This is a genomic window from Archangium violaceum, assembly GCF_016859125.1.
Taxonomy (GTDB): Bacteria; Myxococcota; Myxococcia; order Myxococcales; family Myxococcaceae; genus Archangium; species Archangium violaceum_A.
In genome coordinates this window covers 3089194-3316113 of the sequence record NZ_CP069338.1, presented here as the reverse complement: position 1 = coordinate 3316113, position 226920 = coordinate 3089194, and the positions used below count along the sequence as shown (strand labels likewise).

Annotated in this window: 206 protein-coding genes and 4 pseudogenes (1 of these 210 only partly in view); 117 read left to right on the top strand and 93 right to left on the bottom strand. The window is 68.2% G+C overall.

Translation table 11 applies throughout. From position 1 onward, the window contains the following. Genes JQX13_RS14315 through rpmH form a run of 6 tightly spaced genes read right to left on the bottom strand, consistent with a single transcriptional unit; the run spans nucleotide 1 to nucleotide 3720 of the window. The gene (locus tag JQX13_RS14315; protein ID WP_203409574.1) at nucleotides 1-234 is read right to left on the bottom strand and encodes a hypothetical protein; all 234 of its coding nucleotides are present in this window, start codon (nucleotides 232-234) and stop codon (nucleotides 1-3) included. A 33-nt stretch (nucleotides 235-267) separates the two neighbouring features. After that, complete coding sequence (locus JQX13_RS14310; RefSeq protein ID WP_203409573.1) at nucleotides 268-1077, bottom strand: hypothetical protein; 810 nt, start codon at nucleotides 1075-1077, stop codon at nucleotides 268-270. After that, on the bottom strand, nucleotides 1074-2924 hold the full coding sequence (yidC, locus tag JQX13_RS14305; protein WP_203409572.1) for a membrane protein insertase YidC: 1851 nt from the start codon (nucleotides 2922-2924) through the stop codon (nucleotides 1074-1076). The genes JQX13_RS14310 and yidC overlap by 4 nt, the downstream gene beginning before the upstream one ends. 13 nt (nucleotides 2925-2937) lie before the next feature. After that, entirely contained in the window at nucleotides 2938-3156 is a 219-nt protein-coding gene (yidD, locus tag JQX13_RS14300; RefSeq protein WP_203409571.1) for a membrane protein insertion efficiency factor YidD, read from the bottom strand. Beyond that, nucleotides 3153-3554 carry a ribonuclease P protein component gene (rnpA, locus tag JQX13_RS14295; protein ID WP_203409570.1) on the bottom strand — a complete coding sequence of 134 codons (402 nt, stop codon included), beginning with the start codon at nucleotides 3552-3554 and terminating at the stop codon, nucleotides 3153-3155. Before rnpA ends, yidD begins: the two co-directional genes overlap by 4 nt. A gap of 13 nt (nucleotides 3555-3567) precedes the next feature. Next, nucleotides 3568-3720 carry a 50S ribosomal protein L34 gene (gene rpmH / locus JQX13_RS14290; RefSeq protein WP_002621386.1) on the bottom strand — a complete coding sequence of 51 codons (153 nt, stop codon included), beginning with the start codon at nucleotides 3718-3720 and terminating at the stop codon, nucleotides 3568-3570. 371 nt (nucleotides 3721-4091) lie between these two features. Between rpmH and dnaA the strand changes: the two genes are divergently transcribed. The 4 genes from dnaA (at nucleotide 4092) to JQX13_RS14270 (ending at nucleotide 7914) form a co-directional block, all read left to right on the top strand. Then, nucleotides 4092-5444 (top strand): chromosomal replication initiator protein DnaA, encoded by a 1353-nt coding sequence (gene dnaA / locus JQX13_RS14285; RefSeq protein ID WP_203409569.1) that lies wholly within the window; start codon nucleotides 4092-4094, stop codon nucleotides 5442-5444. Nucleotides 5445-5594: 150 nt separating this feature from the next. Continuing rightward, nucleotides 5595-6179 (top strand): hypothetical protein, encoded by a 585-nt coding sequence (locus JQX13_RS14280; RefSeq protein ID WP_203409568.1) that lies wholly within the window; start codon nucleotides 5595-5597, stop codon nucleotides 6177-6179. A gap of 158 nt (nucleotides 6180-6337) precedes the next feature. Further along, nucleotides 6338-6964, top strand: a complete 627-nt coding sequence (locus JQX13_RS14275) for an NAD(P)-dependent oxidoreductase (RefSeq protein WP_203409567.1) — start codon at nucleotides 6338-6340, stop codon at nucleotides 6962-6964. Nucleotides 6965-7086: 122 nt separating this feature from the next. Beyond that, nucleotides 7087-7914, top strand: coding sequence for a hypothetical protein (locus JQX13_RS14270; RefSeq protein WP_203409566.1), 828 nt, complete (start codon nucleotides 7087-7089; stop codon nucleotides 7912-7914). Nucleotides 7915-8055: 141 nt separating this feature from the next. On the opposite strand, the gene JQX13_RS14265 is transcribed toward JQX13_RS14270, so the two are convergent. Beyond that, nucleotides 8056-8859 (bottom strand): hypothetical protein, encoded by an 804-nt coding sequence (locus JQX13_RS14265; protein ID WP_203409565.1) that lies wholly within the window; start codon nucleotides 8857-8859, stop codon nucleotides 8056-8058. Between the two features lie 131 nt (nucleotides 8860-8990). Between JQX13_RS14265 and JQX13_RS14260 the strand changes: the two genes are divergently transcribed. The 4 genes from JQX13_RS14260 to JQX13_RS14245 all read left to right on the top strand — a co-directional run bounded on the left by JQX13_RS14260 (nucleotide 8991) and on the right by JQX13_RS14245 (nucleotide 13063). After that, nucleotides 8991-9206 (top strand): hypothetical protein, encoded by a 216-nt coding sequence (locus JQX13_RS14260; RefSeq protein ID WP_203409564.1) that lies wholly within the window; start codon nucleotides 8991-8993, stop codon nucleotides 9204-9206. 144 nt (nucleotides 9207-9350) lie between these two features. Beyond that, the gene (locus JQX13_RS14255; RefSeq protein ID WP_203409563.1) at nucleotides 9351-10868 is read left to right on the top strand and encodes a sensor histidine kinase; all 1518 of its coding nucleotides are present in this window, start codon (nucleotides 9351-9353) and stop codon (nucleotides 10866-10868) included. Nucleotides 10869-10878: 10 nt separating this feature from the next. Further along, nucleotides 10879-11601: a class I SAM-dependent methyltransferase gene (locus JQX13_RS14250; protein ID WP_203409562.1), complete on the top strand. Its 723-nt coding sequence runs from the start codon at nucleotides 10879-10881 to the stop codon at nucleotides 11599-11601. A 118-nt stretch (nucleotides 11602-11719) separates the two neighbouring features. Continuing rightward, nucleotides 11720-13063 carry a sensor histidine kinase gene (locus JQX13_RS14245; protein WP_239014747.1) on the top strand — a complete coding sequence of 448 codons (1344 nt, stop codon included), beginning with the start codon at nucleotides 11720-11722 and terminating at the stop codon, nucleotides 13061-13063. A 492-nt stretch (nucleotides 13064-13555) separates the two neighbouring features. On the opposite strand, the gene JQX13_RS14240 is transcribed toward JQX13_RS14245, so the two are convergent. Further along, nucleotides 13556-14344, bottom strand: coding sequence for a trypsin-like peptidase domain-containing protein (locus JQX13_RS14240; RefSeq protein WP_203409561.1), 789 nt, complete (start codon nucleotides 14342-14344; stop codon nucleotides 13556-13558). 166 nt (nucleotides 14345-14510) lie between these two features. On the opposite strand from JQX13_RS14240, the gene JQX13_RS14235 reads away from it, so the two are divergent. Further along, on the top strand, nucleotides 14511-15911 hold the full coding sequence (locus JQX13_RS14235) for a M16 family metallopeptidase (protein WP_203409560.1): 1401 nt from the start codon (nucleotides 14511-14513) through the stop codon (nucleotides 15909-15911). Nucleotides 15912-15913: 2 nt separating this feature from the next. Then, the gene (locus JQX13_RS14230) at nucleotides 15914-17416 is read left to right on the top strand and encodes a M16 family metallopeptidase (protein ID WP_203412022.1); all 1503 of its coding nucleotides are present in this window, start codon (nucleotides 15914-15916) and stop codon (nucleotides 17414-17416) included. Between the two features lie 59 nt (nucleotides 17417-17475). Here the strand turns inward: JQX13_RS14230 and JQX13_RS14225 are convergent, their stop codons facing one another. Both JQX13_RS14225 and JQX13_RS14220 read right to left on the bottom strand, forming a co-directional pair. Further along, nucleotides 17476-17772: a hypothetical protein gene (locus JQX13_RS14225; RefSeq protein ID WP_203409559.1), complete on the bottom strand. Its 297-nt coding sequence runs from the start codon at nucleotides 17770-17772 to the stop codon at nucleotides 17476-17478. A 140-nt stretch (nucleotides 17773-17912) separates the two neighbouring features. Further along, nucleotides 17913-18254 carry a hypothetical protein gene (locus JQX13_RS14220; RefSeq protein ID WP_203409558.1) on the bottom strand — a complete coding sequence of 114 codons (342 nt, stop codon included), beginning with the start codon at nucleotides 18252-18254 and terminating at the stop codon, nucleotides 17913-17915. 165 nt (nucleotides 18255-18419) lie between these two features. On the opposite strand from JQX13_RS14220, the gene JQX13_RS14215 reads away from it, so the two are divergent. Next, entirely contained in the window at nucleotides 18420-19220 is an 801-nt protein-coding gene (locus JQX13_RS14215; RefSeq protein ID WP_203409557.1) for a DUF4190 domain-containing protein, read from the top strand. Between the two features lie 5 nt (nucleotides 19221-19225). Here JQX13_RS14215 and JQX13_RS14210 read toward each other — a convergent pair whose 3' ends face one another. After that, the gene (locus JQX13_RS14210; RefSeq protein WP_203409556.1) at nucleotides 19226-19666 is read right to left on the bottom strand and encodes a hypothetical protein; all 441 of its coding nucleotides are present in this window, start codon (nucleotides 19664-19666) and stop codon (nucleotides 19226-19228) included. 158 nt (nucleotides 19667-19824) lie between these two features. On the opposite strand from JQX13_RS14210, the gene JQX13_RS14205 reads away from it, so the two are divergent. The 4 genes from JQX13_RS14205 (at nucleotide 19825) to JQX13_RS14190 (ending at nucleotide 22590) form a co-directional block, all read left to right on the top strand. Further along, the gene (locus JQX13_RS14205) at nucleotides 19825-20139 is read left to right on the top strand and encodes a YciI family protein (protein WP_203409555.1); all 315 of its coding nucleotides are present in this window, start codon (nucleotides 19825-19827) and stop codon (nucleotides 20137-20139) included. 91 nt (nucleotides 20140-20230) lie between these two features. Further along, nucleotides 20231-21709, top strand: coding sequence for a DUF2380 domain-containing protein (locus JQX13_RS14200; protein WP_239014746.1), 1479 nt, complete (start codon nucleotides 20231-20233; stop codon nucleotides 21707-21709). Beyond that, nucleotides 21709-22179 carry an NUDIX hydrolase gene (locus JQX13_RS14195; protein WP_203409553.1) on the top strand — a complete coding sequence of 157 codons (471 nt, stop codon included), beginning with the start codon at nucleotides 21709-21711 and terminating at the stop codon, nucleotides 22177-22179. The genes JQX13_RS14200 and JQX13_RS14195 overlap by 1 nt, the downstream gene beginning before the upstream one ends. An 84-nt stretch (nucleotides 22180-22263) precedes the next feature. Continuing rightward, nucleotides 22264-22590 (top strand): hypothetical protein, encoded by a 327-nt coding sequence (locus JQX13_RS14190; RefSeq protein ID WP_203409552.1) that lies wholly within the window; start codon nucleotides 22264-22266, stop codon nucleotides 22588-22590. A gap of 63 nt (nucleotides 22591-22653) precedes the next feature. On the opposite strand, the gene JQX13_RS14185 is transcribed toward JQX13_RS14190, so the two are convergent. Beyond that, the gene (locus JQX13_RS14185) at nucleotides 22654-23172 is read right to left on the bottom strand and encodes a hypothetical protein (protein WP_203409551.1); all 519 of its coding nucleotides are present in this window, start codon (nucleotides 23170-23172) and stop codon (nucleotides 22654-22656) included. Between the two features lie 191 nt (nucleotides 23173-23363). Between JQX13_RS14185 and JQX13_RS14180 the strand changes: the two genes are divergently transcribed. The 3 genes from JQX13_RS14180 (at nucleotide 23364) to JQX13_RS14170 (ending at nucleotide 25479) form a co-directional block, all read left to right on the top strand. Next, complete coding sequence (locus JQX13_RS14180; RefSeq protein WP_203409550.1) at nucleotides 23364-24188, top strand: acyl-CoA thioesterase; 825 nt, start codon at nucleotides 23364-23366, stop codon at nucleotides 24186-24188. Nucleotides 24189-24401: 213 nt separating this feature from the next. Continuing rightward, on the top strand, nucleotides 24402-24779 hold the full coding sequence (locus JQX13_RS14175) for a hypothetical protein (RefSeq protein WP_203409549.1): 378 nt from the start codon (nucleotides 24402-24404) through the stop codon (nucleotides 24777-24779). A 214-nt stretch (nucleotides 24780-24993) separates the two neighbouring features. Continuing rightward, complete coding sequence (locus JQX13_RS14170; protein WP_203409548.1) at nucleotides 24994-25479, top strand: hypothetical protein; 486 nt, start codon at nucleotides 24994-24996, stop codon at nucleotides 25477-25479. A gap of 108 nt (nucleotides 25480-25587) precedes the next feature. Here JQX13_RS14170 and JQX13_RS14165 read toward each other — a convergent pair whose 3' ends face one another. Continuing rightward, complete coding sequence (locus JQX13_RS14165) at nucleotides 25588-26889, bottom strand: MFS transporter (protein ID WP_203409547.1); 1302 nt, start codon at nucleotides 26887-26889, stop codon at nucleotides 25588-25590. Nucleotides 26890-27081: 192 nt separating this feature from the next. Here JQX13_RS14165 and JQX13_RS14160 point away from each other — a divergent pair, with 192 nt between their 5' ends. Continuing rightward, the gene (locus tag JQX13_RS14160; protein ID WP_203409546.1) at nucleotides 27082-27900 is read left to right on the top strand and encodes a class I SAM-dependent methyltransferase; all 819 of its coding nucleotides are present in this window, start codon (nucleotides 27082-27084) and stop codon (nucleotides 27898-27900) included. Between the two features lie 64 nt (nucleotides 27901-27964). Here the strand turns inward: JQX13_RS14160 and JQX13_RS14155 are convergent, their stop codons facing one another. After that, on the bottom strand, nucleotides 27965-29542 hold the full coding sequence (locus JQX13_RS14155; protein WP_203409545.1) for a CapA family protein: 1578 nt from the start codon (nucleotides 29540-29542) through the stop codon (nucleotides 27965-27967). Between the two features lie 184 nt (nucleotides 29543-29726). Here JQX13_RS14155 and JQX13_RS14150 point away from each other — a divergent pair, with 184 nt between their 5' ends. The 5 genes from JQX13_RS14150 (at nucleotide 29727) to JQX13_RS14130 (ending at nucleotide 33916) form a co-directional block, all read left to right on the top strand. Continuing rightward, nucleotides 29727-30107 (top strand): hypothetical protein, encoded by a 381-nt coding sequence (locus JQX13_RS14150; protein ID WP_203409544.1) that lies wholly within the window; start codon nucleotides 29727-29729, stop codon nucleotides 30105-30107. Between the two features lie 135 nt (nucleotides 30108-30242). After that, nucleotides 30243-31145 (top strand): metallophosphoesterase family protein, encoded by a 903-nt coding sequence (locus tag JQX13_RS14145; protein ID WP_203409543.1) that lies wholly within the window; start codon nucleotides 30243-30245, stop codon nucleotides 31143-31145. Nucleotides 31146-31339: 194 nt separating this feature from the next. Next, nucleotides 31340-31894: a hypothetical protein gene (locus JQX13_RS14140; protein WP_203409542.1), complete on the top strand. Its 555-nt coding sequence runs from the start codon at nucleotides 31340-31342 to the stop codon at nucleotides 31892-31894. Between the two features lie 107 nt (nucleotides 31895-32001). Further along, nucleotides 32002-32508, top strand: a complete 507-nt coding sequence (locus JQX13_RS14135) for a hypothetical protein (protein ID WP_203409541.1) — start codon at nucleotides 32002-32004, stop codon at nucleotides 32506-32508. A gap of 157 nt (nucleotides 32509-32665) precedes the next feature. Beyond that, complete coding sequence (locus tag JQX13_RS14130) at nucleotides 32666-33916, top strand: hypothetical protein (protein ID WP_203409540.1); 1251 nt, start codon at nucleotides 32666-32668, stop codon at nucleotides 33914-33916. Here the strand turns inward: JQX13_RS14130 and JQX13_RS14125 are convergent. The 4 genes from JQX13_RS14125 to JQX13_RS14110 all read right to left on the bottom strand — a co-directional run bounded on the left by JQX13_RS14125 (nucleotide 33913) and on the right by JQX13_RS14110 (nucleotide 38253). Continuing rightward, nucleotides 33913-34443 (bottom strand): imm11 family protein, encoded by a 531-nt coding sequence (locus JQX13_RS14125; protein WP_239014744.1) that lies wholly within the window; start codon nucleotides 34441-34443, stop codon nucleotides 33913-33915. The genes JQX13_RS14130 and JQX13_RS14125 overlap by 4 nt on opposite strands. A gap of 35 nt (nucleotides 34444-34478) precedes the next feature. Then, a complete protein-coding gene (locus tag JQX13_RS14120; RefSeq protein ID WP_203412020.1) occupies nucleotides 34479-35825 on the bottom strand; it encodes an AHH domain-containing protein in 1347 nt (448 codons plus the stop codon). A gap of 26 nt (nucleotides 35826-35851) precedes the next feature. Next, nucleotides 35852-36784, bottom strand: coding sequence for a hypothetical protein (locus tag JQX13_RS14115; protein ID WP_203409539.1), 933 nt, complete (start codon nucleotides 36782-36784; stop codon nucleotides 35852-35854). Nucleotides 36785-36879: 95 nt separating this feature from the next. Beyond that, nucleotides 36880-38253: an MFS transporter gene (locus JQX13_RS14110; RefSeq protein ID WP_203409538.1), complete on the bottom strand. Its 1374-nt coding sequence runs from the start codon at nucleotides 38251-38253 to the stop codon at nucleotides 36880-36882. Nucleotides 38254-38324: 71 nt separating this feature from the next. On the opposite strand from JQX13_RS14110, the gene JQX13_RS14105 reads away from it, so the two are divergent. Then, nucleotides 38325-39221, top strand: coding sequence for a LysR family transcriptional regulator (locus tag JQX13_RS14105; RefSeq protein WP_203409537.1), 897 nt, complete (start codon nucleotides 38325-38327; stop codon nucleotides 39219-39221). Between the two features lie 191 nt (nucleotides 39222-39412). Here the strand turns inward: JQX13_RS14105 and JQX13_RS14100 are convergent, their stop codons facing one another. The 5 genes from JQX13_RS14100 to JQX13_RS14080 all read right to left on the bottom strand — a co-directional run bounded on the left by JQX13_RS14100 (nucleotide 39413) and on the right by JQX13_RS14080 (nucleotide 44069). After that, nucleotides 39413-40060 (bottom strand): hypothetical protein, encoded by a 648-nt coding sequence (locus tag JQX13_RS14100; RefSeq protein WP_203409536.1) that lies wholly within the window; start codon nucleotides 40058-40060, stop codon nucleotides 39413-39415. 173 nt (nucleotides 40061-40233) lie between these two features. Continuing rightward, nucleotides 40234-40998: an SMI1/KNR4 family protein gene (locus tag JQX13_RS14095; RefSeq protein ID WP_203409535.1), complete on the bottom strand. Its 765-nt coding sequence runs from the start codon at nucleotides 40996-40998 to the stop codon at nucleotides 40234-40236. A gap of 1 nt (nucleotide 40999) precedes the next feature. Then, on the bottom strand, nucleotides 41000-41971 hold the full coding sequence (locus tag JQX13_RS14090) for a DUF4150 domain-containing protein (protein WP_203409534.1): 972 nt from the start codon (nucleotides 41969-41971) through the stop codon (nucleotides 41000-41002). Further along, complete coding sequence (locus JQX13_RS14085) at nucleotides 41968-43035, bottom strand: 3-oxoacyl-ACP synthase (protein WP_203409533.1); 1068 nt, start codon at nucleotides 43033-43035, stop codon at nucleotides 41968-41970. Before JQX13_RS14085 ends, JQX13_RS14090 begins: the two co-directional genes overlap by 4 nt. Beyond that, complete coding sequence (locus tag JQX13_RS14080; protein ID WP_203409532.1) at nucleotides 43032-44069, bottom strand: DUF2169 family type VI secretion system accessory protein; 1038 nt, start codon at nucleotides 44067-44069, stop codon at nucleotides 43032-43034. Before JQX13_RS14080 ends, JQX13_RS14085 begins: the two co-directional genes overlap by 4 nt. A gap of 465 nt (nucleotides 44070-44534) precedes the next feature. On the opposite strand from JQX13_RS14080, the gene JQX13_RS14075 reads away from it, so the two are divergent. From JQX13_RS14075 to JQX13_RS14050, 6 genes are all read left to right on the top strand, one after another. Then, nucleotides 44535-45833, top strand: coding sequence for a HEAT repeat domain-containing protein (locus tag JQX13_RS14075; RefSeq protein WP_203409531.1), 1299 nt, complete (start codon nucleotides 44535-44537; stop codon nucleotides 45831-45833). Nucleotides 45834-46093: 260 nt separating this feature from the next. Beyond that, complete coding sequence (locus JQX13_RS14070) at nucleotides 46094-46600, top strand: tetratricopeptide repeat protein (RefSeq protein ID WP_239014742.1); 507 nt, start codon at nucleotides 46094-46096, stop codon at nucleotides 46598-46600. A gap of 15 nt (nucleotides 46601-46615) precedes the next feature. Beyond that, a complete protein-coding gene (locus tag JQX13_RS14065) occupies nucleotides 46616-47803 on the top strand; it encodes a winged helix-turn-helix domain-containing protein (protein WP_203409530.1) in 1188 nt (395 codons plus the stop codon). Nucleotides 47804-47865: 62 nt separating this feature from the next. After that, on the top strand, nucleotides 47866-48387 hold the full coding sequence (locus tag JQX13_RS14060) for a GNAT family N-acetyltransferase (protein WP_203409529.1): 522 nt from the start codon (nucleotides 47866-47868) through the stop codon (nucleotides 48385-48387). Beyond that, complete coding sequence (locus JQX13_RS14055; protein ID WP_203409528.1) at nucleotides 48384-49157, top strand: zf-TFIIB domain-containing protein; 774 nt, start codon at nucleotides 48384-48386, stop codon at nucleotides 49155-49157. Before JQX13_RS14060 ends, JQX13_RS14055 begins: the two co-directional genes overlap by 4 nt. A gap of 30 nt (nucleotides 49158-49187) precedes the next feature. Further along, nucleotides 49188-50756, top strand: a complete 1569-nt coding sequence (locus JQX13_RS14050) for an alpha/beta hydrolase-fold protein (protein ID WP_203409527.1) — start codon at nucleotides 49188-49190, stop codon at nucleotides 50754-50756. A gap of 6 nt (nucleotides 50757-50762) precedes the next feature. Here JQX13_RS14050 and JQX13_RS14045 read toward each other — a convergent pair whose 3' ends face one another. Beyond that, nucleotides 50763-51545 carry a tRNA1(Val) (adenine(37)-N6)-methyltransferase gene (locus JQX13_RS14045; RefSeq protein ID WP_203409526.1) on the bottom strand — a complete coding sequence of 261 codons (783 nt, stop codon included), beginning with the start codon at nucleotides 51543-51545 and terminating at the stop codon, nucleotides 50763-50765. A 129-nt stretch (nucleotides 51546-51674) separates the two neighbouring features. On the opposite strand from JQX13_RS14045, the gene JQX13_RS14040 reads away from it, so the two are divergent. The 3 genes from JQX13_RS14040 to JQX13_RS14030 all read left to right on the top strand — a co-directional run bounded on the left by JQX13_RS14040 (nucleotide 51675) and on the right by JQX13_RS14030 (nucleotide 54624). Continuing rightward, complete coding sequence (locus JQX13_RS14040) at nucleotides 51675-52178, top strand: hypothetical protein (protein ID WP_203409525.1); 504 nt, start codon at nucleotides 51675-51677, stop codon at nucleotides 52176-52178. 436 nt (nucleotides 52179-52614) lie between these two features. Then, nucleotides 52615-53841 carry an AAA family ATPase gene (locus JQX13_RS14035; RefSeq protein ID WP_203409524.1) on the top strand — a complete coding sequence of 409 codons (1227 nt, stop codon included), beginning with the start codon at nucleotides 52615-52617 and terminating at the stop codon, nucleotides 53839-53841. Between the two features lie 6 nt (nucleotides 53842-53847). Beyond that, on the top strand, nucleotides 53848-54624 hold the full coding sequence (locus JQX13_RS14030; RefSeq protein ID WP_203409523.1) for a hypothetical protein: 777 nt from the start codon (nucleotides 53848-53850) through the stop codon (nucleotides 54622-54624). A gap of 42 nt (nucleotides 54625-54666) precedes the next feature. On the opposite strand, the gene JQX13_RS14025 is transcribed toward JQX13_RS14030, so the two are convergent. Further along, complete coding sequence (locus tag JQX13_RS14025) at nucleotides 54667-55266, bottom strand: AbfB domain-containing protein (RefSeq protein ID WP_203409522.1); 600 nt, start codon at nucleotides 55264-55266, stop codon at nucleotides 54667-54669. 91 nt (nucleotides 55267-55357) lie between these two features. Here JQX13_RS14025 and JQX13_RS14020 point away from each other — a divergent pair, with 91 nt between their 5' ends. The 5 genes from JQX13_RS14020 to JQX13_RS14000 all read left to right on the top strand — a co-directional run bounded on the left by JQX13_RS14020 (nucleotide 55358) and on the right by JQX13_RS14000 (nucleotide 59898). Continuing rightward, a complete protein-coding gene (locus tag JQX13_RS14020; protein WP_203409521.1) occupies nucleotides 55358-56716 on the top strand; it encodes a TAXI family TRAP transporter solute-binding subunit in 1359 nt (452 codons plus the stop codon). A 98-nt stretch (nucleotides 56717-56814) separates the two neighbouring features. Further along, nucleotides 56815-57927, top strand: a complete 1113-nt coding sequence (locus tag JQX13_RS14015; RefSeq protein ID WP_203409520.1) for a sensor histidine kinase — start codon at nucleotides 56815-56817, stop codon at nucleotides 57925-57927. Continuing rightward, complete coding sequence (locus JQX13_RS14010) at nucleotides 57924-58661, top strand: LytR/AlgR family response regulator transcription factor (protein WP_203409519.1); 738 nt, start codon at nucleotides 57924-57926, stop codon at nucleotides 58659-58661. Before JQX13_RS14015 ends, JQX13_RS14010 begins: the two co-directional genes overlap by 4 nt. Before the next feature lie 216 nt (nucleotides 58662-58877). Further along, nucleotides 58878-59306, top strand: a complete 429-nt coding sequence (locus JQX13_RS14005; protein ID WP_203409518.1) for a hypothetical protein — start codon at nucleotides 58878-58880, stop codon at nucleotides 59304-59306. A gap of 37 nt (nucleotides 59307-59343) precedes the next feature. Continuing rightward, nucleotides 59344-59898 carry an antibiotic biosynthesis monooxygenase family protein gene (locus JQX13_RS14000; protein WP_203409517.1) on the top strand — a complete coding sequence of 185 codons (555 nt, stop codon included), beginning with the start codon at nucleotides 59344-59346 and terminating at the stop codon, nucleotides 59896-59898. Nucleotides 59899-60229: 331 nt separating this feature from the next. On the opposite strand, the gene gshB is transcribed toward JQX13_RS14000, so the two are convergent. After that, on the bottom strand, nucleotides 60230-61189 hold the full coding sequence (gshB, locus tag JQX13_RS13995; protein ID WP_203409516.1) for a glutathione synthase: 960 nt from the start codon (nucleotides 61187-61189) through the stop codon (nucleotides 60230-60232). A gap of 168 nt (nucleotides 61190-61357) precedes the next feature. After that, on the bottom strand, nucleotides 61358-61783 hold the full coding sequence (locus tag JQX13_RS13990) for a VOC family protein (RefSeq protein ID WP_203409515.1): 426 nt from the start codon (nucleotides 61781-61783) through the stop codon (nucleotides 61358-61360). Between the two features lie 127 nt (nucleotides 61784-61910). On the opposite strand from JQX13_RS13990, the gene JQX13_RS13985 reads away from it, so the two are divergent. Further along, nucleotides 61911-62468 (top strand): TetR/AcrR family transcriptional regulator, encoded by a 558-nt coding sequence (locus tag JQX13_RS13985; protein ID WP_239014741.1) that lies wholly within the window; start codon nucleotides 61911-61913, stop codon nucleotides 62466-62468. 789 nt (nucleotides 62469-63257) lie between these two features. Here JQX13_RS13985 and JQX13_RS13980 read toward each other — a convergent pair. Both JQX13_RS13980 and JQX13_RS54045 read right to left on the bottom strand, forming a co-directional pair. Beyond that, on the bottom strand, nucleotides 63258-63512 hold the full coding sequence (locus JQX13_RS13980) for a hypothetical protein (protein ID WP_203409513.1): 255 nt from the start codon (nucleotides 63510-63512) through the stop codon (nucleotides 63258-63260). A gap of 127 nt (nucleotides 63513-63639) precedes the next feature. After that, nucleotides 63640-64164: a hypothetical protein gene (locus tag JQX13_RS54045; protein WP_239014740.1), complete on the bottom strand. Its 525-nt coding sequence runs from the start codon at nucleotides 64162-64164 to the stop codon at nucleotides 63640-63642. A 33-nt stretch (nucleotides 64165-64197) separates the two neighbouring features. Here JQX13_RS54045 and JQX13_RS54040 point away from each other — a divergent pair, with 33 nt between their 5' ends. The 5 genes from JQX13_RS54040 to JQX13_RS13955 are packed head-to-tail and all read left to right on the top strand — an operon-like array spanning nucleotide 64198 to nucleotide 70214. Continuing rightward, complete coding sequence (locus JQX13_RS54040) at nucleotides 64198-64944, top strand: endonuclease domain-containing protein (protein ID WP_239014739.1); 747 nt, start codon at nucleotides 64198-64200, stop codon at nucleotides 64942-64944. Then, nucleotides 64931-65941 carry a hypothetical protein gene (locus JQX13_RS13970; RefSeq protein ID WP_203409512.1) on the top strand — a complete coding sequence of 337 codons (1011 nt, stop codon included), beginning with the start codon at nucleotides 64931-64933 and terminating at the stop codon, nucleotides 65939-65941. Before JQX13_RS54040 ends, JQX13_RS13970 begins: the two co-directional genes overlap by 14 nt. Nucleotides 65942-65977: 36 nt before the next feature. Continuing rightward, a complete protein-coding gene (locus tag JQX13_RS13965) occupies nucleotides 65978-69208 on the top strand; it encodes a helicase HerA domain-containing protein (protein ID WP_203409511.1) in 3231 nt (1076 codons plus the stop codon). 18 nt (nucleotides 69209-69226) lie between these two features. Further along, nucleotides 69227-69535 (top strand): DUF1330 domain-containing protein, encoded by a 309-nt coding sequence (locus tag JQX13_RS13960; protein ID WP_203409510.1) that lies wholly within the window; start codon nucleotides 69227-69229, stop codon nucleotides 69533-69535. Next, a complete protein-coding gene (locus JQX13_RS13955; RefSeq protein ID WP_203409509.1) occupies nucleotides 69516-70214 on the top strand; it encodes a glutathione S-transferase family protein in 699 nt (232 codons plus the stop codon). The genes JQX13_RS13960 and JQX13_RS13955 overlap by 20 nt, the downstream gene beginning before the upstream one ends. 60 nt (nucleotides 70215-70274) lie before the next feature. Here the strand turns inward: JQX13_RS13955 and JQX13_RS13950 are convergent, their stop codons facing one another. Together JQX13_RS13950 and JQX13_RS13945 are read right to left on the bottom strand one after the other, a co-directional pair. Continuing rightward, nucleotides 70275-70670 carry an SPW repeat domain-containing protein gene (locus JQX13_RS13950; protein WP_203409508.1) on the bottom strand — a complete coding sequence of 132 codons (396 nt, stop codon included), beginning with the start codon at nucleotides 70668-70670 and terminating at the stop codon, nucleotides 70275-70277. Nucleotides 70671-70892: 222 nt separating this feature from the next. Then, nucleotides 70893-72782, bottom strand: coding sequence for an ATP-binding protein (locus JQX13_RS13945; protein ID WP_203409507.1), 1890 nt, complete (start codon nucleotides 72780-72782; stop codon nucleotides 70893-70895). Between the two features lie 336 nt (nucleotides 72783-73118). On the opposite strand from JQX13_RS13945, the gene JQX13_RS13940 reads away from it, so the two are divergent. The 3 genes from JQX13_RS13940 to JQX13_RS13930 all read left to right on the top strand — a co-directional run bounded on the left by JQX13_RS13940 (nucleotide 73119) and on the right by JQX13_RS13930 (nucleotide 77851). Then, complete coding sequence (locus JQX13_RS13940) at nucleotides 73119-73715, top strand: hypothetical protein (protein WP_203409506.1); 597 nt, start codon at nucleotides 73119-73121, stop codon at nucleotides 73713-73715. Between the two features lie 1117 nt (nucleotides 73716-74832). Continuing rightward, the gene (locus tag JQX13_RS13935) at nucleotides 74833-75990 is read left to right on the top strand and encodes a glycosyl transferase family 39 (protein WP_239014738.1); all 1158 of its coding nucleotides are present in this window, start codon (nucleotides 74833-74835) and stop codon (nucleotides 75988-75990) included. A 211-nt stretch (nucleotides 75991-76201) separates the two neighbouring features. Next, complete coding sequence (locus tag JQX13_RS13930; protein ID WP_203409505.1) at nucleotides 76202-77851, top strand: RICIN domain-containing protein; 1650 nt, start codon at nucleotides 76202-76204, stop codon at nucleotides 77849-77851. Nucleotides 77852-78076: 225 nt separating this feature from the next. On the opposite strand, the gene JQX13_RS13925 is transcribed toward JQX13_RS13930, so the two are convergent. Both JQX13_RS13925 and JQX13_RS13920 read right to left on the bottom strand, forming a co-directional pair. Beyond that, nucleotides 78077-79840: a serine/threonine-protein kinase gene (locus JQX13_RS13925; RefSeq protein ID WP_203409504.1), complete on the bottom strand. Its 1764-nt coding sequence runs from the start codon at nucleotides 79838-79840 to the stop codon at nucleotides 78077-78079. 290 nt (nucleotides 79841-80130) lie between these two features. Beyond that, nucleotides 80131-80418, bottom strand: coding sequence for a hypothetical protein (locus JQX13_RS13920; protein WP_203409503.1), 288 nt, complete (start codon nucleotides 80416-80418; stop codon nucleotides 80131-80133). A gap of 186 nt (nucleotides 80419-80604) precedes the next feature. Between JQX13_RS13920 and JQX13_RS13915 the strand changes: the two genes are divergently transcribed. From JQX13_RS13915 to JQX13_RS13895, 5 genes are all read left to right on the top strand, one after another. Beyond that, complete coding sequence (locus JQX13_RS13915; RefSeq protein WP_203409502.1) at nucleotides 80605-80829, top strand: hypothetical protein; 225 nt, start codon at nucleotides 80605-80607, stop codon at nucleotides 80827-80829. A 326-nt stretch (nucleotides 80830-81155) separates the two neighbouring features. Beyond that, nucleotides 81156-81803, top strand: coding sequence for a hypothetical protein (locus JQX13_RS13910; protein WP_203409501.1), 648 nt, complete (start codon nucleotides 81156-81158; stop codon nucleotides 81801-81803). Nucleotides 81804-81830: 27 nt separating this feature from the next. Further along, nucleotides 81831-82307, top strand: a complete 477-nt coding sequence (locus JQX13_RS13905; RefSeq protein ID WP_203409500.1) for a hypothetical protein — start codon at nucleotides 81831-81833, stop codon at nucleotides 82305-82307. Between the two features lie 147 nt (nucleotides 82308-82454). Further along, the gene (locus JQX13_RS13900) at nucleotides 82455-83489 is read left to right on the top strand and encodes a phytoene/squalene synthase family protein (RefSeq protein ID WP_239014737.1); all 1035 of its coding nucleotides are present in this window, start codon (nucleotides 82455-82457) and stop codon (nucleotides 83487-83489) included. Nucleotides 83490-84072: 583 nt separating this feature from the next. Further along, nucleotides 84073-84642, top strand: coding sequence for a hypothetical protein (locus tag JQX13_RS13895; RefSeq protein WP_203409499.1), 570 nt, complete (start codon nucleotides 84073-84075; stop codon nucleotides 84640-84642). A gap of 220 nt (nucleotides 84643-84862) precedes the next feature. Here the strand turns inward: JQX13_RS13895 and JQX13_RS13890 are convergent, their stop codons facing one another. Next, a complete protein-coding gene (locus tag JQX13_RS13890; RefSeq protein WP_203409498.1) occupies nucleotides 84863-85816 on the bottom strand; it encodes a zinc-dependent alcohol dehydrogenase family protein in 954 nt (317 codons plus the stop codon). Between the two features lie 105 nt (nucleotides 85817-85921). On the opposite strand from JQX13_RS13890, the gene JQX13_RS13885 reads away from it, so the two are divergent. Beyond that, nucleotides 85922-87436: an alkaline phosphatase D family protein gene (locus JQX13_RS13885; protein WP_203409497.1), complete on the top strand. Its 1515-nt coding sequence runs from the start codon at nucleotides 85922-85924 to the stop codon at nucleotides 87434-87436. Between the two features lie 8 nt (nucleotides 87437-87444). On the opposite strand, the gene JQX13_RS13880 is transcribed toward JQX13_RS13885, so the two are convergent. The 3 genes from JQX13_RS13880 to JQX13_RS13870 form a co-directional block, all read right to left on the bottom strand. Further along, nucleotides 87445-88389, bottom strand: coding sequence for a hypothetical protein (locus tag JQX13_RS13880; protein WP_203409496.1), 945 nt, complete (start codon nucleotides 88387-88389; stop codon nucleotides 87445-87447). A gap of 131 nt (nucleotides 88390-88520) precedes the next feature. Continuing rightward, on the bottom strand, nucleotides 88521-89630 hold the full coding sequence (locus JQX13_RS13875; protein WP_203409495.1) for a Kelch repeat-containing protein: 1110 nt from the start codon (nucleotides 89628-89630) through the stop codon (nucleotides 88521-88523). Nucleotides 89631-89864: 234 nt separating this feature from the next. Continuing rightward, nucleotides 89865-91301, bottom strand: a complete 1437-nt coding sequence (locus JQX13_RS13870; RefSeq protein WP_203409494.1) for a glycosyl hydrolase family 18 protein — start codon at nucleotides 91299-91301, stop codon at nucleotides 89865-89867. A gap of 245 nt (nucleotides 91302-91546) precedes the next feature. On the opposite strand from JQX13_RS13870, the gene JQX13_RS13865 reads away from it, so the two are divergent. The 3 genes from JQX13_RS13865 (at nucleotide 91547) to JQX13_RS13855 (ending at nucleotide 95947) form a co-directional block, all read left to right on the top strand. After that, nucleotides 91547-93178, top strand: a complete 1632-nt coding sequence (locus JQX13_RS13865; RefSeq protein ID WP_203409493.1) for a methyl-accepting chemotaxis protein — start codon at nucleotides 91547-91549, stop codon at nucleotides 93176-93178. A gap of 63 nt (nucleotides 93179-93241) precedes the next feature. Beyond that, nucleotides 93242-93829: an NYN domain-containing protein gene (locus tag JQX13_RS13860; protein ID WP_203409492.1), complete on the top strand. Its 588-nt coding sequence runs from the start codon at nucleotides 93242-93244 to the stop codon at nucleotides 93827-93829. 108 nt (nucleotides 93830-93937) lie between these two features. Further along, on the top strand, nucleotides 93938-95947 hold the full coding sequence (locus JQX13_RS13855) for a methyl-accepting chemotaxis protein (protein WP_203409491.1): 2010 nt from the start codon (nucleotides 93938-93940) through the stop codon (nucleotides 95945-95947). Nucleotides 95948-95987: 40 nt separating this feature from the next. Here the strand turns inward: JQX13_RS13855 and JQX13_RS13850 are convergent, their stop codons facing one another. Both JQX13_RS13850 and JQX13_RS13845 read right to left on the bottom strand, forming a co-directional pair. Further along, nucleotides 95988-97166, bottom strand: a complete 1179-nt coding sequence (locus JQX13_RS13850) for an alpha/beta hydrolase (protein WP_203409490.1) — start codon at nucleotides 97164-97166, stop codon at nucleotides 95988-95990. A gap of 174 nt (nucleotides 97167-97340) precedes the next feature. Beyond that, nucleotides 97341-98714, bottom strand: a complete 1374-nt coding sequence (locus JQX13_RS13845) for a cytochrome P450 (protein ID WP_239014736.1) — start codon at nucleotides 98712-98714, stop codon at nucleotides 97341-97343. Between the two features lie 373 nt (nucleotides 98715-99087). On the opposite strand from JQX13_RS13845, the gene sitA5 reads away from it, so the two are divergent. Beyond that, nucleotides 99088-100719, top strand: a complete 1632-nt coding sequence (sitA5, locus tag JQX13_RS13840) for a SitA5 family polymorphic toxin (RefSeq protein ID WP_203409488.1) — start codon at nucleotides 99088-99090, stop codon at nucleotides 100717-100719. Between the two features lie 12 nt (nucleotides 100720-100731). Further along, nucleotides 100732-101361: a hypothetical protein gene (locus JQX13_RS13835; RefSeq protein ID WP_203409487.1), complete on the top strand. Its 630-nt coding sequence runs from the start codon at nucleotides 100732-100734 to the stop codon at nucleotides 101359-101361. Between the two features lie 79 nt (nucleotides 101362-101440). Here the strand turns inward: JQX13_RS13835 and JQX13_RS13830 are convergent, their stop codons facing one another. Next, nucleotides 101441-103312, bottom strand: coding sequence for a penicillin-binding transpeptidase domain-containing protein (locus JQX13_RS13830; protein WP_203409486.1), 1872 nt, complete (start codon nucleotides 103310-103312; stop codon nucleotides 101441-101443). Between the two features lie 151 nt (nucleotides 103313-103463). On the opposite strand from JQX13_RS13830, the gene JQX13_RS13825 reads away from it, so the two are divergent. From JQX13_RS13825 to JQX13_RS13815, 3 genes are all read left to right on the top strand, one after another. Beyond that, the gene (locus tag JQX13_RS13825) at nucleotides 103464-104924 is read left to right on the top strand and encodes a serine hydrolase (RefSeq protein ID WP_203409485.1); all 1461 of its coding nucleotides are present in this window, start codon (nucleotides 103464-103466) and stop codon (nucleotides 104922-104924) included. A gap of 115 nt (nucleotides 104925-105039) precedes the next feature. Continuing rightward, the gene (locus JQX13_RS13820) at nucleotides 105040-107802 is read left to right on the top strand and encodes an ELWxxDGT repeat protein (RefSeq protein ID WP_203409484.1); all 2763 of its coding nucleotides are present in this window, start codon (nucleotides 105040-105042) and stop codon (nucleotides 107800-107802) included. Between the two features lie 52 nt (nucleotides 107803-107854). After that, the gene (locus tag JQX13_RS13815; protein WP_239014735.1) at nucleotides 107855-109321 is read left to right on the top strand and encodes a mechanosensitive ion channel family protein; all 1467 of its coding nucleotides are present in this window, start codon (nucleotides 107855-107857) and stop codon (nucleotides 109319-109321) included. Between the two features lie 184 nt (nucleotides 109322-109505). On the opposite strand, the gene JQX13_RS13810 is transcribed toward JQX13_RS13815, so the two are convergent. Then, nucleotides 109506-112073 (bottom strand): serine/threonine-protein kinase, encoded by a 2568-nt coding sequence (locus JQX13_RS13810; RefSeq protein ID WP_203409482.1) that lies wholly within the window; start codon nucleotides 112071-112073, stop codon nucleotides 109506-109508. A gap of 463 nt (nucleotides 112074-112536) precedes the next feature. Here JQX13_RS13810 and JQX13_RS13805 point away from each other — a divergent pair, with 463 nt between their 5' ends. After that, nucleotides 112537-114600, top strand: a complete 2064-nt coding sequence (locus tag JQX13_RS13805; RefSeq protein ID WP_203409480.1) for a PilZ domain-containing protein — start codon at nucleotides 112537-112539, stop codon at nucleotides 114598-114600. 10 nt (nucleotides 114601-114610) lie between these two features. On the opposite strand, the pseudogene JQX13_RS13800 reads toward JQX13_RS13805, so the two are convergent. The 14 genes and pseudogenes from JQX13_RS13800 to JQX13_RS13735 form a co-directional block, all read right to left on the bottom strand. Further along, a pseudogene (locus JQX13_RS13800) lies at nucleotides 114611-114903 on the bottom strand (hypothetical protein); the annotation flags it as partial. A gap of 26 nt (nucleotides 114904-114929) precedes the next feature. After that, nucleotides 114930-116198 (bottom strand): TIGR02270 family protein, encoded by a 1269-nt coding sequence (locus tag JQX13_RS13795; protein WP_203409478.1) that lies wholly within the window; start codon nucleotides 116196-116198, stop codon nucleotides 114930-114932. Then, nucleotides 116195-116560 (bottom strand): hypothetical protein, encoded by a 366-nt coding sequence (locus JQX13_RS13790; RefSeq protein WP_203409476.1) that lies wholly within the window; start codon nucleotides 116558-116560, stop codon nucleotides 116195-116197. Before JQX13_RS13790 ends, JQX13_RS13795 begins: the two co-directional genes overlap by 4 nt. 470 nt (nucleotides 116561-117030) lie before the next feature. Beyond that, nucleotides 117031-118155: a DUF4150 domain-containing protein gene (locus tag JQX13_RS13785; RefSeq protein WP_203409474.1), complete on the bottom strand. Its 1125-nt coding sequence runs from the start codon at nucleotides 118153-118155 to the stop codon at nucleotides 117031-117033. 363 nt (nucleotides 118156-118518) lie between these two features. Beyond that, a complete protein-coding gene (locus tag JQX13_RS13780; RefSeq protein WP_203409472.1) occupies nucleotides 118519-119352 on the bottom strand; it encodes a hypothetical protein in 834 nt (277 codons plus the stop codon). Between the two features lie 5 nt (nucleotides 119353-119357). Next, nucleotides 119358-120479, bottom strand: a complete 1122-nt coding sequence (locus tag JQX13_RS13775) for a DUF4150 domain-containing protein (RefSeq protein WP_203409470.1) — start codon at nucleotides 120477-120479, stop codon at nucleotides 119358-119360. Then, nucleotides 120476-120847, bottom strand: coding sequence for a hypothetical protein (locus JQX13_RS13770; RefSeq protein WP_203409469.1), 372 nt, complete (start codon nucleotides 120845-120847; stop codon nucleotides 120476-120478). The genes JQX13_RS13775 and JQX13_RS13770 overlap by 4 nt, the downstream gene beginning before the upstream one ends. Then, nucleotides 120844-121677, bottom strand: coding sequence for a hypothetical protein (locus JQX13_RS13765; protein ID WP_203409467.1), 834 nt, complete (start codon nucleotides 121675-121677; stop codon nucleotides 120844-120846). The genes JQX13_RS13770 and JQX13_RS13765 overlap by 4 nt, the downstream gene beginning before the upstream one ends. Nucleotides 121678-121679: 2 nt before the next feature. After that, entirely contained in the window at nucleotides 121680-122804 is a 1125-nt protein-coding gene (locus tag JQX13_RS13760; protein ID WP_203409465.1) for a DUF4150 domain-containing protein, read from the bottom strand. After that, nucleotides 122801-123172 carry a hypothetical protein gene (locus tag JQX13_RS13755; protein ID WP_203409463.1) on the bottom strand — a complete coding sequence of 124 codons (372 nt, stop codon included), beginning with the start codon at nucleotides 123170-123172 and terminating at the stop codon, nucleotides 122801-122803. The genes JQX13_RS13760 and JQX13_RS13755 overlap by 4 nt, the downstream gene beginning before the upstream one ends. Beyond that, nucleotides 123169-124002: a hypothetical protein gene (locus JQX13_RS13750; protein WP_203409461.1), complete on the bottom strand. Its 834-nt coding sequence runs from the start codon at nucleotides 124000-124002 to the stop codon at nucleotides 123169-123171. Before JQX13_RS13750 ends, JQX13_RS13755 begins: the two co-directional genes overlap by 4 nt. After that, the gene (locus tag JQX13_RS13745; RefSeq protein WP_239014734.1) at nucleotides 123999-125012 is read right to left on the bottom strand and encodes a DUF4150 domain-containing protein; all 1014 of its coding nucleotides are present in this window, start codon (nucleotides 125010-125012) and stop codon (nucleotides 123999-124001) included. Before JQX13_RS13745 ends, JQX13_RS13750 begins: the two co-directional genes overlap by 4 nt. A gap of 113 nt (nucleotides 125013-125125) precedes the next feature. After that, a complete protein-coding gene (locus JQX13_RS13740; protein ID WP_203409459.1) occupies nucleotides 125126-126187 on the bottom strand; it encodes a hypothetical protein in 1062 nt (353 codons plus the stop codon). Then, nucleotides 126184-127302, bottom strand: a complete 1119-nt coding sequence (locus tag JQX13_RS13735) for a DUF2169 family type VI secretion system accessory protein (protein WP_203409457.1) — start codon at nucleotides 127300-127302, stop codon at nucleotides 126184-126186. Before JQX13_RS13735 ends, JQX13_RS13740 begins: the two co-directional genes overlap by 4 nt. A 1103-nt stretch (nucleotides 127303-128405) precedes the next feature. Between JQX13_RS13735 and JQX13_RS13730 the strand changes: the two genes are divergently transcribed. Together JQX13_RS13730 and JQX13_RS13725 are read left to right on the top strand one after the other, a co-directional pair. Then, a complete protein-coding gene (locus tag JQX13_RS13730) occupies nucleotides 128406-128894 on the top strand; it encodes a transposase (RefSeq protein ID WP_239015293.1) in 489 nt (162 codons plus the stop codon). Nucleotides 128895-129897: 1003 nt separating this feature from the next. Next, a pseudogene (locus JQX13_RS13725) lies at nucleotides 129898-131057 on the top strand (IS701 family transposase); the annotation flags it as partial. Nucleotides 131058-131294: 237 nt separating this feature from the next. Here JQX13_RS13725 and JQX13_RS13720 read toward each other — a convergent pair. Together JQX13_RS13720 and JQX13_RS13715 are read right to left on the bottom strand one after the other, a co-directional pair. After that, complete coding sequence (locus tag JQX13_RS13720; protein WP_203409454.1) at nucleotides 131295-132302, bottom strand: zinc-dependent alcohol dehydrogenase family protein; 1008 nt, start codon at nucleotides 132300-132302, stop codon at nucleotides 131295-131297. Next, nucleotides 132284-133351 (bottom strand): aldo/keto reductase, encoded by a 1068-nt coding sequence (locus tag JQX13_RS13715; protein ID WP_239014733.1) that lies wholly within the window; start codon nucleotides 133349-133351, stop codon nucleotides 132284-132286. The genes JQX13_RS13720 and JQX13_RS13715 overlap by 19 nt, the downstream gene beginning before the upstream one ends. Before the next feature lie 76 nt (nucleotides 133352-133427). On the opposite strand from JQX13_RS13715, the gene JQX13_RS13710 reads away from it, so the two are divergent. After that, nucleotides 133428-134369: a LysR family transcriptional regulator gene (locus JQX13_RS13710; RefSeq protein ID WP_203409450.1), complete on the top strand. Its 942-nt coding sequence runs from the start codon at nucleotides 133428-133430 to the stop codon at nucleotides 134367-134369. A 168-nt stretch (nucleotides 134370-134537) separates the two neighbouring features. Here JQX13_RS13710 and JQX13_RS13705 read toward each other — a convergent pair whose 3' ends face one another. Together JQX13_RS13705 and JQX13_RS13700 are read right to left on the bottom strand one after the other, a co-directional pair. Further along, complete coding sequence (locus tag JQX13_RS13705; protein ID WP_203409449.1) at nucleotides 134538-135737, bottom strand: ISAzo13 family transposase; 1200 nt, start codon at nucleotides 135735-135737, stop codon at nucleotides 134538-134540. 140 nt (nucleotides 135738-135877) lie between these two features. Beyond that, the gene (locus JQX13_RS13700) at nucleotides 135878-137212 is read right to left on the bottom strand and encodes an IS110 family transposase (RefSeq protein WP_203409448.1); all 1335 of its coding nucleotides are present in this window, start codon (nucleotides 137210-137212) and stop codon (nucleotides 135878-135880) included. 55 nt (nucleotides 137213-137267) lie between these two features. Between JQX13_RS13700 and JQX13_RS13695 the strand changes: the two genes are divergently transcribed. The 7 genes from JQX13_RS13695 to JQX13_RS13665 all read left to right on the top strand — a co-directional run bounded on the left by JQX13_RS13695 (nucleotide 137268) and on the right by JQX13_RS13665 (nucleotide 141259). Beyond that, entirely contained in the window at nucleotides 137268-137537 is a 270-nt protein-coding gene (locus JQX13_RS13695; RefSeq protein WP_239014732.1) for a hypothetical protein, read from the top strand. A 213-nt stretch (nucleotides 137538-137750) separates the two neighbouring features. Continuing rightward, nucleotides 137751-138530 (top strand): hypothetical protein, encoded by a 780-nt coding sequence (locus JQX13_RS13690; protein ID WP_203409447.1) that lies wholly within the window; start codon nucleotides 137751-137753, stop codon nucleotides 138528-138530. Next, nucleotides 138527-139498, top strand: a complete 972-nt coding sequence (locus JQX13_RS13685; protein ID WP_203409446.1) for a hypothetical protein — start codon at nucleotides 138527-138529, stop codon at nucleotides 139496-139498. The genes JQX13_RS13690 and JQX13_RS13685 overlap by 4 nt, the downstream gene beginning before the upstream one ends. 26 nt (nucleotides 139499-139524) lie before the next feature. After that, nucleotides 139525-140022: a hypothetical protein gene (locus tag JQX13_RS13680; RefSeq protein ID WP_203409445.1), complete on the top strand. Its 498-nt coding sequence runs from the start codon at nucleotides 139525-139527 to the stop codon at nucleotides 140020-140022. Nucleotides 140023-140100: 78 nt separating this feature from the next. Beyond that, nucleotides 140101-140310 carry a hypothetical protein gene (locus tag JQX13_RS13675; protein WP_203409443.1) on the top strand — a complete coding sequence of 70 codons (210 nt, stop codon included), beginning with the start codon at nucleotides 140101-140103 and terminating at the stop codon, nucleotides 140308-140310. A 38-nt stretch (nucleotides 140311-140348) separates the two neighbouring features. Beyond that, nucleotides 140349-140774, top strand: coding sequence for a transposase zinc-binding domain-containing protein (locus JQX13_RS56270; RefSeq protein WP_203409442.1), 426 nt, complete (start codon nucleotides 140349-140351; stop codon nucleotides 140772-140774). Beyond that, on the top strand, nucleotides 140771-141259 hold the full coding sequence (locus JQX13_RS13665) for a transposase (RefSeq protein WP_239015291.1): 489 nt from the start codon (nucleotides 140771-140773) through the stop codon (nucleotides 141257-141259). The genes JQX13_RS56270 and JQX13_RS13665 overlap by 4 nt, the downstream gene beginning before the upstream one ends. A 441-nt stretch (nucleotides 141260-141700) precedes the next feature. Here the strand turns inward: JQX13_RS13665 and JQX13_RS13660 are convergent, their stop codons facing one another. From JQX13_RS13660 to JQX13_RS13645, 4 genes are all read right to left on the bottom strand, one after another. After that, nucleotides 141701-142045 (bottom strand): hypothetical protein, encoded by a 345-nt coding sequence (locus JQX13_RS13660; RefSeq protein WP_203409438.1) that lies wholly within the window; start codon nucleotides 142043-142045, stop codon nucleotides 141701-141703. A gap of 80 nt (nucleotides 142046-142125) precedes the next feature. Then, a complete protein-coding gene (locus JQX13_RS13655; protein ID WP_203409436.1) occupies nucleotides 142126-143460 on the bottom strand; it encodes a hypothetical protein in 1335 nt (444 codons plus the stop codon). Further along, entirely contained in the window at nucleotides 143457-145613 is a 2157-nt protein-coding gene (locus tag JQX13_RS13650) for a hypothetical protein (protein WP_239014731.1), read from the bottom strand. The genes JQX13_RS13655 and JQX13_RS13650 overlap by 4 nt, the downstream gene beginning before the upstream one ends. A 204-nt stretch (nucleotides 145614-145817) precedes the next feature. Then, nucleotides 145818-147287, bottom strand: coding sequence for an MDR family MFS transporter (locus tag JQX13_RS13645; RefSeq protein ID WP_203409435.1), 1470 nt, complete (start codon nucleotides 147285-147287; stop codon nucleotides 145818-145820). A gap of 151 nt (nucleotides 147288-147438) precedes the next feature. On the opposite strand from JQX13_RS13645, the gene JQX13_RS13640 reads away from it, so the two are divergent. Further along, nucleotides 147439-147948: a YkgJ family cysteine cluster protein gene (locus JQX13_RS13640; protein ID WP_203409434.1), complete on the top strand. Its 510-nt coding sequence runs from the start codon at nucleotides 147439-147441 to the stop codon at nucleotides 147946-147948. A gap of 10 nt (nucleotides 147949-147958) precedes the next feature. On the opposite strand, the gene JQX13_RS13635 is transcribed toward JQX13_RS13640, so the two are convergent. Beyond that, nucleotides 147959-148204 (bottom strand): hypothetical protein, encoded by a 246-nt coding sequence (locus JQX13_RS13635; protein WP_203409433.1) that lies wholly within the window; start codon nucleotides 148202-148204, stop codon nucleotides 147959-147961. 223 nt (nucleotides 148205-148427) lie between these two features. Between JQX13_RS13635 and JQX13_RS13630 the strand changes: the two genes are divergently transcribed. Then, entirely contained in the window at nucleotides 148428-148826 is a 399-nt protein-coding gene (locus JQX13_RS13630) for a hypothetical protein (RefSeq protein ID WP_203409432.1), read from the top strand. An 8-nt stretch (nucleotides 148827-148834) separates the two neighbouring features. On the opposite strand, the gene JQX13_RS13625 is transcribed toward JQX13_RS13630, so the two are convergent. Both JQX13_RS13625 and JQX13_RS13620 read right to left on the bottom strand, forming a co-directional pair. After that, a complete protein-coding gene (locus JQX13_RS13625; protein ID WP_343211085.1) occupies nucleotides 148835-149173 on the bottom strand; it encodes a Uma2 family endonuclease in 339 nt (112 codons plus the stop codon). 187 nt (nucleotides 149174-149360) lie between these two features. Next, a complete protein-coding gene (locus JQX13_RS13620) occupies nucleotides 149361-149963 on the bottom strand; it encodes a malonic semialdehyde reductase (RefSeq protein WP_203409429.1) in 603 nt (200 codons plus the stop codon). Nucleotides 149964-150096: 133 nt separating this feature from the next. On the opposite strand from JQX13_RS13620, the gene JQX13_RS13615 reads away from it, so the two are divergent. Beyond that, nucleotides 150097-150513 carry a winged helix-turn-helix transcriptional regulator gene (locus JQX13_RS13615; RefSeq protein ID WP_203409427.1) on the top strand — a complete coding sequence of 139 codons (417 nt, stop codon included), beginning with the start codon at nucleotides 150097-150099 and terminating at the stop codon, nucleotides 150511-150513. On the opposite strand, the gene JQX13_RS13610 is transcribed toward JQX13_RS13615, so the two are convergent. Next, complete coding sequence (locus JQX13_RS13610) at nucleotides 150446-151045, bottom strand: hypothetical protein (protein ID WP_203409425.1); 600 nt, start codon at nucleotides 151043-151045, stop codon at nucleotides 150446-150448. The two genes, JQX13_RS13615 and JQX13_RS13610, sit on opposite strands and share 68 nt — an antisense overlap. Nucleotides 151046-151185: 140 nt before the next feature. Between JQX13_RS13610 and JQX13_RS13605 the strand changes: the two genes are divergently transcribed. From JQX13_RS13605 to JQX13_RS13580, 6 genes and pseudogenes are all read left to right on the top strand, one after another. Beyond that, nucleotides 151186-152280: a glucose 1-dehydrogenase gene (locus JQX13_RS13605; protein WP_203409424.1), complete on the top strand. Its 1095-nt coding sequence runs from the start codon at nucleotides 151186-151188 to the stop codon at nucleotides 152278-152280. Nucleotides 152281-152385: 105 nt separating this feature from the next. Next, nucleotides 152386-153027, top strand: coding sequence for a cyclase family protein (locus tag JQX13_RS13600; protein WP_203409422.1), 642 nt, complete (start codon nucleotides 152386-152388; stop codon nucleotides 153025-153027). 103 nt (nucleotides 153028-153130) lie between these two features. After that, a complete protein-coding gene (locus JQX13_RS13595; protein WP_203409421.1) occupies nucleotides 153131-154981 on the top strand; it encodes a glycoside hydrolase family 15 protein in 1851 nt (616 codons plus the stop codon). A 442-nt stretch (nucleotides 154982-155423) separates the two neighbouring features. Further along, nucleotides 155424-155918: pseudogene (locus tag JQX13_RS13590) on the top strand (AHH domain-containing protein); the annotation flags it as partial. Next, entirely contained in the window at nucleotides 155915-156319 is a 405-nt protein-coding gene (locus JQX13_RS13585) for a DUF2019 domain-containing protein (protein ID WP_203409419.1), read from the top strand. The pseudogene JQX13_RS13590 and the gene JQX13_RS13585, both read left to right, overlap by 4 nt. A 145-nt stretch (nucleotides 156320-156464) precedes the next feature. Continuing rightward, nucleotides 156465-161318, top strand: coding sequence for a CHAT domain-containing protein (locus JQX13_RS13580; RefSeq protein WP_203409418.1), 4854 nt, complete (start codon nucleotides 156465-156467; stop codon nucleotides 161316-161318). A gap of 1 nt (nucleotide 161319) precedes the next feature. Here the strand turns inward: JQX13_RS13580 and JQX13_RS13575 are convergent, their stop codons facing one another. From JQX13_RS13575 to JQX13_RS13560, 4 genes are all read right to left on the bottom strand, one after another. Next, the gene (locus JQX13_RS13575) at nucleotides 161320-161940 is read right to left on the bottom strand and encodes a TetR/AcrR family transcriptional regulator (protein WP_203409417.1); all 621 of its coding nucleotides are present in this window, start codon (nucleotides 161938-161940) and stop codon (nucleotides 161320-161322) included. 60 nt (nucleotides 161941-162000) lie between these two features. Then, on the bottom strand, nucleotides 162001-162837 hold the full coding sequence (locus tag JQX13_RS13570; RefSeq protein ID WP_203409416.1) for an alpha/beta fold hydrolase: 837 nt from the start codon (nucleotides 162835-162837) through the stop codon (nucleotides 162001-162003). Between the two features lie 156 nt (nucleotides 162838-162993). Then, nucleotides 162994-164283, bottom strand: coding sequence for an adenylate/guanylate cyclase domain-containing protein (locus JQX13_RS13565; protein ID WP_203409415.1), 1290 nt, complete (start codon nucleotides 164281-164283; stop codon nucleotides 162994-162996). Between the two features lie 44 nt (nucleotides 164284-164327). Next, entirely contained in the window at nucleotides 164328-166097 is a 1770-nt protein-coding gene (locus JQX13_RS13560; protein ID WP_203409414.1) for a hypothetical protein, read from the bottom strand. 348 nt (nucleotides 166098-166445) lie between these two features. On the opposite strand from JQX13_RS13560, the gene JQX13_RS13555 reads away from it, so the two are divergent. The 6 genes from JQX13_RS13555 to JQX13_RS13530 all read left to right on the top strand — a co-directional run bounded on the left by JQX13_RS13555 (nucleotide 166446) and on the right by JQX13_RS13530 (nucleotide 174695). Beyond that, nucleotides 166446-167915, top strand: coding sequence for an FAD/NAD(P)-binding protein (locus JQX13_RS13555; RefSeq protein WP_203409413.1), 1470 nt, complete (start codon nucleotides 166446-166448; stop codon nucleotides 167913-167915). Beyond that, complete coding sequence (locus JQX13_RS13550; RefSeq protein WP_203409412.1) at nucleotides 167912-169162, top strand: ATP-grasp domain-containing protein; 1251 nt, start codon at nucleotides 167912-167914, stop codon at nucleotides 169160-169162. Before JQX13_RS13555 ends, JQX13_RS13550 begins: the two co-directional genes overlap by 4 nt. Then, the gene (locus JQX13_RS13545) at nucleotides 169159-170400 is read left to right on the top strand and encodes an MFS transporter (protein WP_203409411.1); all 1242 of its coding nucleotides are present in this window, start codon (nucleotides 169159-169161) and stop codon (nucleotides 170398-170400) included. Before JQX13_RS13550 ends, JQX13_RS13545 begins: the two co-directional genes overlap by 4 nt. 185 nt (nucleotides 170401-170585) lie before the next feature. Next, a complete protein-coding gene (locus JQX13_RS13540; protein ID WP_239014730.1) occupies nucleotides 170586-171917 on the top strand; it encodes an aminotransferase class V-fold PLP-dependent enzyme in 1332 nt (443 codons plus the stop codon). Between the two features lie 160 nt (nucleotides 171918-172077). Next, nucleotides 172078-172947, top strand: coding sequence for a DUF2381 family protein (locus tag JQX13_RS13535; RefSeq protein WP_203409410.1), 870 nt, complete (start codon nucleotides 172078-172080; stop codon nucleotides 172945-172947). Continuing rightward, nucleotides 172944-174695 (top strand): serine/threonine-protein kinase, encoded by a 1752-nt coding sequence (locus tag JQX13_RS13530; protein ID WP_203409409.1) that lies wholly within the window; start codon nucleotides 172944-172946, stop codon nucleotides 174693-174695. Before JQX13_RS13535 ends, JQX13_RS13530 begins: the two co-directional genes overlap by 4 nt. A 335-nt stretch (nucleotides 174696-175030) precedes the next feature. Here JQX13_RS13530 and JQX13_RS13525 read toward each other — a convergent pair whose 3' ends face one another. After that, nucleotides 175031-175501: a hypothetical protein gene (locus tag JQX13_RS13525; protein WP_203409408.1), complete on the bottom strand. Its 471-nt coding sequence runs from the start codon at nucleotides 175499-175501 to the stop codon at nucleotides 175031-175033. Between the two features lie 478 nt (nucleotides 175502-175979). Here JQX13_RS13525 and JQX13_RS13520 point away from each other — a divergent pair, with 478 nt between their 5' ends. The 9 genes from JQX13_RS13520 (at nucleotide 175980) to JQX13_RS13480 (ending at nucleotide 183480) form a co-directional block, all read left to right on the top strand. Next, complete coding sequence (locus tag JQX13_RS13520) at nucleotides 175980-176366, top strand: hypothetical protein (RefSeq protein ID WP_203409407.1); 387 nt, start codon at nucleotides 175980-175982, stop codon at nucleotides 176364-176366. A 158-nt stretch (nucleotides 176367-176524) separates the two neighbouring features. Beyond that, nucleotides 176525-177424 carry an HNH endonuclease gene (locus JQX13_RS13515; protein ID WP_239014729.1) on the top strand — a complete coding sequence of 300 codons (900 nt, stop codon included), beginning with the start codon at nucleotides 176525-176527 and terminating at the stop codon, nucleotides 177422-177424. A gap of 4 nt (nucleotides 177425-177428) precedes the next feature. After that, entirely contained in the window at nucleotides 177429-178148 is a 720-nt protein-coding gene (locus JQX13_RS13510) for an HNH endonuclease (protein ID WP_203409405.1), read from the top strand. A 443-nt stretch (nucleotides 178149-178591) separates the two neighbouring features. After that, nucleotides 178592-179164, top strand: a complete 573-nt coding sequence (locus tag JQX13_RS13505; protein ID WP_203412658.1) for a hypothetical protein — start codon at nucleotides 178592-178594, stop codon at nucleotides 179162-179164. Nucleotides 179165-179277: 113 nt separating this feature from the next. Then, nucleotides 179278-179430 (top strand): hypothetical protein, encoded by a 153-nt coding sequence (locus JQX13_RS13500; RefSeq protein WP_203409404.1) that lies wholly within the window; start codon nucleotides 179278-179280, stop codon nucleotides 179428-179430. 12 nt (nucleotides 179431-179442) lie between these two features. Beyond that, nucleotides 179443-180042, top strand: a complete 600-nt coding sequence (locus tag JQX13_RS13495) for a hypothetical protein (RefSeq protein WP_203409403.1) — start codon at nucleotides 179443-179445, stop codon at nucleotides 180040-180042. A 108-nt stretch (nucleotides 180043-180150) separates the two neighbouring features. Beyond that, a complete protein-coding gene (locus JQX13_RS13490) occupies nucleotides 180151-181386 on the top strand; it encodes an ISL3 family transposase (RefSeq protein WP_203409402.1) in 1236 nt (411 codons plus the stop codon). Between the two features lie 414 nt (nucleotides 181387-181800). Next, nucleotides 181801-182898 carry a hypothetical protein gene (locus JQX13_RS13485; protein ID WP_203409401.1) on the top strand — a complete coding sequence of 366 codons (1098 nt, stop codon included), beginning with the start codon at nucleotides 181801-181803 and terminating at the stop codon, nucleotides 182896-182898. Between the two features lie 9 nt (nucleotides 182899-182907). Continuing rightward, nucleotides 182908-183480, top strand: a complete 573-nt coding sequence (locus JQX13_RS13480) for a hypothetical protein (RefSeq protein WP_203412657.1) — start codon at nucleotides 182908-182910, stop codon at nucleotides 183478-183480. 103 nt (nucleotides 183481-183583) lie between these two features. Here the strand turns inward: JQX13_RS13480 and JQX13_RS13475 are convergent, their stop codons facing one another. Continuing rightward, a complete protein-coding gene (locus tag JQX13_RS13475) occupies nucleotides 183584-184075 on the bottom strand; it encodes an SMI1/KNR4 family protein (protein ID WP_343211084.1) in 492 nt (163 codons plus the stop codon). A 744-nt stretch (nucleotides 184076-184819) separates the two neighbouring features. Between JQX13_RS13475 and JQX13_RS13470 the strand changes: the two genes are divergently transcribed. The 3 genes from JQX13_RS13470 to JQX13_RS13460 are packed head-to-tail and all read left to right on the top strand — an operon-like array spanning nucleotide 184820 to nucleotide 187203. Further along, nucleotides 184820-185380, top strand: a complete 561-nt coding sequence (locus JQX13_RS13470) for a putative glycolipid-binding domain-containing protein (protein ID WP_203409400.1) — start codon at nucleotides 184820-184822, stop codon at nucleotides 185378-185380. Nucleotides 185381-185394: 14 nt separating this feature from the next. Continuing rightward, complete coding sequence (locus JQX13_RS13465) at nucleotides 185395-186027, top strand: YdcF family protein (RefSeq protein WP_203409399.1); 633 nt, start codon at nucleotides 185395-185397, stop codon at nucleotides 186025-186027. 12 nt (nucleotides 186028-186039) lie between these two features. Next, on the top strand, nucleotides 186040-187203 hold the full coding sequence (locus JQX13_RS13460; protein ID WP_203409398.1) for an App1 family protein: 1164 nt from the start codon (nucleotides 186040-186042) through the stop codon (nucleotides 187201-187203). A 7-nt stretch (nucleotides 187204-187210) separates the two neighbouring features. Here the strand turns inward: JQX13_RS13460 and JQX13_RS13455 are convergent, their stop codons facing one another. The 3 genes from JQX13_RS13455 to JQX13_RS54030 all read right to left on the bottom strand — a co-directional run bounded on the left by JQX13_RS13455 (nucleotide 187211) and on the right by JQX13_RS54030 (nucleotide 190275). Next, nucleotides 187211-189415, bottom strand: a complete 2205-nt coding sequence (locus JQX13_RS13455; protein WP_203409397.1) for a tryptophan synthase alpha chain — start codon at nucleotides 189413-189415, stop codon at nucleotides 187211-187213. A 185-nt stretch (nucleotides 189416-189600) separates the two neighbouring features. Then, a complete protein-coding gene (locus tag JQX13_RS54035; protein ID WP_239015573.1) occupies nucleotides 189601-189804 on the bottom strand; it encodes a hypothetical protein in 204 nt (67 codons plus the stop codon). 297 nt (nucleotides 189805-190101) lie between these two features. Then, complete coding sequence (locus JQX13_RS54030) at nucleotides 190102-190275, bottom strand: hypothetical protein (protein WP_239015571.1); 174 nt, start codon at nucleotides 190273-190275, stop codon at nucleotides 190102-190104. On the opposite strand from JQX13_RS54030, the pseudogene JQX13_RS13450 reads away from it, so the two are divergent. Both JQX13_RS13450 and JQX13_RS13445 read left to right on the top strand, forming a co-directional pair. Beyond that, nucleotides 190253-191797, top strand: a pseudogene (locus JQX13_RS13450) (ATP-binding protein); the annotation flags it as partial. The gene JQX13_RS54030 and the pseudogene JQX13_RS13450 overlap by 23 nt on opposite strands. A gap of 196 nt (nucleotides 191798-191993) precedes the next feature. Continuing rightward, on the top strand, nucleotides 191994-192728 hold the full coding sequence (locus JQX13_RS13445; RefSeq protein WP_203409396.1) for a hypothetical protein: 735 nt from the start codon (nucleotides 191994-191996) through the stop codon (nucleotides 192726-192728). A gap of 10 nt (nucleotides 192729-192738) precedes the next feature. Here the strand turns inward: JQX13_RS13445 and JQX13_RS13440 are convergent, their stop codons facing one another. Then, nucleotides 192739-193680, bottom strand: a complete 942-nt coding sequence (locus JQX13_RS13440; protein WP_203409395.1) for an MBL fold metallo-hydrolase — start codon at nucleotides 193678-193680, stop codon at nucleotides 192739-192741. 205 nt (nucleotides 193681-193885) lie between these two features. On the opposite strand from JQX13_RS13440, the gene JQX13_RS13435 reads away from it, so the two are divergent. The 5 genes from JQX13_RS13435 (at nucleotide 193886) to JQX13_RS13415 (ending at nucleotide 197399) form a co-directional block, all read left to right on the top strand. Continuing rightward, entirely contained in the window at nucleotides 193886-194542 is a 657-nt protein-coding gene (locus tag JQX13_RS13435; protein WP_203409394.1) for a site-2 protease family protein, read from the top strand. A 146-nt stretch (nucleotides 194543-194688) separates the two neighbouring features. Beyond that, nucleotides 194689-195222: a hypothetical protein gene (locus JQX13_RS13430; RefSeq protein ID WP_203409393.1), complete on the top strand. Its 534-nt coding sequence runs from the start codon at nucleotides 194689-194691 to the stop codon at nucleotides 195220-195222. Beyond that, entirely contained in the window at nucleotides 195219-196229 is a 1011-nt protein-coding gene (locus JQX13_RS13425; protein ID WP_203409392.1) for a M28 family peptidase, read from the top strand. Before JQX13_RS13430 ends, JQX13_RS13425 begins: the two co-directional genes overlap by 4 nt. Beyond that, nucleotides 196226-196759: a hypothetical protein gene (locus JQX13_RS13420; RefSeq protein ID WP_203409391.1), complete on the top strand. Its 534-nt coding sequence runs from the start codon at nucleotides 196226-196228 to the stop codon at nucleotides 196757-196759. Before JQX13_RS13425 ends, JQX13_RS13420 begins: the two co-directional genes overlap by 4 nt. Nucleotides 196760-196817: 58 nt before the next feature. Further along, entirely contained in the window at nucleotides 196818-197399 is a 582-nt protein-coding gene (locus JQX13_RS13415; protein WP_203409390.1) for a Uma2 family endonuclease, read from the top strand. A 7-nt stretch (nucleotides 197400-197406) separates the two neighbouring features. Here JQX13_RS13415 and JQX13_RS13410 read toward each other — a convergent pair whose 3' ends face one another. Both JQX13_RS13410 and JQX13_RS13405 read right to left on the bottom strand, forming a co-directional pair. Further along, nucleotides 197407-198327, bottom strand: a complete 921-nt coding sequence (locus JQX13_RS13410; RefSeq protein ID WP_203409389.1) for a TIGR02266 family protein — start codon at nucleotides 198325-198327, stop codon at nucleotides 197407-197409. 94 nt (nucleotides 198328-198421) lie between these two features. Then, nucleotides 198422-199774, bottom strand: coding sequence for an RtcB family protein (locus JQX13_RS13405; protein ID WP_203409388.1), 1353 nt, complete (start codon nucleotides 199772-199774; stop codon nucleotides 198422-198424). 195 nt (nucleotides 199775-199969) lie between these two features. On the opposite strand from JQX13_RS13405, the gene JQX13_RS13400 reads away from it, so the two are divergent. Together JQX13_RS13400 and JQX13_RS13395 are read left to right on the top strand one after the other, a co-directional pair. Beyond that, a complete protein-coding gene (locus tag JQX13_RS13400) occupies nucleotides 199970-200269 on the top strand; it encodes a hypothetical protein (protein WP_203409387.1) in 300 nt (99 codons plus the stop codon). Between the two features lie 91 nt (nucleotides 200270-200360). Then, complete coding sequence (locus JQX13_RS13395; RefSeq protein ID WP_203409386.1) at nucleotides 200361-202298, top strand: PAS domain S-box protein; 1938 nt, start codon at nucleotides 200361-200363, stop codon at nucleotides 202296-202298. Nucleotides 202299-202301: 3 nt separating this feature from the next. On the opposite strand, the gene JQX13_RS13390 is transcribed toward JQX13_RS13395, so the two are convergent. Beyond that, nucleotides 202302-202931, bottom strand: coding sequence for a tetratricopeptide repeat protein (locus tag JQX13_RS13390; RefSeq protein WP_203409385.1), 630 nt, complete (start codon nucleotides 202929-202931; stop codon nucleotides 202302-202304). 285 nt (nucleotides 202932-203216) lie between these two features. Here JQX13_RS13390 and JQX13_RS13385 point away from each other — a divergent pair, with 285 nt between their 5' ends. The 4 genes from JQX13_RS13385 to JQX13_RS13370 all read left to right on the top strand — a co-directional run bounded on the left by JQX13_RS13385 (nucleotide 203217) and on the right by JQX13_RS13370 (nucleotide 206616). Beyond that, nucleotides 203217-204113, top strand: coding sequence for a sigma-70 family RNA polymerase sigma factor (locus JQX13_RS13385; protein WP_203409384.1), 897 nt, complete (start codon nucleotides 203217-203219; stop codon nucleotides 204111-204113). Nucleotides 204114-204204: 91 nt separating this feature from the next. After that, nucleotides 204205-204537: a pilus assembly protein N-terminal domain-containing protein gene (locus JQX13_RS13380; RefSeq protein ID WP_203409383.1), complete on the top strand. Its 333-nt coding sequence runs from the start codon at nucleotides 204205-204207 to the stop codon at nucleotides 204535-204537. A 49-nt stretch (nucleotides 204538-204586) separates the two neighbouring features. Further along, entirely contained in the window at nucleotides 204587-205999 is a 1413-nt protein-coding gene (locus JQX13_RS13375) for a protein kinase domain-containing protein (RefSeq protein ID WP_203409382.1), read from the top strand. Nucleotides 206000-206079: 80 nt separating this feature from the next. Beyond that, on the top strand, nucleotides 206080-206616 hold the full coding sequence (locus tag JQX13_RS13370) for a DUF2059 domain-containing protein (RefSeq protein ID WP_203409381.1): 537 nt from the start codon (nucleotides 206080-206082) through the stop codon (nucleotides 206614-206616). Nucleotides 206617-206626: 10 nt separating this feature from the next. Here the strand turns inward: JQX13_RS13370 and JQX13_RS13365 are convergent, their stop codons facing one another. From JQX13_RS13365 to JQX13_RS13315, 11 genes are all read right to left on the bottom strand, one after another. Then, complete coding sequence (locus JQX13_RS13365) at nucleotides 206627-207061, bottom strand: PaaI family thioesterase (RefSeq protein WP_203409380.1); 435 nt, start codon at nucleotides 207059-207061, stop codon at nucleotides 206627-206629. A 3-nt stretch (nucleotides 207062-207064) separates the two neighbouring features. Then, nucleotides 207065-207514, bottom strand: a complete 450-nt coding sequence (locus JQX13_RS13360) for a PaaI family thioesterase (protein ID WP_203409379.1) — start codon at nucleotides 207512-207514, stop codon at nucleotides 207065-207067. Nucleotides 207515-207549: 35 nt separating this feature from the next. Beyond that, nucleotides 207550-208989: an ArnT family glycosyltransferase gene (locus JQX13_RS13355; protein ID WP_203409378.1), complete on the bottom strand. Its 1440-nt coding sequence runs from the start codon at nucleotides 208987-208989 to the stop codon at nucleotides 207550-207552. Nucleotides 208990-209090: 101 nt separating this feature from the next. After that, nucleotides 209091-210023, bottom strand: coding sequence for a tetratricopeptide repeat protein (locus tag JQX13_RS13350; RefSeq protein WP_203409377.1), 933 nt, complete (start codon nucleotides 210021-210023; stop codon nucleotides 209091-209093). 4 nt (nucleotides 210024-210027) lie between these two features. Next, entirely contained in the window at nucleotides 210028-210504 is a 477-nt protein-coding gene (locus JQX13_RS13345) for a hypothetical protein (protein WP_203409376.1), read from the bottom strand. Between the two features lie 2 nt (nucleotides 210505-210506). After that, nucleotides 210507-211856: an ATP-binding protein gene (locus tag JQX13_RS13340; RefSeq protein WP_203409375.1), complete on the bottom strand. Its 1350-nt coding sequence runs from the start codon at nucleotides 211854-211856 to the stop codon at nucleotides 210507-210509. Between the two features lie 99 nt (nucleotides 211857-211955). Continuing rightward, the gene (locus JQX13_RS13335; RefSeq protein ID WP_203409374.1) at nucleotides 211956-212675 is read right to left on the bottom strand and encodes a tetratricopeptide repeat protein; all 720 of its coding nucleotides are present in this window, start codon (nucleotides 212673-212675) and stop codon (nucleotides 211956-211958) included. 9 nt (nucleotides 212676-212684) lie between these two features. Then, nucleotides 212685-215624 (bottom strand): tetratricopeptide repeat protein, encoded by a 2940-nt coding sequence (locus JQX13_RS13330; RefSeq protein WP_203409373.1) that lies wholly within the window; start codon nucleotides 215622-215624, stop codon nucleotides 212685-212687. Between the two features lie 305 nt (nucleotides 215625-215929). Next, nucleotides 215930-216529, bottom strand: coding sequence for a hypothetical protein (locus JQX13_RS13325; RefSeq protein ID WP_203409372.1), 600 nt, complete (start codon nucleotides 216527-216529; stop codon nucleotides 215930-215932). Between the two features lie 44 nt (nucleotides 216530-216573). After that, nucleotides 216574-217200 carry a hypothetical protein gene (locus tag JQX13_RS13320; RefSeq protein WP_239014728.1) on the bottom strand — a complete coding sequence of 209 codons (627 nt, stop codon included), beginning with the start codon at nucleotides 217198-217200 and terminating at the stop codon, nucleotides 216574-216576. Between the two features lie 144 nt (nucleotides 217201-217344). Then, a complete protein-coding gene (locus JQX13_RS13315; protein ID WP_203409371.1) occupies nucleotides 217345-218310 on the bottom strand; it encodes a bestrophin family protein in 966 nt (321 codons plus the stop codon). A 112-nt stretch (nucleotides 218311-218422) separates the two neighbouring features. On the opposite strand from JQX13_RS13315, the gene JQX13_RS13310 reads away from it, so the two are divergent. The 3 genes from JQX13_RS13310 to JQX13_RS13300 all read left to right on the top strand — a co-directional run bounded on the left by JQX13_RS13310 (nucleotide 218423) and on the right by JQX13_RS13300 (nucleotide 224265). Then, entirely contained in the window at nucleotides 218423-219076 is a 654-nt protein-coding gene (locus JQX13_RS13310) for a carbonic anhydrase (protein WP_203409370.1), read from the top strand. A gap of 87 nt (nucleotides 219077-219163) precedes the next feature. Continuing rightward, on the top strand, nucleotides 219164-222487 hold the full coding sequence (locus JQX13_RS13305; protein WP_203409369.1) for an amidohydrolase family protein: 3324 nt from the start codon (nucleotides 219164-219166) through the stop codon (nucleotides 222485-222487). A 254-nt stretch (nucleotides 222488-222741) separates the two neighbouring features. Continuing rightward, nucleotides 222742-224265 carry a S8 family serine peptidase gene (locus JQX13_RS13300; RefSeq protein WP_203409368.1) on the top strand — a complete coding sequence of 508 codons (1524 nt, stop codon included), beginning with the start codon at nucleotides 222742-222744 and terminating at the stop codon, nucleotides 224263-224265. A gap of 59 nt (nucleotides 224266-224324) precedes the next feature. Here JQX13_RS13300 and JQX13_RS13295 read toward each other — a convergent pair whose 3' ends face one another. Together JQX13_RS13295 and JQX13_RS13290 are read right to left on the bottom strand one after the other, a co-directional pair. Next, on the bottom strand, nucleotides 224325-225482 hold the full coding sequence (locus JQX13_RS13295) for an SGNH/GDSL hydrolase family protein (protein WP_203409367.1): 1158 nt from the start codon (nucleotides 225480-225482) through the stop codon (nucleotides 224325-224327). A 46-nt stretch (nucleotides 225483-225528) separates the two neighbouring features. Further along, the gene (locus JQX13_RS13290) at nucleotides 225529-226413 is read right to left on the bottom strand and encodes an oxygenase MpaB family protein (RefSeq protein ID WP_203409366.1); all 885 of its coding nucleotides are present in this window, start codon (nucleotides 226411-226413) and stop codon (nucleotides 225529-225531) included. Between the two features lie 190 nt (nucleotides 226414-226603). On the opposite strand from JQX13_RS13290, the gene JQX13_RS13285 reads away from it, so the two are divergent. Next, nucleotides 226604-226920, top strand: the 5' portion of a protein-coding gene (locus tag JQX13_RS13285) for a universal stress protein (RefSeq protein ID WP_203409365.1). The gene runs 133 nt beyond the window's last position; 317 of the gene's 450 nt are visible here — the first part of the coding sequence; it begins with the start codon at nucleotides 226604-226606; its stop codon lies beyond the right edge, outside the window.

Here is a 226920-nt window from a genome sequence, read left to right as displayed (position 1 = left end):
CTAGCCCCGCTCGCCCTGCGGCGCGGGAGAGGAGCCCCGAGCGGCGCGCTCGACGGCCTCGCGGTTCTCGTTGATGTACCTCTCGACGGCGGCGTCCTCGAGCTCCAGGTCACGCAGCACACCGGGGTAAACGAACTTGAAGGCGGGAGACTCCTCGTCACCTCGCAACCGGAAGCTCATCTTCAGCACGGCCGCTCCGTATAGCTTGTCCTTGAGCGACTTGGCCTTGCCCATTCCATGCCCTTTCGTCGGTGGGCCCCGAGGGACTCAGCCCTCGAGGTCATCCTCGTCATCGTCCTCCGGCAGCATGCTCCGCTTGGGGAGCGGGGCGGGCTTCTCCGGGGTGAACACCACGCGCCGGTTGTGGCCCTCGCCTTCGCAAGAGACCTTCACCCCCGGCACGCCCTCCACGGCATTCAGGACGCGCGCGCGGTCTTCTGGCTTCACTGTAACGAGGGCATAGAAACGGCCCAACGTGGCCGACCGCTCGGCGAGCTTGCGGGCGGCCTCCTTCAAGGCCGCATCCTCGGTCACCTCGAGGGAGCGCTCGTCGGACTCGACGGTCCGGGCCGGGGCGGCCTTCGCCTGCTGCTGCGACGCGGCCTGTCCCCGAGCCGGTTTGGCCTGTTGCTGCGGAGCCGGAGCCTGCTGCTTCCGGGGCTGCTGCTGCGGCGCGGGGACGGGCCGTGGCGCCGCCTCCACGGCCTGGGGAGCGGGGGTGGCCTGGGCCGCGGCCTGCTCCCGCTTCAAGCGCTCGCCGCGAGGCTCCGGGTGGACGCCGGCGCCCACGAGCACGAAGCGCCGCTCGGCGCCCGGGCGGTGGAGCATCTTGTTGAGGAGGAACTGCAACGAGTCCACCACCTGGCTGCGCTTGCCGGACTCGACGCCGGGAGGCGGCTCGCCCTGGAAGTGCAGGGCGACCGCGAGACTGCCATCGCTGGCGTCCTTGAAGTCGAGCCGGGCGGGAAAGCCCATCATCCCGAGGATGTCGGTGAGGAGCCGCTCCACGCGGGCGCGCAGCTCGGCGCCCGCGGTGGCCGAAGAAGGGGAAGCCTCGGGTGCCTGCACGTCGCTCACTTGCGCTTGCCTCCCGCCGTGGCCGTGGCCGTGCCCGCCGGCAGTCCGCCGCTTCCGCCGCCGCGCTTCTCCAGCCACTTCCTCAGGCCGTACTGCTGCGCGATGGAGAGGATGTTGTTGGTGAAGATGTAGAGCGCCAGACCGGCCGGGTAGTTGAGCAGCGTGGCGGTGAAGAGGATGGGGACGAACCAGGTCATGATCTTCGCCTGGGCCGGGTCTCCCATCTGCGGCTGGAGCTTCTGGGTGATGATCATGCTGACGCCCAGCGCGAGCGGCAGCAGGTAGGTCGGATCCTTGTAGGTGAGGTCGCGCCACACCGGACCGAAGAAGGGCTCCTGGTAGATTTCGTAGCTGTTGCGCAGGGCGGTGAAGAGGGCGATCCACACGGGCATCTGGATGAGCATCGGCAGACAGCCACCGAGCGGATTCACCTTGTTCTCCTGGTAGACCTTCATCATCTCCAGGTTCTGCCGCTCGCGGTCGTCCGCGTACTTCTTGCGAATCTCATCCACGCGCGGCTGGAGCTTCTTCATGGCCTCCATGCTGACCATGGAGCGGTGGGTGAGGGGCAAGAGGAGCGTCTTCACCAACACGGTGAGCAGGATGACGGCCACGCCCCAGTTGCCCACCAGGCCGTGGAAGAACTTCATGATGGTGACCAGCAGCTTGGCGATGACCGCCCACATGCCGTAGTCGATCGTCTCCGTGAGCTGAGGGGCGTAGGCGGAGGCGGTGAGGCCGGCGGCCTCGCGCACGGCCGGGCCGGGCACGGCGCCGAGCAGGTCCGGATCCTTCGGCCCCAGGTAGCCGCCGAAGCGGTACGTCACCGTCTGGCCGGCGGCGGCGGTGAGCGGGAAGCTGGCGACGACGCCGCGCGCCTCGGGGGTGGCCACGAGCTCGCAGCGGCCCTGCTGCGCGCCCTCGAGCGGGTAGAGCGCGGAGAGGAAGTACTGCTGGTCGATGCCGAAGAAGTGCACCGGGCCGCGCAGCTCCTCCGGCTCCGGCTGACCCTGATCCGGCGCCAGCTTGTGCTTCTCCTCGCCCACGTGGCACGAGGCGTAGCTGAGGTTGCCCACGCCGCCGAAGAAGGACGGGGCGTGCTCGCTGTCCGGGCTGATGGCGCGGTTGTAGTGCACCTGCAGCTCACCGGTGACCGGCTGCCCCGAGACGTTCTTCACCTCGAGGGTGTAGAGGAGCTCGAAGCCCTCCTTCGGCCACTGGATGCTCTTGGTCACCTCCCACGGCCCCTGGCGCGTGGTGAAGGTGGTGGCGCCCTGGCTCGCGTCCGTCTCGGCCACCGCGTAGCGCGCGTCGGCCGGCAGGGGCTGGGGGCCCGTGATGGAGATGGCCAGCGGCAGCGCCTGGCCCTGCACCGGCTGCGCCAGGTTCATCTGAGGCGGCGGCGGCACCTTGCCCCCGAAGAGCAGCTTGTAGCCCTCGGCGATGGAGACCTGCTGCTGCTCGCGCATCTTCTCGCCCTGGAGCACCGCCGAGGTGAGGCCCGCGCCCTGGGTGGAGAAGGTGTAGTGCGCCCACTGACGCTCGAAGTTCAGCGTGCGCACGGGCGGAGGCGGCGCGGCGTCGGCCACGGCCCCCTCGGTGCCCGTCCCGGCGGGCGGCGGCGTCCCCGCCGTCCCCGTGTCCCCACCGGCGGTGGGAGCGGGTGTGCCCGCGTCGGTGGCGGCGACCATCTGCCCGGCGTCCGCGACTCCGGCCTCGGGCGGTGGCGCGTTTTTCGAGAGGAGGAAGGTGTAGGCGAAGGTGAGGCCCATCGCGAGCGCGAGTGCCACCAGCAGTCGCCGTTGGGAGTCAGCCGAGTTGGGCGAGAGCGGATCCAGATCGTTCATATAAGAGAGGCGGTCAGGGAACGGGGTCGAAGCCGCCGGGGTGGAAGGGCTGGCAGCGCAGCAGGCGCCAGACGATGAGGCGCACACCGCGGAGGGCACCATGCTTCTTCAGCGCCTCCAGGGCGTACACGGAGCAGGTGGGGTGGAAGCGGCAGGCCGGGGGCAGCAACGGCGACAGCCACCGCTTGTAGAAACGGATGGGGAGCGCGAGCAGGTAGGCGAGCGGGCTCATCGGGCGGACTCCCGGGGGCCTGACGGAAACAACCTCTGCAGCTTGCGGGTGACTCCATCGAAGGCGCGCGACATTTCCGGGAAGGATGCGTCCTTGGCGGACTGACGCACGACCAGGACTACGTCCACACCGGAAGGCCATTGCTGGCGGCGCTTGCGGAAGAGCTCTCGCAGGAGCCGACGCAGGCGGGCACGCACCACGGCATTGCCCACCTTGGTGGAGACGGTGAGGCCCACGCGGCTGTAGGGCCGTCCGTTGGGCCTGGCGAGCCCCAGGAGACAGTCGGAGGGAATCTTCTGACCGTTCTCCTGGACCTCGAGGAACTCGCGCCGCCGGAGCAGGCGCAGGGCCTTGGGAAAGCGCTCGTCGCGAGGTGGCGCCTGGCCCTCGGCCTTCACGCGAGCGTCCCGGCTACTTCTTGTAAGCGGAGACCACCAGGCGCTTGCGGCCCTTGGCGCGGCGGCGGCTGAGGACGTCCTGGCCCGCGCGGGTGGAGTTGCGCTTGCGGAACCCGTGGGTGCGGTTGCGCTTGATCTTCGAGGGCTGGTAGGTGCGCTTGGACACGGCTGAACTCCTGGGACGACGGGGCGCCCACCGCACGGGCGGGCACCCTTATCCATAAAGCAAAGGAAGGCGGCGCTCGTAACCCGATCTCCCACCCAAGTCAACGCCGGATCACTCCCGCCTGTCCGATCGGGGATGGAGGCCACCCTTTTGCACCCCACACCCGGGGTGAAGCGGGGTGGGAGTGGGAACGCTGGGGCCACAACCGTTGGAGGGGGCGGGGGATTCCGCGCCGGGCGCTGCGATCAGAAGGGGGGCCGTAGGGGTGCGGAATGTCTGGGGTAGGGGCCGCAAACTTGATCGCCCAGGGGGGGGCTGTTAGCACGGACGGCCCCCTGCCTGGTGATCCACCAGCGCATCGGAGCCCTACCGTGAACGCGCTCGCCCAAACCCTGCCCCCACCGCCAAGTGCCGAGATTCTCTGGGAAAGGATGCTGGACTGCCTGAAGCAGGACAAGCGGGACTACGCGCTCGGGTGGATCGGAAAGATGCAGCCCCTGGAGGTGCGCGGGGACACGCTGGTGCTGGCGGTGCCGGACCGGTTCTACCAGGACTGGGTGGATGACCATTACCGGGGGCTGCTCGAGTCGACGCTGGCGCGGGTGACGGACACGCCCGCCCGGCTGGGCTACGAGGTGGTGCCGGGCCTGGCGCCTCCGCCGGAGCTCAAACTCGCACCGGAGGTCAAGTCCGCGGGGACCCGGCCGCCCCGGCTCAACGCCCGCTTCACCTTCCAGAGCTTCGTGGTGGCCGACAGCAACCAGCTCGCCGCGGCGGCCGCGCACGCGGTGGCCGAGAGCCCGGGCCGGGCCTACAACCCGCTCTACATCTATGGTGGGACGGGGCTGGGCAAGACGCACCTGCTGCACGCCATCGGCAATAAAATCTGGGAGAGGGATCAGACGCAGCGGGTGGTGTACCTGTCGAGCGAGCAGTTCACCAACGAGTACATCGAGAGCGTGCGCGAGCAGCGGATGCCGGAGTTCCGCCGGAAGTTCCGCGAAGAGTGCGACGTGCTGATGATCGACGACGTGCAGTTCCTGGGACGCAAGGAAGAGACGCAGCGGGAGTTCTTCCACACGTTCAACACACTGCACGAGCAGGGCAAGGCCATCATCCTCACGAGCGACATGGTGCCGGCGGAGGTGCCCGGGCTGGAGGAGCGGCTGCGCAGCCGCTTCAGCATGGGGCTCATCACGGACATCCAGGAGCCGAGCTTCGAGACGCGGGTGGCCATCCTCCAGAAGAAGGCGGTGATGGAGGGGTTGGATCTGCCGGACGAGGTGGCGCACTTCATCGCCCGGAGCTTCCAGAAGAACGTGCGGGAGCTGGAGGGGGCGCTGGTGAAGGTGAGCGCCATCCACTCGCTGTCGAGGCACCCGGTGACGGTGGACTTCGCCTCGCACGTGCTCAAGGACGTGCTGCCGACGCGGCAGGTCGTGGACGTGGAGAGCATCCAGAAGGAAGTGGCCCGCTACTACAAGGTGCCGGTGGAGGCGTTGAAGGAGGACCGGCGGCACAAGGCGCTGGCGCACGCGCGGCAGGTGGCGATGTACCTGAGCCGCAAGCTGACGAAGGGCTCGTTCCCGGAGATCGCCGCGAGGTTCAGCAAGGACCACTCGACGGTGATCTCGGCGGTGCGCAAGGTGGAGAAGCTGCGGGAGACGGACGCGGCGGTGAAGCGCGAGCTGGACGAGCTGGAAGCAAGGCTGACGGGAGAGTGAGCCCCCCTCCCCTCTCCCCCTGGGAGAGGGACGGGGTGAGGGTATGCGGCCCCGAGCTGAAGTCCGTACACCTGACCTGACTGGTGACTTGACTTGAGGTGACTTGATGAGTCAACCTACTCGCGAAGTCACCACGGGAGGTGTGTGTCGATGGATCGTTCCATGTCGGTTCCCACGGGAGTGGGAGAGCATTCCCTCACGCCGGGCGAGCAGCGGATCCTGACCCTGATGGAGCAGGGCCAGCAGCGCCTGGAGCAAGGCCAGCAACTCCTGGAACAGCGCCTGCAGGGCATGGACCAGCGCCTGCAATCGTTGGAGCACGGCCAGCAGCGTACGGAGCAGCAACTCAAGGAGTTGACGCTCAAGGTAGACCATGAAGCCGCCGCCAGCAGGATACGAGACCTGCAGTTGGCCGCGGATCTCCAGGGTCTCCGACACGACAACCAGGAGCGGCTCGTCCGACTCCAGGGGCAGCTCGAACAATCCCTGCAGAAGACGCAGGAGTCGGTGCTCACAACCTTGTACTTCGAGACGAACAAGCTCCGGACCGAGTTCTCCGAACGGTTCGACCGGCACAACGCACGCCTGGAAATCGTGGAGCAGACGCTCGAGCTGTACGGTGAGCGCATCCGTGACAACACGCAGGCCCTCCAGGGCCAACGGGAGGACGTGAGGAAGCAGACGACCGGGGTCGAGGGCCTGGCCCAGGCGCCCCGGACGCTCGAGACCCCCTAGGGCCAGAGGCTCTTGCGGACAACCCGGCACCAGGAGCGCTATATGACGGGCCGCGCTCGTTCCTGGCAGGGCCGAGGGTGATGGAGCCAGAGCGGACTCCGCGACACCCACCGGACCGGCCCTCCGCTCGGGGAACGGGTCACGGAGGAGTAACACCCATGCGGTTGACGGTCTTCGGAGCGACGGGTCGGGTCGGGCACACGCTGGTGCACGATGCGGTGGCGCAGGGGCACGAGGTGACGGCCTATGTGAGGGACCCGCAGCGGCTGGGAGTGAAGCATGGGCGGCTGTTCGTGAAGAAGGGCAGCCTGGAGGACGGCACCGCCGTGGCCGAGGCGGTGCGCGGCTCGGAGGTCGTGGTGAGCGCCATCGGGGCGCGCGACGCGACGCACGCGGTGACGGTGGTGACGCAGGCCACCCGGTCCATCGTGGCGGCGATGAAGGCCGAGGGTGTCCAGCGGCTCGTGACGGTGGGCGCGGCGGGACTGCTGCCCCACCCGGCGGGTGGCCTCACTGGAGAGCACGGCCTGCCGCCCTTCCTGCGTTACGCCTTCGAGGATCACCGCGGCGCCCTGCAGGTGCTCCAGGAGAGCGGACTGGACTGGGTGGTGGTGTGCCCGCCCGTCATGCCCAGCGGCGTGAAGACGGGCAAGTACCGCACCGCCGTGGAGGCGCTGCCCACGGGCGGCCGTCAGGTGTACCCCGAGGACGTGGCGGACTTCACCCTCAAGGTGGCCACCAGCAACGAGCTCCACCGCGTGCGCGTGGGCATCGTCGGAGACTGAGCCGCCCCGGCCTGGGGGCGGTGAGCTCCGGTGCGAGTGGCCGCTCTTCGACCTCGGGGGTCATCCAGGCGCGGTGGCCCGAAGACGTGGCCGGACGTCCCTGGTACCGCACCCACGAGCCCATGAACCTTCGCGCCCCTTCGCTCCGTCAGACATTGCTGTCCGCCGCCACCCTGGCCGTCACCGCCTGTGGGGGTGGAGAGGGCGCCTCGTTGCGCTTCTCCGTCAACGAGTCCCAGTCCGCCCAGGCCGCCCGTGCGCTCGTCCAGGGCGCGGAGACGCCGGCTCCCCTCGAGGCTCCCACGTTCCGCTCCAGCGACGGCGTCACCTTCACGCTGACGGAGGCCCGCATCCACCTGAAGGACATCCGCCTGGAGCTCCCCCAGGGGACGAAGTGCGCCGAGGTGCGCGGCCTGCTCTCGGGCGCCACCTGCAAGGGCGGCGAGTCCGGCAGCGGCTCGGGGACGGTGCTCATCCCCGGCCCCCTCATCGTGGACCTGATGACGGGTACCACCCTGCCGGATCTGTCCGGTCTGCGCCTGCCCGCGGGTACCTACAAGCGCATCGACTTCCGTCTGGACAAGGCCAAGGCCGAAGAGGTGGCCAGTGGCGAGCCCCTCGTGGGCTATAGCCTCCGGGTGAAGGCCCGCTTCACCCGGGATGACACCGACAACACGCTGGAGCTGAAGCTCGGCTTCAGCGAGGACGCGCGCTTCGAGTCCGCCACCGGTGTCGAGGTTGGCGCGGATGACGCGCTGCTCGCGCTGCTCGCCCCCCAGGCGTGGCTCGAGGGCCTGCCCGTGGCCACGTGCCTGGAGAAGGGTGATCTGGAAATCACCAACAACGTGCTGCTCCTCGATGACCGGGCCAAGGGCGACTGCAGCGGCGCCGAGGACACGGTGAAGCGCAACATCAAGAACAGCGGCGACCTGCGCAAGGCCAGGGATTAGCCCGAACCGGCGAGCCTGGTGCGTTCTCCTCATCGCGCCAGGATTTCCGGTCCGCACAGGGTGGGTGGTGGCTCCCACCCCGCTCGGGCCTGGGCCCCCTCCAGGGACCTCCACCCTGAGAGGGGGCCGTGCGGAATTCCCTCAACCCGCGGTGAACAGCTCGCGCGCCAGCGCGGAGAGCCGCGGCCAGAAGAACCCTCCCCACAGCACGAGCGAGCCCAGCCCCAGTCCGAGGGCGGCGAGCGCCTGGCCCCCGCGGCCGATGGGTGGCCGGGCCTGGGGATTCACGCGCCGTAGGGCCACGACGCCGAGCCCCACCGCCACGGGCGCAAGGACAGGCAGGACCACCCCGTAGAGTCCGAACATCAGACCGAGCCTCGCCAGGGGATTGTTCTCGTACCGGTCCCACAACCGGAGCAGGACGGCATCCGGGATGGGCTCGCGGAAGAAGAGCTTGTGCCGCGGATCCTGGTGGAGGGTGATGGCGAGGCCGAAGAGGAGGAGGGCGGGAATGAGGAGCGCGGTGCCCTCGCGCACCAGGCCGGCCACCCCCAGGCCCACGGCCAGGACGGGGAGCATCCTACGGGCCCACCGCTGGCGGAAGAAGCACCCCACGCCCAACCCCGAGCAGATGAGCGCGAGCCCCCCGGCCACGGTGTTCCCGCTGCCCAGCAGCGCGATGCCCACCCCCAGCGCCACGAGCCCCCAGAAGCCCAGCACCCAGGCCCACGAGTCCCTCCGGCCCCACAACTTCCGCCGGAAGGTCTCCAGGTAGTTGACCTCGGGGAGGGCGGCGCAGGCGGTGCAATAGACGGCACCCAGCACCCAGGTGGCGCACGCGTCGCAGAAGAAACCGCCGCAGCGCCCGCAGACACCGCCGGCGGGCACGTCCGGGTGGGCGGCACACCGGGGAGTGACGGAGCTCGAGGCGTCGACGGAGGCCATGACTCCAGTCTCTCATGAAGCCGCCCGCCCCTCCCTCGATGGACGGGGCAGGCGCCGCTTGTTGCCGCCCCGCTCCACCCCCACCCTCGAGGAAGAAGTCCCCCGAAGAATCCCACTACGAGGAGCAGGCCATGGCGGACAAGAACTGGGGTAACTGCAAGGGCTGCCGCTACTTCGGCACCCACAACGCCCAACCCGAGGACACCGACATCGCCCAATGCATGGAGCCCGACCTGCGGGAATTCGACCTCCAGGTCTCCGGCATGAGCGGCTGCAACGAGTTCGAGGCCCGGACCGGCGTCACCGGCGGCATCTACGACGAGCCCGTCGCCCCCACGATGCACTGAGTGTGAGGGGAATCGCCCGCCTGTCCCCGGTGCGGGCTCTCACTTCCGAGAAAACCCACCCCGTCCCCGGGGATTGATGTCGCTATGCTGCGATGCATGGCCTCGCCGCCGATGCCCTCACACGACCCGGCCGGCTCGGAATCGATGCTCGGACCCGGTCCCACCGCGCTCCTCGATGCCGTTCACGCGCTCGTCCTGGTGCTCGATGCCCGGGGGTGCATCCTCCACCTCAACCGTCATGGGGAGCGGCTGCTCGGCTACTCCACCCGCGAGGTCCAGGGGCTGCGCATGGAGGAGCTCGCCGCGCTGACCCCCGGGCAGGAGACGGAGGGCACCGCCCTCGCGCGGCTCGTCGAGGGGCCCCACCCCGCGCAACACGAGGGCCCCTGGCGCACCCGCACCGGCCCCGAGCGGCTGCTCGCGTGGAGTACCTCCCGGCTCGCCTCCGGCCCGGCCGGCGCCGAGGGCCTGCTCGTCCTCACCGGCGTGGAGATGACGGAGTACGACCGGGCCCTGCGCGAGCAGGTCCGGTTCTTCCAGACGCTCATCGACAGCATCCCCAACCCCATCTTCTACAAGACGCTGGACGGCCGGTACGGCGGCTGCAACCGCGCCTTCGCGGAGATGCATGGCAGATCGCCCGAGGACATCATCGGCAAGTCCGTCTGGGAGATGGCCCCGCCCGAGCTCGCCGCGCGCTACGCCGCCAAGGACCAGGAGCTCTTCGACCGCCCCGGCATCCAGACGTACGAGTCCTCCGTGCGCTTCGGCACGGGCGAGGTGCGCGACGTCATCTTCTACAAGGCCACCTACACCGACGCGGAGGGGAAGCCCGCGGGCCTGGTGGGCATCGTCCTGGACATCACCGACCGCAAGCGCGCCGAGGCCGCCCTGCAGAAGGCCCGCGACGAGCTGGAGGAGCGCGTGCGCGCGCGCACCGCCGAGCTGCAGAAGCTCAAGGACGCCGCCGAGGCCGCCGACCGCACCAAGAGCGAGTTCCTCAACATCGCCTCGCACGAGCTGCGCACGCCCCTCACCTCGCTGCACCTGGTGCTCACCCAGGCCCGGCGCCAGCTCGAGCGCAACGAGCCCGTCTCCGACGTCACCCTCGTCTCGCGTATGGAGCGCTACACCGGCCGCCTCACCCGGCTGGCGGGAGATCTGCTCGACGCCTCGCGGCTGGAGCGCGGCCAGCTCCACATGCGCCAGAGGCCCGTGGACCTGCGCTCCCTGGTGGCCGACGTGGCCGGCGACTTCCGCCAGCAGTACCCCGAGCGCCAGGTGGAGGTGGAGCTGCCCGAGGGCGTCGCCTGGGTGGGCGCGGACCGGGACCGGATAGAGCAGGTGCTCGCCAACTTCCTCGACAACGCGATGAAGTACACCCCGGCCCAGGCCCGCGTGGCCGTCCAGCTCTCCGTCTGGGACGGCACCTTCCGCGTCTCCGTCTCCGACGAGGGCCCGGGCATCCCCGACGAGGAGCGCTCCCTCCTCTTCCAGCGCTTCCACCGCCTCTCCTCCTCCGTCCACCAGCCGGGGCTGGGCCTGGGCCTCTACATCTCGCGCGAAATCATCGAGCGCCATGGCGGCACGCTCGGCGTGCTCGGCCACCCCCCCGGCCGCCCCGGCGTCACCTTCTTCTTCGAGCTGCCCCGCTCCCGCTGAGAGCCAACGCATGTTCCACCCCAAGGGACCGAGTTTCGTGGAGCTCCTCCAGCAAGGCCTCGGCTCGGTGGAGCGGGGGTATGACCTGCTCGCCCCCAAGTTCGAGTACACGCCCTTCCGCACCCCGGAGGCCCTGGTGAAGGCGAGCCTGGCGCTGGCGGGGCCACCGGGGAGCGTGGAGAGCGCGCTGGACGTGTGCTGCGGAACGGGGGCGGCCATGCGCCACCTGCGGCCGCTGTGCCGCCGGCGCGTGGTGGGGCTGGACGTGAGCCAGGGCATGCTGGACGAGGCGCGAAGGCTGCTCGCCGGCTCCCCGGGCGAGGCCCCGTTGGAGCTCGTGCGCGGTGACGCGTTGGACATGCCCTGGCGCGAGGAGTTCGACCTGGTGACGAGCTTCGGCGCCTTCGGCCACATCCTCGAGGAGGACGAGCCGAGGCTGGTGGAGGGCATCCACCGGGTGCTGCGCCCGGGTGGCCGCTTCCTCTTCATCACCGGGGAGGAGCCCTCGCGGCTGAGCCCCGGCTACTGGGTGGCGCGCGCCTTCAACGCGGCCATGAGGGTGCGCAACGCGCTCTGGAGTCCGCCCTTCGTCATGTACTACCTGACCTTCCTGCTGCCGCGCGCCCGGGCGCTGCTGGAGGCCCGGGGCTTCACCGTGGAGGCGCGGCGCGACACCCTTCCCGAGCCATACTCCCGGTACGGCTTCACCGTGGTCATCGCCACCCGGCGCTGAAAGCGGATCTGGCTGTGCGGCCCTACCGCGGACGTCGTATCATCCCGGGCGCCCCCATCTCGTCTGGAGTCCCGTCGCGCCCATGCACCGCCTGTCATCCGCTCCGAAGGAACCCTTGGTGCCAACCCGGGTCCTGAGCAGGGGGGACCTCCAGCGGCGCAAGACGGCGCTGGTGTTCGCCGCGACCATCCTGCTGACGTACCCGATGGATCTGCTCATCCTGCGGCAGACCAGCCACCTGCCGACCCTGCTGACCCGGGTGGCGTGGACGGTGGAGTTGCTGCTCTACCTCGGGGTGTGGGAGCGGATGGACGAGCAGCGGGCGCGGCTGCTCATGTACATCAACAGCGGCATCAACAGCGTCTTCTTCCTGCTGCTCGTCTACTTCACCGGAGGAAGCGAGAGCCCGTACCTGGACATGGTGCCCACGCTGCCGTTGTTGATGGCCCTGGTGCACACGCGAGACGCGAGGCCGGTGTTGATCAACGGCATCGTCTGCGCGGTGGGCGTCACGGCGGTGCTGCTGCTGACGAACGGGCACGTGGCGAACGCGCTGGTGTGGATCAGCATCGTGGGGGTGGCGACGTTCTTCGGGGTGTACGGCTCGGAGCAGCTGCGCAAGGTGCAGGCCGCGGAGAACGAGGCGCGGCTGGAGCGCGCCCGCCGCGAGTCACTGGAGAAGCTGGCGCTGGCGGAGAGCCACCGGATGCAGTCGGAGAAACTGGCCACGGTGGGGAGGCTGGCGGCCAGCGTCATCCATGAAATCAACAACCCGCTGGCCTTCGTGCGCTCCAACCTGGAGTTCCTGAGGACGGAGGTGCTGGCGCATCCCCTGCCGGAGGAGTCGAAGGAGGAGCTGCGGGAGGTGTTCGACGAGACGCGCACGGGAGTGGAGCGGATCCGGCAGATCGTGCTGGACCTGAGGGGCTTCTCACGGATGGACGCGGACGAGCCGTGCGAGTGCGCGCTGGCGGACGTGGTGGCGGACGCGGCGAGGCTGGCGGCGGTGCGGCTGAAGAACGTGGCGAAGCTGAAGGTGGAGGTGCCGACGGAGCTGCCGGAGGTGTTCGCGACGAGGCGCAGACTGGCGCAGGTCATCCTCAACCTGCTGGTGAACGCGGGGGACGCGCTGGAGGAGGCGAAGGTGCAGAAGGGCGAGGTGAGGGTGAGAGGGGAGGTGGGGGAGGGGAAGGTGACGCTGCTGGTGGAGGACAACGGCCCGGGCTTCCCGCCGGAGACGCTGCCGAGGCTGTTCGAGGCCTTCTACACGACGAAGGGGCCGGAGAAGGGGACGGGGCTGGGGCTGTCCATCTCACGAGAGCTGGTGGAGCGCTTCGGAGGGACGCTGAGCGCGGAGAACCGGCCGGAGGGAGGAGCGAGGCTGAAGCTCGAGCTGCCGGTGCATGACCCAAACACAAACACCCCTCTCCCCCTGGGAGAGGGACGGGGTGAGGGTATCTGAACCCCGGGTCCACGGGCTCAACCAAGGTAGACTCTCGGGCTCGCTCGTGAAAATCGCATGAAAGAGGTTGGTGTCTGGCGGCTCCTTCCAATGCACAATCAGCGGGACTGGAGTTTCCGCTATTTCGCGCGGAAGGGCGTTGAATCCGAATATCTTTTCGATTTTTCTCGCCACGACATCGGCGGGACTCCGCATTTCGGGCGGAAGCGGCTCAAAGCAGACCACAGGCGTGGCGGTCCATCTGCGTAGACATCCACTTGACCGTCCCGATAGGTCTCGCTCGCCTTGACGGTGAAGGTCAGTTCCGTGCCGTCCATGAGTGTGACCCGCAGCATGAAGGGGTCCCCCAGCTCCAGGTCCTTGAGCGGAACGATGACCACGGACCATGAGACAGGTAGTCTAGCAGGTTCGAACCTTAGAAGTGGGTTCCATCAATCAGGAGCTGGGGTGAATCAGGTGCTGGGGTGAAGGTCGTCGCCAAGAACCCGAGAACTACCGTGCCGTCCCCGAAGAAGCCGTGGGCAACGCCCGGGCGAGCTGGGCGCGAACGCTCTCGGTGGGATTGGCGGCGCCCCAGAGGGAGTCCTCGCCGTCGTTGCCACCGCCGAGGTTGATCCCCACCACCTCGCCGCGGGCATTGAGCACGGGCGCCCCGCTCGTGGCGCGCAGAGACAGGGTGGGGTCCGCGAAGTGGTAGTTGAGCCGGGTAGCCGTGGAGGAGTCCACGCGCGCCTCGTGCAGCAACTGATGCTGGGTACGGCCCTCGAGCACCTCGGCGAACAACCACACGCGCTCGCCTGGCTGGGGACGCGCCCTGGCGAGCTTCAGCGCACGAGGAGCGAGCGACTCGGGGACGAGGAAGGCCGCCACGTCACCGGACAGGTCGGCCGCATCCGTGGTGGCGTGGGCACCAGGGAGAACCCACATGGGACCGGCCTCCCGCGTCTGCTCCGAGGACGTCAGCGCGTCGAGCCAGACGCCACGCACGAAGCGACCCAGCTCCGCCGCCGCCACCTCGCGCTCCAGACCGCCCGCGGGGCCGAACAGGTGGTACGCCGTGAGCCCCACCAGACGCCCGTCGTCCAGGCGGACGACGAAGGCCGTCCCGGCGGCGAACTCGCCTTCCGCCGTGACGAAGCGGGGACGCATGACGGCTCCCTGGGGAGGCCGGGGCACCGACACGGCGCTCGCGGGCTCCTGGTGACGCGAGCCCTGCCGGCAGCCGGCGAGGGAGCCCATGACCAACACGACGGCGACGGCGGACGACAGGACGGTTCGCATGAAGCCGCCGAGCGAACCACTCTTCGGATTCCAAGAAAAGGGGCCCGTCCGGAGTCGGACGTACCGGGCCGGCGATCCGAAATCCGAGGGGATTCGCGCTCCGTCGGGAACAAGGTGCGTGCTAAGCGGATTGCCTCTGACACACCCGAGGAGGCAACCGCTCCGCATGAAAGCGCTCATCACCGCCGCCGTCCTCGCCCTCGGCCTTCCGGCCTTCGCCCAGCAGCAGGAGGCGAAGCCGTTGGGGCCGGGGCGCGAGGCACTGGCCATTCCCCACGAGAAGTACAAGCTGCCCAACGGGCTGGAGGTCATCCTCGCCCGGGACCCCAAGCTGCCCGTGGTGGCCGTCAACGTCTGGTACCACGTGGGGGCCTACAACGAGCAGCCGGGCCGCACGGGCTTCGCGCACCTCTTCGAGCACATGATGTTCCAGGGCTCCAAGCACGTACCGGACGACGTGCACATCGCGATGCTCGAGCAGCTGGGCGCCAATGACCTGAATGGCACCACGAACTTCGACCGGACCAACTACTTCGAGACGGTGCCCAGCAACCACCTGGCCACGGCGCTGTGGCTGGAGAGCGACCGCATGGGCTTCCTGCTGGACGCGCTCGACGAGAAGAAGCTGCGCACCCAGCAGGAGGTGGTGAAGAACGAGCGCCGCCAGGGCTACGAGACGCGCCCCTACGGCCTGGCGCAGGAGAAGTTGTGGAAGGCGCTCTTCCCGGCGCCGCACCCGTACCACGGCAAGGTGATTGGCTCCATGGAGGACCTGAACGCGGCCACGATGGAGGACGTGAAGGCCTTCTTCCGCACGTGGTACGCGCCCTCCAACGCGACGCTGGCGGTGGTGGGGGACTTCGACCCGAAGGAGGCCCGCGCCCTCATCGAGAAGTACTTCAGCACGCTGCCGAGCGGCCCGAAGCCCGAGAAGCCCCAGGTGGCCCCGGTGAAGATCTCCGGCGAGAAGGTCATCCGCCACGACGAGAAGGTGGGCACCCTGCCCATGGTGGTGATGTCCTGGCTCACCCCGCCGTACCTCACCGAGGGAGACGCCACGGCGGACGTGCTGGCCAACGCGCTGGGCACCGGCAAGTCCAGCCGCCTCTACAAGCGCCTGGTGCAGGACAAGGAGCTGGCCCAGAGCGTGAGCGCCCACCAGCAGAGCCTCGGCGCCCAGTCCGTCTTCACCCTGGAGGCCGTGGCCCGGCCCGGCGTCACCAGCGACGCGCTCGCCAAGGAGCTCGACGCGGTGCTGGAGGAGGTGCGCCGCGAGGGCATCACGCAGCAGGAGCTCAACCGGGCGCGCACGCGCTTCGAGACGCAGATGCTGGCGGGGCTGCAGTCGGTGGGCGGCTTCGGCGGCAAGGCGGACGTGCTGCAGAGCTACAACCACTACACGGGAGACCCGGGCTTCCTCGACGAGGACCTCGAGCGCTACGACGCGGTGACGCCGGAGAAGGTGCGGGCCTTCGCCCGTGAGTACCTGAGGCCCGACGCCCGCGTGGTGCTGCACGCCGTGCCCTCGCAGAACGACTCCGCCCCCGCCGCGAAGGAGACCCACTGATGATGCGCCGTCTGTTCGTCGCCGTGTCCCTCCTGGCGCTCGCCGCCGCGTGCAGGACGGCGCCGGAGCCCGCCCCCGAGCCCTCCCAGCCGCCCGCCTCCGAGGCCCCCGCCACTCCGCCCCAGGAGGACCCCGAGGCCTTCCGCAACCAACCCCCCAAGCCCGGCGAGCCACCCGAGCTGGTGCTGCCGAAGTTCGAGCAGGCGAAGCTGGACAACGGGCTCACCGTGCTGGTGAGCACGCGCAAGGAATTGCCGCTCGTCTTCGTGGGCGTGGCCTTCGCGTCGGGAGGCTCGCAGGACCCGAAGGGCAAGTGGGGCCTGGCGGACATCACCTACAAGATGTTGCTGGAGGGCGCGGCCGGGAAGGACTCGCAGACGTTGGACCAGGCCTTCCAGGACCTGGGGGTGTCGCCCTCGGTGAGCGTCAACCCGGACGGGGCCTTCGTGGGGGTGCGGGTGCTCGAGCGCAACGCGGACGAGGCGCTGGCGCTGCTGTCCGACGTGGTGCGCCGGCCCAACTTCGCGCAGAAGGACTTCGAGCGGCGCAAGAAGCTGCAGCTGGCCGAGCTGGTGCGCGCCATGGGCAGCCCGGGCTTCCTGGCGCAGCAGGCGTACCTGGACGCGGTGTTCGGCCCGGCGCACCCGTACGGGCACCCGGTGAGCGGCCTGCCGGCGACCGTGGAGACGGTGACGCTCAAGGACGTGAAGGGCTTCTACCAGAAGAACGTGGGCCCCAGGGCCGCGGCGCTGGTGATGACGGGAGACGTCACGCTGGAGGAGGCGGTGGCGCTGGCGAAGAAGTACTTCGGCGACTGGAAGGGGAGCACCACGCCGCCGCCGCTGCCGCCCGAGCCCGCCGCGCTGCCACGGCAGCAGGTGGTGTACGTGCCCAAGCCGGGGTTGGATCAGACGGTGGTGGTGGTGGGCCGGCCGGGCGTGGCGGTGGGGCACCCGGACGAGTACGCGCTGGAGCTGGCGACGACGGTGTTCGGCGGCTTCTTCGGCAGCCGGTTGAACATGAACCTGCGCGAGGACAAGGGGTACAGCTACGGGGCGGGGGCGAGCACGGACGCGCGGCTGGGCGTGGGGCCGCTGACGGCCTCGTCGGCGGTGCGCAAGGACGTGACGGGCCCGGCGCTCACCGAGTTCTTCCGCGAGATGAAGGGCATCCGCGAGCGCCCCATCACGCAGAAGGAGCTGGAGGCGGCGCGCGAGGGCCTCATCCGGGCGATTCCGGGCGGCTTCGAGTCGGTGGAGGGACTGGGAGCGAGCGCCGCGCAGCTCTTCTTCCTGCGCCGGCCGATGGACGAGTTCGCCCGCACGGTGACGGGGCTGGAGAAGGCGACGCCAGCCGAGGTGCAACGGGTGGCGGAGAAGTACCTGGGCCCGGACGCGATGCAGGTGGTGCTGGTGGGCGACCCGGAGGTCATCCAGCAGCAGGTGGGCCCGATGGAGCTCGGCAAGCTGACGCCGAGGGAGCCGGTGGCCCCGCCGAAGCGGTGACCCGGAAGCAGTGACACGGAAGGGAGGGCCGCTGTCCCCGGCCTTCCCTTCCAGCCGTGTCAGTCCCGATCCTTGTCGCGCTCCTCCTGACCTCGGAGCAGGCGGATCTCCTCATCGGCCTCGTCGATGGGGCTGCGGATGTCGGGCACGTACCCGCCCACGGGACCATCACTGTCGAACGCGAACTTCTGCTCACGCGTGGCGTGGATGGATTCCGCGGCATACAGGGGCCGGGTGTCATCGGCCTCGAGACCGCGCTCGACCCGGTCCTTCTCGAAGGGGGGCTTTCCCTCCTCGTTCTCATGCGGGTGGACGGGGTTGTACTTCCTCCCCTTGTCCTTGTCCTTGTCGGCCATGGTGAGGCTCCTCGTGGAATGCGGACGCGCGAGGGTGCGCGTCCCTACCCGACTCAATGTGGGGTGCGTCCGGGGCGCTCCAAGCTTCCCGAGAGGTGGACGGGCCCTGGCTCGCCCGGCCGCCCGGCGAGCGGCGGGGGCTACTCCGCGTCCGTGGGACTCGACTGCAAGTCCAGCCGGACGAGCACCTCGTCATCCAGCGTGGCCTCCCGGCTCTCCTGGTAGGAGGCCCGGGCCCGGTCTCCGGGCTGGATGTCCGAGCGCTGAATCCGCTTGCCGTCCCGGAAGATGCGGACCGAGTCATCGAGCACGAAGTCCAGGTCGCCCTCGTCCGTGCTGATTTCGATCTCCTTCGACTCCACCCGGGAGACGACACCCTCGACGGTGTAGAGCCGCTCCAGGGACTTCCCCTCGGGCTGCGCGTGCACCAGGGCGGGGACGAGAGAGGCCGCCAGGGTGGAGAACAAGAAGAGCCGTTTCATCGCCGTCCTCCTGGTTCGCGGTGGCGGTCGCCACCATCTTTCAATGTGGAGACGCCGGGCGTTGGTGGGCACCCTGGGATGACCGCTCCCTGGAACTGCGATCCGAGCAACGCCCGCCCGTCAGGGCTACGAACGGGGGGTCTGTTCATGCGAGTCTTTCCCCGCATGAGTGGCTCCGCCGCACCGTCCGCCCTCCAGGAAACCGTGCCCTGCGCCCATCACCCGGAGCGCCCCGCCGTGGGCACGTGCGCGCGCTGCGGAGCCTTCTGCTGCGAGGCCGAGGCGATCCACCAGGGAGAGCACACCTACTGCGAGGACTGCGGCCACCGGCCCGAGGTGAGCTACGTGGAGGAACTGCGCGTCCGGCTGTGGGGCAAGCGGGACACATGGGCCTGGCTGATGCTGATCAGCGCGCCCGCGCACCTGGTCTTCTGCATCGGCAGCGGACTGGAGGGGATGTGGAACTGGGCGGTGCTCGCCGGGGTGAACGCGGTGGTGGTGACGGCGTGGTTCCTCGGAGTGCGCCTGGCGCGGCCCGCGCTGCTGCTGCTCCCGCCCGCGTGGGTGGTGGGCATGCTGCTCAAGGGGCGCGAGGCCTTGGAGGTCGTGCCGTTGATGGTGCCTCTGATGGCGCTCGCGCTGGCGGCCTTCACCAGCACGCGTAGCCAGCTCTTCTTCCGCCTGGAGGTGGAACCCAGACGCCTGGAGCGGCTATGGGATGCGCGAGCGAACAACCCGCTCGCGACATGGGCCCTGCGCTGTGGATTGGTGGGCCTCGTGCTGCCCGTGGTGGCGCCCGCGGCGGTGCTGCTCGGCTGGGTTGCCCTGCGCCGGGTGAACCCGGAGGCACACCCGCCCGTGGGCAAGAAACTCCAGGCCCTCGAGGCCATGGGCCTCGGAGTCCTGAGCCTGCTGCTCTGGACCTACGCCCTGGTGCGGCTGAGTCAGATGAACCACCCCCTGTGAAGGCCCTACGAAGTACCTGACGCCTTCTGGGACATGACCCAGAGCAGGGCACGAAAGCGCTCGGGATGCGCGTGCGCATCGATATGTCCGTAGACCTCCACCAGCTCACCGTCGCTGAGTGCCTCGTACTCGGACGCACGCTGGGGGGCAGTGGTCGGAATCTCCGCGCGCCTCGACGCGACGATTGCCTCGAGTTTCTCGCGCTCCCAGGACTTGCCAGAGGGATTCCTGGCACGCTCGCCAGCCCGCAGCAGCGCGAGCGCGGCGGAGCCGAGTACGAGGGTTCGGAGGATGGTGCCGATGATACTCCCGAGGCGGAAGCCGGCTCGGGCGGCTTCTGTTCCTCCAGATTGTTGGTCCGGGAGCAAGATGTCCCAGACGAGCGCGGCGACGGTGAGCGCCGCCAGGAGCCAACCGGCAACGCGAAACAACTTCGATTTCATCATCCCCTCCCAAAGACATCCATGCAGAGTGCTCGACATATCCTGGCGCCACCAGGCACGCCGCGGCAAACCCTACTCGGTACGGCCGCCGTCCAGTCACAGCGCGTCAGGCCCGGTGAAGGTGTCGGAACCACCACCAGTCGTCTGATACGTTGCTGCCCATGCCCTCCAGCCTCTTCTTCGTTCGCCTCGTCTCGAATCGTCCCAACTTCGCGATGTCCATGACCGCCGAGGAGCAGACCACGATGCGCGCGCATGGCGAATTCCTCCAGGGTCAGCTCGCGGCCGGCACGCTGGTCGTGGCGGGCCCGGTGCTCGACCCCGCGGGCATCTTCGGAATGGCCGTGTTCGAAGCCGAATCGATGGACGAGGTCCGCCGCATTCTCGAGAGCGATCCCGCCAGGGCGATCGGGCGCCATGAGATCACCCCCATGGGCCCGAGCAGCGTCCGGCCAGCGCGTCCCGCGGGCACCTGAGCCGCCGGAAGCCTCCGGCGACGGGCTCCGAAGAAGGACCACGATGCGCGCTGACTCGCCACGAATCCGGTGGACGGGGCTGCTGCTCGCCATGGCCCTGCTGTCCACTGGCTGCGTGTCGCTGACGCCATCCTCCGGCCTGGGGGTGAACTCGGGCTACACGCCGCGCGAGGTGGCCCCGTCCGCGTCGGCGGCAGGACCGAGCGTTGAGTCTTCGCGCGCCCTCGCCCGTCCTGAGCACGAAGTACCGTCAAGACAGCACCGTCGCCGTACCTCACAGGAGACCGTGACGGTGCCGGGTCCTGGCAGCATGGCGGAGGCTTCGCGGCAGAGCGCTCTCGCGGCCCACCTGGCGTTTCTCGGTGCCGTTGGCGACGTGTCGGGCTCCACCCGCCGCATTTCTGGCGAGCTCTCCAGACTCGAGGCCAGCAAGCGGGGCATCGCCGGCAAAGCCGCGGGCCTCTTCGTCCCCTACGTCGAGTATGGCGAACGGCAACTGCGATGGATTGAGGCCGAGCTCGCCGCCGCTACCCGGCTGGCCAACGCCGCTTCGGAGGTGGATGACCCGGACATGCAGCTCGCCCTCCTGCGCCTCGCCGGCCCACGACTCGAGGCGGCCATGCTTGGCTCCCTCCTGCTCGCCGGATGGCTCGACCTCCTCAACCTCGTCGATGTCGTGCTCAAGCAGGGCTTCAACAGCGTGGAGACGCTGTTCGTGAACATGGACCGCTGGCAGAAGATGCTCGAGCCCTCCATGTCGGCACTCTCCTCCCTGGAGCCAGGGCAGGTGGAGGCAGCGGCGAAAGACATCCCGGCGCTGATGGGCCATCTCTCCAGCGAGTTCAACTCAACCGCAGAGACCGTGCGCGTGGCGATGAAGCGCACCGAGCAGGCGATGCTGTTGGCGCAGCTCGTCGAGATGGTCACCCAGGTGTCGGCGCTGAAGATGTCGCTGCCACGGATGCCACCGACCGCTCCCGCCACGTTGGGAGTGGGCCTCATGTTGGGCTCCAACGGCGTGATGATGGGCACGCGGATTGTCGTCTCCGCCGAGTGGGTGGAGATGATGCACCGGCTGGTGCGGGCGGGCGTCATCAGCCTTCCCGTCGTGAGTGCCGCTGTCCGGATTCACGCCGGCCAGGTGATGATGGCGCAGTCGCACGACGAACTGCCCAAGGGTGTGCGCGAGGCGCTCGGCGACGGTCCCGAGGTGCGCGGCATGCATGTGACGGGCAGAGCGGGGGCCGGCATGACCGAGCCGCCGCGGCACCACGTCCTGCCGCGAGAGTTCCGCGAGTGGTTCGAGAAGCGCGGCTTCACTGGCGAAATGAACATCGACCAATTCTGCGTCAGGATGGAGCAGGCAAAGCACGAGGCGCTCCATGGCGGTGGCAACTGGCGCCTGGGCCGCCAATGGCCTGGCGAGTGGAACCGGATGGTCATGGAGGCTCTGCGCGAAGCCGAGAGCAAGGTTGGCCGGATGTTGACGCCAGTCGAGATCCTGGACACAGTCGGATTTCACATGAGGCGCAACAAGATCCCGATGAACTTCATCCCCTGGAGCGGGTGATGAGCGAGGACCGATCTTGGGAGGGCAGATGGAAGACTCGCCTGTATGAGCGGGTCCGCGAGCGAGGTTATGATTCGCTCACCGCCTTCGCCGAAGCCCGACCCACCGCCTCGCTGGTGGCGCTGGCCGAGGAGCTCGGTGAGGACGACATCAACGCGGTGCAGGTGTTCAGCGGATTGGTGGCCGAAGCGGAGCGAAGCCATCAACTCACACGCCTGGTGCGCGGCCAGTTCGCACGTGAATTCTCCGAAGGTCTCCCCAATGGCTGGCCAGCCGTGCTCGACGACGCCAACCGTTTCAAGGTTGCCAGAACGCTCGGCTTGTGGACCTCCTACACCCCAGAAACTCATAAGGAGCTCGTGAGGAAGATCGGTGATGCGCTCCTCGCGACTCCGCCGCCGCCCGGCTGGCGCCCGCTCGGCCCCGATGACGAACTACTCCGCACGCTCCTTCCTGACGAGGAGGTCTGAACGGATTCACCGTGCACCCCGAGGCCTCGGACCGCCGTGAGCTTGTGACACCTTCCCCGGGTCCCTGCCACACTGACTCCCGAGATGGCCTACGCGAAGAAGAGCATCGACTTCCTCCTCCGCGTCCACACCCTTCCGGAGGACCTGCGGCTTCCGAAGCATCTGCGACCGCCGGTAGACCCGAGCCTCGCCTCTCATGACGACACGAGCGAGCTATACCAACGCGTGATCGACTCCCGGCTCTTGTGGAAGGTCTGGATGATCGATGAGTACGGCAGGCTGTGGATCGAGGTGAGTTTCGAGAACAACCGAGGTGAAGACGAGTTCCATACGCTCGCTATCGACGAAGGGACGTACCGCCGCGTCGAGTCCGACTCTTATGAAGTGCTCGTCGAAGTCCCAACAGCCTGAAACGCCGCGAAGTCACCTGCCAATGGATCAAGGGTGACTGGCGCTCGGTGACAGAGTCCTGTCTCAGAAGGACCAGCCGACGGAGAGCTGGGCCCGGTGGCCCACGGTCACCGTCCACGAATTGAAACCCGCGAGGGGAGGCCGGTACGTCGCGCCCACGCCCAGCGCGCCCTGCACGGTGAAACCCTGGCGCAGGCACACGCTGTAGCCCGCGAGCAGGGCGCCCCCCATGTCCCAGCTCCGCCCCCGCACGTCCCGCCACGTACGCGCCAGCTCGAGCCGGGGGCCGAACCACATCCCCTCCAGCGCCGAGCCCTTCACGTAGAAGCGCGCCCCGGGCTCGAGCCCCAGTCGCGGAGATGAGGGCTCGGAGACGCGCAGGCCCAGGGTGGCGGTGAAGCCCTCATCCCATTCCTGCTCTCCCTCCAGCGCGAACCCACCGGGCGCCAGCGGCACCGCCACGCCCAGGAACGTGCGGCCCCAGGAAGAGGAAGCGCTCCGGGATGTACCCCCGGCCGCGCCCTCCTCGCCCGGAGCCGCCGTCATCACCAGGGCCGTCATCACTCCCAGCACACCGTGCATGCCACCCCTCCCGTGCAACCCTCATGCACGGCCGCCCGTCCACGATGAATGGGGACTTGGAGCCCCCGAATCCCCTCGCGGCGCCACACCGCGTACGCACCACCCCGTCCCACTGAGACGCGCCGTACGCACTCCGGGAGTCACACGCCTCGGGGCGTGCCCACCTTCCCCGCGTTGGCTAGGGTTCGCCCATGTCCGCGAACACCTCCGAGTCCCCCTTCGTCACCGCCACCACCTGGAGCCCGCTCGGGGAGGGGCGCTACCTCGGCCACATCCGCCCGGAGTGGTTCCAGGGGCGAGGCGCCTATGGCGGAATGCTCGGTGGCGCCCTCCTGCGCTCGATGATGCGCGAGCTGGACGACCCGGCCCGCGCGCCGCGCTCGCTCACCGTGCACTTCTGCGCACCCGTGGCCGAGGGCGAGGCCTCGCTCACCGTGCGCCTCGAGCGCGCCGGCCGTCAGGTGTCCCACCTCTCCGCGCGCCTGGAGCAGGGGGGACAGGTGGCCTGCCTGGCGAGCGCCACCTTCGCGACCTCGCGCGAGACGCCGCTCGTCTACACGGATGCACGCGCCCCAAAGGTGCCGCCGCCCTCCGACGTGCCCCCGGTGCCCGGCTCGATGCTCCCCACCTTCGGCGCGCAGTTCGACTACCGCTGGTGCGTGGGGGCCACGCCCTTCTCCGGCGCCGACGAGGCCCGCGTGGGCGGGTGGATCCGCCCGCGTGTCCCGACGCCGCTCGACGCGCCGCTGGTGGTGGGGCTGCTGGATGCGTACCCGCCCGCGGCGCTGGCGCGGGTGAACGGCTTCTGCAACGGCGCCACGGTGGACTACACCGCGCACTTCTACGCGCCGCTGCCGCTCACCTCGGCCTCGCCCGATGCCTTCTACCTGCGCACCGGCCACTCCCGGCACGCCGCCCAGGGCTACGCGGATGACCTCGCCGAGCTGTGGAGCGAGGACGGACAACTGCTCGCGCAGCTGCGCCAGATGGCGGCGGTGTTCCCTCCCAATCGCTGATTCCTGTCTGGGTTTTCCCTGTCCTGGAAAAGTGGAGCCGGGCGGAATGACGCACGGCGCAAGGACAGCTTGTGGGAGCTGGAAGTTCGCCTGAATCGTTACTGAATGTTAACAAGGCCGCCACTCTCCGGTCACACGGTCCCCCACGTTTTGGAGGGGGACGCCGTGGACCAGGGAGCACTTCCCGCCTTACCCCAACAGGAGACGATTCACATGCGCAAGTTCTTCCTTGTGGCCACCGCCGCGGTGTCGATGTTCGCCATGGGCTGCCCCTCGCCGGAGTCTGTGTGCCAGACCAAGGCGGAGACCGCCTGTAAGAAGATCTTCGAGTGCACGCCGGAGTCGGTGAAGGGCACGAACGAGTTCAAGGCCACCGTTGGCGCCACCGAGGCCGAGTGCCAGACCAAGCAGGAAACGCAACTCAAGTGCGGCACGATCGAGAACTACGACGAGCTGTGCACCGGCACGGACAGCGGCAAGGAGTACCAGCTGGGCAAGGCGTCGGACTGCTCGGACCAGGTCCTGGAGATGGCGTGCGAGGACTTCATGTCCAACAAGCGCCCGGCGGTGTGCGCCGAGGTCTGCAAGTAATTCCGCGCGGCACCTCCGGGTGCTGAGGAATTGAAGCACGAAGGGCCGGTCCCCGTCCGAGGGGGGTCGGCCCTTTGCGTATGCGACTCCGGGTGGAGGGAGCGCCACCAAGGGGAGGCCTGGGGGCCACTTCCGCTCCACGCCGGGCTCGGGTACCTTGCGCCGCCCTGCGTTCCGCAGTTCCGCAGTACGCAGCACACCGAGGATCTCAACGATGGCACGGATTTCCCAGGACCAGGCCCAGGAGCGCCACGCGTTCCTGCTCGACCTCTTCCGCAACCAGCCGGACATCAGCCGCAACGAGGCGATGGACGCCTACAAGGACAAGTTCGGGGCGTCGCTGAACGCGAAGACGTTCAACGAGCTGCGCGAGCAGGCGCTGCGTGACGTGGAGAGCCAGGAGGAGAAGGCCGAGGAGACCTCGCCCGAGCCCGAGCCGGAGACGGCGGTGGAGGACACGGCGTCGAAGCTGAAGGCGGTGGCGACGTCCGAGCTGACGAACGGCGCGAGCGCGCAGCCGGCGGCGAAGAAGCCGAAGGCGAAGGGCCCGGGCGCGAAGAACGTGTTCGTGGACGCGACGCAGGAGCAGCTCCAGTTCCTGGAGCGGGTGCTGCAGCAGTTGCAGGAGGCGGGCGCGGCGAACGTGAGGATCGACCACGCGACGGACCGCTGGATGGTCCTCACGGTGGACACGAAGTAACGCGTGAGAAGAACCCCCATCCCTCCCTCTCCCTCCGGGAGAGGGTCGGGGTGAGGGTACCCGCCCCCGTGTTCCACCCCTAGAGGGGAAGCGAGCCGGGGGCGAAGCTCAGAAGTCGCCGGAGCCCTCGAGTTGCACGGCGGGGCTCTGTTGCCCGGGCCGGAGGAAGGCGCTGGGAGCCTCGGTGGCCTCGAAGGCGCGCGGGCGCAGCAGGCGCAGCGTGAGCACGAGGGCGAGGAAGAGCACGGCGCACGTGGCGGTGATGAAGCGCACCCCGACGCGGTCGGCGAGGGTGCCCTGGAACCACACGCCCACGGCGTACCCGACACCGAGCATCATGCTGTACAGGCTGCTGATGCGGGCCTGGAGCTCGCGGGGGACGCGCAGCTGGGTGCAGGTATTGAGGCCGGTGAGCGAGGCCATGTAGAGCGCGCCGAGGCCGACGATGGCGAGCGCGGCCAGGTGCAGGGTGGGGGCGAGCCAGTACAGCGCGGCCACGGGGCCGATGAGCAACAGGCTCCACTCCAGCAGGCGCCGGCGGCCGAGCCGCGCCACGAGGGGGCCGAGCATCACCGCGGCGCACACCGCGCCCATGCCCTGGGCGGCGACGAGCAGCGAGGTGGCGGCGGCGCCCTGGTTGAAGACGCGGATGGCGAACACGGGCACCAGGCCGATGAAGGGCGCCACGAGCGCGGACACGGCGAACGTGCCCACCATGACGAGGAAGATGCCCGCGTCGTCGCGAGCCACGCGGGCGCCGCGGACGATGCCGGACCACAGCTGCTCGGGGCGCTGCGTGCTGACACGGCCCTGGGGCTGGACGCGCCAGAGGGCGACGAGCACGGCGAGGAAGGACAGGGTGTTGATGAGCAGCGCCCAGGCGGGGCCCCCGGTGGCGAGCACCACGGCGGCGAGCGACGGGCCGATGATGCGGCCCAGGTTGTACTGCGCCGAGTTGAGGCTGACGGCGCTGTGCAGGTCCTCGGGGGGGACGACCTGGGAGATGAGGGCGGAGAAGGCGGGGTTGACGAGGGTGTTGGTGCAGCCGTTGAGGAAGGAGATGACGGCGACGGCGGGCACGGAGAGGGTGCCGGTGAAGGCGAGCACGGTGAGGATGCCGGCCAGCAGCGCCTGCACGAGGGTGCCCACGGCGAGGTAGGCGCGGCGGTCGAAGCGATCCGCGAGCGCGCCGCCCACGGGGGAGAGCACCACGGCGGGCAGGTAGGTGAGGGCGGCGATGCTGCCGGTGGCCTCGGCCCGGCCCGTCACGGTGGTGACGAAGACGCCCAGCGCGAGCATCTCCATCCACGTGCCGATGTTGGAGACGAGCGCTCCAGACCAGACATGAACGAAATCCCGATGCCCGAAAGCCCGGAGCGAGGAGAAGCGAGACAAATGGAGGGCGCGCACGGCCATTCCCTTGTAACGCACCCAGGTGGCGCGCGCTCGGTGGGCACCCGCCCACACGTCCCTCCATGCAGTGTCACCGGACTCGTATGAACACAAACATCGCCGCTTCCAGGCCCCATCAGCCCGGGCAATACCGGTGCGTCCCGCCTCTTCGCGCCGTGACCTGGAACGCAGGCGAAGGGAGGCAACACCATGAAGCGCATGTCGCTGTTCGAGTTCGAGGACTTCCACTGGTTCCCGGGTGGCCTCCGGGAGTGCCTGACGCTCTACATCGCCGCGATGCACCGCGTGCTCGGCACCGAGCGGGTCCTGGCGCCCCTGCTGGCGCGGGCCCTGGAGGCAGCGGCCACCGACCGGGTCGTGGACCTCTGCTCAGGGGGCGGCGGGCCCCTGCTGGAGACCACCGCACGGCTCGCCGCCGACCACGGCCTCCGGCCGAGCGTGACCCTCACCGACCTCTACCCGAACACGGACGCTGCCGCGCGCATCAACGCGATGGGGGACGCGGCGCGGGTCCGCTACCACCCGAGCCCGGTCGACGCGGGCCGGGTCCCCGACGCGCTCCAGGGCGTCCGGACCATGGTCTGCAGCTTCCACCACATGCCCCCGCCGGTCGCGCGCCGCATCCTCCAGGACGCGTTCGAGAAGAGGCAGGCGCTCTGCGTGCTGGAGATCAGCGACAACTCCCATCCGAGCTGGCTCTGGTGGACGGCCATCCCCGCCGGCGTGCTGATGGTGCTCCTGCTGACGCCCTTCATCCGCCCTCTCCGGCTGCGGCAGGTGCTGCTCACCTACGCGCTCCCCGTGCTCCCGCTGCTCATCGCCTGGGATGGGGCCGTGTCGAACGCGCGCACGTACACCGAGGAGGACCTGCGGGAGCTCCTGGCGGGGCTGGAGGCGCCGGACTACCAGTGGGAAATCACCCGCCCGCGGGCGCCCGGCGCCCCCGCGACGATGCTCACCCTCGTGGGGCTGCCCCGCCCGGCGCCCGGCGTCCGGAAGGAGGCGTAGAGGCAGACAAAACTCCCTCTCCCACCGGGAGAGGGTCGGGGTGAGGGTATCCGTCCCGCGCGTCCTACTGCGCGCCCGTGGCGACGGCCTTGCGAGGAGAAATAGTGCCATCGGCACCAACGAGAGCACCCGTCTCGGGGAAGTCCTCGCGGGTGAGGCGGCGCACGAGGGGGATGACCTCGGCGGAGGAGTCAGGCTGGGGGATGCCGCGGCCCTCCTGGCGGGTGGGGAGGATGCGGCCGGAGCGGAAGCGGCCCTGGGCGTCGAGCTCCACGTCGACGATCATGCCGAGCCCCTGCGGGCCCTTGAGGTTGAAGGAGCCGTAGGTGGCGAAGTTGCCCATGGAGTAGACGATGAGGCGGTCCTTGTAGAACTCCATGGCGCGCACGACGTGGGGGCCGTGGCCGAGCACGAGGTCGGCGCCGGCGTCGATGACGGCGTGGGTGAAGACGCGCAGGTTGCCGCGGTTCTCGCCGTAGAACATCTCGGAGCCCTTGGGGATGTTGAGGGCCTTGGCACCCTCGGCGCCACCGTGGAAGGAGACGAGGACGAGGTCGTGGTTCTGCTTCACCGAGCGCACGAAGGCGGCGGCGCTCGGGACGTCGTTGACGTAGTTGCAGTTGGCCGAGGTGTGGAAGGCGACCATGCCGATGCGCAGGCCGTTGCGCTCGACGGTGGCGACGGTGCCGGCGGGGCCGCTCCAGGCGATGCCGAGCGCGTCGAGGGTGGCCTCGGTCTCGCGGCGGCACAGCTCGCCGAAGTCACCGGAGTGGTTGTTGGCGGTGGAGGCCAGGTCGACGCCGGCGTCCTGGAGGTACTTGCCGTAGCGGGTGGGGGAGCGGAAGGCGTAGCAGTTGCCCCCCTTGCGGCACTTCCTGGTCTCGCCGTTGTCGCACAGGGGGCCCTCGAGGTTGACGAAGGTGAGGTCCGCGTCGCGCAGCAGGGGAGCGACGGCGGCGAGGCTGGCGACACCGTCATCGGGAGGCAGGAGGCCCTCGGGGAAGTCGGTGCCGAGCATCACGTCACCGACGGCGCGGATGCGCACGCGGGCGTCCGGGGGAGGAGAGGGGCGGGAGGTGGACGGCTCACGGGTGGAGAGCTTCTTCTGGAGGGCGGACTGACCGCGGGCCTGGGTGAGGGCGTCCTCGAGGTCCGGATGGTTGGGGTCGAGCTCCTGCACCAGGGTCCACTCGGTGAGCGCGTCGGACCAGCGGTTGACGAGCGAGTAGGCCCAGCCGAGCTCCCAGTGGCAGTCGATGCGCGAGGGGGCGGCGCGGGTGCAGGCGGAGAAGGCGGTGATGGCGGCGTTGGCGTCCTTCACCTTGAGGGCCTCGACGCCGCGGGCATAGAGGGCATCGGGCCCCTCGGTGGGCACCTGAGCCTCGTGGGGCTGGGAGGCCTCGGCGGGAGCCACGGGGGCCGCGGCCTCGGCGGGAGCGGAGGGAGCAGCGGGAGCCGTGGGGACCGCCGGAGCCGTGGGGGCAGCGGGTGCCGCGGGAGCGGAGGCGGTGGTGTCGCCGGCCTCACTGGAGGAGGGACGGGAGGCGGTCTCGGTCTCGGAGGAGACGGGGCCGCGAGCGGTCGCGCAGCCTCCGAGAGCGGAGAGCGCGAGCACGGAGAGGAGAAGAGAGCGGGAGCGCATGAGGGCGCGCATCTTAAGGGGAGCGGGGCGGGGAGCAGGAGGAATGCGAGGGCGAGCGTCGGGCGCTCGACGGCGGAGCACCCGGGCGAGCGAGCCTCGAAGCCCGCGGGGCCGTGCCGCCGCCCTGCCCGAGCCGGACACTTCCGTTGTATGGCGCTTGGAACTCCTGCCAACGAGGACCCTCATGCGCCGCCACTTCCGCACCGCGCTGCTCGCCGCCGTCACCGTGCTCTCCGCCTGTGGCTACTTCGACCAGACCGATTGCACGCTCGAGGCCCGCGCCTCGGTGCAGGTGCGGGTGGTGGACACGCGGGGCAACCCGCGGCGGGATGCGCGCGTCACCTTCACGCGGGATGGCGGTCCCGAGCAGCTGGCCCTGTGCAATGGCGTCGGGCCCCAGCAGGGCGACTGCGACACCTGGGTGACCGGGTACGAGCAGCCGGGCGAGTACGTCATCACGGCCACGAGCGCCGACGGCCAGCACACCGCGCGGCAGTCCGTCTCGGTGGGCGATGGCAGGTGCCACGTCCAGGCCCAGAGCGTGACGCTCACCCTGCCGGAGTGAGCCGCCACCGCCATCATCGCTCCCATCAGCCCGAGCGGGGCGGTGACGCTCCAGGTCGTGAAGACCCTGCGCGCCCGGGAGTACGTTCGCTCCGTCCCGTATTCGCTCGAACCGCCCTGCGATGGAGTGAAGCCCATGAACCTCACGCACCTCCTGCGCCGCGCGGGGAGCGCCGCCCTGCTGCTGTCACTCGGTGCCTGCCAGACACCGGGAGCGTCCTCGGGAACGTCCCCGAGGGCGGGCTCGCGAGGCGTGGAGCCGGAGGTGGTGGTGGGAGCGGGGGACATCGCGAGCTGTGACTCGGACCGGGACGAGGCCACGGCGGCGATGCTGGACGGCATCGAGGGCACGGTCGTCACGTTTGGCGACAACGCCTACCCGGACGGCACCGCGGAGGACTTCGAGCGCTGCTATGCCCCATCCTGGGGAAGACACAAGCACCGGACGCGTCCCACGCCGGGCAACCACGAGTACCACTCGGCCAGGGCGGGCCCGTACTTCGACTACTTCGGCGAGGCCGCGGGCGAGCCGGGCAAGGGCTATTACAGCTACGACCTGGGGGCCTGGCACGTGGTGGCGCTCAACAGCGAGCTGCCGGAGGAAGGACTCCGGGAGCAGGAGCGCTGGCTGCGCGAGGACCTGAAGGCGCACCCGGCGCGCTGCACGCTGGCCTACATGCACCGGCCGCTCTTCAGCTCGGGACTGGGCCGCGACAACTCGGTGGTGAAGGGCGCCTGGGAGGCCCTGTACGAGGCGGGAGCGGACGTGGTGCTGGCGGGCCACGACCACTTCTACGAGCGCTTCGCACCCCAGACGCCCGAGGGCGTGGCGGACGCGGAACGCGGCCTGCGGGAGTTCGTGGTGGGGACGGGAGGCAAGGATCCCTACGTCTTCGGCCCCATCCTCGCGAACAGCGAGGTGCGCTTCGCCGACATCTTCGGGCTGATGAAGCTGACGCTGGAGGACGGCGCCTACGCGTGGGAGTTCATCCCGGTGGGAGGCAGCGTGCTCGACCAGGGCCGGGGCACCTGCCACTGAGCCCCGGCGCGAGCCTCCGGCGCGTCGTCCGGACTCAATCCGGAATCCCGCTCCTTCGTCGATCGCGTGGCCCGGGTGCCTCACGGCCAGCTCGGTGGCGGCCCACTGAAGGAAATCCGTTCATTGGCTGTGGCCACCCGCTTTGTCACGGAGTCCTGTTTTCCAAAGCAGCACTTCCACGCGTGAGGCTCCGCATGACACTGAAGAAGGCGATGATCCCCTCGACCCTCCTCGCCGCCACGCTCTGCGTGGCCCTGGTGGGCGGTTGTGGTGGAACACAGTTCCCCCAGGAAGAGAACGCTCCGAACTTCCAGGGTGACAACCTGGGTGCGGGTGAATCCACGGGCGGTGGTGGGGGTGTGGAGGGTCCCTCGTCGGGTGGTGACGACTGGTGGGTGACCCTCTGCCACATCCCCCCCGGCAACCACTCCCGTGCGCACACCATCACCGTGGGGCAGCCCGCGGTGAAGGCACACCTGAAGCATGGAGACAGGCTCGGCGCCTGTGAGGGAAGCGACGCGGGGACGCCTCCGGATCAGGATGGCGGCACGGCGGAGCCTGATGCGGGCGAGCCGCCGGAGCCGCAGCCGGACGCCGGCACGGGCGAGCCGCCGGGGCCGCAGCCGGACGCCGGCACGGGCGAGCCGGGAGATCAGTGCAGGCCCGAGGGGTTCGAGTGCGACGCGGAGCAGCCGTGCTGCGACGGGCTCCAGTGCTCCGAGGGCACCTGCACCGTCATCCTCGGGTAGGCGGTAGAGGTTTCCGGCGCGCGGGCCCTTTCGGGTCCGCGCGTCACTGTCGGGTAACGGTTTCGCGCACCCGTGGTGTTGAAGCGGGACACTCTGGGAGCGAAACCATGAACGCACGACACAAGACGAAGTCCTCCTTCATCCGCGGCTCCGGCGCGCTACTCGCCTTGTCCCTGGCGACGGCCTGCCAACCCGATATCGCTTTTGATGGCGATACCGAGATCGCGCAACTCCCGTTGAGAATGGAGCGCGGGACGGACTCGCCTCGCTTCTCCTGGGAGGGAGGCAAGCTCCACCGCTTCGAGGTCATCGAGTGCAGTGAGCCCTCGACACTGGAGAAGGCGGAGACCTGCTCGTGCTCCGGCCACCTCGTGTGGGGACTGGGCGCCGCCGAGTCCGAGCCGTTCCACGAGGTGGCTCTCGAGCAGCCCTTCATCGAGTCGCCCATCGAATACGGTGTGAGGCCGGCGAGCGATCGGAAGGGCCATGACGCGCGGCCCCTCGTCGCGGGCAGGACGTATCTGGCGACGGCCATGCAGGTCGGTCCCTGCGCCAAGGACGCCGAGAACTGCCAGCAGATGACGGCGCTCGGCTGCCAGCGATTCGTCTGGTGACGAGCGCTCCGGCAGCACCCGTGGCCCTGGCTGATCCAGGAGCCAGGGTGTTGTCCGTTGGACATCCAGAGGGGGAGCCCTCGGCCCGGGTGGCTTGGAGCGCCCCTCGTGATGAATACCGTCGGTGCTCCCCCTGAATCCCACCGGGAGCACCTCCATGACCGAAGGCCCCTCGCGCGCTCCACCCCGCGGGTACGTGCTCGCCTCGCTCGTGCTGAGCACCGCCTTGTCCGCCGCACCTGCACGAGCCGATGAAGGCACCACGCCGCTGGAGGACAACCGCCGCATCACCGAGGGCTACATCCAGCTCGCCCACGCGTTCCAGGCGCTGCTCGACCCGGACTTCCAGCCCGGGGGCACGAGCGGTGTGCGCCCCAACTGGTTCGTCTTCGCGCCCCACGCCTCGCACGAGGCCGGCAAGGGAATGCTCGGCACCGCCATGGCCCGGCACCTCCTCGACGCGGCTCGGGGACGGCCTTCGCTGTCCGTCCTGGAGGCGCTCGACCGGTTGGGCCTCACGGGCGTCCTGCGTCTGTCCGTGGAGCAGCTCTCCCTGGAGCTCGTGCTCCGGGGGATGCCCACGGATGCGGCGGCCTCGCTCGGCGCGCTCGGCACGGCGATGAACGGCGAGGCGCTCGCGGATCCCCGCACGCTCGGCACCACCGCGGCACGCATGGCCTCGCTCTACTGGAGCGCACCGGCGTTGGATCCGCTCGACAAGGCGGAGGCCGTGGTGCGCACGCTGGAGCGCACGCTGCACGGGGGCAACGTGGCCATCTTCGCGGACATCGGCGGCGCGGCGAACGCGTACCTGGCATGGCGGCGGTCGGCCGGAGCCGTGACTCCCGGGCGAGTGCTCGCGGAGTTCTCCCTGTCCGGCGCGCGGCCCGAGGAGACGCGGCTCGCCTATGACTACGCGCTCGCCCATGCGCACGACACGCCGAGGCCCCACGCCTTCGACGCGCTCTTCCCGGGCCTGGACGGCCGGAGCCTGGTGGTGGCGGCCTTCGCGCTCTACGAGCGGGCCCGGCTCACGCCCGAGTCCCCGGAGCGGGAGGCGATCATCGCCATGGCCAACAACTACCTGGCGTGGCGCGAGCAGCACGACGCGGTGCAGACGGCCTTCACGCCGGCCGAGGCGCACGCGGACGAGGTATCACGCCCGGAGGTGATGCGGGCGATGACGCCGATGCTCGTGGTGCACTTCGGCACGCTGGAGTGGACGCTGGCGGATTACGCGTATGCCCATCCGGACCGGGATGGGAATCCCCTCACCTCTCCGCCCACGGATTACGGCTGGGCGACGTTCTGGGACAGGTGGCCGCCGATCCTCGACTCGTTCGAGGGAGGCTACCGCGAGCCCACGGCCCTGTGGGTGATGCCGGAGCCCCTCGAGGATCCGCTCTAGACTTCCATGAATTTGGGGCCGAGCAGGCCCTCGTCTTCAATGGCCTGCTTGACGCGCTCGGAGACGATGAGCGTCCCCTGCCAGCCCCACGGGCGGAAGATGCTGGCGTCCCCTATCTTCTCGGGGTCCACTTTCATTCCGACGACGTTCCGGTAGTGGCCCACCCTGAGGGGCTCTTCGTGCCGGGGCTCCCAGAATCGGACCTCTTCGCATCGAGCCTCATCGATGCATTTGATGATGCGAAGGGGATTGAGGACGAAATAGGGCTCGGGATGTTCCTCGATCCGTGCCGGGATGAACTGTACTTCGTCCTGGATTCCCAGCCGTTCACAGACGGAAACGAAACGGCTGTTGACGACGATGGCGTCGAGGCCGGTGTAATCGAGCGCACGCCCCCGACGGTACAAGGGAAGGGTGAGAGGTTTCTCACACTCGAAGATCACCCCCTGCATGAACCGCCAGGGGATGATTTCCTTCCCCTGCTCGTCCAGCGGACTATCTACATACCAGCGCCCTTCGATGTACATGTCATCCACCAAGCGGAAGTATCTGGTTCGAGGTTTCATGGCTTTTTCGTGAGAAGCGTGTTGAGCCTCGATCCCGGCTCGCAGATGTCACCTGCGATTTCATCGAGCGCCTTGATGAGCTTGTGTTTGCACTCGCTCCGGGTCTGGCAGGATGCAACCGCATCGTACAGACGGTCATAGACCGCCTGGTGGTATTCCTCGGGGTGCGGACCCTGGTGACCCACGAGATGGACGATATTCGCGGGATCATCAAGGCTCATGCCCGCCTTTTTGAAGAGCCGCTCGAAAGCAGGGGTCCAGGGGCCGCCTCTGACTTCGGCGATGTCGTTCTTGTTGGTGGCGATGTGATGACTCCTGGCATCGCCCTTGTTCGACCCGTCCCGGCAGGCTCCCGTCACCCGAGAAGCAGCCACCGCCGAGGAGGCCGCGGCGGCCGTCGTATTCACGGACACGCCCATGAGCACCACCGTCCCGTTCGCCACGCTCACCTGGGCACGTGCTCCCGTCCGGACCTCGAGACCCCCCCGAACGCGGCCACCCGCGAAAGCGAAGCGTGGAGGAGAGAGGCGCGCCCACATTCCCCCTGGGGGCACTTGCGGCAACCCTCTCGCCAGCTTCGCTCCCGCCACCGTCACCAGTACCCGCAGCCCGACTCCCCCCAGTGCCTTCCCGAACCGCCTGGCCACCGCCTCCAACTGCTCCCGGGTTCTCGCGGCTTCCGCCTCCCGGTACAGCGTCAGGCAGGCCATCCCCACGGTGTAGAGCTCCGTCGCGGTGTAGGTCATCAACAGCCCGAGGGTGACCGCCGCAGCGAACGCCTTGGAGAAGACGGGCTCGGGCACGGCCCACGCGGTCATGTAGAGCAACATGGAAAAGGCCACGGAGTACGCAACCGTGGGCGAGCCGAGCAGTTCCATGGCCGCCTCGCGCACCCCTTCATCCATGTACCGGGGCGAGAACTCGAGTGCCTGGAACCACCGGCTGTCCTCCAGGGAGGAGGACAGTGGCATCGAGGAAGCGCCGAAGATCTCCTCCTGGCCCGCACGCACCCGTCTCTCCAACTCCGAGGGCTGCGTCTTCACCGGCGGACAGCGCGTGGTGCTCGTCGCTGTCACCACACACGCCGGGAGTCTTGCCTGATGATCCGACCCTGAGCGCGGCGCCTGGAACGCCTCTTCCAGAAACGCCACGAATGCTCGCGCCTCCTCCACGGAGAAAAGCCTCAGGGCCGGCTCCGGCGGGAGGCGCTTGAAGGTGAGCTCGAGCTCACGGCCTACCCACACCGCGTCCAGCGCCGGAGGGCGAGCTCCGCCTTCATGCGGAGCCGCTCGGACCAGGAACGGCAACACCAGACACAGGACGAGGACGACTCGTGGAGGAATGAGCCGGCGCCCCTGCTCGAAGCGGTCTACTTGCGCTTCTTCACGGGCTTCCTGGCCCCGAGGCAGAGCGGGTTCGGCTTCTTGTCCAGCACGGCGAGCTGGAACGAGCGACGCCCATTGCAGGACACGCGGAACTCGGGGTTCTCGTCCTTGGGGACGCGGAACATCTTCGCCCGGGCCCCTCGCACCAGCTGGTGCTGCCACCACACCTTGGCCCTGTCCTTCCCATACATGCCGGCGCCGCACTCCAGATAGGGCAGGCGGCCCAACACCGAGGTGAACGAGGGCGCGTGGACTCCCTCGACGATCCGCGCGCCGAAGAAGACGCGGCCCTCGTAGCGGACGAAGCCGCACCCGAGCTCCTCGTACCCCTGCCCATCCCCGCGCGGGACGGCGACGAAGGCGGGGAGCTCGGGGCGGGAGGTGTTGTTGAGATAGAAGAAGCGCGCATCGCGGGGCCGGCAGTCGGCATCGACCTCGAAGGTCCCCGCGTCGGCGAGGTCCAGGCGCGTGAGCACGTCGGCGCGCTGGCCATCGGTCTCGCTCACGTGGTCCTCGTCGCTCAGGGCCTGACTCCAATAGATGCTGGTCGCATACCGGAAGAAGCCGCACCCGAGAGGGTTGAAGGATTCCGGCGCGAAGGGCAGCGGCGGGCGGTTCTTCAGGGGCCTCTGCAGGAGCAGCGTGCACCCGCGCCGCACCCGATTCCCATCGGCGTAGAAACCATGCCCGAGCGGTCGCAGCTGGCCCTCGCCCGTGCCGACCTGCTTGTCACCACAGTGGGTGATCTCCACTTCCGGAGCCGCGGCCGGGGTGGCCTGGACCTGGCTGGCGTCGGCGGCGGGGGTGTCCGGAGTGCTCGCCTCCTGGGCGCGCGCGGCCGAGCCCGTGACGAGCGTCCCCAACAGGAACGCCAGGGGGGCCCCGAGCCGCTTCCATGAATGCCTCGTACTTCCCATGGCGGCGCATCATGGCGCGTCCGGCGCCCGGGTGCGAAGAAACCCATCATCCAGGAAGCGTCGCCCGGGAGGAAGGAGGGGGAGCGGGCGGGGGCTCATGAGGCGGCGGTGCCCGCCTCGGTGACGACGCGGCCGGGGGCGAGGGTGGAGAGCACCAGGGCACCCGTTCCGGCGAGGCCGGCGATGAGGGCGAAGCGCCAGGAGAACCCTCCCCGCACGAGGTCCACGGCGGCGATGGTGAAGGAGCCTCCGAGCATGCGGCAGGCGTAGAGGGTGCTGGTGATCATCCCGCGGTGGTGCCAGGGGGCGCGCGTCTGGGGGCCGATGAGGGACGTGGAGACCGCCGGCCCGAGCCCGAGCCCCAGCAGGCCGAGGCTGGCGAAGATGGCGATGGACCCCCAGCCGTGCGCGACGCCGAGCGCGAAGAGCGAGGCACCGAGCAGGGCGATGACGAAGCCGCCTCCGGCGCTGGCTCGGAGGCCGCCACGCATGAAGACGCGGACGCCAAAGGTGGAACCACAAGCCCACCCGGCCAGCAGCGGCACCAGGGCGAGCCCCGCCATGAGGGGGGTGTACCCTCCGCGTTCGGTCATCCACAGGGGAACGAAGGCGGTGGAGGAGTAGAGGAGCCCACCGCCGAGCAGGTTGCCGAACAACCCGGCGAGGACGGTGCGATCGCGCAGGAGCTCCAGGGGAACGAGCGGAGAGGGCGAGGTGCGCTGCTGCCGCGCGACGGCGACGAGCCCCACGAAGGCGGCGACGGCGAAGGAGAGGCGCGGGCCGCTGGAGCCCCCGTGCTCGAGGGCGAAGAGGAGCAGGCCGAGCGAGACGCCGGTGAGGGCGGGCCCCCAGACGTCGACGCGGGAGGAGCGGCGCTCGGGGTCGCGGTAGGAGGCATGGAGCATCGCGAGCGCGAGCAGGCCGACGGGCACATTGACGAGGAAGGCCCAGCGCCAGGAGGCGTGCATGACGAGCCAGCCGCCGATGAGGGGGCCGACGACGTTGGCGGCGCCCCAGGCTCCGGTGAAGACGCCCTGGACGGCGGCGCGTTCACGCAGCGTGTAGATGTCGGCGCTGATGGTCATGGTGGTGGGCTGGAGCGCACCGGCGCCGAGCCCCTGGATGACGCGGAAGGCGATGAGGGCGGGGACGGATTGCGCCACCCCACAGAGCACGGAGCCGAGGAGGAACAGGCCCATGCCGAGGGAGAAGACGGGCTTGCGGCCGAGGTTGTCGGCGAGCTTGCCGAAGAGGAGCACGCCGACGGTGGAGGCGAAGAGGTAGGCGGAGAAGACCCACGAGTAGAGGTGCTGGCCGCCGAGCTCCCGGGTGAGGGTGGGCATGGCGCTGGTGACGACGGTGGTCTCGAAGGCGGAGACCACGAGGCCGAGCAGCACCGCGGCGGTGGCCATGCGCCGGGCCAGACCGGGGCGGGCGGCTGGCTGAACCTCGGAAAGACTCGCATCCATGGGCCCATGGATAGCGAGCCGGGAGGCATGCGGAAACCGCATCCTGTGCATAGAGTCCATGCGGAGATCGCATGAACACGGAACAGCTCAAGGCCTTCGTGCAGGTGGCACGGGAGGGACGCCTGACGGTGGCGGCGAAGCAGCTGGGGGTATCGCAGCCGGGGCTGTCGAGACAGCTGCAGGCGTTGGAGACGGAGCTGGGGGTGCGCCTGCTCGTCCGGGCGCCGGGCGGGGTGGTGCTGACGGACGCGGGGGAGCGCTTCCTGCCGCACGCGAGACGAGCGCTGGAGGCGCTGTCGGTGGGGACGGCGGAGCTCGGAGCGCTGACGTCGACGCCCCGGGGAACGGTGTCACTGGGGGCGCTGCAATCGGTGGGGACATACCTGCTGCCGGAGCTGGTGCGGGCCTTCAAGGGCCGCTACCCGGAGGTCCTGCCACGACTGAGCGAGGGTCAGCACGACGAGCTGGAGGGGAGGGTAGCGAGCGGCGAGTTGGATCTATGCATCGTGAACCTGCCGTTGAGACGGGTGGACCTGATGGCGCAGAAGTTGTGGGAGGAGGAGCTGGTGCTGGCGGTACCGCGAGGACACCGGCTGGCGAGGCTGAAGCGGCCCGTGGAGCTGACGGAGGTGGTGGAGGAGCCGCTGGTGGTGATTCCGGGCATGTCGGGCACGTACGCGCTGGAGGCGGCGTGTGAGGGAAAGGGCGTGAAGCCCCGGGTGGCGGTGGAGATGGACAGCGCCGAGGGGTTGAGACGGATGGTGGAGCGGGGACTGGGAGTGGCGCTGCTGCCGGCACTGATGACGCGAGACCACGCCTCGCGGGAGTTCGACGTGGTGGAGGTGAAGAAGGGAGGGCCGAGACGCCAGGTGGCCCTGGTGCACCGGGGCGAGGAGTACCTCACGGCGGCGGCCCGGGCGCTCAAGACGTTCATCGTGGACGCACTGCGCCGGTCCGGGCAGGGATGACAGACTAACATTCCCCGAGGAATGAATGATCTCCTGACTTAAAATGCCTGAGGTCACGACCGCTCTGTCGACGATGTCACGATGCGTCGTCGACATGGCCACGCCCCATCCGGCACCCAGGCAATCGCGGCGCTCCGGTCGACGTCTCAACCATTCCCCTTCGCTCCCTTCTCCTCCGGATGTGAGAAGTTTTATTTCGAGGCACGAACAGGTGGCAATCGTCTACTGAGCTCATCCGCCAGATGGTGCAGTTGCATCGCATCATGTGCCGCGAGGGAGAGGCGCACGGGCTCACCCGGGTTGGGGCTGATGATGGCGGTGGCGTCCTGCCGATCGAAGTAGCGCACGACGACGGTTGACTCGGGGTGCCGCTCGAATCCGAACCCTTCGAGGATGGCGGAGCCCTTTGCGATTTCCTCAGGAGAGTGCGCCTCGAAGAAGAGGGTCCGCTGGTATTTGAACTGGGGCCAGCGGTACTGCAGATAAGCCTTGGCGAAAAGCGCCTCGTAGAGGGTGGGGTCTACGAGGTCGAAGACACGGATGGACTCGGGGAATTCGTGCGGACGCTCTGCCGGAGGGTAGGCAGCGAGCACGAATTCACCCGAGTCCTCGTCCTGGTCCATTTCGATGGGCCTCTCGTAAGTCTCGCGGCTGTTACCGTAAGGCCCGTAACGGGAGATGCCGATGGCGGGAGGTCTGTCGCGATCGGATTCCTCACTGGAGTAGTACCGGATGAGGGTTTCGATGCGGAAGTCTCCGTCCTGGAAGGACAGCCCGCTCATCCGGCGGCCCATGACGCGGAGGAAGTCGACATAGGGCACGGGCAGAGGTTGACCCACGAGCGCCTGGAGTCTCTCGATTTCCTCTGGGGAGCATCCTTCGATTTCGCTGCGGAAGGAGGGGTGATACCGCTCGATAGCGGAGATCAACTGCTCCATGCTGTTTGTCTGGGGGGCACTCAAGCTGCTCTCCTGTGGTGTAGGCACCGACGATGGAGACGTGAATTTCGAAGTTACCCAGGTACGATGAGGTGGAGTTGCTGCGCTAGGACATCCGAGACCTTGAGCAACTCTCGCCGATCGTAGGCAGCAAGGGAAAATAGTAAAGGTGAGCTCGTGAGGCGGCTTCGGCTGAGTACAACTGTGCAAGTTGGACGTTCGTAGTACGCCACGGCAGCGCTCGACTGCGGATGCCGCGTGAAACCCAGTCTCTTTAGCGGCAACTCAGCTTGTTCCTGTTCGAGCTTGATGCGAGCCTCAGGGTTCTCGGCAAGAGAACCCCTCTGCGGAAAACGCGAAACGTGGAAGCGGAAGAAGGCCTTGGAGAAAACGAATTCGTAGAGAGAAGAAGCCAACCAGTCCAACTGGCTGATGATCTTGGGAAACTCCTCAGCGGTCTCTGGCGTCGGAAACCGGACAACCTGGGGTTCCAGGCCGCCGCAATCCAGGTAGAAATCGAAATAGGGATCATCTTCCGCGAGACCGAACAGCACATACCGCTCTGGCGGGCGCGGTATGTTTTTATTGGAGTGATACGCAAGAACAGGTCCGAAGGAGAAGACGTCAGAATCCTGGAACAGTTGCAGCGGCCCGGTGCTGTGCCCCATGAGCTGCAGGAACTCGACGTAGGAAGCAGGGAGGGGCCGTCCGACGGTCGCTTGGAGTTGAGAAATTTCGGCGGGAACGCACCCTCGGATTTCGTCGGCGAAGGATGGATGATACTGGGTGATGGCTTGAACCACTGTCTGCATTCTGGTCTCTGTGCTCTTGGTAGACATGTCAGTTGGTCTTCAGCTCGACGGTTGTCGTTCCATTGCCCTGCTGTGGACACAGAAGGGCAGGGAGGAGCTTCTTGCAGGTTGGACAGGACTCGTAGTGGTGGCCGTCACGTCGACCCTCCTCGTTGGTAGGGCCCACCCAGAACTCCGTCATGGATTTGATTTCAAGTCCCAATCTCCTGGCCTCGGAAACGAGTTTTTGAGCCGCGCAACTGCCGGCAGGAGGGCCTTTGAATTCGGGACTGCGGTCTACGTGGATCTTCTGACCGCCAAGGCTCTTCCACTCGATGGGCTCAGGTGGCTTGGGCTTCAAAATGAACTTCTTGATTTCAGTGGGGCCAGAATGCAACTGCAGGAAGACCGTTTTCCCAGTTTTGGGATGCCGGCAGCGCAGCACGCCGGCCATGTAACCTTTCTTCTGGTCACGGACGAGCTTGTGCGGAGGGCATCTTTTGTAGAGTTTCTGGGCCGCCTTTTCGCTGCGCTCGTCCGATTTCAGCTCATGCCCCGCCGGGTTGCCGCAAATGGGGCACTTGTCGTCCGAGCCATACGTCAGAGCGACGCTGGGCTTGCCGGTGGCGGCGTTGCCTCCCGTGTTGACCGCATTGCCGTTGTGCAGGCAGATGTCGAGGAAGCGGACGACGCTCTTGCCCTCGAACTTCACGTCCGGGCTATAGGTGGCCCACGTCAACTTGCCCTTTGTCTTGGCGGAGATGATGCCGCCCCCCGCGGTGCCCGCCTCATCTCCCGTACTGGTGCTCAGGTTGGAGTTACTGAGGGCCACGGGGTGCCCCTCGATCGACACCTTCTTGGTTCCCTTGGCCAGGTCCGAGTCCCGCGCCACGTTGACGTAGGGTACCGGCACCGGGCCTCCCGGCGAGGGCGTCTTGCACACGTCAGGCACCGGGCATGTCTGGGTCTGCCCATCCCCCGCGTTGAGCGCCATGCGCCCGTTGACGAAGACGAGACTCATGCGTGCACCTCCACCATACATGCACCAATATGACCGCCATCCGAGCTTCCATACACCAGTGTCCGCCAGGGGCCCGGCCGGGCTTCACCCCAGCCGCCCCGGGCATGCAGAGCCATGCCCACCTGGATGACGCCCGCCGCCGCTCCCGGGTCGCCCAGGCTCCCGGCGATGGCTTCTCCCGCCAACGGTTCGGGCAGCAGGCTGGCGTTGCGCAGGTAGGCGTGCGTGAACTCCCGGCCCCAGAACACCTCCGTGGGCTGGCATGAGAGGAAGAAATCCGCGCGCCGGGTACCCGCCACCGGGTGGGCACGCAGCCGCCGGAAGGCCTCGGTCAGCCCGTGACCAAGAGGCGGTTGGGATTGCAGGAAGTGGCGCTCGTCCCTGGCGAGCGCGCAGCCCAACACCAGACCTCGTGCCTCGGTGGCGCGCGTTTCCAACCCGCCCGCTCTCGCCAGCAGCACGAAGCCCGCCCCCTCGCCGGGGATGATGCCGTCCCGGTTGGGACCTCCGAGCGTACGCCCACGGGCAGCCAGCATCCGCAGGGATTCACGGTCGCAGAGCGAATCCACTGCGCCCACGAGGACGAACGGATAGCGCCTGGACTCCAGCATCTCGCCGGCCCAGCACAACGCCTGGAAGAAGGCGGCCCTGCCCAGGGCAAGCAATCCCCCGTCCGCGAGCTGGAGGCGCCAGGCCACGCCCGCTTCCAGCACCGCCCGGGCCAGTTTCTGCCCGTCCAGAGGCGCGCAACCCTCCGGCTCCGGAAGCCCCAGCACCACGGGGAGCGGGTGTTTCCCAGGTGGTGGAGCGCCCCGCATACAATCCTCGAGAGCCGTGACCGCCATGGTGGCCATGCGCTCTCCGCGAGGCAGCCCTGCTCCCAGCGGTTTCAGCACGGAGGCCCGGACGGGCTCACCCCGGATGTCCGCCACATCGGTCTGGAACATGCGGACGGTGCCCGCGGCAACCTCCGCCTGAGTGGTCCGTGCGGTGAGCCCCAGGGGCGTGCACAGTCCCAGGTTCATGATGGCGAGCGGCTGGTTTCCCATGTCCGAGGGTCTCATCCGTCCTCCCATGATTCCAGCTCGCGCACGAGTGTCTGTTCATGACTGGCGAACTTGCGCTCCGCCGGGAAGGCCACTCGCCAGTACAGCCGGAGCAACCGCTCGTCGGGTTCCAGCAGCACCGCATCCAGGCGCAGGCGCCGGCGCTCGGTCCGGTCACGGAACACCGCGCTGGCCACCAGCCGGGGGCGAGACAGGTGGAAGCTGAACGTGCCATCCGGGGAGAGTCCGCTCAGGACCACCGGCTCTCCTCCTTCCAACCAGGGAGTCGCCACCAGACCTGGCGAGGCCGCCTGGAAGAAGCGCACATCGAAATCGAGTGGCCACAAGGGGGCCCGCTGTTCAATCCATTTTTGATCGTAGGTCCCCCCGTATGCCAGGCGTGGTTGCCACGCCCGCGCGATGGCCCCGAAGCCCGCGGGCGGCACCCTCTCCGTGGGAGCGGAGAGGAGGCGCAGGGGCTCCTCCAGGTTGGGCAGTGGTTGATCCACGGCGTCTCGTCCCTCGGGGTGGAAGCCTCGCCCCAGTGGGTTGCGCTCTTCATATGCACGAGGGCGATCCCCCTCCCGGGGGGCTGGGCCGCCGAAGCTGCGCTCGTAGCGTAGCGGCATGGACTCGAACGGTTCAGGGGACGACGAACGCCAGCCGGTGATGCCCCGCCGCCACACCCGGTCTCCGAATACCTGGAGACCCTTGCGGCAGGCACCCACCCGGACCGCCACCAGCATCTCCTTCACCGGACGTCCGAGTGGCGCCCAGGCCTGTCCGTTCACATAGATGTCCGTGCCAGGCCGGAAGTAAGCCGATTGGCCTTCGTACTGCAAGCTGGAGGTGCCTGGATCGCCCCAGTACACGTCCTCGGGCATGGGCTCCGGTTGCTCATCGGCCAGAGGCAATTCCTCGGGTCCTGGCTTTCCAGGCCCAGGAAGGCGGAACGAGCCACAGAGGCAGATGACCAGCGTGTCCGCGCCCTCCTTGTCAATGGACAGGAAGTCCCGGGCCGCGAAAGCGGTGGCGTTCTCGATGATGGGCATGCGGGGACGATAGATACTAGCCCGGATTATTCACCAGGGTAGAGGAGAAGGAGGGCGGTTGCGGGCGTAACGCCCTGATTTAGCTTGGGTTTGCTCAAGACTCAGACCGACTCGGAAGCGCCCGCCCGCATGACGCACTGTACTCCAGCCGTCCTCCACTTTCACCCCACTCTTCCGGTTCACATCACAAGCGACGCGCCACACACCTCCAGCATTACATAAAGGACTTGAAGAACGCCCTGCTAGCCGACACGGCCGCGGTGCGTCTGGTGCTACGCGCGAGTCACTGGCATCCAACCCCACGGGTTCCGCGCCTCTTTGCCAACCTGACTTCCGCTCACCTGACGGATGGGGGCAACGAGCCAGATCGTGCCCCCTGCGTCTGCGCACGGCCCCTTCGCGGCTTCTCGCCAGGCCCTGGTGAATAATCCGGGCTAGGATGGGGTTGATGGCATATGCTAACACATGGCCATGGCTCACACGTTGATGGATGGCTTGTCCGCCTCGGAGTTCCTCCAGGGACTCCAGGAGGAGCACTCGTCGGAACTGGCCTTCATCCTCGCGCAGCGCCAGCGCTATCTGCACGACGCCGAGGTGGAGTGGCCCGATGTCGAGTCGTTGGAGATTCGCATCCACCGTCATGCGGAGGCGATGCGGGTGGGGGGCGAGGCGGCGCTCGCGTGCGCGCGAGAGGCATTGGCCGGCGAGGCATGGGACGAGCTCGCGGCAGGTGTCTACGCGCGGGTGTTCATCGGCCCTGAGGATGAGGGCATCGCGGAAGTCCTGGCACGCATGGCCAAACTCGATACGGTGTTGCTGCCGTATTGCACCCAGGCCCTCATGCTGGTGCAACACCCGCAGCTCTCCGAGCGTCTCGCCGCCTTGCTGGACTCGCCGCGCGAGTCGGTGCGGGCTGCCGCCGTGCGTGTCATCGGGCACCGCCGCGACAGCGGGGCGGGGCCGCTTCTTCCATTACTTGATGATGTCGACCTGGAGGTCCGCGCCGCCGCGGCGCTCGCTGTATCAGAGATGGGGCACCGGCCCGCCCTCCCCATTCTCGAGCGGAAGATGGCTCAGGCTCCTGCGGACGAAATGGATGTGTGGGCCCTCGCGGCGCTGCGGCTCGGATCATCTCGCGCACTGCACGCCTGCCGCCAGTCCTGTCATGCAGATCGCCCCCTCCCACCGCGGCTGCCCTGGCTCCTCGGTTTGGCCGGGGAGGCCCAGGACTTCGGTTTGCTGCGACAGTTGTGCGGCCGACTGGAGTCGATGGTGGGGAGTCTCGAAGCGCTTGGCATGCTCGGGGTGCCTACGGCCGTGCCGCTTCTGCTCGATCATTTGGGCCACGAGAAACCCGCGGTGAAGAACGCGGCGGCAAAGGCCTTGTCGCTCATGACCGGTGCGGGACTCACGGAGACGGTCCAGATTCCAGATGAGTGGTCCCGGGAGGGTGATGAGGCTGAATTCCAGCAAGTGGTGCAGCCGAGTACTGATTCCTCCTCATGGCGTGCATGGTGGAATGCGCACCGTGCTCGTCTGGAAGGAGCATCGCGGCTGCGGCTTGGTCAGCCATACAGCCTGTCTTTGTGTCTCGAGGAACTAGTCCACTCCCGCACTCCCTTTGACGCTCGGGCGCGTGCAGGGCTGGAGCTTGTCATCCGCTCCGGGCAGACCGTGGGATTCCAGCCAGACTGGCCTGTCCGCCGCCAGCGTCAGGCCATCGAGCAGTGGCGGCAATGCATGGTAAATCAGAACTGGAAGTAGATGAAACTCTTTGAACCGCACATCTCGCGGAGGGCAGGTCGGCTGGCCTACGGCCGTAGGTACTGTGTGGCGCGTTGCTATGCTGCTTGCAGGAAGGGCACTGCGCGCCTCGACGGTCCATGCGCACCACGGGGCAAGCTCACCCACTTCTACACCGTCTCAGCGAACATGGCTCACCCACAGGACGCAAAAGTAGAGATACTTCGAGCACAGTACCCCGCCCGTCGCCGAGAACAGCCGCGTGCCCCAATAAGAGGTTCATGGAGATCATGCATCCGAGCCCGCGTGAATTGCAGCAGATGCTCGCCGACGCCAGGAGTTTGAAGTTGGGAAGCCCCCAGCAGTTGCAGCTCCTCGAGAGCATCCGGACGCACGGCCCGGCTTTCGCTCCCGCGCTACTGATTTCGAGCACGGCCGAGCTCTGGGGAGAAGAAGATTCCCGCCCACCAGAAGCCTTCTTCGACGAGGCCGAGCGGATGATCCATGACGCCGTCGAGGCATCGGGCAGGGAACCCTCTGCGCTCATTGGACTGGCCCGCTTCATGAACACCGTGCGCGATTCGCCTCAGGCCGCGGAGGCTCTCTCCCGGGAGGCTTCAACGAGGGCGTTGGACGTATTGGAGGAGGCGTGGGCGGGCCTCATCGAGACGCTCGGCGAGCAGGAGAAAAAGGACGAGGCTACACGTATCGCGGAGAGAGCCCGCGGTGTTTTTCCTCAGTCGAAACAAATCTCCGAGGCGTGTGAATTCGCGCGGCTCGGCAAGTAATCCACGGCGTCCGCCATGCCGAAGAAGACGTTTCCTCCCGCCGTGACATTGCCCCTCGACGAGGCGCGGGCCTGGCTCGTCAGCCACCTCGGGCTCGCCGCTCCTCCCTACCCACCGGGCGCCGAGGGCGTGCGCGCGCTGCTGCGCCACCTGCGCCACATCCAGTTGGATCCGCTCGACGTCATCGGCACCAACGCGGACCTGGTGGCGCTCGCTCGCGTGGAGGGCCTCTCCAAGGGCGACGTGTACCGCCACCTCTACCCCGGTCACGCCTTCGAGCACTGGGCCAAGGAGCGCTGCATCCTCCCCGCCAGCGCCTTCCCCCACTACCGCGAGCGCTCCCTCGAGACTCCCTGGTGGGGCCTCGCCACTCGCCTCGAGCGTCTGCCCGAGCACGTGCTGCGTGCCGTGCTTGAGGAGCTCGAGGCCCACGGTCCCCTCTCCGCCTCCGAGCTCACCGACCACGGCGCCGTGAAGCCCCTCGACTGGAGCGGGTGGAAGGGCACGGCGAAGGCCACCTCCATGGCGCTCGAGGTGCTGTGGACGCGCTGTGAAATCGTCGTGTGCGGCCGGGGCCCCGGAGGCAAACGCTACGACGTGCCGCACCGGGCCCTTCCCGAGGTGGCTCGCACCCACCCGGGCTACACCGGCGAAGAGGGCTTCGCGCGCTGGGCCCTCACCGAGCGCGTGGAGGCCGCGGGCCTGCTCTCCCGCGCGAGCGGTCCTCACTGGTCCACCCTCTCCCCCGTACGCACCGCGCCGCTGCCGGACACCCTGGTGCGCGAGGGCCTGCTCGAGGAGGTGGCGCTGCCCGGCTCGCCCCGGCGCTACCTGGCTCCCGCGGGTTTCCGCTCACGGCCCGTGACGGCTCCGGATGATCGGATGCGAATCCTCGGCCCCCTGGATCCCCTGCTGTGGGACCGCGCGCTGGTGCATCAGCTCTTCGGCTTCGAGTACGTGTGGGAGGTGTACAAGCCCGAGGAGCAGCGCCGCTGGGGCTGGTACGTGTGTCCGCTCCTGCACCGGGGCCAGCTCGTGGGGCGGCTGGAGGCACGGGTACGGGAGGGCGTGCTGCGTGTGGACAAGTTGTGGAGGAAAAAGGGCGTGAAGCTGGACGACGCGGCGCTCGACGAGGCCCTGGCGCGCCATGCCAGGGCCTGTGGTGTCGACAAGGTGCGAAGGCCCCGGGCCCGGGTGGGCTGACGCTCGCGCCTCCTGCTAGGCTTGCCTCCCGAATGTGGCGGACGACAGATCCAAGGGCAGACATGCTGTTCGCGGTCGGGGAGTACCGGGTGCACCGCATCTCGGAGGAAGACGCGCCGATCATCCGCGAACTGGGCGAGCGCTGCCTGGAGCACATCGAGCTGCACTACGGCTCGCCGCCAGATCCCTCCCAGATGATTCGCGATCTGCTCTCGGACCTGCCTCCCGGCAAGACGCTCGCGGACAAGTTCGGAATGGGCGTCTTCGACGGCGCGGGCCGGCTGGTGGGAGGCCTCGACGTCATCCGGGACTACCCGGAGCCGCGCGAGTGGTACCTGGGCCTGATGGTGTTGGAGCCGGACCATCGCGGCCACGGGCTGGGAGCCGGGCTGCTCTCCGCGCTGACGCAGTGGCTGCGGCAACGCGAGGCCGCGTACCTGCGCCTGGCGGTATCCGATCACAACGAGGCGGGCCTGCGCTTCTGGACGCGCCTGGGCTTCTCGCCCGTGAAGCAGGTCATCGCCGAGTTCGGCAACAAGCAGAGTGTCTTCCACGTCATGCGTCGCGCGTTGGAGGTGCGATGAAGTGCCCGGAGTGCAAGCAGCAGATGGCCGAGAAATCCTTCGAGGGAGCCCAGGGGAACGACATCACGCTGGACGTGTGCCACGGCTGCCGGGGAATGTGGTTCGACAGGAACGAGAGCCTCCTGCTCTCTCCGCGTGGCACCCTGCGGCTCTTCCAGGAGATGCACGGCCACCAGAACGAGCGCCGCCGCCAGTTCGGAGGCCATCGGGTCGTGTCCTGCCCGCGCTGCGACTCGAAGCTGGAGCTGACGCATGACCTGGCGCACAACAACCGCTTCCACTACTGGCGCTGCGCGCGGAGGCACGGGCACTTCATCACCTTCTTCCACTTCCTGCGCGAGAAGGGCATCGCCCGGGGCCTGAATCCCCAGGAGCTCACCGAGCTGCGCAAGCACGTGGACACCCTGCTGTGCTCGGATTGCGGCGAGCCCGTGCGGCTGGCGAACCTGACCGCCTGCGCTCGCTGCGAGGCGCCCGTGTCCATCCTGGATCCGGAGTGCGTGCAGAGCACGGTGAGGGAAGCGCAGAGGGTGGCGGGCTCGCGCCGGGACGTGGCGCCCGAGGTGGCCGCCTGGCTCCTGATGAGCCATCTGGGGACGGAGGCCTTCCGGCGGAAGCTGAAGCCCGCGGAGACCCGCTCGGATGCCATTCCGCCCGTCGAGCTTCCTCCTCCCGAATCGGAGGAGCAGCGGGGCACGACGTCCTTTTTGGATCTGCTCGGCGAGGGCATCCATATCGTCCTCATCGCACTGGAAATGTTCCTCACCTGATATCCCCCCACCCGCGGCACACGCATGGACATGAAGCCCCAACCCCCCTCACGGTTCACGTTCTTCCTCCTGCTCGCGCTGACGGCCCTGGTTGGCTGCGATCCCAAAACACCCACCCCGACGCCTCCGAGCGAGCAGACCCACTCCGACGTCCAGTTCGACGTGACGGTGCCGCCCGAGACACCCGTCGACGCCGTCCTGGTGCTCGAGGGGTCGGATCCAGGGTTCAACGGCCCCACCGGAACGGGACTGGAGCTCATCTTCCAGGGCGGCACCACCTTCTCGGCGAAGACGAAGCTGCCCAAGGACACGGCGATCACCTACAGCATCCGGATGACCTCTCCGGACGCGCACGTGGCGCTCGACGCGGCGGGTGTGGCGGTGCCCGCACGGACCGTCACGGTGCACGAGAACGAGGAGAAGGTGGAATTCACCGTGGAGCGCTGGGGGCCGGAGAGCGGCGGCACCGGGCCCCGGACCGTCTTCATCGTCGCGGTCCCGGACAGCACCCCGCCGGACGCCACCATCTGGCTGGCCGGAAACCAGCCCGAGCTGGGTGAGTGGAATCCGTCGGGCGTGAGGCTCTACAAGGCGGTCAACAGCAGCTATGCTACGGCCCTGACTTTCGCGCCGGGTACGTCGCTCGAGTTCAAGGCGACGCGCGGCTCGTGGGACTACGTGGAGAAGAACGCCCTGGGCGAGGACATCGACAACCGCACCTACACGACGGGCGACAGCTTCGAACGCGTCTCCATCTCGGTGGCCATGTGGGGGGAACCGCCCACGGCGGTGCTCACCGGCAACATCAAGTACCTGAAGGTGCAGTCCACCCATGCCGTCCTGAAGGAGCGTGACGTCATCGTCTGGCTGCCGCCGGGCTACGAGGAGAACCCCGATCGCCGCTACCCCGTGCTGTACATGCACGACGGGCAGAACCTGATGGATGCAACCACGGCCTACGCGGGGGAGTGGGGCGTGGACGAGACAGCGCAGCGGCTCGTCGAGTCCGGGATGGTGGAGCCGGTCATCATCGTGGGCGTCTACAACGCCACGGTCGATCGGGCCATCGAGTACACGCAGGTGCCGGACCCGGACCCCAGGTACTCCGACATCAAGGGAGACCAGGGCGGCAAGGCGGATGACTACGGCCGGTTCCTCATCGAGGAGCTGAAGCCGATCATCGACACCACGTACCGCACGAAGAAGGAGGCGCAGTATACGGGCCTGGCGGGCTCGTCGCTGGGCGGCCTCGTGTCGCTCTACCTGGGCCTCCACAACCCGGGCACGTTCACCCGGCTGGGCGTCCTGTCGCCCTCGGTGTTCTGGGGCCAGAAGGACATCCTCTCGCGGGTGGACGCACTGGGCTCGAAGCCCGCGCAGGTGCGCATCTGGCTGGACATGGGCACCGACGAGGCCACCCCCAACAGCCCGGAGACAGTGGAGGACGCGCAGGCGCTGCGCGACGCGCTGGTGAACAAGGGCTGGGTGCTCGACGACGACCTGAAGTACACCGAGGTGCAGGGCGGCAAGCATAACGAGGCGGCCTGGGCCGCGCGCTTCGGCGACGTGCTCCAGTACCTGTACCCCGCCACCCCGTAATCCCTCTCAGTCCCCGCCCTCGGGCTCGAGGGTGGGGGAGGGCGGGCGCTCGGCCCGGGGTGGCTCCATGAGCGAGGCCACCTCGGGCGAGTAGCCTCCCGGGCCCTCCCCGTGGGCGATGAGCGGCGGGCGTACCGCGAGCCCCCGCTGCCTGTCCCGCACCGCGTGCACCAGGAAGCGCGTGGCCGGAGCATCCACCCGCGCGTGCACGAAGCGCAGGGCCACCGGGTACAGCTTCGCCGCCACGAGCAGCCCGAGCACCTCCGCCACCCGCGCCGCCGGGTAGACGAGGCTCACCCGTCCCCCCGGGGACAGCGCGTGCCGGGCGGCGGCCACCACGGATGGCGCATCACACGCCAGCTCCTGCTTGGACAGGGCGCGCTCCTCGTCCGGGCTGCGCACGCCCGCGTGCACCGGGCGGAAGGGCGGGTTGGACACCACGTGCGCGTAGGCTCCGGGCGGAAACAGCGAGCGCGCCTCGCGCAGGTCCCCGAGTATCGGCCGCACCCGTCCCTCACACGCGTTGAGCGCCACGGCGCGCATCAGTCGTGCGTGGACCTCGGGCTGCAACTCCAGCGCGTCCACCGGCTCCAGACCGAACTGGCACGCGAGCAGGAAGGACACCACGCCACTGCCCGCACCGAGCTCCAGCAGGGGGCCTCCCACCTCGCGGCCCTCGGTGGCCGCGAAGGCCGCGAGCAGCACCGCGTCCAGCGTGAACCGGTAGCCGCTCCGACGCTGCAACACGCGCACGTTCGCGGTGCCGATGGAGTCGATCGTCTCACTCAAGGAGGGCTCCGGGAACTGTCGGGTGGACGGCCCTCACTCTATCCGGAGGCTCACAGTCCTGGGGCGCGTGTGCGCTTTGCCACTTCCCCGGGTGGCCTCACGAGCGGCCATGCACAGCTTGCCTTTCCCATGCTCCGGCACTTCTCTATTCCCGTCGTCTTCCTGGCCCTGGCCTCCAGCGGCTGCGGCACCGACCCGGTGCCGTGTGACAACACCTGCCCGGATATCTCCGGGGTGTATTCCATCGAGAACGCCGCGCCGGTGGGGCAGTGTTCCTTCAGCCCCTACCTGCTCGCGCCCACGGTGGAGATCCTCCAGACCGACAACGGCCGGAGGGTGATGCTCGAAGTCATCGATCCCTCCACGCAGCTCGAGGTGCCGCTGGTAGGCGATGTCTTCGCGCCGGCGCCGGGGGATGACCTGGAGCTGCTCGGCTCGTTCCGGGTCGACGCCCGGACGGTCCGCGCCGCCGGTCCGTCAGACGAGCGGACGCTGACGCTGGACGTGAGCGCCTCGGGCTCGGTGTCCGTGCGCGAGGGCCGCCGGGTGCTCTCCGCCACGTTGATGACGATGGACGCGGTGTCCGGCAAGGGCTGCACCCACACCCTGTCCATCACGGGCCTCGGAGACTGAACGCGTGGGCCCACGGTGAAGCCCACGGAGCGCGAAATGACACCGCCGCCCACGGGGAGCGCCACGGGAGGAGGAGGCACCACCGCCCTCCCTCTCCCTTTGGGAGGGGGAGGCGTGAGGGTATACACGATCCCCGGTTCACTTCGAGCCCGGCTGCCCCGGGGTGTAAGACCGGGAGCTCGCGCTGACGTGTTGTCTGGCGCGCTCCTGCACCCGCGAGTCGCCTCCCGTCCCGGAGGACGTCGCTGCGCGCACCGCCTCTCGACATCTACTCGGGGACCGTCTACGTCATGGGCTGCCGGACCAGCGGGGACAGGTCATCCTCATGGTGGACATCACCTGCTGACACGCAGCGCGGCCTTGACCCGCCAGAATGCGTGTGGTCCGGTCCTGACGCCGCGCCATTCCTCGTGGCGCACGGGTGCGGGACCAGACGATGAACAAGCTGACGAAGCTCACGATCAAGAAGTTCAGGAACGTTGCTCCGACGACGCTCGAGTTCCGTTCTGGTATCAATGTGCTCCTCGGCAAGAACGCGGCCGGAAAGACGACCCTCCTTCGCTTGCTGTCCGCCGTAGTGGGAGCCCCAGAACAGGCACTCAAGGACGACGCGCTCGATGTGAGCTACCGCATCGCCAGTGAGTCGATCGACATCGAGCACACGGTCAAAAAGACGCGGGTCGAAGATCCGGCCCTCCCGCTCGATCCGGGCCGGCCACTGAAAGAAGACCTCTCCAGTCTTCAGCGAACCGACTCATTCGTCCTTGAGAAAAATGGCGTGGCCACCGTGAGAGCCGACGTGCTGCCAAACGAGATCGTGCTCGAAAGGGCAGATAAGCAAACGCGTGTAGAGTCTCAGTTTCCGGCGGCACCAATTCTATCGTTATATTTTGCTTTGAAGAAGGACAGAGAGGACTCTGGATCGAAGGAGTTGGCGGAGGCGGTCCTTTTAGCGCAAATATTAAGCGCAGGCCGCATGGATGAAAGCCTCGATTTATTCAATAATTTGCTTGAGCTTGAAATAAAAATCAGAGGTTCTGGCGTCAGAATCTCGGCAAATCGTCCAACAATCCCGCGATCAATTTCCCAAATGACGTTTGAGTCAATACCCGAAAGCACATCTGCTACGTTTCCCCTAGCATTTCTTGATCGTGCCTCCCATGTGCTCGGTTATGACTCCGCGAGCGCGCGCTTCGATATCGAGCGTCTCAGCCCAGAACCGAGCCGACAAACGGTACGGTTGAGCAATCTCCGATTCTTCTTCAAACGACCCGGCGAGGAGGTCTCCCACGACCTGCTCAGCTACGGTCAAAAGCGGTTGCTCGCTTTCTTCGCCCATGCCGATGCCTCGCGAGATCTGATCATCGCGGACGAACTCGTGAACGGCCTCCATCACGAGTGGATCTCCGCGTGCCTGGATGAGATAGGTGAGCGGCAGGCGTTCTTGACGAGCCAGAACCCACTGCTGCTCGATTTCTTGCGGTTCGACAGCGTCGACGAGGTTCGTCGTACGTTCATTCTCTGCGAGCGCGCCAGCGGTGAAGCTGGCGCCCAGCTCATCTGGCGCAACCCCACCCATGAGGAAGCAGAGTCCTTCTTCCTGGCATACCAGACAGGGATTCAGCGCGTCTCGGACATCCTGCTCACCAAGGGCCTCTGGTGACACGTCATGGAAGCCCGGGCCCGTATCCTCGTCTTGACCGAGGACTCTGGTAAGCAAGCACAGCCGACGATCCAGAAGCTCTTGAAGGAGGCGCTCAAGCTCGTGGTGGAGGGCGTCGACCTGAATCCGGCTCGGGTTCGAATCGAGCCCCTGCCCGAAAACGAGCGCGCACGCCAGGCGGTCAGTGCCAACAAATGGAAGGAGCAGCCGCCGACCCGGGAGACGATCTTTCTGCTCAACCTGATCGCGGCGCAACTGGTGGTGCAACCGGCGGGGTTCGTCGTCTTCCACTTCGATACCGACCGCGTGTGGACCGATCGCCACACGAGCGAGAACCGCCAGAAGTTCGAGGAGATCATCCGTGATGGCGTGCGCCGTATCCTGCGCGGCGAGGCTCCGCAGCCCGTCAATCCGCGTCCACGCTCACCGCAGACAGCCGAGCAGATCGAGACGGCACTGGGCCGTCTCATCATCCTGTCACCCTGCTACAGCATCGAGTCCTGGCTCTATCAGGCAACCCATGAGCTTCTCGCGTACTGCCGAAACAGGCACGAGTCCGAAGAGCACGTACAACTCATCGAATCGTGGTCCGTGGACCGGACGCTCCTCGACGGTGTCTCCCGGCCGAAGGACGATGCGCTACCGTGCGTCGGTGACCGCCATAACGAAGAACTCGCCAAAGCCTTCCCGGCTGAAGACGTATGGCTCGCCGAGCGGTCGTTCTTCGAGTCCATCGAGCGACTTCGCTCCTGCTCCTCCCTGATCGCGGCGCTCGGATATTGATGCTCCGAGCACCTCAATGGAGGGGGCCGCGCTCTGGTCCCCTCAGGGCGACCAGGGGTAATCGAGCGTGAAGGTCGCGTCCTCCTCGTACTCCCACCCGTACCCCTCGTTGACGAACAAGAGGCCGTCGTACTGGTTGATGAACTCGCCCCGGTCGCTGCAGGACTCGAAGCTGATGTGATCGGGGTCCGCCAGACCGGGCCTGGGGCAGAAGGTGGCGTCCTCAAGGAAGCGCGGGTCGGAGCGCCACGCGGCCAGGACGATATCCGTATCGTCCTGCGTCAAGTAGGACCCGGGTTGGCTCCTGGCCTCGAAGGAGATGCACCGGCCGTCGGCCAGGCCCGGGACGATCCGGAACGTGGCCTCATCCATGTCCCGGTCGGACACGATGACCGAGAGCACCCCACGGCCGCTGGCGTGACGGATGTAGTAGCCAGGGAAGGCATACGACTCCAGGGAGAGGAAGGAGCCCCGCTCGTTTCCGAGGGGGATGACCCCGCTGGAGGAGCCCTCCAGGGAGCGGCACCACGTCTCCACTCCGGGAGTCGGGTCGTCCGAATCCTCGATGACGCACCCCGTGAGGGACACCGCCGCGACCAGTGAGAACATGCGCGCGATCCGCGCGGACTTGATGTGACGCATTCCCAGGAGACGGGCGTCCCCTCCGGGTTATTCACCGAAATGGGACGAATGCCTGGATTCGCGGGGTGGGGGCCTATACTCCGCGCCCACCATGCAGAAGGACACGTTCAGGGAACAGTTCCGGCGCGCATTGCGGCGCGACATGTGGCTCACGCTCGCGCCCGTGACCCTCATCATCGCCGCGGCGTTCGCCGTCACGTTCTACTTCGTCAAACCCGCCCCTCCGAAGACGCTCGTCCTCGCAGTGGCCCCGGACGAGGGCGGCTTCCGGTACTTCGCGAAGCGCTACCAGGAGTTCCTCGCACGGCACGGCGTCACGTTGGAGCTGCGCACGACGAAGGGCTCCCTCTCCAATGTCGAGCTGCTCGCCGACGACCAGGCCCAGGTTGATGTCGCCTTCGTGCAGAGCGGCGCGCTGCGTGGGGACAAGGACACTCGCATTGTGTCGCTCGGGAGCCTCTCGTATGTGCCCCTGTGGGTCTTCTATCGGGGCGAGCCGATCGACGATGTCATTGGGCTGCGCGGCCGGCGCATCGCCATCGGGCCCGCCGAGAGCGGAACGCGTGCGCTCGCCCTCACGCTCCTCAAGGCCAATGGCGCCGACACGGCTCCCACGGAGCTCCTGCCGTTCGAGCGTGACGAGGCCATCAACCAGCTCAAGGAAGGACGCATCGACGCGGTGTTCCTCGTGGCGCCAGCGGAGTCACCGCCGATCCAGAAGCTCGCCGCGGTGCCCGGGGTGCGGCTCCTCAGCTTCACGCGGGCGGATGCCTACACCCGCCGCTTCCCGTACCTCTCCAAGCACGTACTCCCCCGGGGCGTCTTCGACTTCGCGGCGGACATCCCGGACCACGACGTGGTGTTGCTCTCGCCCACCGCGAACCTGGTGGCGCGCGACACGCTACACCCCGCGCTCGCGTACCTGCTCATGCGCACCGCGAGTGAGATCCACAGCAGCTCCGGGCTGCTCGATCGGGCGGGTGAGTTCCCCGCGCCGCTCGAGACGGGCTTCCCGCTCAGTAGCGAAGCCCGCCGCTACTACCAGACCGGTGCTCCGCTCCTGCAACGCTACCTGCCGTTCTGGGCCGCGAACCTGGTTGACCGGCTCTGGGTGATGCTCGTGCCCATCATCGCCGTGCTGGTTCCCCTGGGGCGGGCCGTGCCGGCGCTGCTCCTGTGGCGCGTCCGCTCGCGCATCTTCCGCTGGTACGCGCGCCTGAAGGAGCTCGAAATCCAGCTCGAGGAGAATCCGGATCGGCCGATGCTCGAGGACATGATGAAGCGGCTGGATGAGACGGAGCGCGAGGTGAACCGCATCCCCATTCCCCTCTCGTACGCCGAGAACCTCTACTTCTTCCGCGAGCACATCGACATCGTCCGCCGGCGCATCGCCCGGCGGCTCACGGGAGCGCCCGAGCTCGAGGGAGCCCGGACACCGCTGGTCAGCTGAGGCTCCTCCGCCAGCCCACGACCGCTCATCCGCCAGGAGGGACCATCCATCGGGGCAGGTTGGTCCCTGCAAGCGAGGCCCGCTACGCTCCGCCTCGTATGGAGAGGCCTTCCGCCAGCAGCCGAAGCAGCCGTCTCGCGCTCATCCCACCGGGCGGGGGAGACCTCCTGCCTCGCGAGTTGCCCTGGCTCTACCCGATCGCGCCGCTCGCGGCCGCGCCGCTGCTCCTCGGGAACCTCTTCGAGCTGCCCCTGGACACCGCGCTCCTGCGCATCGTGGGGGTCTACGTTCCCTTCCTCGTGCTCTCGGCCGCCTTCCACGCGCTCTACTTCTGGGTGCTGCCCAAGGTGGTGCCACGCCTGAGCACCCCCCTGGCTCGCGGCACGCTGCACGTCGTCGTCACGACGACGGTTCCGCTCCTGCTCGCCCCGAGCATCCTCGAGCTCAAGGGGCTGCTCTTCAAGAGGATGACCGATCCGGTGGGAGTGGCGCTGCCCAAGTTCGCCCTCGAGAGCATCATCATCTCGTGGATCTACATCCTCCCGGCGCTCGTCGTGCAGCGCCTGCGGAACAAGGCCTGGAACGTCGAGCGCATGGCGCAGCTGGAGCGGCAGGCCGCGCTCGAGGCCCAGCTCAAGGCGCTCCAGGGCCGCACGAACCCGCACTTCTTGTTCAACAGCATCAACACGGTGGCGAGCCTCATCCCCGAGAACCCCGAGCTCGCGGAGCGCACCCTCGAGCGCATGGCCGATCTCTTCCGCTATGCGCTCGACAGCTCGAAGACACGGCTCGTCACGCTCCAGCGCGAGGTGGAGATGGTGCGTGACTATCTGGAGATCCAATCCGCGCGGTACGGCTCGCGTCTGAGCACGCGGGTCGAGTTCGACGAACGCGCCGCCGGGCTCGAAGTCCCGCCGCTCATCCTGCAACCCCTGGTGGAGAACGCGATCCTGCATGGCATGGCCCACCGGCGCAGCGGCAGCGTGCTCGTCCGCGTGCGACACGAGGGGGAGAGGGTCTCCCTCGAGGTGCTCGACGATGGGCCGGGGCCCGGTGCCTCGGAGCACCGCGGAAGCCAGACGAGCGTGGAGGACCTCCGCGAGCGCCTGCACCTGCTCTATGGGGAGCGCGGAGTGCTCGCCCTGGAGACGGCACCGGGGGGAGGCTGCATCGCGCGGATGGCCATTCCGGTGGAGGGCGCGGCGGCATGAGGATCCTGGTCGTCGACGACGAGGAACCAGCGCGCAGGCGGCTGATCCGCCTGTTGGGAGGCATCCCGGGCACCGAGGTCGTGGGAGAGGCCGGGGATGGGGAGGAGGCGCTCCGGCAGGTGGAGACGCTGCACCCCGAGCTCCTGCTGCTCGACATCCGGATGCCCGGGCTGGATGGGCTCTCGCTCGCGCAGCGCTACACGGATCTGCCGCCGCTCATCTTCATCACCGCCTACGACGAGTACGCCGTGCAGGCCTTCGAGGTGAGCGCGGTCGACTACCTGCTCAAGCCCGTGCGGCCCGAGCGGCTCATGGCCGCCGTGGAGCGCGCACGCCAGCGGCTCCTCGCGACGAAGGAGGCGGCGACCCGAGCGCTGGAGGTGGTGGTCCGTCGCGGGGGGCCATCGACTCGCATCATCACCGTCACACGCGGGGTGAGCCGCTTCTTCGATGCCCGCGACATCACGCGCTTCTGGAGCAGCGACAAATACACGCTCTTCCGCGCGGACCAGGACGAGCACTGCACCGAGGAGCCGTTGTCCCTGCTCGAGGAGCGGTTGCGCGCCCATGGCTTCCTGCGCGTGCACCGGGGGGAGTTGATCCGCCTCGGCAGCGTGAAGGCCCTGCGTAGCAACGAGGGCATCCACGAGGTCGAGCTCGAGGATGGCCAGTCCGCGCGGGTGAGCCGTCGCTCCCTGTCCGCGGTGAAGGCGGCGCTGGGTCTCAAGCAGTAGCCCGGCCTCCTCGAGGCGCCGGACCACTCATCCGCCGGGACGTGCCGCTCGTCCGCTCTCGCGTGCCGTGTGTCGGCTCGGGCCGGAGACGAACGGCGTGGACCGTAGTTTCCCGGGCATGCGACATGAGACGACGCACCGAACCTCCAAAGAGCGCTGTCGGGTAACAGTTTCGCGCACCCGGGGTTTTGAAGCAGGACACCTGGGGGCGAAACCATGAACGCAGGGCAGAAGCTCGGGCCGGAGGCGAACGGTAGGGAGCGTCGCTTCCTCAGCCTGCGACGAACGGCCATTGTCTGCGGGGTCCTGCTCACCACGGGGCTCGCGGCGGCCTACACGCTCTGGCCCGAGCGGCCTTCCGGCAATCCCCTGGAGCACTACACGCTCGAGCCGTCGGCGAGGTTCGGCTTCACCGGTCTCGTCGAGGAGCGCCTGCGCGCCGGCTCCTATCTCTATCTCCGCGTACGGGATCCGGCCGGTGCGCAGCATTGGGTCGCCACGCTGAGCTCCACCGCCTCGGCGGCGGATGCGGTCCAGGTGCGGATCTTCGCGCGCTCCGAGGACTTCCACTCCAAGCGCCTGGGCCGCGACTTCTCCCCACTCCTGTTCGGCACCGTCCGGTCCGCGGCGCCCGCCACTCGCTGACGTCCCGCAGTCCCCATTCACTCCAAGGAGTCACATCATGAAGCGTCCCCTCGCAGCAGCGCTGCTCTCTTTCTCTGTCGCCGCATGTGGCGGTTCGGAGTCCCCGCCGCCCCCGAAAGAGCCACCCCCTGAGCTCCCCAGTGACGACGGCTGCAAGCGCGACGCGATGGAGCCCGACTTCCAATCCAGTCCCCTCCAGGGCCCGGGGGTCGACGCCCAGGGTAGGCTCGCGCCCGGTACCTACATCATGAGCAGCACCTACCTGCGCATGGGGCACTCACAGGAAGCCCAAGCGGAGTTCGAGCGGCTCTCGGGCCCCATCGACCAGACCCTCCAGCAGCAACAGGGGCTCGTGGCGGTCCAGTTCGCTCAATCCACGCGCTGCAACACGAAACGCACGTTCACCGTCTGGAAGGACGAAGAAGCCATGTACCAGTTCGTCGGCAGCCCCGCGCACTCGCAGGCCATCGCTCGCGTGAGCCTGGTGAGCCGCGGCGGCAGCAGCGTGACGAGCTGGCAGGACGATGAGCGCGGAGCGAGCTGGGAGAAGGCGCTCCAGCAGCTCGCCGCGGAGACGGGTCCCACCTACTAGCCCTCCAGGTGGTTGATGAGGTCGTCGACGGGTGACACCCGCCACCAGAGACCCGCTCCACTTCGGCGGCCTTCAGACAGGAAAGCGATGCCCGTTCAGCTCGACCCTTGAGAGGGTCAGACGGAAGGGCTCGCCCTGCTGTAGACAGCTTGGACAGCCCCGCCGAGTCCGTAGAAACGAGGGTGCCCCGCGTCCGGAAGGGGGCCAGCAACTGCTCGTGCCGGACGGAGGTCTTCTCCTGCTCGTTCCAGCTCAGGACGAGCCCGGCGGGGATGACTCCGGCGATGTCCTGCCGGAGATCCGCCAGGGAGATGTTGTACGTCGCCATCCTTTACCGCCGCTCGCCCACGAGCCGCTCGGCGACGTCGATGACCTTCGCCTCGACGTTGGTGTTGTCCAGCTTGTCGATCTCCGCGATGCCCGTGGGGCTGGTGACGTTCACCTCGGTGAGCCAGTCGCCGATGACGTCGATGCCCACGAGGTACAGGCCGCGCTCCTGGAGCGAGGGCTTGAGCTGGGCACAGATCTCCCGCTCGCGCGCGGTGAGCTGCGTCTTCACGGGAGTGCCACCCGCGGCCATGTTGCCGCGGTGGTCATCCTGCGCGGGGACGCGAAGCACGGCGCCCTGGGGCTCGCCGTCGACGAGGATGATGCGCTTGTCACCCTGACGGCTCTCGGGGAGGTAGGCCTGGGCGACGATGGCCTTGCGCCCACCGAGCGTGAGGACCTCGAGCAGCGAGCGGGTGTTCCGGTCACCGGGCTGGAGGAAGACAATGCCCTGGCCGCCGAAGCCCTCGACGGGCTTGAGGATGGTGCCCTGGGGGTGGCGGGCGACGAACTGGGCGAGCACGGCGAGCTCGCGGGCGATGAGCGTCTCGGGCATGAGCTCGGGGAAGCGCAGGCCGAAGAGCTTCTCGTTGGCGTCGCGGATGCCGGTGGGGTTGTTGATGAAGACGGGGGCCTTGCCGTTACACAGCTCGACGAGCTGGGTGGCCTGGATGAAGTCAGCGTCGACGGGTGGGTCCTTACGCATGAACAGGACGTCGAGACTCGAGATGGGGCGGACCTGCTCGTCGAGGATGTCGAAGTGTTTGCCGGGCTCGCGACGCACGGTGACGGTGCGCATGCGCGACTCGGCACAGGAGCCGCTGAAGCGCAGCCAGGGCTGCTCGAAGTAGCGCACCTGATGGCCGCGGCGCTGGGCTTCGAGCATGAGGGCGAAGGTGGAGTCGTGGTCCACCCGGACCGTCTCGAGCGGATCCATGAGGAAGCCAAAGGTGAGCGCGGCCATGGGAGCGGATGCCTCCTGGGGGTAGGGGGAAAAAATACCCCTCCTGAGTAGACGCGGCGAGGCAGGCGCGCGAGAGAAAAAGCACGCGGAGGAGGAGGGCTGGGACCCCGGGTGACGCGGTTGACACACGCCCTGCACGAATGCTTGGAGTGTGGACCCCGTCGTGTTTCAGCGCGGCAGCGCCTCGTCGGCGTACTGCGCGGCGAACTCAGCCGTCGGCGGGATGGGCTTGATCACGTCGATCATGACTCCATTCGGATCCGCGGTGATGAAGTGGCGCTGCCCGAACGGCTCGTCGCGCAGCGTCCGGAGGATCGGTAGGTTCGCCGCCTGGACGCGCGCGTAGACTTCGTCCGGATCGTCCACCTCGAAGTTGAGGAGCAGGCTGGAGGTCCTTCCGCGCCCCTCTGGGGGGATCGTCTCGTGATCGTTCCGGACGATGCCGAGATTGACGCTCGGGTCCTCGGCCGATTGCAGGTGGACGTACCAGTCGCTCTCGAACAACGGCTTGAATCGGAAGTGCGTGACGTAGAAGCGCGCGGCCTGGGCCACGTCGGGGGCCAGCAACACGGGGTAGTAAGCGCTGGTCTTCATCTCTTTCGCTCCTTCTCAGTCCGACATACAGTCTGTATGTTTCTGGTCCACTAACATACAGGCTGAATGTATGCAACGCAGGACGAGCAGCAGGACAGGCAGGCGTTCGAACCGTGAGCGCACGGAGGTGACGCGTGGAGACCTGATCGCGGCCGCGCGCAAGCTCTTCACGGAGCGGTCCTATGCCGAGACCAGCACGCCCGAGATCGCCACCGCAGCGGGAGTGACCCGGGGCGCGCTGTACCATCACTTCGAGGACAAGCAGGCGCTCTTCCGCGCTGTGGTCGAGCACGAGGCGCAGGCCGTCGCGGAGGAGATCGAACGTGCCACGCCGCCAGCGCTCTCGGTGCGCCGAGCGCTGCTTGCTGGAGCGGATGCCTATCTCGCGGCGATGGCAGTGCCAGGGCGCACGCGGCTGCTGCTCCTCGACGGTCCAGCGGTGCTCGGCCGCACGGAGATGGACGCGATGGATCTCCGTCACGCAGGCCGCACGCTGCGCGAGGGACTGGCCGCGGCGATGCGTGAAGGCGCTATCGCCGAGGGGCCAGTCGACGCGCTGACGGGACTCTTGTCGGCTGCGTTCGACCGCGCGGCGCTGGCCATCGACTCGGGAGCGTCCGCCACGGACTACCGGAGCGCCATCGTCGCTCTCGTCGAAGGGCTTCTCTCCACGCGAAAGCGCTGAGCACACCGGGCCATGAGGTGGCGGGCTACGGGTGACGCGTTAGACACACGCCCTGAATGCAGGAGGTACCTGGGGGGCAGGCGGGTCCACCCTCCCCGCAGGAAATACGGGAGCAGGCCATCTTCAGCACCAGGCGCGACTCCCTGTAACGAGGCGGCCAGACGGAGCAGAGGCTGTCGTCGGGGCAGGGGACCTTCTGGCAATTCTCTCCGCGCACCACCGCGCAGACCGAGATGCCCTCGCCCAGGGTGATGCACTGCTGGCCTTCGGGGCAGCCCCGGGTCTCACATGTGGGAAGACACGACGGTCCGTTCACTCCCTCCCGGCAGAAGAAACCCTCCGGGCAACTCGTGGACTCGTCTGGTTGGCAGGGACGACCGCACCACCCCTCGTTGCAACGGAGCCCCAGCGCGCACGTCTCTTCATCCATCCCCAGGGTCTGCACACACGCTTCCCCCTCCTTTCTCAGACCAGGAGGCACACAGGTTCGTATCGGCGCTCCATTTCCTAGCGTCCGCACCGTCCGGCACATCCAATCCTGACCGCATTGGAAGTCCGCCTGACACGTGCTGCCAATACAGTAGCCCTTGCGTTCACCCGCGAAGTACAAGCACCCGAGTGGAGGTTCGCAGTCCTCTCGCCTCCAACAATCCCGCCCGAAAGTCAGGAGCGCCCTCTGCTCATTCAATGAAAGTGTTTGGGGTTGCTCCCGGTGCATCGCATCGATGAGCAACATCAGGGGCACGGGCAGCACGACCCCGACAATTCCACCGATGATCGTGCCCCACCTCACTGGCACTCCACCTTGCATGACAATGAGGTGCAGTCGCGAACCTCTACCTTGTCCTCAGGACAGCTCCCCTCCTCATCCTCCTCCATCTCCACGCCTTGCATCCTCAATTCGCGCTTTCGCTCACCGTGAAGTTCATCGATGTCCTTCTCCATCGCCCGGTCGAGCTTGCCCCCCTTCCCGTAGACATCAGGGCAACCGGTCCCCAGGACCAGCCCACCCATCAACGTCATGAGCATCGTGTGTCGAGACATGGGGCCCCCGGCTGGATGTTACCCCAGGAGCCAGGCGAGCCCTCGATGTGAGCAACTGTCCCTCAGGAAGGATGACCACTCCCGGACACAGCAGCGGGGGAGGGGCTCTTGATGCCGCGCCTCCATTTCAAGGACGCTTGGGTCCGTGCCCTCTTCCAGATCCCACATCCGGAGCGATGCCTCGGTCCTCCAAGAACTGGAACGGCATCAGCGCCGGCGCGAGCAGGGCATCCCCAAGCTCACCGTGTTCGCCGGCCCGCCCGGCAGTGCCATGTCCCTCTGGCGCCGCTGGCTCGACTCGCGCCACCAGCCCCTCAGTGTCTCTCCTGGCACCCACGAGGCCACGGTGGTCCGCGATTGGATGGAGACACTCTCCCGTGTCAGGAACCTCCAGGCGGATGCGGCGGACTACCTCGGTGCCGCCGCGGGCCTCGCTCCCGGCGAGTCTCGCTCCCTGCTCGAGGGAAGGACAGAGCATGAGCGCGACGTGCTCCTCCAGGAGCTCTTCCCCTCCATTCCCGGAGGAGATGTCTCCGCCACCTGCAGGTGCCTGCTCCAACCTCCACAAGTTGTCCACAAGTCCGGGCTCCTCCCTGACGTGATACTCGCCGCCTGTGAGGGAGATCCCCTCCGCGCGCTCGTGGCACTGCATGCGCTCGTCCCATCGGGAGAAGCCCCGGCCCTCATGCTCTCCGGTTCCGGCGCCGCCTGGCTGACGAGCGCCGCACGCGTGGCGGCCAGGCTCTGTGATGCCGTGCCCTCGCTCATCGTGGCCCTCCAGGTGGATCGGCCCACAGTCGACGCCTACCTGCACGGGGGCGAGAGCCAGGCCATGGCCCTGGTGCGTGAAGGACTGCTGGAGCTCGACACGCCCTCCGCCGAGGAGCTGAAGCGGCGGCTGGAGACACTCGGAGTCAAATCCACTGAGACACTCTCCGGCTCGCTGGCCCGGCTGGCCGCCGATGGCGTCACGGACGAGGTGCTGACCCGTTACGGGGAGGCAGCCCGTGAGCTGGAAGCCGCCTCCAAACAGCCCGAGGCCGCGGACCGGGCGCGCAGCTCCGCCGAGCGCTTCCTGCTCGCACTGCTCGACTCCCTCCCCGCCACCCAGGGCCTCTTCGAGAACAACGAGCGCGCCGAGTTCCGCATCAACAACCGGCCCGTGGAGGTGGACTTCCTCTGTCGCCGGCTGCGCGTCGCCATCGAGGTCGACGGCTACTACCACTTCCAGGATCCCGAGGCCTACCGCCGCGACCGGCGCAAGGATCTGGGACTCCAACGGCACGGCTACCTCGTGCTCCGCTTCCTCGCCAATGACGTGGTGGCGCGGCTCGAGGAAATCCGCGACACTATCTTAGAAGTCGTCTCGCTCCGGCGTGATGCCCCAGGGGGGCCAGCGCCACGTAGGGAGGATGCAGATGGAGGGGCATGAGGTGTCTCGCGTGGGCGATCTCGCGTTGGTGTGGCTCTTGACGCGCGCGGAGGGGAAGGGCTCTCGCAGTGGGCTGTCCAGCGCGCTGAAGTCCTTCGCCTCCCACCGTTGGAGCAGCGGTGAGTGGAACACCCGGCTCGACGAGTCGCTGGCGGCGCTCGAGTCCGGCGGGCTCATCCAGCAGACGGCGCGCAAGGGCGTATCCCTCACGAAGACGGGACGCGCGCGAGCCCTGAAGTTCCTCGGGGAGGAGCGCCTGCCCAGGGGCCTCACCTGGAAGAAGCTCCGGCTCACGTACCTCACGGCGCACGCGCTGGGACTGCCCGCCTCCAACGCGAGCCGGCTCGACAAGGCAGACAACCTGCGCGCGGTGCTCGTGCAGAAGCAGCTGGGCCTCAAGAAAGTCGGCACCCGGAAGCTCAAGGAGGTACAGGACGAGCTGTGCTGGAAGCAGCTCGGCGTGGAGACGGACAAGCCCTTCACCCTGGCCGCCGTGCAGTCCTTCCTGCTCGGCCAGGTGCTCCAGTCCTCGCGCGAGGTGAAGCCCTCGCAGGCCATGGAGCAACTGGCGGCCAGGAGCGTGGGTGCACGGCGCACGGATGCGGAGAGCCTCCGCCTGGCGGCCCTGCAGTCCTGGTTCATCCCCGCCGCGGAGCCCGTACCCGCGCCGCGCTCCACCGCCTCCGAGCCCCCGGCGCCGGCACCCCGCACCACCGAGGACGGCCTTCCCGCCTTCGCCGAGCGCGTGCTGGATGTCGCCCGTGGCGCGACGACGGGTCGCTTCGGGGATGACCGGGTCTTCATCTCGCACGTCTGGCGCGCCCTGCGGGGTCAGGGCCTGGACGAGCAGTCCTTCAAGAACCGGCTCGTCGAGGCCAACCAGAAACGCCTCCTGTCCCTGAGCCGCGCGGACATGGTCGAGCTGATGGATCCCGCGGACGTCGCGGCCTCGGAGATCCGCCACCTCGGCTCCACCTTCCACTTCATCGCCCTGTAGCGCTCCACTTCTCGTCCGGCATCCGGGGGACCGCCGATGACCCAGACCGATCTTCGCCTCGCCACCTTCCTCTCCGATCGCACCGAGGTCTTCCACTCCATCCAGCACCGTCACGAGGTGTGGCGGGAGGATCCCTTCGACGTGGAGACGGTGCACCAGGAGGCGCGCGCCACCTTCGAGCGCCTGCTGCTGCGCGCCACCACGCCGCCCGGGGTGGACTCGGGGCGCATCCTGCTGATGCTCGGTGAATCGGGCTGCGGCAAGACGCACCTGCTGCGCGCCTTCCGCGCCATGGCCCACGAGCGCTCGCTCGGCTTCGTGGGTTACATGCAGATGACGACGTCCACCTCCAATTACGGGCGCTACGTCCTCTCCAACCTCATCGACTCGCTCGACCAGCCCTACCACGAGCCCACCGAGCCCCGCTCCGGACTGCAGAAGCTCTCCGACGTGCTGCTCTCCCACTGTGGCCAGGTGGCCGCCCTGCTGGCCGACCCCGAGCAGGATCCCGAGGAGATCCCCAACCTGGTGGAGATCGCCGCCGACGATCTGCAGAAGCAGCCCCACTTCAAGAAGCTGGACCTGGACCTGCTGCGCGCGCTCCTCTTCCTGCAGCGCGACGACACGCGCATCCGCAGCCGGGTGCTCAAGTACCTGCGCTGCGAGGACTTGTCCGACAACGATCGCAAGGTGCTCGGCGGGCTGGTGCCGCGCACCTATGACAACCACCCCCAGGAGATGGTGGAGCACCTGGGCCGGCTCGTGGCGGCGCTCAACCACTCGCTCGTGCTGTGCGTGGACCAGCTCGAGGGCTTCGACATCGAGGCGACGAACGCACAGGCCTTCCGGCGGGCCATGCACATGCTCTGCGACCTCGCCGAGCGCGCCCCCTCGTCGGTCATCGTCATCAGCTGCCTGCACACCTTCTGGACGGGCCTGCGCGGCCAGCTCACCCAATCCCTCCTGGACCGCATCGAGCGCGATCCCGACCTCATCAAGCTGCAGCACCTGCGCACGGCCGAGGAGGCGCGGCTCATCACCGAGCGCCGGCTGGAGCACCTCTACGCGGTGGAGGACGCGCCCTTCGATCCGGCCGAGCCCACCTATCCCTTCCCCCACGAGGGCTTCGAAAAGTTGTCCGGCAAGAACACGCGCGACGTGCTCGACGCGTGCCGCCGCTGGCGCGAGCAGGCCATCCGAGAGGGTGCCTTGCCCGATCGCTTCCCCCTGGAGAGCGGGGAGGTGATCGTGAACCCAGGCCCCGCGACCGGGCGGGAGCTGGACCAGCAGTGGAACGACTTCCGCTCCACGTACAACACGTCGCCGCCCGAGGAGGATGCCGAGATCGCCGAGCTCCTCGTCTGGGCACTCGAGGCCTGCGCGGATGAGGTGGACACGGGGCACCGCTTCGAAGCGCGGATCTCCGGTGAAGCCATCCAGGTAGATGTCTCGCCCGGGGAGGCGAAGCTGCACGTGGCCCTGTGCAACAAAGCTCCCCAGGCCGGAGCACTCGCGGACCAGATCGAACAGACCTGGAAGGTAGCCGGTAAGGTGCGTACGCCCATCGTCGTGCGCACCAGCGACTTCCCGAGCAATCCGAAGGGCAAGGCCGCCATCAATCTCGGCAAGCTCATCAGCAAGGGTGGGCGCCGCGCGGTGCTCGAGGACAGCGACAGCCGCACCCTGCTCGCGCTGCGCGAGTTCCGCCAGCAGCACGAGTCCCTCCCCGAATTCGCCGCATGGCTGCGCTCCGCCCGGCCCCTGACCCAGCTCAAGTCACTGCGGGAGATCCTCGGTCTGGACCACCTGCGCGCAGGGACAAGCACGACCGCGCAGACCCCCGCTGCTCGGGCCGATACGCCTCCGCCCGTGCCCACGCACGCCTCCTCTCAGTCCGGGTCCTTCCCCGTAGTGACCCCGCCCGAGCCACAGGTCCAGACGCCATCCGCCACTTCCGTGGCTCCTCCGGTCAAGAAGCCCGTGGAGCCCCCGCGCAAGCGCGAGCCCGTTCGTATCGGCGAGACAGACAGTCTGCTGAAGGAGCCCGTCCTCTTCGCCCCCGATGAGCTGACCCGGCACTCCGCGTTCCTCGGCGGTTCCGGCAGCGGCAAGACGACGCTCGCGCTCAACGTGTTGGAGCAGCTGCTCATCCAGGGTGTTCCGACCATTCTCGTGGATCGCAAGGGAGACCTCGCCGGCTACGCCTCCGAGTCCTTCTGGACGCGGACCATCGATGATCCCCGCCGCGCCGAGCGCCGGGCCCTGCTGCGCGAGCGGATCGACGTGGCCCTCTTCACCCCGGGCCATCCCTACGGCCGCCCGCTGACCATCCCCATCGTCCCGGACGGGCTCGACGCGCTCTCGGACTTCGATCGGCAACAGGCCACGCGCCATGCCTCCGAGGCGTTGGCTGGCATGCTGGACTACCGGCAGAACCCTCGCGACAAGTCCTGCCGGACGCTGCTCGCGCAAGCCATCGACCAGTACGTCCAGCTCACGCGCGAGAGCGTCACCCTGGAGAACCTCGTCCGCTTCATCGGCAACAAGGATCCGCGTCTGGTGAATGCCGCGGGCCGCCTGGACGTGAAGCTCTTCGACAAGCTCGCCGATGACCTGGACCGGCTGCGCATCGACGCGAAGCACCTCATGAGCGGCGAGGCAGAGAAGCTCGACATGGATCTGCTGCTCGGCCGCGGCGCCCACGCGACGTCCGGCAAGACACGCCTGAGCATCATCAGCACCAAGTTCCTCGGTGACAACAACAGCGTCCTCTTCTGGGTGTCGCAGCTGCTCATCGAGGTGACGCGCTGGCTCAATCGCAATCCCGCCACCTCGCTGCAGGCCATGCTGATGTTCGACGAGGCGGACATGTATCTGCCCGCCATGCGCCAGCCGTCCACCAAGCAGCCCATGGAGAACCTCCTCAAGCGCGCGCGCTCGGCCGGCCTGGGGCTGATGCTGGCCACCCAGAGCCCCGGCGACTTCGACTACAAGTGCCGCGACACCATCCGCTCCTGGTTCATCGGCCGCGTGAAGGAGAAGGTCTCGCTGGACAAGATGAAGCCCATGCTCAGCGAGGCCCGGGTGGATCCGGCGAAGATCCCCGGTCAGGGCACCGGCGAGTTCCACATCGCCCGCGATGGCAAGGTGGATCGCGTCAAGGCCGAACCCTCCGCGCTCTCCACCGAGCAGCTCGCTGACGACGAGTTGCTGCGGCTCGCCGCGAGCACCTTGACGGCGTCCACCGCCCGGAATACGGGCTCCTGACCCGGCGAGAGGAAACGAATGCCTGCCTATGTGTTGGTCGACATCACGGTGAAGGACGCGGAGACCTACGAGCGGTACAAGCAGCTCGCTCCGCCGACGATCGCCGCCTACGGAGGCCGCTACCTGGTGCGTGGGGGCGCGACGGAGACGCTCGAGGGCACGTGGACCCCGACGCGGATCGCCCTCCTCGAGTTCCCCACTGTCGAGCGGGCCCGCGAGTGGTGGAACTCTCCCGAGTACGCCCCCGCCAAGGCGATGCGTCAGGCGAGCACCCACACGGACATGCTGCTCGTGGAGGGATTGGGTCATGAAACGCATTCTCCATGACCTCGCGGGCGCCGAGGAGGATCGGCGCTTCAGCCCCTACTGCTGGCGCACCAAACTGGCATTGGCGCACAAGGGGCTCGCCTTCGAGACCGTGCCCTGGCGCTTCTCCGACAAGGAAGCCATCGCCTTCTCGGGGCAGGGGCTGGTGCCCGTGCTCGTGGACGGGGACCGCACGGTGAGCGACTCCTGGACCATCGCGCTCGATCTCGAGGATCGCTACCCGCACGCACCGAGCCTCTTCGGAGGACCGGAGGGACGCGCACTGGCCCACTTCGTCAATGCCTGGACGGACCGTGTGCTCGCACCCGCGGTGGGGCGGATGGTGGCGCTCGACATCCACAATCATCTGCACGACAAGGACCGGGCCTACTATCGCTCCACCCGGGAGGTGCGCTACGGCGGTCCGCTCGAGCAGGTGGTGGCCGACCGCGAGGCGCGCCTGCCCGAGCTGCGCGCCCTGCTCGCCCCGGTGAGGACCGCTCTCGCGCAGGGGCCCTTCCTGGGCGGTGAGTCACCACGGTACGTGGACGCCATCGTCTTCAGTATCTTCCAGTGGGCGCGCTGCATCAGTCCGTTCGTGCTCCTGCAAGCCGACGATCCCCTCTTCGCCTGGCGCGAGCGGATGCTCGATGCGTACGGCGGACTCGCGCGGAAGGCCAGGGGCTACCCGGTGGCCTGAGCTGACGTTCGGTACGAGCCGACGCACCGCCCGAGCCCCGGCCCGGGCGGTGCGCGGAGATCAGGCGTAGCGGCGGTTGCGATCGCCAGCAATCGACCGGGGCGTTTCAGCGGCCCGGTAGTTCGTCAGCAGGAATACCCCACCGAGCGCGACTCCCCCGATGATGTAGAAGTTCCTCGCGGCGGCCACATCCGAGAAGCCCAGGAGGAATGGCGCCACGATGAACAGGAGCGCCAGGACCGCTTCGACAATCCCATGCACGGGGAAGGGAATCACCTTCGCGACGCCGAGCGGATACGCCGTCAACAACACCATGGCCAGGTACAGCACGGCCACGACGTACAGGATCGTCGCCGGGAGTCCCGAGAACCCGAACAGCATCGGCGCGAGAAACAGCAACAAGATGCCCGCGTAGTCGATGAACCCGTGAACGCGTGGCGACAGCGGCCCTTTCATCACTTCCTCCTCCGGCCATTGGCCTGTGGTGCAATCCAGGTCCCACGGACCTGGTATGACTCGACCCCACGATGTGCACGATTGGATGCGCCGCACTCCTCCAGCAGGCGAGAACCCGAGCGCTCCATACCTCCAGGGCCCGTCAGAGGGGCCCCCTTCGGTGGCAAGGCCGTGTCTGGCCGCTCCGCTCCCCCACCTCGTCGGGGAACACCGGTGTCCTACTCAGGGGATGGGCGGCCGTCGCGGCAGCCGCACCGTGAAGACGCTGCCCTCCGCGGCGGTGGAGCGGGCCTCGAGGGTGCCCCCGTGCGCATCGACGATGAGCCGCACGATGTAGAGCCCCAACCCCAGACCGGGGCGCGCGGCGGCGACGCCTCCGCCCCGCTGGAAGGGCTCGAACAACCGCCCCATCGACTCTGGCGGGATGGGCTCTCCGCGATTGCGCACCTCCAGGCGGACTCCCGCCGCCTCCTCGGCGAGCACCACCTCCACCGGGCTGTCCTCGGGGCTGTAGTCGAGTGCGTTCTTCAGCAGGTTGCCCAGCAGTTGCGACAGGCGCTGCGCGTCCCAGTTGCCGCGGAGGTCGCCGGAGGCGTGCACCACCACCCGGCGCGAAGGGTGGGCGGCCTCCATCTCCTCGACCACCGCGTCCACCACGTAGCGCAGGTCCACCGGGGAGCGGGTGATGGGAATGCCGCCACCCAGGCGCCCGCGGGTGAGGTCCAACAGGTCGCGGATGAGGCGGCTTGCCCGCTCGGCGCTCGCCTGGATGCGGGTGACGGTGCGCAGCGCGGTCGCGTCCAGCCCGTCATGCCGTAGCAGCGCGGTGCAGGACAGCAGGATGGCGTTGAGGGGGTTGCGCAGATCATGACTGACGATGCCGATGAGCTGCTGCTCGAACTCGGAGGCCTGGCGCAACCGCTCCTCGGCGTGCTTCTGCTCGGTGACATCGCGGAAGAAGACCGCGATGCCCCCCTCGGCCGTGGGGTAGACGCTCACGGACGTCCACACGCCCACCGGGGCGTAATATTCCTCGAACCGCACCTCCACCCGCTCCTCCATGGCACGCCGGTACTCCCGCCAGAATTGTGTCTTCGGATCCGCGATGGCGGGGAACGTCTCCCAGATGACGCGGCCCAGGGTGTCCTCGCGGCGCGTGTGGGTGATGCGCTCCTGGTTGCGGTTGGCCAACAGCAGGCGGAAGTCCCGGTCCACCACGAAGACGGCGTCCCCGTGCTCGAGCACCTCCACCGCGCGCTGACGCTCGGCCTCCAGGCGCCTGCGCTCGGTGATGTCCTCGGCCATGGTGACACCGGCCACGAGGTGTCCGTGGGCGTCGCGCACGGGAAAACCGGACAGGCGCAGGGCGCGGCGGGTGCCGTCGGCGCGCTCCGCCTCCATCTCCTCGGGCGGCACCACCTCGCCCTTCTGGATGGCGCGCGCCAGTGGCCACTCCTCGTCGCGGTAGGGGCGGCCGTCGAGATGGAAGCCGTGGTAGGCCGCGCTGTACTCCGGCACTCCCTGGGCGGCACGGAAGGGATGGCCGATCAGCTGCTCCACCTGGGGGTTGGCGAGGACCATCCGGCCCGAGGGCTCGGCCACGATGACGGCCAGGGGCATCTGCTGGAGGACCGCGTTGAGCAGGGCGCGCTCGGACTCCACGGCGCTCGAGCGCGCGGCCTCCGCCTGGCGCAGATGCTCGTCGCGCTGCCGGACGAACTCCCGCACCGCCTCGGCGATGCCCGTCACCACGTAGCCCGACAGCAGCCGCACCTCCCGCGGGGTGACCACCACGTTGGACTCCTCCACCAGCTCGAGCAGGCACTCGCGCAGCACGTCGTACTCGCGCACCATGGACTCCACGTCGAAGCCGACCTGGAAGCGCTGCTCGCCATGCTGCTCGGCCGCCGAGCTCTCACCCCGCCGCGAGGCCTGGGCCTGTTCGTCCCCCTGGCGCAGCACCTGGATCATCTCCTGGAGGTACTCCTCGATGTGGTCCTTGAGCGCCGGCTCCGAGCAGGGCCCGGGCGCCAGGCGTTCCTGAACCCGTGCCATCCAGCGCCGCACCACCGTCTGGAGGTTGGTCTCGAGCAGGTCCGCAAGCGCGCTCAAACCCTCCACCTCCCTTTTGCGCAGGGGCTCCAAGGGGAAACGATGGGTGCCCCCGGTGCCCCCAGCTTGCTTGCCCGGCCGGTAATCGCCAGCTCGCCTACCCTGCATCCGGACGGGCGATGCCGACGGAGCCCAGGCCCTTCCAGTTGCTCACCGGGCAAGAGGGGTGGGTCAAGGCTTCACGTCGAGTGGCCGTCCTGCTCCAGAAGCGTTGGACCTGGCACCTGTTCCCACCGTCCTGGTGGTGAGTAGGGTGTCAGTCCCGGAGTACATCTTCACGTCAGGCGCGGCATGGCACGGCTGAGAGGCAGGAGCATCCAAGAAGCACGGGTGGGGGTGACCGGGCTGTTCCTCCAGCATCTCCGCACCGAGTGGACGAAGCACTCGCGCGGGGGCCCACGGGCGGGAGTGCGTAACGCCACGCCCCGTGCGCTCCCTCTTCCCCTTTTCGCCCTGGAGAGCGCGGACGAGGAGGTGTTCCGGGTGCAGACCGTCCTCTTCGACGAGTGGCAGCAGTTCCGCCCGCGGGAGCAACAGGACATGCACCGGAAGGCCTTCGCCGAGGCTGGCGCCCTACGGGTGGAGCGGGTGAACGAGGGGGCGATCATCCTGCTCGATCATGGCCGGATGGGCAGACCAGGAGACTCGGCATGGGGAAGCATGACGCGAGGACAACACCGCGAGGAGTTTTTCTCACTGCGCGCCGGGGAGTGGGGGCGCGCCGTCTACAACGAGCGGCTCCACTACTGGGACTCGGGGGAGTGGTATTACCGTCAACACGTGCTCAACGTGGGCCTCCTGCACGATGCGCCTCGGGACGTATTCCTCTCCACCCCGCCGCGGTTCCAGGTGGTTCGCAAGTACCTCCTGCGGCAGCGGGGACCAGCGACACACGCCAGCAAGTCCCCCCTCCTCCCCACTCAGGAGGAATGAGACAGGGGCAGCTGAGGCGCTACGAACCTCTTCGGAGGACCGTTGGCAGGAAGTGCTCACACGTCGATGCGACATCTCATCGATAAGGCACGTTGTCTGGCTCGTTCGTGAAGAGCGCATGAAATAGCGTTGTCTCTGGTGGCTCCACCCATTTCACGAAGAGCGGGACAGGTGTTTCCGCAATCTCGCGCGAAAGCTTGCTGACTCCGAATGTTTCCTCGATCTTCCTGGAGAGGATGTCAGCCGGAAGTTGCATCTCGGGCAGTACGCGGAGGGCTTCACTACATCCGCATCGATCTCAACGGCGCTCGCCTGCCGCGGGATTTCTCCATTTCGTATGCCCCGAGCGATCCGGCACCTGACGCGGGAACCGATGGCGGGTGAGCGGGCGCATGGGCGCCGCGAAGCTCCATGCCACATGACCCAGAGTGGCATTTGCCATACTCCGCTGTTCCCGGCTGCGTGTCATTGACAGCGTTTTGTGCCGGGCGGGTCGGTGGCACCAGTGCGTGGATTGCGGTGGAAATTGTCCTGGATTCAGGCGCCGCCGGGCCTCGGTCATGCGGTGCTCGCGGAGCCAATCTCCCACGGTGAGCCCCGTCGCCTGCGGGCGGCGGTGGCCACGTGGGAGGGAGTCCGGCCCACCGCGGCCGCGACGTCCTGGAGCGAGATGGGCCGCAAGCAGTACGCCTCGATGAAGGTGAGTGCATCACGCGCGATCCCACCACGCAGGGGGGCACCCGGGGAGCGTACTCCTGGAGCTCCCGGAAGACCGCCGTGAGCAGCAGGGTGAAGAGGGCCCTCGCGGCGCCTTCGTGGGCAACCGGTGAGGTACGCGTCATTCTGGAGCACCTGCACAGCCTCTGCACCGGCATGGCGCACTGCCTGGGGGGCACCCTCGGCTCCAGTCCTCATGGGATCCCCATCCCGCCCATATGCAAGTATTGCACCGGCACGGATCAACTCCTGACCGATGCGCGGGGGCAGACCCGGTTCGCGCGGCAGCGATTCGCCCTGGCCTACGGAGTTGCATCATTGGCGGACTGGGTGTGTTAGGTCCCTGCGCCGCCCGCCTATGCCCCTCGCCGCCGGTCACCGCAAGACGCTTCTTCTCCTGATGGCCCTTCTCGCGATCGGTCTGAGCTTCCGGCGCGCGCACTATGACGGGCCCAACCTGTATGGGTTGCAGGCCCAGGCGTGGCTGGAGGGGCGGCTGGATGTCCCGGGGCCCGCGGAGGACCTGAGTATGTACGGGGGCCGCTACTATGTGGCCTTCCCGCCTTTTCCCTCGGTGGTGGTGCTGCCACTGGTGGCGCTCACGGGGCCAGAGCGTGCGCCCTACCGTCTCCTGGCGCTGGGGTTGGCGGTCCTGGCGGCATGGACGGCGTGGCGGGTGCTGCGGCGGCTGGACATCCCCTCCGAGTCTCGGCCATGGCTGGTGGGCGCGCTGCTCGGAGGCACGGCCTTCTGGTCCTGCGTGGTCCAGAGCGAGGCCGTGTGGTTCCTGGCGCACGTGGTGGCGGTGTCCTGCTCTTTGCTCGCCCTGGAGGAGGCGCTTCGGGGACGCGGGGCGTGGGCGGGGCTGTGGGCGGGGCTGGCCTTCCTGTCGCGCCAGTTATGTGTCTATCTGGTGCCCTTCGTCGCCCTGGTCGTGTGGCTGCGTCATGCGGAGACCGGCAGACGGCGGCAGGTGCTGCAGACGGGGGGGGCGCTCGTGGTCGCGGGAGGATGTGCCCTGGTGTACCTGGCGCTCAACGCGGCGCGCTTCGGCAGTCCATTCGATACGGGGTACGCGGGCATGCCCCTGAGCGACTTCCTGGCCAGGCGCGTGGCGCGCTACGGGTTGTTCCACCCCGCGTACGTCCCCTTCAACTTCTTCCACATGTTCCTGGAGGGGCCGCACTTCCTCTTCGGCGGCCCGCGCCAGTTGGCACCGATTGGAATGGATGGCATGGGGACGTCGCTCACCTTCGCCAGTCCCTTCATCTTCGTGGCGTTGGCGGCGCGAGGACAGCACCCGCTGCGGGTAGGCGCCTGGTGCACCGTGCTGCTCGCGCTCCTCCACATGCTGCACTACTACAACAATGGTTGGGTGCAAGTGAATGCGCAGCGCTTCAGCCTGGATTTCCTGCCAGTGCTGTGGATGGTGGTGGCGCTCGGCACCCTGCGCGTGGAGCCACGCCTGTGGAAGGCGCTGGTCGTCTGGGCGGTCGGGCTCAACGTGCTCGCCCTGGTACTCCTGCCCCTCCTCGCACGGGCGATGCGTACTTTGTAAGGGATTTCCTCCAACGCATCCGTGCTCCCCGGTTCGCTGAAGATTGAAAATTTCAGCATATGATTGGATTGACGCTGGTGTGTAAATGATTGGCGCCTGATTGGAAGCGTCTCCTTCGTGGATGGGTAGTGTGCGCGCGCCTTCTGCATGAAGCAGTCGGGGGGGCTGGGCGTCCTGCTCAGTCAGCTATCAAATACGAGGCAATTCCATCATGCGCATCACCCAGGCAGCATTGCCGCTGACTTTCTGTGTCCTCGCATCCTGTGGCGTGGCGGATCCGCTTCAGGCCGAACCGGCCGGGGACAGCAGTTCGCTCGCCGTCTCCTCGAAGCTGCTCCGATCCAAGGAGCCGGTGGCGAACCAATACATCGTCGTCCTCGAGGATTCCACGCCGAGCGCCGTCAGAAGGCGCGTTCCGGAGGTGGCGCGCGAGCTCGTTGGCCGCCACGGTGGGCGAATCCTTCACACGTACGAGCATGCGCTTCGTGGCTTCGCGGTGCGGATGACCGAGGCCGAGGCCCAGGCGCTCGCCGCGAACCCGGCGGTGCGTTACGTGGAGGAGGATGGGGTGGTGCACGTGGGCGCCACGCAGACGGGGTCCACCTGGGGCCTGGATCGCATCGATCAGCCGGATCAGCCCCTGGACGGCAACTACACCTACCATCTGAACGGGTCCGGGGTGCATGCCTACATCATCGACACCGGCATCCGGACGACCCACTCCGACTTCGGCGGCCGGGCAACGGCCAACTACACCGGTGTCGATGACAACGGTGACGGCATCAACGACCACAACGACTGCAGCGGGCATGGCACGCACGTGGCCGGAACGGTCGGCGGCGCGACCTGGGGCGTCGCCAAGGGGGTGAGCCTGCACGCCGTGCGCGTGCTCAACTGCGCGGGCTCCGGCTTCTCGTCCACCGTCATCGCCGGCATCGACTGGGTCACGGCGAACCATGTGAAGCCGGCCGTGGCGACCATGAGCCTTGGCGGGGCTGCCAACCAGGCCCTGGACGATGCCGTGCGCCGATCCATCGCCGCGGGTGTCACCTACGCCGTCGCCGCAGGCAACGATTATGGTAGGGATGCCTGCACGAAGAGCCCGGCGCGAGTGGGCGAGGCGCTGACCGTGGGCTCCACGGACAGCAATGACAACCGGTCGTCCTTCTCGAACATCGGCACCTGTGTCGACCTCTTCGCGCCCGGCTCGAGTATCACCTCCGCGTCGAACGCCAGTGACACCGCATCCACGGTGCTCAGCGGCACGTCGATGGCCACGCCTCACGTGGCGGGAGCGGCCGCCATCTACCTCCAGTTCAATCCCTCCGCGACCCCCGCCGTCGTCGCCAATGCGCTCATCGGTTACTCCACACCCAACAAGGTAGTCGGGGCGGGCATTGGCTCGCCGAACCGGTTGCTCAACTCGAATCCCGGGCCGTACTCGCTCCGCCCCAGCACGTTCATCGCGGCGCACAGCGCCAGGTGCATGGATGTCCATGACGCGAGCACGGCGGAGGGAGCCTCGATCATCCAGTGGCATTGCAACGGCGACACCAACCAGAGCTTCCGCTACGCCTACGCTGGCAATGGCTACTACCAGGTCGTCTCGAACCTCAGCGGGATGTGCCTGGATGTCCATGACGGAAGCACCGTGGAGGGGGCCTCGATCATCCAGTGGCCCTGCAATGGTGACACCAACCAGCAGTTCTACCTGGACTCCCAGGGTAACGGCTTCTACCGGTTCATCGCCCGGCACAGTGGGATGTGCCTGGATGTCCATGATGGCAGCACGGCCGCTGGTGCCCGCCTCATCCAGTGGCCCTGCAATGGTGACGCCAACCAGCTCTTCAAGCTGAACTGAAGGAGGAGGTGGCTCCTCGCGGGAGCCGTTCCCTGGTAGGCGGGACGGGGCCGCGTCTGCCGTACAGGCAACACGCCGCGCCGCCGTCCCGTCAGCTCCTGAGGCGGAGCATGAGTCACGTGGCTTCTGCCACGCCGGACACCAACACCGGCTCCGGCTTCGAGCAGTAGTCAGCCCGGTGTGAAGCAAGGAGCGGGGAAGGCCGCCCCGATCCTTCGTCCCCTCTCAGCTCTTCTCGGGGATGTCCGTCAGCGCGAGCTTGAACTTCGCCGTCCTACCCGTCTCGATGGGCACCGACAGCATGCGCCGCTTGCCATCCGCACCCTTGATGAGCAGCCGATGCGTGCCCACCGGCACCGGCACCTTGATCAGCGGCGTCTTGCCCAGCGAGCGCCCATTCAGGAACACCTCGGCCTCCGGCAGGACGACCAGCGTCAGCGAGCCCCTCTTCACATTACGCGCGGGCTCGCCGTCCTTGTTCGCCGGGGCCTCCTTGTTCACGGGGGCCGCCTCGCCGCCCCGCGCCGGCGGCTGCGTCTTCGCCTCCGCGGTGGTGCCCACCTCCGGCTCCGGGTTCTTCTTCTGCCCGGGACGCTCGATGGGGGTCATCGGAGAGATGTCTCCCACCGGAATGGGCGTCCCATTGGCCTCCTGCTCCTTGATCGCCGCGATCAGCTTCACCGCGCCGAAGCCCAGGCCTCCCCCCAGCACCAACAGCACGGCGATCACTCCCCAGAACTTCCCCGACCCTCCGCTCCCGCTCGCCCGCGGTGCCGTGGACGCGGTCTCCTTCGGGGCAGCCGCCGCGAACCGCTCCTCCCGCGTCACCACCCGCCCCGTGGTGACCACCGCGGCCCCTGCTGGAGTCTCCGCCGTGTCCGCCTCGGCCCCCCGCCGCGCTCCCTGCGCCGGCCGCAGCCCCTCCGCCCTGACCCGCGGCCTCGCGGCTGGCTTCGCCGCCGGAACCGACTCCGTCCCCATGCCCGACGACACAGGCTCCTTCACCGCGTCCGCGCTCTCCAGCAGCCGGCGCGTCACCTCCATGCGCTCCTGGAAGTGCTCGCGCATGAAGGCCGAGCGCCGCTCGGAGTCGAAGAGCAGCTTCCCGGCCGCCGCTTCGATGGCCCGCGCCATCTCCCGGCCGTTCGGGTAGCGCTCCTCCCGATTGCGCGCCAGCGCCTTGAGCACCACCGCCGACACCTCCGGCGGCAGCCCCGGCGCCTTCGCCGTCAGCGCCGGGATGGGCGCCGACAGGATCATCTCCATCTCCTGGCGCTCGGTCTCCGCGGAGAAGAGGCGCTCGCCGGTGAGCATCTCGTGGAGCATCACCCCGGCGGCGAACAGATCACTTCGCCCATCCAGCGGCTCGCCCCGCACCTGCTCCGGCGACATGTACCCGGTGGTGCCCTTCACCATGCCCACCTGGGTGCGCACCATGCCATCGCGTGCCTTGGCGATGCCGAAGTCCAGCAGCTTCACCTCCCCGTCGTACGTCACCATCACGTTCTTCTGGGACACGTCGCGGTGGATGACGGGGGAGGGCTTGCCGCCCGGCGTGGTGAAGGTGTGCGCGTAGTGCAGCGCCAGGCACACGTCGCGCACCACCGACAGGCTCAGGCCCGGCGGCTGCGCCAGGCCCCCGCGCCGGCACACGCTGGCGATCTGGTTGAGGTTCTGCCCCGCGATGAACTCCATCGCCAGGAACAGGCCCTCGGCGTCCCGGCCCAGCTCGAACACCTGCCCGATGTTCGGGTGGTTGAGCGCCGCGGTGATGCGGGCTTCATCCAGGAACATCCGCTCGAACTGCTCGTCGCCGCGCGCGTCCGGAAGAATCCGTTTGAGGGCGACATATTTACGGAAGCCGCCCGGCCCCGAGGTGAAGCCGAGGAACAGCTCGGCCATGCCTCCCACCGACAGCTGTGCGAGCACCTGATACCGTCCGATGCGCTCGCCCCAGTGCAGGTCGAGGTCGGTTGGATTCGCGGACATGGGCCGGGACCATAGCCCACAGCCCCTGTGGACGGCCTGTGGATGGAGCCGGGTGCCTCTGTGGACAACCCCGGGGATGATCCAACCCCTGTGGATGGCCGGGGATTAGCGCCAACTTCCCCACATGTAGCATACCTGGGATTCACCAGTGATTCCGAGCAGTTGCGGACTTTTCCACAAGCCCACACCCCCTGCTGTCATCACTGATCGATCTAATACTCTATTACTCCAGTGAAGAAACAGCGGGGCCTGGGGACAAGGTGGAACTGTGGATAAGGCCCCCGGGCGGCTCAGTGCCGGGCACGCACCAGCGAGACGAGCGTGAGGCGGGCGGCCGGGGCATCCAGCTCGATGCCCACGTCGCAGCCGGCCAGCAGGAACTCGAGGGTGACGGGGCCGTGGCGGGGCAGGAGGCAGCGCTCGTGCCAGGCCTGGACGGCGAGGCGGAAGAGCTCGCCCAGCAGGGTATGGCGGGTGTCCGCGGCCAGCCGGTCCATCTGCGATTGGAGCGCCTGCGGGATGTAGACGGTGAAGGCCTGCGCCAATTGCTCTGAAATAGCGGATTCGATGGAAGCCATGATTCCGGGCTTTGCCAGAATCGTACCGGGACAGAGCCCCGTGCTTTCAAGGGTTTGGAAGGCCTTCCCTCCTGCAAGACCGTAGAAACGCCAGGGTGGTTCGAGGGGCGAGGCCTATAGGCCAGGGCGAGGGGAACAGGCAGGACGCGCGAAACCAGAATAAAGGGAGGGAGGTGGCGGCTGACGGTGCTGCTGCTCACGGGCCCGCTGGGGGCCTGCCGTGAGGAGCGGCCGCCGCTGGTGGGCTCCTCCAGCCAGGTGCGCTTCTCGCAAGAGGCAGTGGCCTTTCCGGCCACGTACGTGGGTGTTTCGCGCCAGGGCGAGCTCCGGGTGGTGAGCTCGGGCCGTTCTCCGGTCCGGATGACGTGGAACGTGCCGCGGGGCCCTTCGGGGTGGAGGAGCCCCTGGTGAGGGTGCTGTTCACTCCCAGTGGACCCGGGGCCGTCTCGGCCACGCTGGTGGGCACGGACGAGGTGGGCCGGGGCAATCACCACGAGAATCCGATGCGCGCGGCGCCGTGAGGGCCTCCGCGGGCCGTGGGCCCGCCCGTGGAGCACTCGGGGGAGCACTCGTGCCTGTCTCGCGTCGGCGCACCTAGTACTACAGTCGGACTTTGGCCTCTGCTCCCTGGAAGTTGTGGTTACCTACCCAGCAAGGAAGCACAACATGCAGGAGAGCGGGACCGAAGTCCCGCTGTAGTACTAGTTTGAGGTGTGACGACGAAAGGCAGGTGTTGCGTGACACAGCCCGCGTTTCCGAGGCGCGGTGTCCTCGCTCCGCTCGCGGTGGTGCTCGTGCTGGGCATCGGCGTACCCGCGGCGGCCGAGGTCACCGTCTCCGTGCGAGAGCCCCTCCTGCTCCAGGTAGGCGAGCGCAGTCTCGAAATCCGCGTCGAGCCCGAGTCCATCTCCGGCGCCGGGCTCCAGCTCCGCCGGGTTGAGAACGGCCTGAGCGGGACGCTGAGGGGCCAGCCCGTGGAATTGAAATGGAGCGAGGATGGCGACATCACCGGCCGGGCGGCGGGCGAGTCCGTGGACCTCACGGCGGTGGCGCTCACGCCTCGACCCGGGTTGAGGGTGCTGGGCTGGTTCGGCGGGGACACGGCCGAGCTGACGCTCACGCCCACGGGAATTCTCGGCTCGGTGGGAGGCTGCAGCTACAGGCTGCCCATGGCGGGCAACCGGTACTCGGGCTGGCGGACGTGTGACGTCACCCGGGGCCCGCCCACGCCGGTGACGCTGCGCATTCCCGAGGAGCTCATGCAACTCGGGGCCGCCGAGGAAGGTGCCCTCCTGGCCCTCCTGCTTTCGGACGAGGCCCTCTCTCCGGCCCCCCCCACGGGGGAGACGCCGGGCATGGGTGGAGCGGGAACCCCATCTCCATAGAGGGAAACGCAGCGATAGGAGGCTCCCATGGCATGCAAGGCATTGGCGTGGCTGGCCGTGCTCGGGCTGGTGGCTCCGGCGGGCGCGCAGGAGGTGCGGCAGCGGCCGGACGATCTCCCGGACAACATCGAGGAGTTCCGCCAGACGCCGCACACGGACGATACGCCCGTCCCGGAGCAGGAGGCGGGCACGGGTGGCTCGGGCCAGGCGGGCACCCACGAGACGCGGCGCGGTGAGCTCTCCGGCGAGGTGGTGCGGGTGGAGGGAGACCAGCTCTGGTTGCGGCATGCGGGGGCCGTCTTCCCTCTCGAGCTGACGCGGGACACGCGCTTCACCCCGGACCGCCAGCAGGCGCTGAGACCGGGACAGGAGGTGCGGGCGAGCTTCACCCTCGAGCGGGACGGTTATGTGGTGAACGCCCTCGAACCCGTGGAGCAGTCCCCGAGGGAACGTTCGCCGGCTCCGGAGGGGGAGACGGAGCAGAAAGCGACACCCGGGCGGTGAGTGGATGAAGGGATTCCGTGCACCTGGGGGCTGGCTGGGGTAATCCCGCGCTTCGTGATGACACGCGCGGAGAGCGATGGACTGCGTTCCACCTGGGAGCACGGGGCCGTGAAGACGAGGAGCAAGGGACCTCGGAAAGGGCCGCCCTTGGAGAGCGAGCCCACCGCCATCGTCTTCTGCCGCGAGGTGTTGCCCGCCGTCTCGCGGACCTTCGCGTTGAACATCCCGGTGCTGCCGCGCCCGTTGGACACGGCGGTGACGGTGGCCTACCTGCTGTGTCGGATCGCCGACACGCTGGAGGACGAGGCGCACGGCCCGACGAGCGCGGCGCTGCTGGCGGAGCTGGCGCGGCTGAGCACGTTGCCCGAGGGCTGGGAGGCGGACGCGCGGCGCTTCACGGAGGAGGCGGCGCGGGTGCTGCGCGCGCAGGCGCCGGAGGCGGAGGTGCGGTTGGTGGAGGGGACGCCGCGGGTGCTGGAGGCGCTGGCGGTGCACGCGGCGCCGGTGCGCGAGCACGTGGCGGCGTGCGTGGCGGTGATGGCGGAGGGGATGGGGAGGATGGGGGACAAGGGCCGCGCCTCGGCAGGAGGCCTGGGGCTGGCGAGCCTCGAGGAGACGCTCGAGTACTGCTACTACGTGGCGGGGACGGTGGGGGAGATGCTGACGCGGCTGTTCCAGTGGTACTCGCCGACGATCGCGCAGCGGGCGGCGGTGCTGGAGCCGCGGGCGGTGGCGTTTGGCAATGCCTTGCAGCTGACGAACATCCTCAAGGACGTGCGCGAGGACCTGGAGCGCGGGAGCTGCTGGCTGCCGAGGACCCTGCTGGCCGAGCACGGGCTGACACCCGAGGTGCTGCTGGAGCCCGGCAACCGGCACGAGGCGATGAAGGCCTACAACAAGCTGGTGGCGGTGGCGCACCGGGAGCTGCGCAAGGCCTTCGAGTATGTGATGGCATTGCCCCGGGAAGAGGAAGGCATCCGGCTGTTCTGCCTCTGGCCGCTGTTCCTCGCGGTGATGACGCTGCGCAAGCTGCACGGCAACGAGGCGGTGCTGGAGCGGCAACCGGTGAAGGTGTCGCGGCGGACGGTGAAGTGGGTGGTGGGCTCGACGCGGCTGCTGGTGGCACGGGACGCGATGCTGAAGCTGATGTTCGCGACGCTCACCGCCCCGCTGCCCACCTGACCGAACGTGTTGACAACCCCACGCCGCGAGGGCTCAACACCCTACCTGGATTGAAGATTGCGGCGGGTTTTCTGAAGATCGCATGGCAACCACCAGGGGGGGGTGCATGCGCTTCTCGAGGCTTTACGCCAGTCCGTCCGGCCCTTCCCTGGCGATTGTCATTGCCATGGCGTTGACTTCGGGATGTGCGGGTGCGGACGCGGTGATCGTGGACGGCGAGTGCAACCAGACGGACAGCACCGTCACCTGTTGCCTCAAGATGAACCCCGGCCAGTACGCGAAGTGTGGTGCGACACCTCCAGCACAACAACCATCTCCGAACACGAAGCCCCCTTCGACGGAGTCGGAGCCTCCGCTCAGGCCACCGCCACTCATCCGCGTGTCCGAGGAGGAAGAGGAGGTAGAGAGTGAATTCCGAAAGGAGCGGTGCCAGCAGCATTACGAGCGGTGTGTCAAGAGAGCCGGTCTCAAGCCGAACATTCAGTACGGCCAGAGCCACTGCATGGCCTGCAAGGAGAAATGCTTGAGGGATGGGTGGTGGCCATGGAGCGCCAACGGTAAACGGTGCGCGGGAGGGTGAACCATGAAGACTCGCGAGCTCTTCTGGCAGAACGTCATCAAGGAGCGCCATCAGATCCTCATGTCCTTGAGCAAGAACAGGGCGGCTCCCTTCGAGACAGCGGAGCGCGAATACCTGATCCTTCAGAAGAAGTTGCTGGATGGAGCACGCACCGATTGGGAGCGACGGCACATCAAACGGCTGATCGCGCAGGACATCTTGAATGAGGCGGACTACAGGGCACGTAGCTGGGAGGAATTCTCTCGGGCGTTACGTCGGATGCAGCGACTCGGCTACATGGATGCAGACGCGCAGTTGCACGCCGCCTGCCTCACTGTATGGGCGGTGCTTCGCTTTCGAGACAAGGAGCCGCTGGCCTGGGTCATGATGGAGAAAGCGGAACGCCGGTTGCGTCGCATCCGCCGAGGACATTTCCTGCGGGAAGAAGGTCTGGAGACCATTGCCAACGTTCGGACGAGAGCAGCACGGCTGGGGCTCACACCGCCCCCGTTGGGCGACGGGGCCACGCCTTCGGGAACTTCACGCGGCCAAGGCTCACGCTCTCGGATTCGCCTTCTGAATCCCCCAGCATGAGCGACGCGACCCCACCAAAGCCACGGTTGAAGCGGCGGTCTCATAATCACTACAGTTGTAGGTTCAAAAATAGACGGAAATCCACTTCCTTCTTCCTTCAGTTCCACGGCAGGGCGGAGCGTTTCGCCCAGTAGGCCTCCGGGGTCTCGGTGCGCGCGGTGAGCCGCCCGTTGGCGACGGCCTCCTTGATGATGCTTGTGGAGAACTTGGGGATGACGCCTCACTTCCGGGCCACGGACAGCACCAGCTTCCCGCGCCCGTGCCCCGAGTCGAGCCGGCGGTGGGCCTCGGCGACCTGCTCGAGCGGGATCACTCGCTCGACGAGGGGACGGACCTGCTTGCGCTCGATGAGGGGAGTCATCTCCTCCAGCCGGCGCCGCTCGCGCGTGAGGAAGACGCCGTGCAGCGTGATGTTGCGCGGGTAGAAGGCGGAGACATCGCCGCTGAACCCGAGGATGGTGGCGATGCGTCCGAAGGGACGGGTCGCGGGGATGCTGGGGATGACGTTCTTGCCCACCGTGTCGAAGACGGCATCCACGCCCTGGCCACCCGTCTCGCGCAGGGCGATCCGGGCCACGTCCTCGCGCTGGTAGTCGATGGCCAGGTCGGCGCCGAGCTGACGCAGCGTCTCCTGGTTGCCTGCGCCAGCGGTGGCGATCACCCGGGCGCCCATGGCCTTCGCGATCTGCACGGCGAACGAGCCCACTCCGCCCGAGCCCCCATGGATGAGCACCGTCTCCCCGACGCGCACCTGCAGCCGCCGCACGAGCGCGTCCCACGCGGTGCCACAGGCCAGCGGGATGGCGGCGGCCTCCTCGTGCGAGAGGCCCTGGGGCTTGCGGGCGATGATGCCGGTACCCACGACATTGAGCTCGGCGTAGGTGCCCAGCGGATTGTGGAAGATCTCCGGCGTGTAGAAGACCTCGTCGCCGGGCTTGAAATCGGTGACGCCGGGGCCCACCTGCTCGATGACACCGGAGGCGTCATAGCCGAGCACCACGGGGGGCTGGAGCCCGGCCCAGGTGCCATCCTGACGCAGCTTGGCATCCACGGGATTGGTGCCGGAGGCGATGACCCGGACGAGCACCTGGCCGGGGCCGGCGGTGGGAGTGGGGACGTCGCGGACCTCGAACGACTCAGGTCCACCGAATCGGGGAGTGACGATGGCGCGCATGGGCGGGGAGCTAACGCGGTGCGACGACCCGTTCAATGCCTCTCGCGAGCGAGCGTCGGCGGTTCGACGGACGGATGACAGACGCGTGCGGCATGATGGACGATCATGCCCACCCGGACTGCCGTGGACGTGCGGGAACCGGGTGACACGGGACTGGGAAAGGGACACACGATGCCAGTGAGCATGGCGAACGCGGTGACGGTGGGGCCCATCGTGGGACACACCACGGACACGACGGTGCGCCTGTGGGGACGAGGAGACGCGCAGCGGACGGTGGGCTATCCGCGACGGTGTCACGGCATCGCGCAGATCCTCGAGGCCGGCTCCAGGACGGTGCTGCAGGCGCGCTACTTCAAGCTGCTACCCGAGGACGACTTCACGGGGAGCGTGGACTTCAGCGGGCTGGAGCCGGGACGGGCCTATGACTACCGCATGGGCTTCTTCCACGCGGATGCCGAGCCCTTCCAGCTCCTCCCGCCCCAGGGCGTCGATCTGTCCCAGGCGAGCACCGGCTCCTTCCGCACCGCGCGGCGTCCGGGCCCCGGGCCGCTGTCGTTCGTGTTCGGCTCGTGCCGTCATCCCGGGACGATGACGGACTCGGAAGGCGTGGACGCACAGGATGACCGGGGAGACCGTATCTTCCGCACCATCCAGTCGCAGCTCGACAAGGGCGTGCGCACGGACGCGCTGCTGATGCTGGGCGATCAGGTCTACGGCGACGTCGGCCGCACGGATCGGATCTGGCGCGACTACTGCGCCAACTACCGCATCAGCTTCCGTCGGCCCGGGCTGCGCTCGCTCATGTCCCGCGTGCCGACGTACATGATCCTCGACGATCATGAGATCTGCGACAACTGGAGCGCGGATCGCATGTACGATCCGAAGCTCTCGCAGGACGAGCGGGTCCTCAACAAGACACGCTACTTCGGGGCGATGATGGCCTACCGCTCCTACCAGGTGGTGCACGGGCCCGCGTTGGTGCGCGAGGGACAACCGGAGCGGACCAATGCCTTGCAGGGCTATTGGTATCACTTCCGGACCGGCCCGGCGCGCTTCTTCATGATGGACACGCGCACCGAGCGCTCCTACCTGTCGGCGCCGCCGGAAATCATTGGCGCGGCGCAGCTCGAGGCCTTCAAACAATGGCTGCTGGAGGACCGTGAGGGATTGAAGTTCGTGGGCTCGCCGGTGCCCTTCTTCCCGGACGTGAAGCTGTCGGGCTCCATGGAGTGGGAGCGCAAGGACAAGTGGGCGGGCTTCCTCCTGCAACGCCAGAAGCTGCTGGAGTTCATGCGCGACGAGGGAGTGAAGCGCGTGGTGTTCCTCTCGGGGGACGTGCACGTGTCCTTCTGGAGCGAGCTGCGGAGCACGTCGCGGCCGGACTTCCACATCCTGTCGATCGTGTCCTCGGCGTTCAACGCGCCCATCTTCGTGCCGCCGTTCGGCATGTTCGAGACGGAGGGCATCCTCGATGGACAGGCGGACTTCGTGGTGACGCGCAGCGGTGGCTACACGGGGAAGAGCAACTTCACGCGCGTCACCTGGAACGAGCCCGAGCTGCTCGTCCAGGTCTTCGATCGCAAGGGTGAGAAGACCGCGGAGAACCGCTTCACGCTGTAGGTGGGGGCCTACGTCGCCTTGACGGGCGGCGGTGCTGGCGGCTCGGGCTCCTTGTGGAACATCTCGGCGAGGATCCGCTCGGCCCCATCCGCGAGCAGGTCGCGCTCCAAGCGGATCTCCTCGCCGAAGAAGCGGGTGCCCACGCTGCTATCGAGCGCGTGGGTGGCGAGCAGCTCGAAGGCCGCGGCTTCGTCGAAGGACGCCTCGGCGGCCAGCACGCGCTTGCCCGGCTGGAGATCCTCCTGGTCGAAGCGCCCCTCCCACGTCTCGCCCAGGGTGACGGAGAAGTACTGCATGGCCACGTTCCCGGGACGGGACATGTGAGCCGTCGACACCACCGCGCGCAGCTGGGCCCGCTCCTCGGGCGTCATCTGCTGCTTCCAGGCCTCGATCGTGGCGTGCATGGTTTCGATCTGATCTCGCGCCGCGTCCTCCGCGTTGCTCAGGATGTCTGGGATTTGCGCGCGGGTGTAGGCGGCGAGCGCCTCGGGCGCGAAGCCGTTGCCGGCGAGCACCTGCTCGACGAGCGCGAGCGAGGCCTCGAGGATGCGGCGCTGGCGCGCGAGTTGTTCCGGGGTGAAGTCCCGGCGCTCGAGGCTCTCCGCCGCCGTGGTGATGAGCTGCTGGATGCTGGTGAGCTGGCCCCGCATGGGCTCGTCGAGCGCGCCATGCCGGTCCGCCAGGAGCACGTGGAGCGCGAGGGGAAGGTGGTCGATCGCCTTGAGCTCGTGGTAGCGCCGGGTGCGCGCGGGGCCCTCGAAGCGCTGGCCGCCGCGCCGGAGGATGAGCAGATCATCGATCTGGGCGATGACCGGGCCCATGCCGTCGAGGACGGCCTTCCGGCGTTCGGCGTAGGCGCCGCGGAAGGCCTCGTTGAGGGCGAGGAGCGGATCGGAAGGATCCAACGCGGCATTCGCGGACGATGAGGCAGGGGCGACGGGGCACTCGGCCATGCCCGCATCCTAACGTGGGGCTCCCGGGAGGATGGGACGCGTGCCGCCCTTCCTCCCGTCGAGCCGTGGCGGCTGTCACCGTGTCGACAGCCCCGGGTGGTGCCAGCGCCTCGGCAGCCGATCCCGCGGTCCTACGGGGACTCCGGGCTCTCGGGTGTGAAGCGGGTGGTCGTATCCCCCGTGAGCAGCACCTCTCCGGTGTGCAGCAGGGTCGCGGTCGGGGAGTAGGGCACCTGGGCATCTCCCAACAGGGTCCACGTATTGGTTCCCGGATCGTACAGCTCGGCGCCCTCACTGTCGGTCGGGCCCGCCACCAGCACCTGGCCGGAGTAGAGCAGCGTCGCGGTGTGATACCTGCGCGCCCGGTTCATGGGCGCCGCCGGCGTCCACTGGTCGCTGTTCGGGTCATACAGGTACACCGACGTGGAGGCGCCTTCGTCGGTGTTGCCGCCCGCTACCATCACCTGGCCGGAATAGAGCAGCGTCGCGGTGTGGAACGCGCGGGGTTGCGGCAGTTGGGCCACCAGCCTCCAGGTATTCGTGGCGGGGTTGTAGATCTCCGCGTTCACCCCGGAGGTGCTTCCCGTCAACAGCACCTCACCGGAGTAGAGCTTCACCGCGGCCTGGAAGAATCCGCTCGAGCTCAGGGTGCCCGCGGACGACCACGTGCCCGTGGTGGGATCGTACACCTCCGCGGTCTGGGTGAAGCCAGAGCTCGTCTGCCCGCCGGTGACCAGCACCTTGCCTGAATCGAGCAGCGTGGAAGTGTGGAGGGAGCGTCCCACCTCCATCGAGCCGGTAGGGCTGAAGGTGCCCGTTTCGGGGTCGTACAACTCCGCGGTCTTCAGGTCGGGCCCGACGCTGTTCTGTCCGCCGGCCACCAGCACCAGACCCGATTCGAGCCGGGTGGCGCTGGGGCTCCCGCGTGGCTCGTTCAGGGAACCCATGGAGGTCCAGGTGTCCAGGTAGGGGTTGTACACCTCCGCGACCTGCACGTTGGCCGACCTCGAGACCGAGCCGCCCACCGCCAGCACCAGGCCCGAGCCCAGCAGCGCCGTGGCGTGTGCGCTCCCACGCGGGATGTTCATGGGGGCATTGAGCGTCCACTGGGACGAGGCCGTGCCGAGTGCCTTCGCGTGGGAATGCGAGGCGGGGGCCACCGGGCCCGTGCTCTCTCCACAACCGCTGGCCATGGGGAGCAGACCCGCCAGCAACAGCGACAACCGGGACGTCCTGTTCATGCGATCACCTTGGGGGGAATGCCTCCCGACAAATGGAGAGGCTCGAACAGGTTACAGCGTGTCGAGCCTGTCCAGTGATCAGAAGCGCATTCAGACCCGGCCGCTGACGTAGGTCCGTGGCAGGAAAACCCAGACATGTGAATCCACACTGCCTTGCGAGCCTTCTCCCGGGCACCGCGTCATCGCGGTGCCCCTTCGCCCCGCGTGCCAGGGATTACACCCCGTGTGACCGCCTCAGCAACCGCCGATCGACTCCCAGGGGCCCCACTCGGCGGCGCCCGGAACCTCGTTCTGGGTCCACCACTTCGCGCGCCACAGCTTGCCGCCGTAGGTGGCCTTGTCGTCCCTCACATAGACCTGGGTGGGGCTCCACGCGGGGACTCCGGCGCAGGAGTCGCCACCGGTGCCCGTGACGGAGATGGAGATGGCCGGGGAGGTGGTGCTCGCGCCGCCGTTGTCCGTGGCCCGGACCGTCAGTGTGTAGCTCCCGGCCGCCACGTTGCTCCAGGTGAGGCTGTAGGGCGCGGAGGTGTCCTCGCCCAGCTTCGTGGTGCCGGCGAAGAACTCCACCCGGGCGATGCTGCCATCCGTGTCCGAGGCGTTCGCGGTGAGGGTGAGGGTGCTCCCGGCGCTGAAGGACGCTCCGTTCGCGGGCGAGGTGAGGCTGGCGGACGGCGCCTGGTTGCCGCCACCACCATCGAGGACCTGGGAGATGGCCCGCAGCAGCGAGGTCGAGTCCGTGGTGTCCTGGGTGAGCTCCCAGATCATCACGCCACCGCCCTGCTGCGCCGCCAGCCGGGCCTTGGCCTGGATGGTGGGAATTCCGTTGTAATGGAAATCGCCGACCTGGTCCTTGTTGGGGGCCTGCGCGTCCATCGCGACGAGCTGGGCATAGGTGAGGTCCGCCGACGGGGAGCGGCCGTAGAAGGGAACACCCAGCACCGCCTTGTCCTTGGGCAGCCCGCGGCCGATCCAATAGTTCAGCGACTGGGCGGCGAGATCATACGTCGAGTGGGGGTAGCCCCAGTCGTAGGCCATGATGTTGAGGAAATCCACGTCGGCGAAGGCCGAGCTGGGAATGCCCTCCGTGTTCATGGCCACGACGGCGGCGGTGAGCAGCTTGCCGCGGGAATGGAGCGCCGTGCCCAGCTCCCGCATCAACGTCCCGAAGTTCTGGGCCGACGTCCCCGGATCCGGCCACTCCCAGTCGATGTCCACGCCGTCCAGGCCGGCCTGCTCCACGAAGGCCACCACGTTGTTGATGAAGGTGGCGCGGGTGCTCGCGTTGGCGGCCAGCTGCTCGAAGGGCGAGTCGTTGCCGTCCATCCAGCCACCCACGGCGATGAGCACCTTGACGCCCCGTGCGTGCGCCGTGTCGACGAGCGAGCGCAGGCGGGCGTCCCCACTGCTCAACCCCGTCAGCCCTCCCTGCGCCGTGGGCAGGACGAAGGCGTAGTTGATGTGGGTGAGCTTGTCGTACTGGATGGCATTGACGTCGCCCCGCCAGGTGGGGAAGTAGCCAACGACCCGGGTGGCACTCGCGCGTCCTTCCGAGGTGGCCGTCGGCTCCTCGAGGCCCGACGGGGTGTCGGATGCTCCGGAGCAGGCCGCCAGGGTGGTGAGAAACACGGCCCCGAGCGCCAGGTGTCTGAGTGCGGATGCGTTGAGCAAGTAGCTCCCTCCTGATGACACCTGGAGAGGGAGCGCGCGCCCATTTCGGGTCAAATCACCTTGCCGCGCCTCACGGGCCCTGGAGGGGCGAGGTGTTTTTGACTTCTTGGAAAACAGTGTGTTGGAATGTAGACCAATTCGTATCAACGGGGAGTGGCCGGGCTCATCGAAGCTTGACGGAGGGTCACAATCTCTACCCGTGGCCTCGCTGCTGAGGGACCGGCGTGCCCCGGGGGGCTGCACACATGCTGAACGACTGGCGGATCGGAACACGTCTGTCCGCACTGGTGGTGCTGCTGTCCACCCTGCTGGTGGGGGTGGGTCTGCTGGGCGTGCGAGGCATGGGCACCACGGCCGCGGGTCTGGAGACGGTCTACAAGGACCGGGTCGTTCCCTTGTGGCAGATCAAGGCCATCTCGGACATGTACGCGATCAACGTCGTGGATACCGCGCACAAGGTCCACGCGGGCGTCCTCACCTGGACCCAGGGACGGCTGCGGGTGGACGAGGCGCGGGACATCGTCAGGAGGATGTGGGAGTCGTATCTCGCCACGGTGCTGGTGGACGAGGAGCATCGGTTGGTCGAGCGCATCACCCCGGCGATGAAGGAGGCCAACGTGGCGGTGGAGCGGCTGCGGGAGATCCTCGCCCAGGAGGATGCGCAGCGGCTGGAGGCCTTCATCTCGCGCGAGCTCTACCCGGACATCGATCCGGTCACCACGCTCCTCGACGAGCTGGGAAAGGTGCAGCTCCAGGTGGCGCAGCTCGAGTTCGAGAGGTCCGTCACCCGGTATGAGGGGACGCGCACCGCCACCTTGATCAGCATCGGGGCCGGGCTGCTGTCGGGGCTGCTGCTGGCCTTCTTCATCATGCGCAGCATCACCCGCCCGCTGGCCGAGGCGGTGGAGCTCGCGCAGCGGATCGCCGAGGGGGATCTGACGGTCCGGGCCACGCGCTCGCAGCGGGACGAGACCGGGCGGCTGCTCGGCTCGATGAACGAGATGTCCGAGCGGTTGTCCGGCACCATCGGCGAGGTGCTCGACGGGGCGCGCTCACTGGCCGCGGCCAGCGAGCAGGTGTCCTCCACGGCGCAGAGCCTCTCGCAGGGCACCAGCGAGCAGGCCGCCAGCATCGAGGAGACGAGCGCCAGCATCCAGCAGATGACGGTGTCCATCGCGAGGAACGCGGAGAACAGCGGCCAGGTGGCGCGCATGGCCACCTCCGGGGCCACGGACGCGGAGGCGAGTGGCCGCGCGATGGCCGCCACCGTGGAGGCGATGAGGGGCATCGCCGGCCGCGTCACCATCATCGAGGAGATCGCCTACCAGACGAACCTGCTGGCGCTCAACGCGGCCATCGAGGCGGCGCGAGCGGGTGAGCACGGCCGGGGCTTCGCGGTGGTGGCCGCGGAGGTGCGCAAGCTGGCCGAGCGCAGCCGGACGGCGGCCCAGGAGATCCTCGGCATGACGTCCACGAGCGTCGCGCAGGCGGAGCGCACGGGCGAGGTGCTCGGCGCGCTGGTGCCGTCCATCCACGAGACGGCGGGACTCGTGCAGGAAGTGGCCGAGGCCTCCCGGGAGCAGAACCTGAGCGTGGCGCAGATCTCCAAGGCCATGTCCCAGGTGGAGCAGGTGACGCAGAACAACTCCTCGGCGGCCGAGGAGCTGGCCTCCACGGCCGAGGAGCTCGCGGCGCAGGCGGAGGCGCTGCAGCAGACGATGTCGGTGTTCCACATGGGCCGGAGCGGGGGGAGCCCGGGCCGGCACTCCCGAGGCCCCGGCGATCACCGTGGGCCGTCACGCGCCTCGGTGACACACCTGCTTCCCCAGCAGGAGTCCCCACCGGAGGAGCGCGAGTACTTCCGGGCCTTCCGCTAGGGGTGCCTTGGTTCATCGCACGGGAAGGGGCGCGAGAGCGCGTTCCGGGTATTCTCTCCGGTCATGCTCTCCGCACGCCCTCCCGCAGCCTCCTATGTGCTCATCGACGCCGAGAACGTCGACTGGGCCGTGTCCAATGTCGTGGGCCGTAAGCCCGAGGCCCAGGACCGAATGCAGTTCGATCGACTGGTGGCCTTCTGTGAGAGCCACTTCCCGTCCCCGGTGCGCTGCGTGGTGGTGCTGAACGCGAAGGGCGAGCAACTGCCGGACGTGATGCTCGGCTTCGTGCGGGCCCTGAAGACAGCGGGCTGTGACGTGGCGCTGCTCTACGGACGGCCGGACCAGAAGGTGGTGGACCTGGGCATCCTGAAGCTCCTGGAGGCCATCCGCACGCAGCGCCGGGGGGCCGCGGTCGCGCTGGCGAGCCACGACGGGGCCGACTTCGCGGAGGCGCTGCGCGGGCTGCTCGAGGAGAAGCGGCAGGTGGCGCTGCTGGGGTTGCGCGAGTACATGAGTCAGCGGTTCCGCGAGCTCGTCCCGGCCGGGCTGGAGATCCTCGATCTCGAGCTGGACGCGAAGGTGTTCCAGAGACCCCTGCCGCGCCTGCTGCCGGTTCGCGTGGACGAGTTCGATCCCTCGTTGTTCCTGTAGCTGGCGACGGATTTGCCCGAGGAGAAAAGGGCGAGGATCCAGCCGAGCGCTGGCTCATACGGCGCGCTCAAAGCCAACCACGCGATCCATGCTCTACTTCTCGGCTGGATGAGCCAAGAAACTCCCACCACCCTGCGATTCACCAGAAGCCTGGCGGCGAAGCTCCTCGCCGCCCTCTGCGGTGTCATCAGCATCGCGCTCTGCGTTCTCGTTCTCGTCGTCAATCACGAGTCCTCGCGTGTCGCCGAGGAGCAGGCGACCCAGACCGCCATGCAGATGGCCGAGCGCCATGCGCGGATCATCAACGCGGAGCTCGACGCCGCGATCATCTCCGCCCGGACGCTCGCGCAGGCGTTCGCGGCCCAGAAGATCGCCGGTCTGGCCGATCGCCGCCTCGCCGACGCGTCGCTCCAGAGGGTTCTCGCGGAGAACCCCAAGCTCCTCGGCCTCTGGACGGTGTGGGAGCCGAACGCGTTCGACGGGCTCGATGCGAAGTACGTGAATACGCCCGGCACGGACTCCACCGGACGCTACATCTCGTATTGGAACCGCGGCGATGGACAGATCAAGCTGGAGCCAGTGGTCGATTACGAGAAGGAAGGCGCGGGCGATTACTACCTCCTCGCGCGCAGGAGCGGGAACGAGACGATCGTCAATCCCTACGTCTACACCGTGGCCGGAAAGCCGGTGCTGATGACGAGTGTGTCCGTGCCGATCCTCCTCGAGGGCAAGGTCATCGGCGTCGTCGGTGCCGATCTCTCGCTCGACCAGGTCCAGAAGCAGGTCTCGGAGATCACCCCCTTCGATACGGGATACGCGGTGCTCGTTGCGAACAACGGCACGTTCGTCGCGCACCCGTCCGCGGAGCGACGCGGGAAGCCACTCGGCACCTCTCCCGCCGAGGAGCTCGTGAAGACCGCTCTGTCGAGCGACAGTGCTCTCACCGGGCGGGTCTCATCCGAGGTGCTCGGCACCGGGACGATCGAGGTGGTGGTCCCCATCCGCGTCGGTGAGACGGTGACGCCCTGGGCGCTCGCCGTCTTCGCCCCCCTCGACAAGGTGCTCGCACCGGCTCACGAGCTGAGACAATTCACGCTCCTTCTCGGAGTGCTCTCCCTCCTCGCGCTCGGCATCGCCGTCCTCCTCGTGATCCGCCGCATCACGAAGCCTCTCGAGACGATCTCCTCCGTCGCCACCCGGATCGCGAACGGCGATCTGACCGTTACCCTCGACCACCGGTCCGAGGATGAGATCGGCGTTCTCGCCGATGCGTTCCGCTCGATGCGCGACCGGCTGTCGCAGGTGATTGGCGAGGTCCGCGAAGGCGCGGCGGCGCTCTCGTCGGCCGCATCGCAGGTATCGACGACCTCACAGTCGCTCGCGACCAGCACGAGCGAACAGGCCGCCACCTTCGAGGAGATGACGAGCAGCCTCGAGTCCATGAGCGTATCCATCATCAAGAACGCCGACAGCAGCCGCCAGGTGGAGGCAATCGCTCACAAGGGAGCGGTCGAGGCCGAGGAGAGCAGCCGGGCGGTAGCCGAGACGGTGGAGGCGATGAGGCAGATCGCCTCGCGCATCTCCGTCATCGAGGAGATCGCCTATCAGACGAACCTGCTCGCGCTGAATGCCGCCATCGAGGCCGCGCGGGCGGGTGTGCAGGGAAGGGGCTTCGCGGTCGTCGCGTCCGAGGTTCGCAAGCTCGCGGAGGGAAGCCAGGGCGCCGCGAAGCAGATCGTCACGGTCGCGTCGGACAGCGTGAAGATCGCCGAGAAGTCGAGCCAACGGCTGCGAGAGCTCGTCCCGGCGATCGGCACGACGTCGCATCTGGTGAAGGACGTTGCCGCCACATCGAGCGAGCAGTCGTCGAGCGTCGGCCAGCTCAACAAGGCGATGATCGAGCTGAACGGGGTGACGCAGCGGAACGCGGCGTCGGCCGAGGAGCTGTCGAGCACCGCCGAGGAGATGGCGGCGCAGGCGCAGAGCCTGCTGCGAATGGTGGGCTTCTTCCGCGTGGGAGTGGCTGATGTCCACTACGTGGAGCGCCTCCGTTCCGGCGAGCAGCCCTTCTCGATCCCTCATGCTCGAACCGCCATGCGCATGCCGTCACCCGATTGACACCGTGCCCGCCGTGGACGCGGACACGTGGGCAGTGCGCTCAGGTGCCGTTTCCGCCTTCAGCGCGGAAGCAGCTCAGATCGAAGGTGCGCTCGCCTCGGGCGAAGCGGTCCACCACGTTGGCCAGACACGTACCCCCTTCCTTGAAGGGGGAGTGGCCACCGTCGATGAGGATGAAGGTGGCACCTGGGATGAGCGCCGCGGTCCGCGAGGAGGGCTCCCAGGGAGTGACGGGGTCCTTCTCGCCCGCGAAGATGAGCGTGGGCACCCGGAGCGTGGCGAGCCTCGGTCCGTTGTCGAAGAAGCGCGCGCGGGGCCGGAAGCCGTCACATGTCTTCATCAACCCACGCGCGAATGCCCGGTTGTCACAGTAGAGCGTCGCGGGAGGCTCCGCGGCCAGTTGGCGCGCGTACCCGGTGCTCATCAACTCCTGACAGTAGGTGGCGTGCCCCGGAAGTGAGCCGCCGAGCTCCACCGTCACGTCTTCCCCCGGCTCCAACTGCTCGAGCAGTGCCTTTCCCTCGGGTGTCCCGTCCACCACCTGCGTGAGCGCCTGGGCCAGCTCGGCGTGGCGGGCCTTCATCGCGTAGGGCAGGGCCAGCCCCAGGGCGTCGGTGAGACGCAGCGCTCTCTGATCGGGCTTCCCTTCGTGCCAGAGGAGCTTCCCGTCCGCGACCGCCTGGCGGAACCGGGCCAGCGCGCCGCCGAGCCCGGCATGTCGCTGCTCGGCGGCGATCAGGGTCCGGTCGAAGCCGCCACAGATGTCACCCGTGGAGCGCCCGGTGGACTCGAACGAGCCGAGCATCACCGCCTCCACTGACTCCGGGTGGCGCAGCACGTATTCCATTCCGAGGAAGCCGCCCCAGGAGGAGCCCAGCACCGTCACCTTCCGCTCCCGGCCGAAGAGCGCGACGCGGAGCGCCTCGATGTCCTCCACGTACTGCTCGACGGTATAGCGCTGGGCATGGCGCTTCACGTAGGCCGGATCCTTCTCCTCGGGCAGGAGTGATGCGCCCGCGCCCCGCTGGTCGAAGTAGACGATGTCGTAATGAGCGCGGAGGGTGGCCCCCACCGGTAGGTTCAGGAAGGCTCCGACGTCGCTGATGGGACGGCCCGGGCCACCGTGTAGGAGGAGCAGGGGTTTCTTCCCCTCTCCAGGCCCACCGAAGCGCTGGTAGGAGATGGCGCGCCGGGGCCCGCTCTTCCGCCGGTGGTCCACGGGGACATCCACGGTGCCCCGGGAGGGGAGGGAGGTGCCTCATCCGCGAGTGCGGCCGGAGCGAGGAGCAGGGATAGGGTCAGCGCGAGGGAGCGAAGGGGATATGAGGGCATGATGGGTAGACCGTGTGAGACGGAGAACGCCCGACCGCCCGGCCTATTTCCGATCAGGCATTCAAGCCCCCCATCCCATCGTGTCCTCGGATCGAGCGGGGGCCCCGCCGGTCGCGACCTCCTGCGTGCCTGGTACGTCGCCCGCGCGGCGGAGCCTGGAGAGCACTCGCACCGGCAATCCATTCTCTGGCGCGATGAAGAATCCCCGGCGCCTGGCTTTCACCGGGGACCGCGCCAGTTCGAGCCTCGCCGATCGCAACACCGTGGCCAACACCACCTTCATTTCATACAGCGCGAAGGCCATACCCAGACAGCGGCGCACGCCTCCCCCGAAGGGAGTCCACTCGTACGGGTCCACCCGGCGGCCCAGGAACCGCTCGGGGCGGAAGACGTCGGGCTCGGGGTACAGGTCCGAGCGGTGGTGCACCACGCTGAGCGCGTTGATGACCCACACGCCGGGGGGAAGCTCGTATCCTCCCAGGGAGAAGGGTCGCTTGACCAATCGGGCGCCACCGGTCGGCATGATGGGGCGGTAGCGGATGGACTCCTTGATGACCGCATCCAGGTACTCGAGCCGGGTCAGGTGCTCGTGGCCAAGCTGCTCGTCGCCGAGCACGTCGTCCAGCTCGGCCCGCAGCCGCTGCTCCACCTCCGGGTGTGAGAGGATGCACTCCATCGCCCACGTCAACGAGGTGCCCGTCGTCTCGTGACCGGCCATCAGGAGCGTGACCAGCTCGTCGTGCAGCTCGCCATCGCTCAGACCCTCGCCGTTCTCATATCTGGCCTGCAACAGCAGCGAGAGGATGTCCCGCTGCTCGGGCTTCGCCCCTTCGCGCCGTCGACGGGCGATCTCCGCGAGCAGGGCCTCATCCATCTGGTGGATCAGATGCAGCAGCCGGCCCCACGGGCTCCACCGGCCCAGATCCCTTTGCAGGGGCGGTAGTATGAGCAACATGGAGGCCACGGCCTCGTTCGCCGTGCGGGTGAGCAGGTGCTCGAGCGTCGAATCATTCGCCGCCTGGCCCAGGCCGAACACGGCGTGGAGGATGACGTGGAGGGTGATGCTCTGCATCTCCGGGTGCAACGCGAACTCCTCGCGCAGCGGCCAGGAGGCCACGGCCTTCTCTGTCTGGCGACGCATGGTGTCGCCGTACTCGTGCATCCGGTCACCGTGGAAGGACGGCAGCAGCAGCCTGCGCCGACGCAGATGCGCCTGCTCCTCGAGGATGAAGGAGCTCTGTGTGCCGGTGATGCTGCCGAAGATCCTCTCGTTCGCCTCACCCGCGTGCAGCACCTCCGGTGGCCCCGTGAACAGTTCCTTGAGAAGCGCTGGAGACGAGACCATGACCTCGGTCCCGAACCCGATCTCCCGGAGGGTGAAGACGTCTCCGTAGCGCGCGTAGCACCTGCGCAGGAACCCCAGGGGATCCTTCAAGAACTCGAGCGTCTGGACGACGGCTGGGGCACGCGGACCTGGAGGCAGACTCATGCGGAGACGGAGGGGCCGGGAGCCGCTTGTGATCTCCAGGGCAGGTGCCTCGCCTGCTCTCAGAGCCACGGGCAGGCCCCTCCATCGCCTGTTCGTTCTGCTCCCAGCTCGTTGGCCGGGCTCGAGGGGCATGCGTTCGTTGGATTCGACGTGGGGAATCCGTAGTCTCACACGAAAGCCGCGTCGACGCCGAGCAGTGGCGTGACCAGTACCCTGGACCGGTGCATGCCACCTGGGTGGCTTGACGAACGCATCCGTATCTCCCTGTGATCCACGAGTCATGGATTCCAGGCCATGTGGCCTGCCGGGGAGGTGCGCTGTGTCCACTCGTCTCGTTGACGCGCGCCCGGCGGGCGCCTGGTGGTGGCCCCGATTGGGTGGCTGGGCCCTCATCGTCCTTTTCCTTCATTCCGCCTGCGCTACGGGCATCCCCGGAGAGCGAACGACGCGTGCGCCGGAGCGAGGCGTCGAGTCAGTCAGGGTGTATGCCTTGGACTTCATGGATCCGGGCGCCGTCTCCACGCGACCGGTACCCATCAGCAAGGGTGAATTCCAGCGTGCCGTCCAGAGGCTCTCACGCGATGTGTCGCTGACGGGGAGTCCTCGGGAGGCCGCCCGTGAGTTGCTGAGGCTGTCGCACCAGTCACAACAGGACGTCGAGACCGTCACCCTGGAGGGATTGTGGCTTCTCGAGGGATACCGTGATCGCACCTACACCTTCGTGCCCCTGAGCCAGACGGGACCGGTGTCCCTCGAGCCCGAGGCGGATGAAGCCCTGAAGGCGAAATACCTGAAGTGGTGCGAGCGCCGGGGTGGAGACGATTGCCTGGGTCTGCTGGAGGATGGGCCCTATCTGCGGACGGACGACCGCCGGACGCTGGCTTTGGCACTGGCCTTCGGCTCGGTGCTCGAAGAGACGCGCGAGGCTCTGGCTCGCGAGCTGTTGGATGTGCGAGTACTCGTATCCATGGTCGTCTGGACGGCAAGCCTGTATTGCCTGATGTGGGCGGTGCCGGAGCCCACCACGAAGGCCCTGGCAGCGGGCCTCACGGTGATTCTGGTGGGTTGGCTGGGGCTGGATACGGTGTGGGGGCTGATGGACGGGTGGAGCCGCATGGCCAATGCGGCCTACGAGGCAACTACCTTCGAGGAATTGCGCGCGGCGGGCGAGGAGTACGGCAAGGTGCTGGGGGCGGATGCGGCCCGAGCGATGATTCTCGCGGTGACCGCGTTGTCGGGGCACACGCTGAGGAAAGTGGCGGCCAGGGTGCGCTCACTGCCCGGCTACGGTCTCGCGGGAGCTCAGTGGGAGGCACAGGGTGGGGCCGCCGTCCTGGAGCATGGGCGGGAACTGGAGATGGCCGGGGTCCGGGAGGGAGCACTCGCCGTAGCGGTGGAATCAGTGGAGACGGTGGCGATGTCCCCGCGGGGCCCCCTGGCGGTGATGATGCTCAAGAAGGGAGCGGGTGGTGGGGCCGGGGCGGCCCGTGGGGGTCGCGGCTTCGCGACCGTCATGCGTCACCGGGGTGGCAACCAGCAGGTGGAGCTCGCCAACGGTCAGCGTTGGCACTTACCGCGTGGCAAGTCAGTTACGGATATTCCCGCTGAGGACAAGGTGGGGGATCAGCTTCAGGAGGCCGTCACCAAGGCGGCGAAGGAATGGGGGCCCGACAAGCTCTCGCGCGATGAGAGCAATGCCATCAAGAAGGCCCAGGATGAGGGTAGGTATTGGCTGGCTCGTTTGTTGGACCGAGAGGCGCGGGGTCGCTACGTGCAAGCCAAGGTGAGAGACCAATTCGGCCATCTGTACGACTTCAACCTGAGCAAGGGCGTCGACGTGATTGACCCGGCGACGTCCTACCAGTACGAGATTCTCTCCGGAACGGAGTCGAACATGGCGCGGCATGGCAGGCGCATGGCGGGTAGATTCTTCCGGATGCTTACCTTCTGAAACGGAGGATCGATGCTCTTCACCAAGGTCTTCTATGAAGACAAGGAGCTTGAAAACGAGCGGCTGGAGCTGACCGACAAGGGCACGCTCTACTATCTGGGCCGAAACCTGACCCTTCGCAATTGCTCCCTCGTGCTGAAGGTGTCCGCCAGGAATTTGTTCATCCGCCAGGTGCGCTTCATTGATTGCACTTTCGAGGTGAAGCAGGATCTGAAGAACTATCGAGACTGGATAAGATCCTCCCTGAAGGGTTGTCGGTTCAAGGGATCCATGTCTGGGTGCGATTTCGGGCACTGGCCCGAATATGCAAGCGATCAGGAGTGGAAGGAGGGGTTCATCGAGGACTGCGACTTCTCCGAAGCCCGCCTGAATGCCTGCCGCTTCATGGGTTGTGACCCCGCGACCCTGTGCTTTCCCAGGTGGCCCTGCTTCACCTTCCTGGACCCCATCGGCCGAGCCTCCGAGCTACGCAGCGCCAGGTGGCCGGACCTGTTCGGTCGCGTGGTCGTGCAGGATCTCCACAATGAACCGCCCTCCACTGTGGCGACGACCTATCACGCTCCCACGATTGCGAAGCAGATGGAGACCACGCCGGAAGAGCTCAGGGCCGTCATCGAGAAGTTCGACTGCATCATCTTCTGACTACCCGGTGTAGCGATACGGCACCCGCGCCGCGTCCTCTCGATGTGGCTCTGTTGGAAGTCGCCACGCGGAGGCTACGTCACAAGGCCGCGGCGAACCTCGCGGCGATGGGCACGGCGACTCGACCGCCTACTCCTCCGCCCTCCACCAGGACTGCGAATCCGATGCCTTTGTGAAAGCCGATGAACCAGGCATGCGTGGGCAGCGGCGTGCCGCTTCCGAATTCGGCCGTGCCCGTCTTGCCCGCGAGCCCCGGTATGCCTGCGGCCGATCGGCCCGAGCCCTCGGTGACGACGGCGCGCATCAGCGCGTGCAGGGGCGCTCGGGTGCCGGGCGAGAGCGAGGCACTCGGGTGCTCCTCGACGTTGGCCACGAGGTAGGGCGCGCGCCACCTGCCCGACTCGGCCGCCGCCGCGACCGAGGCCATGTGCAGCGGCGTGGCCAGCACGCGTCCCTGTCCGATGGCCGCCGCGGCCCGCTCGGTCTCGTCCCGGGGCTCGGGAAACGAGGCACCCGGAGACGGAAGGCCCACCTGGTACTCCACGTTGAACCCGAAGCGGCGGGCCGCGGCTCCGAGCGCGTCTGGCTCGAGGCCGGCCGCCAGCGTCACGAAGGCGGTGTTGCACGAGTGGGCGAAGACCGTGCGCAGGCGGGTATTGCCGAACGCCTCGCCCTCGAAGTTGCGGAACTGCTTACCGCCCACCGTCACCGTGGGCGGGCATGACACCGGGGAATCCGCGCTCAGTCCCTCGGCGAGCAGTGCTTCCGACGTGACGACCTTGAACGTCGAGCCGGGCGGATAGCGGCCGGTGAGGGCCCGGTGCAGGGGCACCTCGAGCGGCCGGCTGACGATGGCCAGGATGGCGCCCGTGGCGGTGTCCACCGCGACGAGCGCCGCGGGCAGGGCCACTCCCTCGAGCGCCATCTCCGCGGCCGATTGCACCTCCGGGAGCAGCGTGGTGCGCAGCGGTGTGCCCGGCGTTCCCTCGAAGCGATGGATGACGCGCGCCTCGCCGGAGGGGCGGGTGAGGCGTACCTCGCCCGAGGGGGTTCCCGCGAGCTGTGGCTCATACGCCAGCTCCAGCCCGGACACGCCCACGAGGTCTCCCGGTTGGTAGGTCGGGCCCAGCTGCGCGAGCAGCTCGGCCGTTATCTCTCCCACCCGGCCCAGGGTATGCGCGGCGAAGCCCTCGGCAGGGGAGAGCCGGACGTTCTTCTTGCGGCGGAAGAAGATGCCAGGCACGGGTGCCAGCGCCGGGCGCACCAACTGGTAGCGCTCGGGCCGCACGTCGATGATGGGCAGGAAGTGATCGGGCGCCACGCCCGGCGCGTTCAGCACCTTTTGGAACCGCACCGGATCCACGCCCAGCTGCGCCTGGAGCGCCGAGGCGACGGCGGCGCGATTCTGGATGCGCCGGGGCTCGACGCCAATGGTGATGACCTCGCCCAGGTGGGTGAGGGGTTGGCCCTTTCCGTCCAGGATGTCGGCCCGCTCCGAGCGCGTCCTCGTGCGCGAGAAGCGATCGCCCTCGCGTGCCTCGGGGTGCAGCACCGCTGGCGTCCAGCGCACCCACCAGATTCCCTCGCGGCGCACGAAGCGCAGCGCGCTGTTCACCTCCCACTCGCCCAGCCCTCGCAGCACGTGGATGGCTCGGAAGGTGACCACGGCGCTGTCCGCTTCGTGATGGACGCGGTCGAGCTCGAAGCGGGACGAGAGGATGCGCAGATCGTCGCGGAAGCGCTGGTGTTGCTCCTCGAGGTTGGCCGGTGGATCGGCCACCACGTGCCTCAGGGCGGCGTAGTCGCCCCCGGCCCAGGCCCGCAGATAGAGCTGGGCCTCATCGAGCGGGCCCTCCGCGGGCCGCCCTCTCACAGAGACGCAGGCCGCCAGGAACAGGGCAGCCGCGGCGCTGACTTCAACCCTCCATCCTCGCCGTGACACGCGCCGCACTGTGAGGGCGGACCCCCGCGAGTCAAGAAACCGGGCGGCGTCCGGGCGGAAAAAGAATTTTTGATCAATTCCGGGTGCTCCGGAGACCAAGTCAGTCGAAGCAGGGGCGGTTGGCCGGACCGACCCCAGGTCACCGGAGCAAATCACCTTGATGAAGAGATTCGTCCTCGCCGCCGCGCTCTCCCTGGGCGCCAGTTGGAATACCGCCCACGCCGAGCCCTCGTTGGAGTCGCGCTCCCACTTCTGTCTGGAGACGGAGGGCTCCCTGTCCGTGCAGATGAAGGAGCGCATCGACACGTTCGTCGGACAGCGGATGCAGCATGGCCACATCCCCGGGCTCTCGCTGGTGGTCCTGCGTGAAGGCAGGCCCGTGTACGTCCGGGGTTACGGGAGCAGCAACCTGGAATCGGGCGAGCCGATGACCTCGTGCTCCCTCGTGTCGATCGGTTCGACCACCAAGTCCATGACGGCGTTGGCCCTCATGCAGCTGGTGGAGCGGGGGCTGGTGGACCTGGAGGCGCCGGTGACGCGCTACATCCCCTGGTTCCAGACCGCGGACGGGAAGGGCAGTGGAATCCTCGTGAAGCAACTCCTGTCACATACCTCGGGAATGCCAGCGAAATCCCTCCTGGAGGGCACCACGGATGCCGGTGCGTTGGAGCGCCGGGTGCGCTCCTTCTCCCAGTTGAGCCTCGCCTTCCCGCCGGGCCAGGGTTGGATGTATTCCAACACGGGTTACGCCGTCATGGGACTCATCGTCCAGAAGGTGTCAGGTATGTCTTATGAGCGATACCTGGCGAGCCACGTCTTCCAGCCCCTGGGGATGAATCACACCACTTTCGGCCCTCCAGCCGATAGGACCGCTCCCCTGGCTCAGGGCTACGTGTGGACACGAGGGGAGACCCGCCCCGCGCCCATGCTGCTCGCACGTGAGCAGCACCCGGCCGGGTCCTCGACCTATTCCTCCGCCCGCGACGTGAGCTACTACCTGGCCGCGTTGCTCGCGAAGGGTCAGGGCCTTCATGGCCGCGTCATCACCCCGGAGTCCCTCCGCGAGATGTGGTTGCCCGCCGCGGCCACCTCCGCGACCGAGTCCTATGGGTATGGTTGGGAGCTGGGGTCGATGTTCGGACGGCAGGCCGTCTACCACAATGGAAGTGTGATCGGCGGCGGCTCCATGTTCATCCTCTTCCCCGAGGAGAACCTCGCGGTGGCGACGCTCGCCAACCTGAACGGCGCCCACCAGCAGGAGTTGGCCAAGGGTGTTGCCGCGCTGCTGTTGGGCGCCGAGCCTCCTCCGGCTCCCCCTCTGGTCTACCGGCCTCCCAGCACCTTCGTGCCGGACCCCTCGGTGTGGGAGAAGTACGTGGGCAACTACCTCCTCCCCATCTTTGGCGTGATGCGGATCTATGTGTCGTCGGGCAAGCTGCTGGCGGATTGGACCTATACGACGCCTACCCAGGTCCTGGAATTCGAGCCCTACGGTGACAATGATTTCGTCATCCGGCATCACCTTGGCATCAACGAGGGGATGAACGTGAGCTTCCAGGGCACCCCGGATGGCCAGGTCTACCTGCTGTTGGATGGTCAGCCTTTTGGCCGCCGGCTGTAATCACTCCACGGTGTAGCCAACACGCACGGCCGCCCGGAGGACCTCTAGACAAGGGGCAGCGCGCATCCACCTTTGGCTCCGCCCCGCGCACTCCGCGCGGGGGGGATGGTGCTTCATGCGCTCGACTGCCGCTCTGCTCCGGTTGTTTCCGCTGACCCTCGTCGTGTGTCTGGCGTGTGGCGAGTCTCCTCCGGACGTCGCCGGATCGCGAGCAGGGGTGGCGGCTCGGGCCTCCCTCCGGCCCGGCGAGCCGTACCGGGTCGAGGACATCGTCCCCGGTCAGCTCAGCTCCGGCCCCAGTCAGCTGACGGACGCGGCGGGAACGCTCTTCTTCGTCGCCATGGACGCCGAGCATGGCAACGAGCTGTGGACGAGCGACGGCACGTCGGGTGGGACGCGCGGGGTGGAGGACATCCGTCCCGGGCCGGAAGATTCGGTGATCTACCGCCTCACCGCGGTGGGACGGCGCGTCTTCTTCGCCGCGGATGATGGCATCCACGGTCACGAGCTGTGGACGAGTGATGGAACGCCCGAGGGCACGTGGCTCGTGGAGGACCTCACCCCAGGCTCGGAGAGTACGTACATCGGCGCGGTGGCCGCGCTGGGCGGCGTCTTCTATTTCTCCGCGTTCTCCTTCGAGACGGGCAGCATGCTGTGGCGGACGGAGGGCACGCCCGGCAGTACCCGGCCCGTCGCCGACTGGCTGCCTTCTTCTCCGCAAATGCTGACGGTGTGGAACGGCCAGCTCTACTTCTTCGTGGAGCGGGCGCTCTACCGAAGTGATGGCACGGCGGAGGGCACCGTCCTGCTGCGCGACTTCACGGATGAGCCCGGCCTCGTGTTCCCGATCGGCCCGGTGGCCGCGGAGGGATGGCTCTACTTCGTCCTGTACGAGGAGGACGAGGATGGCTTTCCTCGCGCGCCCTTCTGGGTCTGGAGGAGCGATGGCACGACCGAGGGGACGGTGCTGGTCGCGGAAGTGCCCGCCCGGCTGCGTTCCGACCTCATCGCCACGGGAGAGCGGCTCTTCTTCGTCGCCAACGAGAGCGTGCATGGCAGCGAGCCGTGGACGAGCGACGGCACGCGCGAGGGAACGGGCCTGGTGGAGGACATCATCCCGGGACCGGGCAGCCCGTACCTCCGTGAGCTCACGGGGCTGGAGGGCATCCTGTACTTCTCCGCGTACACGCCCTCCGAGGGAGACGAGTTGTGGCGCAGCGACGGGACCGCGGGCGGCACCTTCCTCCTCAGGGACGTGAGGCCCGGGCCGCAGGGCTCCAGCATCGCGTACCTGACGGCGCAGGGCGGCCAGCTCTTCTTCACCGCTCGCGAGTGGACTTCCGGGCACGAGCCCTGGACGAGTGACGGCACGCTCCTGGGGACGAGGCGGATCGCGGACCTGGTGATCGGTCCCTTCTCCAGCGCGCCCCACGGGTTCACGCGGTCCGGCTCGCGGGTGTTCTTCGTGGCCACGGAGCCGAGGCGTGGCACGGAGCTGTGGGCCATGAACGCGGGCACGAGCGCCCCGGTGGGGGAGGCGCCAGCGGATCCGGGCGGCTTCGGGCCCGCGTACCTGGTGCAGGACATCGTCCCCGGTGCGGAGGACCCGCGCATCTACTGGCAGGCGGGCGTGGGAGGGCTGCTCTTCGTCGATGCGTACGATCCGAGCTTCGGCACCGAGCTCTGGAGGCTGGATGGCACCCTGGGGGGCGCGCGGCTCGTCGAGGACATCCGCCCCGGGCCCGAGAGCTCGTTTCCCTCGAAGATGATCGACCTGGGTGGAGGCGTGCTGCTCTTCTTCGCGAACGATGGCGTGCACGGCGAGGAGCTGTGGCGGAGCGGCGGGACGCCCGGGAGCACCCGGCTGGTGAAGGACATCCGCCCGGGAGCCGGAGGCAGCGGTGCCTTCGAGGAGATCGTCCTGGAGGGGGTGCTGTACTTCACGGCGAACGATGGCGTGCACGGCCAGGAGCTGTGGCGGAGCGATGGGACTCCCGAGGGCACGTGGTTGGTGAGGGACATCTGGCCAGGCCCCGAGAGCGCTTCACCGACTCTCTTCACCGTGTGGAACGGGCAGCTCGTCTTCGTCGCCGACGATGGGGTACATGGCCGCGAGCTGTGGCGGACGGACGGGACGGAGCAGGGCACGCGGCTCGCGGCGGAGGTCATCCCCGGACCGGACGGCGAGTTCGTGTTCATCGAGGAGCTGGCCGCCACGCCCGAGCTGCTCTTCTTCCGCGTCTACACGTTCGAGGGCACCGAGCTGTGGCGAAGCGATCTGACGCAGGAAGGCACCGTCCTCGTCCGGGATATCACCCTCGGCTCGAGAAGCGGCTTGCCAACGCAGCTCACGGTGCTGGGTAGCAGGGTCTTCTTCGTCGGGTATGATCCCGAGCACGGCTCCGAGCTGTGGCGCAGCGACGGCACGGCCGAGGGCACCATGAGGGTGCGGGACATCCGCCCGGGACCGGAGGACTCCCGCCCGGATCCCCTGGTGGTGCTCGGAGGCCGGCTCTTCTTCGGTGCCGAGGATGATGGCACCTTCGGGCGCGAGCTGTGGGCGAGTGACGGCACGGAGGAGGGGACTGTCCTGGTCGGGGATCTCTCGCCGGGTCCGAGCTCGAGCAACCCCCTCGAGCTGTTCCCGGTGGCTGGCCGGCTGTTGTTCTCCGCGGAGGATGGCATCCGGGGCCGCGAGCTGTGGGTGAGTGACGGCACGCCCGAGGGGACCCGTCTGCTCCAGGAGCTGGTGCCGGGCCAGGTGGGCGGCGATCCCTCCCGCTTCATCGCCACGCGCGATCATGTCTACTTCACCCTCGACAATTCACCCACGGGCCGCGAGCCCTGGGCACTGCCCATCAGAATACTCAGGGAATGAGAGCGACTCCCGGTGCCTTGACCCCCTGGGGCACGGATAGCACGCTCGCGGCGTGCTCCCCATCCCGCCGAGTCACCTCTCCCTGGTCGTGGGCGCGGTCCTCACGTTGCTCGTCTTCGTCATCCGGGCGCTGATGAGCTCGGACGAGCAGTTGCGCAAGGATCTGGGTGGAGCGCTCGGCTTCCTGGTGACGTTCCTCGTGCTGCGCGCGGTGGACGGAGAGTTCGGCGCGCTCCTGTATCCCCAGGCGCGGCAGTTGCTGCGCGTGGCGTGGATGCTCGCCCTCGCCTTCGGTGCCATCCGGGCGACCGTGTCCTTCGGCCTGCTCCTGGTGCGCCTGCGCTCGCGCATGCCCGTCCCGAAGATCCTGCGCGACGTCCTCGACTTCTCGCTCTACGCCCTCTCCGTCATCCCCATCCTCAAGACGCAGCTCGACATTGATTTGACGAGCCTGGTGGCCACCTCCGCCATCGTCTCGGTGGTGCTCGGTCTGGCGATGCAGGACACGCTGGGCAACCTCTTCGCCGGCCTGTCCCTGCAGCTCGAGCGCCCCTACCAGGTGGGGGACTGGGTCACCATCAGGGACATCACCGGCCGTGTGGTGCAGATCGCCTGGCGCGCCACGCGCATCGAGACGTCGCGCAAGGAGATCGTCACCCTGCCCAACAACGTCTGCTCCAAGGAGGCGGTGAGGAACTACTCACGCGGCGGGCTGCCGGTGGCCGTGGACATCTCCTTCCATGCCTCGCACGAGCGGGCACCCAATGAGGTGAAGGCGGTGGTGCTGGAGACGTTGGAGAACGTGCCGCTGATGCTGCGCCAGCCCGCGCCCGTCTGCCGCACGTGGGCCTACGAGGAGGCGGGCATCCTCTACCAGGTGCGCTACTACGTGGAGGAGTTCGGACATGCGGACCAGGTGAAGGAGGAGGTGTACACCCGGCTCTGGTACAGATTCCGGCGCGACGGCATCGAGCTGCCCTTCCCGAAGGCCCGGGCGCAGCCGGGCGGACCGCCCGCGCCCGAGTTCCCCGAGGAGGCGGTGGCCGAGATGTTGCGGCGGGTGGACCTCTTCAAGGTGCTCAAGGAGGAGGAGCGCGCGCGGCTGCGGCGGGAGATGGTGCCCAAGCGCTTCGCGAAGGGCGAGCACGTCATCGAGCAGGGCGAGACGGGCAACACCTTCTACCTGGTGGGCCGCGGAGAGCTGTCCGTGCGCGCGGGCGGGGTGGAGGTGTCCCGGCTGTCGCGTGGCAACTACTTCGGGGAGATGTCGCTGCTGACGGGCGAGCCGCGCACGGCCACGGTGGTGGCGCTCACGGACGTGGTGCTGCTGGAACTGGACAGGCCCGTGTTCGCGCGTCTCTTCGACGAGCACCCCGAGCTGGCTCCCAAGCTGTCGGGGATGTTGGCGCACCGGCGCACGCAGTTGAACGCGGCGAGGACGGCCTCGGGCGAGACGCTGCCCGTGTCGGAGGAGCACCACATCCTCGATCGGCTCAAGAGCATCTTCCGGCTGAGCTGACGCCTGGAAGACGAGAAGGGTGAGGGCGCGGAACCCCCCCGGCTCCATGCCCCCACCCCGTTACCTCGTTCCGCCCCCCCTTCGTACCCGAAGTGCCACGCGGCGTGAACCGGGGAGGTGCCGAAGCTGTTCACCTGAACGCGCTCCGGGCGTTCGTGAAAGACTTCAGGGCTCCCCTGGCCGCTCACTCCCGGGAGAGCTTCGAGAGGGGCCCCCGGATGGAGGTGACCTCGCCCGTCTTGATTTCCACTTGGATCCTCAAGGACCTACCGTCCCCCACGAGCCGCAGGGTGTGCTTCCCCGGGGGGAGGGGCACCCGGAAGAGGGGGGTGTCGCCCAGCCGCTCGCTGCCCCGGTACACGGTGACGTACTGATCCGTGGCGAGCGTCAGGAAGCCCTTGTCACCCGAGGGATTGGCCGCACCGGAGCGCTCCCGCTCCAGGGCCTGCCACGCCCGCTCCGCCTCGTTGGAGTTCGTCACCAGCTCGGGAGAGGTCTCCATGGTGGCGGCGGTGGTGGCACTCCGCTTGCGGCGCGGGCCCGCCGGCACCTTGCCACGCTTCGCCGGCTGCGCGGGCTCCTCGTCCTTCACGGTGTCCGGGGCCACATCCGTGGGAGGCGCCCCCGAGGGGGGAGGGGCTTCGGCGGTGGTGGGAGCGGCGAGCGCGACGGCCGCGGGCTCCGGCGTGGTGCTCCCGGCGGGAGGTTGTGGCGCCTCGGCGGGAGGTTGTGACTCCGGGGTGGGCGGCGGGGCATCCCCGGTGTGGGTGGATGGCGCCTGTGTGTCCGCGGGAGCGGGGGGAGGCGCGTCTTGCCTCACGGCCGGAGCCGGTACGTCCGGTGGAGGCGGGAAGAGCCGCGAGGACAGGAGGCCACCGTCCAGCCGCAGCGCGACCAGCGTCGCGGCCCCACCCAGGAGGAGCACCAGGAGCAGCGCGGCCACCCGCGTACCCCTTCCACGGGAGGGGGAGGGCGAGGCCTCGTCGACACCCCGCAGGGGCATGTGCCCCTCTTCCCGGGATGGGAGCGTCAGGGAGGGCTGGGTGGGGAACTCCGGCCCGTCATCCTCGGGCTCCACCGGGCGCGGCCGGGTCAGCGGCGAGCGCAGGGAGGGCCGGGTGGGGGCTTCCGTTGCATCCGGCGTGGTGGATGCGGGTGCCGCGGAGGGTGACTCGAGGGCGCGGCCGATGGGGATGGTGACGGCGTCCAGGTGCGCCAGGGATGCCCGGCGTGCCGGACGCGTGGGGTTGTACCGGGGGACGGTGTCGTCCGAGGTGACGGGCTGCTCGCCGGTGGGCGTGGTGCGCTGCGGCCGGATGACGGCGGTCTTGAGCTCCGGCTCTCGCGACTCCGGCTCCGGGGGCACCGGGGGTGGCAGGGCGTCGGTGCGGCTCAGGCTGCGCGCGCGGGGGTGGGCCGGCTCGGGCGTCGGGAGCCGGACAGAGGCCCGAGGCGGATCCGGGACGGGTGGGGCACTCACCGAGGGGGCTTCGGCCACGACACGGGCCGGGCGGGCACGCGCCGTGAGCTGCGCCGGCCGCTGCACGTTCGTGTCCTCGGGGGGAGGCGGCGGTGGCGAGCCCGGGGAGGGAAGTGGCGCCGGAGGCTTCGTGACCAGGGAGTAGGAGACGATGTCCGTCTGCTCGGAGAGCACGGCCTGGCCGGGTGCCGGGAAGAGGGGCGCGGAGATGGTGGGCAGGCGCTGGGGGGCCGGTGCTTCCTTCTCCGAGAAGGGCTGTGCGAGCTTCACCTCGCCCGTGGTGGCCCGGCCGCTGGCCAGCAGCTGACGCGTCTGCTCGCGCCGCTCGGCGAAGAGGCGCCGCAGCAGCTCGCCGCTCTGCTCGGGCAGCCAGATGAGGGGGGCCACGGCACGCTCCAACTCGCGGGCGAACTCCAGCGTGCTCGCGTGGCGTTCGTCGCGCTTGCGCGCCAGCGCCTTGAGCACCAGGGCGTCCAGCTCGGGGGGAACCGCCTTGTTGGTGCGCGAGGGCTCGGGGATGGGGCCCTTGAGCACCGCGTTGCATACCGCCGCGGGCGCCTTGCCCGGGAAGAGCCTCATCCCGGTGAGGCACTCGTGCAGCACCACGCCCAGGCTGAACAGATCGCTGCGCGCGTCCAGCGGCTCGCCCAGAATCTGCTCCGGCGACATGTACCCGCTGGTGCCCTTCACCATGCCCACCTGTGTGCGGCTGGCGCCCGCCAGGCTCTTCGCGATGCCGAAGTCCAACAGCTTGGTGACGCCCTCGTACGTCACCATGATGTTCTTCTCGGCCACGTCGCGGTGGATGACGGGCGAGGGCTGTCCGAGCGCGTCCGTGAAGGTGTGCGCGTAGTGCAGCGCCAGCGCGGTGTCCCTCGCGGCGGCGAGGGCCAGCCCCATGGGCATGGGCTCGTTGGCGGCGTGGCACGCGCGGGCCACCTCGAGCAGCGTGGCGCCCGGCACGAACTCCATGGTCAGGAAGAGCTCGTCGTTGGCCACGTCCAGATCGAACACCTGCGCGATGTTCGGGTGGTTGAAGGCCGCCGTCACCCGGGCCTCGTCCAGGAACATCTGGACGAACTCCTCCTGCCCCTGGATGTCCGGGAGGATCTTCTTGAGCACCACGGGCTTGTGGAAGCCGGCCAGGCCGCGCCGCGTCGCGAGCAGGATTTCCGCCATCCCGCCCGTGCTCAGGCGACAGAGCACCTCGTAGTTGCCCATCTGCCTGCCGCGCACATCATCCGGCGCGAAGGGGAGCTTCGACCCAGCCATTCGAGAAAGCCGAGCTTATATGGCCGCCCGCTCCGGCGCGAAAGCCAACGCCGTGATTTTCGCGTGAGAGCGCAACCGGAGCGGATTCTACCTACATGTCTGGTGGTGGAGGTGTCGCTTCCAGGCGCGGGTGAAGCCAGACGGGCCACCGCCCTTTTTGTCACATCCTCGAAAATTGAAAGAAAACACCCGAAGAGTGGGAGAAGCCACGCCCTGCGTACGCGGAGGGCCGTGCGCAATCTCCACCGGGTGGACAGGAGGGTTGTTCACTCCTCATCGCGTCCGGGGGACTGGGTTGGTTCGCAACGCTTCCATGGATCCCACCCCCCGGTGCCGCTGCAAGCCCAAAGACGTGTGTCCACATTGGCGGAATCGGAATCCCATCCAGATGACCGGTACAACGCTAGAAATGAAAACTTCCACTGGACCCGTAATTCGGCTCTCCACGACAAACGGAGTTCCCATGGCGACGGAGAAGGCGGAGCGTACGCGAGCCCGAGAGCGCCTCCTGGGCTACCGCATGGGTCCTGGGCTGTTGGCAGTGGCGGCGGTGGAGGGGGAGTTGTCGTCGGCGGGGAGGCTGGTGCAGCTCTCGCCGGAGCATCTGACGATGAGCCTGTCCAAGCCCACGGCGCTGCGGCCCGGGCAGACGGCGAACGTGGTGTTGGGTCTGGGAGCGCAGAGGACGTCGCTGCGGGCCGAGGTGACGAACGTGCACGTGCCGGGGCCGGAGGCACCGCCGGAGCTGAGCCTGCGCTTCGTGGCGCCCCTGTTGGCTCAGGCGCGGCACATCGTCTCCATGCTGGAGGGCTGGCGGGACAAGGGCCAGCTGGAGACGCCGCACTCGAGCCCCATCTGGAAGGAGCGGATCACGCGGGCGGACCGGATCGGCCGCATCTTCGAGGCGCTGACGGCGCGGCGGTGCCGGGGCATGGCGCGCGTGGCCTCGGGGGACGTGGAGCTGACGGCGGCGCTCTACGACAAGTACGACGGGCGGGTGTCGTGGGAGGCCAACGGGGTGCTGCCCTCGGGGCCCTTCGCGCTGGAGGTGTTCGGCTACAGCTCGGTGCTGCACTTCCTGGTGGAGCACACCTCGTACGAGGACGGGCTGTGGAGCGTGGCGCTGCCGCGCGAGCTGGTGCGCTACCGCCACCGCAGGCTGCGCAGGGCGCCGGCGTGGGGGGGGTGCGCGGCGCACTTCGCCCATCCGCTCTGGCCGCAGGTGCGCGTGGAGCGGGAGCTGATGGACATCTCGTACGAGGGCCTGTCCTTCGCCACGCAGCCAGGAGAGGACCTGATGTACCCGGGGCTGGTGCTGCCGGAGGTGACGGTGGGGCTGCCGGGGAAGGAGCCGGTGCGGGTGAGGGCGGAGGTGCGCAACATCATCGGCACGTCGCTGGGCCGGCGCTGTGGCCTCCGGGTGGAGCCGCTGAACGAGGAGGAGGGCGCGCGCTGGCGGCTGCTGGTGGAGGAACAGAGCCATCCGAACACGCGGGTGAAGGGTCCGTGGAACCAGGGCACGTGGGAGCTGTTCGAGCGCTCGGGGTACTTCCGGCTGTCGGGGAAGAGCCCGGCGGACTTCGAGCGGATGCAGGCCGAGTACCGTGACGCGCACGAGCGGCTGGAGGACCACCCGCGCTTGGGCTACCGGGTGGTGCGGCCGATGCCGGGCGGCGAGTCGGTGGAGGCGAGCCTGTCGTGGCTCAAGCCGTACTCGGGGAGCTGGCTGGGACACCAGCTGGCGCGCCAGCAGCCGCGCAACGAGAAGCTGCGCAGCACGGCCCGGGACGCGCTGCGGGACGTCTACCTGCGGGGCTTCGAGCCGGCGCAGATCGATCCCGAGGTGAAGTGGTTCCTCGCGTACTGCGAGGCGAACGTGAGGTGGGTGAAGTTCACGGCGTTCGACTTCGCCGAGTGGTACCAGCACACGGGCCAGGCGTGCATGGTGCCGTTCCGCTTCATGGAGGCGGACGCGCGGCGTGAGTGGAGCATGCCCGAGGGCTTCAGCCTGGGAGCGCCGACGCAGGCGGAGAGGGCGGAGCTGTTCGAGCGGCTGAAGGCGGCGCGGCCGGAGGCGTACCGGGAGGCGTTGGACCTGGTGCCGGAGCGGTTCGATCTGGCGGAGCTCAAGCGCCAGTGGAGCGAGGCGAAGCTTACGCGGGAGCGGGACGTGCTGGTGGCGCGCAAGGACGGGCGCGCGCTGGCAGTGGGGGTGATGGAGACGGCGCACGCGGGGCTCAACCTGTTCAACGTGCTGAACGGGCTGCGGATCATCCCGCTGGTGGACGAGGCGTCGGCGGAGGGGCAGGAGGCGATGCTGGCGCTGCTGGCGGGAGCGGCGGAGTGGTACCGGGCCCGGGGGCTGGACGTGTTCGTGCACTACGTGGAGACGGAGCACACGGGGTACACGGAGCAGGCGCGGCTGGTGGACCTGGGAGAGGGGCGCATCTGGATTTTGTCGACGCAGCTGCTGCCGGACTTCATCGAGCACCTGTGCGAGGCGACGACGCCGCGGGGAGACATGTGAGGCGAGCGGGTCAGCCGCGGTGGCGCTCGGCCACGCGGTAGAGCTGTGTGAGGGAGAAGTCGAGAAGGGACTGACGGGAGCGCAGGTAATGGTGGGCCCGGACCATGGGCAACCAGACGCGCTGGCCGACGAGGACCTGGGCCTCGCCGACTTCTTGCGTGGGAGCCATTGGCCGCCGAGGTTGCGCACGGCGGGGACGGCGTGCTCGTCGATGTTCTGGCGATCGAAGACTTCCGGGAAGTTCTCAGACCAGAAGTGGGCGTCGACGTCGGTGAGGGACTCGGGGGTTTGCTTGAAGAGAGCGTGTGCTCGGCGGGAGGGCGCGTGCCTCACGGAAGGGTGGCGAGCCGCTGCCGCTGCCGGAAGCCCGGAGCGCCGACGTCGAACAGGGGCTGGCCCGGATGCCTCATCGCCAGCTCCAGGGCCGCGGCTCTCCGCTCGCGCTGGCGCCCAAGCTCGAGAACGTCCCGCAGCGCCTCCGGCATCATGGGTCGGCCGAGCAGGTAGCGGGTTTCTGGGTGAAAGTTCCGCTTCCACTCCGCCCACCACGCTTCCACGGCATCGGGGGCGGGCCACGGCAGGTCCGCGTCGGCTTCGACTTCGGGCACCTCGTCCTCCTGGGCCGCCGCGTCGCTCCCGGCTTCCGGGGCCGAGCCCTCCAGAAGACGCTCCGAGAGGTCGGCGCCGGTGATGAAGCGGAAGGCCTCGCCGGCCGCGCGAGCCAGCTCGGGCACCCGCATCATTCGGAGGAGCCAGGGGATGAAGAAGGTATCTCCCAGGGCCGCACTGCCGGCCAGGGCGAGCCGGTGGTGCTGGGGGCGCTCCGTGAAGCCCATCAGCCACTCCCGGGCCTCCCTCCGCTCCATCCTCCGCACGGCCAGCGAGACGGCCTCCGCCGCATGGGGCCCGGCCTTCTCCGCCAGGGAGCGGAGGACGGGAAGGGCCGCGCGCTCTCCGAGCAGGACACAGGCCCTGGCGGCGAAGAAACGGCACGCCTCGTCCTCGGAGGTCAGGGCCTGGCGGGCCACCGGCAGCAACTCCCGGCGACGCAACTCGCCCACCCCCTGGAGTGCGCGGGCACGCAGGCCCGTGTCGGTGCTGGCGAGCGCACGGGAGAGCACGGCGCCCGGCTCCTGGCCATGGGCCGCATGCCCCACCAGGGAGACCCGGCACAGCACCGCGTCATCCTCACGGGCGAGCTGCCCAAGTGCCCCCGCGACCCGGGGCCATGGCAGCCAGCAGTGCGCCGAGATGAAGGCGTCCAACCCGGCCTCCGAGTCACGTGCGAGCTCCAGCACAGGAGAGAGACGGGCGGCGGAGCCACTCTCGAGGGCAAGCGCGGTCGCGGTGAAGATCTCACCCGGGCCGGCCGCGGAGAGGGCCTCGTCGATGACGGACGCGGCGGCGGTACCGGCGATGCGCAGACCGTCCAGGTGAGACTCCACGCGCTCGTCGAGCAGCTCCAGGTCCGCGAAGGTGTAGTGGGAGGAGTCAACCGCCCTGTTGCGGAGCGCCCAGAGGAAGGAGGCGTCCTCGAAGTGGCGTGAGACGAACTCCGGCAGGGGCCCGTTGGGCGGCAGCGGGCTGGACGGATTCATTCCGGAATCCTGTGGCCGAAGAAGTAACGCACGCCCTCCTCGTACCGGGCCGCCTCCGGGCTCTCCAGGAAGTCCTCGAGGATGGCGGCGGCGGTGAGAGGCTGGAACTCCCCGTCCTTGTAGAAGGGAGAGCAGTCGATGCCCGTGCTCGCCTCGAAGCGGCGACGGTAGAAGGGACGCTTGGCACGCTCGAAGTCGCTACCATTCAAGCTGCGCAGCAAGCGACGAGCCACCGACACCACACTGAAGCGCTCCCCGTGCAGCAGGATGACCTGGTCCGTCCCGAACTTCCGCTTGAGCTCCTCGTACCGTTCCAGCACGCGGTCCTCGTAGGCAATCAGCGCATCTTCAGTTGGGAACATGCTCAAAGGTCCCCATTCTGACTCCAGCAGACTCGAAATCTGGAGAGGTACCGCGTCCATCAACTCGGCTCCAAAGTGCCTGTCGTAGGACTGGATGAACGCGGGAATGGACGACAAGCTACCCCAGGCTTGGAATGCCTTGCAAAATGCACCTGCGGAATCGGGGTTCAACGAGTCGTCCAGCTCGCGAATCATTCGCCTGAAACAGGATGACGTCCCCGCGTCTCCCACGATTTGAGCACACACCCAGGGAAGGAGATGGGACCCGGTCGTGGCGTGGTGAATGTCCAGCAGGCGTTCGACCCGACTGAAGTCTCCCGCTTTTGCCTGAGCTAGGATTTCTTGCGTCTCCATCCAAAGCGAGACGTCACCGGCCTCCTGTAGGACTGGGTCATTCGCAGGAGCAGCGGGAGCGAAGTATCCACGATCCCCCCAGCGCGTTGGATTCCAATAGTAGGGTGATTCCATGTCTATTTCCCTTGCCAGTGAAAAGTAAAGAAATCGTCGATTGCCTGGCATTCCCTACACAAGGTCTGCTGCGGCTGAAGGTTGTCAGGGTTGGTCGGGCAACCAGATGCCTCTTTGGGTACTAAGTGGTTGATCCGTGCCAGCCCCTTCGCCTTTGCGCTCAGTCGCCTGAACTCCTTGGCATCATCGAATAGCTTGTTATCATAGGGTTGCCCGGACTTCTTGAGTTGCTCCAAGGCAGCCAACTCGCGGTTCGACATCTTGGCGGTTGCCCTCAACGCCTGTGGCCTGCCGGTGGCTTGCAGGAGCTCTTCGAGTATCTCCAGGGATTCTTTGAGCCTCACTCCCGACCTGCGCATGTAGGCTCTCCGGTACTCCGCGACCTCTTCATTCCATATGTTTTCGATGTCCCTGTGCCGTGAACCACCAGGCTCGCTGGCCCGGAACACGTCACAAGGCGGCTCGGGGAGCACCCGGCCATCGCACGTGCAGTGCTGAGTCTTGTACGAGACGAGGAAGTCGAACTGCTCCCGCCGAGCCGGGTTCTTGTCCAACCCGTAGAACTCCTCCAGGGACAGCGCCTCGTCATCCTCCCGGAACGCCGCCGGGCACGTGTCCGCGCCCTTCCCGCAGCAGGGGCACTTCCCCTCCACCATCCGCAGCTGAGCGAGCTCCTGCGCCTCCGCCCGCTTCGCCTCCGAGAGGTTGCAGAACGGGGGCGTCGCTCCCGGGTAGCTGCCGTGGTTCGAGGTGGTCAGGTCCATGTGCCTCACCACCGACTTGCCCTCCACCTTCACGTCCATCGACCACGAGGCGAAGTACGTCTTCCCCGTAATCGTGTGCGTCACCACGCTCGCCCCGAAGTTCCGTGTCGCCGCCTCGTTGCCCAGCGGCGACGACTGGTAGAAGGACGCGTCCTGCAGCGCCACCTCCTTCCCGGCAATCAGCACCGTCCGGCTCCCGGCCTTCAAGTCCTTCGCGGAGGAGCTGTCCGCGTAGGGCACCGGCACGGGCCCCGCTGGCGGAGGCGGAGGGCTCATACACACGTCGGGGAAGGCCGCCGTCACCTTCCCGTCCCCGCCCTTCCTCACCACCTCGTTGCCATTCGCGTACACCTTGCCGCTCATCGCCCTGCCTCCCCAGGCTGCCTCGGCCGTCGCACCACGGCCACCGCCCGCTCCCCGAGACACTGCTCGCGAAGCACAAGGCCCGAGGCCCCGGCGCGTAGCCCCGCTGCCAGGCCTGCGCCATCCGCACCAGCTGGCAGAGGCTCGCCGCCGCGCCCACCTCGCCAATGGACTCGGCGCACAGCCACAGGGGTCCGTCCAGGTGAGACTCCACGCGCTCGTCGAGCAGCTCCAGGTCCGCGAAGGTGTAGTGGGAGGAGTCAACCGCCCTGTTGCGGAGCGCCCAGAGGAAGGAGGCGTCCTCGAAGTGGCGTGAGACGAATGCCGGCAGGGGCCCGTTGGGCGGCAGCGGCCTGGACGGATTCATTCCGGAATCCTGTGGCCGAAGAAGTAACGCACGCCCTCCTCGTACCGGGCCGCCTCCGGGCTCTCCAGGAAGTCCTCGAGGATGGCGGCGGCGGTGAGAGGCTGGAACTCCCCGTCCTTGTAGAAGGGAGAGCAGTCGATGCCCGTGCTCGCCTCGAAGCGGCGACGGTAGAAGGGACGCTTGGCACGCTCGAAGTCGCTACCATTCAAGCTGCGCAGCAAGCGACGAGCCACCGACACCACACTGAAGCGCTCCCCGTGCAGCAGGATGACCTGGTCCGTCCCGAACTTCCGCTTGAGCTCCTCGTACCGTTCCAGCACGCGGTCCTCGTAGGCAATCAGTTCATCTTCCTTTGGGAACTTGCTCAACGGGCCCCACTCCGGCTCCAGGATGGAGGAAAGGATGAGGGGCACCGAATTCATCAGATCAGCCCCGAAGCCTCGGTCATAGGCCTGAACGATGGCGGGGATGGACGACAAGCTCCCCCAGGCTTCGAACGCATGGCAGAAGTCACCAGCCATATCGGGATCCACGGAGTCATCCAATTCGCGAATCATACGACTGAAGCAGGTTGGCGTCCCGGCATCTCCCAGGATCTGAGCACACACCCAGGGCAGCAGGTGAGTTCTCGTCGTGGCTTGATGAATATCCAGCAATCGTTCAAGCCGATCAAAGCCCCCAGCTTTCGCCTGGGCCAGGATTTCCTGAGTCTCCATCCAGAAGGGGACGTCGCCAGTCTTTTCAAGAAGCGGATCATTCGAGGGAGCAGCGGGAGCAAAATATCCGCGATCGTCCCAATGCGTTGGAACCCAATAGTAGCGTGAAGGCATTTCTATTATCCCTGCCAGTGAAAAGTAAAGAAATCGTCGATTGCCTGGCATTCCCTACACAAGGTCTGCTGCGGCTGAAGGTTGTCAGGGTTGGTCGGGCAACCAGATGCCTCTTTGGGTACTAAGTGGTTGATCCGTGCCAATCCCTTCGACTTAGCACTCAACCGCCTATATTCTATCGCATCCTCAAGGAGCTGGGCGTCATAGGGCTTGCCGCTCTTCTTTAGTTGCTCCAGGGCCGCCAACTCGCGCGTCGACAGCTTGGAAGTCGCCTTCAATGCCGAGGCCCTGCCGGTAACCAACAAAAGCTCGTCAAGAATCTCTGACGCTTTCTTGAGCCTCACTCCTGTCCGATTCTCGTAATCCCTCCTATACTCCTTGACCGCCTTGCCCCATGCCTCTTCGATCTGTCCGTGCCGTGAACCACCAGGCTCGCTGGCCCGGAACACGTCACAAGGCGGCTCGGGGAGCACCCGGCCATCGCACGTGCAGTGCTGAGTCTTGTACGAGACGAGGAAGTCGAACTGCTCCCGCCGAGCCGGGTTCTTGTCCAACCCGTAGAACTCCTCCAGGGACAGCGCCTCGTCATCCTCCCGGAACGCCGCCGGGCACGTGTCCGCGCCCTTCCCGCAGCAGGGGCACTTCCCCTCCACCATCCGCAGCTGAGCGAGCTCCTGCGCCTCCGCCCGCTTCGCCTCCGAGAGGTTGCAGAACGGGGGCGTCGCTCCCGGGTAGCTGCCGTGGTTCGAGGTGGTCAGGTCCATGTGCCTCACCACCGACTTGCCCTCCACCTTCACGTCCATCGACCACGAGGCGAAGTACGTCTTCCCCGTAATCGTGTGCGTCACCACGCTCGCCCCGAAGTTCCGTGTCGCCGCCTCGTTGCCCAGCGGCGACGACTGGTAGAAGGACGCGTCCTGCAGCGCCACCTCCTTCCCGGCAATCAGCACCGTCCGGCTCCCGGCCTTCAGGTCCTTCGCGGAGGAGCTGTCCGCGTAGGGCACCGGCACGGGCCCCGCTGGCGGAGGCGGAGGGCTCATACACACGTCGGGGAAGGCCGCCGTCACCTTCCCGTCCCCGCCCTTCCTCACCACCTCGTTGCCATTCGCGTACACCTTGCCGCTCATCGCCCTGCCTCCCCAGGCTGCCTCGGCCGTCGCACCACGGCCACCGCCCGCTCCCCCGAGACACTGCTCGCGAAGCACAAGGCCCGAGGCCCCGGCGCGTAGCCCCGCTGCCAGGCCTGCGCCATCCGCACCAGCTGGCAGAGGCTCGCCGCCGCGCCCACCTCGCCAATGGACTCGGCGCACAGCCACAGGGGTCCGTCCAGGTGAGACTCCACGCGCTCGTCGAGCAGCTCCAGGTCCGCGAAGGTGTAGTGGGAGGAGTCAACCGCCCTGTTGCGGAGCGCCCAGAGGAAGGAGGCGTCCTCGAAGTGGCGTGAGACGAATGCCGGCAGGGGCCCGTTGGGCGGCAGCGGCCTGGACGGATTCATTCCGGAATCCTGTGGCCGAAGAAGTAACGCACGCCCTCCTCGTACCGGGCCGCCTCCGGGCTCTCCAGGAAGTCCTCGAGGATGGCGGCGGCGGTGAGAGGCTGGAACTCCCCGTCCTTGTAGAAGGGAGAGCAGTCGATGCCCGTGCTCGCCTCGAAGCGGCGACGGTAGAAGGGACGCTTGGCACGCTCGAAGTCGCTACCATTCAAGCTGCGCAGCAAGCGACGAGCCACCGACACCACACTGAAGCGCTCCCCGTGCAGCAGGATGACCTGGTCCGTCCCGAACTTCCGCTTGAGCTCCTCGTACCGTTCCAGCACGCGGTCCTCGTAGGCAATCAGTTCATCTTCCTTTGGGAACTTGCTCAACGGGCCCCACTCCGGCTCCAGAAGGCTCGAAAGCAAGAGGGGTACCGCATCCATTTTCATCGCCCCGTAGTACCGGTCGTATGCTTGGACGATGGCGGGCACCGCCGACAAACTGCCCCAAGCCTCAAACGCGTGACAGAAGTTGCCACCCAACTCGGAGTCTACGACATCGTCCAACTCTCGAACCATACGCCTGAAGCAGGATGGCGTTCCCGCATCGCCCAGAACCTGAGCACACACCCAAGGGAGGAGGTGGGCTCTGAGCGTGGCTTGATGAATATCCAGCAACCGCTCAATCAGCCCGAAATCTCCGGCCTTTGCCCGGGCCAGGATTTCCTGCACCTCCATCCATGAAGGCACGTCACCAATTCGCTGCAGAGTCGGGTCATCTACGGGAGCGGCGGGTGCGAAATAGCCACGGTCGTCCCAGCGCGTCGGGTCCCAGTAAAAAGATGAATCCATATCTACTTTCCCTGCCAATGTTCAGTAAAGAAGTCATCAATCGCCTGGCACTCATTGCACAAGGTCTGCTGCGGCTGGAGGTTGCTTGGATTGGTTGGGCAACCCGATGCTTGCTTGGGAACCAAGTGATTGATCCTCTCCAACTTTCTCGCCACTGTGCTCAGCCTCCGGTACTCCTTTGCATCCTCAAGGAGCTGGCGGTCATAGGAATTCCCGCGCTTTTTCAGCTCCATCAGAGCTGCCAGCTCACGATTCGACATCTTGGCGGTCGCCCTCAGCGCCAGTGGCCTACCGGTTTCCTGCAGGAGTCCGTCAAGAATCTCCATGGCATCCTTGAGCCTCACTCCTGTTCTCTCCTTGTACTGCCTCCTGTAGTTGTCCACCGCCTTGCCCCATGCCTCTTCGATCTGTCCGTGCCGTGAACCACCAGGCTCGCTGGCCCGGAACACGTCACAAGGCGGCTCGGGGAGCACCCGGCCATCGCACGTGCAGTGCTGAGTCTTGTACGAGACGAGGAAGTCGAACTGCTCCCGCCGAGCCGGGTTCTTGTCCAACCCGTAGAACTCCTCCAGGGACAGCGCCTCGTCATCCTCCCGGAACGCCGCCGGGCACGTGTCCGCGCCCTTCCCGCAGCAGGGGCACTTCCCCTCCACCATCCGCAGCTGAGCGAGCTCCTGCGCCTCCGCCCGCTTCGCCTCCGAGAGGTTGCAGAACGGGGGCGTCGCTCCCGGGTAGCTGCCGTGGTTCGAGGTGGTCAGGTCCATGTGCCTCACCACCGACTTGCCCTCCACCTTCACGTCCATCGACCACGAGGCGAAGTATGTCTTCCCCGTAATCGTGTGCGTCACCACGCTCGCCCCGAAGTTCCGTGTCGCCGCCTCGTTGCCCAGCGGCGACGACTGGTAGAAGGACGCGTCCTGCAGCGCCACCTCCTTCCCGGCAATCAGCACCGTCCGGCTCCCGGCCTTCAAGTCCTTCGCGGAGGAGCTGTCCGCGTAGGGCACCGGCACGGGCCCCGCTGGCGGAGGCGGAGGGCTCATACACACGTCGGGGAAGGCCGCCGTCACCTTCCCGTCCCCGCCCTTCCTCACCACCTCGTTGCCATTCGCGTACACCTTGCCGCTCATCGCCCTGCCTCCCCAGGCTGCCTCGGCCGTCGCACCACGGCCACCGCCCGCTCCCCCGAGACACTGCTCGCGAAGCACAAGGCCCGAGGCCCCGGCGCGTAGCCCCGCTGCCAGGCCTGCGCCATCCGCACCAGCTGGCAGAGGCTCGCCGCCGCGCCCACCTCGCCAATGGACTCGGCGCACAGCCACAGGGGTCCGTCCAGGTGAGACTCCACGCGCTCGTCGAGCAGCTCCAGGTCCGCGAAGGTGTAGTGGGAGGAGTCAACCGCCCTGTTGCGGAGCGCCCAGAGGAAGGAGGCGTCCTCGAAGTGGCGTGAGACGAACTCCGGCAGGGGCCCGTTGGGCGGCAGCGGGCTGGACGGATTCATTCCGGAATCCTGTGGCCGAAGAAGTAACGCACGCCCTCCTCGTACCGGGCCGCCTCCGGGCTCTCCAGGAAGTCCTCGAGGATGGCGGCGGCGGTGAGAGGCTGGAACTCCCCGTCCTTGTAGAAGGGAGAGCAGTCGATGCCCGTGCTCGCCTCGAAACGGCGCCGGTAGAAGGGACGCTTGGCACGCTCGAAGTCGCTACCATTCAAGCTGCGCAGCAAGCGACGAGCCACCGACACCACACTGAAGCGCTCCCCGTGCAGCAGGATGACCTGGTCCGTCCCGAACTTCCGCTTGAGCTCCTCGTACCGTTCCAGCACGCGGTCCTCGTAGGCAATCAGTTCATCTTCCTTTGGGAACTTGCTCAACGGGCCCCACTCCGGCTCCAGGATGGAGGAAAGGATGAGGGGCACCGCATCCATTATTTGAGCTCCAAAGCCTCGGTCGTAGGCCTGGACGATGGCGGGTATGGACGACAAGCTCCCCCAAGCCTCGAACGCATGACAAAAGGCACCCGTCATGTTGGGGTCCACGGAATCATCCATCTCGCGAAGGATGCGACTGAAGCAAGATGGTGTTCCCGCATCTCCCAGGATTTGGGCACACACCCAGGGCAGCAGGTGGGATCCGGCCGTGGCTTGGCGAATATCCAGCAACCGCTCAAGCCGCCCGAAATCCCCGGCCTTCGCCCGGGCCAGGATTTCCTGCGCCTCCATCCAGAAGTGCACGTCACCAACCTTCTGTAAGAGCGGGTCATCTGCTGGAGCAGCAGGGGCGAAGTAGCCGCGCTCGTTCCAGCGCGTCGGATCCCAATAAAATGGTGACGTCACGTTTGCCTTCCCTGCCAGTGCGCAGTGAAGAAATCGTCAATTGCCTGGCATTCATTACACAGGGCCTGCTGTGGCTGAAGATTCTTTGGATTCGTTGGGCAGCCCGAAGCCTCCTTCGGCACCAGGTGGTTGATTCTCTCCAGCTTCTTCGCCTCTACACTGAGCCGCCTGTACTCCCTCGCATCTCGCAGGAGCTGAGCATCATGGGGCTTCCCTTTCTTCTTCAACTGCTCCAGGAGTGCCACCTCCTGTCTCGACATTTTTGAAGTTGCCCTCAATGCCGAAGGCCTTCCGTTTGCCTGCAGGAGTTCGTCAAGAATCTCCGCGTACTCCTTGAGCCTTGTCCCAGTTTCTATTTCGTACTTCTTTCGATAGGAATAGACCGCCTTGCCCCATGCCTCTTCGATCTGTCCGTGCCGTGAACCACCAGGCTCGCTGGCCCGGAACACGTCACAAGGCGGCTCGGGGAGCACCCGGCCATCGCACGTGCAGTGCTGAGTCTTGTACGAGACGAGGAAGTCGAACTGCTCCCGCCGAGCCGGGTTCTTGTCCAACCCGTAGAACTCCTCCAGGGACAGCGCCTCGTCATCCTCCCGGAACGCCGCCGGGCACGTGTCCGCGCTCTTCCCGCAGCAGGGGCACTTCCCCTCCACCATCCGCAGCTGAGCGAGCTCCTGCGCCTCCGCCCGCTTCGCCTCCGAGAGGTTGCAGAACGGGGGCGTCGCTCCCGGGTAGCTGCCGTGGTTCGAGGTGGTCAGGTCCATGTGCCTCACCACCGACTTGCCCTCCACCTTCACGTCCATCGACCACGAGGCGAAGTATGTCTTCCCCGTAATCGTGTGCGTCACCACGCTCGCCCCGAAGTTCCGTGTCGCCGCCTCGTTGCCCAGCGGCGACGACTGGTAGAAGGACGCGTCCTGCAGCGCCACCTCCTTCCCGGCAATCAGCACCGTCCGGCTCCCGGCCTTCAGGTCCTTCGCGGAGGAGCTGTCCGCGTAGGGCACCGGCACGGGCCCCGCTGGCGGAGGCGGAGGGCTCATACACACGTCGGGGAAGGCCGCCGTCACCTTCCCGTCCCCGCCCTTCCTCACCACCTCGTTGCCATTCGCATACACCTTGCCGCTCATCGCCCTGCCTCCCCAGGCTGCCTCGGCCGTCGCACCACGGCCACCGCCCGCTCCCCCGAGACACTGCTCGCGAAGCACAAGGCCCGAGGCCCCGGCGCGTAGCCCCGCTGCCAGGCCTGCGCCATCCGCACCAGCTGACAGAGACTCGCCGCCGCGCCCACCTCGCCAATGGACTCGGCGCACAGCCACAGGGGCAGGCTCTCCCGCTTCACCCGCAGCAGCCGTGTCAGCGCCAACGCCTGCTCCTTGAAGGCATACAGCTCTCCCGAGACGTCCGACAGCCGCAAGTCCATGTCCTCCATCCGCAGCCCGGCCTCCTCCAGGGCCGCACGCCCCGCCTTCACCAGGCCCTCGGCGCGCAGCGGCTCCTCGTTGAGGACCGTGGCCGGCTCCCGGGCGAAGCCCAGCCCCTCCACCGTGGCAAGGGGCTGGCGCGGCGCCCTCGCGCGCAACTCCACCCGAACACACGCCGCCGCCTCTCCCGGAATGACTCCGTCCGCGTTGGCCTGCGTCTTCAGCCGGCCATGCTCCTGCAGCCACAGCAACGAGCGGGCATTGAGGAAGGAATCCACCCCACAGACGAGACACGCCGCGGCACGCCGCACCTCCAGCACCTTCCGGGCCGCCTCCAGCGCCTGGAAGCCCGCGGCGCTTCCTCCCGTCAACACGCGCGAGAGCCCCGGGTGGAACCTCCGCTCCAGTCGACGCTCCACACGTGCCACCAGCGTGCCCGCCAGCGCCGCGCCACCTCCGGGGCGCCCAGGCTCGGACACCGCCACCACCAGCGGCACCTGCTCACAGCCGGCCCCGGCGTCTCCCCCCAGCGCGTCCGCAATCGCCATCGCCAGCAGGTCCACCAGCCGCTCCTCGCGCCCCAGGTCGCGCGGCAGCACGGACACGGGTGAACCGGTGATGGACTTGCGCGCCTGATTGTCTCGATACGCAAGCGCCTCGAAGGAAGACAACCCCGCCCTCATGGCGGCGCATGCCGAGGCGGCGCTCAGCCCCACGGAGCTCACCAGCCCCGTCGCCGTCACGTCCATCCGGATGGCACTCATGACCTGCCTGCTCTCCGCTGAAGCGCCCGGTGCGCGGCCACCGCTTCCGCGAGCGACTTGAAGTGGCGCTTGCCCTCACCTCGCCCCGGAGGCAGCCGGACAGGCTGGTGTCCCACCAGCACCTCCCGCAGCCTCGCGGGCTTCCGGCCCAGGGGAACCGACGCCCGCCAGGTCAGCATCATCCGTCGCGAGTCCGCATCGACGAGGAGCGTGTCCAGCAGCGGCTCCAGGCTCTGGTCCCCGCCGTCGAAGCGGAAGGTGACGGGGAAGCGCAGCCTGGGCACTCGCGCCACCAGCGCCCCATCCCGGGTCATCCCCGTGCAGCGCAGACTCTCCCCACCCTGAAGGTACGGCACCTGCTGGTCCTCCGGCGCACTCAGGAAATATGGCGTGTCGAAGTCACGCGGCAAGAAGGGGCGCTCCTCGTCCATCCATCGCTGGTCATAGGTTCCAGCGTGGGAGATGCGGGGCTGCCAGTTCCGGCCGATGGGACCGAAGCCCATGGGCCGCGAGACGTCCTTCCAGTTGGAGATGGGTTGCCGGGGGTCCTCCAGGTTCGGCAGGAGCGTCCCTTCCGCCGCTCGGGCATCCGGGTTCTTCCGGTAGCCCACCCCCACCGGGTTGCGCAGCTCGGCACCATGGTGCCGCGGGTCCGAGTGGCTGAGGTCCGTTCCGCCGAAAGCCCGCTCGTATACCAGGGGCATCTGGATGAAGGGCTGGGGCGCGGAGGCACGCAAGCCGAGCAGCCCTCGCTCCCAGCGCCGGTCTCCCGTGACTCGAATGACCTTGCGAAGCGCCCCGAACTCGAGCGTCACCACCGACTCGGTGACAGGTTTGCCAGAAGGTGACACGGCATGCCCCACGACGAGGATGTCTGCCCGGGGTTTGAAGGGCGCGAAGTCACATTCGAAGTGGAGACTCGTCGTTCCGGGGTCGCCCCGATGGACATCCGCGGAGACCAACGGTTCCTGCACTTCGGCCAGCCTCGCGTCTCCCCTGCCTTCAAGCGCGAACGTGCCCTTCACCACGACGACACATCTGTCCTGGCCGGACTTGTCCGTGGCAACGCACACGCCCGCCGCCATCCCGTCGTGTTCATCTTCAACTGCATGCATCCCCCTCAATCGACACGCGTTCCCAGGAGGAGGCCGCCTGCCTCCCATCCTCGAAGCGGAACTCCACTGGCTGACGCGTCTCGACCACGGCTGAAGTCCCTCAGCGTCCAACCGCACGGTCTTGCGTGCCATGCGAGAGCCCACCGGACTGCCTTTGAAGTCCACCACGGGTCGACCTTCGCCGTCCGTTCCGGTGATGCACCCCAGGCGGCTCTCCCAAAGAGGCTCGTGACCTCGGGTGAGGAGGCATGCAAAGACAACAAACCATTCAAGGAAACTCCCCCCTCTGTGAAACGCGATGACAGGGCGCTGAATGGACAACCCAGATGGTAAGGTCTTCCGCCCTGGCGGGGCCAAACTACACCATGCGGCGCAACGACTCAAGCAGCCAGGCTTGTCGCTACCGGGCAACCCTGCTGCTTCAGGTTGACTCGCAATGAATGAGGCGTACTGGGCATGGCATGGAGTTCGGCGGAATGCGGAATGCGGATGGACCATTACTCCTACAAGCGGCTGGTGAAGGACATGGAGGCGTTCGGCCTGCGGCATCGGCGAGGCCATGACCTGCGCCGGACCGTGAACTCCCCTGGCGCACGGATGGCGCTCGCAAGCACATCCTCGAACTCCGCACGCACGCCCCGCGCAAGAGCGGCAGCACCCTCTACATCACGTTCCCGTGGGAGGCCCTCTGCGCCGAGGTGGCGAAGCTCACGGTCCAGCGCCACGAGCGCGGCCAACTCGCCCGGCTGCCTCTGACGGCGTCAGCGGAAAAAGAAAACCCCGGCTCGCCTGATGGCGGCCAGGGCCTTGCTACATCCAGTGGAGGCGGCGGGAATCGAACCCGCCGCCTGGCTTCCCCAGAGCGGGCCTGGCGGAGTCTTGTGGGAGCCTGGCGGTAGCGTGTGCCCTGGCGAGGTGTGGCTGGGGAGGATCTGGTGGGGGCGCGTACCGGCGGAGGCGGCCTGAGGGGACAGTGTTGTATGCGGCGGTGAGGGACAACCTGGCCACGCTCCTACAACGTCGGCGAGCGCGGAGGCAGGGCATCCGTCGTGGGCAGGTAGGGGCCGCGCTCGTTCATCCAGTTCTTTGGGTCGGCCTTGCAAGTGAGGCCGCACTGCGACTCGCTGGTGCCGGACGGCGTCTTCGTGCCGGAGGAGGGCGGCGTGCGCATCGAGCCGTTGCCGCCGCCCAGGAAAGGAGAGGTGGAGCGGTTGCTGAGGGGGGTGAGTCACCGGGTGCTGCGCCTGCTGGAGAAAAGAGGGGCCCTGCCCGCGCAAGGGCCCGAGGACGCGCGGCAGACATACCAGGCGCACTCCCTGAAGCAGCGGCTGAGCTGGACGGAGGTGGGAGTGCGGCCTCCTCCCCGAAAGCAGCCCCGATGCGCCTTGGTGGAGGGCTTCTCCCTGCACGCCAACAGGCACCTTCACGCCAACGACAGGAAGGGGCTGGAGCGGCCAGGCCGCTACGGGGCGCGTGGCGCGCTGGCGCTGGAGCGTTTGTCACGAGCGGAGGATGGCCGCAGCGCCTGGCGCATGAAGCGGCCGCTGCCGGACGGAACGACGCACCTGCGCTTCACCGGGCTGGAACTGTAACGGCGTGTGGCGTCCCTGGTGCCGCCGCCTCGGGCAAAGCTCACGAGGTTCCAAGGAGTCTTCGCTCCAGGCGCCAGACCGCGGCCATTTCTGCTCCCCCAAGAAGGAGGGGAGGAGGGGAGGGTGGAGCCCCAGGCAGCGGCCAGGAAGGAGGCGAAGAGGGAGAGGAGGCCGAGTGTGGACCAGGCAGAGATGCGGAGGAGGACCTTCGCGGTGGACGTATTCGCCTGCGAGAGGAGTGGAGGAAGGCGGCGGGTGCTGGCGTAGGCGAAGGGAGCAGGAGGGGTGAGAGCGATTGTGAAGAACCTGGGACTGCCCACGGCAGGAGAGAGGCAGGCCCCGGCGAAAGGGCCTCCTCAGGCCGCGAGGTGTTGAGGCGCGAGCCGCCCGGGACAAGAGAGCCAGGCCCCTGCTGCGCACCTCATGGGAGGGAGGCCAGGGCTTGGGGTGTCCCCAAGGGGCTGAGCGGCTTGTGCACCGCCCTGCGGCACTGCTCGGGCGGCCCCCGTCAGCGGCCCTCCTCGGCCCCTCCGCTCCAGTCCTCCACCTCTCAACAGGCCTTCACTCCGTCCTATGCTCCGCTTAGTACTACAGCGGGACTTCGGTCCCGCTCTCCTGCATGTTGTGCTTCCTTGCTGGGTAGGTAACCACAACTTCCAGGGAGCAGAGGCCAAAGTCCGACTGTAGTATTAGAACCAGTTTCGGTAGGAGGCTCAACAACTCCTCCGCCCGAGGAGCGACCTGACAGGAAATGTGCCCTACCGAAACAGGCTCTTATACTACAGTGGGACTTCTAAAACGGCATGAGGGAGGACCCGCGCACTGCACTGCATGGACCTCTCCTCTGTTAGGGTAACGGCGCCAGCTCGGCGCGCAACTTCCCAGGTCAACCCGACGACACTACCTGACCGGAGGGCAGCCAGGGGTCAGGACGTTGGGAGTGACTGCGGAGGTGGAACGGTTGAACCCAATGGGAGAAGTAGCATTCCCAAAGGGGGAAGCCATGCTCGCCACTGCCGCGTACGACGAGAGGGAGGTCCACATCATCCAGAAGCTCACCGCCGCGTGGGAGGAGGTGTTGACCTGGCTCAAGCGCCACTTCTGTCGTCCGGAGACACAGCGCTCCGCCGAGGCTTTCGTGCGGGCGCTGCTCTCGCGTGCCGAGCGCAAGAATGCCTGGGGTTTGGCGGAAGAAGCGGGCAGGTACAACCCCTACGCCTTCCAGCACCTGCTGCTCGGGGCCCGGTGGGATGCGGACGCAGTGCGCGATGACGTGCTGGCCTATGCACGCCAGCAGTTGGGCGAGGGAGGCGAGCTGGTGTTGGACGAAACGGGTTTTCTCAAGAAGGGGAACAAGTCGGCGGGAGTGGCGCGCCAGTATTCGGGGACAGCGGGTCGGATTGAGAATTGTCAGGTGGGCGTCTTCCTGGCCTATGTGACGCCTCGCGGGCATACCCTGATTGATAGGGAATTGTATCTCCCCCAGGAGTGGACGCAAGACAGGGACAGATGTCGCCAGGCTGGGATTGAGGACACGGTGGCCTTTCTTACCAAGCCGGAGCTGGCCCGTGTCATGCTCGAGCGCACTTTCAATGCGGGACTGAAGCCTTCCTGGGTACTCGGTGACGAGGTGTATGGCCGGGACGGGACGCTACGGCACTTTCTGGAGCAGCGGCACCAGCGCTACGTATTGGCGGTGGCTTCCAATACCTACGTGTGGCGGGGAATGGCTCAGGTAACGGCCGGTGAGGTGCTGCGAGAGGTGAAGCCGAGGGACTGGACAGTCCTGTCCGCTGGGAAGGGAGCCAAGGGTCCCCGTCTGTATGAATGGGCTCGTGTGCAAGTCAATTCGCACACGGGAACCCTGGCGCGGTGGCTGTTGTTTCGCCGGAGCCTGACGAATGCCACCGAGGTAGCGCACTATCTGGTCCATGCGTCAGCCAACACCTCGCTGGAGGCGATGGTGAAGGCTGCTGGGAGTCGCTGGACAGTGGAGGAATGCTTCGAGTCGGCCAAGGGCGAGGTGGGCCTGGACGAATACGAAGTGCGCAGTTACGCGGGGTGGTATCGCCATATGACATTGTGCATGGTGGCGCATGCGTTCCTGGCGGCTTCTCGGGTACTGGCCAACAACGAGGAGGAAGCCGTACTGCTCCCAAAAGCACTGGGCCCGATGCGTCGCCCTCGCCGGATGCTCCGGTTTCGTCGGCGCCAGGGCCTGGCCTCATCCGCTTCTCCATCCAGGAAGTCCGGCGGCTGCTGCTGAACATTGTCTGGGTGATACGGCCGGCCCTGGAGTTTGTCCTACACTGGAGCCGCTGGCGACGCCGCCATCAGGCCATCGCCAAGCTCTGCCATTACCGACGCAGAGACCCGGACCTCAAAGTCCCACTGTAGTACTTAGAGCGCGATCACGATCTTGCCGAAGAGCTCGGGCGAGGCTTGTGCCCGGTACGCGTCCCGAGCGTCCTCGAACCGGAACGTGCGGGCGATGGGCGGCCGGATCCGGTGCTGGTCAATCACCCGCGACAGCTCGTCGTACATCTTCGTGCTGCCCACGGCGATGCCTCGCAGGGTGGCGCTCTTGAACAGCACCTGCGTCGCGACGGACGGAGCGTCTTCCAGGGACATCAACCCCACGAGCGCCACTTCTCCCCCCGGACGGATGGCCGTCAGGGACTGATGCAGGGAGGACGTTCCATTCACGTCGATCACCTTGTCGACTCCGCCGGTGCGCTCGAAGATGGCCCGTCCCCAGTCCGGGGTGTCCCGGTAGTTGACGCCCTCGCGGGCTCCCAGGGAGATCATCCGGCGCAGCTTGTCGTCCTGACTGGAGGTCGCGAACACCCGGGCACCCGCCGCGCGTGCCAGGAGCAGGGCGAAGAGGGACACGCCGCCACTTCCCAGCACCAGCACCTGGCTGTCCGGCCCGAGGGGCCTGCCGCCGTGGAGGGCGTTCCAGGCGGTCACCGCGGCGCAGGGCAGGGTGGACGTCTCGGCGAAGTCCAGGCTCTCGGGAGCCCGCGCGAGCCGGCTGGCGGGCAGGACGACACACTCGGCCAGCATCCCGTCCGAGTCGTGTCCGCCCAGACCGAAGTCGAGCTCGGTGGGCGGCGCATCGTGCCAGTTCTTGAAGAAGTACGGTGTCACCCGGTCGCCCACGCGCCACGTCTCCACACCGGGGCCCACCGCGTCGACCTCACCGGCTCCATCCGACACGGGGACGAGGTCCCGCTCCAACAGCCGCATCCCCGGGAAGCCCTGGAGCACGAGCCGGTCCCGGTAGTTGAGGGACACCGCGCGGACGCGGATGCGGACCTCACCCGGACCGGGGACCGGCATCGGCACGTCCTCGAGCACGAGCCCCTCCACCGTCGTGGCGCCCGCCTTCAATGTCCAGCGACGCATCGGACGCCCCCCTGGACGGTCATCCCGCCGAAGATGCTCCGCTTCACGGCGGCCTCGAAGATGGGATAGGGAGAGGCGGGTGCGAGCGCGCTCACCTCATCCAGGGCGCGCAGGTGCTCCTCCGACAGGCGCAGGCTCAATGAGGCGAGGTTGTCCTGCAATTGCTCGCGCCGGCTCGCGCCGAGGATGAGCGAGGACACACCCGGCTTCGCCAATGCCCAGGCGAGCGCGACCTGGGCCATGGGGCGTCCGACCTCGCCGGCCATGCCGCGCAGCACGTCGAGCACCCGCCAGTTGTGCTCGGTGAACTTCGAGCTCCCGAAGGGACTGGGCCCGGTGAGCCGCCCCTCGCCCGAGGCGCCCTGGGGCTCGCGCTGGTATTTGCCCGCGAGGAAGCCCGCGGCCAGGGGACTCCACGGGGTGATGCCCAGACCGCATTCACGCGCGGCGGGCACATGCTCCCGCTCGATGGAGCGCTCGGTGAGCGAATACTCCAACTGGAGGGCGATGGGCCCCGGCAGGGCGTGCGCCCGCGCCAGCGTGGCGGCCTTCGCGGCGTACCAGGCGGGCACGTTGGAGAAGCCGAAGTAGCGCAGCTTCCCGGCGCGCACGAGATCGCCGAGCGACTGGAGCACCTCCTCCACCGGCGTGACGGTGTCCCACGCGTGCAGCCAGTACAGGTCCACGGAGTCGACGCGCAGCCGACGGAGCGAGCCTTCCAACGCGCGCTGGATGTTCTTGCGCCCGTTGCCTCCGGCGTTGGGATTGCCGGCGCTGGAGTTGAAGGTGAACTTGGTGGCGAGGACGAGCCGGTCGCGCAGGGAGCGCTCGGCGATGTACGCGCCGACCAGTTCCTCGCTGCGTCCTCCCGCGTAGACGTCGGCGGTGTCGATGAAGTTGCCCCCCGCCTCCACGTAGTCGTCGAAGATGGCGCGGGAGATGTCGTCGGACGAGCCCCATCTCGGGGTGCCAAAGGTCATGGTGCCCAGGCAGAGCGGGCCGACGATCAATCCAGAATGGCCGAGAGGCCGGAAGGCGGTGGGGTTCATGCCGCGCAACATGGCGCGTGCCAGGGCCGTCGAGTAGATAGCCGGGTTGGCATGAGGCTGTGAGGTGCATGCAGCAATGAAGCGCAATGAGATGAACGACCTGGCGGCGTTCGTGGCCGTCGCCGAGCAGAAGAGCTTCACGCGCGCGGCGGCGACGCTGGGCATGTCCCCCTCGGCCTTGAGTCATGCGATGCGGGCCCTGGAGGGCCGTCTGGGCTTGCGGTTGCTGACACGAACGACTCGCAGTGTGTCGACCACCGAGGCGGGAGAGCGTCTGCTCCTGACGCTGCGGCCGGCGTTCGAGTCCATCCAGTCGGAGCTGACGGCGCTGGGCGCGATGCGGGACAAGCCCGCGGGCACCGTGCGCCTCACCACGTTCCGCTATGCCGCGACCCGCGTGCTATGGCCCCTCCTGCCCCGGTTCCTGGAGGCCCATCCGGACATCCGCTTCGAACTGACGCTCGATGATGGCCTGACCGACATCGTCGCCAGCCGGTACGACGCGGGCATCCGATTCGGCGGTGCTCTGGAGAAGGACATGATCGCCATCCGGGTGAGCCCGGACGTGCGGATCGCGGTCGTGGGCTCCGCGGCCTACTTCGCCCGGCATCCCCGGCCCACCACCCCCAAGCAACTCGCCGGACATCGCTGCATCTCCTACCGGATGACGACCCTGGGCGGCTTGTTCCCCTGGACCTTCGAGCGGGACGGTCACTCCCTTCAATGGAAGCCCGATGGAGCGCTCGTCTTCAATGACGACGACATGATCCTGACGGCCGCCCTGATGGGCCAGGGGCTCGCGTATGTCCTCGAGGATGTGGCCGCCGAGCACCTCGCCCGGGGTGATTTGATCCGCGTCCTGGAGGCGTGGTGCCCGGTATGGCCCGGCTGCCATCTCTACTACCCGAGCCGTCGCCAGCTCCCGCCCGCCCTGGCCGCGCTGATCGAGGCCCTGCGCCTGGCGTCGACCCCGGAGCGGCCGTCCCGGACACGGAAGCGGACTCGGTCGGGGGATTGAATCCGTCCCCTGTACGGCCCCGTCAGGGCACCGGCACGAACCGGTAGAGGGCGCGCGGGGCTGGCAGGAAGCATCAACCTCGGGAGCGTGCCTGCCGCCGGTACAGCCCGGGCGGCACGCCCATGAGCCGGCGGAACGCCCGGTTGGGCCCCGCGCAGGAATAACTTTTCAGTTTGGATGAAGGGTGTAGTTCCAATCACCATGGAAATTGGCACGCTCAATGTTTAGCGCAGCCATCTGCATGTCGGTGATTTTGGTGCCGAGTGGGTAGGTGCGATTGTCGAGCCCGGCGCTGACACGCAGCCCCTGTCGGGTAGTAGTTGCTGCAATGAGGTTGACGACAACCTCATGGCTGATGAGAAGTCTGCCGCGCCAGTTTTCGGTAATGTGGCAGAACATGCGATGCTCAATCTTGTTCCACTTGCTCGTGCCCGGCGGAAAATGACAGACGGTAATGGACAGGCCGGTGTCATTGGCGAGTCGCTGGAGTTCCGCCTTCCACAGCCGGGCTCGCACCCCGTTGCTACCACCTGCGTCTGCCGTCACCAGCAACTCCTTGGCCTGTGGGTAGCTGCGACGTCCCATCCGCTGCCACCAAGCACGAATGGTGGCGACGGCAAGGGCCGACGTATCATGGTCCACCCCCACACTCACCCAACCGGAATTGTCGGACACATCATAGACGCCGTAGGGGATTGCCTTGCCCTCGCCGTCGTCAATGAAGTCGTGCACCAACACCCGCCTGGGCCGTCCCTTCCTCTCCCTTTCCTGGCCCTTTTGCTTGAAGTGGCCCACCAACTCCTTCTTCTTGGTGTCCACGGAAATGACGGGCTGTCCCCTGGCCTGGAAACTCTCCACCTCGGCGGCGATGTGCCCAAACTGCGCGTCCCTGTCCGGGTGCTGCGTTCCCTCCGTCGTTTTTCGATTGGCTTGCAGGCTATAGCCCATGCCGTGCAGCAGTCCTGCCACGGTGCGGGGGCTGACGTCATGCCCCTGGCACCGAAGCGCCTCGGCCATGTGGTGAGTGGATTTAGATGTCCAGCGCAGCGGCGAGGTAGGGCTGCCTCGGGTGGCAGGCGAAACCAGCCCGCGCAGGTCCCTCACCAGTGTGGCGTCCTGTTTGGAGAGCGGCCTCCTTCCACCACCGCGACGGCGCACGCGGTCAGGCGGAAGCCTGGTGCCCTTCGTCAACTCGCGCAGTCCCTTGCTGATAGTGGGCAAGGAGATACCGGTTGCATGCGACACACGCGTCGCCCCTCCGCGCCCCAGCGCCTTGGCCTCTGTGGCCGCCCACCTGCGCCGCATGGCCTCGTCCAATCCCGCTGCCAATGCCCGGTACTTCACCGCGATGACGTTCTCCGAATCCATGCCTGTGCTATGGGGACGACGTCGGGTACCCGCAAACTGAAAAGTTATTCCTGCGCGGAGCCTTACATCCGGGTTCACTTGCGTTGCGGCCCGGCGACTCGCTCACCGTCCCGAGGACGGCTTTGTCGATAGGCTTCAGGTCATCGATTTCTCTCCTCCCTGCTATCCAAGCTACGGGGCTCCTGGCGGTTACCCCGGCGGGACTGACTCCCGCTGAACGCGCCAGCCTTCGCTGGACGCACATGGGGCCGGGCTGCTGCGCCGGACGTTCGTTTTGGACGTCTTCGCCTGTGCCGGGTGTGGAGGCAGGCGCCGGGTGTTGGCGTACGTGACAGCGCCCAGCGGGGTGCGCTCCATTCTGGAGCACCTGGGACTGCCCACACAGCCTGCGAAGCTGGCCCCGGCGCAGGGGCCTCCCCAAAGCGCGTGGTGCTGAGCCAAAGCAGGGGCTGCTGCTCCCAGCACCACTGCTGTACTCCTCCGGTGCCGCGCCTCGCCAGGGACGGTGGCCTGGGCTGGGCTGGCCTGCGTGCCAGTGCTACCACCGCAATCTTCTTGCCGCGCCGGGCGGCAATCTTTTCGGCCCACTCCCGCAGGTGTGCCGTTTCGGGCTTGCTCCCCCGCAGCAGCGAGAGGGCCGCCTGTATCAGCAAGCAGCGCACCCGGCTGTTTCCCGTCTTCGTTATCCGGCCTCGGTGCTGTTTCTCCCCCGAGCTTCTCTCGCTGGGCACCAGCCCCAGGTACGCCTCCAGCTGGTGCGGCCCGCTGAATCGCTTGGGGTCATCCACCGCGGAGGCGAAGGCGCATGCCGTCACCGGGCCCACGTGCGGCACCGTGCACAGTCGCGCGAGCTGCTCGTCCCGGCGGGCCAGACGCTCGAGCATCCCGTCCAGGAAGGCAATCTGCTCGTTGAGGTGCAGCAGGAGGCTCAGCAGCGGGGCCATCTCCGCCTTCAACCTGCCCGGCAGCGCCAGGGCCTCCACCCGCTTGACGAAGGACTCCGCCTCCCCATCCGCTACCCGCGGGCCCTCACGCCTCACCAGGGCGCGCACCTGAGAAATGGAGCGGGTGCGCGTGCGCACCAGCGCCTCGCGTACGGCCAGCTGCGCCCTCATGTGTCGCTGCTCGTCCGAGGTGCGGTGCGCGGGCCGGTACGCCCCCAGCTTGCACGCCTCCGCCAGGGTGCGGGCGTCCCGCTTGTCTGTCTTTACCCGGCGGCTGCGCGTGGCGTACATGGGCGCGAAGTTGGGGTCAGCCACCACCACCTCGTGGCCCATCTCCTCCAGGCACCGCGCCACCCACTCGCTCTCGGTGGAAGCCTCCAGCAGCATCCGGGCCTTCGAGCGCTTGCTCAGCAGCTCCCCCAACCGCTCCCGTTGCGTGCGCACCCGCTGCTCCAGCACCACCTCTCCACTCTCGCCCAGAATGCACACTTGGCTGTCCCGCTTGTGCACATCGATGCCGATGTATTCCATCGCCCACTTCCCCCACTTTGGCGGTCACCTCCGCACCGCCGCAAGGTAGGGCTCGGTGGGCCTCCACGCATGTGGCCGGCCAGCCGCTTCATCACCGCTATACGTCGGGTTCAAGGGCATCTTCGTTCGATGGGCCAGCAAGTGGGCCGGCGCGACCAACGACGCCTCGATCAAGAGCTGGCTGAACCACAACGCGAACACCGCGTGGTCGTACCGGAACTCGTCCGGCGTGATGTGGGGCCAGTGGTGGCGGCGAACCCCGGACAACTACGTCACGTCCTGGGAGGCGAGCCCCGGCCTCGCGGTATCGCAGAACCCGTTCTGAGGCGCCGCGTACACCGGGCCAGGTCGAGCACCTGGTCATCGGACCTACCCGATCGGTGCGACCCGGAAGCACCTGACGTACGGCTGGACAACCCGGAGATGAGCACCTACGCTTTCTTTCTGGCTCGCGGCGGAGGGGGAGGCGTTCGCGAGCAGATGAGCGCAGGCGAGCACGTCCTTCCCATACGTATCAGGCTGGAATGGGAAGTCCGACGTGTTGACCATCCGGAAATCTCAGCTGGAAGCATTTGGCGAGGTGGCGAGGCGGAGCTTCGAGGACAAGATGCTCGACCACCTGGCCGGGTTCTCACCTCCGCTCGTCAAGGCGGCCGGGGAAGCGCAACTGAGGAAGAGCATCCACCTCGGCGTCACCCGTGCCGGCCGTTACGGACTGACCCACCAGGGGCCCGTCCGTCTGTACCTCGAATTGATGCTGCTGTTCGGCGCCCATTTCGACACGGATCCCCAGTACCCCTGGGCGGCTCGCATCCTGCTCGAGCCGGGCCCGGTCTCCCAGCAGCAACGCGCGGAGTGGCTCTTCGAGAAGACGCTGGAGCATCAGGCCAGGGCCGTTGGCCCGCAGGATGACTACGCGTCCTGCGTGCGCAGGGCCATCCGGTTCCTCACCGAGATGTCCCTCGCGACCCTCACGGATGAGAACTTCCTTCCCGACATGCTGCGGGAGCTCAAGAAGGCGGATTCACCCAGGTTCGTCCATGTCGGCATCGAGGGGGTCGAAGCACTCATCCGTCGAGGCCTGGAGGCCGCGCGGAGCCAGCAGCTCTCCTCTGTCCGAGGAATGGCCTTGACCTTCATGCTCATGTGGGTGTTCGGCCATGGCTGCCTCGAGGATCCACTCCAGCCCTGGATTGCCCAGGCCCTGGGGGACACAGCCACGAGCGAGCCGGAGGACCGCGCCAGCCTCCTGAAGACCAGGACCTTCGCCTGGCTCGAGCAACTGCTGGCCCACCACGCCGAGGGAGCGCGATCATGACCACTCCGGGAAGACCCACCCATCCCAACTCCCAGCCCTCGGATTCGACTCCAACCGATGGCACCGCCACGGGTTGCCCACAGGACGTCCTCATCCGCCGGGAGAATGTCCTCTTCGTTGGCTCGGAGTCGGACTACGACAGCTTCTGGCTCAAGATGATGTTCATCGCCGCGGCCTACGTCCTGACCCGCGGAGGGCTTCGGAGCGCCGACAAGAACACCCTCGCCTACGTGGACATCGAATATACGAGACACGAGAAGCTGGCGCTCGACTACCTCAGGGAGAAGGCTGGCTTCCATATCGTCAAGCTCGCCAGCTCCGGGGACATCGTGAATCACATCAACACACGACCCGAGAGCCTGGAAGGCGGCAAGAAGGTGAAGCTCCTCCTTCAAGATGTCGCGTTCTTCTCCCATGGGGTGCCCGGCGCCATCAAACTCAACTTCAGGGGTCCCTTCGATACTCCGGCCATCGACTTCTCGGCCTCCGAACTCTCCGCTACCCGGAAGGATGCCTTCGTGCCGGATGGGCGCATCTACTCCTACGCCTGTCGGACTGGCGTTTCCGTTCGCGCGAACAGCCTCTCCAGTGATTCAGAAGCGGGCATGGAGAACAGCCTGGCCCAGAAGATGGCCGACCATTACAAGGTCCAGGTTCATGCATTCCTCCGGCGGAGCTTCTATGGAAGCGTGCTGCGAGAGAAAAGCACCTCCCTCGCCATCTCCGAGGCGTTGAAGGAAGCTCGCAAGACGCAGGAGGGGCAGGTCATCGAGCTTCCACCCGAGCACCAGGCCCTTCCCCATCCCGGCCTCGCCGATGGACTCTTCTCGGGTGCCGTCAAGGAAGGCACGAGCGGATACTCGCTCTGGCGCAAGGCGGGTGGTATCGAGCTCCCCAGCACCGGACAGACACCCGAGGGGCTCAGTGCCGGCATGCACGTCTTCACCCCCAGATCATCGCCCTCCTGATGCCAAAGCGCCCCAGATACCCACTCGTGGCCGCTGGATTCATCTTCGCGGCGGCAGGAGTCTTCGCGCTCAAGTACGGATTCGAGGCTTCCTACATGATGCAATGCCAGAAACTCACCCAGAAGCAACTCGAGGCGGCGCGCACCCATTTCGACCAACTCCATCGGTATGTCCTGAGTGACAAAGGACGCTCCTCCGTACAGTTTCAGTTCAACCTGAGTCCCATGGTGGTGGGCGAATCGCTCTTCGCCATCTACTCCAACCGTACGCTGACAACCGTCTACCTCGGGCCCTATCAGCCCCAGCTCACCGTGGAGATCGACGACAACCTCACCTCGGACAAAGGCTACGATCAGCTCGAGTTCCGGCTCCTCCAGCTCGAGAAGATGCAGGGCTGCCTGTGGGCGAACGAGCAGGACGAGCCCTACTGGCAACCGGGAGCACGGATCGCCATCGAGTTCCTGAGGGCGCAGGTGCTCGATGAGAACGAGCTTCCCAAGCGCTTCGACGTCACCATCCGTTGACGGGCGCGACGTGACGGAGCGAGGACACGGTGCTACACCCCGCGCCCTCATTCCATGTCCATACCCGAGGAGTCTCTCTTGTCCCAGCTCCGCACCACGTTCACCCTGCTCGTGCTGCTCTGTCAGCTCTCCCCTGCCCTCGCGGCCGATCCGCCGAAGACGGAGAAGCAGCGCATCACCGTGGCGTCGGGCGTCAAGGTGCGGGCCACGCCCCGCCCTGACGGGCAGGAGGTGACCCGGCTCTTCATCGGCACGGAGCTGCGCGAGCTCGAGCGCTCCGAGCGCTGAGGGACAACCTGGCCACGCTGCTGGAGGAGGCGAGCGAGGTGGGGCGCGGCCTGCCCCGGTACGTAGAGCGGGACTTCGCCCGGTACCTGGAGTGCGGAGTGCTGGCGCACGGCTTCGCGCGGGTGCGCTGCGAGAGTTGTAAGGACGAACTTCTCGTCGCCTTCTCGTGCAAAGGACGAGGGGTGTGCCCGTCCTGCAATGCGAAGCGGGCGCATGTAACGGCGGAGCATCTGGTGGAGCGGGTGCTGCCGCACGTGCCTTATCGACAGTGGACGCTGTCCTTTCCGCACCGGGTGCGGTGGGTGCTGCTCGAGGACGAGGGACTGCTCTCGGATGTCCTCACCGTCTTCCTGCGCGCGGGGGCAAGCCCTACAACGTCGGCGAGCGCGGAGGCAGGGCATCCGTCGTGGGCAGGTAGGGGCCGCGCTCGTTCATCCAGTTCTTTGGGTCGGCCTTGCAAGTGAGGCCGCACTGCGACTCGCTGGTGCCGGACGGCGTCTTCGTGCCGGAGGAGGGCGGCGTGCGCATCGAGCCGTTGCCGCCGCCCAGGAAAGGAGAGGTGGAGCGGTTGCTGAGGGGGGTGAGTCACCGGGTGCTGCGCCTGCTGGAGAAAAGAGGGGCCCTGCCCGCGCAAGGGCCCGAGGATGCGCTGCAGACATACCAGGCGCACTCCCTGCAGCAGAGGCTGAGCTGGACGGAGGTGGAAGTGCGGCCTCCTCCCCGAAAGCAGCCCCGATGCGCCTTGGTGGAGGGCTTCTCCCTGCACGCCAACACGCACCTTCACGCCAAAGACAGGCAGGGGCTGGAGCGGCCAGGCCGCTACGGGGCGCGTGGCGCGCTGGCGCTGGAGCGCCTGTCGCGAATGGAGGATGGCCGCAGCGCCTGGCGCATGAAGCGGCCGCTGCCGGACGGAACGACGCACCTGCGCTTCACCGGGCTGGAACTGTAACGGCGTGAGGCGTCCCTGGTGCCGCCGCCTCGGGCAAAGCTCACGAGGTTCCACGGAGTCTTCGCTCCAGGCGCCAGACCGCGGCCATTTCTGGCCCCCCAAGAAGGAGGGGAGGAGGGGAGGGTGGAGCCCCAGGCAGCGGCCAGGAAGGAGGCGAAGAGGGAGAGGAGGCCGAGTGTGGACCAGGCAGAGATGCGGAGGAGGACCTTCGCGGTGGACGTATTCGCCTGCGAGAGGAGTGGAGGAAGGCGGCGGGTGCTGGCGTAGGCGAAGGGAGCAGGAGGGGTGAGAGCGATTCTGAAGCACCTGGGACTGCCCACGGCAGGAGCGAGGCTGGCCCCGGCGAGAGGGCCTCCCAGGCCGCGTGGTGTTGAGGCGCCCCCACGACCAGGCCCCCTTCCCATCATCCAGTCGGTCCGATTCCGGGCCGTTTTCCCCCATCTACGCTGCGCGGCAACAGGTGCACGCCAGGAATGAGGCGAGCATTTCCTGAGCGGAGGACTGGCCGGGACGCGCGTCTTCTTCCTGTCCACTCGCCTCTTGTGCCCCCTGGCCCGCGTCCGTCTCTCGGGAGAGGAATCCGCCCGCGCTTCCCGCCACTTCCGCCAAAGCGAGAGGGAAGGGCCGCGAGTGCGCGCCAAAACCGCTCAGCGGACTCCCGCGCGGAGGGCTCGTGGCGCATCCTCCCAGCAGCACCAGCGCCACCAGGAGCAGGAGGACCGAGCCACCGGTGTCCTTCGCGATGAGGCTCTTCCCATGGGGGAGTGTGCGGTTTTTCTTCGCCACGGCAAATGCCCCTTGAAGCACACCCGTCAGGTTCCTGTGCGAGGCGACGACGCAGAGGGGAGAGATGTGGGGCGAGTGGGTCAGCCGCGGTGGCGCTCGGCCACGCGGTAGAGCTGAGTGAGGGAGAAGTCGAGAAGGGACTGACGGGAGCGCAGGTAGCGGTGGGCGCGGACCATGGGAAGCCAGACGCGCTGGCCGACGAGGACCTGGGCCTCGGCGAGCTTGTTGCGAGGGAGCCATTGGCCGCCGAGGTTGCGCACGAGCACCTCGCCCAGGTAGGCGCCCACGGCGGGGACGGCGTGCTCGTCGATGTTCTGGCGCTCGAAGACTTCCGGGAAGTTCTGCGACCAGAAGTGGGCGTCGATGTCGGTGAGGGACTCGGGGGTTTGCTTGAAGACGGAGGGAACCTGGGAGTGAAGGAGCGCCACGAGGCGCTCGGAGAGGTAGCCGTAGTAGTCGCGGACGCGCTCTGGATTCTCCACGTCCGGAGGAAGGGCGGAGTAGGAGGGGAGCCACTCCTCGGGCTCGGGAGGCTGCCAGAGGTTGAGCTCGGAGATTTTGCGCTGACGCTCGGCGAGGGAGACGCGGTCCACGACACGAGAGAGGAGCGGAGCCACGTCTGGGTGGAAGAGGGGCGCCACGGGGGCGAGGGCGGCGCTGCGCTCGCGCAGGGAGCGAAGCAGGGTGTCGAAGTCGAGGTCGGGGCGGAGGTGGACGTGAGCGCGGGCCTGGGCGACACGGGCTTCGTCGCGGGCGAAGTCGGAGGCGGTGGGCCACGTCACCAGGAGGATGGAGCCGTTGGGAAGAGCCTCCACCCGGTGGGCCGGAGTGGACAGCATGCGCTCGCGGCCGACGGATTCCACCAGCTTCGGACCGAAGACGTTGAGCCAGGACAGCTCGTAGATTTTGTCGAAGCCGTCTCGAATCGAGGTCCGCATGTCGCGGCCGAACCATGGCGCACCCGACAACTGAACCTCGGCCAGACTGTTGGCTTGGGCGTGGGTGACTGGATGGTGGGAGGCCCAGGTTCGGACCATGTCCACGAACTCGCGGCAGCGCTCCACCTCCGTGAAGAAAGACAGGGGCTGCACATTGATTGAAATTCTCAGCTCGGGAGGAAGCGGCGGAAGATAGAGATGGAGCCTCATGTACAACGCGGGCCACTTCGTTCGACCGAGCACGACGGATGTGCTTTTTTCGCCGCGCTTCTCCTCCAGCGCCTTCCAGAGGGCGGCGCGAGAGTATTTGCGTCGGTGCTTGCCTTCAACGACATCCGGCATCCATTCGCCTGCGTACTCCTCGAGTGCTTGGAATAAAGGATCCAGCTCATGTTCGAGTGCGACCTGCTGGTCGAAAGCTCCGTCGAAGGTGAGAAGGAGGTAGTCGTCCACATCCAGGATCTTCAGCCACTTCATCGGAACAGGACCTCCACTCCCTTGACCTCCATTTCGGTTTCTTGCATGGCTGCCCTCAATTTCGCTGGGTCCTTGGGGATGAGTTCGCCGCTCTCGTAGATGAGGCGGACCCTATGAACTTTCACTGGAGTATCGCGAAGCTCGAGAGCATGCCTGCGAATGTCCAACGTTTGACCATAATACCGCAGGGCTTCACTCGCGTCCGCCTTCATTTGTGCCGCCAACGCTTCTTCACCCAGCAGAGACAGATTGCGGCTCTTGAAGCTGAATGTCTCCACACGAGGTTGTTGGCTGGGACGCGGCTGTTCTTCGATGACGAGCACATCGGCGAAGCGGATGCCTGGAGTGCCCGGCTTGGACACGCCCACGCAGGTCTCGATGCGGGGTTGGTTGAAGTCCTCGAGGAAGCGGCGTTGCGCTCGAGGAAGGGCGGCGTCGGCACGCAGCAGGGCCACCATGGTGCGCTCGAAAGCGAGCCCCCGGGCGAACAACCCGCGCATCTGCGTGTAACCCGCCCAAGCGAGGGGCGGCTTGACGGGCCTGCCCTGCTTCAGCTCCGCGAGGCGATTCGCCCAGTATGTGACGTACTCGCTCCAGAGCGGGTGTGCGTGGGCCTCTGGAGGTGGAGCGGAGAGGGAGGGGCGCTGCTTCTCCAGGACGGCCACGTTCGCGGACAGGCGGGGGCCCGCGGAGTCGAGCTCCGCATGCGCGAGCTTCGCTTCCACCACCTCCCTGGAGAAGCCCGCCGCCTCGTCCACGAGGGACGCCAGGCCGCCGAGACTCTTTCCCGCACTGGCCCTTGTCGGGGTGGAGCCTGAGCGCTCGGGCCGCTTCGCTTCCGACAACCACACCTGGGCCCTCGCCACATCACCTCGAGCCTCGTGGAGGGCCATGGCGCCAGCCTCTCCTCGCTCGTAGACGAGGAGGGCCGCTTCCCGGTTCGCCTGGAGGTACCTGGCCAGCTCGCGGAGGCCGTCCCCACCCAGCCGCGCCCACAGGCGCTCCGCCACCTGCGCCAGTCCCTCGAATCCCAACTCCGGCACCTGGAGCCGCCCCACTCGGACCCACCGGGTGCCCCTGGCCTCGGAGAGGCGACGCACGCCCTTGCCCCCGGCGTACAAGGACACCAGCACCGTGGCGGCCGACAGCTCACGAGTGGCCTGCTCGTAGTGGCCCTGGGACAGCGAGTACACGCCATGGCACGTGCCAGCCACCAGGTTGTAGAAGCCCAGCGGTACGCCCAAGGTGAGCGCGTCGAAGCTCCCCAGCGCCACGCTTCCCGGTGAGAAGGCCTGTGCCATCTCCGCCCGCTCCACCTCGTCGAGGGCGGCCTGGTAGGGCGCAGGCAGTTGCCCGCGCTGGGCGGAGTACTTCATGGACAGGGCCCCGCGGCGTAGCTCGCTGGTGGACAGGGCTTCGTTGGCGGCGCTGGCCAGGCCCCGGGCCATGTCACCGAGGCGCTCGGGACGGTCCACGTAGTCCGAGAGGTTCAGGCCCCGTTGGCGCAGGGCCTCGCGGACAGCGCCCATGGGCCCCACTGTCTCCCCAAGCTGTTTGTCCCGGGCCAGCAGCGAGAGCACTTCATGCAAGTCGTTGGTGAAGGCCGAGTGGAGGAGGAAGAGGGCGAAGAGCTCGGCGCGTGCGGTGCCGTACTCCCGGGTGGAGGTGACGAGGAAGGAGGCGCGCTTGCGGTTGAGGACGTGGGCCCCCGAGTCCGAGCGCAGCGGCCCCAGGGCACCGAGCCGGACGGCGGACCAATCATCCAGCCTCTCGAGCAACCGGCCCAGGTCCACTCCGCGCTGAAGCTCGATGAATTCCGCGGGTGAGGTGCACGCCAGGAATGAGGCGAGCACCTCCTGAGCGGAGGACAGGCCGGGACGCGCGTCTTCTTCCTGGCCACTCGCCTCCTGTGCCCCCTGGCCCGCGTCCGTCTCTCGGGAGAGGAATCCGCCCGCGCTTCCCGCCACTTCCGCCAAAGCGAGAGGGAAGGGCCGCGAGTGCGTGCCAGAACCGCTCAGCAGACTCCCGCGCGGAGGGCTCGTGGCGCATCCTCCCAGCAGCACCAGCGCCACCAGGAGCAGGAGGACCGAGCCACCGGTGTCCTTCGCGATGAGGCTCTTCCCATGGGGGAGTGTGCGCTTCTTCTTCTCCACGAGATGTCCCGTGCGTGATGTCAGGGATATCCACGGCGCCAGAGCTCGATCCTGTGAGCAAGCGACGACCTCTTCACCGCTGACCTCCGGCCACGTTGTTCACCGGCCTGTCCGACAGTCGGACAAGTCGCGGATCATCGAGCCCGGGGGGGGGGCCGGCGGTTGGACCCGTTGGCCGATACCGAGGCCCTCTCGGAGCGCGCTTCAGTGAGGCGCCGCCACGTCGGTGGTGGAGATCGTCACCCCCTCGCCGCGTTTGATCTTGGGGAAGAACAGCCCGGCGGTGAAGGCGGCGACGGAGGCGGCGCAGATGATCCAGAAGTTGATCGTCAGGCCATGGCCGAGCGCGCCGCTCAGCGTCCGCAGGAGGTCCGGTGGCAGGCCGCGGCCGTGCTCGGGGCCGAGCAGCTCGTTGGCGGCGGCGATGGGGACGCGCGGATCCTGCAACAACTGCGACACCAGCACTCCGCCCATCAACCCCACCCCGAGCGCCCCGCCGATGGTGCGGAAGAACATGTTGCTGGCGGTGGCCACCCCCCGCAGTTCCCAGCCCACGCTCGTCTGCACCGCGATGAGCAGCGCCGTGGAGGAGAAGCCCAGGCCGATGCCGAACAGCGCCATCGCCAGCTCCGGAATCAGCAGCGACGATTCCGGCTTGAGCAGCAACGCCATCAGCCCCGTTCCGATCACCGTCAACCCGAACCCGCCGACGATGAGCGGGCGGTAGCCCGTCTTGAGCAACATCCGTCCCGCGAACAGGCTCGCCACGGGCCACCCGACGATCATCGGCGTAATCATCCCGCCCGCCAGCGTGGGCGAGCCGCCCAGCACGCCCTGCACGTACAGCGGCACGTAGGTGGTGGCCCCGAACATCGCCGCGGAGAAGAGCGCGCCCGCCGCCGAGGAGATGGCGATCTCGGGAATCTTGAAGAGGGACATGGGGATGACGGGATCGGCCACCTTGCGCTCCACGAGGACGAAGGCGGCGAGCAGCACGGCCCCCAACGGCAGCCCGAGCAGGTTGCGGCCGACTCCCTGCACACCGAAGAGCAGCGCCACCACTCCCGCCGAGAGCAGCGCCGCGCCGGCGAAGTCCAGCTTCTGCGGCTTGTGCTGCACCTGCTCGTGGAAGACGGCCACCAGCAGGCCCATGGCACCCAACCCCACGGGGACGTTGATGAAGAAGATCCAGTGCCAGGAGAGGTACTTCACGATGAGGCCACCGGTGAGCGGACCCACCAGCCCCGCGATGCCCCAGACCGCGCTGAAGACGCCCTGCACCTTCGCGCGCTGCTCCAGCGTGTAGATGTCCCCCACGATGGTGAGCGCGACGGGCTGCATCGCCCCCGCCCCCAGCCCTTGCAACGTGCGGAAGGCGATCAGCATGTTCATCGAGGTGGACAGTCCACTGAGGACGGAGCCGACGAGGAACAGGCCGATGCCGAAGAGGAGCACGGGCTTGCGTCCATAGAGGTCCGCCAGCTTCCCGTAGATGGGCACGGTGATGGTGGAGGACAGCATGTACGCGGTGAAGATCCAGGCGTAGCTCTCCAGTCCGCCCAGCTCGCTGACCACCGTGGGCATGGCGGTGGAGACGACGGTCATCTCCAGGGCCGCCATGAAGAGGCTCAAGGCCAGGGCGACGGTGGTCAGGGGGCGGTGGGTGGTTCGCATGCTGTGGATTCAGGGCTGGGAGAGGTGTTCTGCTTAACGGGTGAACGCCACGGCCGCCATCGTCAAGTAGAGCCCTGTCCGGGGGTCCGCTCGCCCGGTGTCAGCGGCGGCCACTCCGGGTGTGGCCCCACCTGGAGTAGCCTCGGAGGCCGTGTCCCTCTCCGCCCTCTGCCTGCGCTGCGGCCTGTGCTGCGACGGCAACCTCTTCTCCCACGTCGCGCTCCGGCCCGACGAGGCCGACTCCGCCCGGCGTCATGGGCTCGACGTGGAGGCGCTCGTGGGTGGCGCGCCCGCGCTCCGGCAGTGCTGCACGGCCCTGAGCCACCGCCGGTGCACGCTCTACGCGGAGCGCCCCGAGGGGTGCCGTGCCTACGGGTGCCGCCTGTTCAAGGAGGCCGCCGCGGGCAGGGTGTCCCTGGAGGACGCGCTCGCGGTGGTGGACCGGGCCCATGCCCTGCTGTCCGCGTTGAACGAGGGCCTGCCTCCCGACACGGACGCGCGCCCCTCCCCGGTGATGGAGCGCGCGCGCTTCGCGGACCTGTCCGAGGACGGGCCCTCCCCCGAGACACGCGCGCTGAGGGAGCGCACCGAGGCCCTCCTGGACGAGCACTTCCATGGAGGCCCGAGGCGCTTCTCCCTCGCCCCGGGAGAACCCGAGTGATGCGCGGCCGTTACTCGATGATGCCGCCGCAGGAGACGGGGCCCTGATCGTCACACTCCACGAAGCCCGGGCTCCGGACCGAATCGACCTTCCAGTAGCACACCGTCTGTCCACCACACCCGATGGTGTAGCCCCCGGTGCACCGCACGGAGACCGTGCAGGGCCCGTACTCCATCCCATAGGCATAGGCTGCGACTGGAACGAGAACGCCGGCCGCCGAGACGACCGCGGCGATGATCGCGACGAGCTTGGACATGGAAATCCCCTTTCAGGGGAACGACGGGTTGAGCGGCTATTTCTAGCTCGACCCCCCGTCCCGGGACAATTCGCCCGGGGTGCGCGCTCGCGCGTGTCATCCGCACGAGCGGCGGCCCGGAGCGCTCGAAGGCACGAGTGCCCTGCAACCCTCACCGACGCTCGCGTCCGTGCAGATGCATGTGTCTCACGGAGCATTCCGCGCCGTGTAGGGAGGAAGCACGATGAAGTCCCCGTCCTTGTCCGTCCGGCTCCTCGGTACGTTGCTCCTGTTCCCATCGCTGACGGTGATGGCCCAGGCGCAGGGGGATACGCCTCCCAAGGCGCTCGTCCAGGCCAACGCCGAGTTCGTCTGCTTCTTCATGAGCGAGGTGGGAGGGCAGCCCAAGCCGAAGGACTGCGAGAAGGACGCGGCCGCGGAGCTCACCCAGGTCTATCCCTCGCTGCCAGCGGAGCAGCGCCAGCAGCTCGCGGACATTCAGGACCACTGGCCGAAGTTCCAGAAGGAATGGCAGGCGCTCGATGAGATCCAGAAGGCCGCGCTGCGCGCGCAGTGGGCGGCGATGCTGCAGGAACAGCAGCAGGGCCTCGGAGGCTCCGGGCAGCCCCCGCCGGAGCAGTAGCCTCCGGTTCACTCCGCCCAGAGGAGGGCCAGCTCCCACTCGAGCGCCCCGAAGGGCTCGGCGCGAAGCCGGGCCTGCTCGGCATGGGTGGCCAGCAACAGATAGTGGGAGCCCTCCAGCCGGAACACTTCCAGCATGCGTGCGTCCGGGTCCACCAGCCACACGAAGCGCACGCCCTCGCGGGCATACACCGGCAGCTTCGCCGTCCTGTCCAGCGTCCGCGTGGAGGGAGAGAGCACCTCGCATACCCAGTCGGGCGCGAGCGTGAGGGCCGCCGTGCGTGGGGTCCTGGGCATCCGCTCGCGCCGCCAGCCCGCGATGTCCGGCACCAGCACGTGTGGAGGCACTGCCTCGAGAGCCTCGTAGGTTGCCCTGCGTTTCCGACCGCCCATGCCCGGAGCATGGGCAGCCGGGCGGGCCTCTTCAAGGAGAGTCCAGGGGGCACTGCTCGATGTGCTGTCCATGCGAGCAGTCCAGGCCCTACCTCCGACATGGGGTAGCCCCTCCCTCCTGGAGAAGTCACCCCGGGCCGCTTCAGTCGATCCGGCAGGCCTCGTCGAAGTCCAGGCGCGGATTGCGGGGGAACAGCTTGGACGGGTCGCCGTAGCCGAGGTTGAGCAGGAAGTTGGACTTCCACTTGCCGTCCGGGAAGAAGGCGGCGTCGACCTTGGCGTTGTCGAAGCCCGCCATCGGCCCGCAGTCGAGCCCCAGCGCCCGCGCCGCGAGGATGAGGTAGCCGCCCTGCAGCGTGGCGTTCATGAGGGCCATCTTGTGGCGGACCTCGGCCGGCTGCCCCGCGAGCTGCGTCTTCACGTCCCGCGCCGGGAAGAGCTTGGGCATCTTCTCGTGGAACTCGGTGTCCCAGGCGACGATGACCGTCGCCGGCGCGCCCATCGTCTTGTCCACGTTGCCGGGCGACAGGCAGGGCTTGAGCCGCTCCTTGGCCTCGCGGCTCTTCACGAAGACCAGGCGCACGGGCTGCGAGTTCATCGCCGTCGGTGCCATCTTCGCGAGCTCGTAGAGCTGACGAAGGACCGCGTCCTCCACCGGCTTGTCGAGCCAGACGTTGTGGGTACGCGCCTCCCGGAACAGCGCATCCAGCGCCGCCCTGTCGAGAACAGGATTTTGAACCGCCATGGATTTCCTCTCGTGAAGCGCGGTCATGGGGAGCGACCGTGCTCGCCCTGCGTAATGAACAGTCTTCCTCTTTGCAAGTTACTTTAGAAAAGTAAGTAGGTGGTTCGCGGTTATAGTGGGAGCGGGAGGCGCGATGGAGAATGGCCGTTCCAGTCCAAGATGTGAGAAATACGGGAAGGCGGTCGACCTGCTGGGCAAGCGCTGGACGGGTCACATCCTGCGCCTCCTGCTGGAGGGGCCTCGTCGCTTCTCCGGGCTCAGCGGCGAGCTGAGCGCCATCAGCGAGCGCATCCTGTCGGAGCGGCTCAAGGAGCTCGAGGGCGAAGGCGTCGTCGAGCGGCGCGTCGAGCCGGGCCCCCCCGTCCGCGTCGAGTACCGGTTGACCAACAAGGGCCAGGCGCTCTGGAAGGTCGTGGACGAGATTGGAAAGTGGGCCGAGCGGTGGGTGGACGTGCAGCCCTCCCCGCGCAACTCCCCGGGCGCTACGGCCCCGCCGGAGCCGTCCCGCGTGCGCGCTCCTGGCGGAGCCGCCTCACGGCGCGCCAGGTGAGCCACAGCCCGAAGAGCAGCACCAGCACGGCGGCCCCGGTGAACAGGGCGCCCAGACGGCTGGCGCGCGGCCGGTCGTCGTGCCACATGGCGAAGCCGGGCGACAGGGGGTTCTGCAGGAAGCGGTTGACGGCGTTGGCGACTTTGCTGGCCTGACGCTCGTCACCCATCCAGTGGTAGGACAGGGGGAACTCGCCGCGCGTGGTGACGAGCTCCGGGCGGTAGATGTTCTGCTGCTCGCCCCGGGAGCTGCGATCGCGCTCGACGCGGGCCTCCTTCATCTCCTCCAGCGTGAAGGTGAGGGGCTCGTCCCGGGTGAGCCAGCCGATGCGGGTGAGGGTGCACGGTCCGCCGGTCTTGCACGCGAACTCGACGCGAGCCTTCACGTTGAGGAAGACCAGCCCGAAGATGAAGAACGGGACGGAGAGCACCAGGACGCCAATGGCGCCGATGAACAGGGAGCGCGAGGGGGTGACGGAGGGCGCGGTGTCGCTCACGGGCCCGTCATAGCCCGGACGGACGGTTGGGGGCACGCGCGAACTCACGGGGGCTTCGTTGACCGGTGCGCATCCGGGCGCCGCGAGTGTCCACCACCGGGCTCCGGCCACCTCCGGGGGTGCACGCGCGGTGAATCCAGGGCTTATCGACGGGAGCGCACAGAGGAGGCAGCTCCATGAAGGCGGTGGCGGTTTTCCCGAAGGGCCGCGAAGTGAAGGTCATCGACGTGCCGGAGCCGCGGTTGCGCTCGCCCACGGACGTGCGGGTGCGCACGTTGGAGGTGGGCGTGTGCGGCACGGACAAGGAGGTGGTGCAGTTCAAGCACGGCAAGCCGCCCGAGGGGGAGGACCACCTCATCGTCGGGCACGAGTGCCTGGGCGAGGTGGTGGAGGTGGGCGAGCAGGTGAAGGACCTCGCGCCGGGAGACCTGGTGGTGCCGCGGGTGCGCAGGCCGTGCCCGAGCCCGGACTGCCTGCCGTGCCGCACGGGGGCCACGGACTTCTGCGTGACGGGCGAGTACACCGAGCGCGGGATTCAGGGGGCGCATGGCTTCGCGGCGGAGTCCTTCGTGGAGGACTCGCAATACCTGCACAAGGTGCCGCGCGAGCTGCGCGGGGTGGCGGTGCTGACGGAGCCACTCACCATCGCCGAGAAGGCCCTGCGCGAGGTGGCGCATGTCCAGACGCGGATGCCGTGGCAGCGGCAATTGCCGGGCAGGGCGGTGGTGCTGGGCGCCGGGCCGGTGGGCCTCCTGGGGGCCATGGCGCTCATGCGCGCGGGCTTCCAGACGACGGTGTACTCTCGCTCGCCCAAGCCCAACGCCAAGGCGGAGCTGTCCGAGTCGCTGGGCGCGCCGTACGTGTCCTCGAAGGAGAACCCGGTGGACGCGCTGGTGAAGCAGCGGGGCAGGGCGGACGTGGTGTACGAGGCCGCGGGTGTGGCGAGCGCCGCCTTCGAGCTGCTCTCGGCCCTGGCACCCAATGGCGTGTTCATCTTCACCGGTGTTTCAGAAAGCGAGGAGGAGCGGCTGGACGAGGGTGGGCTGATGAAGCAGGTGGTGATGAACAACCAGGTGCTGATCGGCACGGTGAACGCGGCGGCGGTGGATTTCGAGTCCGCGCTGGAGGACCTCGGGCGCTTCCGGGCGAAGTGGCCCGGGAAGGTGGAGCGGCTGCTCACCGCGAGGCACCGGCCGGAGGACTACGCCGAGGTGGTCACGGGGGAGAAACGCAGCGACATCAAGGATGTCCTCATCTTCACCCCGGAGTGAGAAACAGATGACACTGTGTCTATCCCCTCTCCCCCTGGGAGAGGGTTAGGGTGAGGGTATTGACCAATCCAGAGGACAATCCGCGTCCCGAAAAGGAGGAACACCATGGAGGGAGCCTGGCTGGACATCTCGGTGCCGTTCGGTGAGGAGCCATTGGCACAAGCGGAGGGGACGCAGTCGGGGGGTGGGCTCCCGGAGACGGCGGCGGAGCAGGCCGGCTGGCTCAAGCGGACGGCGTGGATGGGGACGTACGTGACGGCGCCGCCGAGCCTGGAGCTGGACCTGGAGGACACGGAGCGGTTGCCGCTGAGCGCGACGGTGGGCAAGGCGCGGGTGCTGCACCTGGACGACGTGGACTGCATCCGGGCGGACTCGCTGGCGGAATATGAACCGAAGCCCGGGGAGCGGTTGCTGCTACGCACGCGCAACTCGCTGCGCGAGTGGTGGAAGCGGCCGCACGCGGAGGACTTCGTGATGCTGTCGGAGGCGGCGGCGCGGCTGCTGGTGGAGCGGCAGGTGGCGTGCGTGGGGGTGGACTACGTGTCGCGCGTGGGCTTCCACGCGGAGGCGATGGGCGTGCACCAGAAGCTGCGCGAGACGGGCGTGTGGCTCATCGAGGGGTTGGATTTGAGCGACGTGAAGGTGGGGGTGCACGAGCTGGTGTGCCTGCCGCTGAAGGTGAAGGCGGAGTGGGGCTCGCCGGCGCGGGCGCTGGTGCGCGCGCTGCGCAGTCCGGCCGTGGAGTAGCCGGGCTGGCGGGCGGGGGTCGTTCCCCAAGTCCATACATACCCTGAATGACTCGCGGGAGCCGGGCCAGTGCGTCCGGGGCTCCCGAGGCGGGAGGGAGCGTATGAACGGGGAATGGACATCGCGGCCTCCAACCATCGAGGACCACGGCGTCATCGGGGACATGCGGACCGTGGCCCTGGTGGCGACGGACGGCACGATGGACTGGCTGTGCTTCCCGTATTTCGACAGCCCGAGCGTCTTCGGGGCGCTGCTGGACCGGGAGAAGGGCGGCCACTTCCGCATCAGCCCCGAGCTGGAGCAGGACGGGGTGGTGCGCAAGCAGTTCTACTGGCCGGACACCAACGTCCTGGTGACGCGCTTCTACTCGCGGGATGGCGTGGGCGAGCTGGTGGACTTCATGCCCGTGGGCAGGAAGGACGCCCTGCGCGAGGTGGTGCGCCGCATCCGCGTGGTACGCGGGCAGATGTCCTTCCAGATGGAGTGCCTGCCCGCCTTCAACTACGCGCGGGACGCGCACGCGGTGCGGCTCATCCGCGGCGGGGCGAGCTTCCTGTCGGAGACGCTGAGCCTGTCGCTGGCCACGTCCATGAAGCTGGAGACGGATGGGCAGCGGGTCACCGCGCGCTTCTCGCTGCACGAGGGCCAGTCGGTGGTGTTCTCGCTGCGCGAGGGCGCGCCGGAGTCGTGCCACGAGCGGGTGATGGGGCACGAGGCCTCGGAGGTGCTGTTCCGCTCCACGGTGGACTACTGGCGGCACTGGCTGGCGAAGTGCAGCTACACGGGGCGGTGGCGCGAGACGGTGCAGCGCTCGGCGCTGGTGCTGAAGCTGATGACGTTCGAGCCCTCGGGAGCCATCGTGGCGGCGCCCACGTGCAGCCTGCCGGAGTTCCCGGGAGGCACCCGCAACTGGGACTACCGCTACGTGTGGATTCGCGACGCGGCCTTCACGGTGTACGCGCTGATGCGCATCGGCTTCCACGAGGAGGCGGGGGCGTTCATGCGCTGGCTGGAGAAGCGCATCGAGGAGCTGCCCGAAGGCGAGTCCCTGCCCCTCATGTACGCGCTGGACGGGGGCGAGGTGCCGAAGGAGCAGGAGCTGTGGCACCTGGCGGGGTACGGTGGCTCGAGGCCGGTGCGCGTGGGGAACGGGGCGGCGCACCAGCTGCAACTCGACATCTACGGCGAGCTGATGGACTCGGTGTACCTGTACAACAAGTATGGGGCGCCCATCTCGTATGACTTCTGGAGCTACCTGCGGCGGCTGATGAACTGGCTGTGCGATCACTGGCGCGAGCGCGACGAGAGCATCTGGGAGGTGCGCGCGGGCAAGCAGCACTTCGTGTACTCGAAGATGATGTGCTGGGTGGCGTTCGACCGGGCCGTCCGGCTCGCGGACAAGCGCAGCTTCCCGGCGGACCGTGCGCGGTGGCTCCACACGCGCGACACCGTCTTCGAGGAGATCATGCGCGAGGGCTGGTGCTCGAAGCGGGGCGCGTTCATCCAGTCGTACGAGTCGATGGCGCTGGACGCGGCGAACCTGCTGATGCCGCTGGTGTTCTTCCTGTCACCGGTGGATCCGCGGATGCTGTCGACGCTGGATGTGCTCCGCAAACCACCGGCACAGGGAGGACTCACGTCGGACGGGCTGGTGTTCCGCTACGACGTGGAGGCGACGCCGGACGGGGTTTCGGGGCGCGAGGGAACGTTCAACCTGTGCACCTTCTGGCTGGTGGAGGCGATGACGCGGGCGAGGGTGACGCGGCCGGATCTGCTGGACGAGGCCCGGCTGACGTTCGAGCGGATGCTGGGCTACGCGAACCACGTGGGCCTGTTCGCGGAGCAGGTCGGGCCCTCGGGTGAGGCGTTGGGCAACTTCCCGCAGGCGCTCACGCACCTGTCGCTCATCAGCGCGGCGTACAACCTGGACAAGGCCCTGGGCCACCGGGATTGAGGCGCGGGTTGACGTGAGGGGAGGCTGCTCCGTGTAATCGCTGGGCCGTGGTCTCCCGCCCGGCGGTTCGCCCGGAGAGGTGCGGCGTGTCCATCCCTGTTGTCGAGTCGCGCCCCGTGGGTGAGCGGTGGTGCTCGCGCGTGGGCGCGCTGGCCCTGGCGGCGCTGATGCTGCTGACCGCGTGCGCCACGGGGGCTTCCCCGGGTGGACGTCTGAGGGCGGACCGTTCACCTTCACCGCGAGAGTCCCCGGGCACGGGAGACGCGGTCCTGGTCTCCCTGCCCATGGACCTCGCGCCGGTGCGGGTAGGGGATTCGGAGTTCACGGCCGTCCTCTCGTCGCTGGTACTCGAGCTACCGCTGCGGGTGGCTGCTCGCCGTGCTCCGCTGTATGTCGGCCGTCCGCTGGCGCTGGCGTCCGTGCCGTTGGGTGGCGACGCCGGCTCAGGTCCAGGGCTCCGAAGCTGCCGGGCTTCGGGCAGGCCTCGCGCATGGTGGAGGCGGCAACCGGCGCCGAGCGCGTCATCGTCTCCGTGCCCGAGGGGACGATCCGCGTCGTGCTGGCGCCTCACGTCGTGGCCATGGCCGCTCGGAGTGGCAAGCTCCTCGCCAACGGACACAGGGCATGGGGCTCCTATAGCGGCTTCAAGCGGGCCATGGGCATGGCGGGACAGGGCAAGGAGTGGCACCACATCGTCGAGCAGACCCCGGGCAACGTGAAGCGGTTCGGGGGCGAGGCCCTGCACAACACGGAGAATGTCGTCGCGATGGACAAGGCGCTCCACACTCGCGTCAGCGCGTTCTATTCGTCAATTCAACCGAAGATCACAAATTCAAATATTTTGACGATACGAAAATGGCTCAGCACCCAGTCTTATGAGGCACAGCGTGAGTTCGGTTTGCTAGCCATCAAGAACATCAATCGGGGGAGTTGGTGAAGGAGCTTGAGGCGTTGGTGAGAGAATTCGCCCAGAACGTGGCCGCCCAGACTGACTCGATCTGGAGGGGCGATGCGAAGACCGGGAACAAGCACGCCAGGCGTTACATTGCCGCATTCGACGCGTTACGTGCTCAGGGTGATGCCGGGCGCGAGGCGCTCGCCGTGCTGTTGACGCACTCGCGGATGGACGTTCGGGTGTCAGCAGCCGCGTACCTGCTCCGATACCGGACGGCGGAGGCCCGCGCGGTATTGGAAGAAGCGGCGAAAGGCGAGGGACTGGTCCCCTTTGAAGCTTCGATCGTATTGAAGAATTGGGAGAACGGTACCTGGGCCCTGGATCCCGCGGAGCCCACTCCGTCCACCAACTCCCGTGGTCGGAAGAGGTCTCGCTCCCAGTGAAGGCGGGACGCCCGTTTGGTCCCCCAACGGCCTGAGGGACTTGCCTCTCCCGGGGGCCCTCGAGGAGCGCTTCACCCCGCTCGGGAGTGCGCGTTCTCGCACGGGCCGGGTCCTGCCCGGGGCTTCCGGCTGATAAGGTGGCGCCGTGCAGAACCAGCCCCTCGTGCTGACGCTGGAGCTGTCTCGCAAGGACAGCACGGCCGATCCCTTCGCCTTCCACTTCCAGAAGCAGGAGTACCTGCGGAAGCGGGCGGACGGGTCCGTCCGCGGCGCCCTCTTCCCCTGGAGCCAGGGGCTCCTCGATGACCTGTCCCGCCTCGAGCGCAAGGACCTGGACCTCGCCCTCATCCAGCGTCTGGGCCACGAGCTGCGCCGCTTCCTCGAGGAGCTGGACTGGGGCCGCGACGAGGCGGAGCTGAACGAGGCGCTGAGCCAGGAGCGGGACGTCCTCCTCACCGTGCGCTCGGCCGCCGCCGAGCTGTACGCGCTGCCGTGGGAGCTGCTGACCCTGCGCGACTCGGGGCAGCACTTCAGCCAGCAGAAGGGCTGCACCCTTCACTACGAGTGGACCGGAGCGGGCGAGCCGCCTCGGGTGGAAACGTCCTTCTCGGAGGGCCGCATCCTCTTCGCCTGGTCCTCGGCCGGAGGCGACGTGCCCGCCCCGGCCCACCTCCGGGTGCTGCGCGAGGTCTGCCTCAGGGGGGGCTACCCCTTCGACGAGGCGCGGGACGTGCTCGCCCATGTGTCGCTCTCCTCCCTGTCCCGGGAGCTGGAGCGCTCCCGGGCCGCTCGCGAGCCGGTGAGTGTGCTGCACCTGCTCTGCCACGGCGGACAGAGGGGGAATGTGGACGGGCTCCTCCTGGAGGGTGGAGACAGCCCGGGGCACACCAAGAGCTTCGTCGACGCCCACCGGCTGGGCGAGGTGCTGGGGCCTCATGCCGGAACGCTGCGGATGGTGGTGTTGTGCGTCTGCCAGGGCGGCCACGAGCGGCTGGGCAGCCAGTTGGGCGGCGTGGCCCAGGGGCTCCACCGCATGGGGATTCCCGCCGTGGTGGCCTCGCGGCTGCGGCTGTCCAACGAGGGCTACCTCGCGCTGACCGAGACGCTCTACGGCACGCTGCTCGGTGTCCCGGGCTCGCCCGAGGCGCCGCTGGAAGCGCCCGGCTCCCTGGAGGCCGCGTTGGGCGCGGCGCGCGCGCGTCTGCGGGAGTCGGGGCTCATGGAATGGGCCTCGTTGCAGCTCTACGCCCGGGCCGAGGCCGGCTGTGGCATCCGCCCCCTGTCCCCGCGCCCCTACCGCGGCCTGCTGCCCTTCGAGCCCGAGCACCGGCGCTTCTTCTTCGGCCGGGGCGAGCTGGAGCGGGAGCTGGTGCTGCGCGTGCGCGCGGCGAGGGTGGGCTGGGGCTCGCGCTTCCAGGTGGTGGCGGGCGCCTCGGGCAGCGGCAAGTCCTCGCTGGTGCTCGCGGGGCTGATACCCAGGTTGCGCGAGGACGCGCGAGAGCCATGGGACGTGGCGGTGATGCGCTCGGGCGGGGTGGGCACGCTTCGGACGCTCGCGTCGGAGGGCCCGGGCCGGTTCGGCTCCCTCGGACGGCTGCGGGCGTTGCTGGCCGGACTCCATCTTCCCGACGGCGCTCCCCCGACGCGGCCCGCCACGGTCGCGGAGGTCCTCCAGGAGGCGAGGCTCCTGCGCGAGGCCCGGCCGGGGCGGTGGCTGCTGCTGGTGGTGGACGCGCTCGAGGAGCTCCTCAACGAGGCCTCCACGCCGAAGGAGCGCGAGGCCTTCGTGCGCGCGCTGTGGAAGCTGGCGCACTCCCAGGCCTCGGGCGTGGTGGTGGTGAGCACGCTGCGGGTGGAGTCGCTCGAGCGCTGCGCGCAGGTGCGGGTGGACGCCCAGGGCCCTCGCCTGGACGAGGTGGTGTACTCGGGGGAGCACCGGCTCTTCGTCGGCCCGCTCCGGGGCGAGCTGCTCGCGCGGAGCATCGAGGGGCCCGCGCGGGCGGTGGGGCTGGAGCTGGAGCCGGGCCTGCTGGAGCTGCTGAGGCGGGACGTGGAGCAGGAGCCGGGCTCGCTGCCGTTGCTCTCGCACGTGCTGGACCGGTTATGGGAGCGGCGGGTGGGGCGCCTGCTGACACAGGCCGCCTACGAGGAGCTCGGCGGGGTGGGGGGCGCGCTGGCCCGCACGGGAGATCAGCTCTACGCGGAGCTGTCCGAGGCTGAGCGGCACCAGGCGCGTCAGTTGCTCGTGCGCCTGGTGGATCTCCGGGGCGAGGCGTTGAAGTCATTGCGTCCGGAGCAGGAGGAGCTCGCCGCCGCGTTCGACGCGGTGGTGGAGAAGCTGGTGCGGCGCCGGCTGGTGGTGAGGGACGCGGATGGCGGCACCGGTGGGCAGCCGGGGGAGACGTGGCTGAGGATCGCCCACGAGGCGTTGATCCGCCGGTGGGAGCGGCTGGGGCGGTGGGGGCAGGAGTCGCGGGGGCGCGAGGCGGAGGAGTGGGCCCGGGAGGCGGAGGAGCACGCCCGGCGCGCGGAGGAGGAGCGGTTGCGGCACGCGCTGGAGGTGTCGCGCGTGCTCCAGGCCCGGCGGCTGATGGAGGTGGAGCCGGCGATGGCGGCGCTCGTGCTGCGCGAGGTGTCGGCGCCGGAGCGGACGCCGGAGTGGCACCAGACGGCGCTCGAGGTGCTGCAGCGGGGCGGCGGGGAGCCCGTGGTGTTCCAGGGCCATGAGGGGAAGGTGGAGCTCGCCGGCTTCAGCGCGGACGGGCAGTGGGTGCTCTCCGGCTCGGAGGACGGGACGGCGCGGGTGTGGCGGGCGGATGGCACCGGGACGCCCGTGGTGCTCGCGGGCCATGAGGGTGGCGTGTGGTCCGCCGAGTTCAGCGCGGACGGGCAGTGGGTGCTCACCACGTCGCGCGAGGGGCGGGTGCGGATGTGGCGGGCGGATGGCACCGCGGAGCCGCTCGTGCTCGCGGGCCACGAGGAGCGGGTGTGGCCCACGGAGTTCAGTCCGGACGGGCAGCGGGTGCTCATCGTGTCGGAGGACGGGACGGTGCGGGTGGCGCAGGTGGATGGCACCGAGGAGCCCGTCATGCTCCGGGGCCACGAGGGCGGCGTGAGGACGGCGACGTTCAGCGCGGACGGCAAGCGGGTGCTCACCGCGTCCGAGGACGGGACGGCGCGGGTGTGGAGCGCGGATGGGGGGAGCAGGCCCGTGGTGCTCCGGGGCCACGAGCGGGGCGTGCGCTCGGCCGAGTTCAGTCCGGACGGGCAGCGGGTGCTCACCGCGTCGGAGGACGGGACGGCGCGGGTGTGGCGGGCGGATGGCTCGGGCAAGCCCGTGGTGCTCCGGGGCCATGCGGGCGGTGTCGCGGCGGCGGCGTTCAGCCCGGACGGGCGGCGGGTGGTCACCGCGTCGGAGGACGGGACGGCGCGGGTGTGGCGGGCGGACGGGAAGGGAGCGCCCGTCATGCTCGCGGGCCACGCGGGCGGCGTGTGGTCCGTGGCGTTCAGCGCGGACGGCAAGCGGGTGCTCACCGCGTCGGGCGATGGGACGGCGCGGGTGTGGAAGCGGGACGGCTCCGAGGAGCCCGTGGTGCTCGCGGGCCACGAGGGCGGCGTGTGGTTCGCCGAGTTCAGCGCGGACGGCAAGCGGGTGCTCACCGCGTCGGAGGATGGGACGGCGCGGGTGTGGCGGGCGGATGGCTCGGGCAGGCCCGTGGTGCTCGCGGGGCACGAGGGCGGCGTGTGGTCCGCCGAGTTCAGCGCGGACGGCAAGCGGGTGCTCACCGCCTCGGGAGACGGGGTGGTGCGGGTGTGGCGGGCGGACGGCACGGGCAGGCCCGTGGTGCTCGCGGGCCGCGAGGGAGAGGTGGGCTCCAGGGCCTTCAGCCCGGACGGGCAGCGGGTGGTCACCGCCTCGCGGGAAGGCACCGTGCGGGTGTGGCAGGCGGACGGCAGCGGCGTGCCCGTGGTGCTCCTGGGCTACCTGGCGGTGCTGTGGCCCGCGGAGCTCAGCCCGGACGGGCAGCGGGTGCTCATCCGCTCGAGGGAGGGGACGGTGCGGGTGTGGCGCTCGGACGGCACCGGGGAGCCCGTGTTGCTCCGGGGCCATGAGGAAGAGGTGTGGTCCGCGGAGTTCAGCCCGGACGGGCAGCGGGTGCTCTCCATGTCGGAGGACGGCACGGCGCGGGTATGGCGGGCGGATGGAGGGGGGCCACCCGTGGTGCTCGCGGGCCACGTGGGCGGGGTGCGCTCCTCCGAGTTCAGCCCGGACGGGCTGCAGGTGGTCACCGTCGCGGAGGACGGGACGACGCGGGTGTGGCGGGCGGATGGCGAGGGCGAGCCCGTGCTCATCGCCGGCCCCGAGGAAGAGGTGGAGCGCGCGGCCTTCAGCCCGGAGGGACAGCGGGTGTTGACGTGCTCGCGCGAGGGGACGGTGCGGGTGTGGCGGGCGGATGGCACCGGGGAGCCCGTGGTGCTCACGGGCCACGAGGGACGGGTGGAGCGCGCGGCCTTCAGTCCGGACGGGCAGCGGGTGCTCACCGCGTCGGACGACGGGACGGCGCGGGTGTGGCGGGCGGATGGCGCCGGCTCGCCGCTCGTGCTTCGCGCCTACGGCGTCAGGGCGCGCTTCTCCTTCAGCGCGGACGGGCGGCGGGTGCTCGCCGTGTCCGAGGACGGGGTGGCGCGGGTGTGGTGCACGGAGGAGGGCTCGGGCGAGCCCGTGGTGAGCCTGTTCCACCAGGGCGAGGTGGGCGCCGCGGAGTTCGATCCGGAGGGCTCGCGCATCCTCTTGAGCACGGAGCGGACCCTCTGCCTGTGGAGCGTGGGGACGGGCCGGCTCCAGACGCTGCTGCGCGAGGCGACCACGGGCTGCCTGTCACCGGAGCAGCGGCAGCGCTACCTCCTCGAGACGCCCGAGGAGTCCCGCATCGGCTTCGAGCGGTGCGTGCGCGAGCGCTCGAGCCTCACCTCCAGCAGGCCAGGGGGTCCCGGATGAATCAGCCCCGCTCCTTCTCATCACCCTTCTGCTCCGGCGCCACGCCATGCCAGAAGACGTCCACCATGCGATCCACCCACGGGTCCCCCTCTTCCGGAGGCACCGTCTGGTTGGTGATGTGGGCGAGGAAGTGGCGGTACTGCAGGCCCGCCAGGAACATGCCGCCCATGACGCCGGGGTCCCCCCCACGCAGGCGGCCCTGCTCCTGGGCCCTGCGGAACCAGCCCGCCACCGTCTCGTAGGTGCGCGCCGGAGGGGGCAGCTCCCCGTCCTTCCCCCGCATGTCCTCGGGGGTGATGCCCGCCTCGCGCAACACCGCTAAGGCCGGCACCATCTTCCGGAAGAAGGCGTCGATGGCCCCGGCCACCTCGCGCATCTGCTCCCGCAAATCCCTCTCGTCCGGACCCTGCTCCATGAGCCCGAGCCACGGCGGCGTCTTCGCCACCCCGAACGCCGCCTTGAGCAGCTCCCGCTTGCTGCCGAAGCGCTTGAGCAACGCCGGCCCCGACACCCCCAGACGCGCGGCGATCGTCTCCGTACTCACCGAGGCTCCGTGCTCGATGAAACAGGCTCGTGCCGCCTCGAGAATGTCTTCGTCCAGGACCTGTCGGGGTCTCCCCATGACTCCACTCGCTGATTGGTTAGCTATCGATAACTAACTAACCGCGCGAGGGGGTTGGAATCAAGAGGGGGAGGGAGCCAACCTGTCAAGTGGGTTGCCTACCTCCACGAGGGAGTCGATGAACCGGCCGATGCGGGCGGCCATTTCCTCGGGGAGCTCCAGCAGGGGGAAGTGGCTGCGCGCGGGGAGCTTCTGCACCTGGAACCAGGGATTCGAGGAGGCGAACGAGCGCTGGGCCTCCAGCCAGGCGCTGTCCTCCGGTTGGGCATAGAGGTGGAGGGTGGGGAGGGTGGGCGAGAGGGCGGAGAGCGCCCGTAGCGGGCTGCCGTATTGCGCGTACGCGCGGGACACCTCGCGCCCGGCGCGCTTCCACATGTCCTCGCCGAAGGAGCCCATGTCCTCGTGGACGAAGCGGATGACGTCCGGCGCGCCCACCCCTTGCAGCCACAGGGAGAAGAGCCCGTCACGGGCCTGCCGCCACTGGGGCGTCTGCAGGGCCCGCACCGCCTGGAGGAAGGCCGGAGGTGGCTCCAGCACGAGCCAGTCCAGCAGCACGAGCGCGGGCACGCGCCGGCCGAGCTGGCGCCGCAGCTCGAGGGCCCACCAGCCCGCGTGGGACAGGGCCACGGGCACCACCTGGCGCGCACCGCTGGCGTCGATGACGGAGCGCAGGATGTCCACCACGCTGGCGCTGTCGAAGTCCATGCCGGGCAGGCTGGACTCGCCGTGGCCGGGGAGATCCACCACGAGCGTCCGGTGGAGCGTGGAGCACCAGGGGGCCAGCTTTCGGAACACCGAGCGGCTGGTACACCAGCCGGGGATGAAGAGCAGCGTGGGCCCTCCCTGCCCCACGTCGTCATAACGGATGCGAGCCCCACCCACGCGCGTCTCGGCCATGTGCGTCTCCCCCCGGCGGCGCCGGGTCCATCCCGCGCACCGCCGGGCGCGAGTCATGCTCCGGAAGGGCCAGGGGAGGACAGGGGACCGCGGTGCGGTGCCGCCGTCCGCTGTCCGTCAGTCGTCCGGCTTCCGTGCGCTCGAGGACACACGCGCTCAGGCGGCCAGCGAGTCGTGCTCGGGCACGCCGAAGAGCTCGAGCTGCCGCTGACGTCCCTTCACGGCGTGGGCGCCGAGCGGCTCGAGCGAGGTGTCGTCACCACCCAGTGCCTCGCGGCACTCGCGCGTGAGGAGCAGCTCCCGGCCGAGCACCTTGGTGAGATCCTGAACGCGCGCGGCGGTGTTCACCGTGTCACCGATGACGGTGTACTCCTGCCGCTGGGCGCCCCCCACGTTCCCCACGATGGCCTCGCCCCGGTGCAGCCCCACGCCGATGCGCAGGCCGGGGAACTCACCGCTCTCACGCATGCGCGCGGCCTCGACGAGCATCTCGCGCGCGGCGGCGAGGGCACGGCGCGCGTCGTCCGGCTGGTGCGTGGGCGCGCCGAAGACGATGAGCATCCCGTCCCCGAGGAACTTGTTCACCAGTCCCCCGTGGGCCGCGACGATTTCGCACATGCGCCCGAAGTAGAGGTTGAGCAGACGCAGCGTCTCCTCGGGGGACTGGGACTCGGAGAGGCGGGTGAAGTCGCGCACGTCGGTGAAGCAGATGGTGACGGCGCGGCGCTCACCGCCCTCGGGCATGCGGCCGGAGAGCAGGTGCTCCATGACCTGCTCGCTCACGTGCATGCCCAGCAGCCCCCGCACGCGCTCGCGCTCGACGGCGCTCTCGGTGAGACGCAGGAGCAGCTTGCGCATGGAGCGGCTGGCCACCATGCCGAGCACGCCGGTGGTGACGAGGAAGATGGCCTTGGCAAGCGTCAGGTAGAAGTCGTAGGCGCCGGAGGCGAGGATTTGCGGCGTGGCGGCGGGGCGGAGGACGAAATGGATGATGACGACGAGCTGGGCCGCGGCGGCGAGGCCGGCGAAGAGACACAGACGGGGCTGGAGCCGGGGGGTGGCCATGGCGATGCCCACGGCATAGAGGGCGGGGCCTCCGGCGGACAGGGCGAAGGCGGGGCCGTTGACGTGCAGATCCAACAGGGCGACGACGCTGCCCATGGACACGTCCATGAGCGAGGAGGCGTAGCGCATCCACGGGCGGAAGCGCCCGGTGCGCATCAGCAGCACGACACAGGAGTACCAGGCGAGGAACCCCAGGGTGGCGGCGAGGATGATGCGGGGAATGGCCGAGCCCGAGGCGATGCCGGCGAGCACCAGCGCGGTGGCGATGACGCCCGCGGAGGTGGCGACCTGCGCGACGCGCGACTCCATGTGCAACACGGTCTCGGCGTAGAGGGAGTCGAACCCGCTGGGAACGGGACGGGAGCGGGGAGGTGCGCGCATGCGGAGTCGAGAATAGCGCCAGGACGCGAGCGGCGTGCACCTCGTCACCGTCTGGTCGCGCGAGCGGGCGGGCCCACGGCCTCGTCCAGCTCGGCCTGGAAGGCGCGGTGACGGCGGAAGCTCTCCCGGAAACCCGCGAGTAGCAGGTTGCCACGCGCCTGCTCGCCCAGCAGCCAGAGGATCTCGGCACAGGCGGCGAGCAGCACGGCCGCCTTGCCGTAGCTGCGCCGGTGCTGGCGGCTGACGATGGAGCTGACGCGCTTGCGGGCGATCTCCAGACACCCCTCCAGCATGCGCTCCCGCTCCGAGGGCTCCAGCGAGAAGGAGGAGAGGGCCTCGGCATGGGCGCGCGCCAGCCGCTCGCGGAGGACCTCGTCGTGACGCGCGCCGCCCGAGTACCAGTGCCCGGCCTGGGCGCCCGACTCGAGCGCCTGCCGCCAGAGCCTGTCCACGTTGCGGGGCAGCGCCCCGAGGGGCTGCCGGGACAGGAGCACGAGGAAGGCGGGCACCACGGTGCCCTGGGGGTTGTCACCATACGTCCAGCCGAGCGCGCTCTCCTTCGCGGCGAGCGCGTGGGCGGCCTCCCAGTCATGCGCGAGCAACCAGGCGTGGGCGAGCAGCCGCCGGTCCGCGTGGGCGTGGACCTCGAGACGGTCCTCGTCGAGGGGCAGGGCGGCCATGGAGCCCGAGGGAGCGCGGGGTTGGCGCAGGACGTCCTCGAGGTGACGGGCGGCCCGACGCATGACCTGGGCGCGCTTGGGCTCGGAGGCGTGAGAGTCGCGCAGCTCCAACAGACGCGGGAGGGTGGGTTGGGAGACGAAGGCCTCCCATCGCGCGGCGCGCACGGTGTCGGGTTGACCGAGACGCTCGGCGGCCGAGGCGAGGAAGCCGGCGATGGCGGCGCGCAGGGGGAGGCCGGAGGGGAGCACCTCGAGGGCCTCGCGGGCGGTGGAGAGGACCTGGCGCGGAGAGCCCTCGCGCTCGAGCGCGGCGAGCAGATCGAGGAAGGCGCGAGGGTGGCGGGTGGGCTCGGAGAAGGCGAGCTCGCGCAGCCCACGGGTGCCCTGGGAGAGGCGGATGGCCTCGCGCAACCAGGCATCGGCGTCGGAATCGTCCCGCTGGCGGAGGAGGGAGACCCAGTCGCGGAGGAAGACGTCGGAGTCGGGGAGGGGCTCGGAGGAGATGTCGAGCCACTCCTGCATGAGGGGCCGGGGCCCACTGGGAAGGAGCTCGCGCAGCCGGCGCATCTGCTCGAGGAGCACGGGAGCGCGCTGCTCGGGAGGCGTGGTGACGTAGACGGCGCGGAGGTAGCGGGCGCGGGCCTCGGGGAAGTCCACCTGGGAGAGGTGCTCGGCGCGGAGGCCCTGGCCGAGAGGGTCCTCGTATTCGAGGAGGGAGAACAGGGCGTGATAGGCCTCGCGGGCGAGAGGGTATTGGCCACGCTCGGAGGCCTCCTGGGCGCGAGCGAAGAGGGCGGTGAGGGGCTCGAGGAGCTCCGCGTAGGGGCCGGGCATGTCCGCTTCGGGCCAGACGTCCTCCCAGTCCTTCGCCTTCTCGGGGAGTGCGTGGGCCAGCTCGGCGATGTCATCGAGCAGCTCGTGCTGGCGGAGCTCCCGGGCACCGGCGTCCGGGGAGGCGTGGAGGGATTGCAGGAAGGCGAACCGCTCCGAGGGACGCACGCGGCTGGCGAGGGCGCGGAGGATGGCGCGCAGCTCCTCCTCGGAGCAGGACTCCAGCCGGGCCTCGACGGCCTCGCGGAACACCTTGAGGGGCAGCTTCTCCCCGGAGGGAGGGGACAGGTCGACTCCAGACATAGGTGAGGAGAATATGACCTCCACCGTCACGCGCGGCCACTCGTGGCCGCTTGGCCGGTCCCCCAACCCACGACCGCGGGTCCGCGGCGCGGCATGCTCGGCCTCTGCCCGGAGTGTTCCTGGTTGCGCGGCTTTGTTCCGAAGTCATGGAGTTTCATGTTTACGGTAAGGTTTCTGTTCCTTTTAAGAACAGGAATGTTGCGATACTTAACAGGAGAAAGGCGTATCAACGCGGCACCAATCCCTTGGACCCTGGCCCGCGATCTCGGTTCCACGAGTTCAATCCAACCACAGCTCCCGACGGCTTCCTCCCGCCTCACCCTCACAATGAGTGATCAAAACCGAAGTATGAAGAATATTACCATTGTTGGTGGTGGGGCCTCCGCGATTGCTCTGCTATCGAATCTGGCGGAGATGCCGTCAAACGCTTCGGCATTCGGTAAGCCCGGGAGCTATACCCTTCGAATCATCGAGACAGCACCACGTGTCGGTCCTGGTCGTGCTTATCGACATCTCTCCGAGGAGATGATCCTCAATACCGACCCCGACACGATGGGCATCCGAAGCAAGGATGAATTCAAGGAGTGGCTGCTGGTCAGGGGTCATGCGGTAGACCCAGTTCCTCGAAGATTATTCGCCCGGTATTTGAACGAGAAATTGGAACAATCGATCGTCGGCATGTCCAGGATCGGGGTTCGTGTCGAACTGGTGCGGGCCGAGGTACGAGGGATCAAACGGCACTCGGAGGGTTATGCCCTCCTGACGGACTCCCAGGGGCTCCTCCAGGCGGACATCCTGGTCCTCGCGGTGGGAGGGGGCCATGGCGTGCCTTATGAGTGTCTGCGTGGCTCTGAGCAATGTTTGACGCTGGATGACCTGGAAGACGCCTCGCCAGCATTGGGAGCTGAAGCGGAGATCGTGGTCCTGGGCTCGAGCCAGAGCGCCATCGATGCCGCGCTCTTCCTGTCGCGAACCACGAGCGCCCGCATCACGCTTGCCTCCCGGGGCGGTGGACTTCCACTGATCAAGGGAACTCCCAAGGCCTACACCAATCAGCGCGTGCGTCCCGTCCATGAGCGGCTGAGTCTCCAGCAGTTCATGGGGCTGCTGGAGGAGGAGCTCCTGCTCGCGGAGGCGTACCCCTCTGAACCTCCCCGGCGCCCTTCGACCTCATCCGTGCTCGCCTCCATCAGCTCGAAACCCTTCGAGGAGGGTTTCCAGGAGGCCCACACCTTCCGCCTGGGCTGGCAAGCGGTGATGAAGAACCTCACACCTCACCTGCAGCCCATCTATGAGAACTTCAGCGCGGAGGAAAAACTGAAGTTCGTGAGCACGTTCTTTCCCTCCCTGCGGCGCCTTCGCAGCGCCATCCCGCTGCGGAATGCGGAAAAGCTCTCCCGATTGATCAACGACAAGCGGGTTCGTGTGATGGGGGGGGTTCAAGATGTTCAGAGAGATGCCCGAAGCGAGCGTTTCGTCGTGACATCCAGCGATGCACGGCTGGAGAGCAGGTTCATCGTCAATGCGACCGGGTTGCGCTACATGCTCCACCAGAGCCCGCTGCTCAGCGGTCTCGGCTTCATCCGGCCCAACCTGCTGGGGGGCGTCAAGGTAGACGTACGGAGCATGCGGGTACTGGATGGTCTGGAGCGGCCAGACCCTACATGCTACTGTCTCGGCCTTCTCTCCTACGGCGACTTCCTCATCACCAATTCGATGGAAACCTGTGCGGCGCAGGCTCGTACCGCTGCTGGAAGCATCCTTCGTCATCTGTCCTCGGATGACTCCTCACCCCTCCTGTCCCGATGGGCCTCATGAAAATCTTCATCATCTCCGCCAGGAATGTCGATTTCTACTCGCTGGAGAATATCGCGCATCAGTGCCAGCTCTTCCTGATTGCAACCCCGGCGCAGGCCCGGGAATTGCGTGGAGAGCTACGGCAGTGTTTCCAGGAAGTCATCGAGGTCAAGGAGGTGCTGGACCGGGCCTCGCGCGTGTTCACGTTCGATAGGGCAGATGCCTTGCACGCCATCCGGCAGCGTGTCCGGGAGGGAGAGGACTTCCGCGTCGTGTGCAACCAGGAGGCCAACCTCTTGTTGGCCTCCGAGTTGCGTGAGGAGCTCGGTATTCCCGGGCCCAAGCCTGGCCAGACCGAGCCATTCCGAAACAAGGTGCTCATGAAGAGCCGCCTGGGTGAGCTGAGGGAACATCTGCCTCGCTACATCGACATGGCGACGCTCCAGGAGGAGCTGCTGTCGAATCCACGTTCCGCCTATGAATCGCTGCGGGCGCAGCTCGGGCCGACCGTGCTCTTCAAGCCCAAGAGCTCCGTGGGGAGTCGAGGCGTCTACCTCGTCAACACGAGGGAGGAGTTCGAGTCGTTCCTGAAGAACGAGCTGGATTTCGCATCGACCTACGAGGCGGATGAGTACATCCAGGGCACGCTCTACCACTGTGACTCGGTGGCCGAGCGTGGCAACATCATCTTCTCGGAGTGCAGCCGGTACAGTTGCCCCAACCTCGAGTTCCAGTTCGGCAGGAATCTCGGGAGCCTCGTCCTGGATGCGGACAGCCCGGAGTCGCTCAAGCTGAAGGAGTTCTCCCGTCGGGTGCTATCCAGGTTCGATCTGCCGGACTCGGCCTTCCATATGGAGATATTCCTCCGCCCGGACGGTACCCCCGTGTTCCTTGAAGTCGCGGCCCGGGTTCCTGGTATCGTGTCCGTGCCGCTCTATGCCATGAAACATGGGGTGAACATGCTCGACCTCGAATTCCGGGTGCAGACGGGCATCCACTTCGAATCCAACATCAAGGAGCGCGCCGAGAGTTGCTTCTTCATGCTCTTCCCGCGAAAGCAGGGGCTCATCACGGAGCTGCGCACTCCGCCCATGGAGAGCCCGTACACGCTGGAGTGGAAGGTCAAGGTGGGTGAGTGCACGACGCGAACGACGACCAACGTCGAGTACGCGGGGTTGATGGTCGCTCACGGTGCATCGAGGCAGATCCACCAGGAATTCGAGCAGCTGCGGAGCTTTGATCCCATCCAGGTGGGTCATCCGTCTTGAGCACCTCCACGTCCGAGAGCGCGGTTTCGCAAGGGGGTCGCTCCAGGCCCCTTTACGTCTCCATCCTGTGTCTGACCATCGCGCAGCTGGGGATTACCTTCTATCTCCCCGCGTTTCCTCTCTACGCTGCGGATATAGGCGAGTCACCGGAGAGAATCGTCAGCACGGTCGCTGTGTACCTTTTGTTCTACGGGATGGCACAGCTGCTGGCGGGTCCCATCTCGGATCGAACGGGGAGACGGCCCATGCTTCTCGTGGGGCTGGGCATCTTCACCCTCTGCGCGCTGCTCATGTCCCTGGCGCGACACTACCCATCCATCTATGTGCTTCGCGCGGTTCAGGGGCTGGGTGGCGGAATGTTGTCCGTCCTGGTGAAGCTGATCCTCCGGGACTCCTATAAAGAGGGAGAGCTGACCCGGGCGTTTTCGGTGTTGGAGGCGGCCTCGAGCATTACGCCGGCGGTCGCGCCATTCCTGGGGGGGCTGATCTGCTCGGCATGGGGTTGGCGGGCGAATTTCCTGTCCGTCGGGGCATGGGCCGCTTTGGCCGGAGCGCTCGTCCTCGGGTTCTACGATACGCGCTGGCAGGAGCGCTCCAATGCCAGGGGGGCGGGCTCACCTGGGGCTTTCGTGAGGTCCTACGTGAATCTCTTCAGGCGCGTGGAGTTCGTGTTCGCGGGGGGAGTCGTCCTGCTGACCTACGCGGCCAACCTGGTCTTCCTTTCGTTCTCTCCCGTGTTGTTCCAGAGGGAGCTGCATTTGTCCGCGTCCCAATACGGACAACTCATGATGCTTCCCGCCGCGGCCACGGCGCTCGGAGGATTCCTGGGCGCGCGACTCTCGAGGCGTCTGGAGCCCCTGCCTGTGCTCATGCTGGGGGCCTGTGGCCTGATGCTCTCGGGGTTCTGCCTGTGCTCCTTCTGGCTCTGGCCGACCCTCTCCGTCACACGCGCCTTGCTTCCCTTCATGGGGATGGCTTGCTCCGCGGCGCTCATTTTTCCCTGTGCCTACAGCATTGCCTTTGGTGCGCTGCCTTCCGAGGGCGGTTTCGTGGCGGCGATGCTGGGATGCCTCCAGCTCTCAGGAGCGTCCATCTTCCGGCTCTGGCTCACTCCCAATGTCTCGAAGCTGACTGGGATCGGCACACTGTATGCGGCGATTGCACTCATGCTTCTGCTCATGGGAGCGGGCCTGAGCGCCTACCGTAGGACAGAAAGCCCTCGCTATTCGCCATCTTGAGAAGGAGTGAGCAAGTGTAAATGGCCAGCGAATGATCTGATGCCATGCCCGACAAGCGCGCTTCGGATCGGCTGTCGTCTACCGACGTCACCTGGACCCGCCCTTCCTGCCCGCTCCTCCCCAGGGGGAGGGCCATCCGTCGACAGCACCACTCGGGGTTTGGACTGGCCGGGTGAACCTTCCGAATGGAGCAACCCATCCCCATTCTTTCCGGGATGAAGAGCGGGACGATGCGGATGCGGCGGCGTGAGATGTTGGCCTTGACCGGGCTCGGCCTGGTGGGAGGCCTGGCCCACTTCTCGAACAGCCAGGAGCCGGCCACCGGTGGGGGCGGCCCCGAGACAGCAACCGACCTCTCGAGCTGGGAGGGCGTGCGCGCGCTCTTCCCGCTCTCACCGGAGTACGCCCACTTCGCCGGGATGCTGCTCGCCTCGCACCCGCGCCCGGTCCGTGAGGCCCTCGAGGCGCACCGGCGCGGCCTGGACGACAACCCCACCCTCTATCTGCTGCGCAACAACCGCCGCCTGGAGGACGAGGTCCGGCGCGCCGCGGCCGACTACCTGGGCGCACGGCCCCAGGAGATCGCCCTCACCGACAGCACCACCATGGGGCTGGGGCTCGTCTACAACGGCGTGAGGATTCGCTCGGATCAGGAGATACTCACCACCCAGCACGACTACTACTCCACGCGCATGTCGCTGCGGTACAAGGCCGCGCGCTCCGGGGCCTCGCTCCGCAAGCTCACCCTCTTCGAGAACCTCGACTCCGTCACCGAGGACGGACTGGTGGAGGCCGTGCTCGACGCGGTCCGCCGCCAGACCCGGGTGCTGGCGCTCACGTGGGTGCACTCGAGCACCGGGCTCAAGCTGCCCATCCGGCGGATCTCCGAGGGCCTCGCCCGGATCAACGCCCGGCGGAGCGAGGAGGACCGGGTGCTGTTGTGCGTGGATGGGGTGCACGCGCTCGGGGTGGAGGACTTCGAGGTGGAAGGGCTCGGGTGTGACTTCCTCATCGCCGGCACGCACAAGTGGCTCTTCGGGCCCCGGGGCACGGGCATCATCTGGGGGCACCCCCGCGCCCATGCGGCGGTGGAGCCCACCATCCCCACCTTCACCTTCGTCCGGGGCGCCGGTTGGGGCGGAAACATGACGCCCGGTGGCTTCCACTCCTTCGAGCACCGCTGGGCCCTGGCCCAGGCCTTCGAGCTCCACCAGCGCATCGGAAAGGCCCGCGTCACCCAGCGGCTCCACGCCCTCGGCCGTCAGCTCAAGGAGGGGCTCGCCGCGATGTCCCACGTGCGGCTGCACACGCCCATGGACGAGAACCTCTCGGCGGCCATCGTCTGCTTCGACGTGGCCGGGATGCGCCCGCGCCAGGCGGTGGCGCGGCTCCTGGATCGCGGCATCATCGCCAGCCGGACGCCCTACCGGCCCTCGCTCGTCCGGTTCTCCCCGGGCCTCTTCAACACACCGGAGGAAATCGAGCGGGCACTGGAGGCCGTCCGAGCCCTGGGCTGAGGCCCCCGTGCTTCCCCACTCGCCGTCGCCCGTGAAGGTCGCGGGGCATGCGAGGACGTGATTCGGCGAGTCACTCGCACCTGGATGACCGCCAAGGTCGAGCAGTCCTTGCCCGGACGAGCGGGCTCCTCTACCGTGCCGCCCTCCTCACGGAGGCTGCGTGCACCCTCGTCCCTGGCCCGTTCCGCTCTGGGTCCTCCTCGTCTCCCTGCTGGCCGCCGCTCAGGCACGAGCCACCGGACGGGAGGTGAGACAGGGCACCGTCCTCGTCGCGGAGCCGCCGGGTGGGGCTCCCCCCGTGTTGTACGTGGCCGCCCGGTTCTCCACGCTGGTGGACTTCGAGGAGCTGCTCGAGCCGCGTGCGCTGCTGACACCCGAGCTGCTCGAGCGGCTCGGCGTGGTTCCGGTGGGGCCCCGCTCCCTGGCGCTCCTCCCGCTGCGCGACCTGGCGGAAGGCGAGCGCCTCCTGGTGCGGGTGACGGGCCGGACGGGGGCCGGTGAGAGCCGCACGCTGACGCTGGCGCTCGTCACCCGGAGGGACGAGGTGGACCAGCAGGCCCGTGTGTACTTCGCACCACGGGAGCCCCCGCGGAGGGATACGGAGGGCGAAGTGGCCGCGGTGGCGAGGATGCTCCTCGCGAGTCATGAGCCGGGGGCGCGTCCCAGGGTGGCGCTCGTCACGCCGGAGGAGCCGCTCTCCTTCGAGTATTCCGACGATATCCGGGCCCACGTCGATTCGATTCTTCGGCTCGACCGGCGCTTCTTCGTGAGTGTGTCCGTCGGGCCCATGCTGTTTACCGCCAGGCCCTGGAGGCTCGCTCGGGTCCGGATGGAACCTGGATGCGAGCCATCGCGGGCGAACGCGGGTCCTCCTCTCCCCGTTCTCGTCACCATGGCTGCATCTGGAAAGTCACTGCATCTCTACACCTTTTCCGCCCTGATTCCGGAAGGGACCGGATGCGTGACATTGACGCTGGAAGAGGACGGTCCCCGGGTGATCCGTTTTGAGCGTGTGAGGCTTCCGCCATGACAAAGCCCTTCCATCCGGATCTGCTCCACGCTGGGGACATGGTGCGGCACTACCGGGTGGTGCGCCGCCTGGGGAGCGGCGGCTTCGCGTCCGTCTTCCTGGTGGAGGACGAGGGCCGGCCCTATACGCTCAAGATCGCGGCGCGCCCGCCGGGCGATGACGATGAGGCCCGCGAGGATGAGCGGGCTTTTCGCGAGGCGGTCTCCCTGGGCCACTTCCGCCATCCCAACCTGCTCACGGTTCGCGAACTGGGCCGTTGGCCCGAGCTGGAGGGAGGCCACTTCTTCTTCGTGACCGACTACGTCCCAGGCTCCACCTTCAACGCATGGCGCTGGCGGACACAGGCTCCGCTGCGCCGGCTGGTGGGGGTCGCGAGCGAGCTGGCCCTCGTGATGGCGGAGCTGCACGAGCGCGGCATGTGCCACCGCGACATCAAGGCCGACAACGTCCTGGTGCGTGACGAGGACGACAAACCCTTCCTCATCGACTTCGGCGCGGTGTTCCTTCCAGGGGCGTACAGGCTGACGCGGGGACTGCCTCCGGTGACGTTCCACAACATGCCTCCCGAGGTCGCCGCCTTCCTGCGAGGGGGCGAATGGGAACAGGGAGTGAACTTCCCCGCGCATCCCGCGGTGGATCTCTACGCGTTCGGTGCCCTGCTCTACGAGGCCCTCACGGATTGCCATCCCTTCAATCCCCGCCTGCCAGCGGAGACGCTCCTGCTCGCCATCGAGTTCCTTCCGCCGGTGGAGCCGGTCCGATTGAACCCGCGTGTGCCTCCAGGTCTGAACGCGTTGGTGATGCGGTTGTTGGCGAAGGCGCCGGAGCAGCGGCCTCCGAGCGCCAGGGTCGTGCACGAGGAGTTGGTGCGGATGCTGGAGGGGGAAGGGGGGACGGAGGCCTGGATGGCGCCGTATGCCTTCCCCACGACGCGCGACAAAGTGAGCCCACGGGATGATTCGCCTCCGTCATCCGAGAGGAAGACTCCAGAGTCCTCGGGGTCGGCCGGGGCGGGCAGTGCCAGGAGGGAAACAGGGTGGCATCGCAGGGGCTGGAGGAGGGCACTCGCCGTGCTCGCCCTCATTCCGCTCCTGCTCGGGATAGGGTGGGGGGTCGTCTGTCTGACCCTCCCCTCTCTTTCCGAAGAAGGATGCGATCCCTTGCGCTTCTCCACCCCCAGGTCTCTTGGCGAAACACTTACACTGCTCTGTGCCGCATCCACCCACTTCCTTGCCTGCGCGAGCGCGCCCGTGCGCCCTGACGTCCTGGGCTTCCTGGAACGCTGTCCTCCCGAGGCTCGACTGACGGCCGTCCAGTTGGGGTTCGAGGAGGACCCTTTCGCGGAGATCGAGCTGGCGACCGTGACGGATGCCGGCAAAGGGAAGACGGGCCTGCGCAATGTCAGGAGCGGACCCATGGAGGCCTGGATGCGTTTGCCCGATGGGAGCATCCGGCGGGTGACCGGCGAGGCGAAGGTGCTCCCGGATCGGGTCTATGCGCAGTTCGACCGGATCTACCTCGATGGGCTCTACCCCGAGACTCCCGGCCGCGTTCCGTCTCCGATTTGTAGCGTGATCGTGAGCGAGTACGACCGGACGGAGCTCGGAATCTTGACGCACGCGGCCCTTCCGTACAGGGGGGCCGAGGTCGATCCAGCCAAGGTGGTTCGTGGCCGGGACTTCGCCGTCATCAACGCGCCCCTGGTGTTCGCGTACGTCCAACTCCCCGACCGCCACTTCCCGAAGTGACCGTCGAGAGGTCATACCCAGAGCGTGAGTGAGGACTCCCAGGCAGGTCTTCTGACCTACTCGGGATTCAGTGGGTTGTGCGATGGGGAGGGGCTCGCTAACCTGGCCGGGCCCCGATGGTGCCGCAGACCCTCGACCCAGACTGGCGGATCCGCGCCGTGGCCTTCCAGGCCCTGGAAGCGCTGGTGGCGCGCCATGGGCCGACGCTGGAGTGGGACATCATCCAGCGGGGCTTCGAGTTCGAGGGCCAGCACCTGTACTTCGCCACCAAGGCACGAGGCATTTTTCGGCCGAAGGAGATGCACGGCGGTGCGCTCTCCATCAAATGGTGGAGCTCATGGTGCTCGTACGAGCACGCTATTGATGAGTTTGGGTGGTGGGGCTTGCCGGGCGTTGTCGACGAATTCTCTGAGTGTGTCTGGAGGAGGGGTCTCAAAAGCACAGTATCCTTCACGACCACTGACGGTGAGCGCCAATCTCCTTAGAGTTTCTTCCAGGAAGGGTGGCTGGTCGCCCTCGACGGAGAGCCCTGCGATCATGGCTCCGTCCGTCGTGAAGAATAACATGGCCGTGCGCACATTGCCACGAGCGGGGTTGTTCCAGTAGAGACCATGAGGCTCCGCGGGCGTCTTGACCAAGGTCTTTATCAGATCAACAGCTGACGAGTAGACAAAAGCAGGTTTGTCCGCGTGCTGTGGAAACTCATACTCCGATGCTGCGGGTTCGAACCCTTGGGTCCATTCATCCATGAATCGACTGGCGGCCTCGAACGACCTCTCGGCCGCGAGGATGTAGATATCCGTCAACAAGGAATGCCTCCATTCAAGAACCACGTGCACTCAGGGTCTGTTCAGTCCGGAGCTGACAAATCTGCCCTTGAGCGTCTCGTAATAGTAGTATGCCGTACCATTTCCATCGGTGTACTTCAGGAAGATCATGTGTTTGGAGTCTCCAGTTTTACCGCTACCCTTCACTCCAAAGGGCTTCTTCGTAATGAAAACCTCTGTTCCTGAATGTGGATGGAAACTATTCGCTGGATATTAACATTCAAGGGATGATGTTGACATGAAGGAAAGCAGGAGTGATGTGTTGCCTATGCATTGCCGAGCACGCGGGAGAATCCATCCATGGGCGAGTTGAGCGGGTTGCTAAGGTTGGAGTAGCAACTCCCGGGGTGGATAGCGCAGCCAAGCACTCCAAGGACATGGGAGAGACGGATGGGGACCTTGCTTGTAGGCGCACTGGAGCGAAGGGGGACCCTTCACGGATGTCGAGCTGGCGACCGTGACGGATGCCGGCAAGGAGAAGACGGGCCTGGTCAATGTCAGGAGCGGACCCATGGAGGCCTGGATGCTGCTGCCCGATGGGAGCATCCGGCGGGTGACCGGCGAGGCGAAGGTGTTCCCGGATCGGGTCTATGCACGGTTCGACCGGATCTACCTCGATGGGCTCTACCCCGAGACTCCCGGCCGCGTACCGTCTCCCATTTGCGCCGTGGTCGTGAGCGATCGCGACCGGACGAAGTTCGGGGTGCTGACACACGCGGCGAGTCCGGACAGGGGGGCCGAGGTCGATCCAGCCAAGGTGGTTCGTGGCCGGGACTTCGCCGTCCTCAACGCGCCCCTGGTGTTCGCGTACGTCCAGCTCCCCGACCGCCACTTCCCGAAGTGACCGTCGAGAAATCATACCCAGAGCGTGAGTGAGGACTCCCAGGCAGGTCTTCTGACCTACTCGGGATTCAGTGGGTTGTGCGGTGGGGAGGGGCTCGCTAATCTGGCCGGGCCCCGATGGTGCCGCAGACCCTCGACCCAGACTGGCGGATCCGCGCCGTGGCTTTCCAGGCCCTGGAAGCGCTGGTGGCGCGCCATGGGCCGACGCTGGAGTGGGACATCATCCAGCGGGGCTTCGAGTTCGAGGGCCAGCACCTGTACTTCGCCACCAAGGCACGAGGCATTTTTCGGCCGAAGGAGATGCACGGCGGTGCGCTCTCCATCAAGACCATCATTCCTCGAGGTGGCCGCGTCGCGCGCTACGATGATTCCCAACGGGGTGAGGGGGTCTTCGTCTACAAGTTGCAGGGAGACGATCCGGACAACCGCGACAACCAATTGCTTCGTTGGGCCTGGGAGCGATCGGTTCCGCTGATCTACTTCTGCGCGGTCGAGCCAGGTGTCTACCAGCCGGTATGGCCCATCTTCATTCGAGGAATCGACAGGGCGCGGCTGGAGTGCACGCTCTCCGTCGATGATGCCGCGCTGACGATGAGGGAGCTCGGCGTCCCCATGGTGGCGGATGCGAGGGCCGTCGAGATCCGCCGCCAGTACGTCACCGTGCAGGCGAAGCGGAGGCTGCATCAGGCGCGCTTCCGTCTGGAGGTGCTGAGGGCCTACGAGCAGCGGTGCGCGGTATGCCTGCTTCCGATGCCGGAGTTGCTGGATGCGGCGCACATCGTGGCGGACCGGGAGGAGACAGGGGAGCCCGTGGTGCCGAACGGGCTGGCGCTGTGCAGGCTGCATCACGGCGTGTTCGACGCGGACCTGATGGGCATTCGGCCCGATGGCGTCATTGAGCTATCCAAAGCAGTACTGGCTACCCAGGACGGTCCGACGTTGGAGCACGCGGTGAAGGTCTTCCAGGGTCAGCACCTCCACATGCCTCGGCGTCGCGAAGACCAGCCGGGACGGCATTTCCTGGAGCAGCGGTACGCGCGCTTCCGCCAGGTTGGATGAGTCCTTGAAATCCAGAGGGACGAACCAAGGCAAGAAGCTCCCATGGAGCGACAAAGAGAATGCTGCGGCGGTCGATGCCTACTTCCAGTTGTTGCGTGCTGAAGAGGCTGGCCAGAAATTGAGCAAAGCGCAGTTCATTCGTGCTCTCAGGAGTGGAACTGGACCACTTCCACGGCGCTCTCGGTCGGCGATCGAGATGAAGTTCCAGAACATTAGTGCTCTCTTGGCGGAGCACGGGCTCCCCTGGGTGAAGGGCTATGCTCCGCTCGCGCATGTGCAAGAGACATTGTGGCCTCACATCGAGCGGGCTCTTGCGGACGATCTGATGCCCACGGCGGACCCCGAGGAGCTCCAACGCAAGACGAGACGTCTTCGTCTCCGAGGAGGGCCTCTTGCTCCGCCCAAGGGGAACTTGAAACCTCCGCGCGTCAAAGTCAGACAGCAGACGGCATTCGAGAGGGATCCAGCCGTCCGGGCCTACGTCCTGCAACAGGCGGACGGCAAGTGTGAGCTCTGCGAGAAGGTCGCTCCCTTCGAAACGGAGGAGGGAGAGCCCTACCTCGAAGTCCATCACGTCCGGAGGCTCGCGCTCGGTGGAAGCGATCGTCCCGAGAACACGGTGGCGCTTTGTCCCACTTGCCATCGCTGGTTGCATCATGGGGCTGACGCCGAAAGGCTCCGCAGGCGGCTGTACGCGCGGGTTCAGCGGCTCGTGGAGGAGTGAGAGGGCGTTGAGCCAGTCCCTCGCCACTGTCTGTCAGGCCGGCTGATGAAGTCGCTGTTCTCATTCGCACACTGCTGCGCGGTCTCGGCCCTATGCCTTGCTCCTGGATCCCACCACGTGCTGGCATGCTGGTGAGAGGCGGATCGCCCGCCGAATCTCGTCCCGAGATTCCCATCTATGTGCAGTCGGTATTGGGATGCCGGTGGAAACAAGAGAGAACGGCTACATTGCGTCGTGGGCTGCGTCGGACATCGCCACGGACTGCATCAACAGGGCCTCTGATTCCGTCATCCGGCCTGCCCCTCCCGATGTATTTTCTGCTCTCGTGTGCATGAATTTCAAGGATGCATTCCACCAGCTCTTGAGTGAGAAGGTTCGTGGTTCGCGCGTCAATCTGGGATGACGGAAGGGCATTGCTCCCACGCGAGTCAGATTCTGAACCCATGACCTTTACGGCCGAGCAGTTGCTCTCCATCGCGCGGAACTATTGGCCCTCGGATATGGAGTCCTATCTCAGTCCCGAGAGGAGCCCGGAGGTGGCGAGGTTCCAGGCGTTGTGGAGGCAGGAACTCGGGAAGATGGGCCAATGGGGAGCGTTCGTCCGAGAGTTCGGCGGAGAGCTGCCCGGGTTCACCGTTGGCAACGTCACCGCTCCAGTTGATGCGTGCTTTCGTTGTGCCGCCTATCCCGAAACACCCAGCGAATCCTCCCCGTTTCGCTGGGTGGTCGTCGGTTGCGTCAGCATCCTGGCTCCCGTCTATACCGTCTACGGCGTGCAATACGAATACAGCGGAGGGCAACGAATCAGGGATGAGGTGTTCTTCGAGCCGCTTCCGGTTGAAATGCGAGCCCCTGCGGGCATCATCGCCAGGATGCTCGAGGCCACGTTCGGAGTCAGGGTGCTTCCGCGAGAGGTCGCCGAGACTCCTGTTCCGCTCTTCGTGGATCCTCAGACGCCGCCGAAGACCACTCTTTTTCACGCGCTGTTCATCAGCCAGCCCGCGAGCGTTCCCTGAGTCGGGGGCCGGGCGCGCAGGTGTCCTGGTTCCGGGCCGGGCTCCCGTATGCTGCGCCCGAGCATGAACGGCGTGGCTCGACGTTGCACCTGTTCGTGCAGGGGCGTTCACACGTGCCTTCCCTCTACATGGGCGAGGTGAGGGTCGTTGGAGTCGAAGGGGACGCGCCCATGACCGTCACGTTGGAGCTGGACCGGCCCATTCCGAGAGACATCCGGCGCGAGCTCGCCGGGACGGACCCTTTGGCGGAGGAGCGCCGCGTCTGATTGAGATGTTCAATGAGCCACATGGCGAGTGTCTGTTTGCCGCCGGATATTGGAGCTTTGGCACCTTTGATTTACCATCCAGACTTGTTCATCCTTGCGTTTGGAGGATGCCCAATGGTGGATTCGCTAGGCCAACGATATCCGCATTGGGTCATGCTCGCGAGGGTTATGTTGTTGGGGATTGGGGGGCTGGCTGGCTGCACCGCTGGCCGCAATACCGTAACTGGGCAGATCTCCCCGGCGCACTTCGAGTTCACCAAGGTCGTGGAGAAGTCGGGACCGGAGAATGAGCCGGGCGGATGGTGGGCGGTCTGCATCCACGCCCGAATCACCATGGGCGATTCAGGAGCCACCTCCATCTGCAAGTTCGAGGTCGGTATGCCTGTACGTAACGAGTCCGAAGGAGAAATCTCCTTGCGGGATGCCCAGGAAGCGGCGGCGGCCATGGCCAATCGGGCTATGTTCAAGATCTTGTCGGAGGCTGATCCGACAGTGATGCACGTCATCCATTGCAACAACTTCAAGGCACTCTATAATTTGATGCTCAAGGAGAAGATCGGATCTTCTGTAGCTGAGGTGGGCGCGACAGGATGGACGGAGGGTCTCCGGTGAGAGACAGGAGAGGGGCAGTGCGGAGAGGTGGCTGTCACTCTCGCAAGAGCCCTGGTCGCGGAGTTGCAGTGCGTGCCGCCCCTGCGAGTGCTGGCGGGGAGGCGGGGAGTGGCGGGGCCGAGTGTGGGGGAGGTGATGGGGCGCGTGCTGCGCATCCAGGGGATGAGCGTGCGCGGGGTACAGATGGGGCCCGGGGGACTGGTGGTGCAGGTGCGCCCCCGCCAGCGCAAGCCGCGCTGTGGAGTGTGCGGCCGGCCCGCCCCAGGCTACGACACGAAACCTGGGCGACTGTGGCGGCACCTGGCGCTGGGAGAAACCATCTTCTGGCTGCGGTACGCCCCGCGCCGGGTGCGCTGCCGGGAGCATGGAGTGAGGGTGGAGCGGGTGCCCTGGGCGGCGCACGGCTCGAGCTTCACGCACGGCTTCGAGGAGTTGGTGGCCTGGCAGGCGCAACGCCTGGACAAGTCGTCCATCTGCCGGTTGCTGGGCATCAACTGGCGCACGGTGGGCACCATCATCGAGCGGCTGGTGGAGGAGCGCCTGTCGCCTGGGCGCCTGGAGGGGCTGCAAGTCATTGGGGTGGACGAGCTGGGCTGGCGCGCCGGGCACCAGTACGTGAGTCTGGTGGTGGACCACCTGCGCTCGCGAGTCGTCTGGGTGGCGGAGGGGAAGAACGAAGAGACGCTCAACGGCTTCTTCGACGAGCTGGGAGAGGAGAGGACGAAGCAGTTGACGCACGCGACGATGGACCTGTCGGCGGCCTTCAGCAAGGCGGTGGGCAACCGGGCCCCACACGTGCGCAAGGTGTTCGACCGCTTCCACGTGCAGAAGCTGGCGAACGAAGCGCTGGACACGGTGCGCCGGCAGCAGGTGCGGGAGCAGGCGGGGAGCCAGGAGGGCAAGGCGCTCAAGCACAGCCGCTGGGCGCTGCTGAAGAATCCGTGGAACCTGACGGTGGGCCAGGGAGAGAAGCTCAGCGAGTTGAAGAAGACGAACCAGACGCTCTACCGGGCCTATCTGCTCAAGGAGAGCCTGGCACGGGGCATGGACTACGTGCAGCCCAAGCGGGCCTCGGAGCACCTGGACAAGTGGTGTCAGTGGGCCAGCCACTCCAGGCTCGCCCCCTTCGCGAAGCTGGCGAAGACAGTCCAGCGGCACAAGGACGGCATTCTCGCCTATGTCGAGACGGGGCTGAGCAACGGAGTGGTGGAGGGAATCAACAACAAGATTCGAGCCCTCATCCGTCGCGCCTATGGCTTCCGCAATCCCAAGGCATTCAGGGCGATGATACTGCTGTGCTGCGGAGGCCTGGAGTTGACTCCGCCCCTGCCAGTAGCGGCGTAGCCCCTCGCAGTAGAAGCAGGCAGCTGGGGACCGAGCTCCGGAGCGCCGACAGATTCGACTGCAACCCGGCCAGCAGGGCAGCGGAGCCAGGCGCCCTGTCATGCACAGCCGCGGCTTTCTGGCACCCCAGGTCGTGCCCCTGTCTCATTCATGCCTCGAACTCTCGCGGGGACTTGCGTCCCATGGCCATCGCGCGGCTCCGCACACCCTTGAACCCCAAGTCCTCCCCGTGCGCACGGCCTCGGTTCCTCGACCCTGCCCACTCGACGTACCGAAGACCCAGAAGATCTACGGTGCCAAGGTGAGTGGCTGCGGAACCAAGGGCGTCAAGACAGTTCATTACAAAGAGCCCTATCACTGCGAATGACGAAAGAGCAGGGGCAGCCCGCCCCGGTCTGTTCCCGAATGAAGCAGATGAGCCAGACCTACAAAGGCCTCACGCAGCCGTTCCCCATCGACACCGTCGGCCCTGACGGCAAGAAGCGGCCCATTCACGACTTCCCGAAGGTGGGTGGGTTCAAGAAGGTACCGCTCGCGCGTGGGCTGGAGGCGTTCGAGCTGCATTTCCCGTCCTTCCTCCAGAAGCGGCGCGGCAGCGAGCCCGTGGCTCCGGACCTGGGCACCTCCCTCCACTTGCTCCTCGAGGTAGAGGACGAACAGCAGCACGCCGAGATCATCCGTCGTGTGGTGCGTGAAGAAGTCCCGGGAACCTTCGGCAAGTACCTCGATGCCATCCATGTCTTCAACGTCACCCTGCACCGCGAGGCGCGTACGATGCAGGTCTCCGTGGAGCTGACGCCGCACGGAGCCGAGGCGGTGGCGTGGAGCTTCGAATTGCGTTTTCCGTCGGAGGAGGAGGGGCGCCAGGAAACGTCCAGACTCCACCCGAGCCCTCATGCGATGAACGATCCGAGGGCCGCGGAGCTCATCCGCGTCGCCCGGCACTACTACCCGGCGGGCTACCCCGTCTGGGAGGATGACGATGAGGCGCCCGTGCCGGCCCATCAACTCACACCCGAATACCAGCGGTGGAGTGCGAGCCGGCAGAAGACCTGGGACGATTGGTCGGAGTGGAAGGATTTCCTGGGGCGCGTGCGTGCCGCGTTTTCCGGGCACGACGTGCGGGATGTGACGTATCCCTCGGCGGATGCCTGTTCCCGTTGTTGCGTCTACCTGCGTGAGTCCCTACCGGACGGGGGGCGGGTCGTCACCCGGGTAGTAGGGGCCGTGTGCATCCTCGCGCCGCTGTACCTCGTCTACGCGACGACGGTCACGGTGCGGCCCGACAAGACTTCCACCCGTCCGCTGCTCACCTTCGTGCCGACCGGTGACGTGAAGCCCTTCGCGGACACGCTGGCCCGCTACATCGAGCAGGTGTTCGGTTACCGCCCCTTCCCCTTGGAATTGGCCGATGTCCCCCTGCCAGAGCTCCGAGTCGGATCCCTGGACGAGCCACCCACGCTCCTCGGCGCTCTCTTCGCGGCTCGGGGCACGTTGGAGAACCTACCCTGAGCTGAGCCCATGACCCTCTCGGCCGAGCAGTTGCTCTCCATCGCGCGGAACTACTGGCCCTCGGACATGGAGTCCTATCTCCGTCCGGAGAGGAGCCTGGAGGTCGCGAGGTTCCAGGCGTTGTGGAGGCAGGAACTCGGGAAGATGGGCCAATGGGGTGCGTTCGTCCGCGAACTCAACGGAGAGCTGCCCGGGTTCACCGTTGGCAACGTCACCGCTCCAGTTGATGCGTGCTTTCGTTGTGCCGCCTATCCCGAAACACCCAGCGAATCCTCCCCGTTTCGCTGGGTGGTCGTCGGTTGCGTCAGCATCCTGGCTCCCGTCCATTCAGTCTATGGTGTGCAGTACGAATACAGCGGTGGGAAACGAATCAGGAATGAGGTGTTCTTCGAGCCGCTTCCGGTCGAGATGCGCGTCCCCGCGGACGTCCTCGCCAGGAGGATCGAGGTCACCTTCGGAGCCAGGGTGCTTCCGCGAGAGATCGCCGAAACTCCTGTATCGCTCTTCGTGGAGCCGCAGAAACCGCCGAACACCACTCTTTTTCATGCACTTTTCACAAGCCAGCCAGCGAGCGTGCCCTGAGTTGAACGTGCCTGTAGAATACCATTCCATCGAAGAGCCAGGCACCCGTGACTCCTGCTCTCCTGCTCTCGTGTGCGGTGTTGCCGCGCTACGGATGTTTCCGTCAAACGCGCGGTGCCAGTGGTGTCCAGCCTTCCTTCAACCAGTACAGGTGACCATCGCTACGTAGGGCTTGCTCGAGGAAGTCGGAAAATGAGAGGGCAATGAGCTTGTTACTGCCTGGTTCCGTGAATGTCTCGTGGAAGCAATCGAGCAGCGGATATCGCCCGTTCGCGGTCTTGCTCGTATCAACCGCGACGTAATCCGTGTCCCCCGTGTCGCAGATGGCGTACCAGGATGAGGGTCCATATTCGTCCAAGTCCCGCCCAAGAATGGCCACCCTGGCTCGAATGATCTTCGAGAGGGGAAGGATTTGATAGATTTCGTCATCTCGTTTGAAAAGGCGCGCACCGTCGCAATGCGAATAGAATGCACGCAGATCCGGATCCAGGCGCCAGCCTGCTCGACGCTCGAAATCCTCGATTTGATGCAGTGTGGCAGGTGGGTTCGGGAAGTGTTGCCGCGAAACCTCTTCGAGCAGTACGTCCATGTTCATGGGTCTACTCCGAGTATGGCCAGTATGGGCCTGCGACGTTCCACCTGCCCGTTCCATCGTAGCAACGCGGATACTCCGTATTGAGTTCACTATGTGTATCCGGAGGCACAGGAAGGATTTCCCCTGAAGTGGGCTCTCCACCATGTGCGAGATCATGTACATGGTGACCGGGCCAGTTCGTCCCCTCTGTGTTCTGGGGCCAACCGCCGTATTCCTCGCTCCATGCGCGACGGTACTTTTCTCGTCCCGCCTTCCACTGGCCGCGGCGTCCCTCTAGATCTTTTGCTTTGGGGTAGTTGCAGCAGCAGTGCGTTACGGCCAACCGGCCACCCATTAATACGGGGGTAATTCCAACGGGCATCTGGACTTCAGTCTTTATGTCGGCCACCCAAATGCAACCCATGGACATGAGTTTCTTTGCTCTGCATTTGGAGGTGCATTCGTCAAGCCATTCTTGGCGGCACTGCCAGGGGCCATAGTAGAGGGTCTTTCGAATGCGGCCGTTTTGCGATTCCAGCCAGGGTCCCTCCCATTTCCTCGCCTTGGGTGGATGAATGGCCGAGCCCGTCGTGCCGCATCCCCAAAGGGCAAGGCACAGCAGCGTTGCGTAGCGTGTTCGCACGTCGACCTTCCTCTGGCTGGATGTTGATTTTACAAGAGGATGGGCGGTGTCGTCGCTTCGTGGAGTGCGGCGCGCAGGTTGTCCTGGTTCCGGGCCGGGGCTCCCGTATGCTGCGCCCGAGCATGAACGAGCAACATGTCGCCTGGGCCCCCTGGTCCGGTCCCGGTCACGAGCATCTGGTGCTGCGCGAGGTCTCCAGCGCCCTCACCGCCCACAGCTCCGTCGAGGGCATGACCGACGAGGGTCGTCCCTTCTCCCTTCGCTACTTCCTTCGCACCGACTCCGCCTGCCGCGTCCGTGAGGTGGAGCTGGCCCTGCTCGGCGGTGACGCCCGGCTCGCCCTTCGCTCCGATGGTGCCGGCCGCTGGACCGATGAGAAGGGCCGCTCCCTGCCCGAGCTCGACGGCTGCATCGACGTGGACATCTCCGCCAGCCCCTTCACCAACACCCTCCCCATCCGCCGCCTGGGGCTCTCTCCCGACTCGTCCGACGACATCATCGTCGTCTACTTCTCCGTCCCCGAGCTCTCCGTCCGTCGCTGCCGCCAGCGCTACACCTGTCTCGGCCCCGAGCGCTACCTCTTCGAGAGTCTCGAGTCCGGCTTCCGCGCCGAGCTGCCCGTCGACTCCCAGGGCCTCGTGCTCGACTACCCGGGGCTCTTCCGCCGCCTCCCCTCGCGCTGACTCCGGGCCACTCCATGCCTCCGCTCGCTCTCAAGAAGGGGCCCGGTCCCCTCCGGCGCTGGCTCTTCGTCGGCCTGGGGGTCGCCACCTTCGGGCTCTACGGCATGGCCTTCGTGGTGGACCGTTTCGGCCAGCGCGAGCGGGCCGTCCCCTCGGACATCGTCGTGGTGCTCGGGGCGCGCGTGCTACCGGGGGGCCAGCCCTCTCCCGCGCTACGCGCCCGCATCGAGAAGGCGGTGGAGCTCTACCACCGGGGCCTGGCGCCCCGGCTCCTCTTCTCCGGTGGCGTGGGCATCAACCCTCCCTCCGAGGCCCGCGTCATGCGTGACCTCGCGGTACGGCTCGGTGTCCCCGAGGAGGCCTGTCTCCTGGAGGAGCAGAGCCACTCCACCGAGCAGAACGCGCGCTTCTCCTCGGTGGTGCTGCGCTCGCTCGGCGTCCGGCGCGTGGTGGTGGTCTCCGACCCGTACCACCTCCTGCGCGCCCGCCAGTACTTCCGGCTCCACGGCTTCGAGGTGGCCACCAGCCCCGCCTTCCTCACCGAGCGCAACATGCGCTTCGTGGACCGTTGCTATTGGACGGTGCGCGAGGCCGCCGCGCTGCTGCTTCACCCTCGCGTGTTGTTCGCTCGCGAGCCGGGCCGTTAGACTGCCTCGGCCATGGCCCCCCAGAAGTCGCCCAATCCCCTCGTCCGGCTCGCCTTCCACGTCGAGCACCATGTCGAATCGTGGAGCTGGCGCCTGCGGCGCAAGGTGGGGCTGGGCCGTCCCCCGCGCATCCTCCCCTACCGGGGCTACGGGACTCCCCGCCGGTCCGTCATCAAGGCGCGCGTGCTGGAGAACCGTCACGTGCGTCCGCCCTGGAAGCGGCACACGCTGCTGGGCAGCGCCGTCGCCTCGTGGAAGCGCTACATGACGGTGGAGATTCCCCACGCCCGGGTGAAGGTGTGCTGGGGGGATCGGCGCTGGGAGGGCACCACCGACGAGGAGGGCTTCCTCGAGCTGTGGGTGGAGCCTCCCGCCGGGGTGAAGGCCGGCTGGCACGACGTGGAGCTGGAGCTGCTGTCGCCCGCTCCCAAGGGCGTGGCCCGGGTGCGCTCCCCCGTGCTGGTGGCCGGCCCCGAGGCCGAGTTCGGCGTCATCAGCGACATCGACGACACCGTCATCGTCACCAACGTCACCAACTTCCTCAAGCGCGCCTGGGCGCTCTTCCTCACCGAGCACCGCACGCGTCTGCCCTTCGAGGGCGTGGACGCCTTCTACGACGCCCTCCACCAGGGCAGCACCGGCTCGGCGGGCAATCCCATCTTCTACGTCTCCTCCAGCCCGTGGAACCTGTACGAGCACCTCGATGAGTTCCTCGGGCTGCACCGGATTCCCGCCGGCCCGCTGCTCCTGCGCGACTGGGGGTTGAGCCGCACCGGCTTCGCTCCCGGTGGTGGGCACGGGCACAAGCTGGAGAAGATCCGCGGGCTGCTGAGCACCCTGGAGTCCCTGCCCTTCATCCTCATTGGTGACAGCGGGCAGGAGGACGCCGAGCACTACCGCACCATCGTCCGGGAGTTCCCCGGCCGCATCCGCTGCGTCTACATCCGCAACGTGTGGCACCGCCCGGGCCGCGAGCGCGAGCTGGCCTTCATCGCCGCGGAGATCCGCGCCGCCGGCAGTCAGATGTTGGCCGTGGACGACACCGTGACGGCGGCCCGCCATGCCGCCAGCCAGGGGTGGATCCGCTGGCGCGAGGTGGCCGAGGTCCAAGCCCACCAGCAGGAGGACGCCGAGGCCCGGACGCTCCTGGACAAGCTCGACCGCGACCACGGCTGAGGGTCTGTCACTGGCAGTCCGGATCCTTCTCGTCCGCCCGGCCGTCGGCGTCGTCGTCGGCGCCGTTGGAGCAGTGGCCGGACTCGCCGGGCACGTACTCGTTGATGTGCAGCGTGTAGCGGATGGGCGTGGCCGAGGTCTCGCTGTCCATGCCGTCCACCACCACCAGCACCGTCTGCCCCTTCTCCAGGGACAGCTTCACCACCGGCGCGCCCTTCTTCCCCGCCGTCCGGCTCGCCGAGCACGCCAGCTCCCGGCCCCGGCACCCCGTCAGCACGTACAGCGCGTTGCCCTGGCCGCCGCCCACCGTGTCGAAGACGAAGGTGCCGCTCAGGGGCGCCGTCCACAGGTGCGCCCGGTCCTGCATCAGCAGCGCTCCGCATGTGCCCTGGAAGTCGTCTCCTGCTCGCGCCGTGTCCCCGTGGTACGTCACCGGCAGCGCGCTGCCCAGGTCCGTGTCCATGCACCCGCGCCCGTCGCACAGGGGCTCGCCCTGGCAGTCCGTGTCCGCGCAGTCCACCCACCGGTCCCCGTCGTTGTCCGCGCCGTCGAAGCAGCGCCCCGCCTCGGTGGCCGCCTGCTCGTGGATGTGCAGCTCGAAGTCCCCCGCGCCGAAGCTCCCCCCGGTGGCTCCGTCCACCACCACCAGCACCCGCTGGCCCGCCGCCAGCGTCGCCGACACCCGCGCGCCTCCGCCGTAGCTGATGCCATCCGTGGCGCACGCGAGCTCCTCGCCTGCGCAGCCGTCCCGCCGCAGGCTCAGCAGCGTGTCCATGGCCGAGCGCGTCGTGTCGAAGGTGAAGGTGCCACTCCTGGGCGCCGTCCACATGAAGCCGCGATCCGGCGGGCCCGCGCCGCCGCACGAGGCGCGGTGGTCATCGTTGGCCCAGGTCGTGTTGCCCTTCACCCGCACCGGCAGCGTGCTGCCCAGGTCCTGGTCCACGCACACGGGCGAGGCGCGGTAGCACACGTTGGCCACGCCCGCGCCACCACACAGCTCCCCCTCCGCGCAGGTGCCGCACTCCAGCGTCCCTCCGCACCCGTCCTCCACCGTGCCGCAGTCCTTGCCCAGCAGGGCGCACGTGGCGCGCTGGCAGGCCGGCTCGGCGCAGACGTTGGGCACGCCGCCGCCCCCGCACGTCTGGCCCTCGGGGCAGGCGCCACAGTCGAGCACCCCGCCCGCTTCCGGCACGAGGCCGCAATTCTTTCCCAGCTCCGCGCAGGTGGCCGGTGCGCAGCGCGCGCTGCCGCAGACGTTGGGGACTCCGCCGCCTCCACAGGACTCGCCCCCGAAGCACTGGCCGCAGTCGAGCGTCCCCCCGCAGCCGTTGGAGAGGGTGCCGCAATTCTTTCCCTGCGCCGCGCACGTGGTGGGAATGCACGAGGCCGGGCCGCACACGTCGGGCGCGCCGCCGCCGCCGCACGTCTCGCCCTCGGGGCAGGTGCCGCAGTCGAGCGTCCCTCCGCACCCGTCCGGCACGAGGCCGCAGTTCTTCCCCAGCCCCTCGCAGGTGGCGGGCACGCAGGGCGGGCTGCCGCAGACGTTGGGGACTCCGCCGCCGCCGCACGTCGTCCCGCAGGGGCAGGCGCCGCAGTCGAGTGTCTCCCCACAGCCATTGGAGACGGTGCCGCAGTTCTTGCCCAGCGCTTCGCACGTGGTGGGAGTACAGGGGGCCCGGCCGCAGATGTTGGGAGCGCCGCCGCCCCCGCACGTCTCGCCCTCGGGGCAGGCGCCGCAGTCGAGTGTCCCCCCACAGCCGTCGGAGACGGTGCCGCAGTTCTTGCCCAGCGCTTCGCACGTGGTGGGGGTGCAGGGCGCCCGGCCGCAGACGTTGGGGAGGCCACCGCCCCCGCATGTGTCGGGCGCCTGGCAGACGCCACAGTCGAGTGTCCCCCCGCAGCCGTTGGAGACGGTGCCGCAATTCCTGCCCAGGGACTCACAGGTGCCCGGGGTGCACGGCGTCGGGCCACAGACGTTGGGCTCGCCACCGCCGCCGCACACCTCGCCCTCGGGACAGGTCCCGCAGCGCAGCACGCCGCCGCACCCGTCGAGAGCCGTCCCGCAGTTCAACCCCTGCGCCTCGCATGATTGGGGCTGGCACCGGGAGAGCGCCCCGCCATCCGCGAGCGGATCCGGAGTCACCGTCCCTCCACATGCCACCGACACCACGACGAGGGCCGCCCACCCGAGCCCACTCCACCGCCCGCCCATGCCCCACCCTCCACCCGGCCTTCGAGTGGTCCACGAAGGCGCAACCTGGGACGGCCTCCCCGGCGGCGGAAGGGGGCCCGGAGTGGTGGCTCGCGGTGGTGAACGGAGGAGGCCGTCCCCGAGGGGTCCGTGGCGACCGGTTTCCGACAGAGTGTTGCCCGGGAGCACCGATTCCTGGACACGTGTCAGGTCGTCACCTTGTGCGAGTGGGGCTGGCTGTCTCGAGGGGGGGGTGGGGAGGTGATGCGACGTCCCTGGACGTTCGCCAGGCGTATCGCGGTGGGACTCACCGCCTCGCTGGTGGTGGCATTGGCCATCGCTGGCGGCACCGCGCTCGCCCTGCGCTCGCTCCTGTCCAGCGGCGAGTACCTCACCGAGAACCGCGTCATGCACCTCGTGGAGGTGGAGCGGTTGCGGCGGGCCTTCAGTGACAAGATCGCCAGCCAGCACGCTCATGAGCTGACCGGCGAGGCGTCCTTCCGGGACGAGGCGGCACGGGCCCGGGCACGGTTCAGGGAGTCGTTGAGCATCCTGCGCTCGCACCAGGAGGGCAGTGCGGAGCGGCGCTTGTTGGAGGACCTGGCCTGGGCCGAACAGGCGCACGAGGACGCGGTCCAGGCGATGCGGGAGGCCCTGGCGCGAGGGGCCTCCCCGGAGGAGTTGGTGGAGCACGCCCAGAGGAGGAATCAGGCGCGCCGCCAGACGTACGCGTCGCTGAACGGGCTGGCCCGGTTCACCGAGGCCTCGTTCCGCGAGAGCGCCACGCTCGCCCTGCTCTCCGATCGGCAGGCGCTCTGGCTCATCCTCGCGGTGGCGACACTGGGGCTGCTGGTGGCGATGGGGCTCGCCTGGGTGCTCACCCGCGCGTTGTGGCCCCTGCACCACGAGGCCCGGGCCTCCGAGGAGCGCTTCCGGCTGCTGGTGGAGGGGGTGAAGGACTATGCCCTCTATCTGTTGGATCCGCAGGGACGGGTGGCCAGCTGGAACCCGGGGGCCGAGCGCATCCAGGGCTGGCACGCGGAGGAGATCATCGGCCGGCCCGGCGCGCTCCTCTATCCGCCGGAGGCGATGGGGGAGGGGGGGCCGCAGCGGGAGCTGGAGCGGGCGGCGCGCGAGGGGCGTCTGGAGTCGGAGGGCGTGCGGTTGCGCAAGGACGGCACGCGCTTCTGGGCGGAGTCGCTGCTCACCGCGCTGCGCGGCGCGGACGGACAGCTCGAGGGCTACGCGGTGCTCACCCGCGACAGCTCCGAGCGCAAGCACATGGAGCGCGCCCAGCGTCTCTTCGCCGAGGCCGAGCGACTCTTCCTCTCCACGCAGGATCCGGATCTCGCGGTGGCCGAGCTGGCGCGGCTGCTCGTGCCGGAGCTGGCGGATGGCTGCCTCATGTTCCTCCTCTCCCCGGAGGGCGAGCTGCTACCTCACGCGGTGGCCCACGTCTCCGTGGAGAAGGAGGCACTGCTGTGGGAGCTGATCGCCCGCCGCCCCGCGTTTCGAGAGGGGGCGGCGGTCGGCGTGTGGCACGTCCTGAGCACGGGGAGGTCCGAGCTGCTCACGGAGGTGACGCCGGAGGTGATGGAGGCGGTGTCCACGGATGCCGAGCACCTGGAGCTCATCCGGCGGATGGGCGCCTCCTCCGCGCTCACCGTGCCGCTGCGCGCGGGGGGCCGGACGTTGGGCGTGCTGGTGCTGCTGTCCCAGCGGCCGGAGCGCCGCTTCACGGAGACGGACCGGGTGTTCGTCGAGGAGCTGGCCAGCCGCGCGGCGCTCGCGTTGGACAACTCGCGGCTGCTGCGGGAGGCGCAAGCGGCGCTGGAGCTCATCGGCGTGGCGGCGCACGATCTGGGCAACCCGCTCCAGGCCCTGCAATTGATGCTGGGCAGGCTGCGGCGCGCGCCCCCCTCGGAGCCGGACAAGCTGCGCGAGGTGCTCACCGCGGCGGTGCGTCACACCCAGCGGCTGGGGCGGCTCCTGCACAACCTGTTGGACCTGTCGCGGCTGTCCTCGGGGAAGCTGGAGCTGGAGGTGGGAGAGGTGGACCTGGCCGAGCTGGTCCACGAGGCGGTGGAGCGGCACGCGGATCAGGCGGCGGAGGCGGGCAGCCATCTGGTGTTGGACGTGGAGCTGGGCGTGGTGGGGCGGTGGGACCGGCTGCGATTGGAGCGGGTGCTGACGAACCTGCTGTCCAACGCCTTCAAGTACGGCAAGGGCCAGCCCATCGAGCTGCGCGTGAAGCGCACGGACGGCTACGGGCGGTTGGAGGTGAGGGACCACGGGCCGGGCATCCCCCTGGAGCAGCAACATCAAATCTTCGAGCGCTTCAAGAAGGCCCCCGCGCGGGGAGAGAAGAGGGAGGGCTTCGGGCTGGGCCTCTACATCGTCCGGCAACTGGTGGAGGCGCATGGGGGCACCATCCGGGTGGAGAGCCGGGAGGGGAGGGGGCGGCGTTCACCGTTGAACTCCCTCTGGTCCCGGCGAGTCGGGAAGTGGATGCCAGTCAACCGCATCCGGGGTTGGTGCATTAGTCGGATTGAGCCGGGTACGCGGTGGCGACACCCTGAAGGCCTGTATGAGGTGAGTCATGGTGAAGCTGGCCCTTCTGGGAGAGTCCTACCCGGCGCAGCTCCGGGAGAATCCACAGGCGCTCCGGGACGTGGATGTGGTGTGGTCTGGGACGTCGTTGGAGGCCTTTCGGGCGCAGGTGCCGGCGAAGCGTCCGGACGTGCTGGCCCTGGACTTCCTGGAGCTCAACGGGGTGGAGACGGGCGCGGTCCCGGCGCTGCTGGAGGACTCGGGGGCGCGGCACGCCATCGTCACGTACCGGTTCGCGCGGCGCGGGGTGCTGCAGCAGTACCCGGCGGGCAAGGTGCGGCTGCTCCAGGGGCCCATCTCCCTGTCGCTGCTGCGCGCGCACGTGCACCTGGCGGTGTTGGACGCCATGCTGAAGCCGCAACCCGCGAAGCCGGCCGCGGTGACGCCGGCTCCGATGGTCCAGGCTCCGGCCCTCCAACTGGGAGCGCCGGGCGCGGTGTCCACCGTGACGGTGCCCGCCGTGCCGAAGCCGCCCCGCTACTCGGCCGCGCAGCTGGGCGTGTTGCTGGAGGTCTCCAGCGCGGTGCAGTGCGAGTGCCCCAACCACCTGTCTCAAATCGTCAGCAGCCTGCAGGCCTTCGAGGAGTACTCGAAGCACTGCGAGAGCCGGAACGAGGCGGACCGGCAGGTGCACGCGCTGCTCTACCGGTACACGGCGGCGGCGCGCGCGGTGATGGAGGAGGCCCTCACCGCGCTGGTGGAGCACGAGAACATCCAGCTCTAGCCGCGGGGCCTCACACCGTCGGCATGGGCGGCACCGGGGGCAGGGGCGGCTCCCTCGTGTCGGGTGTCTCCAGCACCGAGCCGAGGCCTCGCAGGGCATGCGGCTCGTGGGCGCGCTCCTCCTCCTCCAGGCGCTCGAACTCCACGGCGTCGTGCGCGCAGAAGACGCGCACGTCCCGGTCATGGCGGCGCACCAGCTCCCGCAGCCGCTCCTGGTTGAGCTTCCGCATCCGCCCGTCCTTCTGCATCAGCTCCTGGTAGGCCCACAGGCCCGGCGTGCACCGGGGCCGGTCCGGGTTCATCTCCTCGTGGAAGAAGTACGCGTCGCCCGCGTGCAGCAGCCACCCATCCGACAGCTGCATGGCCACGCCCGCGTGCCCCAGCGTGTGTCCCACCAGCGGCACCAGCAGGATGTCCGGCGGCAGGCCCTCCAACTCGCGCACGCACTCGAAGCCGAACCAGCGATCGCCCCCGCGTGGCATCGGGTACGTCACCCAGTGCGGCTGCGTGCTCCACTGCCTCGGGCGGAAGCGCCGGCGGTCCAGCCACGTCATCTGGGACATCGCCGCGTCCACCTCCGCCGCCATCACGTGCACCCGCGCCGCCGGGAAGTCGTCCAGCCCGCCCGCGTGATCGAAGTCCAGGTGCGTCAGCACGATATGACGCACGTCCGAGGCCTTGAAGCCCAGGCGTTCGATCTGCCTCACCGCCGTCATGTCCTCGTTGAGCCGCGGCCGGTTGAGGTTCAGGAAGAAGGGGCTCAGCCGGGGCCTCGGGTTGCGCACGTCCTCGAGCCCGAAGCCCGTGTCCACCATCACCAGCCCCTGATTCGTCTCCAGCAACAGGCAGTGGCACACCAGCGCCGCCGGTATGCCCTTCGGCCGCTGCCTCCCATCCATCAGCCGGCCACCCGGTGGGCACATCGTCACGCAGTTCAAATGATGGACGCGCATCCCGCTGCTCCCTTCTTCGTTCGTCGCAAAGGTGGGGCGGAGTACGAGGGCGGGCCAGATGGCGGGGGCTCCGCGATGCTCGGTTGCCTGGCGCGGGGGCCGATACCCTCACCCCGGCCCTGTCCCAGGGGGCGAGGGAGGCGCCTGGCGGCTCGTTCGCCGCTTGCGTGGCGGAGCCCTGTTTCCCGTCTTATGTGAGAGCGCGATGCAATCCCAGCCCCTCCTCGAACGGGCGTTGATGCTCATTCCGCTCGTTCTCTCCCTCACCATCCATGAGTTCGCCCATGCCTGGAGCGCGAGGCTCCTCGGGGATGACACCGCCGAGCGCATGGGCCGCTTCACCCTCAACCCCCTCGCGCACATCCATCCGATCGGCACCCTGCTGCTGCCGCTGCTCGGCATCCCCTTCGGCTGGGCCCGCCCCGTGCCCGTGGATCCCACCCGCTTCCGGCGGGACATTCCCATGCGCACCGGGTGGATGCTCACCGCCGCGGCCGGGCCGCTCTCCAATCTGTTCCTCGCCGCCGTGAGCGCGCTCGCCTATGGCCTCACCCTGCGCTGGGCCCCGGACTTCCTCGTCGCCAACCCGGGTCTGCGCTCCCTGCTCGGCATCATGGTGGTGATCAATGTCACCCTGGCCCTCTTCAACATGCTGCCCGTGCCCCCGCTCGATGGCAGCCGCGTCGTCGAGGGACTCCTGCCCCAGCGGCTGCTCGGCTCCTGGCAGCGTGTCCTCGCGCTCGGACCGCTGTTGCTGATCGGCATCCTGTTCTTCGGCGGAAGGCTCATCGCCGGGCCCACGGGCTATCTCGTCGGGCTCATGGAGCGGCTCATCTCCGGCATCGCCACCGCCGGCATCTAATCCCCGATGCTCCCTCTCCCCTCGGGAGAGGGGAAATGGCCGCGGTTGTCTGCTCATGTTCACAGGGGCACTCCTTCGCGGACCTTCCTGACCGGGATTCGCTCGTCCTCGCTCATGTGGGACCCGCCGGTTAGAGTGTGCCCCCCATGCGACCCTGGTTGCTCCTCGTCGCCGCGCTCCTTCCGGGAGCCGCGGCCGCCGGACAGGATGTGTCCCTCGGTGCCACCGCCCTCGTCCTCACCAACGGTGGCGCCTACAACGTCTCCGACCCCCGTCCCGGCCTCGAGGCCGCCTATGCGTACGAGCTCGGCTCCTGGCGCCTGGGCGGAGGGTTGCGCTGGCTTCCCTCGGGGCCTGGCTCGGTGCCCCTCGAGGTCTACGCCCGCGCCCTGCTCTCCACTCGCCTGGGCGTGTGGCGGCCCGCGGTGGGCCCCGAGCTGGGCTTGAGCGGTGCGCCCATCGTCATTCCGCCTCGCGGAGGCTTCCCGGAGGACCACTCGCGGCAGCAGGCCTCGCAGCTGGGACCCGTCTATGTCGCCCTCCACGCCGAGCCCCTGCGCTTCTCCTTCCGCCGCTTCACCGTGAGCGCGCTCGCCCTCCAGTGGGGCACCAGCCTCGCGGCGCCCGGCGCCTCCCTTCGCCTGCAGCTCGGCCTCGTCCACCTGGGGGTGTCGCTGTGAGAGCCCTGTCCGCCGCGTTCCTGTTCCTCGCCGTGAGCTCCTGTTCCTCGCGGCCCTCCGTCGACGAGTCCTCCGCCGTGCGTGCCGGGGACTTCGCCGCGGGCGTGGAGAAGTCCCGCCTCATGTCGGACGTGGAGGCGCTGGTGGCCTCCCACCGCGAGGACACCCCGCTGGACTGCGCGCTCTTCGAGCCCTCGGAGATCGACACGACTCGCCGGCCCGTGTGCAACCTCACCCGAGACAAGGCCCGTCAGCTGGTGCGCGAGCGCCTCGAGTCGTTCGGGTACACCGTCACCACGCACGACACCGAGGATGCGCGCTTCCCCACCAGCAACCTCATCGCCGAGCTGCGCGGCACCGAGCACCCCGACGAGGTGGTGGTGATTGGCGCCCACTACGACGCCTACTTCTCGGGCGCGGACGACAACAGCTCGGGTGTGGCCGCCCTGTTGGAGATGGCGCGGCTGGCCGCGGGCAAGCGCTTCGCGCGCACGGTGCGCTTCGTGGGGTTCGATCTGGAGGAGCTCGGCCTGGTGGGCAGCACGCGCTACGTCCAGACGCACCCGGGGGAGCGGATCGTCGCCTCCATCGTCTTCGACTGCATCGGGTACAAGGATGCGCGCCCCGGCGCCCAGCAGGGCCTGCCCGGCTTCCCCGTGCCCACCACGGGGGACTTCATCGCCGCCATCGCCAACGAGCCGTCGCGCCCGCGCCTGGAGGAGCTGTACACGCTGGCCACCCGGCTGGGTTACGGGTTCGTGCGGGGCGTGGTGGTGCCCAACGAGGGCTCCGGCCCCGCCTCGGGCAACCTCATGCGCAGTGACCATGCTCCCTTCTGGCTGGCCGGGCAGAGCGCGCTCTTCCTCACCGACACCGCCAACTTCCGCAACCCGAACTACCACCACGACACCGACGTACCCTCCACGCTCGACCCGGACTTCCTCGCCGACGTCACCCGGCTGTCCGCCGCCGGGCTCTCCTTCTGGGCCGGAGGTCCCCTGCCATGATGCCGACGACGCTTCTCGTGCTCTCCACGCTGGCCACCTCACCGGCCCCGGCCGAGGTGCCCCTGCCCTCGCGGCACCAGCTCTCGCTGTATGCCCTCTCGGGGGCGGCGGTGTACCTGTCGTCGGCGCGCACCCAGGGCGGGCTGGGCGGCGGCTTCGGCGTGCGCGACACGGTGGACGGGCGGTGGTTGCTCCAGGTGGATGCGAGCGGCCTCACGGGCCTGGGCTCGGTGCTCGCGGTGCGGGTGGGCGCGGGCATGCAGTGGCGGCCCCAGGGGGCATGGGCTCCCGCCGCGCTGGTGAGCCTCACCGGCCTCTTCGGGGACAGAATGGAGTTCCTCACGCCCGCGAGCCCGGCGCCCGTCGTGGGGCCCTCGCTGGGACTGGGGCTGACGCTGGCGCCCGCTCGCTTCTCGCTGGGAGGCGCGCAGGTGTCCGTGCTCGAGCTCGGCGTGGGCGTGGGCACGGACAGGCCCGGGCTCGGCGTGCTCTATGGGCTCACCCTGCTCGAGGTGGGCGTGGCGCTGTGAGTGGGGTGGACGCCCTCGCATGGGCGGCACTACCTTGAAGAAGCAAGGAGGCTCGGCCATGCACTCCCCTGACATCCTCGAGAGCGGGCTCGTGGCTCCGCGCCGCTTCCGCCTGGACGAGTACCACCGGCTCATCGATGTCGGAGTGCTCGGCGAGGATGAGCGCGTGGAGTTGTTGGAGGGGGTAATCGTCGAGATGACGCCACAGGGCCGACCTCACGCGCTGGTGATTTCCCGGCTCAACCGTTTCATGAGCCGGGTGCTCGGGGACGCCTACAGCGTCCGTCCGCAGCTCCCGCTCTCGCTCGGTGATGACAGTGAGCCGGAGCCGGACCTGGCCGTCGTCACCCGTCACGAGGAGGAGACGTCCCAGGCGCATCCCCGCTCCGCGCTGCTGGTGGTGGAGGTGGCCGACGACTCGTTGCGCAGGGACCGGCTGCTCAAGGGCCGCATCTACGCCCGCGCCCGGGTACCGGAGTATTGGGTGGTGGATGTGACCGGCCGCGCCGTCGAGGTGTACTCCGAGCCGGATGTGGACGCGGGCCGTTACCGGACGATGCGCACGCTCGGGGTGGGGGAGACGCTCTCCTGCGCGACTCTGCCCGGGCTGTCCCTGCCCGTGGCCGAGCTGTTCGCCTGAGGGCCTCTCAGTCCGGGAAGAACAGCGGCTCGCGCGTGGCCACGAAGTCCGAGATGGCCGCGGCCATCTCCGGCGGCAGCTGGGTGAACTGCACGCCCATTCCCGGCATCAGCTCGGGCGTCTTGTCGTTCACCTCGCGCGTCCAGCGCACCACCCCGGTCACCTTCATCGGCCGGCCTCCCGGCAGCGTGAAGTCCAGGTCCACCAGCGTCCCGCGCGGCACCGTCTGCACCGTCGCCACGAAGATGCCGCCCTCGCTGATGTTCGTGGTGAAGCCCGTGAAGAAGTTCGAATCGCTGTTCAGGTTGATCGTCGCCTGCAGGCGCACGCGCGACGCGCGGGACCCCAGCGGGCGTGGATCCGGAAGGGTGAGGTTTTCCTGCTGCGCCCCGGCCGCCTGGCGCGTCGGGACCGCCCGGTGCGACTGGGTCGCGGGGACCGTCTGCGCCGCCTGGGCCGCCCGGGCCGCCGCCTCGCGCTCGCGCTGGGCTCGGGCCGCCGCCTCCGCCGAGCGCTTCAGCCCCGCTTCCGCCTCGCTCAGGTCCTGCTGGGCCCGCGTGTTGAGCAGCTGCAGGGCCTGGAGGGCCTTCTGGGCGTCCTGCGCGGCTCGCCGCCGGGCCTCCAACGCCTCGTCGCGCGCCGCCAGGGCGCGCTCCCGGGCGTCCTCCGAGGAGCCGGTGTGCACCGAGGCCGATTCGAGCCGCGCGCTCGCCGCCCGCACGTGCTCGTCCGCCTGGCGCTCGGCCGGCACCCGCGACACCTGCTGCCGCAGCTCCGCGAGCCGGCGTGAGAGGGACTCGGCCTCCAGGGCCGCTCGGTGGAGCTGATCCGCGAGCCGCGCTTCCTGGCTGGCCAGCTCGGCCTCGGAGCGGGTGAGCTCGGCTTCTCGGTTGGGCGGTTGGGGCGGGACTGGGGACGGCGCGTTCATCTGCCGTCCACTCTAGCGCGCTCCCGGGGAGGCGACGAGTGGGGAAGACCCTCACCCCGGCCCTCTCCCAGGGGGAGAGGGAGGAGGGGGTTGTTCAGTCGGCGCCCTTGATGCAGGCGATGGGCTTGAGGCGCCGGGCCACCTTCGCCAGGCCCGCCATCTCCACCGTGTCCAGCACGTCGTCCAGGTTCTTGTAGCAGGGCCCCGACTCGTCCAGCGGCGTCGTGCGTGTGTTGAGCAGGATGCCCGCCTCCGTCATGCGCCGATCCGTCTCGGACTGGTTGAGCACCCGCCGCGCCTCGCCTCGCGACAGCCGCCGCCCCGCGCCGTGGTTCACCGAGTAGATGGACTGCTCGGCTCCCTCCTGCGCGAAGAGGATGGCGCTGCCCGTCTCCATCGAGCCCGGGATGAGGATGGGGTGCCCCGTCTTCTCCCAGGGTGTCTTGCGCAGCGCGGGGTGCCCGCCCGGGAACGCCCGCGTCGCCCCCTTGCGCGCCACGAACTTCCCCGACTCCTTCTGGATGAGGTTGTGCGAAATCTCGTAATAGATGTCCGCCGTCCCGCCGAACACCTCCTCGAGCGCCGCGCACACCGCCTCGCCGATGATGAGCCGGTTGGCCACCGCGAAGTTGGCCGCCATGTTGTGCAGGTTCCAGTACTCGCGCCCCAGCCGGCTCGACGCGTCCAGCCAGATGAAGTCCTCGCTGCGCTTGCCCAGCCCGAGCTCCGCCGCGCCCTCGACGAAGTAGTGCTTCGCGATGTTCCACCCGAAGCCCCGGCTCCCCGTGTGCAACATCACCCACACGCGGCCGTCCTCGTCCACCTGCATCTCCGTGAAGTGGTTGCCCCCGCCGAGGCTCCCCAGCTGATCGCGCTTCTCGTACGCGCGCTCGGGGATGTCCACCCGGTCATCCTCCACCGGGATGAAGTCGCGCTCGGTGGTGGACGAGCCGCGGCCCAGCGCCTTGGCCCCGTGGCGCACCACCTCGGCGAAGGTGCGCGTGTCGATGCGCCGCTGCTTCTGCACCCGCGACGCCCCCACCCCCACGGCGATGCGCTTCATCACCTCGTCGATCCACTGGCGGCGCCTGGCCTTGTCCGCCACGTCCTCGGCCGTGAGCGTCGTCTTGAGCTGCACCATGCCGCAGCCGATGTCGTACCCCGCCGCCGTGGGGAGCAGGATGCCGTCCGTCTCCACCACCGTGCCGATGGGCACGCCGTAGCCCACGTGACAGTCCGGCGTCACCGCCACCCGCGTCACTCCCGGGAAGGAGGCCGCGTTGACCACCTGATCGAAGACACCCTCCTCCAGGCCCGGCAGCTCGGGGCCCTCGCCCCACAGCAGCTTGTCCGACAGGAACAGGTGGGCATCCACCTTCATCGTCTTGGTCTTCGGCAGGACGTAGTGCCCCTCCGCGACCTTCTCCAACCTTTGCGTCCAGCTCATGACCCTTCTCCCTGGGTGGATCCAACCGGTGGCAGCGACGGAAGCTTCCTCTGGAAGCTGACGAACACAGAAGGGGGCCCGGCTTACGACCGGTCAACGGCCGCGCCCGGTGAATGTTGGGCCCCGGGCACCCGCAGTTGCCCCTTCACTGAAGAATTCCCATTCCTTCTCTCGGAGCTTCAAGGGGGTAGGGAGATGGGGATTCTCGGAGCGTTGGTGGTGGCTGTGACCGTGAACGCGGGGCCCGTGGATGTGAAGACGGCGCCGGTGTTCAACCCGTCCATCTGCGCCAAGAAGCGGGTGGATGCGTGTGGTTGCCACCATGTCTACGGTGTCCGCCACTGCCACCCCAAGCGCAAGAGCGAGCACTGTGAATCCATGGCCCTGGTGAACGAGCCCTCCGAGAAGAAGGCCACCCGGGTGTGGGACTTCTTCTCCCCCGGGCTGGAGACCGCCTCCGCCGAGCGGGAGACGTCGGACGTCGCCTCGCTGTAGGGACCGCCATCGCGGGCAGGCTTTCTCGAGACCCCGTGTTCAAGGTACGGGCTCGACGTGAGCGTGGGCGCCCTGGTGGAGGTGCGACTCGGTGACCAGCGAAGCACCCGTGGGGTGGCCCGCGGGCCAGGGCGAGATGGCCGAGCGCATCCGTGCGCATGACTGGGCGGCCACCCCCCTGGGGCCCATGGAGCGCTGGCCGCACAGCCTCCGGGCCATCGTGGACATGATGTTGCCCAACGGCTTCCCCATGGTGGTGCTCTGGGGACCGCGGCTCGTCCAGCTCTACAACGACAGCTACCGGGCGCTCATGGGCATCAAGCACCCGGCGGGCCTCGGGCAACCGACGCACGAGTGCTGGCCCGAGGTGCGGCACATCAACGTGCCCATCTACGAGCGGGTGTTCGCGGGCGAGACGCTCACCTTCGAGGACGCGCTCTACCCCCTCACGCGCTCGGGCAGGCTGGAGGACGCATGGTTCACGCTCTCCTTCAGTCCGGTCAGGGACGCGTCCGGCCAGGTCGCGGGCGTGCTGGTCACCGTCCTCGAGACGACCGAGCGACACCGGGCCGAGGTGTCGCTCCGGGAGAGTGAAGCGCGATTCCGAGGTCTGGTGGAGCCGTTCGCGCAGGCCGTGTGGGAGACGGACGCGCGGGGCAGGGTGGTGAGCGACTCGCCGAGCTGGCGGGCGTACACCGGGCAGACGGTGGACGAGTATCTGGGCGATGGATGGATGGCGGCGATCCACTCCGATGACCGGGAGGACGTCCTGCGGACGTGGCGCGAGGCGGTACGGACCGTCGCCCCCTTGACGGCCGAGTTCCGTCTGCGCGGCCCCGACGGGAGTTGGAGATGGACGCACGTGCGGACCGCGCCGCTGCGAGGCGCGGATGGGTCGGTGCTCAAGTGGGTCGGGATGAACATCGACATCACGGCGCGCAAGCAGGCCGAGGCGGCCCAGCGTGAGAGCGAGGCGCGCTACCAGACGCTGTTCAACTCCATCGACGAGGGCTTCTGCATCATGCAGCTCCTCTTCGACGCGGAGCAGCGGCCGCTCGACTGCCGGTACCTCGAGGTCAACCCCGCCTTCGAGCGGCACAGCGGCATCCATGACGCGCTCGGAAGGACCTTTCGAGAGCTCCTGCCGGGTATCGAGCCCTTCTGGATCGACGTCTACGGCAGGGTCGCGCTGACGGGCGAGCCGACGCGCTTCGAGGGCCATGCCGCGTCCATGGGCCGGTGGTTCGATGTGTATGCCTTCCGGATTGGCGAGCCCCACGAGCGCAAGGTGGCGGTCCTCTTCACCGACGTCACCCGGCGCAAGCAGGCCGAGCGGACGCTGCGCGAGCGCGCCGATTTCGAGCGCCAGCTCATCGGCATCGTGTCCCACGATTTGCGCAACCCCCTCAACGCCATCCTCCTGTCGGCGACGATGCTGCTGCGCCGCGCGGAGTCGGATGCACGCAAGGAGGGGGCGCTGCGGTGCGTGTTCGACGCGGCCGAGCGCATGCGGCGCCTGGTGTGCGACCTGCTCGACTTCACCCAGGTCCGGTTGGGGCAGGGCCTGCCCGTGCAGCGTGAGCTCCGGGACCTGCACGCCCTTGTTCGCGGGGTGGTGGAGGAAGTGTTGGCGGCCCACCCCGGGCGAGAGGTGGAGGTGCGGGCCGAAGGCGAGGTCTGGGCCGCCCTCGATGCCGACCGCGTCGCGCAGTTGCTGGCGAACCTGCTCTCCAACGCGCTGGCCTACGGCGCCGCGGGCAGTCCCGTGTGTGTGACGACGCGTGAGGACGGCTCCTACGTGGCGTTGGAGGTGCACAACGAGGGGGAGCCCATCCCGCCCGAGAAGCTGGCGCGGTTGTTCCAGCCGCTCGAGCGTGGGGCCCAACCGCCCGCCCCCTCCTCGCGCAGCATCGGCCTGGGCCTCTTCATCGTGGACGGCATCGTGCGCGCCCACGGGGGACACATCCGTGTGCACTCGACGGCCGCGGAGGGCACCACCTTCTGTGTGTTGCTGCCGCGCCGCGGCTGAGGCTCACCCCTCGGGGGCAACCGTGACTTCCAGCGTGAACTCCCTCGACATCACCCGCTCGAGGTCGTCCACCTCGTAGGCCGTCAGCGGCGTGCGCGAGGACACCACCACCCAGCGCGTCCCCGGCGCGGCCCTCATGGCCAGCGTGTTCCCCGACAGCCTTCGCACCTCGGCCGGTGAGGGCAGGGGCGCCGCGGGGGCGGCCGGCGCCGGTGGTAGGGCCAGCCGTCCCGGCACGCTCGCCTGTCGCGTGTGCAGCTCCACCGTGTCCCGCTTCTGCTCGGGGATGCGCGAGGGCGGCCTCGAGAACGCGGGAGGCGGGTACGTGGGCGACAGTCGCGCCAACGCTTGCGCCACCTCCGTGTCCCGTGGATCCAACTCCAGCGCCACCTTCAACGCCGCCCGGGCCCGTGCCTCGCACCCCAGCTGCAGCAACAGCTCCGCCGCCGTCCGGTACGAGCTGATGGCCTTCTGCCTGTCCCCCGCCCGCCGCCAGGCCTCGGCGTGGCGCACATACAGGTGCGGATCCCCCGGCTCCAGCTCGAGCAGCTTCCCGTAGGTGCGCGCGCAATCGGCGAACCTCCGCCGGGTGTACAGGTCCAGCGCCTCTTCCTTCAGCTCCCTCACGCCCATCACCACCCCCGACACCGCCCCCGGATACGACGCTCGCCGGCCCCGTGCCCCGCGAGCACAAGCACGCGCTGTGCCGCTGATCCACCGGGCGCTCCCGCCCCGGGCTCGCCCCTTCCGTTGGCACCGCGTCACTTCCGGTGTTCTCCTCCTGGCAGACTCCACGGGAAGTCCGCGCCTCGGTAGGAGGATTCCGGTGATGGCGGGTTTTGTCTGGATTCCTGGACCCTGTAAGAAAGTGAGGAGAGCCCCGCTCCGGCCTGTAATCCCGTCAGGGTTCATCCTCCCATGTCCCACTCCGTCCCGCTCGCCCGCCTCCTCGTTCCTCATTTGCGGCCAGCGGCCCGGGCCTACGCGGAGCTGCCCTCGCTGGAGGCGGAGCTCGCGCGGATGCTCGACTCGGCCCGTGCGGCCTGGCCCCGGGTGCGGCTCGACGAGGCCGTCTTCCTCCGCCACCTCGCCGAGCGCCTCCCCCCCAGTTCCGAGCCCGAGCGCGCCCTGCGTGCCCTCCCCGCCGCGGATCTCTTCCTCGCCTGTGCCTGCGTGCGGGGGGATGCCGCCGCCCACGCGGCCCTGGAGGCGCATTTCCTCCCGAAGGTGGCCGCCGCCGTCGCTCGCGTGTACCCGGGCGCGGACGCCGCCTCCGAGGTGTGTCAGGTGTTGCGCGAGAAGCTCCTCACCCCCGAGTCGGGCCGCCCGCCCCGAATGGCCGACTACCAGGGGCAGGGCCCGCTCGCCGCGTGGCTGCGCGCCGCCGCCGTTCGCACCGCCCTCAACCTGCGCCGCTCCTCCCAGCGCCAGGCCCGCGCCGAGGAGGAGGCGCTCGCCGACGCCAGCGTCCCCGTCGGCCACCCGGAGCTGGAGCTCCTTCGACAGCGCCACCGGGCCGACTTCCAGGCCGCGCTCGCCGAGGCCCTCGCCGCCCTGTCCTCGCGCGAGCGCACGGTGCTGCGCCTCCACCTGGTGGAGGGGCTGAGCCTGGAGCGCATCGGCGCCGTGTACCGCACCCACAAGTCCACCGTCTCCCGCTGGCTCGCCCGTGCTCGCGAGGAGGTGCTCGCCGGCACCCGCTCCCGGCTCGCCGAGCGCCTCCACCTGTCCGACGGCGAGCTGCACAGCCTCCTGCGCGACGTGCCCGGGCAGCTCGACCAGAGCCTCTCCTCGCTCCTGGCCAGCACCCGTTGAAAGGGGGCCCACGATTTATTTTCGCGCCGCCGTGCAACACCGCGCGGCCACCGGTGTCACCCGGGCGGAAGGCAATGAAAGGGAGACACCCATGCACGTGAAGAAGATGCTCGGAGGGGTCGCGGTCCTGGCGGTGATGGTGTTTGGCTCGACGGCGGGCGCGGCGCAGGCCGGGCCGGTCCGGACGAACGAGGCCCAGGCCCCCGCCCCCGAGGAGACGCTCACCCTGAAGGCCCGGGAGGTGCGCACCCTGGAGGTGAAGGGCCTCACCCGCATCGCGGTGGGCGACCCGGAGATCGTCGGCGTCACCGTGGAGGGCGGCTCGGGCATCCGCCTCACCGGTCTCGAAAAGGGCGAGACGACGATGCGGGTGTGGACGAGTGATGGGGCACGCAAGGCATACAAGCTCGTCGTCCAGGGTTGAGCCGGGGGTGGCTTCCCGTCGCGGCGCGCGCCTGCGAGAATCCGCCGCGATGTCCCTGGAATCACGGCTCCGCGCGCCGGACGGGTGCCCGGACGAGAATCTGCTCGCGGGTTTCGCCTCGGGCGCGCTGTCCCTCTCGGACTCGCCGGAGGTGGAGCGGCACCTGGACGGGTGTGCTCCATGCCGGGAGTTGGTGGCGGCGGTGGCGGCCGAGGACTCGGAGCCCGATGCCAGGGATGCACCCACGCGTCTGGACACGGGGGCGCCCACGCTGCCCATGCACCCCGAGGCGCACGTCCTGGCCCCGGGGGACACGGTGGGCCGCTACGTGCTCGAGGGGCTGCTCGGTCAGGGCGGCATGGGCGTGGTGTACGCGGCGAGGGACCCGGGGTTGGGGCGCACGGTGGCGCTGATGCTGTTGCGCTCCGGAGCGGGCGGGGAGGAGGGCCGGGCGCGGCTGGTGCGCGAGGCGCAGGCGATGGCGCGCCTGGCACATCCGAACGTGTTGCCGCTCTTCGAGCTGGGGACGGAAGCGGAGCGCGTCTTCCTCGTCATGGAGCGGGTGGAGGGCTCCACGCTGGCGGACTGGCTACGCGAGCGCGAGCGGCCATGGCGCGAGGTGCTGGCCCTCTTCCTCCAGGCGGGCGAGGGGCTGGCGGCGGCGCACCGGGCGGGGCTGGTGCACCGGGACTTCAAGCCGGCCAACGTGTTGGTGGGCGCGGACGGACGGCCGCGCGTCACGGACTTCGGGCTGGTGCGGCACGGGGCCGAGGTGAGCGGTGGCGTACCGGAAGGCGCGTCCGGAGACACCGGGGAAGCACTCACCCGGGCGGGCGCGGTGCCGGGGACGCCCGCGTACATGTCACCCGAGCAGCTCGCGGGCCGCGAGGTGGACGCGCGCGGGGATCAGTTCAGTTTCTGCGTGGCGCTCCACGAGGCGCTGTATGGGGTACGCCCCTTCGAGGCGCGGGAGAGGGGCGAGGCGCGCTGGAAGCGGGTGCCGGCGCCTCGAGGCCTCCGCCCGCCGGGGTACGTGAGGGCCGCGATTGAGCGGGGGCTGGCGCTGGAGCCGGAGGCGCGCTTTCCTTCGATGGACGCGTTGCTGGCGGCACTGGCTCGGCCTCCCGGCTCGCGCTGGGGCCCGGTGACGGTGGGGGTGGTCGGGCTGGGGTTGGTGCTCTCGGGGGCCGACGTCCTGGTGTGGAGGACGAAGGAGCCGACGCGAGTGGCGGCGAAGATGCCCGAGGCCGTGCCTCTGACGCTCGAGCTGGGCTCCCGGTACGAAATCAAGGTGCCCGGGGTGCACCGTGTGGCCGTGGGCGAGCCAGGCGTCGTAGACGTCCAGGTGGTGGGAGCGGAGACGCTGAGCTTCGAGCCCGTGGGGCCCGGTACGACTCCCCTGCTCGTGTGGACGAAGGACGGGAGCCGCCGGACGTACACCGTGACGGTGCGCCCGCGCTGAGTCGGCGGGAGCCCCCCTCTTTACGAATGCGTGGGAGGGGGGACTATCCTGGACGTTCTCTCGTCGTGGAGGGCTGCTCCTTGCGCTCCTTCAAGTCCCGGGTGTCCTGGCGGTGGAGTCTTCTGGCTGTCCTCGTGGTGGGCTGCGCGCACTCGGGGACGGGCACGTCCTCTGCTCCGGTCGCCGCCTCCGAGACCTCCGCGGCCCGGCTCCGCAAGGAGCGGAAGGTGCGTGAGCTGATGGCGCTCACGGGGGCGGAGGCCACCGGCCAGCAGATGATCGACATGATGACGGGCCACTTCCAGCAGATGGCCAGAATCCCGCCGGGCTTCATGGAGAAGTTCCGCGAGCTGGCCGCGCAGGAGTCCATCGTGGACATGCTGGTGCCCGTCTACATGAAGAACTTCTCCGAGGAGGACCTGGACGCGGCCATCGCCTTCCACGGCTCCCCGGCCGGCAAGCGCTTCCTCGCGGCCCAGCCGGCGCTGCTGCAGGAGGCGAAGGAGGTGGGCGAGCAATGGGGTGTGCGCCTCGCGGAGAAGACGCTGCGGGCGCTCGCGGAGCAGGAGCGCGAGCAGCAAAGCGACGCCGTGAGCCACGAGGGTCAGCAGCTGTAGGCCCGCGGGCTCACGACAGCAGGAAGAGGGCGTTGGCGCTGGCGATGGGCTTGCCGCGGTCCTCCTGCCAGGCCTGCACCTGGAGGTTGGCCACGCGCCGGCCGAGCCGGGTGATGGTGGCCTTGGCCAGCGTGTCCTGCGGCCTGCCCGAGCGCAGGAAGTCCACGGTGATGGAGATGATTTTCGGCACGCGCTCCTCCTGGGTGCGCAGCAGCAGCTCGAAGATGGCGGCGGACTCGAGCAGCGCGCCGAGCGTGCCCCCGTGCAGCGCGGGCAGGGAGCTGTTGCCAATCAACATGGGGGAGAAGCGCATGCGGCACAGCACCTCGCCGGTGGTGTTCTCCACGCCGATGCCCAGGAAGCGCGTGTAGGGGATGACGTCGGTGAGCAGGCGGTACTCGCCCGTCTGGCGCACCTGGCGGAGGATGTGGGCGATGCTCTCCATGGCTCAGTCCTCCACGATGATGAAGGTGCCCTGCGCCGAGGCCACCGGATCATTCGCGTCTCCGTGGTGCGCGAGCGCTCGCACGAAGGCCACCGCGCGCGTGAGCTTGTAGCACTCGGCGCGCGCCAGCAGCTCCTTCCCCGGCGTGGCCGGGTGCAGGTAGTCGATGCGCAAATCCAGGGTGGCGATGCGGGCCATGCGCGCCATCTTCGAGAAGACGGCGATGCCGCACGTGGCGTCGATGAGCGTCGTCACCGCGCCCCCATGCAGCACGCCCGTCTCGGGGTTGCCCACCAGGTTCTCCGAGTAGGGCAGCCGCACGGTGGCCCCCTCCTCGCCGAGCTCCACCACGCGCAGGCCCAGCTCGCGGTTGTGCGGGACGGAGTCGCTCATGAAGCGGTTGATGCTCTCCATCATCTGCTGCGTGTCGTGGAACGCGTCGTCACTCGCCATGAGGGGGGATGATAGCTTTTCCCCTCCGCCACCGCTCAGGGCCGGCGCAGCAGCCGCCAGCGGCCGTCGCGGCCCACCTCGCGCCAGGCCGGGTCACTCACGGGCGCTCCATCCGCGACGAAGGCCACGCGGGCCTCCGAGGGACCCCCCGGGGCGAGTCCGGTACCCAGCTCGGTGAGGCGCCACGGTGACCAGCGCCGCTCGACGGCGAAGGCGGCCACGGTGGTCCACTCGGCGCGCGGGGACACCACCAGGACGGAGGCCCCGGGGGGCACGTCCGCGAGCGCTGGCGCGAGCACCTCCGAGGCAGCGGGGCACGGCCGGGGGAAGAGCAGCCGTCCCGCGCCCGCCGCCGAGGCACCCAGCACGGCCAGTGCCAGCGCGGCCAGACCGAGCCGGGCCCGGCGCGCGCGCTCGGGGGACGAGAGCCGCGCCTCCAACCAGGGCCCCACGCCCACGCCCACGAGCATGGCCAGCAGCGGGAAGGCGACGAGCGAGTGGTTCCATACCTTGCGTCCGGGGATGCAGAGCGCGGTGAGGATGAAGAGGCTCGCGAGCAGCAGCACCCGGGCGGAGCGGCGCACACCGGCCGCGTCACGTGTGCCTTCGGGGAGCAGCGAGCGGAAGGCTCGCGCGGGCCGGCCGAGCGCCAGCACTCCACCGGCCGCGAGCAGGGGCAGCCCGGGCCAGAAGCGGCTGACGACGGTCCTGAAGGGGATGTACCAGGAGCGCTGCCCGTCGGTGCGCTCGCCCGCGGCGGACGCGAGCACCTGGTGGCGGACGTAGCCCTCCCACCAGTCGGCGTGGGTGACGAGGAAGAGCACCGTGGGCACGGTGGAGGCGAGCCCCACGAGGGTGCCGATGACGAGCACCTTCCAGGAGCGCTCGACGAGGGCGCGGGCGACGGTGGCCCCGGCGAAGGGCAGCAGGCCGAAAGGACCCTTCACGGCGCAGGCGCCAGCGGCGAGCACGCCACAGACGAGCCAGTCCCGAGCGCGCGGCACACCGAGCAGTGGAGGCACGGCGGAGGCGGTGGCGAGCAGGAGGAGGAGGGGCTCGAGGAAGGGGTGGCCGCCGCGGATGAAGAAGCCATCGGGGAAGGCGAGCACCAGCATGGCGGTGACGCCGGCCCAGGTACCGGCGGCGCGGCGGGCGACGAGGCCGGTGAGGAGCAGGGTGCCCAGGGAGAAGGCGGCGCACAGCGGGCGCAGGGCGGGCTCGCCGAAGAGACGGATGACGAGGGCGAAGGGCCAGAAGCCGAAGGGCAGGTGCTCGAAGAAGCGCGGGTGGACGTCGGGGAGGTAGCGGAGGGCGAGCCAGGAGTCGTCCTCGACCATGTGGCGGGAGACGACCTGGTAGAGCTGCGAGTCCCCGAGGTCGGTATGGGGCCACCAGGTGGCGGTGGTGAGACCGAGGAAGACGAGCACGGCCCACGCGGTGGGGCCCGGCAGTCGCGAGGGGGCGGAAGAAGACATCGGGGCGGCTCCCTCATACCGCAGCGAGTCCGGGCTGTCCCCTCCGGCGCTTCGTGGGAATCGGGTGGGCAGGGTGCTGCCCGACCAGCCGGGCTGGAGCGCTAGAAGCGTGGATCCAACCGCACCGTCTCCAACTCCTGGCGCACCATCCGTTGGAAGAGGGCGGGGCCTACCCACGTGTACATGACGAGGCCCAGCCACACGACCTGGATGATGGAGGCGAGACCGGGCTGCTCCAGGTCCTTCGCGGCGAGCGTGGCGAAGCGGTAGAGCACGTAGGCGCCCAGCAGCACGAGCGTGCTCTTGCCGTCGCCCAGCGCGCCCATGAACATGGCGTAGCGCCACCACAGGCCGAGCAGCGGGCTCTGGCGCGCCTTGATGCTGGCGAGCAGCCGCAGCGAGGCCTCGTCGGTGGCGTCCTGGCGCAGGGCCCACAGCGCGTGCTCGCGAGCGTCCTCGACGCGGCCCTGGCGCAGGTACACCTGCCCCATGAGGACGAGCGCGTCCTGGAACTCGGGCCGAGCGGTGAGGGCGTCGGCGGCCCACTGCCTGGCGCGCGTCACGTCTCCCCGCTCCAGCGCGTCCTCGCCGAGCGCCACCAGCGTGGCGGGCTCGTCGGGTGCCAGGGACAGGGCCCGCTGGAGCACCTCGCGCTTGCGCTCCTTCTTGCCCGTCAGGTCGAAGAAGCGGGCCTGGAGGCGGAGGTTGCTCGGCTCATCGGGCTCCAGCTCCAGGAGGTCGGTGAGGTGCCGCTCGGCGGCCTTGAAGCGCCCGCGGGCCATGGCCACCGAGGCCGCGGCGGCGTGGGCCAGGGGGAGCAGGGGCTCCTGGGAGAGGGCGATGCCGGCCTCGTGCTCGGCGGCGTGAGGGCGCTTGAGGGAGAGCAGCACCAGCGAGAGCAGGGCATGGGCCTCGGCGTCTTCCGGCTCCGAGGCGAGGGTGCGGCGCAGCGTCTCCACGGCACCGTGATTGTCTCCGCGGGCGATCTGCACCCGAGCGTAGTGGAGCCACTGGTAGGGGGGCGTGTCGCTCATGGCATCACCCGAGCAGCACCAGCAGCAGGGTGTCGCCGCCGGTGAGCGAGGAGAGGATGGAGGAGCCCAGGAAGATGCTGGCCACCAGCACGAGCGCGCCGTTGCGCACCACGCCGCCGTAGTACTCGTGCAGGGCGAAGCTGCGCTGCTGGAGGTTGAAGAGGACGTAGCCCATGGCCAGCTTCCACACGGTGATGCCCACTCCGGCGTAGGGCGCGGACGTCTTCGTCAGCACGCCCTGCTGCACCAACGTGCCGAGCAGGAAGAAGAGCAGCAGCGTGCCCGGCACCACCAGCAGCGCGAGCACCAGCTCCTTGATGCGCGTGGTGCTGCCCATGGCGAAGCCATTGAAGACGAACCACGGCAGGCCGAGCCACACGCCACCCATCATGGTGGCCAGCAGGGGGAACACGGGGTTGACGACGAGGTGTCCCAGGGCTCCGGGGCGGGGCTCGTCCTGGATGCGGTAGGTGGCGCTCATGCTCAGGACTTTCCGTGGGCCTGGAGGAAGGCCAGCACCTCGTCGTACTGGCCGGCGTCGTTGGCGTAGCGCGCGTAGTTGCGCGCGGTGGTGAGCCACTCGAGCGCGGTGGGTTTCACCTCCTTGAGGGCGGCCTTGAGGTCCGCGGAGGAGATGGGCACCTCGCTGCCCTGCGCGAGCGAGCGCTCGATGGCGGCGTCGCTGGCCGTCTCCACCACGTTGGCCAGGTCCGCGCCGGAGAAGGTGCTGGTGTGCTTCACCACGAAGCCCAGGTCGAGCTGTGGCTCCTGGGGCCGGTCCTCGAGCAGGAGCCGGAGGATCTCCTCGCGCGCGGGAGCGTCGGGCGGGGGGACGAAGAGGACGCGGTCGAAGCGGCCGGGGCGGCGGAAGGCCGGGTCGATGGCCCAGGGCGTGTTGGTGGCGCCCAGAATCAGCACGCCCCCGTTGTTCTGCGCGAAGCCATCCATCTCCGCGAGGAACTGGCTGACGAGCTTGGCGCTGGTGCCCTCGCGGCTGTACTGGCGCTTGGCGGCGAGTGCCTCCAGCTCATCGAAGAAGAGGACGGCGGGCGTCGTCTGGCGGGCCTTCTCGAAGAGGGCGTGCAGCTTCCGCTCCGACTCGCCCATGTACATGTCGAGGATGTCGGAGATGGCGATGTTGTAGAAGGTGGCGCCGCACTCGCCGGCGGTGGCGCGCGCGAGCAGCGTCTTGCCACAGCCCGGCGGGCCATAGAGGAGGATGCCGCCGCCGGCCTTCTTCCGGAAGCGCTCGAAGAGGCTGGGCTTCTGGAAGGGCAGGATGATGCGCTTGCGGATCTGCTGCTTGATTTCCTCCAGTCCGCCCACGTCGGCGAAGGTGAGGGGCTTCTGCGGGGGCGCGAGGACGCGGTCCACCTCGTTGGTGGCGGTGTCGTCGTTGGAGATGACGCGCAGGCGGGGGCCACCGGACGCGGCGGGCTGCACGTCGCGCACGGTGGAGGTGAACTGGGCCAGGAGGTCGTGGTCCTCCAGCGTGGGGTTGAGGGACACGGCGCGCTGGTAGGCGGTGCGGGCCTCGTCCTTGCGGCCGAGCGCGGCGAGGGCGCGGGCGGACAGCAGGGCGGCCTCGGCGGCGGGGTGGTGGGCGCAGAAGAGGAGGGCGCGCTCGGGCTCGCCGGACTGGAGGAGGGTGCGGGCGGCGTGGAGCCTGTCCGGCTCGGAGAAGAGGTCCGGGGCATGGTCGCCGAGGATGGCGCGCGCTTCCTTCACTTCGTTGCGATCCAGGTGGGCCTTGATCACGAGCGCGCGCAGCGGTCCATTGTCGGGGCTCGCGGCGAGCGCGGCCTTGAGAGAGGCGAGCGTGGTGTCATCCATGACGGAGCGGAACGTCGCACAGCCCCGGGGACCCATCAAATGCAAGGCGCCCGGGCGTACGCGGAGCGTTCGTCCTCTCTCGGAAAGTGAGGAAGGGCGTCAGGGGTGCTGTGGGCGCCTGCGGCGCAGGTCCTCCGCGAGCCCGTGCGGGTCTCCCTCGCGCAGGGCGGAGAGTCCCGCCTCGAAGTCCGCGCGGGCTCCGGCCGTGTCGCCCAGGCGCTCGCGCAGCACGCCCCGGTCACGTAACAGCTCCGCGTCCACCGGTTCACCCTCCCGTGACGCGAGCGCCTCGGTGAGGTCCTTCACGGCGTCCTCCAGCCGGCCGAGCCGCGCGAGCACCGAGGCCCGCTGGTGGAGCAGCCAGGGGTTGCCGGGGTCCTCGTCGAGCGCGAGCGTCCAGTCACGCTCGGCGTCCACGAGCCGGCCGAGCACCTCGAGGGACTCGGCGCGCTTCATGTGGAGGACGAGCGCCTTGCGGAAGCCCACGGCCTCGAGCGCGTCGAAGTCGGCCACGGCCTCGGCATGGCGGCCGAGCCGGGCGAGGGCGAGGGCGCGGTGGAGCTGCGCGGAGGCATGGCCGGGCGCCATCTCCAGGACGCGCTCGAACCAGGGCAGGGCCTCGGCGGGGGAGCGGCCCCAGATGCCGAGCGTCAGCCCCATCTCCAGCAGGACGCGCGCCTGCCGCGGGTACGCCTCGACGAGCTGGCGCATGCGCGAGAGCGCCTCGTCCTGGCGCCCGCTGCGCCGCAGCCGGTCCACCTTGCGCAGGAGCTCGGTGAGCTCCGGCGGCCACGCCTCGCGCCCGTTGCGCTCCGTCATGGCCTCCACCTACCCGCGCGGCATCCGGGGGGCAAGCCACTCCTGGACGCGGGCGCGCAGGCTCTCGGTGCCGGGCTGCTCCAGGGTGCGCTCGGCCTGCTGGGCGAGCTCCCGGGCGCGAGCGGTGTCCTTGCGCGAGGCCCACAGCGCGCGGGCCAGCGCGAAGCGCGTCTCGGCCAGCTCCTGTCGGGGCACGGCATGGGTCTCGCGCAGCGACAGGGCGCGCTCCAGCGGTGCGAGCGCCTCGGCGGCCCGGCCCAGCTTCAGCAGCGCCTCGCCCCGGCCCGTGAGCGGCGCGGCCAGCTCCGGGTGGTGGACACCCAGCGCGCTCTCGCGCAGGCGCAGGGCCCGCTCGAAGTAGCCCAGCGCCTCGGTGGGGCGCCCGGCGTCCACCAGGACCAGACCCAGCGTGGTGCTCGGCCCCGCGGCGTCCGGGTGCTCGGGCCCGCGCGCCTGCTCGGCCGCTTCCACCGCCCGGTGCAGCACCTTCAGCGCCTCGTCCGTCTTCCCCTCCCGCCACAGCGCGGCGCCCAGCGCGTCCAGCGCGATGGCGTGGAACGGGTGGTACGGCGGCAGCGAGCGCTCCACGATGGCCTGGCCCTGACGCAGGGGCTCGAGCGCCTCGGTGTGGCGGCCCAGCGCGCTCAGCGTGGTGCCGATGTTCACCAGCGAGCTGCCCACGCGCGGGTGCTCGGCGCCGAGCGCCTCGAGGAAGGCGGTGTGCGCGCGCTGGTACACGGAGAGGGCCTCCTCGTGGAGTCCCTGCGCGCTCAGCGTGGTGCCCAGCCGGCGCAGGACCACGGCCGCCTCGGGGCTCTCCGGGGAGGACACCCTGGCCAGCGCGGCGAGCGCGTTGTGCTGCGAGGCCTCGGCGGCGGCGGCGTCACCCTGGGCGGCGTACACCAGCCCGTGGGCGCTCTCGAGCTCGGCGAGGAGGCGGCCCGCGCGCCGGGTGCGCACGAGCAGGGCGCGGGCCTGCTGGTACCAGTCATGGCCATCGCGCACGCGCGCGGCGTCGTAGGCGACGTACTGGGTGAGGGCCACCAGCGCCTCGGCGCGCACCTCGTCCAGCCGCACCTCGTCGGCCGTCCACGCCGCCTCCTTGAGGAGGTGCTCGGCCTCGGGGTTGCCGAAGCCCGCCTGCTGCTGGCCCAGCTCCAACAGGGCCTCGGCCACCAGGGGGCGGTAGCCCAGGACGCGCGCCTCGGCGACCACGGGGGCGGCCACGGAGAGTCCGGCCGCGTACTGGCCGGAGATGCGCAGGGCGCGGGCGCGCGAGAGCGAGGCGCGCAGGTCCTCCACCCGGGCCGCCATGGTCGCGTCCGCGGGGGCGGGCACGTCCGCGGCGAGCGCGTCCTCCGCGTCACACGTGCCGAGCTCGGACAGGCCACGCACCGCCTCCACGGAGCGCTCCACCACGCTGGTGTCGGCCTCGGCGAGCACGCCGGTGAGGGACTTCAGCTCGGAGCGCCGGCGCTCCAGGCAGATGGTGCGCGCGGAGAGCAGCTCCCCGGAGGACTGGCCGCGCGTGCGCGTCGCCCCGCACGCCTGCCGCTGCTTCTCCACCCAGGCGGAGGCATAGGTGTCGAGCGCGCCCTTCACCCCATTCCAGGCATCGGCCGCGTAGGGCGCGCCGGTGGCGAGGAAGGCCTTGCGCACGGCCTCCTGGCGCGGGGCGTCCCACACGCCCTCCAGTCTCGCGGCCATGCCCTGGCAGCGGCTCTGGCTCTGGTGCCACTGGCCCACGGCACCGGCCACCACGGCCACGAGGAAGGCCGCGGCCACCGCGACGAGCGCCTGACGCAGGCGGCGCGTGCGCGGGTCGTCGTGGAGCGCCTCCAGCAGCACGCCCATGGACGCATGGCGCTCGCTCGGGTGGAGGCTCAGGCCCTTGAGGAGGACGCGGCGCAGCCAGCCCGGCACGCGCGAGTCACGCGGCGGCGGACGCACGTGGCCCTCCAGCGTGGCGCGGGCGAGCGCGCCGGCTCCGGTGCCCTCGAAGGCGTGCTCCCGGTACAGGGCGTAGTAGAGCGTGGCGCAGAAGCTGAACTGGTCGGCGCGGTCGGTGACGGGCTCCTGTCGGTACTGCTCCGGGGCCATGTAGCCCGGCGTGCCCATGATGAGGCCATGGCGCGTCACCGGCGTCTCGAGCGGCTCCCGGGTGCGCAGTCCGGAAATGGGGCCGGTGTCGGTGTCCTGGTGGAGGGGGGGCTCGGCGCGCAGCAGCTCGGCCAGGTCCACCGGGACGGGGGCTCCGGGGGGGCCGGTGCCCTGCTCACAGGCGAGGCCGAAGTCGTAGACGAGCACGCGCCCGTCGCGGCCCACCAGCACGTTGTCCGGCTTGAAGTCGCGGTGGACGAGTCCCGCGGCATGGGCGGCGGCGAGTCCCCGGCCGGCCAGGGTGAGCACGTGCACCACCTCGCGCCAGTGGCGGGGCTGCTCCTTGAGCCACTGCCGCAGGGTGCAGCCCTCCACCAGCTCGAGGGCGATGAAGACACGGTCCCCGTGCTCGCCGATGTCGAACACGGGCAGCACGTTGGGGTGGGACAGGCGGGCCATGGCCTGCGCCTCGCGCATCAGCCGCGGGCGGGCCTCGTTGCGCTCCCGTCCCTCGCCGCCGGGCAGCAGCAATTTGATGGCCACCTTGCGGTTGAGCTGCGGATCGAACGCCGCGTACACCTCGCCCATGCCGCCGGCGCCCAGCCGCTCCAGCACGAGGTAGCGTCCCACGGAGGTGCCGCGGGGCAGGGGCTGGGGCTCGTCGGAGAAGAGGGACAGCGGAGGAGGAGAGCCGACCACCCGTGTCGGCTCGGACTCGCCCTGGCTCAGCACCGAGCGGGCGCGCTCGAGCTCCTGCTCCAGCACCTCCAGTGCGTCCAGCTCGGGCTCGGGGCTACCTGGACGGTCGTCCGGAGTCCGCTCCCCCACCGTTTCCTTCAGCCTCTCCAAGGACTTCCCCCTGACGACGCCAGGCCCTCGATTCCTACGTTCCTCCCAGGCCCGACTCGGACCTGGTGTGCGACACCGCACCGCATCATGACCCAAAGAGACAGACGTGTCTTGCAGCCGGGCGGGCGGGCCTCTGCTGGAGGACGCGAAGGTTTACCAGGAGGAGCCGGACTCGGCGCGGCCTACTTTTAACGAGAGGTGCTGGGGCGCGCTCGTTCGTCGTGCAGGTGACGGGGTGGGGCGGGGTGGGTGCGTACTCTGCGTGTGTGGTGCTGAGAATGTTGGCGTGGGTGGACGATTTTGAATCAGCCTTCGTCTTGTGAGCCCGGCAGCGAGGAGGGCGACGGTTTGTTTTCGATGGGCTCATAGCCGGGGACGACACCCGGCTGCGCTGGAACACCCCGAGGGCCGGCATCCGGTGGTTCCGGGCTCGGTGGCGACTCGGGTTGACCATCGAAGAGGCGCCGGAGGATGCGGCCATCGGAGCTGATGGCGTACTGCGCACCGGAGTCCAGAGCCATGACCTGCTGTCCGCAGCGTTCGGGGTCCTCATCGATCCGCACGAAGACGATGTCGTCCTGACGAATCACGCGATACGTGTGCGCGGCTTGGGTTGCCCAGCAAGGAGGGTTCTTCGCTCCTGGCGGCAGGAAATCGTCGGCTGCGATCTGGATGGCGCGGAGCACCGTGCCGTCCAATTCAAGTGTTCCACCATCCGTTTCCACCCTGAAGGGAGCGTGCTCATGGAACCGTGGAAACCGGATGGACGGATCCTCTGCCAGAACCGCCTCGTTCTGGGAAGCGCAGCCGAACAGGGACATGAGCGTGGAACATCGACTCCGCGCGCAGCCAGAGAGAAGGAGACCCAGTCCCGCGACGAGAATCTTTGCCTTGACGGAATGCATCTCTACGTTTCCATGGGGTGCTGCGGGGCAGGGAATACAGGGCGTCAGTTCTTCTCGATGCGGTAGGATTCCGAATCCGTCCAGATCACGGTCGCGGTCGACTTGCGGTCCCACATTCCCCTCTCGTCGACGGTCCATTTGAGGATCTGGCCGGTCAAGGGTGCATATTGATAGAAGCCATCGCACCTGGGTGGCTTGTTGTTCGAGAAAAAGGCCACGATGCTGAGTGGGACCTTCTGCTTCTTGGTTTGTACTTCAAATCCGTGAATCCGGCCCATGTCGACGATGAACCGGATGTCGAGTTCCGTGAGTGTGTCTGTATACGGGTGGTTGTGCAGGACGAAGACATAGCCGAGACCCTCCGCCGGATAGCGTGGATCCTCCACGAAAGCAGGAAGATCACATCGTCTTTTCTTTGAGTCGTCTTGTACCGCGCTCGCCGCGAGCATGCTCAGTTCATAATTGCCGTCGGGCGTGTGGTACAGCCAAGCGCAATACTCGGTTGAGAGCCGCCAGTACAAATCGAAATTCGGGTCATCGGGTCGGCCGGCGGTTGCGTGCGGCTTCTCGAGAATGAGAGGGCAGGCGGAGAGCAGCGCATCCGAGTAGTTTTGAAATGGCCCGAAACCAGGCATCGGCCCGGGGATGCGGCTCAGCCGTTCTCCCGGCATGGGTTGTACAACGCCGGGGATGGGCGTGGCCGCGGAGCACCCGATACATGAAAGAAGAATGAGCAGATACCTTGTTCTGGGGACCATTCTCGCACTCGAATGGGAAGGGTCCCATACCTGGAAAGGCCCGTCGAGCGGTTGCCCTCATCCCTCCGTGTGCCAGGGCCGGGAGAACGCGGGGGCGTTTTCATGGGTCCGTGGCATCGGGAGCGCCTCCTCCGCCTCGAGCAGCGCGAGCAGGTTTCCCTGGATGGTGTCGCAGATGGGATCGAGCGGCAGGTGGCTGAGGTTCCTCGGGGAGAAGGGGTTCTGCAGCTCGACGGCGATCTGGTCGATGCCCAGCAGCGGGTAGGCCACGAGCGCGGTCACCAGGCCGGGGACCCACCACAACTCCCCCACGACGGCGATGGGCAGTCCCAGGAGATAGAGGACGATGAAGCGCCGCAGCTTGACGGTGTGGACCTGCGGCAGGGGCGTCTTGAGGATGCGCTCGCATCCGCCCAGGTGATCCATGAGCTGGGCCCGCTCGCGGTCGGCCGCGAGGAAGGCGAAGCGGTCCATCCCGTGATGCTCGACGGCCTCGCGCAGCAGGCCGCCGAGGGCATGGGCGACGAACGTGGGCATGTGTTGAGCCCGGGCGATGCGATCCGCGGCGCCCGTGTCCTGGAGCAGGAGGATCAGCTCCGTCACTTCCCGCTCGCCGCGCAGGCTTCGCCGGGCCACGTGGCTGAAGGCGGCCGTCCACCGCACGAACCGCTCGCGCCACTCCCGGTCCCTGGGGCCGTAGCTCAGCCCCGCGATGGCCAGGTTGCGCGACTGGTTGACGATGCCGCCCCACAGCTTGCGTGCCTCCCACCAGCGCTCGTAACCCCCGTTGGTGCGCAGCACCAGCAGCAGCGCCAGGAAGGCGCCGGTGTACTCCACGGGCCCGCGCTCCAGACTGCTCCAGCCGTACACCACGTGGACGAGCCCGACGAGCAATCCATAGAGCCCGAACAGGAGCACCTGTGGCATCACGATCGGGGTGACCGCGCCCTGCCAGGTGAAGGCGTCCTTCCAGAAGCGCTTCTTCTCCAGGTATCCCTTGGATGTGTTCGAGTTCCACTGCATCCTGGAAACGCTAGGTACCCCTCCGGGACGCGACAAGGAGGGTAGCGGGCTAGCGGGCGTCGGGTGCGAATCCCATCGGGCAGCACCATTCATGGAGGGAAGGAGTCCGGATATGACCATCGCTGGTGTTCCTCCCGCCCCGCTTCCCGCCGACCAGGCACTCGTGCGCCTGCAAGAAGGCAACCGTCGTTTCTGCCAGAACGTGCGCAGCCTGGATGTCGCGGTCGGACAGTCCGCGCGCGCCTCGTTGGTGGCCGGGCAGCATCCCTTCGCCATCATCCTCTCGTGCTCCGACTCGCGCGTGCCCTCGGAGATCGTCTTCGACCAGGGGTTGGGAGACCTCTTCGTCATCCGCGTGGCGGGCAACGTCGTGGCGCCCTCGCTGGTGGGGAGCGTGGAGTTCGCGGCGGCCACCTTCGGCACTCGCCTGGCGGTGGTGATGGGCCACTCGCACTGTGGTGCCATCAAGTCCACGCTGGACTTCATCCAGCACCGGGTGGGGGCGCCCTCGGACAACATCCTCGACCTGGTGGAACGGTGCCGGCCCGCGGTGGAGAGCGTGGTGCACGCCGCGGGGCAGGAGGCGGACAGGGAGCGCCTCATGCGCGAGGCCGTGCGCGCCAACGTCCGTCAGTCGTGCGCCCATCTGCGCCACGGCAGCCGCCTGCTCGAGCGGCTCATCCAGGAGGAGGGAATGCGCATCGTCGGTGCCGAGTACTCGCTGGAGACCGGCCAGGTCGACTTCTTCGAGGGACTGGAGCGCTAGCCGGCCCGCCCGCTTCACCGCGCTCCACACGTGCCCTCGTCGGGGTAGGCTGCGTTCCCCATCACGCAAGACCGACGAGGATCCGGAGTGAATCGACTGAGCCTTCGTTGCCTCGCGCTCGTGCTCACGAGTGCGTTGCCTCTCTCCGCCCGCGCGCAGGCGCCGGCCCCCCTCCCCGTGAAGCCCCCGGTTCCCCTGCCGGCGAAGGACGCGGGCAAGCCCGAGGAGAAGAAGCCCGAGGAGAAGTGGGACGTGAACGCGCCCGGCTTCCCGACCACCCAGGTGGACCTCGACGTCACCGAGGGCACGTGGATGAGCCTGGACGTGAGCCCCAGGGGCGACGAGCTCGTCTTCGACCTGCTCGGAGACATCTACGCGCTCCCCATCACCGGCGGTGAGGCGAAGGCGCTCACGAGCGGCATCGCCTGGGACATGCAGCCGCGCTACAGCCCGGACGGGAAGTCCATCGCCTTCACGAGCGACCGGGGCGGCGGGGACAACATCTGGGTGATGAAGCGGGACGGGAGCGAGCCCACGGCGGTGACGCAGGAGAAGTTCCGCCTGCTCAACAGCCCCGCGTGGTCTCCGGACGGGCAGTTCCTCATCGCGCGCAAGCACTTCACCTCGCGGCGCTCGCTGGGCGCGGGCGAAATCTGGATGTACCACCGCTCGGGCGGTGACGGCGTGCAGCTCACCGAGCGTCCCAATGATCAGAAGGACGTGGGCGAGCCCGTGTTCTCCCCGGACGGCCGCTATGTCTACTACAGCCAGGACGTCACGCCCGGGAAGACGTTCGAGTACAACAAGGACCCGAACACAGAAATCTATGTCATCCAGCGGCTGGACCTGGACACGCGGGAGACGGAGCGCTTCGTGACGGGTCCGGGCGGCTCCATCCGTCCCACGCCCTCTCCGGATGGGAAGTCGCTGGCGTTCGTGCGCCGGGTGCGCGGTAGGAGCACGCTGTACGTGGCGGACCTGGCGAGCGGCGCCGAGCGGCCCCTCTACGACGGGCTCGAGCGCGACATGCAGGAGACGTGGGCCATCCACGGCGTGTACCCGACGATGGCGTGGACGCCGGACAACAGGTCGCTGGTGTTCTGGGCGGGCGGCAAGCTGCAGCGCATCGACGTGGCGACGAAGAAGGTGACGCCGATTCCCTTCCGCGTGCGCGGCACCCGCGCCATCGCCGAGGCGGTGCGTTTCCCTCAGGCGGTGGCGCCCGACAGGTTCCCGGTGAAGATGCTGCGCTGGGTGCAGGTGTCTCCCAAGGGGAACAAGGTGGTGTACCAGGCGCTCGGGCACCTGTACGTGCGCGATCTGCCGAACGGTACGCCCCGGCGCCTGACGAAGCAGACGGAGCACACGGAGCTGTACCCGTCGTTCTCGCGGGACGGCAAGAGCATCGTCTACACGACGTGGGACGACGAGAAGCTCGGGAGCATCCGGGTGGTGCCGGTGACGGGCGGGGAGGGCCGCGTGGTGACGTCGCGGCCGGGGCACTACGTCGAGCCGGCGCTCTCTCCGGACGGCAGGTCCATCGTCTACCGGGCCATTGGTGGCGGCTACCTGCGCAGCGGGCTCTACAGCCGCGACCAGGGCCTGTTCGTGATTCCGGCCTCGGGCGGCACGCCGCGCCGGCTGTCGAAGGAGGGCGAGCAGCCGCACTTCGGCGCGGGCTCGGAGCGGGTGTTCTTCCTGACGGTGGACTACCGGGAGAAGGACGACGAGCGCGCGCTCGAGAGCATCCGCCTGGACGGGAGCGAGCAGCGCACGCACGTGACGAGCGACGAGGCGACGGAGTACCGGGTGTCACCGGACGAGAAGTGGGTGGCGTTCCGGGAGAACTTCAACGCGTTCCTCATGCCGTTGCCGCGCGGGGCGAAGGGCGCGGTGGCGAGCCCCGAGACGAAGGCGCTGCCGGTGTCGAAGGTGTCGCGCGACGCGGGCGAGTGGCTGCACTGGTCGGGTGACGGCAAGCGGCTGCACTGGGCGCTGGGCCCCGAGCTGTACACGCGCGAGCTGAAGGACAGCTTCCGCTTCCAGGAGGGCGCGCCGGAGAAGCTGCCGGACGCTCCGGAGAAGGGGGTGAACATCGCCTTCGAGGCGAAGACGGACGTGCCCGAGGGCACGCTGGCGCTGGTGGGAGGCCGCGTCATCACCATGAAGGGGGACGAGGTCCTCGAGGATGGCGTGGTGGTGGTGAAGGGCAACCGCATCACCGCGGTGGGCCCGAGGGGGAAGGTGGCGGTGCCGGCGGGGGCGAAGGTGCTGGACGTGAAGGGCAAGACGTTGATGCCGGGCCTGGTGGACGTGCACTGGCACGGGGCGATGGGGGACGAGGGCATCCTCCCGGAGCAGAACTGGAAGCTGCTCTCCTCGCTGGCGTTCGGCGTGACGACGGTGCACGACCCGTCCAACGACACGGAGTCCATCTTCGCCACGAGCGAGTTGGTGAAGTCGGGGGACATGATGGGGCCGCACGTCTTCTCCACGGGCACCATCCTGTACGGGGCGTCGGGGGCGTTCCGCGCGCCCATCGAGACGCTGGAGGACGCGCGCTCGCACCTGCGGCGGATGAAGGCGGTGGGGGCCTTCAGCGTGAAGAGCTACAACCAGCCGCGGAGGGATCAGCGGCAGAAGGTGCTCCAGGCGGCGCGCGAGCTGCAGATGATGGTGGTGCCGGAGGGCGGCTCGCTCTACCAGCACAACATGACGATGGTGGTGGACGGACACACGGGCGTCGAGCACTCGGTGCCGGTGTCGCGGGCGTACGAGGACATGCTGCAGCTCTGGTCGCGCAGCGGGACGGGCTACACCCCGACGATCATCGTGGGGTACGGCGGCGTCTGGGGTGAGAACTACTGGTACCAGAAGACGAACGTGTGGGAGGACAAGCGGCTCCTGGCGTTCGTACCGAGGCGGGTGGTGGATTCGCGCAGCCGGCGGCCGGTGATGGCGCCGGAGGACGAGCTCAACCACTTCCGGGTGGCCGAGGTGACGAAGGCGCTGAACGACCGGGGCGTGAGCGTGCAGCTGGGCGCGCATGGCCAGCGTGAGGGCCTGGGGGCGCACTGGGAGCTGTGGATGTTCGGCCAGGGCGGGATGAAGCCGCTGCAGGCGCTGAGGGCGGCGACGCTGTCGGGGGCGCACTACCTCGGACTGGACGGGGACATCGGCTCGCTGGAGGCGGGCAAGGTGGCGGACCTGCTGGTGCTGGACAAGAACCCGCTGGAGGACCTGCGGAACAGCACGTCCATCCAGTACACGATGGTGGGCGGGCGGCTGTTCGACGCGATGTCGCTGAACGAAGTGGGTGGCCGTGCGCGCAAGCGCGAGCCGCTCTTCTTCGAGCGCGAGGGCCAGGAGGCCTGGGGCCCGACGACGACGATCAGCACACACGAGGACTGATCACCCTCTCCCACCGGGAGAGGGCGGGGGGTGAGGGTTCCCGGACCCCTGGTTGAACCCCACCCCGACCCCGAGCCACCCACCTCTCACTGTTCCAACGCAGCTCCGCTCACAAGAGCCGACACGGGTAAAAACCGTCCAGACTGGAACATTGCAATTCTACGATTCTCTATTTATAAGAGAATGCGTAGGCAACGCCGGAACACGGGCCTATGAAGCCAACCCGGTAATTCCCCCCAGACTGGAGTAGCCCAATGAAGAAGTTGTCCTTGATGGGAGCGCTGGCTGTTCTGTCCGCGTGCACGTCCGAGGTTTCCACGGAGGCGCAGGCACTCGGTTCACAGAAGGCGGATCTCTCCGAGACCCAGCGCGTCATCGTGAGCTTCAGGAAGGGGGCGGACCGGGCGAAGGTGATCTCCGCCGCGGGCGGCAAGGAGCTGCTCGCCATCCACGGGATGAACGCGTCGGCGGTGGAGCTGCCGGTGCGTGCCCTGGATGCGCTGAGCAAGAACCCGGCCGTCGAGTTCGTCGAGGAGGACGCGCCCCGCAGGCTGCTGTCCCAGAGCACGCCGTACGGCATCGACCAGGTGCAGGCCCCGCTGGTGTGGCCGTCGGCCACGGGCGCCAACCGGAAGATCTGCATCATCGACTCCGGCCTGTACGCCGCCCATGAGGATCATCAGAGCGGCAAGGCGATCACCGGCTACCCCGCCGGTTGGAACACCGACAAGTGCCACCACGGCACGCACGTGGCGGGCTCCATCGCCGCGGTGAACAACAGCACGGGCGTGGTGGGCGTGCTCCCCAACGGCGTCGACCTGCACATCATCAAGGTGTTCGGGGATGACTGCGCCTGGACCTACGCCTCCTCCCTGGCGGACGCGGCCAACCGCTGCGTGAGCGCGGGCGCCAACGTCATCAGCATGAGCCTCGGTGGTAGCACCAAGAGCAGGACCGAGGAGACCGCCTTCAAGAACGCGTGGAGCTCCGGCCTCATCTCGGTGGCCGCGGCGGGCAACGACGGCAACAACCGCATGAGCTATCCCGCCTCCTACCCGAGCGTCATCTCGGTGGGCGCGGTGGACGCCAACAAGCAGATCGCCAGCTTCTCGCAGTACAACTCCGAGGTGGACATCGCGGCTCCGGGCGTGGGCGTGGTCTCCACGGTTGGCGCGGTGGACAACAACACCCTCACCGTCGCCGGTACCACCTACTCCGGTGGCTACATCACCGGGGCGGCCCGCACCGCAGGCGTGACGGGCACGCTGGTGGACGGCGGTCTGTGCGACAGCGTGGGCGCCTGGAGCGGCAAGGTGGTGCTCTGCCAGCGCGGCACCATCAGCTTCGCGGACAAGGTGAACAACGTGAAGTCCGGCGGGGGTATCGGCGCGGCCATCTACAACAACGTCTCGGGTGGCTTCGCGGGCACGCTGGGTGATGGCGTCACGAGCACCATCCCGGCCATCTCGCTGAGCCAGGAGGACGGCAACGCCATCATCGCCGCGGGCGGCATCGGCCAGTCGGCCACGGAGGTCAGCCTGCTCACCGAGCCGGCCAGCGGGTACGAGGCCTACGACGGCACGTCCATGGCGACCCCGCACGTCTCCGCGGTGGCGGCCCTGGTCTGGAGCTACGACACCAGCTGGACCAACACCCGCGTCCGCGCCGCGCTCGAGAAGAGCGCCCAGGACCTCGGCGCGGCCGGCCGTGACAACTACTACGGCAACGGCCTGGTGCAGGCGAAGGCCGCTCTGGACTACGCCATCGCCAACCCGTAACGCGGCGTAAAGCCTCTCACCCCACGGGCGGGCTCCTCACGGGGTCCGCCCGTTTCTTGTCAGAGGCCGCCGTGTTGCTCGATGAACGTGGACAACTGGTCGGCCATGGCCGCGTGGCCCTCGGCGGTGGGGTGCCAGTCCTCGCCGTACGTGTCGCTCGGGATGGACGCGGTATCGTAGGCGAAATAGAGGACGTTGGGGTCTCCCAGGGATTTGACCATCTCCGAGATGTACTCCCGCGCCAGGGTCCAGTGATTGCGGCCTTCCGGGTAGGTGTCATTCATCGTCGGACCGATGGTGCAGACGATCTTCGCCGCGGGGTACAGCTCGCGCAGCTTCCGGACGAAGTTCTCGTAGGCCGTCTGGAAGGCCTCCTTGGGCGGAGCGCTCGGCGTGCCGCTCTCGTCGAGCACGTTGAAGTCGTTGTTGCCCAGGTTGATGACGATGAGGTCGGGGGAGAACAACGTCGTGTCGAAGCGCGGCGCCTCGCTGTCCTCCCTGTTGGGGTAGATGCGCTCGTAGACGTAGGGGAACGCCTTGCCCTCCGTCGCGCCATCGACGTTGCGGTAGATGCCGGCACCCAATAGGCACGTGGTCACCACCTCGGCGTCGAACCTGCGGCCGAGCAGGGTGCCATACGCCTGGGACACGTCCTCGTTCTTCGCGTGGTAGCCTGTGTTGGGCCCGGTGTAGTCGGGGCCGGGGGGGATGCGCTCCTCGTTGCCGTAGCCGCAGGTGATGGAATCGCCGATGACCTCGAGCTTCTTCGGGCGCCAGCCGGGGGGATCCACGAGGACGCCCTGCAGGCTGACGCCGAGGAACCGGACGCTGCCGGCATGGGGCCCGGTGCGCTTGACGATCTCGATGGTGTGCTCGCCCTTCTTCAGGCCGCGCACGCCGCGCAGCAGCTCCGCGTCCTGCTTCAGCTCGACCTTCGCCTTCGTCTCGCCGTCGACGATGATGTTGACCCAGTTGGTGTTCGACTCTCCGCCCCCGCCCAGGTCCTTGAATGCCACGTCCACGCCGGTGCAGTTGCAGCGGAAGCGGTGGGTGACGCCCGGGTAGGCATACGTGGGCCCGTCGGGGGTCTTCCAGTCGATGCGCCCGATGTGCTGAATCTTCTCGTCATTCGAGTTGTAGTCGAACCAGGGCTCGAACGGCGCGCAGCCGGCCATGGCGAGGATCGGCAGCAGCCAGGGAAGGCGGGGGCGGATCATCCGTGATTCCTCCTGGCGGAGAGTATCGCGCGGAGTGCGGGGAGCGTCACCCGCCGTGTCCCGGGCCGTGTGGCTCCTGGGGGGGCGAGCTCGCGGGGCCGAGCCGCTCGATGTCATATCCGTGCGGGTAGCTCACGTGTGGTAGCCGCGTGATGAGTCGGGGGTGTTTGCGCTCGGGGAAGTAGCGCAGCGCGTGGCTCCGGGCGCGCAGCAGGCCCGGCACGGCGAGCCGTACGGGGAGGGGCGCGGGGGGAAAGCCGAAGGCCTCGCGCAGCGAATCATCCATCATCGCGTGGACGGCGGGCTGGCCGAGCTGGCGCAGCGGCCGGGGCAGGTACCAGCTCAGGAACAGCTCGCGCGTGGCCTCGCCGACGCGGCGGTTGCTCTCCGAGTAGCGGAAGTGGGCGCGCTCGTACTCCACGTTGAAGCGCTCGAAGGCCTCGTAGGTGGAGGGGATGTCGTGGATGTTCATCATCCGCCCCACGTTGCGCCAGAAGAACCAGTTGGCCAGGCGCTCGTGCTCGCTGTAGGGGCGCCAGCCGAAGCGGTCGATCCACCGGCGCGGCTCGAAGACGAAGGTGGAGAGGACGTAGAGGTAGTCCTCGTTGGAGATGCGGAAGCGGTGGTGGATTTGATTCATCCGCCGGATGGCGCGCCGGCCGCGCTCGCTGTCGTAGCCGTGCTCGATGAACTCGGCGATGAGCAGCTCGGTGTCGTCATAGCGCTTCTGGGTGCGCTGGACGAACTCACCGGAGAAGTCGAGCAGGCCGCTGATACTCGGGACGGCGAAGGTGCGGAAGAGGGCGAACTCCAGGGCCTTGCGGCTGTCCCAGGGGAAGTCGTGGTACCAGCTCAGGACGAGGATGCGCTGAGCATCCCTCTCCGGGTCGAGCCGCTGGATTCGTTCGAGGATGGTGCGTCGGAAGAGCATGGGTGGGGACTCCCGGGAAACCTTTAACGGAGTGCGTCGAGCCTTGCACCTGCCTGCTGGGGCGGGTGCAGGAATTGCGTCGGGTGCGCGGGTACGCAGCATTTGCGCTCCCCGGGTGGCCCCTTCCGAGGGAGCGCGGGTGGGAACGGCCATTGCACCAGGAGGGAGGGACCCGACCCTGGAGTGAACCATGAGCAAGATCCATCGAATCCTCGTGCCAGTCGACTTCTCCGAGACCTCGAAGCGGGCCTTGGACTACGCGTACTTCTTCGCGAACCGTTTCGACGCGAAGCTGGACGTGTTGCACGTGTGGCGGCCGTCCGAGTACGCGGGCGACGAGATGGTGGTGCTCACGCGCAGCGAGCCCGAGCTCACGCTGTCCACCTTCCTGCGCAACCACGCGGATCAACAGCTCTCGGCCTTCCTGAAGAACGTGCCGCACTCGAAGCAGATGCTGGAGGCGGGTGAGCCCGCGCACGTCATCGCGAAGGTGGCGGCGGAGGGCGG

Bases quoted from the DNA above. Each gene is read 5' to 3' on its own strand.
- JQX13_RS14160 (WP_203409546.1), top strand. From the start codon at position 27,082: ATGAAGCGCATGTCGCTGTTCGAGTTCGAGGACTTCCACTGGTTCCCG.
- JQX13_RS14210 (WP_203409556.1), bottom strand. From the start codon at position 19,666: ATGATGAAATCGAAGTTGTTTCGCGTTGCCGGTTGGCTCCTGGCGGCG.
- yidD (WP_203409571.1), bottom strand. From the start codon at position 3,156: ATGAGCCCGCTCGCCTACCTGCTCGCGCTCCCCATCCGTTTCTACAAG.
- JQX13_RS13930 (WP_203409505.1), top strand. From the start codon at position 76,202: ATGCGCATCACCCAGGCAGCATTGCCGCTGACTTTCTGTGTCCTCGCA.
- JQX13_RS14140 (WP_203409542.1), top strand. From the start codon at position 31,340: ATGACACTGAAGAAGGCGATGATCCCCTCGACCCTCCTCGCCGCCACG.
- JQX13_RS14200 (WP_239014746.1), top strand. From the start codon at position 20,231: ATGGCCCTGCTGTCCACTGGCTGCGTGTCGCTGACGCCATCCTCCGGC.
- JQX13_RS13635 (WP_203409433.1), bottom strand. From the start codon at position 148,204: ATGTCCAAGCTCGTCGCGATCATCGCCGCGGTCGTCTCGGCGGCCGGC.
- JQX13_RS13950 (WP_203409508.1), bottom strand. From the start codon at position 70,670: ATGAAAGGGCCGCTGTCGCCACGCGTTCACGGGTTCATCGACTACGCG.
- JQX13_RS13350 (WP_203409377.1), bottom strand. From the start codon at position 210,023: ATGAGCGACACGCCCCCCTACCAGTGGCTCCACTACGCTCGGGTGCAG.
- JQX13_RS13795 (WP_203409478.1), bottom strand. From the start codon at position 116,198: ATGAATCCGTCCAGCCCGCTGCCGCCCAACGGGCCCCTGCCGGAGTTC.
- JQX13_RS13895 (WP_203409499.1), top strand. From the start codon at position 84,073: ATGAAGACTCGCGAGCTCTTCTGGCAGAACGTCATCAAGGAGCGCCAT.
- JQX13_RS14270 (WP_203409566.1), top strand. From the start codon at position 7,087: ATGAACCTTCGCGCCCCTTCGCTCCGTCAGACATTGCTGTCCGCCGCC.
- JQX13_RS13860 (WP_203409492.1), top strand. From the start codon at position 93,242: ATGCTCTCCGCACGCCCTCCCGCAGCCTCCTATGTGCTCATCGACGCC.
- JQX13_RS14115 (WP_203409539.1), bottom strand. From the start codon at position 36,784: ATGGGAAGTACGAGGCATTCATGGAAGCGGCTCGGGGCCCCCCTGGCG.
- JQX13_RS13315 (WP_203409371.1), bottom strand. From the start codon at position 218,310: ATGCAGTGGAACTCGAACACATCCAAGGGATACCTGGAGAAGAAGCGC.
- JQX13_RS14025 (WP_203409522.1), bottom strand. From the start codon at position 55,266: ATGCGTCACATCAAGTCCGCGCGGATCGCGCGCATGTTCTCACTGGTC.
- JQX13_RS14185 (WP_203409551.1), bottom strand. From the start codon at position 23,172: ATGCACGGTGTGCTGGGAGTGATGACGGCCCTGGTGATGACGGCGGCT.
- JQX13_RS13715 (WP_239014733.1), bottom strand. From the start codon at position 133,351: ATGAACCCCACCGCCTTCCGGCCTCTCGGCCATTCTGGATTGATCGTC.
- JQX13_RS13345 (WP_203409376.1), bottom strand. From the start codon at position 210,504: ATGAGCGCCACCTACCGCATCCAGGACGAGCCCCGCCCCGGAGCCCTG.
- JQX13_RS13295 (WP_203409367.1), bottom strand. From the start codon at position 225,482: ATGATCCGCCCCCGCCTTCCCTGGCTGCTGCCGATCCTCGCCATGGCC.
- JQX13_RS14130 (WP_203409540.1), top strand. From the start codon at position 32,666: ATGACCGAAGGCCCCTCGCGCGCTCCACCCCGCGGGTACGTGCTCGCC.
- JQX13_RS13530 (WP_203409409.1), top strand. From the start codon at position 172,944: ATGACAAAGCCCTTCCATCCGGATCTGCTCCACGCTGGGGACATGGTG.
- JQX13_RS13320 (WP_239014728.1), bottom strand. From the start codon at position 217,200: ATGCCGGGAGAACGGCTGAGCCGCATCCCCGGGCCGATGCCTGGTTTC.
- JQX13_RS14075 (WP_203409531.1), top strand. From the start codon at position 44,535: ATGGCCATGGCTCACACGTTGATGGATGGCTTGTCCGCCTCGGAGTTC.
- JQX13_RS13400 (WP_203409387.1), top strand. From the start codon at position 199,970: ATGGGGATTCTCGGAGCGTTGGTGGTGGCTGTGACCGTGAACGCGGGG.
- JQX13_RS14180 (WP_203409550.1), top strand. From the start codon at position 23,364: ATGTCCGCGAACACCTCCGAGTCCCCCTTCGTCACCGCCACCACCTGG.
- JQX13_RS13575 (WP_203409417.1), bottom strand. From the start codon at position 161,940: ATGGGGAGACCCCGACAGGTCCTGGACGAAGACATTCTCGAGGCGGCA.
- JQX13_RS13410 (WP_203409389.1), bottom strand. From the start codon at position 198,327: ATGAACGCGCCGTCCCCAGTCCCGCCCCAACCGCCCAACCGAGAAGCC.
- JQX13_RS14145 (WP_203409543.1), top strand. From the start codon at position 30,243: ATGAACCTCACGCACCTCCTGCGCCGCGCGGGGAGCGCCGCCCTGCTG.
- JQX13_RS14085 (WP_203409533.1), bottom strand. From the start codon at position 43,035: ATGAGACCCTCGGACATGGGAAACCAGCCGCTCGCCATCATGAACCTG.
- JQX13_RS13775 (WP_203409470.1), bottom strand. From the start codon at position 120,479: ATGAGCGGCAAGGTGTACGCGAATGGCAACGAGGTGGTGAGGAAGGGC.
- JQX13_RS13540 (WP_239014730.1), top strand. From the start codon at position 170,586: ATGGAGCAACCCATCCCCATTCTTTCCGGGATGAAGAGCGGGACGATG.
- JQX13_RS14275 (WP_203409567.1), top strand. From the start codon at position 6,338: ATGCGGTTGACGGTCTTCGGAGCGACGGGTCGGGTCGGGCACACGCTG.
- JQX13_RS13475 (WP_343211084.1), bottom strand. From the start codon at position 184,075: ATGAACATGGACGTACTGCTCGAAGAGGTTTCGCGGCAACACTTCCCG.
- JQX13_RS14065 (WP_203409530.1), top strand. From the start codon at position 46,616: ATGCCGAAGAAGACGTTTCCTCCCGCCGTGACATTGCCCCTCGACGAG.
- JQX13_RS14190 (WP_203409552.1), top strand. From the start codon at position 22,264: ATGGCCTACGCGAAGAAGAGCATCGACTTCCTCCTCCGCGTCCACACC.
- JQX13_RS13630 (WP_203409432.1), top strand. From the start codon at position 148,428: ATGAAGTCCCCGTCCTTGTCCGTCCGGCTCCTCGGTACGTTGCTCCTG.
- JQX13_RS14105 (WP_203409537.1), top strand. From the start codon at position 38,325: ATGAACACGGAACAGCTCAAGGCCTTCGTGCAGGTGGCACGGGAGGGA.
- JQX13_RS13495 (WP_203409403.1), top strand. From the start codon at position 179,443: ATGAGCCACATGGCGAGTGTCTGTTTGCCGCCGGATATTGGAGCTTTG.
- JQX13_RS13935 (WP_239014738.1), top strand. From the start codon at position 74,833: ATGGCCCTTCTCGCGATCGGTCTGAGCTTCCGGCGCGCGCACTATGAC.
- JQX13_RS13550 (WP_203409412.1), top strand. From the start codon at position 167,912: ATGAAAATCTTCATCATCTCCGCCAGGAATGTCGATTTCTACTCGCTG.
- JQX13_RS13825 (WP_203409485.1), top strand. From the start codon at position 103,464: ATGAAGAGATTCGTCCTCGCCGCCGCGCTCTCCCTGGGCGCCAGTTGG.
- JQX13_RS13925 (WP_203409504.1), bottom strand. From the start codon at position 79,840: ATGTCCGCGAATCCAACCGACCTCGACCTGCACTGGGGCGAGCGCATC.
- JQX13_RS13355 (WP_203409378.1), bottom strand. From the start codon at position 208,989: ATGTCTTCTTCCGCCCCCTCGCGACTGCCGGGCCCCACCGCGTGGGCC.
- JQX13_RS14215 (WP_203409557.1), top strand. From the start codon at position 18,420: ATGAGTGGCTCCGCCGCACCGTCCGCCCTCCAGGAAACCGTGCCCTGC.
- JQX13_RS13505 (WP_203412658.1), top strand. From the start codon at position 178,592: ATGACCTTTACGGCCGAGCAGTTGCTCTCCATCGCGCGGAACTATTGG.
- JQX13_RS13760 (WP_203409465.1), bottom strand. From the start codon at position 122,804: ATGAGCGGCAAGGTGTACGCGAATGGCAACGAGGTGGTGAGGAAGGGC.
- JQX13_RS14315 (WP_203409574.1), bottom strand. From the start codon at position 234: ATGGGCAAGGCCAAGTCGCTCAAGGACAAGCTATACGGAGCGGCCGTG.
- JQX13_RS14260 (WP_203409564.1), top strand. From the start codon at position 8,991: ATGGCGGACAAGAACTGGGGTAACTGCAAGGGCTGCCGCTACTTCGGC.
- JQX13_RS14125 (WP_239014744.1), bottom strand. From the start codon at position 34,443: ATGTACATCGAAGGGCGCTGGTATGTAGATAGTCCGCTGGACGAGCAG.
- JQX13_RS14280 (WP_203409568.1), top strand. From the start codon at position 5,595: ATGGATCGTTCCATGTCGGTTCCCACGGGAGTGGGAGAGCATTCCCTC.
- JQX13_RS13375 (WP_203409382.1), top strand. From the start codon at position 204,587: ATGTCCCTGGAATCACGGCTCCGCGCGCCGGACGGGTGCCCGGACGAG.
- JQX13_RS13780 (WP_203409472.1), bottom strand. From the start codon at position 119,352: ATGCCTTCACGCTACTATTGGGTTCCAACGCATTGGGACGATCGCGGA.
- JQX13_RS14010 (WP_203409519.1), top strand. From the start codon at position 57,924: ATGAGGATCCTGGTCGTCGACGACGAGGAACCAGCGCGCAGGCGGCTG.
- JQX13_RS13420 (WP_203409391.1), top strand. From the start codon at position 196,226: ATGATGCCGACGACGCTTCTCGTGCTCTCCACGCTGGCCACCTCACCG.
- JQX13_RS13740 (WP_203409459.1), bottom strand. From the start codon at position 126,187: ATGAGTGCCATCCGGATGGACGTGACGGCGACGGGGCTGGTGAGCTCC.
- JQX13_RS13960 (WP_203409510.1), top strand. From the start codon at position 69,227: ATGCCTGCCTATGTGTTGGTCGACATCACGGTGAAGGACGCGGAGACC.
- JQX13_RS13555 (WP_203409413.1), top strand. From the start codon at position 166,446: ATGAAGAATATTACCATTGTTGGTGGTGGGGCCTCCGCGATTGCTCTG.
- JQX13_RS13435 (WP_203409394.1), top strand. From the start codon at position 193,886: ATGCAATCCCAGCCCCTCCTCGAACGGGCGTTGATGCTCATTCCGCTC.
- JQX13_RS13700 (WP_203409448.1), bottom strand. From the start codon at position 137,212: ATGGAATACATCGGCATCGATGTGCACAAGCGGGACAGCCAAGTGTGC.
- JQX13_RS14225 (WP_203409559.1), bottom strand. From the start codon at position 17,772: ATGGCCGACAAGGACAAGGACAAGGGGAGGAAGTACAACCCCGTCCAC.
- JQX13_RS14150 (WP_203409544.1), top strand. From the start codon at position 29,727: ATGCGCCGCCACTTCCGCACCGCGCTGCTCGCCGCCGTCACCGTGCTC.
- JQX13_RS13855 (WP_203409491.1), top strand. From the start codon at position 93,938: ATGAGCCAAGAAACTCCCACCACCCTGCGATTCACCAGAAGCCTGGCG.
- JQX13_RS54040 (WP_239014739.1), top strand. From the start codon at position 64,198: ATGCTCTCCGGTTCCGGCGCCGCCTGGCTGACGAGCGCCGCACGCGTG.
- JQX13_RS13385 (WP_203409384.1), top strand. From the start codon at position 203,217: ATGTCCCACTCCGTCCCGCTCGCCCGCCTCCTCGTTCCTCATTTGCGG.
- JQX13_RS13885 (WP_203409497.1), top strand. From the start codon at position 85,922: ATGCCCACCCGGACTGCCGTGGACGTGCGGGAACCGGGTGACACGGGA.
- JQX13_RS14250 (WP_203409562.1), top strand. From the start codon at position 10,879: ATGTTCCACCCCAAGGGACCGAGTTTCGTGGAGCTCCTCCAGCAAGGC.
- JQX13_RS54035 (WP_239015573.1), bottom strand. From the start codon at position 189,804: ATGACGCGGTTCTCGGTGAGGTACTCGCCGCTGGACAGGAGCGAGCGC.
- JQX13_RS14220 (WP_203409558.1), bottom strand. From the start codon at position 18,254: ATGAAACGGCTCTTCTTGTTCTCCACCCTGGCGGCCTCTCTCGTCCCC.
- JQX13_RS13990 (WP_203409515.1), bottom strand. From the start codon at position 61,783: ATGAAGACCAGCGCTTACTACCCCGTGTTGCTGGCCCCCGACGTGGCC.
- JQX13_RS14035 (WP_203409524.1), top strand. From the start codon at position 52,615: ATGAACAAGCTGACGAAGCTCACGATCAAGAAGTTCAGGAACGTTGCT.
- JQX13_RS13835 (WP_203409487.1), top strand. From the start codon at position 100,732: ATGCTCTTCACCAAGGTCTTCTATGAAGACAAGGAGCTTGAAAACGAG.
- JQX13_RS13805 (WP_203409480.1), top strand. From the start codon at position 112,537: ATGGCGACGGAGAAGGCGGAGCGTACGCGAGCCCGAGAGCGCCTCCTG.
- JQX13_RS14000 (WP_203409517.1), top strand. From the start codon at position 59,344: ATGAAGCGTCCCCTCGCAGCAGCGCTGCTCTCTTTCTCTGTCGCCGCA.
- JQX13_RS14235 (WP_203409560.1), top strand. From the start codon at position 14,511: ATGAAAGCGCTCATCACCGCCGCCGTCCTCGCCCTCGGCCTTCCGGCC.
- JQX13_RS13755 (WP_203409463.1), bottom strand. From the start codon at position 123,172: ATGAATCCGTCCAGCCCGCTGCCGCCCAACGGGCCCCTGCCGGAGTTC.
- JQX13_RS13445 (WP_203409396.1), top strand. From the start codon at position 191,994: ATGGTGAAGCTGGCCCTTCTGGGAGAGTCCTACCCGGCGCAGCTCCGG.
- JQX13_RS14050 (WP_203409527.1), top strand. From the start codon at position 49,188: ATGAAGCCCCAACCCCCCTCACGGTTCACGTTCTTCCTCCTGCTCGCG.
- JQX13_RS14110 (WP_203409538.1), bottom strand. From the start codon at position 38,253: ATGGATGCGAGTCTTTCCGAGGTTCAGCCAGCCGCCCGCCCCGGTCTG.
- JQX13_RS13365 (WP_203409380.1), bottom strand. From the start codon at position 207,061: ATGGAGAGCATCGCCCACATCCTCCGCCAGGTGCGCCAGACGGGCGAG.
- gshB (WP_203409516.1), bottom strand. From the start codon at position 61,189: ATGGCCGCGCTCACCTTTGGCTTCCTCATGGATCCGCTCGAGACGGTC.
- JQX13_RS13905 (WP_203409500.1), top strand. From the start codon at position 81,831: ATGGCATGCAAGGCATTGGCGTGGCTGGCCGTGCTCGGGCTGGTGGCT.
- JQX13_RS13300 (WP_203409368.1), top strand. From the start codon at position 222,742: ATGAAGAAGTTGTCCTTGATGGGAGCGCTGGCTGTTCTGTCCGCGTGC.
- JQX13_RS13980 (WP_203409513.1), bottom strand. From the start codon at position 63,512: ATGTCTCGACACACGATGCTCATGACGTTGATGGGTGGGCTGGTCCTG.
- JQX13_RS13655 (WP_203409436.1), bottom strand. From the start codon at position 143,460: ATGAAGTGGCTGAAGATCCTGGATGTGGACGACTACCTCCTTCTCACC.
- JQX13_RS13890 (WP_203409498.1), bottom strand. From the start codon at position 85,816: ATGCGCGCCATCGTCACTCCCCGATTCGGTGGACCTGAGTCGTTCGAG.
- JQX13_RS14020 (WP_203409521.1), top strand. From the start codon at position 55,358: ATGCAGAAGGACACGTTCAGGGAACAGTTCCGGCGCGCATTGCGGCGC.
- JQX13_RS14175 (WP_203409549.1), top strand. From the start codon at position 24,402: ATGCGCAAGTTCTTCCTTGTGGCCACCGCCGCGGTGTCGATGTTCGCC.
- JQX13_RS13335 (WP_203409374.1), bottom strand. From the start codon at position 212,675: ATGACGGAGCGCAACGGGCGCGAGGCGTGGCCGCCGGAGCTCACCGAG.
- JQX13_RS14040 (WP_203409525.1), top strand. From the start codon at position 51,675: ATGCTCCGGCACTTCTCTATTCCCGTCGTCTTCCTGGCCCTGGCCTCC.
- JQX13_RS13770 (WP_203409469.1), bottom strand. From the start codon at position 120,847: ATGAATCCGTCCAGGCCGCTGCCGCCCAACGGGCCCCTGCCGGCATTC.
- JQX13_RS13685 (WP_203409446.1), top strand. From the start codon at position 138,527: ATGACCACTCCGGGAAGACCCACCCATCCCAACTCCCAGCCCTCGGAT.
- JQX13_RS13820 (WP_203409484.1), top strand. From the start codon at position 105,040: ATGCGCTCGACTGCCGCTCTGCTCCGGTTGTTTCCGCTGACCCTCGTC.
- JQX13_RS13405 (WP_203409388.1), bottom strand. From the start codon at position 199,774: ATGAGCTGGACGCAAAGGTTGGAGAAGGTCGCGGAGGGGCACTACGTC.
- JQX13_RS14135 (WP_203409541.1), top strand. From the start codon at position 32,002: ATGAACGCACGACACAAGACGAAGTCCTCCTTCATCCGCGGCTCCGGC.
- JQX13_RS13615 (WP_203409427.1), top strand. From the start codon at position 150,097: ATGGAGAATGGCCGTTCCAGTCCAAGATGTGAGAAATACGGGAAGGCG.
- yidC (WP_203409572.1), bottom strand. From the start codon at position 2,924: ATGAACGATCTGGATCCGCTCTCGCCCAACTCGGCTGACTCCCAACGG.
- JQX13_RS13485 (WP_203409401.1), top strand. From the start codon at position 181,801: ATGAGCCAGACCTACAAAGGCCTCACGCAGCCGTTCCCCATCGACACC.
- JQX13_RS13570 (WP_203409416.1), bottom strand. From the start codon at position 162,837: ATGGCCGAGACGCGCGTGGGTGGGGCTCGCATCCGTTATGACGACGTG.
- JQX13_RS13955 (WP_203409509.1), top strand. From the start codon at position 69,516: ATGAAACGCATTCTCCATGACCTCGCGGGCGCCGAGGAGGATCGGCGC.
- JQX13_RS14240 (WP_203409561.1), bottom strand. From the start codon at position 14,344: ATGCGAACCGTCCTGTCGTCCGCCGTCGCCGTCGTGTTGGTCATGGGC.
- JQX13_RS13325 (WP_203409372.1), bottom strand. From the start codon at position 216,529: ATGCATTCCGTCAAGGCAAAGATTCTCGTCGCGGGACTGGGTCTCCTT.
- JQX13_RS13340 (WP_203409375.1), bottom strand. From the start codon at position 211,856: ATGGATGACACCACGCTCGCCTCTCTCAAGGCCGCGCTCGCCGCGAGC.
- JQX13_RS14070 (WP_239014742.1), top strand. From the start codon at position 46,094: ATGGAGATCATGCATCCGAGCCCGCGTGAATTGCAGCAGATGCTCGCC.
- JQX13_RS14090 (WP_203409534.1), bottom strand. From the start codon at position 41,971: ATGAGTCTCGTCTTCGTCAACGGGCGCATGGCGCTCAACGCGGGGGAT.
- JQX13_RS14205 (WP_203409555.1), top strand. From the start codon at position 19,825: ATGCCCTCCAGCCTCTTCTTCGTTCGCCTCGTCTCGAATCGTCCCAAC.
- JQX13_RS13290 (WP_203409366.1), bottom strand. From the start codon at position 226,413: ATGCTCTTCCGACGCACCATCCTCGAACGAATCCAGCGGCTCGACCCG.
- JQX13_RS54045 (WP_239014740.1), bottom strand. From the start codon at position 64,164: ATGCAGTGCCACGAGCGCGCGGAGGGGATCTCCCTCACAGGCGGCGAG.
- JQX13_RS13620 (WP_203409429.1), bottom strand. From the start codon at position 149,963: ATGGCGGTTCAAAATCCTGTTCTCGACAGGGCGGCGCTGGATGCGCTG.
- JQX13_RS13710 (WP_203409450.1), top strand. From the start codon at position 133,428: ATGAAGCGCAATGAGATGAACGACCTGGCGGCGTTCGTGGCCGTCGCC.
- JQX13_RS13875 (WP_203409495.1), bottom strand. From the start codon at position 89,630: ATGAACAGGACGTCCCGGTTGTCGCTGTTGCTGGCGGGTCTGCTCCCC.
- JQX13_RS14170 (WP_203409548.1), top strand. From the start codon at position 24,994: ATGGCACGGATTTCCCAGGACCAGGCCCAGGAGCGCCACGCGTTCCTG.
- JQX13_RS13920 (WP_203409503.1), bottom strand. From the start codon at position 80,418: ATGGCTTCCATCGAATCCGCTATTTCAGAGCAATTGGCGCAGGCCTTC.
- JQX13_RS14030 (WP_203409523.1), top strand. From the start codon at position 53,848: ATGGAAGCCCGGGCCCGTATCCTCGTCTTGACCGAGGACTCTGGTAAG.
- JQX13_RS13310 (WP_203409370.1), top strand. From the start codon at position 218,423: ATGACCATCGCTGGTGTTCCTCCCGCCCCGCTTCCCGCCGACCAGGCA.
- JQX13_RS13415 (WP_203409390.1), top strand. From the start codon at position 196,818: ATGCACTCCCCTGACATCCTCGAGAGCGGGCTCGTGGCTCCGCGCCGC.
- JQX13_RS13790 (WP_203409476.1), bottom strand. From the start codon at position 116,560: ATGTTCCCAACTGAAGATGCGCTGATTGCCTACGAGGACCGCGTGCTG.
- JQX13_RS13455 (WP_203409397.1), bottom strand. From the start codon at position 189,415: ATGGGCGGGCGGTGGAGTGGGCTCGGGTGGGCGGCCCTCGTCGTGGTG.
- JQX13_RS14255 (WP_203409563.1), top strand. From the start codon at position 9,351: ATGCTCGGACCCGGTCCCACCGCGCTCCTCGATGCCGTTCACGCGCTC.
- JQX13_RS14195 (WP_203409553.1), top strand. From the start codon at position 21,709: ATGAGCGAGGACCGATCTTGGGAGGGCAGATGGAAGACTCGCCTGTAT.
- JQX13_RS13430 (WP_203409393.1), top strand. From the start codon at position 194,689: ATGCGACCCTGGTTGCTCCTCGTCGCCGCGCTCCTTCCGGGAGCCGCG.
- JQX13_RS13735 (WP_203409457.1), bottom strand. From the start codon at position 127,302: ATGCATGCAGTTGAAGATGAACACGACGGGATGGCGGCGGGCGTGTGC.
- JQX13_RS14015 (WP_203409520.1), top strand. From the start codon at position 56,815: ATGGAGAGGCCTTCCGCCAGCAGCCGAAGCAGCCGTCTCGCGCTCATC.
- JQX13_RS13380 (WP_203409383.1), top strand. From the start codon at position 204,205: ATGCACGTGAAGAAGATGCTCGGAGGGGTCGCGGTCCTGGCGGTGATG.
- JQX13_RS14095 (WP_203409535.1), bottom strand. From the start codon at position 40,998: ATGTCTACCAAGAGCACAGAGACCAGAATGCAGACAGTGGTTCAAGCC.
- JQX13_RS13765 (WP_203409467.1), bottom strand. From the start codon at position 121,677: ATGGATTCATCTTTTTACTGGGACCCGACGCGCTGGGACGACCGTGGC.
- JQX13_RS13970 (WP_203409512.1), top strand. From the start codon at position 64,931: ATGGAGGGGCATGAGGTGTCTCGCGTGGGCGATCTCGCGTTGGTGTGG.
- JQX13_RS13480 (WP_203412657.1), top strand. From the start codon at position 182,908: ATGACCCTCTCGGCCGAGCAGTTGCTCTCCATCGCGCGGAACTACTGG.
- JQX13_RS13785 (WP_203409474.1), bottom strand. From the start codon at position 118,155: ATGAGCGGCAAGGTGTACGCGAATGGCAACGAGGTGGTGAGGAAGGGC.
- JQX13_RS14005 (WP_203409518.1), top strand. From the start codon at position 58,878: ATGAACGCAGGGCAGAAGCTCGGGCCGGAGGCGAACGGTAGGGAGCGT.
- JQX13_RS13470 (WP_203409400.1), top strand. From the start codon at position 184,820: ATGAACGAGCAACATGTCGCCTGGGCCCCCTGGTCCGGTCCCGGTCAC.
- JQX13_RS13360 (WP_203409379.1), bottom strand. From the start codon at position 207,514: ATGGCGAGTGACGACGCGTTCCACGACACGCAGCAGATGATGGAGAGC.
- JQX13_RS13460 (WP_203409398.1), top strand. From the start codon at position 186,040: ATGGCCCCCCAGAAGTCGCCCAATCCCCTCGTCCGGCTCGCCTTCCAC.
- JQX13_RS13720 (WP_203409454.1), bottom strand. From the start codon at position 132,302: ATGCGTCGCTGGACATTGAAGGCGGGCGCCACGACGGTGGAGGGGCTC.
- JQX13_RS13560 (WP_203409414.1), bottom strand. From the start codon at position 166,097: ATGTCTGGAGTCGACCTGTCCCCTCCCTCCGGGGAGAAGCTGCCCCTC.
- JQX13_RS13390 (WP_203409385.1), bottom strand. From the start codon at position 202,931: ATGGGCGTGAGGGAGCTGAAGGAAGAGGCGCTGGACCTGTACACCCGG.
- JQX13_RS14060 (WP_203409529.1), top strand. From the start codon at position 47,866: ATGCTGTTCGCGGTCGGGGAGTACCGGGTGCACCGCATCTCGGAGGAA.
- JQX13_RS14230 (WP_203412022.1), top strand. From the start codon at position 15,914: ATGCGCCGTCTGTTCGTCGCCGTGTCCCTCCTGGCGCTCGCCGCCGCG.
- JQX13_RS14265 (WP_203409565.1), bottom strand. From the start codon at position 8,859: ATGGCCTCCGTCGACGCCTCGAGCTCCGTCACTCCCCGGTGTGCCGCC.
- JQX13_RS13865 (WP_203409493.1), top strand. From the start codon at position 91,547: ATGCTGAACGACTGGCGGATCGGAACACGTCTGTCCGCACTGGTGGTG.
- JQX13_RS13965 (WP_203409511.1), top strand. From the start codon at position 65,978: ATGACCCAGACCGATCTTCGCCTCGCCACCTTCCTCTCCGATCGCACC.
- JQX13_RS13810 (WP_203409482.1), bottom strand. From the start codon at position 112,073: ATGGCTGGGTCGAAGCTCCCCTTCGCGCCGGATGATGTGCGCGGCAGG.
- JQX13_RS13605 (WP_203409424.1), top strand. From the start codon at position 151,186: ATGAAGGCGGTGGCGGTTTTCCCGAAGGGCCGCGAAGTGAAGGTCATC.
- JQX13_RS13880 (WP_203409496.1), bottom strand. From the start codon at position 88,389: ATGGCCGAGTGCCCCGTCGCCCCTGCCTCATCGTCCGCGAATGCCGCG.
- JQX13_RS13600 (WP_203409422.1), top strand. From the start codon at position 152,386: ATGGAGGGAGCCTGGCTGGACATCTCGGTGCCGTTCGGTGAGGAGCCA.
- JQX13_RS14155 (WP_203409545.1), bottom strand. From the start codon at position 29,542: ATGCGCTCCCGCTCTCTTCTCCTCTCCGTGCTCGCGCTCTCCGCTCTC.
- JQX13_RS13565 (WP_203409415.1), bottom strand. From the start codon at position 164,283: ATGCGCGCACCTCCCCGCTCCCGTCCCGTTCCCAGCGGGTTCGACTCC.
- JQX13_RS13705 (WP_203409449.1), bottom strand. From the start codon at position 135,737: ATGGATTCGGAGAACGTCATCGCGGTGAAGTACCGGGCATTGGCAGCG.
- JQX13_RS13440 (WP_203409395.1), bottom strand. From the start codon at position 193,680: ATGCGCGTCCATCATTTGAACTGCGTGACGATGTGCCCACCGGGTGGC.
- JQX13_RS13595 (WP_203409421.1), top strand. From the start codon at position 153,131: ATGAACGGGGAATGGACATCGCGGCCTCCAACCATCGAGGACCACGGC.
- JQX13_RS14080 (WP_203409532.1), bottom strand. From the start codon at position 44,069: ATGCCCATCATCGAGAACGCCACCGCTTTCGCGGCCCGGGACTTCCTG.
- JQX13_RS14055 (WP_203409528.1), top strand. From the start codon at position 48,384: ATGAAGTGCCCGGAGTGCAAGCAGCAGATGGCCGAGAAATCCTTCGAG.
- JQX13_RS13645 (WP_203409435.1), bottom strand. From the start codon at position 147,287: ATGCGAACCACCCACCGCCCCCTGACCACCGTCGCCCTGGCCTTGAGC.
- JQX13_RS13465 (WP_203409399.1), top strand. From the start codon at position 185,395: ATGCCTCCGCTCGCTCTCAAGAAGGGGCCCGGTCCCCTCCGGCGCTGG.